Source organism: Aquidulcibacter sp. (genome assembly GCF_044346625.1).
Taxonomy (GTDB): Bacteria; Pseudomonadota; Alphaproteobacteria; order Caulobacterales; family Aquidulcibacteraceae; genus Aquidulcibacter.
The window spans coordinates 1-225939 of record NZ_JBIIYV010000001.1 but is presented as its reverse complement, the minus strand read 5'-3'; the positions used below and the strand labels follow the sequence as shown (position 1 = coordinate 225939).

Sequence of the window (225939 nt, the reverse complement as noted above, 5' to 3'; positions counted from 1 at the left end):
AGGCTTCCCGTGGCCGGATCATGATTTTCAAAGTCGATGCTCAGTCTGGGCAAATTGTCGGCCGACAAGGTTAGGCTGCCTGCGCTTGCAGCCCCGCGCCAACGGAATGGCGACATGTTTTTGTGAGAGGAGTGAGGCGGATGCGCTGTCTGGTAGTGGAAGATGATCCCGATTTACGTCGTCAGCTTGAGCGCGCCTTGCATGATTCGGGCTATGCCGTTGATGTTGCCGCCGATGGCGAGGAAGGTCACTTTCTTGGCGACACAGAGCCCTATGACGTTATTGTCTTAGATTTAGGGCTGCCGTTGATCGATGGTGTTACGGTTCTAGAGCGGTGGCGTAATGCAGGAAAAGTTGTGCCTGTTCTGATTTTGACCGCACGTGATCGCTGGAGTGAAAAGGTCGCAGGGTTTGACGCCGGGGCGGACGATTATCTCACCAAGCCGTTTCATATCGAAGAATTGCTCGCGCGTTTGCGCGCGCTGGTCCGCCGCGCCGCTGGCCATGCAACGCCTGCGCTTGAGTGTGGTGACCTGCGACTTGACCCGCGCGCTCAGCGCGCCACGGTAGCGGGCGACCCCGTGAAATTGACCAGCCATGAGCTTCGTCTATTGACCTATTTGATGCACCATGTCGGTCGCGTGGTCCCCCGCTCGGAACTGATCGAACATATTTATGATCAAGACTTTGACCGGGATTCCAACACAATCGAAGTCTTTGTTGGTCGGCTACGCAAGAAAATCGGTCAAGATCGTATCTCGACTGTGCGCGGCCTCGGCTATCAATTGCTTGACCCAGACGCCTCCAGCCAATCAGGTAAGGGGTGAGGTCTCAGCGCTCCCTCGCAGGACGGCTGGTCGCTGTCGCGGCCATTTGGTCAGCCTTGGTGTTGGTCGCAACGGGCTATGGCCTGTCCGCGTTGTTTCGCAAGTCAGTTTTTGAGGCCTTTGATCGAGAACTAACGGTCTCGGTTGATGCATTGGCTGCAACCATTGAAACCGACGAGCAGGGGCAGTTACGGGTGCCGCGTGCCCCAACAGATCCGCGCTTTGTCCGCCCTCTTTCGGGGCATTATTGGCGCGTTGTCGATGTGACGGCTGGGCCCAAGCTTTTAGGTCAAGGTGTGAGTTCGCGTTCTGTTTGGGATGAGCCGTTCGAGCCGCCAGTGCTCTTGGTTGAACAAGTCCTAGCCCGGCCCGGTACCACTCAGACTTTAGAAATGAACCGTGATAAGGAGCGCTTGAGGGTCGCGGCCCGCTTGGTGCAACTGCCTTCCCGCAACAGTCAGACCCTCTTGATGGTTGGAGCAGATATAGGTGAGGCGGTCGCCGCCGGTGATCGTTTCAATTTGGCGCTTTCGCTGGGACTATTGGCTCTGGCACTCGGTCTGTTAGGGGCCATCTTCTTGCAAGTCCAATTAGGCTTAGAGCCCTTACGCAGAATGGGTCGCGAGCTTGCGATGATCCGCAACGGTGAGCGTGACCGCTTAGATGAAGATGCGCCGCGAGAGCTTGCACCCTTGGCAGGGGAACTCAATGCTCTCATTTCGCATAATCAAGAAGTGGTAGAGCGGGCGCGTACCCATGTTGGAAATCTGGCGCATGCATTGAAAACGCCTTTATCTGTACTGCTCAATGAATCTCGCCAACGTAAGGGTGAGTTTGAAGATTTAGTTGCGCGGCAAGCTCAAGCCATGACCCGCCAGGTAGAGCATTATCTGAAGCGTGCTTCCGCTGCGGCGCGCGCAGAATCCTTGGGCGCACGCACCTCGGTCGGGCCTGTGATCGACGATGTGAGCCGCACGTTGGGGCGCTTGTTCAAAGCAGAAGGCGTGAAAGTCACAGCCAGTTTTGAGGATAACTTGGTCTTTCGTGGCGAGAAAGAAGATTTGGAAGATCTGATTGGCAATCTGTCCGAGAATGCCTGCAAGTATGGTGGTGGACTTGTGGAGATTGAAGCGCGTATGGTTGCGACTGGGCAGATAGAGATCACCATTGAAGATGATGGTGAGGGCCTAGAGGGTGACGCTTTGGTCGCAGCCGTCAAGCGCGGGGCGCGTTTGGATGAGACCCTTCCAGGCTCAGGACTTGGCTTGTCGATTTGTGGTGAATTGGCGCGTGCCTATGGTGGTAGCTTGAAGCTTGATCGATCTGATTTGGGTGGTTTACGCGCTAGACTATTGCTGCCTGCCGCCGAAACTTCTGTTTAGATTTCGTTTTATTGTATTTGAACTTGCAAACCCCAAATTAACCCATTTTTGTTACGAGAGTGTGCTTGATAGTTGCAGATGATGTGGCTTCAGAAGAGTGCCGACAAGAGTAACCGCCCATGACAGTTCTAACCGACGACAAGATTGCAGCCTTAAAGGCATTGTTGCACTCGACCCCGCCAGCAACGGCAGGGAGGTTGTGGGCGCTTTTAGAGCGCATGAAAGTTCAAGGCGTCCAATCCATTCCAACCGGCGAATTGCTCGGTGCCATGCGCGAAGCAGGCATTCCAGCCGGCTTTGCGACCGGAAAAGCCCATACGCGCGTCCTTAGTTTTGACCGGCTGTTCTTCGAACCCTTGGAAAACCTCTTTGAGAATGGTCCTTTACATCGACTGATGCCAGGTTCTTTGCCGCGGATTGGCTTGGGTCCGGTATGGAAGCTGATCATCGGCCAACTTGCATCCGATGCTTATGTCGATCTCGAGCCCTTAGGCACGGCAGCCAGCTTGCGCGGCGATATGACCCAAGCCCGCGAGTATGCCGAAAAAATGCGATCAGAGCTTTTGGATAATATTCAAGAGATTCCGCCAGAACGACTGAGCGCTTTGTCGAAGATGCCGGAAGCCTCGCATGTCTTAGGCCGCTTGATCCCGCTTTTGTCCGCTGTAAAGGCGGGACGTCAGATTTGGACCGGCGTGCAAAGCTTGCGCGGGGATATGCATGAGCAGTCAATCTTGCGATTGGCCACGGCTGTCAAAGAGGCTGAAAACGTCAATCCGCAAACAGCGACCGAGATTTTGTTGCTGACGATGTCGATTTTGCCAAAACCGTATCAAGCCTTGCGCGTCTTGCAACGTGTTTCGCGCGGCGTGGATGACCGAAAGCTTGATACTACCCATTTTTCTGTTGTTGGGCGGCGCGTGATTGCACTTTTGCGACGCGAAGGCGCTGTTATTGAACAGGCTGCCATGGGTGGCACCTTTGATGTTGATGCCGTCAAAGCTGCGATCGACCGCCATAACAAACTGGTCCATGGCATGACACGCGACGCAATCATGGCCCCAAATGGTCCATGGAGACAGGAACTAACCGCCATTTGCGGCCAAGTCGGTTCAAGGCTGGAAATGATTTGCCACGCCGCCGTTAAGGCACTCGACCTAGCCTTGCCAATGGACATGGTTCGAAAAAAGAATGCTGGCATGCTGACAGAACCCCGATTTGGCTCAGCAATTGACCCTGTCAAAGTAGAAGTAGCGCGTTGCCACATGCAGTTTCTGGTCGCATCGCGCCTTCTAGCACCGCTCGCCGGCTTTGGTGTCTTCCGTGACAATGCGAGCCGGACGTCCGCTGGCCAATTGGATGCGATTTGTGAAGGCTTGGTTCGGGTCGCACGTGAGGGCGAAACCTCGCCGCACTTCCAAGATTGGATAAATGCAACTTCGACCCTCATCAATGCGCTTGATGGTCCCTTGCCCGCCAAGAATTTCGAGCGCCGGATTACCTCGATGATGAAAAAGGCTGCCTGAGACCGCGATTAATCGCGTAAGCTTGAAGAGTCTGCCTGCGACATTTTCACCCTCAAGCCTTGAACCCGCGGGTGGGAGCGTGCATGTCGCCCCTATCATGACTCAAATCCCCCCTGTTCTTGTTACTGGAATGTTCTGGCTTGCGCTTCTGGTTGCATTGGTCGGAGCCGCATGGTGGGTGCTGCGGGCCGGCGCGCGCGGAGGCGCACTAGAAAGTGACCGCGCCGACCTGCAAGTCTATCAAGATCAAATTGCCGAGGTCGACCGCGATTTGGTTCAGGGTCGAATATCTGAAGAAGCTGCCCAAGCGGGTAAGCTGGAGATAGGACGCAGACTTGTGCAAGCCCGCGACCGCATTTTGGGTGAGGGGCCTCGACTGGGGAAATTGGCTATGACTGGTGTGGCCGCCGTCATCGCGTTAGGGGCTGGCGGGTTATACCTCATCTATGGCTCTCCCCAAAAAACCGATCAGCCTTTTGTTCAGCGTGAGGCGGAATTACTTTCTCGCCCGCCTGAAACCTTGAGCGAGGATGAAATCATGCTTCTGCTACAGGAGCAGGCAAAAAAGGCACCGCAAGATCCGATGCCGCACGCCTTGATGGCGCAAGTTTTAGGCAGCGCTGGGCGCGATCAAGACGCCCTTCGCGCGTTTCAAGCTGCAATGCGTCGGGACCCCAAGAATGCAGACTTGGTTGCTGAGACTGGGGCCGTTTTGATGCGCCTGAACGACGGCGTTGTCGGTGTAGATGCCAAAGCTGCCTTTGATGCCGCGCTTCAGCTAAAGCCAAATTCAGTGTCGGCGCGCTTCTACTTGGGGCTTGCTGATTGGCAAGCGGGCAAGAAGGCAGAGGCTTTGGCCGCATGGCGCACAGCTTATTTGGCCAACGCTAAGGATGCCCAAGGCCAAGTGCAATTAGTGGCTCGCGTTGCGGAGATCCTCTCGCAATTAGACCGGGGGCCCGGTGAAGATGGCGGTGGGCCAATGGCAGCAATTGCCAATGCCGGACCTGACGCGCAAAAGGCCTTCATTGAAACCATGATTGCCAAGCGCGTTGACCGCTTGGCAGAAAACCCAACTGATCCATCTCTGCGCCTATCTGCTGCGCGTGTCTTGCTTATGACCGGCAAGCTTAATGAGGCCAGAGACGTATTGTTGGTTGGGCAAAAGCAACAGACAAGCGATCCCCTGCTTTCGGCGGTCTATGGTCTGGCTTTGGAAAGCGCCCCTGCGCCTCCAGAAGCGGGCGCTTCAAGTCCAGCGGCGATGCCGAAAAGGTGAGTGTAAGTGAGGGAAAGGTTGCTTTCCATTCGGGACGTGACGCAGTAGTTTAAGCCAAAGATCGAGTAAGAACCATGCGCAGACGTGACCGCCGCCTTCTTCTGATTTCTGCCGCAGGAATTGTCCTGCTGGGCGCAACTGCTGTTGCCAGCGTGGCCTTGCGGCAAACCGCATCTTTCTTCTATTCGCCTACAGATGCTCAAGCCAAAAAGCCCGAAGCAGGGACACAAGCTCGCATCGGCGGCCTTGTCGCTAAGGGTACTGTGGTGCGGGGCGATAATGGCAAAGTCAATTTCGTTGTGACTGATATGAATGCCGACATGCGCGTTAGCTATCGCGGTGTGCTGCCGGACTTGTTCCGCGAAGGCCAGGGTGTTGTCGCAGAGGGCAAGTTCACAGCACCTGATACGTTTGAGGCGCGCACGATCCTTGCCCGACACGATGAAAACTACATGCCCAAAGAAGTGGCGGATTCCTTGAAAGCCTCTGGCCAGTGGCGCGACGCGCCTCTGCCAGTCAATCAAACCAGCAACCAATCCAATTTGGGAACCGGTGCCAATATGGCGAACCCAACCTACACAGGGTCGAAATAGTTTAACCCCGTCTTGTTTGCGAAACGTGGTTTGAGCAGCGGAAACAGGTTGAACCTAAAGAGCTGCGGGGTACATAGTCGGTTATGATCGCAGAACTCGGACACTTCCTTATCTTCCTCGCGCTTTTTGCCGCCTTTGCCCAAGCGGCAACCGGATTGTGGGGCGGCCACGCTCGCGACGGCCGATTTGCCGCTATGGCAAAGGCGGCTTCTGATATCTCCTTTTTTGCGATCGCTCTGGCCTTCTTTGCACTGATGAGCGCCTTTATTCGGTCTGACTTCTCGGTCCAAAATGTTGCCAGCAACAGTCACACCTTAAAACCATTGCTTTACAAAATAGCGGGTACTTGGGGCAGCCATGAAGGCTCAATGGTATTGTGGTGCCTCATCTCAGCTGGATTTGGCTGGATGTTGGCCCATTTCTCCAAAGGATTGCGATGGGATTTGCGGTCGCGGGCTGTAGGAGTCCAAGGTCTTTTGACCGCAGTCATGATGGCCTATTTGGCCTTTGCTTCTAACCCATTTGTCCGCTTGGACCCTGCACCGTTACAAGGGGCAGATCTCAACCCCTTGCTGCAGGACCCAGCTCTCGCGGCCCATCCACCTTTTCTTTATTTGGGCTATGTCGGCTCGTCGGTGGTCTTTTCATTAGCCGTGGCAGCCTTGTTAGAGGGCCGCGTGGACGCTGCTTGGGCACGCTGGGTCCGGCCTTGGGCTTTGGCCTCTTGGACGTTTTTGACGATTGGCATCACCTTGGGCTCTTACTGGGCCTATTATGAGCTGGGCTGGGGCGGATGGTGGTTCTGGGACCCCGTTGAGAATGCCAGCTTTATGCCTTGGCTCCTCGGGGCAGCGCTGTTGCATTCTGCCATTGTAACCGAAAAGCGTGGCGGGCTTGCCAGTTGGACCGTGTTGCTAGCGATCCTAACCTTCTCCTTGTCCTTATTGGGCACCTTTCTCGTTCGCTCTGGCGTCTTGACTTCGGTTCACGCCTTTGCGCTCGATCCAGAGCGCGGCTTCATTATCCTTATGATCCTAGCAGTCTTTACCGGTGGCGCTTTGAGCCTGTTCGCTTGGCGCGGCCCCAGCTTAGGCTCTGATCGCGGCCTCTTTGCCCCGATCAGTCGAGAAGGGGCTTTGGTTTTGAACAATTTGTTCCTAACTGTCGCAACCGCCACCGTATTGGTCGGTACGCTCTACCCGCTTTTGGGCGAGGCGGTGTTCAAGCGCGCTCTGTCTGTTGGGCCACCCTATTTCAATCTGACCTTCACACCATTGATGGCCTTGGTCCTCCTGGCTTTGCCGGTCGCGCCCTATTTGGCCTGGAAGCGCGGGGACTTGATGGCCGTGCTGCAGCGCCTTTGGGTGGCAGCCGCTTTGACCGCGCTGGCCATCACCTTGAGCTGGGCCTTGATGGGCGGGAAAGCCTTGGCAGCAATCGGGATTGGCCTTGGAACTTGGCTGGTTTGTGGCGCGATTGCCGAAGTGCTTGACCGCGTCCGTTTTGGTAAGTTGCCGGCACCTCAAGTCTGGGCCCGTGTCAAAGGGCTGCAGCGCGCGGCGTGGGGCATGACTGTGGCGCATTTGGGCATGGGCATATTTGTGCTGGGTGCGGTTTCTGAAACCGCCTTCCGTGTTGAGCACACGGCCTCCCTAGGCTTGGGTGAGACCACACGTTTTGCGGGACGCACCGTAACTTTAAAAGCGGTCACCGCCGAAGAAGGCCCGAATTATTACGCCGACCGCGCGCAATTGGTTGTCACGGATGGCAAGCGAGAAATCACACTAGCGCCAGAACGGCGCTTTTATCCCGCTGCGCGGATGCCGACCACGGAAGTGGCCTTGCGCTCCTCTTTAGCTGGCGATGTCTATGCAGCATTGGGTGACCCTGCTGAGATCAACGGTCGCATGGCTTGGACCGTGCGACTGTACTGGAACCCCTTGGTGCTTGCGATTTTCGGTGGAGCCTTCCTAATGGCTCTGGGTGGAGGCATCAGCCTCACTGATCGCCGGTTGCGTATTGGCGCACCCCAGCCCGCCAAGCCAAAGCGTGGCAATGGTGTGGTACCCCCAGTTGACCCGACCAATGTTGGCGTCGCTGCTGAATGAGACGCGCGCTGCTATCGTTCTTCGTGATGGGATGGCTGGCTTTGCTCGCCGCACCCCAAGGCGTTCAAGCGGTTGAAGCGCCGTTGAGCGATCCTGCGCTGGAAGTCCGCGCGCAGAACCTCGCCCGCGAGATTCGCTGTGTTGTGTGCGAGAACGAGCCAGTCGCCCTGTCGTCCGCTGAGATTGCGGTCGACATGCGCAAAGCCATTCGTGAACGAGTTGCAGCCGGCGATAGCGATACCCAAGTTCGGCGCTTCTTTGCCGACCGCTATGGCGAGTTTGTTCTACTTCGACCTCGAATCGGGATCGATACCTTTGCGCTTTGGGGCGCGCCATTGGTCTTGCTACTGTTAGGGGGCGTAGGCCTTTATTTAGCAAGCCGACGCTCCCAAGCAGCACCGATGTCGGCCCCGGCAGTGGATGACGCTCACGCAATGGCAGCCCTGAAAGAGTTTGAAAACAAGGCCTCCACAGACTGAGGCTTTATTCTAACAGCATGTTCATCTGCCAAGCTGCTTTCTTACAACATTGTAATGTTTTGGCCATGGTATGGCCATCTTAGCCCTGTCATAATGTATCCACCATACGGCTCGAATGGCGGGTCGATGCACACTGCAGGATGAAGTTTCATGTCGTTGGATAAGCAAGGTGAAGACCCGACCACACTTTCTGGCCCTGTGGCTGGCCCTGCGGCTGGCCCTGTGGCGCAGAAGACCAAAGCAGATCGCTTTTTGCGTCGTCCGGTCCTGACTGGGGCTGCGGCGCTGGCTTTAGCTGTGGCGGCGTTCGGTGCGGGTCAGATTTTGTCACCCAGCATATCAGCCGCCCAACAAATCAAAACAGAAGCGCCGAAAGCTGCTGCGATGCTGCCTGGCTTTGCCGATCTGGTAGAGCGCGTATCGCCTGCTGTGGTGTCATTGGAAGTGGTCGCACTTGCCGAAGAGGACACACAACGTCCATCTGCAGATGATCTAGAAGGCATGCCGCCGCAATGGCGTCGCTTCTTCGAACAAATGCCAAACCAGCGCGGCAATCAAGCCCGCCCGCGTGAGCAACGCGGCGGCGGCTCAGGCTTCTTCATTACATCGACTGGCCATATCGTTACCAATAACCATGTGGTGGAAAAGGCCAAGGAAATCAACGTAACTTTGAAAGATGGTCGCGAATTGAAGGCAACCGTAGTTGGCCGTGATGAGCGGACAGACCTAGCGGTGCTAAAAGTCGAAGGCAAAAGCTTTCCTTATGTGCAATTTGCCCCTGAAGCCCGCGTCCGCGTTGGGGATTGGGTAGTCGCGATCGGCAACCCGTTTGGTCTAGGCGGTACGGCGACTGCAGGGATTGTCTCAGCTCTGGGCCGCGACATTCGCAATGAAGGCAATATTGCTGACTTTATTCAGGTCGACGCGCCAATTAATCCCGGCAATTCTGGCGGTCCAACCTTTGATATGAGCGGCCGTGTGATTGGCGTGAATACGGCGATCTTCTCCCGCTCTGGCGGCAATGTAGGTATTGGCTTTGCTATTCCAGCCTCCTTGGCTGACCGGACCACCAAGCAAATCATTGAGCAAGGTAAAGTCACTTACGGCTGGCTGGGCGTTGTTATCCAAGATGTCAGCCGCGAAATGGCTGATAGCTGGGGCTTAGGCAGCGATGTCAAAGGTGCCATGATCGGAAGCGTCACGCCAGGTGCCCCAGCGGCTAAAGCGGGCCTGAAGCGCGGCGATGTTGTGGTGGCGTTCAACGGTACAAAGATTGAAGGGTCTTCCGATTTGACCCGCCGCGTCGGCCAAACCCGCGTCGGTGATGTTGTTCGATTGGATGTAGCAGGCGCAAAAGGTGTTCGTCGCACCGTGCAGGTAACCATTGCGGCCCGTCCTTCTGAGCAGCAATTGAGCCAAGCTGACCCGGTAGCCGGTGCAGATGCAGCTCAGCCTACAAGCCCTGCAACCAATGTCCTTGGTTTAAGTGTTGGTCCGTTGTCAGCACAAGCCCGCACCCGCTTGCGCCTTCCTGCAAACGAACCAGGTGTTTTGATCTTGGAGGTTGATCCGGACTCTCGCGCAGCAGAGCGGGGCATTCGTGCAGGCGATGCCATTTTGACGGCCAATGACGAGGAAGTTCGCTCTGCCGAAGAACTCGATGCAGCCATCGAAGCTGCTCGTGCTGCAGGTCGCTCTTTCATTGGGCTCTTTGTGCAAAGCCAAAATGGCGGTGGCGGGTTTGTGCCTCTGCCCTTGGAGGCAGCATCTAAGTCACAGCCTAAAAAGTAATTGGCGCCATCAGGGGGGAATCCGATGCGTGTTCTCATTGTTGAAGATGCTGGAGACACCGCACTCTACATGCGGCGTGCTCTGGAAGAAGCTGGCCATGTGGTTGATTTGGCCGCAGATGGTCCAACGGGAGAGTTGATGGCGCGCGGTGGGGCATTCGATGTCTTGGTGTTCGACCGCATGCTGCCGAAGAAAGACGGCCTGAGTGTTGTCGCAGACTTGCGCACAGCCGGCATCGCAACCCCAGTGTTGTTCTTGTCGGCCTTAGGCGATGTCGAGCATCGGGTGGAAGGCCTAAAGGCTGGTGGCGATGATTATTTGGCAAAGCCCTATGCCGCCAGCGAACTGATTGCCCGCGTTGAAGCCTTGGGACGTCGCCACGAAGGCGGTGCACCCTCGACCCACCTCAAAGTCGGTGAGCTGGAGATGGACTTGCTAGCCCGTGTTGTTCGACGGGAAGGCCGTAAGATCGACATTCAGCCGCGAGAGTTTCGCCTGCTAGAATATCTAATGCGCAATGCCAACCAAGTGGTGACCCGTACCATGCTGTTGGAGAAAGTGTGGGACTATCATTTTGATCCACAGACCAATGTGATCGACGTCCATGTCTCGCGCTTGCGCTCAAAAATTGATCGCGAGTTCGATAAGCCCATGCTGCACACGGTGCGTGGTGCCGGGTATCGGCTCGAAGCCTAAACCTGATGATCAAAAAGCTGCTCTTGTCATTGCGGTCGCTGATGCGCACCACGACGTTTCGCGTCGCCATGGCATTTGCAGGTCTCTTCGCGGGCTTCGCGATCCTGCTGCTGGGCTTCCTCTATGCTACGACCGTCGGTCGATTAGGTTTGGAGGCAGATCGGTTTGCCCGCCAAGAGCTGTCACAGCTGGCTGATATCTGGCAGCGCCAGAATGTCGACGGCCTCAATATGGAAGTCATCCAGCGCGCCGCGCGGGCCAGTGATTCCCTTTATGTGTTGGTCCAGCCCGACGGCAAAGTCCTGTCTGGCAATATTGACGTTGTCCCCCTCGACCTCTCCCAAATCAATAAACCAGATCCAAAAAGCGCGCTCCAGCCCGAGCGCGCTGTCTCTTCAGGCTTTAGTTATGAGCGCCCTGATCTGGAGACTGGCAAAGTTGAACGCAGACGAGCGAGGGGCTTGTTTTTGGCAGGACCCGACGGTTTTGGCCTGTTCGTTGCCCGCGATTTGGGTCCTGGCTTGCAGATCGCAGACCATGTTGCGCGAGTCATATGGATGGGCGGGGCAGGGGTATTAGCTTTTGCGCTGATTGGTGGCTTTCTGGCTGCACGACAGGCCGCTGGGCGCGTTGATGAACTGACCCGGACGACGCGGGCAGTTATGGCTGGCGACCTAAAGCGTCGGGCGGCCGTGCGGACGATTAGGCCCGGTGACGGCGATGAATTTGATGATCTAACCGAAGACCTCAATGCGATGTTGGAGCGGATTGACCGTTTGGTTGCTGCCGCGCGCACCACGGGGGATTCGATTGCGCATGACTTGCGCTCCCCACTTACACGGCTACGGGCACGCTTAGAAGGGGCAGCCGCAAAGGCACAAACAACCGAAGACTTGCGCGATGCGATTGAAGATGCCTTGATCCAGTTGGACGGTGTCGTCGCGACGTTTAATGCTGTGCTGCGCTTGTCTCGCCTAGAAGCAGGTGAAGGTGGTAAGCTGGAGCTCTTGGATGTCAGCCTTTTGCTTGGCCAATTGGCCGACTTGTTTGAGCCGGTGATCGAAGAAGCGGGCTCAGTTTTTACAGATGAAATTGAGCCCGAACTCATGATTATGGCGGACAGATCCCTCTTGGCGCAAGCTATCTCCAATCTCTTGGATAATGCCGTCAAATATACTCGTGAAGGCGCGGTGCAGCTTTCCGCCAAGCGCCTACCTGCTAATCAAATGTCGATCAGCGTCTGCGATAGTGGAAGCGGGATTCCAGTCAATCAGCGCGACCATGTGTTGGAGCGATTTGTACGCCTTGATAGCGCGCGCTCCTTGCCGGGGTCCGGCATTGGCCTGTCCTTGGCGGTGGCGATTGCGGAATTACACGGTGGGCGGCTTGTTTTGGCTGATGGCCTGCCGAGCGGCGATGATTTCGGCCTAGAGGCGCGGCTGATCCTGCCGCTTAAAGCCTGATGGTCGGTGTTAAGTCCTTAGGGTCTTTAACAGATGCCTTAGCGGCAGCGCGCCTTGTTGCCCCCTACCTCGATCGCTTGAGCCAAAGGCGACCAGAGGCGGCCAGTGCCCTTCTGTCTGGTCAAGTCTCTGAAGTCCTTGCTGCTAGTCTGTTTAGTGCCCAGAAGGCGGCAGAGCTTGGTGTTCCTGAAGCCATGGCAGCGCTGCGTCATGCGAAAGCCGATACGCACCTAGCCTGTGCGCTTGGCGATTTAAGTGGGCAGTTGGACCTGGGAGCGGTGACTCTTGCGTTGTCCGATTTAGCCGACCAAGCCACCCAAACCGCCATGATTTTGGCCAGTCGGTCTGCTGCTAGTCGAGATGCGGCAAGCTTTCTGAAACCCGATCAGGTCCCGGGTCTCTTCATTATTGCGATGGGCAAGCATGGCGCGCAAGAACTCAATTATTCGAGCGACATTGATCTTGCTGCGTTTTTTGATCGAGATGCGTTTCGTCCAGAGGATCAAGATGCTGCCAGTGGTGTGTGTGTCCGCCAGGTGCAATCCGTCTCCCGCATTCTCGAAGAGGTAACGGCAGAGGGCTATGTCTTTCGAGTGGACTGGCGTCTGCGCCCAGACCCAGCCTCAACCCCGGTTGCCGTGTCCCTGCGTGCGGCTGAAGCCTATTATGAGAGTGTCGGTCAGAATTGGGAGCGAGCGGCCTTTATCAAGGCGCGCGCCATTGGCGGGGATTTTGAGGCGGCTCGCAGTCTTCTGACGCATCTATTACCTTTCATTTGGCGGAAGAATTTGGACTTTGCCGCGATTGACGACGTGCAGTCTATTCTCCGCCAAATCCACGCGGTCCGCCGCTCCACAGACTTAGACGATCCAGCTTTTGACGTAAAACTAGGCCGGGGCGGTATTCGCGAGATTGAGTTTTTTGCCCAGACGCAGCAACTTATTCTGGGCGGCCGCGACCCCAGTTTACGGGTGCGAGGAACGCTGCAAGCTCTTGATGCGCTGGTTGCTGCTGGCCGGATCGATGGTCTTGCCCGCGATGACTTGGCATCAGGCTATCGCTTCTTGCGCACGATCGAGCACCGAATCCAAATGCTCGATGATGAGCAGACCCATAAATTGCCTGCCGACCCAAACCGGCGTGCCCGCGTGGCAGCTTTGTCTGGCCATGCGGACCTTGCAGCGCTCGACCGAGACATCAGAGCCTGTCGCGAGATGGTGCGAACCCGTGTGCGAGAACTGTTCCCAGACAGCATATCTCTATCCAGCCCGCTGGGTTCGTTGGTGTTTACCGGTGTGGAGGATGACCCCGAGACAATAGAGACCATCGCGTCATTGGGCTTTAGCGAGCCCAGCCAGATCGCCCGCACCATTCGCGCTTGGCACCATGGCCATGTGCCCGCAACACGGACCGCACGGGCGCGTGAACTTTTAACGGCCCTGACACCGGATTTATTGCAAGCCATCGCAGCAACCGGGGAAGCCGACACGGGTTTCGTGCGCTTTCAGGACTTCTTTGCTGCTCTGCCAGCGGGCGTTCAGGTCCTGTCTTTGTTTAAGGCTGAGCCACTTATCCTGAAGGAGACCTGTGCGACTTTGGCGCTAGCCCCGCGGTTAGGGGCAGTGCTGGCACAACGACCCGCCATCTTGGACGCGATGCTCTCACCGCGTTTCTCCGCACCCCTATCCATGGATGAACCTCAGACACGCTTAGAGGTTTTGAATGCTGGCCTAACGCAAGCGCATGGCTTTGAAGAATCTCTCGATGCCGTGCGCCGCGCCCACCGCGAGGAAATGTTCCGAATTGGCTTTCAGGTGTTGCACGGCCGCGCCAAGGCTGAGGAGGCGGGAATTGCTTATTCAAACCTCGCCGAAGCGAGCATTTCCGCGCTTCTGCCAGTCGCCTACGAAGCTATGGCAGAAGCCCATGGCCGTATTCCTGGACGGTTGGCGATCTGTGCATGGGGAAAACTTGGCGGGCAGGAATTGGCTGCAGACTCCGATCTCGACTTGATGATTGTCTACGATGTTGTTGACTCAGAAAGTGAGTCTGATGGCAAGCGCCCGATCAGTGGCGAGCAATGGCATGCGCGGCTTACCCAGCGCTTGGTTTCTGCCTTGTCGGTCCAGACCGCCGAAGGTAGCCTCTATGAAGTTGATATGCAGCTAAGGCCGTCTGGAAGGGCAGGGCCGGTTGCCGTGCGACTATCTGCGCTAGAGCGCTATTATGACAGCCAAGCTTGGACGTGGGAGTTTCAAGCCTTAACGCGGTTGCGCCCAGTTGCGGGGGATACAAGTCTTATGGCCGAGATCGCGGCGCTTGCCCAAAGGGTTTTGCAAAAGCCGCGGCCAACTGAGACTTTGGCCAGCGAAATCCTTGCCATGCGCGAAAAGATGGTTGCCGCCCATCCGGTGCGCGGCGGCTGGGATGTAAAGCGGCAACGTGGCGGGCTGATTGATCTGGAGTTCTTTGCGCAATATCATCAGTTAGCGGCTGCAGGTTCCGGCAAGCCCATCATTCACGCCAACACGGTTGAAGCAATCCAAGCGCTTGCACATTATGGGTTTCTGGACCCCGAAGAGGCAGGGCGCTTAGTCAAAGCGGGCTCTGTCCTCCAGAATGTGCGACAACTCCTCGCCGTAGCTGCAGGCTCTGATTTCGACCCGATCACGGCAGCTGCTGGCCTAACCCAAGCGGTCGCGCACTGCCTTGATGCACCAGACTTCCAGACAGCGATCGCTATGTATGATGATGCGCGCGCCCTTATTCTTCATCACTTTAATGAGATTGCAGGCGTTTCGACGGAATAGGCTTTCAGCCGCGTTTTAAAACCAGATCGCAAACAAGCTTGGCCTTCTCCCCCGAGGTCAGCTGCACAAAGGAACCAGATCATGCGTTTAAAGATAGTTCTTGCCACCGCTGGCTTGATGTTGTTGGCAACCCCCGTTCTGGCCCAACAAGGCCCACCGCCCCCTCCAGGGGAAGGTCCTGGCTTTTTTGAGCGCGCGGACCTGAATAAAGATGGTGCCATTACCATGGACGAAGTGCGCACGGCGCGTTCCGCCGTGTTTGATAGGGCCGACAAGAATAAAGACGGTTTTGTCACCGACGACGAAATGCGCGCTGCCCGTCCACCCCGTCCACCTCGCCCAGATGGCATGCAAGGACCACCGCGCGAACCCCGGGAGGGCCGCGACTTAATGAGCCTTGCTGACGCCAACAAGGATGGTGCGGTCACACGGGCAGAGTTTGACGCCGCGATGGCCGCCCGCATGCAAGAAAAGCAAACCAAAATGCAAGAGCGCTCGGCTGAGATGTTTACCCGCCTCGATGCAAATAAAGATGGTCGCGTCACCCGCGATGAACTCGATGCCATGCGCGGCAAAATGGGTGACCGGAAGAAGGATCGCCGCGATGGGCCGCCTCCCCCACCACCCATTGGGGCCTACGACGCCAACAAGGACGGCAAGATTAGTCGCGACGAATGGATTGGGCGCCCTGATCCGATGTTTGAGCGCGCTGATGCCAATAAGGATGGTCGCTTGACCCGGGAAGAAGCTGCCGCTGCTGCCCGACAAGGACGCGAAGGTGGGCCACGTCGTGGACCCGGTCGTCCTTGGTAAATCAGAACAGGGTCTCCTAGCGTGTCAAACCCCCTCGTCTTTGATCCCTTGGCGGGCTTGATCGCCAAAGCGGGCCGCGGTGACCGCGCCGCGGCTGCCGCTTTGGTCAAAGCTGTCTCGCCTAAGCTATGGCGGATCAGCTGGCGTCTCTTGCGAGATGCCGCAGAGGCTGAAGATGTGACCCAAGAAGCGCTGATCCGTCTGTGGAAAGTCCTGCCAACTTGGCAGACCGGTCGGGCAAGGGTTGAGACGTGGCTGCACCAAGTGACCACCAATCTTTGTTTCGACCGTCTGCGAAAAGCCGGACGCTTTGTTGACGAAGACCAAGCGCCCGAGCCGCTCGATCCCGGGCCAATGCCCGACACAAGGTTGCATCAAACCGCCTTGCGTGATTGCGTTGATGCTGCCCTCGCGGGTTTACCCGATCGCCAACGGGCTGCCATTGTCCTCACCCATTATGAGGAACTGGCCGCCAAAGAGGTTGGCGAAGTTTTAGGCATTAGTGTTGATGCCGTGGAATCTCTATTGGCTCGAGGCCGACGCGCCTTGCGGCTAGCCCTTGCGTCTGAGAAGGCCGATTTGTTACAAGCGTCCGTGGAAGGACATGCAGCATGAGTATCTTGGATCATCACCCGCTGAATAAGGCTCTGGCCAAAGTATTGGTTCACGCTAGCCCAGTGCCAGAGATGCCCGCTGCCCGCATCGAAGCGGCTGCAATGGCTGCTTTCAGCACACAGTCGGCATCGCGTCCTGATTGGGTCAAGACCTTCGGCGCTTTGGCTGCGAGCTTGGTTCTAGGTGTTGGTGGCTTTGTCTATTATCAGTCTTGGCAGAGCGAACAAAAAACCTTGGCAGCTGATGCGGACGCTTTTGCCGAACAATTGCTGAGCACAGATCTCGACTCCGCGCTTTAGAGGGCTCGTTCAGCAGAGCAGGGCTATCAGAATCTAAATGGTCGCACTGAAGCTTTTGTGCGCAATTGACTTCGCATCGAGTCAAACCCGCTTTAGAAGTAAACTATGAGCTCAAATCTTGATGCAGCCGTTGATCGGCTCCTGTCCCGCGCAAAATTCTTAGGTGCTGAAGCGGCCGATGCGGCTTGTTTAGACCGCAAAAGCCTGTCTGTGTCCGTGCGGCTTGGCCAGTTGGAATCAGTTGAAAGCGAAGAAAGCCGCTCAGCTGGCTTACGGGTCTTGATCGGCAAGAAACAAGCTGGCGCTTCAACTTCCGACTTTAGCTTAGCCGCTCTAGATGCATTGGCAGAACGGGTTGTGGCCATGGCGAAGGCCGCAGCAGAAGACCCTTGGTGTGGCCTGCCCGCCGCCAGAGACCTTGCTAAAGATCAAGTTGATCTCGAGCTTTGGGACGACACAGAAGCCGATATAGCCGATCTTGAAGCCCGCGCCTTGGAGAGCGAGGCCGCTGCTTTAGATCTTGCAGGTATAACCAATTCCGGGGGCTCGGGTGCTGAATGGGGCGCAAGCCAAGTCGTGTATGGCGCAAGCAACGGGTTTAGGGGCGGCTATCGCGGCACATCTTGGGGCTTGGGTCTGTCCGCCATTGCGGAACGTGGTGACCATAAAGAGCGCGATTGGGACAGCGACTCCAGCCGCTTTTTGAAAGACTTGAAGGCGTCCGCTACCATCGGCCGCAACGCTGGTGAGCGCACGCTGGCACGCTTGGGTGCTACCAAACTTGAAAGCTGTGTCGCGCCTGTTATCTTCGAAAATAGGGTGGCCAGCCGTCTGATCAGCTTCTTTCTAAGCGCCATCTCAGGGGCCTCTGTGGCGCGAGGGGTTTCGTTCCTGCGCGATAAGTTGGGTCAGCAGGTGTTTGCGTCCAACATCTGCATTACCGATAATCCTTTGGAAAAGGGGGGTTGGTCTTCTCACCCGTTTGATGGTGAAGGCCTGCCGGTGGCAGCCCGCGACCTGGTAATTGACGGTGTGCTGCAAACTTGGTTGCTCAATACAGCCAGCGCAAAGCAATTAGGTCTGAAGTCAACAGGCCATGCCAGCATGAACCCTGGCGGGGCACCGGGTATTGGCTCAAGCAATGTAACCGTGATGCCGGGCCAACATGACCTCGCGGGATTACAGGCGCTAGCAGGAAATGGCTTGGTGGTTATCGAAACCTTGTCTCCCAGTTTCAACCAAAATACCGGTGACTACTCTGTGGGTGTTTCGGGTCTTTGGTTTGAGAATGGCAAAATTGTACGCCCCGTCAACGAAATCACAGTAGCTGGTAACATGCTGGACATGTACGCTAAGCTGATCCCCGGCATCGATTATGATGGTCGCGCATCGCTGCAATGCCCCAGTCTTTTGATCCCAGCCATGACGATTGCGGGGGCATAGAGCATGAATTTGGCGGCTGATCTGGCACTTGCATTGGACGCCGCCACGGAGGCGGGCGCCGTTGCGATGCGCTATTTCGGTACGCAAATGGATGTGCGCGATAAGTCACCCAATAATCCGGTCAGTGATGCCGATTTGGCGATTGATGCCTTGTTGAAAGAGCGCTTGTTGGCTAAGCGGCCCGACTATGGCTGGCTGTCGGAAGAGACCGTTGATGATCAATCGCGACAATCCGCGCGCTTCTGCTGGGTTGTCGACCCAATTGATGGAACCCGTGCCTTTATCAAGGCCAAGCCGCATTTCACAATTTGTATTGGCCTATTGGCGGACAGTCAGCCCGTGTTAGGTGTGGTGTTCAATCCTGCGACAGGTGAGATGTTTGATGCATTTCAAGGCGGCGGGGCGCGTCTCAATGGTGTCGCAATCGAACCCAGTATCGTGGATCAGTTGGAAGGCTGTGCTATGCTGGGTGACCCGGGCATGTTCCGGCACCCAGCTTGGCCAACGCCTTGGCCCGAAATGGATGTCGTTTCGCGCAATTCGATTGCCTATCGCATGTGCCTTGTGGCGGCAGGTCATTATGATGGCGCAATTGCTCTCTCGGCCAAGAGCGATTGGGACTTAGCTGCCGCACATGTGATCGTGAACGAGGCAGGCGCGCTGGCAACCACTCATGAAGGTGCAGCTTTTGTTTACAATCAGCTAGTACCACTTCAAAAAAGTCTGGTGGTTGCGGGAAAGCCCTTACATCCCTTACTCATTGATCGCGTCCACCATGTAAAACTGTCGTGAGGAAGAAATGGAACGTAAAGCCGCCCCAAAGAAACAATTGCTCCACATCGTCGTCGGTGGGGAAGTACAGGACCTTGAGGATGTGGAGTTTCGCGATCTGAAGGCAATGGACTTTGTTGGGGCCTATCCAAATTATGCCGAGGCCCGGGACGCTTGGAAAAGTGCTTCCCAGCGCACGGTAGATAACGCCCATATGCGTTACTTCGTGATCCACGCCCACCGTTTGATCGATCCAAACGGGCCAACCCCGGATGAAGACGATCACTAAAGGTGTTGACACCCAGTCGGTGCAAAGTACCGATCTAATCAAGCGGTTTTGGTCGGGCTGGCTGACACCGCATACCAGTATGTTGTGGTTCGCCACCCTATTAATGGCGGTGGTGGCCGCCGCTTCAGCTTCATATCCTTGGCTATTTGGTCAAGTCATCGATGCTTTGGCGGCGTTGAGCGCAGGTGCTGGTCCGGCTCCAGACAGTAAGTCCAGTTGGCTGACCCCCGCCGCGATGGTCACGATTGGGCCTTTGGCGATTATCGCAGCGACCCTGATCAAGGCTGTCGCGCTGTATGCTTCCACGGTCTTAACCAATCGAGTGGCGCTGGCTGCTACCACCAAGCTGCAAAAGGACTTATTTGCCAAGTTATTGACCCTGGATTTCGCCCGCCTCAGCGCTGAGCCTTCGGGGGCCTTCTCCGCGCGCTTTTTAAACGACATCAATGCCGTTCGAGAAACTGTGCTGCGCGCTGCAAACAGCTTCGTGCGCGACATTCTGACTTTGGTCGGGGTCGTCGCGGTTATGTTGATGGGCGACTGGCAATTGGCTTTGGTCTGCCTCGTCATCCTGCCCTTGGCGATTGGCCCTGTGTCGACGATCGGGGCGCGACTTAGAAAGACCGCTGCACGGGCTCAACACCAAGCGGCAGACCTAGCAGGTGTAGTTGAAGAAAGTTTAGGCGGCATCCGCTTGGTGAAAACCTATGGCTTGGAAAAGGCCGAAAGCAATCGCGTGGGGGCAGCGCTTTCGACCCGAATGTCGCTCTTGCTGAAAATGGCCGAACAAAAAGGCCGGGTAGATCCTATCCTTGAAGTTTTGGGCGGGCTCGCCATTGCTGGCGTATTTGCATTTGCCGGCTTTCGCATCAGCCAAGGAGCAGCCAGCGTCGGCACATTGACAGCCTTTATCGCCTCACTCTTGTTGGCTGCCCAATCGATCCGCAGTCTTGGCGGCTTAAATAGCGTCCTGCAAGAAGGGCTTTCGGCTTTAGCGCGCTTTTTCTCTGTTTTGGATGAAACCCCCAGCATAGGAGACCGACCACAAGCGGTAACCCTTACCCGTGGCCCTGGTCGGATTGGGTTTCAAAACGTTGGCTTCAACTGGCCCAATGGCACTGTGGGCTTGGACAAAATCAGCTTCATGGCAGAGCCTGGCCAAACTTTGGCCTTGGTTGGGCCCTCTGGTGCTGGCAAGTCCACGATACTCAATTTGATCCCACGATTGTTCGATCCAAGCGAGGGGCGCGTCTTGATTGATGGGCAAGACATTGGTCAAGCGACTTTGGCCAGTTTGCGCCAGCACATTGCCTTGGTCAGCCAAGACGCCACGCTGTTTGACGCCACCATTGCCGATAATGTCGCGATGGGCATGCCCGGTGCAGATGAAGCTGCCATTCGCGCGGCCCTGTCTGCCGCAGCATGTGACTTTGTGGATCGCTTGCCAGACGGGCTATCAGCCCAAGTTGGTCCAAGGGGAACGCACCTATCAGGTGGGGAGCGCCAACGTCTATCCTTGGCGCGCGCTATCTTGCGCGACAGCCCAATCCTGTTGCTGGATGAACCTACCAGTGCATTAGACTCAGATTCTGAGGCGCGAGTTCAAGAAGCCCTTGATCGGTTTGCTGCCAATCGTACGACGATTGTGGTCGCGCATCGCCTGTCAACAGTCCGTCGGGCCAATCTCATTTTGGTGCTCAACCAAGGCCATATTGTTGAAACAGGTACGCACGACCAGTTGATTGCAAAAGGTGGCCTTTATGCAGACTTGGCTGCGCTGCAATTCCAAACTGGATCACAACCCAATAAATAGTCGATTAGTCGCGGCTGACCACAAGCCTCAGACCTTGGCGGACTGGCATTTCAGGGGTTGGCGGCAACAAGGCGGTCAATGAAAAGCGGAGGACAGGCTTGGAAATCGACTGAGCTTGATTGATCGGCTGAAACAGGCCCAAAACCCGGTCTGCACCGGATTTATCCGTCAAGGGTAGGAACACCCATTCAACTTCCGTTCTTTGGCCAAATCCGGCACCAAAAGCGGCAGCGCGGGCCAATGCGGGACCTGGTCCCGTAATCGCGGACTCCAGAAGCGCGCGGATCAAGTTACGGTCTGCGCCATGGAAGAGGCTTGCGACATCATGGTCACGCAAGTCCCTACCAGTCCACAATCTCAAGTCACTGCCAACGGTCTTAAAGGTGAAGACGCCTTCACTTGCCCGCTGCGCCAAAAAGATACGCCCAATCATGGATGACGCGTCTTTTGACATGGCAGAACCTGCCTCAGATTGGTCTGACAGACCGTTTAGGGCTTGCCAGGAGCTCAAGAAGGCCCGGCTTTCTGGATGAAGTGCGCCGAAATGCATGTATGTTTCCTCAACTTAAGCCGCTTTCTGGCCGCTTTCCGAGGGGTAGCGCAGGACTCATGCCAAACCAGTTGGGTGACCTCGACTGCCGATACTCTCCACACGCGCGAAATTGGCGCCGGACTTGCTGGATGGTTGGGTAGATTTCCGGGAGTTCCACCATGAGTGTTTCAGTTCGATACATCGCCGCAGCCACACTTCTCGCGGCCTTTATGGCATCATCCGCACAAGCTGGTGGATGCAAGGGCTGTGGCAGCAGCGGTAACGGCACAACAAATATCCCAGTAGTTCAAGGCCCATCTGGCGGTTGCTGCGGTTCTGCCACTGGCCACATCGTCGGCGTGCCTAATGTCTATGTCCCTGGCCCGAATGTGAATGTCAGCGTTGGCGGCAGCTATTTCGGCGGCACCAATGTTCTGGTAGGTGGCAACACTTATGTGGGCGGTAGCACCACTATTGTCGGCGGCGGCGGTGGCGGCGGCGTTTATATTGGCGGCGGCGGTGGTGGCGGCTTCTCTGTCCCCATGCCAGCGACCACTGGCTTGATCGATGGCTTGCAAGTTTCTGGTGGCCAAACAGCTACCGTAATGGAACAATTCCAGGACAGCCGCACCATCACAGAAACCATTGCGATTCGCGCTGTATGTATGGACGACCGTGGCATGCCACACCCCGCTTCGCGCACCAATGGCGATGCCAAAGTTGGTGCTGAGTTTGATGGCGAAGTCTTCCGCTGTATGGCAGGGACTCGCATGGAAGTGACCATTGGCAAAACAGTCAATGGCGAAGCTAACTTTGATGGTGGTCGCACCATTTCGTGCCAAAAAGGTCAGGCTTTGGTTTACAGCGGCGACAAGGGTGCTGTTGGCGCAGCCACAGTCCAGTGCGTTGCGCAAAAAGCTGAAGCCGATTGCAACGAACGCTCGCTATTGCGCCGCTTTGGTCCTGGCATCAAATATGCCACGATCACCCGGACTGAGACCTTCACCAATACGCGTCAGTCGGCAACCCAACAAACCGCGACTTATCGCGCTTCAATGTTTGTCGATGGTGGCGTTGGCCAAGGTGTATTCTAAGCTAAGAGCGCCTTTATAGCGCTTTTGGGGGCTGAAGGGTCGCTGTTCTCGGGCAGCGACCCTTTGTCGTTTGGGCAAAACGTTTTTTGCCTAGAGCGCAAGCCAGATGCAATACACCCCAATCCAGAGCAAAGCCGTCAAAGATAAAACCATGCCGACCATGCGGCCAAAGGAGGCCCCTTCATCGCGGCTCAAGCCATACGCATGCAGCGCCCGTCCAAGTGTAAGACTCAAGCCGCCGACATGAATGGCCCAAAGCGGTGCATTGGCCATGGCCATAACAATCAAACCGATCAAGGCGATTGGCGCTATTTCTGTAGCATTGGCATGGGCGCGGATCGCACGGATTAAAGGCGGAAATCCACCATCTCCCAAGGTGATTTTCTCACGGCGGCGATGGGCAATAACCTGCCAGATTAAGGCAAAAATGATTATTACATTCAGTCCTGTATACAATGCGATGGCGGCAGATGCTGTCATGACGGGCCTCTCATTTCAGCCCAGATCGGCTGACCATCTGGCAGATAACATTAAATCGTCGTGGAATCAGCCTTTAACAATGAATGAAAAGGCGCATCATAATCGTAAAGTGAAAGTTTATTTGATTTCAGCACTCGGGTGTTAGCCTGAGAAAAAATGGTGGGGAGGCACTTTCATGCCAATTATCATTACAAGTCTTATTGTCGTCTCATTGGGCTGTTTGGCCCTTTATCTTGGTTTGAAGTTAGCCCGTGTCATGCGGGAGCAGTTTGAGGAATTAATGCCCCAACGCATGGTGGATTATTCCGGCTTTGTCGACTTGCCACGCGGGCGCGACTGATCCTTTGCTTTCGTCAGACTGGTGCTGCCCCAAGCTTTCGGCCATAAAGCGGCATGACCCGTCTATTTGTCGATGCTGATGCCTGCCCCGTCAAAGATGAGATTTATAAGGTCGCATTGCGATATGGCTTGCAGACTTATGTCGTCGCCAATAGTTTTATCCAAATACCCCACCACCCGCTGATTGAGCGCCTCATAGTGAACGCGAGTCCCGATGCTGCCGATGATTGGATCGCAGAGCGTTGTAGGGTCGGCGATATCGTCATCACCCAAGACATTCCCTTGGCAGATCGCGCCCTGAAAGCCGGTGCTCAAGCAATTGGCAATCAAGGCAAGCCTTTCACGCGTGACTCCATTGGCTCAGCTTTGGCCGGTCGTGAGATCGGAGAACACCTCCGGGCTATGGGGGTCGCAACCGCTGGTCCCCGGCCCTTCGCGGCTTCAGACCGCTCGCGGTTCCTCCAAGAGTTGGACGCCGCCATTCATCGGGCCAAGCGGGCCTTAGCGTTAGAGGCGTCCAAGCGCCGTTAAGAATATATAAACCATGAAATCTTTTCTTGATCAAAGGTAAAAATTTATTGTAACCAATGGCTTGGGTGTCACGTAACCTCTTCTGAAGACATGGTTGGCGACGAGGGACGCTATGGAAATCGTCAATGGCTATATGTGCCGCGACTGCACCGATGTTTCTTATGCGAAGAAGAATATAGACCCCGCCCATCCCAAGGATGGCCCACAGCCGAGCGAGCAGCCCTCAAAAACAAACCCTGAAACTGTGCAGTGGGCTGGGGCGCTCGCAGAATTAAACGCTCTCCGCGTGGATAGCGCCCAAGCAGAGGCCCGACCAAATAGCCCGCGTCTTAACTTGCTAGCTTGATAGCCAAACCAAGCTCTATTTCCAGATAGGCTTGCCTTCGCCAGGCAAGCCTAAACGGCCCCATTTCTCGGTCACTGCATCGATGACTTTCTTGTCCATCCGAATCTCTTCGCCCCACTCGCGATGCGTTTCAGGATAAATCTTATTGGTCGCATCGAGCCCAATCTTTGAGCCAAGACCACTTTCCGGGCTCGCAAAGTCGAGATAGTCGATGGGGGTGCGGTCAACCAGCGTAATGTCGCGCGCGGGGTCCATACGAGTAGATACAGCCCACATCACATCTTTCCAGTCGCGCGCATTGATGTCGTCATCCACCACAATGATCCATTTGGTGTACATGAACTGGCGCAGGAAGGACCACGCGCCCATCATGACCCGCTTGGCATGGCCCGGATAGGCCTTCTTCATCGAGATAACAGCAATCCGATACGAGCAACCTTCTGGCGGTAACCAAAAGTCTGTGATTTCAGGGAATTGCTGTTGAAGAAGGGGGATGAAGACCTCGTTCAACGCCTCTCCCAAGACCGAAGGCTCATCGGGTGGGCGCCCGGTGAAGGTTGAAAGATAGATTGGATCCTTCCGCATCGTGATGCAGGAAACTTGGAAGATCGGAAATTTCTCAACCGAATTATAATAGCCGGTATGATCGCCATAGGGGCCCTCGTCGGCAAATTCATCTAGCAGTACATGACCTTCGATGATGATTTCAGCTTCTGCTGGTACTTCAATCGGGATGGTTCTGCACGGCACAAGGTCGAGCTTACGACCGCGCATAAGACCTGCGAACTGATATTCGCTCAAGGTGTCAGGGACCGGGGTTACCGCGGCCAGAATGGTGCCAGGGTCTGCCCCAATGACGACAGCAGCGGGCAGAGGCTCGGGCTTGGTGTCTTTCCAACGTTTATAATGTTGTGCACCGCCGCGATGGGCCAGCCAGCGCATGATGGCGCGGTCCTTGCCCAATTGCTGCATGCGATAGATGCCGAGATTGTAATTGTCTTGCCGCTTGTCGCTAGGTCCTTTGGTCACGATCAAGGGCCAGGTGATTAAAGGCGCAGGTTCTCCTGGCCAGCAGCTTTGGATAGGCAGGCGCGACAGATCGATATCTGACCCTTCCCAAACCACTTCTTGGCAAGGTGCTTTTGCAAAGACGCCACCGGAAATCGTATTTGGTCTCATTTGCATGACGGTTTTGGCCAAGGGCAAAAGGTCAAACGCTTCTTTCAGGCCACGTGGCGGCTCAGGCTGGCGCAAGAAGGCCAATAGCTCGCCCACTTCGCGCAAGTCTTGCGCGGTCCGGCGGTCTTTGCCGTCCATGGTTACGCCCATGGCCACGCGCTCCACGGTACCAAACAAATTGGTCAGGACGGGCATGTTGGACTTTGACCCATCCGGCATTGACGCATGTTCGTAGAGCGTCGCAGGCCCGCCGGTGGCCAAGAGACGGGTTTGTATTTCCGTCATCTCCAAGACAGTCGAGACCGGTTCGCGGACCCGCACCAATTTTTGCTCGCTCTCCAACCGCGCCATAAACTCGCGCATGCTTTTATAGGCCATGTGTCCTCCGTACGACCTCATGTAGTTCGAGGTTGGGGTCAGGTCATCCCTGTTTTCAGTCACGTGACAGTGCGCTGCGCTCGGCTTTCTGTTTAATTTCATCCGGATGATATTGACGCGCTCTATTTTATCCGGGTAATAATAGGCGACAGGAGCCGCAAATGACTTATCAGGATGATTTACCCGCCGTAGCCTTTGCTGGGCCTAACATGTTGGCCTTTGGGGCTCTGCGTGAGGTGGCGGGCACCGTGAAACAAAAGCTGGACACGGATCCAAACCTTTCGATTTTGGTCCTTCATGCCGAAACCAGCCAACCGATTGAACTTGATCTGCGCGGTAGCATTGCGGATGTCGTTGCGCGACTTCAGTCGGCTGAAATTCCATCCGCACGCAAGGTGGGCCGGCCGAAGCTGGGCGTGGCGGCCCGAGAAGTCACGCTTCTGCCGCGCCATTGGGACTGGTTGGCTAGCCAACCCGGTGGGGCCAGTGTCACCTTGCGCAAGTTGGTTGAAGCTGCTCGTCGCGAGAATGAGGGTGCAGATGCACGCGATCAGGGCCGCGACGCGCTCTATCGCTTTATGGCCGCTGTTGCTGGGAACGCGCCCGATTATGATGAGGTGTCCCGCGCTTTGTTTGCAGGCCAGAGAGCACGCTTTTTGTCCTTGATTGCGACGTGGCCTAGTGATGTACAAGCCCATCTTCAACACTTAAGTGCCCGCGGATTTCCAGAAGAGGGGCAGGCATAATGACAAAGGCAGGTTTTCATTTGATTTGCGGTTCCACCGGGGCGGGCAAGTCGACCTTTTCGCAAGCTCTAGCAAGCGATTTAAGCGGGCTACATTTTGCGATAGATCGCTGGATGGTGACTTTGTTTTGGCAGGATAGTCCGCAGCCGATCGAATTTGACTGGACAATGGCGCGCATAGAGCGATGTGAGGCGATGATTTTTGAGACAGCACGGCAGGCTGTCTCGAATGAGGTTCCGGCCATTTTAGACCTAGGCTTTACCAAGGCTGCCCATCGGCAGAAATTCGCCTCGCTAGCCGCAGACTCGGAAATCCCTGTGGTGCTGCACGTTTTAGATGCGCCGGTTGAAGAACGCTGGGCCCGGGTCGAAGCCCGCAACGCAAGCAAGGGTGAAACCTATGCCATGCAGGTCGACCGCGCCATGTTCGACTTTGTAGAAACGATGTGGGAATTGCCCGACCCAGCAGAGATGGCAGCGCTGAACGGCCGCTTGGTCGACCCTTAACTAGGACGCCACCAAATCCTGCCAAGCTGGATGGCGTTCGATCCAGCGGGCGACGTAGGAGCATTGCGGGACGACGTATACCTTATCTTTTTGCGCCAAGGTAAGAGCTGCTTCAGTCAGGATCGCTGCTAAGCCTTGGCCATTAAGGGCCGGCGGCACAAAGGTGTGATCCAAGACGCGCGCTCCATCTACGCGATGGTACCACGTGATTTCAGAGAGTTTTGGACCAGTTTTGGTGTCGCGAACAAGCGTGAGGCGGGCACGGCCCGCGCCAAGATCTTCAAAAGTTGGTTCGGCTTGATCTGTCATGGGCTCTAGGCTTCCACCCCATAGGATTTCAGCGTTTCCAAAGGCACCACAACCAAGGCCTCCTCATGGGTGGCTTCCAGTCGGATAGGCGGTGCGCAGCCTGCATCCAGCGCATCCTTCCAGCGCGTCAAGCACACACACCACTGATCACCGGGTTTTAGGCCTGCGAAGCCATATTCAGGGCGCGGGGTTACAAGGTCATTTCCTTCGCGGCGCTGATGCGCCAAAAAGGCCTCCGTCACGACGGCGCAGACGACATGGGTGCCGTGATCCAGCCCTTCTGTCTCGCAACATCCGTTGCGGAACCAACCTGTCAGTGGATTCAGCGAGCAAACCTGCAGCGGGCCACCCAAAACATTGCGCGCGGCAGGATCAAAGCGCCGCATTAGCTTTTGGCCTGGTCCCGGCAACCGGGATAGCCAGCTGATTTTTGTTCTTGGATGAAGTTGACGGTATCTACCAAAGTCGGTGCGCTTCGACGAACGACCGGTGAGATTGCGCCAATGATATAGAGGTGCTCAACCCCCGAATAAAGTTTAACTTGGGCTAAATTCTGATGCTCAGCCAAGGCTGCGGCCAATTGCTCGCTTCGCTTGGGGTCCACGGTGGTATCCTTGGTCCCATGCAGTAACAACATCGGCGGGGCTTTGTTGCCGACGAAATTGATAGGCTTGGTGCTGGGCAGAATTTCGGTCGGGAAAATGCGCTTAAAGACAGGCTCTACTGGCGTGAAGTCGTAAGGCCCAGCAATGCCAATAACACCTTTTGTCGCGTCGCAAATGCTGGTGCTTTCAGCTGCAAGGAATTCAGGGTCCAGCGCAATCATAGTGGCAATATGGGCCCCAGCAGAGTGGCCGGAGATGAACACGGGACGGCCTTTAGCGATAGATTTTTGGGCGAACGCAAGCGCTTTGGCTCCATCCTCAACAAAAGCCGGGAAAATCACATCTGGATGCAAGCGGTAATTGACGACCACGGTCTGTATGCCACGCGCGGCAAAGGCAGAGCCCAAGAATTTATAGTCATCCTTCGAGCCATACTGCCAAGATCCGCCATGATAGAATACTAAAACAGGCGTATGAGCGGTCATGACTTTTGGCGAGTAGATATCCAGTTTGTGGCGCGGCAGCGGCCCATAGGCAATATTGTGTTGAACTGGGCCCGGTGTCTGCGCCACGAGGTTTAAAACTTGCGGGCCAGAGCAGGCACTAACACCCCAAAGCGCCATCAGCGCAACAATCCAACTTTTCATTTCGTGTCCTTCTCAAGGATGTGCGTAGGGTTCGTGATGCATGTCACATAGGGTGATCTTACCGCTCTTCAATCGGACAAATAGGTGTGGGTCAAGCGAGGCTCCAAACGCGCGTCACTTTGATGTCTTGATCTTCCAGTTCGCGTGATACTGCGATTTGGTAACACGCGAGTTCTTTCAGGCCTTCTTTGGGCAAATAGGTCCGCCCAGGGTCCCCGATCAAAACCAAAATGCCGGCCTGCTGGCACTGTTTCAGCCAAGCAAATAGGGGCTCCGCGATCTCGCGCTCATAAAACAAATCTCCGACCAAGAGAACGTCTGCCTTAAGCGGCCGACCGATGATATCTCCCTGAAGTGTGAGAAGGCTGACCCCGTTGGCCGTTGCGTTGAGGTCGATGGCAGCGATGGCATAGGGATCAATATCGACCGCGGTCACGTCCCCAGCGCCTGACAACTTGGCCGCGATTGCCACGATGCCCGAGCCTGAGGCCAAGTCATACACTTGTTTGCCACTGACGCTGTGGGGATTGTCCAGTAGATAGCGCGCGAGGGCTTGGCCACCTGCCCAAGCAAATGCCCAGAAAGGTAAGGGCAGGCCTTTTTGGTCGAGTTCTTCGGCGCTTAACTGCCAAAGTGCTACCGCCTCATCTGCCAAACATAATGTGATCTCTGGGCAATGCGGAGGCTGTAGCGGCCTCGTATTGGCAAGGATAAAGAGAGAAGGGCTTTCAATAGTCATGGACTCTTATCTCTGTAACAGAGGTGCCATAACAAGGGGCCTTTGCAGAGCCCAACAATCTCACTCTGCATGATTGACAAGCTAGAGCGCGTGTTTAGCTTGGGTCCCATATCGTAAGTTGTGTTGGAAGAGCAAAACTAAAAGAGGATTTGGGCTTACGATAAGTATTCCTATCACTTGTGTCCTGTTTTGCTTGATTTTTTGGGGGGAAATATGAAGTTGAAATTAGTTGCTATCGTCGCGGTATCCGTCATGGCTTTATCTGGTTGTGCGACAATTACGCGCGGAACCAACACGACTTTCACGGTTGAGACGATGCCATCCGGTGCCACCGTTGCGACGACAAATGGTTATGGCTGCTTGGCGACGCCATGCACCTTTAAAATGCCGCGGAAGTCAGAGTTCACCGTCACCATTACCAAGCCAGGCTATAAAACCTACACAGGTTCTGTAGTGACCAAAGTGGCTGGGTCAGGCGGTGCGGCGATGGCTGGCAACGTTCTGGTCGGTGGTCTGATTGGCGCAGGCGTCGATGCCAGCTCTGGTGCTATGTTGGACTTGGTGCCAAACCCAATGAAGGTGACGTTGGAGCCAGAAGGTGCGGCGGCACCAGCTAGCCAGCCTAACAGCTAAATCACTTATAAATCCGAATATAAAGGGCCCATTTCGAACCTCGGAATGGGCCTTTTTTATGATCGAAGGGACGAGAATTTATCCCAATATTCGATAACTCTAAGCGTCTGTTTGGACTTGTAATCATATCCTAAGTTGTGTAACCTCGACATCGTTGGAATGTGTGGAGGAAGGTATGAAACTAAATTTGGTTGCCCTTGCCGCCGTTTCGCTTTTGGCGTTGACTGGATGCACAACAACTTCTGTCGAAACGACTAATTTGGCCGATAGCGCAGCGATCGATCGCGCCATGCCCGGCAATGCCAATACGCCCTTTGGCGCGATGCCAGCCCCAGAGGCCAATTCAGTTCCAGTGCGCTTAGAGCCTTAAGTCAACGGGCCTATTTGGCCGTCGCCAGCTCCAAAATCTGCCGATAACCCCGCTTGATCTCCATCTGTTCCGTCAGACCCTTCTGCTTCAAGAGCGCATGCATTGCCTCTAGCCGATAGCAGGGGATGTACATCCATAAATGATGTTCGGCATGGAAATGGACCCAATAGGGCGCGATGAGTAAGCGTTCAATTGGGTTGGCATGTGTGGTCCGGGCAAGGCGCCATGGGTCATTCGGGTCCGGAGTGGCACAGGCATGTTCGCCGATATTGCGCAGGCGCGTAACGGCTGGATACCAACTAGCTTGAGCAACGAGCCAGATGGTTACAAAAGCAAGCGCTTGGCCTGCTGCAGCAAACAAGACAAAAATTACTGCTTGCGAGCCCAAGAACGTGAGAGCAGCAGCGCGGGCCTCGGGACTGGCCTGTCTTGGCGCTTGCAGAAACCCCAATAGGGGCCGAAGGGTTTGTTTGAAAAACGTCTGCCCGGTCAAATCCCGGATTAACTTGCGCTGATAGCTCTTCTTGCTGATCGGGAAATGAGCGGCAAGGCCCAAGTCAGGATCGTCGCTTTGCTGGGTGTTGCGGTGGTGCGAGAGATGGTAGGGTCGATAGCGGTAAAGGGATGCCCCGACGGGTGCGCCGCATAACCAATGACCGACAAAGTCATTGAGCTTCTGGTTCGTGCTGAGGCCACCATGGGCGGCCTCGTGCATCAGGATCGCCAAACCCAACTGGCGTGCGCCAACCACCATCACGGCAAGCAGCCACGTCACAGGGTTGGGTGCCCAGGCAAATAGCGCCACGGCCAAACCAATTAGCAACCACGCATGTGCTACAAGGCCTAATCCGATCCAGTCATCGCGCCGGCGTAAGCCTGCCCATTCGTCTGGCGTAAAGATTGTTTTGGGGTCTATCGTGGGGGCGGCCATAGCTTAACCAAAGACGCTTACGCCGATCAGCATTTTGTGCAGACCAGCAATAAAAGCCACCCAAACAGCGACGCCGCCACCAATGGCAATCCAGTCTCCTGTCCCCATCGGCACAGAGACGCGCTCGGCTTTCCCTAAGCGAATGCGCGCAAACAAGGCCCAAGCAAAGAAGCTACCGAACAACAGGATGGAGCCCAAATCCCCATTGGCCAGAAGGTGTGCCAAGGCCCAGATTTTGACGGCAGCCAACATGGGGTGGACGACGGCTGCTTTTATCTTGCCCGGCGAATAGGCGGCTACCAATAAGATCATGACCGGCAACATCAGAAGGAGCGAGATGTGGCTTAAGAACGTAGGCGGGGTCCAAACGGGGATCATGCCCGCAGCGCGATACTGGCCATAGCCGTAAATCAACAGCACAAAGCCTGCCAAGCTGATAAGCGAGAATACCCCGCGATAGGGTTGGGCACCCAATTTGGTTGCCATCTGATCCCTTGGGCCACGAAATCGAACGAAAGCATGCGAGCCCAAGAAAATGATCAGTCCAAGAATGAGTAGGGTCATGAGGCAGGTCCTTTTTTGTTGAATTGATAGGCGGGGCCGCCGGGCACCTTAAACGCATAGAACCCTGTCTCCAGCACGCCATGTTCTTGATAGCTAAAGCGATCCCCGTCCAAGCTTAGGTTGGCAGACAGGGTCATTTTGCGTCCCGACCGTGCGATGATCGAACACGTTGCGGGGATGGATGCCGTCCACCCGGTTGTCGTTTTAACCACCGGCAAGCTGCAGGCGGGGCCATAGGCGGTTAGGTCCTCAAGCGTCAAAGTTTGGAAGGCTGCAGAGCCTTGCCCTTCGGCCGCGAAAGCTTCGGGGTTTTTGAAGGCGTAAAAGTCCATCAAAGTATGGCCGTTGGCTTGGGGGCGAAACACCCACAAGCGTTGGCGGCTGATTGGGCCTGTTTCGTTGCCGCTGCGCCAGATCAGGTAAATCGCTTGGTCCTTTGGCCCTGCGACCTTTGGGACGCGGACCTCGAAAAACTGGGCGCTTTGGGCGTCCACCCAAGGATAGGCGTTTCCTGCGGCAGGGGCGCGCAATAGTTCGGCTGGGGCTGCTTTGATCTGGGCTTGATTATCCCATCTACCTACCAGCGCCTGTCCGGGCGGCAAGACTTGTGGGGCTGGCAGGCCCGCGCAGGCCGTCAGGCCCAAAGCGAGTAGTGCCGTGAACCAGCCCTTATGCATCCGGCGTCACCGTATCCACAGCGCGCCAGCAATACCAAGCCACTTGGGTTCGGTAGGGGCGCAAATGGTCTGCCATGGTTTTAAAGGGCTTTGGTTTTGGCATTTCTGGTAAGCCATGGGCGATCATCCAGCCCTTACGAACGCCCAGATCATCCACCGGCCACACGTCTGGCCGACCCAAAGTGAACATAAGATACATCTCCACTGTCCACTGGCCGACACCGCGGACAGCTGTGAGGCGGGAGATGATCTCCTCGTCGGGCAGATGGTCGATCTCTCCACTATCTGGCACAATGCCCTCAAGCCTTTTGGCGGAAAGATCGCGCAAAGCCGCTAGTTTTTGTCGCGATAGGCCACAAGCCCGCAAAGCCTCGTCGGAATGACTGAGGAAATGGGCGGGGTCAGGTGCAGCTTCTGGGTCGCCACACAGGGTTAGGACCCGGCCTAAAATCGTACCAGCCGCCTTGCCAGACAATTGCTGATACACGATGGCGCGAAATAAGCTTTGATAGGCACTTTGGGTCTCACGTGTCGGGATCGGGCAGGGGCCATGGGTGGCGACTAAGCGTGCCATTACTCGGTCTAAAGCTGCCAACGCTTCGCTCATCCCAATCCCCCCAAGGACAGTATCCAACCGACTAAGGCTTGCACCATTAGGCCGGCCACCAAGATCAGCCCCGCCGTCTTGTTGGATTTAAACAGGGCTAAGGGGTCTTTGGCTAGCCCAGTGACAGGAATTTGCCGGACTTGGCCCGCCAGATGCAGACCAAAGGCGAGCACGCCGCATAGACCGACAATCAGACTCGCGAGGGGCTGATCGCGCATCAGGCAAGCCGCAGCGGCCAAGAGCGCCGTGGCCAGATAAAAGCCGCCAACCCAGCGCTTGGCGTGATCGCCAAACAAGCGCGCCGTGGATTTCACGCCAACCAGCGCATCATCTTCAACATCCTGCTGAGCGTAAATGGTGTCATAGCCAATGGTCCACGCCACACAGGCGACGTAGAGGGCTAGGGCAGAACTATCCAGGCTGCCCATTACAGCCACATAGCCTACCAGAACCCCCCAATTGAAGGTGAGGCCAAGCCAAACTTGTGGCCACCAAGTGATGCGCTTCATAAAAGGATAGGCTGCCACCATCGGGATGGCGCATAGAGCCGTGATTTGAGCGGGTGTGGGCAAAGCTAGTAAAACCAGAAGGCCCACAAAACATTGCGCCAGCGTCCAGATCAAGGCTTGTTTGGCGCTGATTAAACCGGCGGGCAGGGGCCTGCCGGCCGTGCGTTCGACTTTGGCGTCAATGTCACGGTCCACAAGGTCGTTAAAACTGCAACCTGCCCCACGCATAGCGATAGAGCCGATAACCCACAGGGCGACCAAACCCAAGTCCAAACCCGAGAAACCAATCCCCGCGCGGCCCAGAAATTGTCCCATAAAGCAGGGCAAAGCGAGAAGCCAAAACCCAATCGGCCGATCAAAGCGGGATAGGCGCAAGTAAGGCTGCCACGCCATTGGGGCGCGTTCAACAAAAGTGCGGGGCTGGGCATCAAGTGGAATGGTCACTAGAACAGGTTTAACGAGGTGTCGCTGTCCCGACTAGACCCTAGGCCCCTGCCTCACGCAGGGCGCATAGGATCAGGGCTTTTTGTCACCATGGTTCATGGTGCCATGATCCATCTTGCTATGGTCCATGGTTTCAGGTGACCCACCGGGGCCTGTAACTGGTATAACGTCTTTCACTTCAAAGGAGACATCAATGGGGTCTCGTTCGGCAAAGACGAAGGTAACTTTGATCAACTCCCCAGATTTTAGCGTCTTCGTGGGGTCAAACAGCATCAGATGCTTGCCACCGGGAGCAAATTTGATCGAGCTTTTAGCTGGTAGTTCAAGCGTATCGAGCTTGACCATCTTCTTCATCCCGCTTTCTGTTACACTGTCGTGCATCTCAACGCGTTTGAAGGCTGGCGAGGCGACCGCAATAATCCGATCTGCGACCTTGTAATTATAGTTAAAGTCGAAATATCCAGCCGTTGGACGCCCTGCCATCGGAGTGCGAATGACGGGGTTCATAATGGCAAACGTCCCACCCTTCTCATCAGAAAAATCGACTTTTGCATTAACGTCGCAGCCTGAAACCAGACCGGTTGTTGCCACAAATCCTAGGGCCAAGGCCGCACGCAAAGGCTGCATCGTCAATCTCATCAACTCACTCCAATCAAACTTTTTGCGAAGCCCGGCCACGCTGGACTGGTGATGACATAGGCCGTGAATAGCTGAACGGCTAGCACGAAAGGCACGCCCATAAGGTAGGCAGGATGGATTACGCGGCGAGTAGCTAAGTCGTAGATCATCGCACCCACCATCATCAGAAATTGCATAAGATAAAGCGTAAACCAGAAACCAAAGATCGTATCATCGCCAAAGACTTGTGAGAGGGGTCGACCCATAAAACGTCCAAAGCCTGCACCCAATAAAACCGTGGTTGCCAATAGCATCAGACGCTTGTGGGTGGCCCCTATTTTCCGAAAGGCGATTGCCGCCGCAAAGAAGATCGGAAAGCTGACCATATCCGACAGGGGTACGATCATGAATTCAAGCTGGCGGGACTCGCCGTTCAAATAGTGGAACTTGGCCATATAGAGCGTCATATACGTGCCAATCACTGTCATAGCGGCACCAAGGCCAATCCCAGCAAGGCCTAGTTTCATATGGGTTTTGATATCTTTGGTGCGGATCAGCCAAATCTGAACTAGAAAAAACGCCATCCATCCATAAAATAGTGCGGCATGCAAATGAACCGCTAAGGGTGGCCAAGGCTTTGCGCCTGCCAGATAGGGTGCAAGACCCGGCATGAATCCAAATAACACCGCGGCGAGACTTAGGACCCAATAAAACAGAAAAAAATTTCGCTCGGTGCTAGCAGGCGCGCGAACAGGATGTAGAGATGACATGGCTGCAATTCCTCAACTGAAGGGCCATTAATCACAACGGTGTGATTGCCTGTCAACTGATAGGTAACAAGAAAAAAGGCGGCAAAGCCAAAGCCTCGCCGCCCTTTTGGTGTCTGGAGAAAACCGATTGTTCTATTCAGCAGATGGAGTCGGAACTGGAGCTGTTAGGAAGGCTGGCAATTCCCCGTCAAAGCCTGAATCCTCACCCTTGGCTTCACGCGGTGGGCGCGGTGCGCGCGGTGGTCGTGGGCGGCGCTCACGCGCCGGTGCGGTCTCAGATGCTGCAACGATTTCCTGTGGCTCGCTAAAGCTCGTAGGCTCAGCGAATTCACTCGGTGGCGCGCTTAAAGGGCGGCTATAGGTATCGCCTGCGCCGTTGAAAGCAGGTTCAGCACCTGCTTCTCCACGAGTATCTTGGCGCGGTGGACGACCATTGTCGCCTTGACCTTCTTCGCCACCGCCATTTGCCTGATAAGGCAACTCATTGCCGAAGCGGTCTCTGCGACGACGGCGACGACGGCCAAAGCGGTCTTCATCACCCTCGCCACGAGGTTCATTGCGGCCTTCGCTACGATTCTGGTCGAAGCGGTTCTCACGGGGTGGACGGTTCGGGTTGAATTCTGGCTGAGGCGCGCCTTCGCCGCCTTCATTGCCTTCGCCCTCTGCGCCTTCCATAGCTTCGTTTGTCTCGTCCCCATCATCGGATTCATCTTCATAGCCCGCGATCATCATTTCGGTGCGGGGCACAAAGGTTGGCTGCATAGCGCGCAAGACGCGGAAATAATGTTCCGCATGCTGCAAATAGTTTTCGCCCAAAACCCGGTCGCCAGAAGAATTGGCGTCGCGAGCGAGCTGTTGGTATTTCTCAAACACAGTCTGAGCTGACCCACGGACCTTAATATCGGGTCCGTTCGACTCATAAGCGCGATTTGGATTGTTATTCTGTGGTTTTTGGCCCGGATTACGTCCCCGACCGCGTTGCCGCTTCATCATGCAAGCCCTGTTTGTTTCCTGGCTGTGGTTTGGCCAATTAATGCCATGAGCAAGCCTGCAAGCTAGCTTCATGGATTTTGCGTGACTGCTTCTAAAAGAGGTCTGACACGCAAAGAATTAAAAAAGAGAGCGTGGCTTTCGTGCAATTGATCCGTGACCTTGCACAACCCGCTCCAAAAACAGCTATCGCGAACACCTAATCCCGGACTGGATTTCAACGTCTCACGGACAGTCTGTATTCACACGATCATTTCCCTGATTCCACAAGCCTTAATTTGCATGTCACCAAAATCGAGACCAAAGGCCAAGATCAAAGCGAAAGCGGATTAAAGGTTTGGGCTAGAGTTGATGGTGTGTCGCTTCCATACGCAAGCCCCCCTTTGGGCCGCACCACGGACGAATAGTCCCATAGCTTGATTAGCTTCGCTTGAAAAGGCCTAATTCTGTTGACCTGGTTTGGAATGGTCTCGCACTTTCGATCAGAAAGGATCAAAACGCGCTTGAGCGCAAAACAAACGGCCCGACCTTAGAAAGATCGGGCCGCCGCTAGCGAAATTGCGTTTGAACTTACTTTGGACCGCCGAAGGCCTTCTTCAGACCGATCTTATAGGTCCGTCCCAATGGGCTGCCGGTGAATGGGTCGTAATTGAGTTCCAAACGGGCAAAGCTTGGATCTTTGTCCATGATGTTCTCAATCCCAAACGTAAAGGTTAGGTCATTTTCCATCGCCCAACGATAAGTCAGGTCGAAGGACTGCCAAGCCTCGATCGTTTTGCCCGCGGTAACCGAACCTGGGACACCAGCAACTGTGCTATAGTTCAAGCTGGGCGAGAACGGAGCGGTACGTTGGTCTTCATACTCGTCAATGAAGTTCATCGCGAGGCGCAGCGAATGGCCACCGGTTTCATAAAGGCCATAGAGCGTGCCCTTATATTGCGGCAGTGGATAAGCCGTCGTTTGGAAGTTCAGCTTACCCAAAGCATCCAGTGCGGGCGCAACCGGTACACCTCCAATAGATAGTGCGGAGACGTCATAGCTCATGGTGTAGGTGGCATCCAAGCCCAGCTTCAAGTCACCACCCATCAAATCTTGGAAGGTGTAATCGACGCTGATGTCCACCCCGTCGGTCAGAACGGCGGAGCCGTTGATCACCGTGGTGTTGAGGCGAGAGATGTTTGCTGAGTTACAAACGCCGCCACTGAAGGTGAACTTCGCTTGGATCGCTGCAAACGTTGGATTGCCGCAATTGCCGGCACCCGTTGTTGGGAACATTGTTGCAACAAGACCAGCAATTGGCTCGCTAACAATTGGGTTGTCAAAGTCAAAGCGCCAATAATCGATTGAGGCTTTGAAGTTTCCAGTATTCAACAGCGCACCTGCATTGTAGGTGGTCGCAGTTTCTGGGTCCAAGTTCGGGTTGCCGAAGATATCCACCGCCCGGAAAGTGCCCAAAATGCTCTGGAGCGTTGTTACAGAGGTTGGCTGGATGTTGGACACCGATGGGGCCCGGAAGGTGGTGCTGGTCGATCCACGAACCGCAAAGGCATCGGTGACTTGCCATTTCGCCGACAGCTTTGGATTGAAGGTAGAGCCAACAGCCCCGCCAAAATCTTCATACCGACCCGCGAGTTGAGCTTCAAAATTGCTGGTGAAGGGCAAGCGGATTTCAAAGAAGGCCGCATTAACGTCTGCACTAACGTTGGCTGGGAAAGAACCAGACAAGAACACGGTTGGGCCCGTTACAGCCGCACAGGTGTTATTGTTGAAGTCTGGCGACGACACGCAAGGCTGTTGGGTCAGATCCGAGAATTTGGAGAACTCAGAGCGGAAGGAGTTCTTCCGGTATTGATATCCCAAGGCCCAGCCAATCGGGCCATCGCCTAGTTTGAAGCTTGTCTCACCATTGATGACCGCATCAAACACAACCAAGCTTGAGGTCTGCTTCGTACGGACTTCCGGATAGAACCACTCCACCAGGGCTGCGTTTGCGGCACCCAAGGCAGGATTATACTGCGGATTGGCGACGCCAGTAATGGAGTTGCCTGGAATGGCGGTACCAAATGGACTGAACCACTGACACCCATTGGCCCCTGGCGTGTTGGCTGCCACGTTACAATTGGAGCCACCCAAGCCGCGAAGTGCGAGTTGGAAGCGGTTGACCAAAACGTCAAAGCCCGTGCGAATACCGGTATCATCCATAGCCGCCAGATTGACGTCGTAATCGATTGTGCTGGTCAGCTTGCCCTTCATCCCGACAGAGACGCGCACAGCTTCAAAGCTGCGTTCACCTTGCGAGCCACCACGTGGTTCATCCGGGGTGAATTTGGGATTGCCGCCATAGCTAAATGGCCGATAAGCCAGCATGTTCACGCCAATCGTGCTGGCTGGGAACAGCCCGGGGTTTTTAGCTAATAGGTCGATGTAACCGGGGTTGGTGACAGGCACAAAGAAGCGCCCTGGCAGGCCGGAAAGGGCAGGCAGGGCTTGTGCTGATGGTGCTTGCAAGAAGGCGTAGCTGGGCGACGTCTTCCATTCTGGCGTGTTGGTGTTGGAGATCAGAAGTTCTGCGTGCAGCGTGTGGTCTTCATTGATTTCCACATCGGCGCTTGCAAACAACTGCGACCGCTCTTCTTTTTCGACGATGTTGTCATAGGGCGTGAATTGGAAGAAGCAAACGGGCGTTGTCGCGCTGAAGCCGGCAAAGCCGCCGAGAGGGCCGCAATTTGGTTCGCGCGTCGGGGCTGAAACGGGGCCACCCGTGGGTCCAATGGCGATATAGGTGCCGGGATTGCCCGCTGCTGACCAGCCGCCTTCTGGGTTAGAGAGATAATCCCGATACGCCCAATCACGCGCGGTGATTGGGAGTTCGGTCTTCATCTGCACGCCGAGCGAGACAAATAGCTTGGCCCGATCGGTTTGATGGCCCCAAGAGGCTGCCATCGTATAATTGCCGTCTGACCCGTCAATGGCTTTATAGTCGCCACCAACTTCAAAACCTTCGAGATTGGTACGTGTGATAAAATTGACCACGCCAGCAACAGCGTCCGAGCCGTAAGTCGCAGCCGCGCCGTCTTTAAGAACTTCTACCCGGCCAATAGCAGCCGATGGGATCAAATTGGTATCAACAACCGTTCCGACCAAACCAAATGGGTTGTAGGCCATGCGGCGACCATTCAACAGCACGAGTGTCCGCTCTGGGCCAATACCGCGCAAATTGACTGATCCTGCACCTTCGTTGCCTTGAGCGCGGGCATCGAATTGGTTGGTATCACCTTGTACCCCACTTGAGACGTTGAGGAGCTTGATCAACTCAACGGTGCTTGGGGTGCCCGCTTTTTCCAGATCAGCTGAGCTGATCACATTCACAGGTAATGAAGCGCTTTCCGAAGTTCCCCGAATGAAGGAACCGGTTACCACAATAACTTCGACTTCCTTCTTTGGAGCTTCGTCTGATGTGGTGGTTTGTGCGAATGCCTGAGCCGCGCCTGTCGTCATAATAACAGCCAACAGGGCACTGGCCCCGTTGAGCAATGCTTTTCTAGCCATATTGTCCTCCCTTGTCCGTGCGGTCCTTTTTTGGGTGGATCCGCTTCAGACGAGGAAAGTGTGCGACTGGAATGAATATCTGTAAAGGCTTTTTTTGATTTGATTTTTGGTGTCTTGGCTTAAAGCCATTGGGGAAACCTTCACGCTTAGGCTAGGGTTCCAAAAATGACACGATCAATGTCAGATAAGTCCTTGATCACACGCAAGTTAATCAGTCCGGGGACGGATTGCGCAAGCGCCATCACGGCGTCAGTTTGGTCTATCCCGAACTCAAAAGCAAATACACCTGAAGGCTTTAAAACCTCCGGCAAAGCAGAAAACAGAATGCGATAGGGATCTAGACCATCCTCTCCGCCATCGAGAGCAAAGCGCGGATCATGCAAGCGCACTTCATCTTGCAGGGTGTCGATCACGGCCGAGGGGATATAGGGGGGATTGGAGACAACAATATCAAAGCGTTCGTCTAAGCCTTGATGCCAATCGCCTAAGCGCAAATCCACGCGGTCTGTCAGCCCAATATGGGCTGCATTCTCGGCGGCAAGCGCCAGAGCGTCTTCGGATTGGTCAATGCCAACCCCGGTCCAGCTTTTACGCTCAGCCAGAAGGGCTAACAGAATCGTTCCAGAACCCACGCCAAGGTCTAGCACCCGATTGGGAACATCGACCGCATGGGCCTTTAAGATCAGATCGACAATCACTTCGGTTTCAGGGCGTGGCACGAGGCCGCGGCGGTCGCTGATGAGGTCAAGCGTCCGAAAACCCTTTTTGCCGACAATATGGGCCGCAGGCTCGCGTTGTTCGCGCCGACGCACAAAAGTCTCAAACTTTAAGGCGGCTTCTGATGTCAGAGGGCGCTGAGGATCGCCTATCAAGGTAGCACGGTCAGTCTCTGTCGCGGCGAGCAACAAAATGCGGGCATCAATAACGGGGGTATCGATATGTGCAGCTTCCAGGCGCTTTCGGGCAGCGGTCCAAGCTTTGACGAGGGTGAGAGGTGTATCGGTCATGGCCCCCAAATAGGGGTTTGCCTGCGCAATGTCATCGGACGAGCCACGTTTGGCAACAGTTGAATATCGGGCCCTCGGAGGCCTTGATTTTGATTGACCCTATCGCAATTCGAATAGTAACATTCTCGTGATTTTTGATGGCGGCAGGCGAGAGTCTGCTTTTTATGAGTGGGGTGGATTATGACGACAAGGCGGAAGCTGCTTGCGGGCGCAGGTGCAATGGCGGGTGCAGGACTCGTCGGATTTCAGCCGGCATTTGCCGCTATTCGGCCACCAGTGGCCCGCGTCGAACCGGTTGTGATGAGCCGCTTTGGCATCGCCACAACCGACCCATACCGTTGGATGGAGAATCCCAAAGACCCTGAATGGGTGCCTTACGCCAAAGGGCAGGGGGCTTATGCCCGGCATGTTTTGGATGCAATTCCTGGGCGGGCCGCTCTTGAGAAGCGTGTTGCGAGTCTTTCGGGTGGCACCGAGGCTGTGCGTGATATTCAGCGGGCAGGGGACCATTTGTTCCTAACGGTGCGCCCAGTGGGAGCCAGCAGTGTCCGCCTAGAGGTTCAAGGCCCGGACGGTCAGCGCCGCGTTCTATTTGATCCGAACACGCTGAAGGGTGAGGACGGGGTCCATATCTCGCTCGACTGGTGGCGGGCATCTCCAGACGGCCGCCACGTTGCCTATGGCTCATCTCCAGCTGGATCGGAAGAATCTGTTGGACGTATCTTGCGGGTGGCTGATGGAGTTACCTTAACCGCGGTATTTGAGCGCGCCTTGTTTGGTCCTGCCTTGTGGCTGCCCGATTCTTCAGGTTTCTTTCTCAATCGTTTGTCGGACAAGACTGTACCCGGCACACCAGAATATTTCATGAAGTCGGTCTGTTGGCTCCACAAATTGGGCCAAGACACAAAGGATGACTTAAAGATCGCAACCTATGGCCTCAATAAGATTACGGACCTGACTGAAGTTGAAGTTCCAATCGTCTTGCCCAGTGACGATTCAAAGTTTGCGCTCTTGCTCGGCGTTGATGGGGTTCGCCGCGAAGTCAGCATTTGGAGCGCGACACTTGATGGGATCGTTCAAGGCAACCCTGATTGGACGAAAATCTGCGCACAGGATGACAAGATCACGGGCTACGCGCACTCAGGCTCGACACTCTACCTTATCTCCGAGAAGGAGAGTCCACTGGGTCGCGTGTTGGCGCTTAACCTTGCCGCCCCCAGTTTGGCAAGCGCAACAGAAGTTGTGCCTGCTAGCCAAAACCCGATTGAAAGCATAGGCGCTGCCTCTGACGGGCTCTATATCCAGATTATGGATGGAGGCCCACAACGGCTACGACGACTGGGCAAAGATGGCACGCTAACTGACGTAACCATGCCGTTTGATGCGGGGATCTATGGGCTGTTTGGCAGTGCAACTCGACCAGGCCTTGATGTACTTTTAGGTGGTTGGCTTCAGCCCAATAGCATTTGGAATTACAACCCAGAAGCCAATCGCTTCTCGAATACAGGTTTGTCGCCAAAGCCCGACGTTGACCTGTCACTATTCGAGAGCCAACGCTTCCTCGCGAAGGCCAAAGACGGCACCCAAATTCCCTATGTCGTCATATCAGCCAAGAATGCGACCAAGCGGGGCCCCGCCCCGTGTTTGGCGGATGCCTACGGTGCCTATCAAATTTCCAACACGCCCTTCCTCAATTTGCGGACGCTGGCCATGATGGAGCAGGGTGGCATCTTTATGTTCGCCAGCGTGCGCGGCGGCGGTGATTTTGGCCGACCTTGGTATGAAGCGGGCAAAAAGGCCACCAAATCCAATACATGGAATGATTACATTGCCTGTTGCGAGGATATGATCGCACGTGGCCTAACCAGTCCGTCGAAGCTGACAATTCGAGGCACGTCCGCTGGTGGCGTTGCTGTAGGGCGGGCCATGACGACTCGGCCTGATTTGTTTGCTGGGGTCATTTGTGACGTGGGCTGCGTCAACCTCTCGCGTTCAGAAGTTGAGCAAAACGGACCTGGCAATTTCCCAGAATTTGGGGACCCTTCAGTCGCAGAGGATTATCGCAATCTGATTGCGATGGACACCTATTTTAACGTGAAGGATGATGTCGCTTACCCCGCTGTCATGGTGATCACAGGAATCACAGACCCACGTGTCGGGCCGCATCAAGGCGGCAAGCTTGCCGCTCGTCTGCAAGCGCTGCCCAAGCAGAAAAAGCCCATCATTATGCGCGTTACGTTTGATGAAGGCCATGGCATGGGCTCAACTCGCGAACAGATCGATTCAAAATCGGCTGACGAATACGCCTTTACTTTGTGGCGAGCTGGCGCTGCTCGGTTCCAACCGCGCACATAGATCTGCATTCAAGCTAAGCGATCTGCACTTTTTTCAGCCCGTTACCTGTTGACAGGCCGAAGGGTCATCCCTACCTGCTCCCTGTGTTAGCAGTTGGGCAAGGCGAGTGCTAAAGCGCGTCGCCTGTCCGATTGGACGACACTCATTTTCTGAAACCTGACAATCCTCAAAGGGAGCAAGTCAAATGGCATTTCGTCCGCTTGGCGATCGCGTGCTGGTTAAGCGCGTTGAAGAAGAAACCAAAACCAAAGGTGGGATCATCATCCCAGACACCGCCAAAGAAAAGCCACAAGAAGGCGAAGTCGTTGCGGTTGGCCCAGGTGCCCGCGACGAAGATGGCGAGCGCATCGATATGGACTTGAAAGTCGGCGATCGCATCTTGTTTGGCAAATGGTCTGGCACGGAAGTGAAGATCGACGGCGACGACCTTCTGATCATGAAGGAAAGCGACGTCATGGGCGTCCTCGAATCCTAAATCTTCCTCCTCTTTAAAACTCTGAAAGGCACCTATCATGGCTGCAAAAATCGTATTGTTTGGCTCTGACGCACGCGACCGCATGCTTCAGGGCGTTGATATCTTGGCAAACGCCGTAAAAGTCACCTTGGGTCCTAAGGGCCGCAACGTGGTGATCGAAAAGTCCTTTGGCGCACCACGCACCACCAAGGACGGCGTTTCAGTCGCGAAGGAAATCGAACTGGAAGATAAGTTCCAGAACATGGGCGCACAAATGCTGCGCGAAGTGGCTTCGAAGACCAACGACACCGCTGGCGACGGCACCACCACCGCAACCGTTCTGGCTCAAGCCATCGTTCGCGAAGGCATGAAGGCTGTATCCTCGGGCCGTAACCCGATGGATCTGAAGCGCGGCATCGACAAAGCTGTGACCGAAGTTGTTGCAGGCCTCAAAGCTTCGGCCAAAAAGGTTTCGTCGAACTCTGAAATCGAACAAGTCGGCACCATCTCGGCCAATGGCGAAGCAGAAATCGGCAGAATGATTGCTGAAGCCATGAGCAAAGTCGGCAATGAAGGCGTCATCACCGTTGAAGAAGCCAAGAGCCTCGAGTCCGAATTGGACGTCGTGGAAGGCATGCAGTTCGACCGTGGTTACTTGTCGCCATACTTCATCACCAACGCTGACAAGATGGAAGTTTCGCTCGACGATCCACTGATCTTGATCCACGAAAAGAAGCTGTCGAGCTTGCAGCCCATGTTGCCAGTCCTCGAAGCCGTGGTCCAATCCGGCCGTCCACTCTTGATCATCGCAGAAGACGTTGAAGGCGAAGCCTTGGCGACTTTGGTCGTCAACAAACTGCGCGGTGGCCTGAAGGTCGCTGCGGTGAAGGCTCCTGGCTTCGGCGACCGTCGTAAAGCTATGCTGGAAGACCTCGCGATTTTGACCGGCGGTCAAGTGATTTCCGAAGACTTAGGCATCAAGTTGGAAACTGTTTCCATCGAGATGTTGGGCCGCGCCAAGAAGGTCACCATTACCAAAGAAAACACAACCATCGTGGATGGCATTGGTGAAAAGGCTGACATCGAAGGCCGCATCGCGCAAATCAAGCGTCAAGTCGAAGAAACCACCTCTGACTACGACCGTGAAAAGCTGCAAGAACGTTTGGCTAAACTGGCCGGCGGTGTTGCTGTGATTAAAGTCGGTGGTTCAACCGAAGTTGAAGTGAAAGAACGTAAGGACCGCGTGGATGACGCGCTGAACGCAACTCGCGCAGCTGTGGAAGAAGGCATTGTTGCTGGTGGTGGCTGTGCGCTGTTGCGCGCTTCACGTGCCATCACAGTTAAAGGCATCAATGACGACGAAGAAGCAGGCGTCAATATCGTGCGTAAGGCTCTGCAAGCCCCGATCCGTCAGATCGTGGAAAATGCAGGCGTCGAAGGTTCGATCGTTGTTGGCAAAATCCTCGAGAACGATACTGTATCCTTCGGCTTCAACGCACAAACCGAAGAATATGTCGACATGATCGTTGCTGGCATCATCGACCCGGTAAAGGTCGTCCGTACCGCATTGCAAGACGCAGCATCGGTTGCGTCTTTGTTGATCACCACCGAAGCCACAATTGCTGAAGCGCCAAAGAAGAGCGCTGGCGGCGCACCAGGCGGCATGCCAGGTGGCATGGGCGGCATGGGCGACATGGACTTCTAAGAAGTCCGTTCGCCAACTACCAAATCTAACGAGCGCGGTCCGGCAACGGGCCGCGCTTTTTGTTTGTCGCCAAAAGGCAGCCAAAAGGTCAATGGATCGATATTGATGCTAGGGCTTGTGTTTGTCGCGTGTCTGATTACCAATATGGCATCTGCCAGATCACATCCGTACTGAAGGCTACACTTTGAATTTTACCCTCTACCAAGTCCTTCTTTATGCGCATATTTTGGGCGTAATCCTTTTGGCCGGCAACATCACGATCACTGCGTTTTGGAAAGTCTTGGCCGACATGACCAAGGATGCCAAACAGATTGCTTTTGCCAATCGCGCCGTGATCATTGCCGACTGGTTGTTTACCCTACCTGGTATCGTGCTGACATTGGTTGGGGGCATTGGGATATCATGGATGGGGCAATGGCCACTCTTTGAGGTGTCTTGGCTCAGTTGGAGCGTTTTCTGGTTTATTGTGGCGGGCCTACTTTGGATGATTTTCTTGATCCCGCTCCAAATCCGCCAGAGCCGGGCGGCAAAGCACTTTGCGGAAACGGGTGACATTCCCGATAGTTATTGGCGCGATGCCAAATGGTGGATAACCATCGGCCTGATCGCGACAATACCCTTATTGATCATTCTCTATCTGATGGTGTTCAAACCCTAAAGGGCAAGCTTCTCCGAATGGCGATATCGGACCGTGTTCGCGCCACCCAAAGCCCGGACCTTTGCAAACATCTTCAATCCGGTTAGGTCTGCCTGTGTTCAGGGAGAGAAACATATGAAAACAATCGTCCGCGGCTTGGTCCTTATCTTGGGGCTCTTCAATCTTGTTATTGGTCTGGGCTTTTTGCTGCAGCCTGCCAAATTGGCTGCAGCCTTCTTCTTGTCGCCAATCGGTTCACAAGGCCTGGCCACAATACGAGCCGACTTTACAGGTTTCTTCATCGGGGCATCCTTGTTTGCGCTTTATGGCGCTTGGAAAACACGGGCGGATGCATTGTTGGTGCCTATGGTGATGATTGGACTTGCTTTGACCGGGCGTTTTGTAAGCCTGGCGCTCGATGGCATGGCCCCGACTGCCCCAGCCCCTATGGTGATTGAAGTGATTATGTTGACGATTTTGTTCGTCGGCTTTCGTGCATTTCAACCCGTAAGCAAGTCGGCTTGAGACTGATCCACCCTGTCGGCTTGGACAGGCTGACTGGGGGATAGTTTCTCGTTCATCCTCACCTCTCTCGGCACTTGCCATTCTTGGCACCTTGACCGAGGTGGGACAGATATGAAGCCAGACGAGAAATACCAGTTGGATTGCGCACGGGTCGGCTTTGCCTGTGATGCCGCTGCCTTTGCTTTGGGAATAAAGGCCGATTTGTTGGTACCCGTGCGTGGGACAGCCCAGCATGCCTTTGCGCGCCAAGTCGCAATGTATTTGACCCATGTTGCCTTTGGCATGAGCCTGCACCGTGTTGCAGTGGCCTTTGGGCGCGACCGTTCGACGGGGGCTTTCGCTTGCCATTTAAACGAGGATCGACGCGATGATTCAAAAGCTGGTGACATGCTGGACGAGCTTGAGTCGGGCTTGCGGGCGGCACCAGCCCCACGTTTGCCTCTGGATCGTTAGGCCGCCTAGGCCAGCGACCGTGCTAAGGCATCGCGGGCTACGTCGTGCATGCGTTGGGCCATGGCTTTAAGGCCATTGGAGCGTTGTGGCGTTAGCGCGTCGCCCAAGCCCAAAGCTTGAAAGGCTGCTTGCGCGTCGAGTGCTAGAATTTCAGATGGAGGCCGTCCTGAATACATCCGCACCAAAATCGCCAATAGGCCTTGGACGATGGCCGCATCTGACTGGCCTCTAAACTCAATCAAGCCAGTCTCTGGCGCAGTGGCAGAAACGAGCCAAACTTGGCTGGCACAGCCACGCACTTTTGCAATCTCGACCAGCTCAGACTTCTCCAAAGGGGACAGAGCGCGGCCAAGGTCGATCACATAGCGATACCGCTCTTCCCAATCGTCCAGAAAGGAGAATTCTTCGATGAGCTCTTTGAGCCTTGGATCATTCATGGTCTAATCAGCGAACGGTTTTGGCCATACATTTGGCGATTTCCCCTAAAGGATGTTCAGCCAAGCAGAAGGAACGCTCATAGGGCTGTTTTGTGGCTGCATTGCACATTTGCATGTTCAAACGCGAGGAGTTCACACAGCTTACAAGGCGGGGATCGCGCATCAGGGCTTCGGTGTCTTCTTTTCGGTCCACAGGCCCGCCAATGGCGGACAAAGCTGCGAGTGACACCATACGATCAATCGGCGACCAAGCGCGAATGGGCTCTGGCAAGGTCACACCATCGCGTGAAGCTTGATTAGAGAGGCGCACACTGCGTTGGATAGAAGTGGCGCGCGCTAGAGTAGCTTGAGCCGAGATACTAGCCTCAGGCAAGGCAGACAAGGTGATCGCCGCCTCTGGAGCTGGAACAGGGGCGACCAGAGTGCGCAGAGCAGCATTTCTTGCCTTTGAATCAGCTGTGCTTGCTTTGGCCCAAGCGTATTTTTGCCAATCATAGGCTGCTTGCTTAAAGGCATCTCCTTCTTCTTGGATCTTGGACGCATCGGCCAGAATAGCGCGCGCAGCGATAAGAGCCGCTTGCTCTCCCCCCGGGATGCTGCGTGCAAACGCAATCTCGCTTCGCAATTTGGTGATCAAAGCATCGCGACCCATCCGGGTTTCCAATTTGCGCACTTCATTCACAAACTCGTCCTGCGTAGCGGCCCAAGTTGCCCCATAAGCAACGACGCCAAGGGCTAGCCGATCTGAGTTTAAGTGGCGCGCGATACGTTCTGTAGACAAAGTAAGGGCGCGACCTGTGGTGATCGAACCGATTGTCAGCGCTTCAACGTCGGCTGCATAGGCCGCGTAGAGGGCAGCATGAGCGCCAAGCGTGTTAGCACCAGCAGGAATGGCAAGGCCTACTGGAGCCGCTTTTACGGTGGGGACAGGCGCTACCTTCGCTATTGGTGCTTTTTTGGCAGGTGCCTTGCGCACCGTGGCCTTCTTAGCGCTGACTTTTTTTGCACTGGCCTTGGGACGTTGTTGGGCGGAGGCATCTACACTGATGGCCAGACCTGCACTGACAAACAGTGTCGCAACGACACATGCGAGCCACTTTCTGCTCATATCTATCTCCTTTAGGCACCCCACTGCCTGCACTTACACCTTATGGCAGAGGGTGTCTGAATAAATCGCAACCAAGATCGGCCAAAACTCCTAAACTTCACCTCTCACGCGAACTGAGGCGACTTTCGACAGCCCGTCGGTTACAAGTTTGTGTGGACACAATGCAACATCCAAATTTGGCTGATTCTGAAAGCAGCGAGAAGGCTTGGTTCGTATCGGACCAACCGCTAACCCCTGCGCAATGGGCCAGCGGCAGCAGCGCGGCCCTCGCAGCGCTCACCCTAGCTTATGCCATTTGGCTGGCGGAGCCACGTTTAATCCTTGGCCTGTCTTGCGTGGCTTTTTGCACAATGGCCGCATTTCTGATCACCTCCTACAGTAATCAAGCACGCCAAGCGGTGATCATTCCTATCCTCTGGGCCGGAGCGGCATTAGGCTTGGGTAGCCTCGAGAGCGGTACCCCCGACTTTGCTCTTGCCGCTGTTATCTGGCCGCTGTTAGCAGCAGCGGCTGCAGGCGTCACGCTTGTCACTGGCATTTCAGCCAGCCTGTGTGCGATGGCGGCCTTGCTGATTCTAACACCGCTTTTACCTGCTGGCCCCAACTTTGCTGCAAGTTCTTGGGTGCCATTGATCGCAAAGTTTTTGGTGATCTGGACGACGTCTGCCCTGGCCTTGGCGATTTGTGCTCGGGCGGGGGGCGTAATCCATAAGGTACGCCAGACCGCACGCGAGATGGCCAAACAGGCGTTAGACAGCCGTGATGCTGCTCAAGCCGAAACCCGCGTTGCCCAAGCTGAAACACAAGACCGTGCAAGATTTATGGCTGAGATGAGCCACGAAATTCGTACGCCTCTCAATGCGATACTGGGTTTTGCTGATACGATGCGTGAAGGCATATTTGGCCCACTGCCCAAGGGCTATGAGGATTATCCTGGCCTGATTCATACCAGCGGCAGCCATTTGCTTGACTTGGTTTCAGACCTGCTCGACATCTCAAAAATCGAGGCCGGCCGGTATGAAGTCCATTTGGAAGATATCCGCCTTGACCAGTTTTTGTTTGAGGCGACTGCTTTGTCCAGTGGGGCGGCCCGCTCGGCTGGCGTGCAGATCCGCCACGAAGTTGGATTACCTGTGACCGTGCGTGGCGATGCGCGCGCGATGCGCCAAATTGCATTCAATCTGGTGTCCAACGCGATTAAGTTCACGCCAAAAGACGGCTCGGTAACGCTTCGCATTCGTCTGGATCAAACGGCTGACCAAGCCATTTTGGAAATTGCTGACGATGGGGCAGGCATCAGCCCGGCGGACCTTGCTCGGATTGGACAACCTTGGGCACAGGGCGATAATCAAAGCCGGGCCAACAGTCGGGTGGTGCGCAGCTCTGGATTGGGCTTAGCGGTCGTCAAGCGTTTGACGGAATTGCAGGGGGGGCGCTTTTGGCTGGAAAGCACGCTTGGGCTTGGTACTACCGCAAAGGTCGGATTGCCCCTGGCAAATCTTGGGCAACCAGAAGCCTAGAACTCAGCGGCGAAAGTAAAGGCCGCGACGAGGTCACCAACTTCGACCAAGAGGCGGGTCACGGTGCCAGATCGGCTGGTGATCTCAATCTCAAACGTATCGCGTGGATCGGCATTCAGCACTGCCCGCGTTGTGGCGTCTGAAAACACAAACAAAGTCCCTGCTCTTGGCTTAGACTCAACGCGGGCACGCGTCGCTGCTGGTTGTCGTGAGGCGGCAACATGAATCGACGTCCCATTGCGCAATGGGGGCACTAAGGTTCGGCCCGGCTGGGGCGGACCAAGCTTAGATAGATCTCGTAAGAATAGCCGGGCACCAGATGCCGCAACATCGGGCGTTTCGACAGCAAAACTCAAGCCATTGCCGCTGGCAATCAGGCCAGCCTGCGTCGCACCGCCTGTGTCTTGCAATGCGCGCCAGATGTCTTTGCCACCCCGGTCGACCTTCCAGCTGCGCGCAAGCCCAGGATAGGTCCCTGTTAATTGAGCGCGCCAGCCCTTATGCGCCGCGATGACGCGCTGGGCTTCGCTCTGAACAGCAGAATCACGACAGGGCCTTGTCACAGCAGCTGTTTTAGCCTGACCGGCAATCATATCGAGTCGCTGGGTGCTGGATCCGGACCGTAAAGCAGCGCCGCGCGCTTGCGCCGTAAAGCCGGCTAACGCGCGGCGAGGCCCGGTTTCTAAAAGTTGGCAGCGCTCATCAATGGCGCGCATTGCCATCCGTTCGGCATAACTGCGTTCCAGTCCATTCACTTGGGCGTGACTTACGACTGGCATGAGCACCGCTAGACAGAAAAAGGCTCTTTGAAACAAGGTCATGCGCTTAATCTACAGCAGCCTCTCTTTCACTTCGATTAAGCACGGTGCAATAAAAGCTATGAGCAACAGCGAACTTCGCAGCGATATCTGGGTTCAAGCCTTGTTACGCACAGCGCAAACCCAAGGCGCGGCGGGCATTGTTGTGCGGCGGGGCGACGATACCGCAGGTGCTGTCTTAGTTAAGGTGGCGCACTTAGATGGCACCGCACGTCTCTTGGTTCCAGCCCGCGACGGAGCGGGAGAGCGCCTATATCTTGATTTGACTGGAAAAACGGCGGGTCCGGATGAGCCTTCTATTGATGCTTATTTGTCTAAACGTGCATCCCAAGATCAAGATGTTTGGATTGTTGAGATTGAAGACAAGTTAGGCAGAAGCTTTCTCGTTGAGCGTGTGGAATGATTATTAACACAAGCGCGTTATGGTGAACTCCTCGCTTGGAGAGACCTGTATGCTATTTCTGTTCAATGACCGCGTTCTGACGATAACTGGCAACGCTGAAGTTGCGATCAACGCCGGCATCCCGTCCTCCGCTGTAGCGCACTACACGCTGAACGACTCTATCTTGGCCGTGCAAACAGCAATTATGGAAATGCCGAACCTAGCAGCAGAGTCTGCGCAAAAGGCCGCCGCTTTGGCTTGGTTAATTGCCAGCCGCAGCAACGCCAACGCGATCCTGTTCATCGCGCCCCCAAAGTGCAAGCGACCACAAGAAGTCGGTTTTCGGTTGGCAACTGTATCGTTGACTACATTGGGCAGTCTTAAAGCCCAACAAGATGCTGGACGATTGACCTCAGGCATCATCAACACCTCTGTCTGGCAATCCGTCGCGGCTTAAGCTGAAGATCGGCAGGCATTGCTCTAAAGCCTTTAATTGTGGTGAGGCCTCAGCTAAACGAGGGATTCAAAGGCTTGAACTTTTAAGCCGTTTCCCAATTTGTCCATTCGTCTTAGTCAGGCCTCGATCATGTCAGCCGAACTCGCGCGTGAAGTTAAGCGCCGTCGCACCTTTGCTATTATCTCCCACCCTGACGCCGGCAAAACCACGCTTACAGAAAATCTATTGTTGATGGGTGGCGCTATTCGTGCCGCTGGTGCTGTGCGCGCCCGTGGCGAGCAGCGCCGTACGCGTTCAGACTGGATGAAGATTGAGCGCGAACGCGGCATCTCGGTTTCCGCTTCGGTTATGACATTCGAGCATGATGATTGCATCATCAATCTCTTGGACACCCCTGGCCACGAAGACTTTTCTGAAGATACTTATCGTACGCTGACGGCAGCGGATTCGGCGGTGATGGTGCTCGACGCCGCAAAGGGGATTGAGCCACAGACTTTGAAATTGTTTGAAGTTTGTCGTTTGCGCGATATTCCCATCCTGACCTTCATCAATAAGATGGACCGCGAAGCCCAAGATCCGATGGAGTTATTGGATGAAGTGGCGTCAAAGTTGGCCCTTGATCCAGCCCCTATTTTCTGGCCGCAAGGCTCGGGCAACCGGTTCCGCGGTATGGTAGATCTGCGCAATGATCGCTTTACCGTGTTCCGTCGTCCACAAGTTGGCGACGCAGGGCCCTTGGTGCATGACGAGATCGACTTGGCATCGAATGCAATTGCTGAAGTCTTGAGCCAAGCCGAGATGGAAGAACTGCGTGGGTCCGCCGAGTTGGTACAAGGTGGATATCCAGCATTTGACCTTGAATCCTACCGCGAGGGCCACATGACACCAGTCTTCTTTGGCTCCGCTCTGCGTCAATTTGGTGTGCGCGAACTGCTAGATGGGCTGCGAGATTATGCGCCGTCGCCACGTGACCAAAAGGCGATGGACAAAGGGGTCGAAACCCAAGTCCAAGCGGACCGGGATGAGGTGACAGGCTTCGTTTTTAAGATTCAAGCTAATATGGATCCAGCGCACCGCGACCGTGTTGCGATGGTGCGGCTAGCATCCGGCAAGTTTCAGCGCGGCATGCGCTTAAAGACAGGATCGGGGAAACAGATTGGCGTGCATGCACCGCTCATGTTCGTTGGCCAAGATCGCGAGATCACTGACGAAGCCTGGGCAGGGGATGTGATTGGTGTGCCGAACCATGGCGTCCTGCGCGTCGGGGACAGTTTGTCAGAGACCGGGCAAGTAAAGTTTGCAGGCATTCCGAACTTTGCCCCGGAAATCTTGCGGCGCGCTTCGGTCAAAGACCCTTTGAAGGCCAAGCATTTGAAAAAGGCGCTGGAATCCTTGGCCGAGGAAGGCGTCACGCAATTGTTCCGTCCTCATTTTGGTTCAGATCTTATTGTTGGTGCCGTTGGCCCCTTGCAGTTTGACGTGTTGGTCGAACGCCTAGCCGCAGAATATGGGCTGCAAGTTGTGTTTGAGACTTGCGCATTCAATGGCGTGCGCTGGATCGCAGCTGATAGTGCATCAGACCTAGAGCAGTTTGCTGATCGCAACCGGGCTGGCATGGGCACAGACTTGGACGGCGCGGAGGTCTTCTTAGCCAAGAATACTTGGGAGATTGGCTATGTCGCGGAGAAATTTCCGAAAATCCGCTTTACCAACGTACGCGAACGGATGATCTAAGCAGCTTGTGCTGACACATTAGCCCGTAAACGCAAGAAGCGAATGGCCCGTTGGGCTGCTTCTGGCGGTACATCATTATACATATTGCCAAGGACTTGGGCCTGTCCCATGCCGTCATTGCCCAGCACCAGAACTGCGATTGTCACAAACAAGGCTCGTTCAAAGTTTGCAGCCCGGCAAACCATTGCCATCGTGTCGATATCTTTTTTCTCAAACAAGAGCGCGGTTTGGAAATAATCAAGGCCCGTGAAATCGCCAAAGGCAATCATGAACTTTGTGGATTGCTCATTGCGCCACATGGTGGGCAACATAGCTCGGTTGACAGCGTTTCTCGCTTTTTCTTTAGAGAATTCCTTTTGAACCGCTTCAAAGTCAGCAGGTAGCGTGCCGTTGACAATCGCGACCCGCGTTTGGGCGCGGCGCATGGCGCGCTCAACTTCCTCTTCAGTGAACTCTGAATTGCGTTCAAGAATTTCGCGCCGCATTGGGCCTTCCACAATTGTGTAAAGACGGTTCAAATGCTCTGGCGAGATGACTTTGCGTTGGGATATTGGACGGTGCAGATCAGGGTTATTGGCCGCGCGATCAACAATCCTGTCGAAAGTCTCGTCGGAGACCTTGGCTGTTTGGTTGCTAACCAAAGAGGCGACCACTATATCATCACCATGCGAGACCAGTGCATCTGACAGCTGCTCACCGACGTCAGGACGTTGGGTGACGACCATTTGGTGCGCGTGGCCACGTGTTTCTACAACGCGGATCAGATCATCTTGAGTCAGTGATGTTGAACGACGCAGAATTGGACCGGCTATGCCGATCTCCTCGTCGTTCGCCATCATCACGGCGAGTGTACGTGGGGCTTCGCCACCAGAGAAACGCTGGGCTAGCTCTTTACGAACTTCAGTATCGAGTTCGTAGGCAACCTTAGAAATCAGGTCACCAAAAAGCTTTGTTTCTAGGGGGCTATGGTTTTCGTGAGAGTCAAAGAATAAGTCAGTAACTTCATTGAGAAGCACGCGACGTTTTTCGCTGGAGCTCTCGCTCGCAACTTCCAGTAGCTTAGCGTATCTTTCGCCAACTTGCATCTCAGTTTCCCATTCCTACACCCGTTCTACAGGAAAAGCGTAAATATTTGATGGTCGGAATTCATCAAAATGTCTGAGGTTACCCACCAGGACCACCGCTTAAACGGGGCTCCCGGTCGATGAAGGATGGGTTACGCGCGCGCTCACGTGCAACGTCAGCCAACGCACTTTTGCGGGCCTGATTGGATTGCTCCGCTCGCGGGGTTCCCCGCGCACCCTTGGCTCTACTGGTAGGTTTCTGTGCTCCTGAATCAGGTTGGCCGTTATCGTATGGCGGTTCAGACTCGTTGGGTTCATAACTTTGGCTAGACCGCGTTGATTTTGGCTGCGGCGATTCCGGAACTGGAACAGTCCCTGCTAGCGGGTCTGCGCGAACTTCACCTTTGGCAACTGCCCGTTGACGTTCTGCTTCCACTGCTTCCCATTCGCGCTGTATAGCATAAGCTGGTTGGCCACTCGCGCGGGCGGAATTGATTTGAGACCGTCGCATGGCCGCAGCATCAACCATGCCGTCAGCTCCTCGAAAGCTTGTTAAATCCGTCGCCTGTTGTGGTGCGACCTGACTTTGCATTTGCTGCGGTGCAGTCATCGGCTCTGGTGCTGGGCTATAGCTCATCGGTGGCACGCTTGGCGGTGGTGTTGCGACAGCGGACGGTGCCTTATTCATAGGTCGCGAGCCAGAATAGGATTGCGGTGCAGGTCTTGCTACTTCCGCCGCAGACTGCTGACGCGGTGTGCCGCGCGCGCCTGCCCGAGGCGCGCTCAATTCAGCGGGTGCAGACTGGGCAGTAGTAGGAGCTGCATTAGGCTGTGCGGGCATAAAATCTACCCTGCCGGCAGACGGAGCCGATGCTGGCACCATCGCGGGAGGCGGTGCAATGGGTGCCCCTTGATTGTAGGCCAAAACTGGCTGGGGCAGGCGCGCGTTTGGATCTAACCAGGGTGCTGGGCGAACTTCATAATTGGCCAGGCCATCTGCATATCGCCCGCCAGGTGTCAGCGCACCCGATCTGCGGGGAAGGCCTGATTCGAAGCCTAATTGACGAACAGGGGTCAAGGATTTTGAGAGCGCGCACATGCGCGGTTGGGGGCCCATATTCCGGCTGCGACGACTGGTTGATTCAACCCTCGGAACGGAGCCGCCAAATGACCAAGACGCACACATTCTGTCGCTTGTACAAGCAGTTGCACATGTAGTTGCCGATGCCGCCGGAAATTGTGAATAAGCAGCATTCTGGGCAAAACTGGTGCTGGCAGTGGCAAAAGCCAGCCAGAAAGCGAAAACACGCGCACGCATATACTCTCTCCTAATATAGGAGATATCGGTGCCGTGCGTCGGTTAAGGTAGAATTAAGTTTGGATCCAATTCGCAGATTTATGCGTTGCCCAGCAAGGATTCTTTGAGTTCAAGCAGAGTTAGCCACTCGTCTTCACTGGCTTGTAGCTGCGCGCGGGTTTGCACAGCTTGTGCCGATGTCTTGTCAAAACGGGCCGGATCGCGACTGTAGAGATTGGGGTCGTTTAAGATATCCTCCAGTTGCGCGATATGGTTCTCCAGTTTTGGGATCAGCGCTTCTAATTCGCTCAACCGGCGTTCGTCTTTGTATGAAAGTTTCTTTGCTGCCTTAGCAGCAGGCTCAGCGCTTGGGGCAGCATTTGTTTTTGCTTTAGACGTCTGCAGATGGCCAAGAATGGGTATGCCCTGACGCACAAGATCGGTCCAGCCGCCGGGCGTTTCAAGCCAAGTACCATCCCCGCGCGGTGCCAAGGTGGCTGTCACAACGCCGTCGAGAAAGGCGCGGTCATGGCTGACCAAGATTACTGTGCCGTCATACTCGGCCAGCATATCTTCCAAAACATCCAAGGTTTCCATGTCGAGGTCATTGGTCGGTTCGTCCAACACAAGCACGTTGGATGGCTTTGCCAGTGCTAGAGCTAAGAGCACCCGGTTGCGCTCTCCACCGCTGAAAGAACCAACTGGTTGGCGCAAGTGACGGCTGTCGAATAAAAAGTCTTTGGCATAGGCCGCGACGTGTTTGGGCCTTTCGCGCACCATGATTTGATCGCCTCCAGCCGGAGCAAAGGTGTCCCACAAAGTTGCTTTAGGGTCGAGGGCGGCGCGCGATTGATCAAGATAGGCGATGGTTAGATTCTTGCCCATACGGGTTGTCCCGACATCGGGCTCTAAGGTGCCAACCAGCATTTTGATCAGGGTAGACTTACCCACACCGTTCGGTCCGACAATACCTAAACGATCGCCCCGGACAACACGAAGGTCCAGGTTCCTGATGATTTCGCCGCGTCCGGCGAAGCCTTTTGAGACGCCCTTAGCTTCAAAAACCAATTTACCCGATGTGCCGCCGGTGTCGGCCTGTAGGGCAGCTGTGTCTTTGCGCACTAAGGCCGCTTGGCCCTTGCGGGCTTCGCGCATGTCCATCAAACGGCGCAAGCGACCTTCATTGCGTGTGCGACGTGCAGTCACGCCTCGTGCCAACCAGCGGGCTTCATCCTCGAGAGTTTTATCCAGCTTTTCCAGTGCTTTGCGGTCTTGTTCCTCGATGCTCGCCGCCCAAGCCTCAAACTTAGAAAAGGGTGCATCTAAGCGTCGTACGACACCATTGCGCAGCCACAGGCACGACGTCGAAATGGCAGACAGAAAGGCACGGTCGTGGCTGACCACCAGCACTGCGCCTGAGAATTGTTTCAATCGCCGTTCGAGTTCTTCAATAGCTGAGATGTCGAGGTGGTTGGTCGGCTCATCCAACATCAATAGATCGGGGTCTGCGGCTAACGCTCGAGCAAGGGATGCACGGCGTGCTTCGCCTCCCGACATCCCCGCCACAGGGCGGTCGGGGGATAGACCAAAACTGTGCAATTCCGCGGCCGCAGCGGCCAAGCGCGCAGCTTCATCTCGGTCATGAGGCACGTCTTGTGCCGCCCACTCAAGCAAACTTGTCGCATTGCTAAAGTCAGGTTCTTGGGTCTGGGTTGCGGCATGGGTGCCGTTTGAAACCACCCGCTCTCCAGAATCATACTCAAGCTGACCCGCTAAAACCGACATGAGGGTCGATTTGCCGGCCCCATTGGCACCGACAAGGGCGGCCCGCTCACCACGGCGCAGCGTCAGATCCACCCCAGAAAACACGGGCGCACCCCCACGTTTCAATGCGATATCTTTGAGTTGGATGACAATATCTCGGCTCATCCGTGGCAAGTGTCTATGCTGCGTGCGAAGGTCAAGGTCGCCACGCAGATAGGAGCATGATCACACTGCGAAAGTACTTGGATCGCTCTTGTGCGAAAACACGATTTCGTGTTGCCTGACTTAACTTAAATCGTCAGTCCGAAGGCAATGCTCGTGATTTTGCGCCACTCAATTCTATCTGCTTCAGCTATCGCCCTGGCTTTATCCGTCACATTGGTAGCGGGGTGCGCGACAACCTCCGCCGCTCAAGCGACCGCGACGGCAAGCTCTGAGCCTGCCGCCAAGCCCAAAGCCACATCTAAACCTTTGGCGAAGGGCATGGACAGCCATGGTGCACTCGATCCATTCCCTTCGACATATCAGGCGTTACCTGGTGTTCCGACGGCGATCGTTGGGGCCACAATCCTGACAGCTGCGGGCCAGGAAATTGAAGATGGCACCATCTTGTTCTCCGAAGGCAAGATTGTCGCGGTTGGCAAAGATGTCGCGATCCCAGACGGCACACGGCGCGTTGACGGGCGGGGCAGGTTTGTTACCCCTGGCATTATCGATATTCACTCACACTTGGGCGTCTACCCAAGTCCCGGCGTGCAAGCCAATTCCGACGGGAATGAAGCCACTGATCCGAATACGGCTGAAGTCTGGGCTGAACATTCGATCTGGCCACAGGACCCCGGCTTTAATCGGGCGCGGGAAGGCGGCATCACCAGTCTGATGATCCTGCCAGGCTCAGCCAATTTGTTTGGCGGCCGCTCGGTGACGCTCAAGAATGTGCCAGCTATCACACAGCAAGGCATGAAGTTTCCCGGTGCGCCATACGGCCTTAAAATGGCCTGTGGCGAGAACCCAAAGCGCGTCTATGGTTCGCGCTCACGTTCCCCGTCGACCCGCATGGGCAATATTGCGGTTGCGCGGCGCGCCTGGATTGATGCGGCGGACTATAATCGCAAGTGGAACGACTACCGGGCCAAAGTCGCGGCCGGTGAAACAGCCGGTGACCCGCCTAAACGCGACTTGAAGCTGGAAACGCTGTCGGGGGCGCTCAACGGCGATATCCTCATTCAAAACCATTGTTATCGTGCCGATGAGATGGCTCTCATGATGGATGTGGCAAAGGAGTTTGGCTATAAAATCACGACATTCCACCATTCGTCGGAGGCTTATAAACTCGCACCAGTCTTAAAAGAGGCTGATATTTGCGCGGCGACTTGGGCCGATTGGCAGGGCTTTAAAATGGAATCCCTCGACGGGATCGCCGAAAATGCCGGTATCTTGCAGGCGCATGGTGCCTGCACCATCATCCACTCAGACGACGCCACCATGACCCAACATCTCAATCAAGAAGCCGCTCTAGCAATGGGGGCAGCAGCCCGCGCAGGTATTCCAGTGTCCCGATTGGATGCCATCAAATGGATCACCGCGAACCCCGCGCGCGCCATGGGCATTGGGGCAAAGACCGGTTCTCTGGAAGTTGGGAAGATGGCCGATATTGTTCTATGGGATCGTGATCCCTTTTCCACCTTCGCCCTTGCCCAAACCGTCTATGTTGACGGCGGCATTGCCTATGACCGTAACGACCCGGCCACCCATGCCCGCTCAGATTTTGACCTTGGTCGCCCCAGCTTGGAGCAAAAATAATGAAACCTGTTGCTCTAGTCCTCGCTTTGGCCGTTTCAGCCCCCGCTCTCGCAAGCGCCGACCCCATCGCGATCATCAATGCAAAGATCGAGACCGTGAGCCCCACCGGCACGCTAGCATCTGCTACATTGGTTATGGACAATGGCAAGATTGTCGCCGTTGGCCCATCGGTTGCTATACCCAAGGGCGCAAACATCATCGATGCAAAAGGTGCCGTGGTGACGCCTGGTCTGGTGGCCGCTACAACAAGCCTTGGCATCTCAGAGATCGAGCAAGTGCCGTCTACGCGCGATGATGGGGCCGGTGGGCAGATTGGTGCTGCATTTAATCCCGCAGCAGGCGTCAATCCCGATGCGCCGACAATTGCGCTTGCCCGCCTTAATGGTGTGACGCGGGCATTCCTAACCCCGGTCGCCGGCCGCTCTGGCAATGGGGCCCATGCGCATGACGATAGTGCCTTTCAAACCGCTGGCGGGCACGAGCAAGACGATCCAACCTTGTTTGCAGGTCAAAGCATTGGCATACGTCTTTCTGCCAATTCGCCCGACCTGATCTTCAAAACCAATGCTGGTATGGTGTTGGAATTTGGGGAGTCGGCGGCCGCAGCGGCAGGTGGCTCTCGCGGCGCCTCTTTGATCATATTGAAACGCGTCTTGGCAGACGTGCGCCATTTTGCCGCTAATCGCGCCCTCTATGACAAGGGAGAGGGACGCGAATTGATGGTCAGCCGCCTTGATCTGGAAGCCTTGGTGCCAGTGGTACAAGGGAAGTCTCCCTTGCTGATCCGGGTGTCAAGCGCGAATGATATTCGCCAAGTCTTGAAACTCGCCAAGGAGGAAAACCTGTCCATCGTCCTCGAAGGGGCTGAAGAAGGTTGGCGCGTAGCGTCTGAATTGGCGGCGGCAAGAGTGCCAGTGATCATCGACGCCCAAGCCGCTCTGCCAGCAAGCTTTGAGACACTGGGGACCCATTTGCGCAATGCCCAAATTCTCTATCAAGCGGGCGTTCAAGTCTCGATCATGGGCAGCCGCGATTATAACAATCTGCGGCAAAGCCGTATGAATGCAGGCACCGCTGTCGCGCATGGTCTGCCTTATCAAGCAGCCTTGGCCGCCATCACCTTGAACCCAGCCAAGATCTGGGGCGCGGAAAAAGAGATTGGCTCGATTGAAGTGGGCAAAGCCGCCGATGTGGTAATCTGGTCGGGCGATCCGTTGGAAGGTCAAAGCTATCCCACAGCAGTCTATATAGCTGGGCAATCACAACCCATGACCAGCCGCTCCACCGAACTCGCCGCCCGCTATAAGCCCAGCGCAGACGGCATCGCTCGGCCTGCTTATCGGAATTAATGAGACGAAGGCGCGTTCACCGTCGGACGCCCATCTGTCTCTTACTCCTTGCCAACAATAATTGGGGCAAGTTGGTCTAATGCAGCCTTTGCATTGGTCAATGCCGCCTCGCGTGTTTCAGCGATCGATTGAATTTGCAGCTTATCGCCATTTTTGAAAAGCGACGTCATGCTCAGGCCAAATCTCCCGAAACCGGTGCTTGAAACCCATCCTACTGCACCATAAATCGATACAGCTTCGATGGAACAAGCGGGATCACGTGATTTGCATCCCGCTTCGATCTTAGCAATCGAGTTTTCCCCAGACCTAAAGCGGTCTTCTGCTCCATCGCTGCTCTTACTCAAATTGAGGTCAACGCTTTCCGTGCCTCGGCAATTGAGACAGGTGAAGCTAATTCGATCTGATTTTACCCTTCGAACAAACCTCTTCCCTTCGACATTTAGACTAATTACCTGAGCTTTATTGAAGCTGGCTATTGCAAAGCCCTTGGGCGGATCTGCAAGCGCAGGTAGGGCTGAAATTGCGTAAACCAAGCCAATTGTTGCGACAACGTACTTCATGCACCCTCCCGAAGTTACTACTAGCAGGAAACAATATTTTAGGATGTGAAAATCGTCAATTTGATTATGGCAGGCTACATTATGATTAAAACCTAACTCGCATCACCGCACGGGCCGGGACCCAATGCGGCTGCTAGATGGCGCTGGGCTGGTCGCTGCTGGCCCGGTTTTGCCGCGTGCCATTTTTGCGGCCTTTGGCTCTTCTTCGAACAATTCTGCGAGCTTATCGACGATCGCCCCGCCCAATTGTTCTGCATCCACAATCGTCACGGCCCGACGATAATAGCGGGTCACATCATGACCAATGCCGATAGCGATCAGTTCAACCGGGCTATAATCTTGGATTTTGGCAATGGTGTCGCGCAAATGCCGTTCAAGGTAAGCTCCGGAGTTCACAGACAATGTGCTGTCATCAACCGGCGCACCGTCTGAAATCACCATCAGGATCCTGCGCTGTTCGGGCCTAGCGAGCAAGCGATCATGCGCCCAGTCCAAGGCTTCGCCGTCGATATTTTCTTTCAGCAGGCCTTCGCGCATCATCAGTCCCAGATTGCGCCGAGCCCGACGCCAAGGTGCGTCCGCACTTTTGTAGATGATGTGGCGCAGATCATTCAGGCGACCGGGATTGGCGGGCTTGCCCGCCTTCATCCAGCTATCGCGCGATTGTCCGCCTTTCCATGCCTTGGTGGTAAAGCCCAAGATCTCGGTTTTCACGCCACAGCGCTCGAGTGTACGGGCCAAAATATCGGCACAGATGGCGGCAATCATGATCGGTCTGCCGCGCATGGAGCCTGAATTATCCAACAGAAGCGTCACCACCGTGTCGCGGAAATTGGTGTCATCTTCCATCTTGAAGGTTAGGGGGGCCAAAGGCTCTGTCACCACTCGGGACAGACGCGCCACATCCAGCACGCCTTCTTCTAAATCAAACTGCCAGCTGCGGTTCTGCTGCGCCATCAAACGGCGTTGTAGGCGATTGGCGAGGCGTCCCACCACGCCTTGCAATTGGGTGAGTTGGGCGTCGAGATAGCTGCGCAGACGGGCCAATTCTTCCCCGTCGCAGAGTTCTTCGGCACCCACCGTCTCATCAAAGCTTTTGGTGTAGGTTTTATAGACAAAACCATCGCCGTCGCCGGGCTTAAAGTTTGGTCGAACGGGGGTGGTGCCTTCATCGACTTCGCTGTCATCATCATCGGGCGCGTCGCTATCATCAGCCTCCACGCGCACTTGCACATCTTCCTGCTCGCTGCCTTGCGACTCACCGCGCTGGGTATCTTCCTGCTGCTCGCCGCCTTCTTCCTGTTGATCCTCATTTTGATTGGGATCAGGCGGGGGCTGGTCTGCACCATCGGGCTCTTCGCCATCTTCATCGGATGGGTCAGGCTCTGCCCCTAGTTCATCGCCGAGATCGAGGTCGCGGATAAGATCGCGGGTGACTTCGGCAAAGGCCTTTTGGTCTGACAGGCGCTCAATCAGGCGGTCAATTGTCTCACCCGCTTTGGCTTGCACTTCATCACGCCACAGATCGGCTATGCCACGCCCGGATTCAGGCGGGGCAAGCCCGGTTAAGCGTTCGCGCAGCAACAAGCCCAATGCATCGGCCAAAGGGGCAGTCTGGCGGTCCATCATGCGGGCATAGCCCTTTTTCTCGCACGTCTCGACCAAAGCTGCTGTCAGGTTTTGAGCGACACCCGGCATGGCCAAGGCGCCAATCGCCTCAATGCGGGCCTTCTCGGCTACTTCATAGAGCGCACGGGCACGCGGGCCTTCGGGCATAGCGGCAGTGTGAGCGGCTAAATCATGGTGGGCGAGGCGCAGGGCGGCAGCATCCGCGTGACCACGCAGTCGCGATACTTCTTGCTCGCCCAAGGCGCGCGCCGGATGGGGTAGGCCAATGCGATTGCCTGAAACGCTCGGCCCATCGGCAGAGAAACTCACTTCCACCTCCTCGGTACGCGACAGGGCCCGCGCCGTATGGGTGATCACACGTTTAAAAACGTCTTGAGGGGTTTCTTTGCTCGCCATCGTAAGACTGACATAAGCCGGAGCCGTGTGCCTGTCACGCCTCTGTCTGCGTTGATTTCAGTAATTGAGCGACCATCGCTGACGTGTGTTACAAACTGTGTTCTTCGTAAACCAAAAAGGGCCACCTGAGAGGTAGCCCTTCCTGAAGTAAACAAAAGTGATAGCCCCTTAAGCTGCCTTTTTCGCAGCCTCGCCGCTAAAGCGGCCATAGAAGGTTTCGCCGTTTTTCGCCATGTCTTTCAAGAGCTTGTTTGGCTTAAAGCGGGGGCCGTACTTCTTGGCTAAGCGCTCGGCTTCAGCAACGAAATTGGCGATGCCGATGCCGTCCATGAAGCTGACAGTGCCACCGGTGTAAGGGGCGAAGCCCCAGCCGAGGATGGAGCCGATGTCGGCGTCGCGTGGGTCAGTGATGACGCCTTCTTCAAAGCAACGCGCAGTTTCTAGGGCCTGACGATAGAGAAGGCGGTTCTTATACTCCTTCACCATGGCAGGATCAGCTTCATGCACTTTGGTTGCCACAACCGAGGTCAGGCCTGGCCAGATCGCCTTGGTGCCATCTTCCTTATAGTCATAGAAGCCCTTTTTGTTCTTGCGACCAAAGCGGCCAAGCCCTTCGACCATTTCTTCAATGATCAATTGGCTAGGCGTCGCCACCCATTTGTTGCCAAGGTCCTTCTTGGTTTGCTGACCGACCTTATAGGCAAGGTCGAGGGCAACTTCATCGGCCATGGACAAAGGCGGAACCGGCATACCGGTCATGCGACCAACATTTTCAATGATGGCTGGCTTAATGCCTTCGGCCAACATTTCCTGGCCTTCTTGCACATAGGTGCCAAAGCAACGGCTGGTGTAGAAGCCACGGCTGTCATTGACCACAATCGGGGTCTTCTTGATCTTCAAGACGTAATCGACCGCCTTGGCCAAGGTTTCTTGGGTGGTCTTTTTGCCCATGATGATTTCAACCAGACCCATTTTATCGACAGGGCTGAAGAAGTGGACGCCGATGAAGTTCTTGGGCCGCTTGGACGCGGTCGCTAGGCCCGTGATCGGTAGGGTTGAGGTGTTGGAACCAAACACAGCATTAGGGCCCATCATGGCTTCGGCCTTCTGGGTCACATCGGCTTTGATTTCGCGGTTTTCAAACACGGCTTCAATGACCAGATCCGACTTCTTGACGTGGGCATAGTCGGTGGTCGGTGTGATGAGCGCCAAGACGGCATCGGCCTTTTCTTGGTTCATTTTGCCGCGAGAGACCGCCTTGTCGAGCAATTTCTTGGAGTAATCCTTGCCCTTTTCAGCAGCCTCTTGGCTTTGGTCGATCAGCACCGTCTCAATGCCAGCCATCGCTTGGACATAGGCCACGCCTGCGCCCATCATGCCGGCACCCAGAACGGAGACCTTTTTGATTTCATATTTGTCAAAGCCTTGAGGACGGTTGGCGCCCTTGGCCAATGCTTGGGTCGACAAGAAGAGCGAGCGCACCATTGCTTTCGCAGATGGGCTTGCCATATTTTTCAAGAAGTAGCGCGTCTCAATGCGCAAGGCCGCATCCATTGGCACTTGAATGCCCTCAAACACGGCGCTCATAATCGCCTTTTGGGCGGGGTAGTTGCTGTAAGTGGTCTTCGACAACATCGCATTGCCGCCGACAAAGGCCATGCCGCCGCCGGGGGAGTATGGGCCGTCTTTCACGCGGTAGCCTTTAACGTCCCAAGGCGCGACTGCCGTTGGATTGGCCAGCACCCAAGCCTTAGCTGCTGCGACAGTTTCACCCGCTGGCACGACCGCACCAACAACACCTTTTTTCAAGGCTTCTTGTGGGTTCATGCTTGCACCTTGCAGTAGATGCGGCATGGCATTCATCACACCGATCAAGCGGGGCAGACGCTGGGTCCCACCAGCACCAGGCAGCAGTCCGACTTTGGCTTCTGGCAAGCCGAATTGGATTTTTGGATTATCGGCTGCTACGCGGTAGTGGCAGGCCAGCGCGATCTCGAGACCGCCGCCAAGTGCCAGGCCTTCAAGCGCACAAGCAACTGGCTTGCCGCAGGTTTCAAGCGCGCGTAGCGAACGGTTCAGGCCAAAGCCCTGTTCGAACGACTTCTTCAGCTTCTCATCTTCAGACAGCTTCTTGTCGGCATCCATGCTGCCGCTACCGATTTCACCGAGGTCAGCGCCAGCGCAGAAGCCATTGTCTTTGCCGGAATAAAGCACGGCACCTTTGATCGCGGCATTGCCTTTGATCTCAGCGACCAATTCGCCCATTTCCTTCATCACGCCACCGGTGATGGTGTTCATGGTCTTACCGGGAACGTCAAACGCGATGTGCAACACGCCATCGGCATCGAGGTTGGTTTTGAAATTTTCCATAAGACTATCTCCAAAATTCAGGGTCTTGGCCTCCCCATGGGGCAGGCGGCACGCCAGAAAGCGGGCAGCTGGGCTGCCCGCGCCACAAGTTAGGTGGGCCTCAAACCCGCTGGATAATGGTGGCGGTGCCCATACCTGCACCGACGCACAGGGTGATCAGGGCGGTTTCTTTGCCAGTGCGCTCAAGCTCATCCAGCACGGTGCCGAGGATCATGCCGCCGGTCGCACCCAAGGGGTGACCCATGGCGATGGCCCCGCCGCACACATTGATTTTGTCGTGTGGGATGTTTAGGGCCTGCATGAAGCGCAGGACGACCGAGGCAAACGCTTCATTGAGTTCATAAAGGTCAATGTCTTCTGGTTTCATGCCAGCTTTAGCGAGTGCCTTACGGGCTACAAATTCTGGACCTGTCAACATGATCGAAGGCTCTGAGCCGATCGAGGCCATGGCAACGATCTTGGCACGTGGCTTGATCCCCGTGGCCTTTGCCATTTTCTTATTGCCGATCAGAACAGCCGAAGCGCCGTCAACGATGCCAGAGCTGTTGCCAGCATGGTGCACGTGATTGATGGCTTCCAATTCTGGATAGCGCTGTTGGATGATGGCATCAAAGCCTGGCATCATAGTGCCTTGGGCGATGAAGCTGGCGTCCAGCGAGGCCAAGCTCTGCATGGTAGTGTCAGGGCGCATGTGCTCGTCATGGGCCAAGATGATGGCACCCATTTGATCTTTGACCGGCACGATGGAGTTGGCAAAGCGGCCTTCTTTCCAAGCGGTTGCAGCGCGCTTTTGGCTCTCAACCGCATAGGCGTCGACGTCATCGCGTGAGAAGCCGTACTTCGTGGCAATCGTGTCTGCACCAATGCCTTGTGGCGCAAAGTAGGACTTGATCGCGATGGAGGGGTCAGAGGCCCAAGCGCCACCGTCAGAGCCCATGGGCACGCGGCTCATGCTTTCAACACCACCGCCGATTGCCATATCAGCTTCACCGGAGATGACTTTCGCGGCTGCCATGTTGCAGGCTTCCAGGCCCGAAGCGCAGAAGCGGTTGATCTGCACGCCAGCGGTGGTTTCGGCATAGTCAGCGTTCAGCACGGCGATGCGCGCGATGTCGCTGCCTTGTTCGCCTACAGGGCTCACGCAGCCCAGAACGACGTCATCGACTTTGGACGTGTCCAGATTGTTGCGGTCCCGAATGGCCTGCAAGGCTTGGGTGGCAAGGCTCAAAGCCGTTACTTCATGCAACGAACCGGTATTGCGACCTTTACCCCGGGGGGTGCGGACTGCGTCATAGATAAATGCTTCGGCCATTTTGGCGCTCCCTTTGTTATACGTCTGCTTTAATCTGCAAGGGCGTGATCGCCAAGGCAGAAGTGGCTTTGGCGGAGATTTTTCCCCGACAATCATAGAGGTCAGCTTCAGCGAACATGACGCTGGGACCTTTGTTGGTGATGCGTGCGGCGACCTCGATCTTGCCGACCCGGACGGGGCGGAGATAGTGGACGTGCAAGTCAATCGTACTGGCAAAGCTTTTGGGCGCGACTTTCAACATCGCCATCATGCCCATCACGTCATCCAGCATGGCAGAAAGAAATCCGCCCTGAATATAGCCTGTTGGATTGGCAAACTCGGGCTTGCCAGCAAATTCCACCCGTGCGGTGCCCGTCTTCACATCCATCTCAATCAGTTGAAATCCCAAAGTCTGTGAACTTTGGGAGGGCTGCTTCATGCCAATGTCGAGGAAGGTTTGGGCGTGGTCGCTCATTGGCCAATTCTCACTGGGCAGGCCAAGGAATTGCCAATATAGCAAGCCTTATGGGCTTTGTGGTGCAATAGATCCATGTCGGCAGCACCTGGAATATTGTCGCCACCCCAGCTGATTTTGGGGTTCAGCACCACTTCGACAAAGCGCTCTACACCCGCATCATCCTTGCCCAAGGTACCGAAGGGGGCATCCTGATAGCTGTCGACGATGAAGCCCGCCTGTTTAGCAAAAGCCAAAAAGAACATCATGTGGCAGCTGGCCGTGGCCGCGACCACCATTTCCTCGGGGTCGGCAGCAGGCACCGTATTGGAGGGCAGGGGCAAAGCGGTGGTTACAGCCAAACCTACACCACCATCAAAGCTTGCCTGATGCGTGCGGGCGTATTTGCCGTCCGTGAAGACAGCGCCAGCGCGTTCCCACAAGATGCTGGCGGTGTGGGAACTCATGCCTTGGCCCCATCCAGCAACAACTGGACTTCATAGGCCATCAGGCCTGTGGTCAATTGCTCAAACAAATAGGCGCGGTGTTCAGGGACGCTATCGGCCTGCATGTCCTCAATCGTTTCTTGAAAGCTCTCAACAGCCAGTTGATTGATTTCATCTTCGGTGGCGGCATGGGCCAGGGCCAAGCGAACCGAGAGTGCGCGCAGGTTATCATCGCTCGGCTCAGGGTTGGCCTCGATCAGTGCGAGTGCATCGGCGATGGCGGAATTGAGGGGGTCGTTCACAAGGTTCTCGCAATCAACACTTTCATGACCTCATTGGCCCCGCCGTAGATGCGCTGAACGCGGCTGTCGCGCCACATGCGAGCAATGGGCATTTCATTCATATAGCCCCAGCCGCCGTGCAATTGCAGGCACTCGTCCATTACTTCGTTCTCAACGTCTGAAACCCAATATTTCGCCATGCTGGCGGTGGCTGGGTCGAGCTTGCCTTCCATCAGCAATTCTACGCAGCGATCACAGAAAGCGCGCGCCACCGTTGCTTTGGTTTTGCATTCGGCCAGTTTGAACTGGGTATTTTGGAAATCCATGATCGACTTGCCAAAGGCCTTACGCTCTTTGACATAGGCGATGGTCTCGGTCAGCGCGCGCTCCATGCTGGCAACGCCTTGGATGCCGATTTGCAGGCGCTCGCTGGCTAATTGCTCCATCAATTGGATAAAGCCCATGCCTTCAACTGGGCCCAACAGATTAGACGTTGGCACGCGGACTTCGTCAAAGAAGAGCTCAGAGGTGTCCTGTGCATCTTGGCCGATTTTGTCCAAGTTGCGACCCCGACGGAAGCCTTCGACTTCTTTGGTTTCTACAACGATTAGGCTCGTACCCTTTGCCCCTTGGGTCGGGTCGGTCTTGGCTACCACGATGATCAAGTCAGCCGTCGCGCCATTGGTGATGAAGGTCTTAGAGCCATTGATCACATAGTGATTACCGCTTTTCACGGCGGTGGTCTTAATGCCTTGCAAGTCAGAGCCAGCACCGGGCTCGGTCATGGCAATCGCGCCAACCAACTCGCCCGAGGCCATTTTAGGCAACCATTTTTGCTTCTGTTCTTGGCTGCCATAATGTTTTATATAGGGCGCGATGATGGCGTTGTGTAAAGGCAGGCCAAAGCCATCAATGCCCATGGTGCCCATGACGTCCATAATCACCGCTTCATGACGGAAATCGCCACCGCCGCCGCCAAATTCTTCAGGCATCGAGACACAGAGCAGGCCTGCTTGACCGGCTTTGGTCCACATCTCGCGGTCGACAATGCCATTCTCACGCCATTTTGCGCAAACCTCTGGAGGCGCCTCTTTAGCAAAGAACCCACGCACGGAATCTTCGAACATCGTGAGTTCTTCACTATCGCGCCAAACGGCTTTCGGCATGGTGATGGCTGTCATGGTGTTAGTCCTGCATAGGTTATGTTGATTGAGGTTTTGCATTTGCAACTTGGCGTGGAAAAATTCTTCTATTGAAGTCAAAAAGATGAACAACCGCAAGAAACGCCAGTGCGCCTAATGCTCCAGCGGGTAAAGATGGGATTAGGACAAAAACTGCGAAAATGAGTGCCGCGGCAATTCCCTCATTCTTTATTAGCGCAAACAAAAAGCCCAGCGCCATCGCAGCGACGCTAAAGCAAACAGCACCCACTATCGCGCCGCTGCTATACTTTGCTAAACCTGACTGTCGGTTCTCTGCCAAGAATATTGATCCGAAAATCAAGCAGAAAACTGAAACAATAAAGCTGGTTGTTAACAACTTGTCCGCAAAGTCCGCATTGGCACTTTCGAAATCTTCCAATTTAGTAGCGCCCCCATCTGGGGCGGCTGTAAGAACGAACGAAAGAAGCGAAGGAAAAGCAAAAAACACAGCCGTAGCAACAATGCCGCTCACAATCGCGCCGAGAACGACGCCTAGCAAAAGGTAAATCCTCCCGCCTTTGACATCTTTATTCCGCACCATGATCGTCATAGGTTAGGGCTCCCAAAATCAAACTTTGTTCCCAATGAATGGGGTTTGATCAGCGCACGCCCTGTCCTCCCCTGCGAAGCGGGGGAGGGGGACCATGCGGAGCATGGTGGAGGGGGCATTTTGCAAGGCTGGCTATGCAAGTTTCCCTCCTCCGTCAGCTTCGCCGACCCCACCATCCACTAGGGAGGGCAATTTACTCATTGCTCTTGCGGTTACCACTTCTTCTATCGCCCGCAAGACACCGGCACGATTTTCCAACACTTGGTTGTTCCATACCCGCATAACGTGCCAACCCTGCGCTTCTAAAAATGCCGTTCGCTTGGCATCGTAGGATTGGTCTGCGTCAGACATGTGAGTTCCACCGTCCACTTCTAGAACGAGTTTGGCTTCGACGCAGGCAAAGTCTGCGATGAAAGGACCAATTGGGTGTTGGCGACGAAAGTGGTAGCCATTGAGTTTCTTTCCTTTGAGGCAGCCCCAGAGAGACGCCTCGGCCTTTGTTAGCGTGCGGCGCAGGGCTTTTGCAAAAGCGCGTGATCTTTGTTCTAGTTCGCGCATTTCCCCCCTCCACCGCGCTTTGCGCGGTCCCCCTCCCCCGTAAACGGGGGAGGATAAAGATTAAAACTCCTCAGCGCTCAATGCCATCACTGGCCCTGCACCGGTTTTGACTTTGGCCAAGTGACCGGCAATTTCTGGCAAGATGCGATCGACGAAATAACGCCCGGTCTTGATTTTGGTGTCATAGAAGGGCTCGGTACCCGCCTTGGCATAGGCGGCTTTCGCCATGAGCGCCCACATATAGGCAAGGCCGGTTAGGCCAAACACATGCAGATAATCGTGGCTGGATGCCCCGGCATTATCAAAATTGCTCATGCCATTGGCCATCAACCACATGGTGGCGTCTTGCAATTGGGCACGGGCAGAGGCGAGGCCAGCGATGAAAGGTGCGAGATCTCCGTCGCCTTCATGTTCAGCCACAAAGGCGTCGATCTCTGCAAAGAAGGTTTGGATGGCCCGACCGCCATTGGCAGCCAGCTTACGACCGACGAGGTCGAGGGCTTGGACGCCATTGGTGCCTTCGTAAATCATGGCGATTTTGCTATCGCGCAGGAATTGGCTAGCCTGATAATGCTCAGTAAAGCCCGAACCGCCATGCACTTGCAAAGCGTCAGACGCGTTCTTGTGGCCCTTATCGGTCAAATAGGCTTTGAGGACCGGGGTCAAAAGGCTCATATAATCGCCAGCTTTTTGGCGGACAGCTTCATCGGGGCTCTTGTGCAAGAGGTCGCCGTAAAGTGCGGTCCAGTACAAGAAGGCCCGACCGCCTTCGGTGTGGGCCTTAATGTCCATCAACATGCGACGCACATCGGGGTGCACTAAAATATTGTCGGCTGGCTGGTCAGGCTCTTTCGGGCCGGTCAGGCTGCGGCCTTGGCGGCGATCCTTGGCAAAAGCCAGCGCTGCTTGATAGGCAGATTCGCCGATCGCCATACCTTGCAGGCCGACGCCGATGCGGGCCTCATTCATCATCACGAACATGATGGACAGGCCTTTGTTAGGCTCACCAATCAGATAGCCAGTGGCTTCTTCATATTGCATGACGCAAGTGGCATTGCCGTGAATGCCCATTTTCTCTTCGAGGCCGACGCAAGCTACAGTATTACGCTCACCCAAGCTGCCATCGGCGTGAACGATGAACTTCGGCACGATGAAAAGCGAGATGCCTTTGACGCCAGCTGGTGCGCCTTCAAGGCGGGCGAGGACCAAGTGAATGTGGTTGGCGGTCATCGAGTGCTCGCCACCCGAGATCCAGATTTTCTGGCCTGAAATCTTATAGGTACCATCCGCTTGAGGGACAGCCTTGGTGCGCAAGAGACCCAGGTCCGTGCCGCAATGAGGCTCGGTCAGATTCATCGTGCCTGCCCATTCTCCGCTGGCGAGCTTGGGCAAATAGAGGTCCTTTTGCTCGTCCGTGCCGCCTTCGTGAATGGCCGAATAGCAACCATGGGTGAGGCCTGGATACATGCCGAACGCCATGTTGGACGAGGAGGTCATCTCGCTATAGGCCAGATTGACCACATGAGGCAGGCCTTGGCCGCCATAATTTGGGTCAGCACTCAACAGGGGCCAACCAGCTTCTACCAGTGCATGATAGGCTTCGGTGAAACCTTCAGGTACAGTGACTGTGTTATCTGGGTTTAGTTTGCAGCCTTGCTTGTCGCCGACCGAATTCAGCGGCGCTAGAACATTTTCGCAGAATTTCGCGCCCTCTTCGAGGATTTGGTCGCGCACATCCTTTGGCGCGTCTGCAAAGCCTTCGAGGTTTGAGAAACGGTCGATCTCTAAGACATCATCAAACAGAAACTTCATGTCGCGAATTGGTGCTTGATAACCCATAATCTGTCTCCCTTAGTAGCCGTCGGCGGCTGGGGGTGTGTTGAAGCAAACCCATCCAGCCGCTGGCCAAACCTTGTTTTGTCGAAGTGCTTTATTTTGAAGGGCCCTGAGCAGGCCTTGCCTTGGCTTTTTTTTAAGACGCTTTTTCGTTGAGATAAGAGATGTCTTCGCCATCGAGGCGCGCGCGCGCGACCGCATCATAAGCTGAAGCCCCAGCAACAGCGAGATCGGCCGGAGCCTTCGCCAATTGCTCATTCAGCCATTGGACACCATTTTCTAAGGTCTCGATCGATCCTACAATGTCTTCACGCTGCCGCTTCAAAAGTTCAATTTGCTTGATGTACTTGTCGTGCGTGCGCTGCATCTGGGTGCGTTGATTATCCCCCAGATCATAGAGATCGATCATCTCGCGGATTTCCGATAGCGAAAACCCGACCCGCTTGCCGCGCAAAATCAGCTTCAAGCGGGCGCGGTCACGCACCGAATAATGCCTGTTGAGACCATCCCGTGCCGGGCTGAGCAGCCCCTTATCTTCATAGAAGCGCAAGGCGCGGGCTGTGGCACCAAATTCACGCGATAACTCGCCAATCGTCCAAACCCTGTTTTTCTCGGTTTGATCAGACATAAAAGACCTCCAGAGGTGACCTTGCAAACGCGTTTGGCTTACGTTTACGCACACGTCAAGTAAAATCTTAGTGTTACCGGCCCCACAGGATTGGGGAATTGCCCGTTTTGCTACCCCGTTTGGACGAACCCACGTGCGTTATCCTTTGAATTCAGCTTTGTTGCGTAAGCGAAACAACGAGACTGGGGTAAATTAGTGGTGCGTACGAAACTGTGGAGTGTGACCTTAGCCTTTTGTGGGCTGGTGATTTTAGCAAGTGTATCTGCAGAAGCTGGGGCGTATCGACGTCCGATGGATGCGGCCAAGGTGGCCGCGCCGATCCCAAGTCAAGAGGATGGATCAAGCTATCACGATCAAAATGGGCGCATTTCCCCACGTAGCCGCACCACCCCGGCAGGCTATCCCGCAGAGACCGAAGTCAACTTCGCTTGGAATGGGATGGAGGGTCCAGCCTATGGCTATGGCTATACGCTCAATCTGCCAGCAGATGGCAATTGGCGCTTCATTGAACCACGCTGCTATGGCAGTCGCACGGGTCAAGTCTGTGTTGATGCGCATTGGGTGCGCCGCAAGCCCGGCCGTTGTGAAGAGGTGTCGGCCCACAGCGTTCGTCGTGGTAATTACATCCGCATGGTCCCGCCGGGCCCGGTATCTGGTTGTCGGCGCTAGGACTGGCCTCACGCGGTCAAACCCGCTAACAACGCCCTATGCTGGATGAACAAGATCAGGCGCGGGACGCCTTTTGGATGGCGCGTGCTTTAGAGCTTGCTGAGCAGGCTGCCCGATTGGGCGAAGCCCCGATTGGTGCCATTGTCGTCGACAGCAAAACCCAGACGTTTGTGGCCGAGGCCCACAATGAACCAATTACTTTGCACGACCCGTCCGGTCATGCGGAGATACTGGCCATAAGGCGCGCAGGGATTGCTTTGTCCAACTATCGTTTAGCGCCCGAATTGACGCTGTATGTGACGTTAGAGCCTTGTACCATGTGCGCAGGTGCCATCAGTCATGCCCGTATCGCCCGCTTGGTCTATGGGGCTTCTGACGCGAAAGGCGGGGCGGTAGAGCATGGGGTGTGCTTTTTTGAGCAAAAGACCTGCCATTGGCGACCGAAAGTCACCTCCGGTGTCTTGGCGGAACCTTGCGCAGAGATATTACGCACCTTCTTCCGTGCGCGGCGCTGATACTGCCCTTCTTATTCGTGGGGGGAATCACTAGATAGGTGTGCTCAAGGAGCCCTCTCTATGTCAGAAATTCGCCACGCCCCCGTTCTTATTATTGGTTCAGGGCCTGCCGGCTATACGGCCGCTATCTATGCCGCCCGTGCCATGCGCCAGCCCGTGCTGGTTGAGGGACCCCAACCCGGCGGACAGCTGACAATCACCACGGAAGTTGAAAACTATCCGGGCTTTGCCGATGTTATCCAAGGGCCTTGGCTGATGGAGCAAATGCGCGCCCAAGCTGAACATGTCGGCACGCAAATCATTTCTGACTGGATCATGGAAGTCGATCTGACTAGCCGTCCGTTCAGAGCGATTGGCGATGGTGGCCAAGTCTACACAGGCGATACCTTGATCATTGCGACGGGCGCGCAAGCCAAATGGCTGGGCCTGCCCGAAGAGCAGGGCTTGTGCGGCTTTGGCGTGTCGGCTTGCGCCACTTGCGACGGTTTCTTCTATCGCGGGAAAGAAGTGGTGGTGATCGGCGGCGGCAACACCGCAGTTGAAGAAGCTCTGTTCTTGACCAATTTTGCCAGCAAAGTGACATTGGTACATCGCCGTGACGAGTTACGGGCAGAGCGCATTTTGCAAGACCGCTTGTTCAACCATCCAAAAGTGGAAGTGGTTTGGGATAGTGCGGTGGAAGAAATCTTATCGGATCCCGAGCCTAAATCGGTAACGGGCGTGCGCTTGAAGAACCTCAAGACTGGCGCACTTTCAAACCTGCCAGCACATGGCGTGTTTGTCGCGATTGGTCACAAGCCTGCGACGGATTTGTTCATCGGCAAAGTCGCGATGCGCGATAATGGCTACATCATTGTTGAGCCTGGCACCACGCGTACCAATGTAGCTGGTGTGTTTGCGGCAGGTGATGTGGCCGACGAAACCTATCGCCAGGCCGTTACTGCAGCTGGGTTGGGCTGCATGGCTGCCTTGGAGGCAGAGCGTTTCTTAGCAGAGCATGGCCAAGAGGCTGTCACCACCGCCTAGGTTTGCCCGCTCTAGGAAAGGCACCTTCCAGCGCAAGGGCTATCACGGCCTTGTGAAGCAATGCTCTGCGCTATTCACGCTCCTGTGCCTTGCGCACGTAGGCCAGCGCCCCATATGCACCCCACTACCGCAGTCCGGGCCCCTCTGGCGATCAAGGCGTTGATCGTGATGTCGGATTGATTGTTCTCGCGGAAGACGCAGCCAAGATGAGGGGACCGGGGCCAATGGATGCCTTGCCTTTTTTAACCGCCGTATACGCGGGCCAGCCAATTTGGCTGTGGCTCGCCTTTTTGTCGTTCATTGGTTTCTTGTTGTGGTTAGACCTTGGGGTCATCAACAATAAGGACGGAGTGGTTTCGGCTTCAAAGTCTGCCAAAATGTGGGCGGCTTTCGCCAGCCTTGCTATCGCGTTCGGCGCCTATGTCTACTTCATATACGAGCCCGATCCGAAATATTACAACAGCCCCGACAATTTGAACCAACAAGCAGTAATCCAGTATTTTACTGGGTATCTGCTGGAGACGGCATTGGCTTTTGACAATATTTTTGTCATCGGGATGATCTTCACATTCTTTGCCGTACCACGCGAATATCAGCACCGCGTGCTGTTCTGGGGTATCATCGGCGCAATTGTGTTCCGTGCGATTTTCATCAGCTTGGGCTCTGCCGTGGTGAATGAATTCACTTGGGTGCTCTATATCTTCGCGGCCTTCTTGATCTTCACCGGCTACAAGATGCTGTTCGGTGGTGATCATGAGATGAAGCTAGAAGACAACCCTATCTTGAAGTTCATCAAGAAGCGCATGCGCGTTACCGAGACAATTGAGAACCACAACTTCTTCGTCAAGAAGCCGCATCCAGATGGTTCGGGCAAACTGGTTATCTGGGCCACGCCTTTGTTCTTGGCCCTGATGATGGTTGAAATCGTCGACATCATTTTTGCCGTCGACAGCGTGCCTGCAATTTTTGCCGTCACCCGCGACCCGTTTATCGTTTATACCTCCAATATCTTTGCGATCTTGGGGCTGCGTTCGATGTACTTCATGTTGGCTGAAGCAGTCGAGCGGTTCAAATATCTGAAATATGGCTTGTCATTGGTTCTGGTTCTGATCGGCTGTAAGATCATCTGGAACTTCGGACTGTCTAAAGAACTGAAAATGGTGCCCTACATGGAGCCACATTGGTCGCTTATTGCGACGCTGCTCCTGTTGGGTGGCTCGATTGGCTACTCCTTGTGGCGGACCCGCAAAGTCGAGCCCAAGCCTGCCGAGTAATCTCGCAGGCTTGTGGAAAATTGAATCAGGGCGGGACTGAATGGTCCCGCCCTTTTTGTTATCAGAAGTCTGAGGGTGGATTGGTCCTAGACGGCAATGGACTGTCGCAGCCCCGACGACGATCACAGACCTCTTTGTTTGGTTCCCGAATTTGCTCAATCAGCATCACCATGAGGACCATAATCATGACGAGAATGGCCATGATAGCTTCAAAGCTGATGGGCAGGGCGGCTCGGATTTCGGCCAGCCACTTCTTCCGAGAGTTGCCGTCCTCGACCATTAGTTCAGTCGAGCGACAACATAATCGGCGAGATTGGCCAGTAGTGCTGGGATGGCCCCTTCGGGCAGGCGCGCCAAAGCCGCCTTCGCTTCGGTGATATGGCCGCGGGCCTCATCCAAAGTAGCCTCAACAGCCCCACGCAGGCGCATGGTTTGGATCGCAAAAGCCAGATCCTCGTCCTGATGCTTGCGGGCCAGAACGCGTTGCCAGAATAGGCGCTCTTCGCCTTGCGCGCGCTCTAAAGCGATGATCAGTGGAAGGGTGGCTTTGCCTTCCCGGAAATCGTCACCGGTATTTTTCCCCAAGCTTTGGGTTAGGCCGCCATAGTCCAAAGCGTCGTCGACCAATTGAAAGGCGAGGCCCAGCTTCAATCCGAAAGTAGCCAAAGCGTTTACCATCTCATCAGGCGCGTCTGCGGTGATCGCGCCGGCTTCACATGCGGCAGCAAACAAAGCGGCGGTCTTGGCCTCAATAACTTGGTAATAGCGTTCTCGGCTGGCTTCGCCGCGATTGGTGGTTGCCAGCTGCAGGACTTCACCTTCGGCAATCGTGCTTGCGGCTTTGGCTAGAATATCCAGTACCCTTAAGGAGCCTGTTTCGACCATCAGATTGAATGCGCGTGCAAACAAGAAGTCGCCAACCAATACGCTCGCCTTGTCGCCCCAAATCAGATTGGCAGCCCGCTTACCACGTCGTAGTGACGACCCATCGACTACGTCGTCATGCAGCAAAGTGGCGGTGTGGATGAACTCAACGGCGGTAGCGAGCTTAACCGCCGCCAGCCCGCCGCCGCCGCAAGCACTTGCCGCTGCGAGCGTTAGGAGCGGCCGCAAGCGCTTGCCGCCAGCATCCACCAAATGGTGAGCCACATCCGGGATGAGACCGACAGGGCTGTCCATCCGTGCGACGATCTCAGCTTCAGTTGCTGCCAATTCTGGTGCCAACACTGCCGCGAGCGCTTCGGTCGGATTAACCGTCACGGCATGAACTGGGCGGGTGGTGACGTTCACGACAGCTTTTTCCTTATTAGTCTTTTGTTTCCATGCCCTCTTGAGGGGGCTTGGGTCAAGCATCCGCTGCTTCCAACCTTGGCGTTCAAAACAGTTTAGTTGACACTGGTCTATTTTGCCGTCTCAACCAAGCAACTTCGCAAGTCTTTTAGATATAGGCTCAGACGCCCGCATGACCGAAACAACCCATGATATATTCCTCAAAGGGGCGTTGACCATAGAACAACCCAGCAAGGGCTATCGTGCTGGGACGGACGCTGTTTTATTGGGCGCCGCTGCCGCCTCAATTCCGTTCCGAACGGCTTTGGAAGCGGGCTGTGGCGTGGGTACGGCGCTCCTCAGTCTCGGATCTTTACGCGCCGATTCGAAGCTGCGCCTAACAGGGCTTGAAAAGGACGAGGCAGCTTGGTCCCTTGCTGAGGCAAATGGCACCCGCAATCCACTTCAGTGCGAAGTTAACTTTGTGCTGGGTGATGTTTTGGCACCAGACGAGGCCCTGCTTGGCCAATTTGACCTTGTGTTTTCTAATCCCCCTTATTTCGATGATGATCTGGCCATCCGCGATCCAGACGAGTCGCGGCAAGCTGCCCATATTCTAGGTGCGCCTTTAGATGCGTGGATAAAAGGCATGCTGGCGATGACAACGCCCAAGGGAAGGTTCTTGATGATCCACCGGGCGGACCGACTGCCCGATATTCTGGCCGCTCTTCGAGGCAAGGCAGGCGATATTGGGGTTTGCCCAGTGCGTCCGCGGGCGGGGGATCCCGCCAAGCGAGTTGTGGTTTCAGCCCGCAAAGGCTCGCGCGCGCCGCTGCGCCTTTTGGCCGGGATCGATATGCATCCGCCAGTGGGTGATGGACGGTTTAGCTTAGCTTATCAGGCAATTTGTGATGGAGGGGTCTTAGCCGTCTAGACCTGGCGTCAACTTCATCGTAACCCCTTCCCAACAGCGGCAAGCCGATAGAACAGCCGCGCAATCATAATGCTCAGGAGTGACCATGACCGACGTGTCTGCTTTATTTCAGCCCCTCACCATTCGCGGCGTGACGATACCGAACCGAATCGCAATGGCCCCGATGACGCGGTCGTTCTCGCCAAACGGCGTGCCGGGACAAAATGTGGCCGATTATTATGCGCGCCGGGCCGCGGCCGATGTCGGCCTCTTGATCACAGAAGGTACAGTAACCGACCGGAAGGGGGCTTCAAACGACGCCAATGTTCCCCGTTTCCATGGCGATGATGCGTTAGCTGGCTGGGCGAAAGTCGTTGAAGACGTCCACGCGCAAGGCGGCAAGATCGCGCCTCAGATTTGGCACCAAGGCATGATGCGCAAGCCAGGGACTGGCCATTATCCCGAGGCACCAACCGACAGCCCTTCAGGCCTGACCCACACCGGTAAATCAGTCTTGCCAGTGCCCACCACCGAAGAAGTTTGGGACATGGTGCAGGCCTATGCCCGCGCTGCAGGCGATGCTGCCAAATTGGGCTTTGATGCCGTCGAAATCCATGGCGCACATGGCTATCTGATCGACGAATTTTTCTGGGACGTCATGAACGTCCGCACTGATCGATATGGTGGATCGCTGCCAGAGCGTGCGACCTTTGCTGCTGAAATCGTTGCAGAATGTCGCAAGCAAGTCGGCCCTGATATGCCCATTATCTTACGCTTTTCGCAGTGGAAACAACAAGACTACACGATCAAACTTGCCCATACACCACAAGAACTCGAAGCCTTCTTGGCACCCATCGTAGCTGCGGGCGTGGACATGCTACACTGTTCGCAACGCCGAGTTTGGGAAGCTGAATTCCCTGATGTCGATGGCGAGAATGGCTTGAACTGTGCTGGTTGGACCAAGAAGGTCACGGGCGTGCCAACCATTACGGTGGGCTCCATTGGCTTGTCGAGTGATTTTGCCGGCTCGTTCCGGGGCGAAGGTTCTGCCAAAGCACCACTTGATGATGTCGTCCGACGCTTGGAAAAGGGCGAATATGACATGGTCGCCATCGGCCGGGCTTTGCTGCAAGACCCCGAGTGGGCCAAGAAGGTCAAAGAAGGCCGTACCGATGATCTGATGGATTATGACGGCAAGGCCTTGGCGACACTGTACTAGGTCACAAAATGGGTGTGGGCCTGACCGCAGAGTTGGGCCCGCTTCTCATTATGTCGCCGTTGCGAGCTCATCTTCCGCCTTAGCCGCGCGCATTTCTTCTGCTTTGGCTTCAACGAGCTCAACGATGTGCTCAATCATGCCGTCGTTAGAGAGCTTGTGATGCGCCTTCCCGGCCATATAGATCATCCCGGCTCCCTTGCCGCCGCCCGTAAAGCCCAAATCGGTATAAAGCGCTTCACCGGGGCCATTGACGACACAGCCAATGATAGAGAGCGAAATCGGCTCTGACACATGCGACAGGCGGCTTTCCAAAGCTTCGACCGTGCGGATCACATCAAACCCTTGGCGGGCACACGATGGGCAGGCAATGATATTCACGCCACGCGTGCGCAGGCCTAGGCTTTTGAGAATATCATAACCGACGCGCACCTCTTCTTCAGGCTCTGCCGACAAGGACACGCGGATCGTATCGCCAATGCCTGCCCAAAGAAGCGAGCCAATGCCAATCGAAGACTTCACCGTGCCAGAGCGCGCTGCGCCAGCCTCTGTAACGCCTAGATGTAGCGGGCAATCAATCGCCTCAGAAAGCGCCTGATAGGCGGCAACCGTCAAGAAGGTGTCGGACGCCTTGACCGAGATTTTGAACTCATGAAAATCGAGCTCTTGCAAGATACGCGCATGGTCGAGCGCGCTTTCCACCATAGCTTCGGGGCAGGGCTCGCCATATTTCTCAAGCAAATCAGACTCAAGAGAGCCCGCGTTTACACCGATGCGGATGGAGCAGCCATTGTTGCGAGCGGCGCTGACCACTTCGCGGACTCGTTCCGCAGAGCCAATGTTACCAGGATTGATGCGCAGGCATGCGGCACCTGCCTCCGCCGCTTCAATGGCTCGCTTATAGTGAAAGTGGATATCGGCCACGATCGGCACTTGCGCCGCGCGCACGATGGTTTTGAGGGCGGCAGTTGATTCTACATCTGGGCAAGACACCCGAATGATATCGACCCCGACCTCTTCGCAGCGGCGGATTTGGTCGATGGTCGACCCGGCATCAGGGGTTGGCGTATTGGTCATGGTTTGAACGCTGATCGGCGCATCGCCGCCAACGGCCACTGTACCCACCATGATCTGACGGGACTTGCGCCGCACAATGGTGCGCCAAGGGCGGATATGTTCCAGACCAGTCGCCACGTCGTAACCTCTTGTTTCTCGCGGTTTATCAGATCATGTTCAGCATGACGAAATTACGCCTACTGCTGGGAATTGAACCATCAGATGAGCCTGTCCGTCAACCAGACAAAAAACGTCTGGAAAACTATAGGACGGCTTTGACTGAAGTTCCAGTCACGTGCCTGTGCGGCACTTTACTGAGTGACAGGGCCGACGACTTTGGCTGGCGCAGAAGTAGCCGTTACTGGAGCGGCAGTTGGCGTGGCCGCTGGCTCATTTGTTGTGTTGCTTGAGCTCGTACCCCTGGGAGCCGTCGTTCGGGTGGCTGCAGGCTCATCACTTGCCTGTTGTGCAGCAAGCTTGGCAGCTTCTGCTGCAGCTAGAGCCGCGGCTGCATCAGCTTCAGCCTTTGATTTCGCGATCGCGATCGCCTCAAAGTCTGGCACACGCCAATTTACGACCTTTTTTCCAGCTTCGCCGACCAAGGCAGTCTGGCCATAACCGCTGGCCTCCAGCACACCGCCAAAGGGCGAGGATACGAACCAGCGGCCCAAGCCATCGGTCGAAATGCTCTCATCCTTACGCAGAATCCGGTCAGTCACCAGTGCGCCATCTTCGCCGCGAAGGGTCACCCGCACGTCTTGCAGGGCCTTTAGGGTCGACAAAGGTTGTACATCGGCAGTTGCTTGCGCTGGCCCTTTCGGCTGAGACTCAGCCCACGCTTTGATTGTCTCATCCGGCGGCGCGACCACGTCCACCGGCTGAGGCTTTATTGCGTGCAAGCTAGCCCAAACGACCAGCCAACCTAACAAGGCAAGCGCTACAACCGCACCAACAGGGGCGACAAATTTTGAAGGCTGGGTCGCAATTTCAGATTCCCGGCGGCGCTGGACAGGCTCCCAAGCGTCGCGAAACTCGCTGACAAGGCCATCGCAATCGACAAGGCCCAATAGCTCACCATAAGCGCGCACATAGCCCAGCGCATAACCAAGGCCGGGTAGCTTTTGAAATTGCATGGACTCGATCGCGGCGACCTGCTCTGGTTTTAGCTTCAGGGCGGCGGCTACTTGATGGATGGACAATTCCTGATCGCGGCGAGCTGCCTGCAGCCGGGCCCCTGGACCATCTGCATCTGGATTATCGACTGAGCCCACCAGACGCAGATGTCCACGCCCCGAGTGGAGCGCTTTAGCTGCATCTAGCGTACGTGCGGCCTCTGCCGGACTCATCGTGTCAATCCTTAATCTTTAACGCCACCACAATGCGGGCATTTCGTTTAGATTTCATTAGCGTGGATTTATGTCAGTTTACCACCTAGTTTACAACAACTAGGTGAGTTTTTGCGTAGTCTTTCAGTGCGTTGCGAAGGTGGCCGTCACCATTGCGCAACAAAGACATCAAGGTTTTGGAGAAATCTTCCCCATGAAGGGACATTAGCATCCGTTTCACTGGTCCGATTCCCCCAGCAGGCATAGAGAGACGAGTAAAGCCCAATCCGATCATGGCCATAGCTTCGAGTGGACGCCCGGCATGTTCGCCGCAAATCGAAATTGGCGTCTGTCCAGCGCTATCGCGAATATGCTTCAAGAAAGTAAGCGCAGGTCGCGATAGAATGTCATAGCGATCAGCGACCTTGGCGGTGCCACGGTCTGCCGCGAAAAAGAACTGCATCAGATCGTTGGTGCCAATGGACAAGAAATCAGCATGTTCCGCAATCGAGGCTGTATCCCAAGCCAATGCCGGAGCTTCAATCATCGCGCCTGCTTCCACTCTCGATGGCCCAAACCGGCCATTGGCGCGGGCCCATGCCAATTCTTTTTCGAGGAGCTCTCTTGCGCGGTGAAACTCATCCACCACGGCTACCAGCGGGAACATAACACGCAACAAGCGGCCCTCTGCTGCACGCACCAAGGCCCGCAATTGATAGCGGGACAGGCCCGGCCGGTCGAGGCCCATTCGGACAGCCCGCCAGCCCATGGCAGGGTTCTCCTCGCGCTCAGTTGGCATGTAGGCCGCAACCTTATCGCCACCGAGATCAAGGGTTCGGAAGGTCACAGGGCGGCCGTTGGCGAGATCCAACGCTTCAGTATAGAGCGCGGTTTGTGCGTCGAGACGAGGCAGCGAGTCCGCGATCATGAATTGAAACTCGGTCCGATAAAGGCCTACGCCACTGGCCCCTGTTGCTTCCAATTGCTCCAAGTCAATGGCTAGGCCGGCATTTAGAAGCAATTGAATTGTCTGGCCATCTAGAGTTTGACTCGGCAGGTCCTTGGTGGCTGCAAATAGTTCCTGCTCGGCACTTTGGGCTACAAACCGGCTATGTAATGCAGCGGAGACCATTTTGTCGGGCCGCAAATAGGCTTGGGCTTCATTGCCGTCGACAATGATCATGTCGCCAGCTTCAACCCGGGAGAGTAGGTTGGGCAGTTGGCCCAACATGGGAACACCCATTGCCTTGGCCACAATCGCCGCATGGGAAGAGGGGGACCCTTCTTCTAGAAGAATTGCTTTGATACGCCCACGGCCATATTCGAGAAGCTCCGCGGGGCCAATATCGCGCGCAACCAGAATAGAATCCTCTGGTGCCTCCTTGCGGTCCCCGGCATCGCCTGACAGATATCGCAGCAGGCGATTATCCAGTTCTTCGAGATCGTGTAGGCGGTCGCGAATATAGCCGTCCTTGGCACTAGACATACGTGCGCGGTGTTCAGAGCGCACTTGCTCTACCGACGCTTCTGCTGTCAGGCCGTTTTTCACCCCATCGCGCAGCCTTCGTTCCCACGACCGGTCTTGGCTGAGCAGGTGAAATGTCTCAAGAACTTCAAAAGAAGTGCCTCCTAAGGTCTGCACATCCCCTGCCAGCAGCGCTTCCAAGCCTGAACGCAATTTGATCAAAGCCTCATCGAGCCTTTGTTCTTCTGCCACTGGATCGTCAGACAAATAGCGAGTCGGCTCAACATCTGGATCGTGAAGAAGCGCCTGACCCGAGGCAAGTCCACGTGAATAGGCTTTGCCTTTAATCGTTTCGGGCGTGGTCGGCTTGATTTGGAATTCGGACAAGGCCCCTGTGAGGTCCTCGACCGAGACGATTTCAGCCAGCACCGTCGCGATCAACTGTAGGGCTTCGATTTCGTCATCTTCATAGGTGCGGGCATAGCGGTTCTGCACCACCAATACCCCCACAACCCGGCCGCTGCGCAATACTGGCACGCCCATGAAGGATTGGAATGGGTCCTCGCCGGTTTCAGGACGGTAGGAAAAACGCGGATGCTTTGGCGCGTCCGCGAGGCTAATCGGCTCGACGCCTTCAGCCACCAGGCCAACTAGGCCTTCGCCTGCCTTCATCCTCGTGCGGTGGATTGCGTCGCGTGAGAGGCCCTCTGTGGCGAACAATTCCAGCGACCCGTCCGAACGCCGCAGATAAATAGAGCACACGTCTGCAACCATCGTCGTGCCAATCTGCGCGACGATCCGGTCTAAGCGGGTTTGGGTGTCCGCGTCCTGTACCATGACATCGCGCAGGCGACGCAATAAGACGCGTGACCCCCCCGCATTGCCAGAAGAAACAGGGCTCATTCACTTCCTCAAAATGGTGCGGTGTGACACCCCGCACCCGCAGGACCACACCATAAGTCGCCTTCCCCATACAAGAGAAGGGATAAACTGTCCTTCAAAGCGACAGCATTTTTTGCTGGAAGCTGCACAAAACTTAGGCAGCGTCGAGCCCATAAGCCGTATGCAGCGCGCGAACGGCTAATTCAGTGTAAGAGCTGTCGATCAAAACCGAGATTTTGATCTCGGAAGTTGCGATGTTTTCAATATTGATCCCTTTCTTTGACAGGGCATCAAACATGATGCGGGCAACGCCTACGTGTGATCGCATGCCGACGCCGATCACGGACACTTTTGAGACGTCTTTTTTGACTTCAACCTGTTCAAAGCCAATTTGCTCTTGCGCTGCACTCATCAGCGCCATAGCGCGATCAGCTTCCCGCTCTGGCACGGTAAAGGTCATGTTGACGGCACCTTCAGTACGTGAAGGGGCTTGGACGATCATGTCCACATTGATGTTTGCCTCAGCCAAGCGGCCAAAGATATCGGCGGCAACGCCGGGGTGATCCTGCAAGGCTTTCAGCGAGACCTTGGCTTCGTCGCGCGAATAGGCGATGCCCGACACGATTTGCTTTTCCACAATTTCATCCTCATCACAGACCAAAGTTCCAGGGTTTGGCTCACCGGGTTCTACAAAACTCGACAACACGCGTACCGGCACACGCTTGGCCATCGCCAATTCTACCGACCGAGTTTGTAAGACTTTCGCCCCGAGTGAGGCCATTTCGAGCATTTCTTCATAAGAGATTTTTTCAAGGCGTTGAGCCTTTGGTACCATGCGGGGGTCGGTCGTATAGACCCCGTCCACGTCGGTATAGATATCACAACGCTCAGCCTTCAGCGCGGCGGCAACAGCAACGGCGGAGGTATCGGAACCACCCCGACCCAAGGTCGTAATACGGTCCTCTTCGGTCACGCCTTGGAAGCCCGGGATCACCGCCACTTCGCCAGAATCAATAGCGGCTGCCACTTCTTCAGCATCAATATCTGATATACGGGCAGAGCCGTGTGCAGAGCTGGAAGCGACGCGGATTTGCCATCCCTGCCAGGAGCGTGCCGGGATCCCCATGCTACGTAAAGCCAAAGCGAGAAGACCAGTTGTGACTTGTTCGCCAGTGGCGACCACAACATCATACTCATCATCGAATAACTCTGGGGGCAGGCCTTCCCCAGCTTGACGGGACAGTTCGACTAGACGATTGGTTTCGCCCGACATGGCCGATACGACCACAGCAATCCCACGCCCTGCCTGACGCTCAGCACTCACCAAGCGCGCAACGCGGCGGATACGTTCGACGTCTCCCACAGAGGTTCCACCAAACTTCATCACCAGACGCGACATGCTTCTTTTCTCCTTAGATATGCCCTTAGACGCAGAAATCCGCAGTTACAAACAGACCACGGCTCTCGACGCGCGCGCTCATCGCTCTATGAAGTCTTAAGGTCAATCCTTTCGCATGTTGCAAACTGTCACACAGGTGAGTTGAACTCGATGCCTAGAGCCACCCAAGACGCCACGATGGAGATGCCGCCACACTCGCCTTCGATCGACCCCTTAGAAGTGGCCAAGTTTGCGGCCATGGCGGAGGACTGGTGGAACCCTTACGGCAAATTCCGCCCTTTGCACAAATTTAACCCCACGCGTCTGCGCTTCATTCGCGAGACAGCAGAAGCCCATTTCGGTTTGAAGCCTGGTTCTGACCTACCCCTCAAGGGTCTGAAATTACTTGATATAGGGTGTGGTGGTGGTCTTCTGAGCGAGCCGATGACACGCTTGGGCGCAGCTGTAACCGGGGTGGATGCAACCGAACCCAATATCAAAACGGCCATGACCCATGCGGCCCAAACAGGGCTTTCGATCGACTATCGTTATGGCACCGCGGAAGGATTGCTGGCCGCTGGTGCAGGCCCGTTTGATATTGTGCTCAACATGGAAGTTGTGGAGCATGTGGCCGATGCAGCAGCTTTTCTAAAGAATACTGCGCAATTGGTGGCACCTGGTGGCCTCATGTTTGTTGCGACCATCAATCGCACCCCTAAAGCACTCGCGCTTGCGATTATCGGGGCCGAACGAATCTTGCGTTGGTTGCCGCCTGGCACTCATGACTACGACAAGCTGGTCAAACCATCTGAGGTTCAAGCAGCCTTAAAACCGGAAGCGGGGCTTAGCCTGGATGAACCGATTGGCGTCAATTACAATCCACTGATGGATCGCTGGTCTCTAGGGGCCGACACCAGCATGAATTACATGATTGTCGTGCGTAAAGCGGCTTGAGGGTTTGAACCGCGTCGCATTGCTCAAAACGCAGCAGGACCAAACCGGAAGGCTTGGTCCTGCTAAAAAGCTTCTATGTCGTTCTTAGGTATTCCTGGCAGCCAGCGTCTTTGGCTTCGTCGCTGAAGGGTAGAAACCGCCCTTCAGGTCAACCTACATATCGTCCATCTCGCCATCTTCAGAGACAGGCTCACCGGCCAAGACTTCAGCGAGAATGCCAGCGTTCTGGCGCACCTTATGTTCAATCTCAGCCGCCATTTCAGGGTTTGACTTCAAGAAGGATCGCGCATTGTCCTTGCCTTGGCCAATTCGGGTGCTGTCATAGGAATACCAAGAGCCAGATTTCTCAACGATCCCGGCTTTAACACCCAAATCAATCAATTCGCCCTGCTTGGAGATGCCTTCGCCATAGAGAATGTCAAACTCCACCTGTTTGAATGGCGGGGCCACCTTGTTCTTGACGACTTTGACGCGGGTGACATTGCCCACCACATCTTCTTTGTCCTTGATCTGGCCAATCCGGCGAATGTCCAGACGCACCGAAGCATAGAATTTAAGTGCATTCCCGCCCGTTGTGGTTTCAGGGTTACCGAACATCACACCGATTTTCATACGGATCTGGTTGATAAAGATCACCAAAGTCTTGGAGCGCGAAATGGAGCCAGTCAGTTTGCGCAAAGCTTGGCTCATCAAGCGGGCTTGCAGGCCGGGTAGGCTATCACCCATATCGCCTTCAATTTCAGCCTTTGGCGTAAGCGCCGCGACCGAGTCGATTACCAAAACGTCGACCGCGCCTGAGCGCACCAAAGTGTCGGTGATTTCGAGGGCTTGCTCGCCCGTGTCTGGCTGAGAGATCAACAGATCACTCAAATCTACCCCAAGCTTGCGGGCATAAATTGGGTCGAGCGCGTGTTCGGCATCGACGAAGGCGCAAACTCCACCGCTCTTTTGTGCTTCAGCGATACAATGCAGCGCCAACGTGGTTTTGCCCGAGCTTTCAGGGCCATAAATTTCAACAATGCGACCACGTGGCAGGCCACCAATCCCCAAGGCGATGTCGAGACCAAGAGAACCGGTTGACACGGATTCAATCTCGACCGCTGCGCCTTGTTCGCCCAAGCGCATGATCGAGCCTTTACCAAAGGCACGCTCAATCTGAGACAGAGCCGATTCGAGAGCTTTTTCTTTGTCCATATCGTTTTTTTCCACCAAGCGAAGCGCTGCATTTGAAGCCTGAGTAGCCATCTTTGAACCCCTTTTCACGATTCCCGCCTGCATCGGCACAATGGGCTCAGTAGAGCTGTGTGCAAACCAGACCTCGTCACGTCATGGGGGTTTTGTATCTGATATGTTCTAAGAACACAAGTGGAACAAAGTGGATTAATCTACTTTTTTAGAATATATACGTCCGATTATGACGTATTAAGCCGCCGCAAGTTCTGTTTTGACCCGTTCGGCCAATTGTGCCAGCGTAAATGGCTTTGGCAAGAAGGAAATGGAGCGCTCATCTTCCAAGGTCTGGGCAAAATCCTGTTCTGCATAGCCAGACATAAAGACAATTCGGGCATGACCCAAGTAAGGCTTGGCTGCTTTCAAAAGGCCTGGGCCATCCAAGCCAGGCATGACAACATCGGACAAGACAAGGTCGAAGCTGTTGGGGTCATTCTCAAGAATTTCCAGCGCTTCTTCGCCATCTCCCGCCGAGGTCACCTGATAGCCGCGCTGCATCAGAAGGCGGGTTGCAATATTGCGAACACCTTCTTCATCTTCGACCAACAAGATTCGTCCGCGACCTGCCAAATCCATCGGCCGCGCTTCAGCAACTTGGGCTTGCGCTGCTGGCATAGCGTCACTGACATCATCGGCGGTGGTGGCCGGCAAGAAGACGTGAAAGGTCGTGCCTTCATCCTCAACCGAATCAAGCGCAATAAAGCCATCAGATTGCTTGATGATGCCATAGACAGTAGCCAAGCCAATGCCGGTGCCTTTGCCTTGTTCTTTTGTTGTGAAGAAGGGTTCAAAGATTTTGGTGGCGATGTCTTGGCTCATGCCAGTTCCCGTGTCGGTCACAGAAATCATGGCCCAATCGCAATCTTCGATATCAGCAATGCTCAAGCCCTTCAGAGCCGTTCGCACATCCTGCGTCGTTGCGCGCTTGGTGCGGACGGTCACGGAGCCTTTGCCCCTGCCAGACATCAACACCGCATCGCGGGCATTGGTGACGAGGTTCATGAAGACGGTTTCTAATTGCTGCTTGTCAGCGCGCACATTGGGCAGGTCGCGGCCATGGGTGATTTCGAAGATGATGCGCTCGTCCAAGACCTGCCGCATCAAAACTGCAAACTCAGTTAAAACGGCCCCAACATCTAGAACATCACGTCGGAAAGTCTGTTTGCGCGCGTAGGCCAGAAGCATTTTGACAAGCTCTGCTGCCCGCGCACTGGTGTTCTGAATGCTCTGCAATTCACCATAGCTGGGGTCACCAACGGGATGGCGCGCCAGCAGGGCGTCGCAGTTCAGTGTGATGACCAAAAGGAAGTTATTGAGTTCGTGGGCAACCCCGCCCGCGATTTGCCCGACGGCTTGCATTTTGCTGGTTTGAGCGAGGCGATGCTCCATCTCCCGGCGGGTTGAGACGTCGACCAGCATGAGGGCCGCGCCATCATTTTCGTCTTCTAGCAGCCATCCTTCGCAAGTCTGCCCGCCGGAATTGGCTATATCCAGCTCAATAGGTCGCTGCCCGCCAACTTCCAGGCGGTCTAAATCATCAGCATGGGCAGATGCAACCAAGTCTGAAAGCTTTGCCCCTTTGCCAGCCCCTGCAATTCGGACGAAGGCGGGATTGGCTTCTTGAATAATCGCTTGGCGTGCTTCGCGCCGGTCCAAGCGGGCAAAGCCGACCGGGGCTTCAGCAATCAATCGTGCGAGGCCGGTCAACAGCGAAGATGCGGTTTGAACAGCAAGTGCGCCTTGAGATGCAGATCCCAAAGCATCGTTAGAGTCTTCCTGTGGCTGGGCCGGTCCCTCAACTGTGGTCAATCGAACCAAAGCATTGTCACCGATAGCGCTGACGCGGACGCGCACCTGTCCTTGTGTTTCGTCTAAACTTATCCCGCGGCGAACCGCCTTCGAGGCCCTAAAGGCGCAGGCTTGGTCGAGCAGGCTCATTAAGAGGGGGTCAATCGACACAGGTCGGTAGATGCCATCATAGGCAGGGTTGCCTGCAACAAAGCGTCCTGACCGGGTGAAGAGGGCGGCGGGGCCATCCATACTTGCCAGCCAGTCATGTGATTCCGACCGGGAAAACATCTTCAATAGTCCAGCCATGCGTCTCTGCCCCAAATCGTTCCAAAGTTTCGCCTAGGCGGCGTTTTGGACTCGACTCTGGAGAGAATCACCTGATTTGCGCCGCGCGGCTACACCCAAAATCACTCCAATGATTTTTGCTACAGCTTGATAGTGTTCGGCTGGAATAGTCTCTTCAAGATCAACACTGGCATATAGCGCACGGGCCAAGGGGGGGTCTTCGATGATGGGCACGTCTGAAGCCGTTGCAATCTCACGAATTTTCAAAGCTAAGTTGTCCACACCCTTGGCCACGCAGATCGGCGCAGGGGTTTCGCCAGCAACATAAAGTAAGGCCACGGCGAAGTGGGTTGGATTTGTGATGATCACAGTCGCTTCAGGCACTTTGGCCATCATGCGATTGCGTCCGCGCTGCATCCGGATCTGTCGCACCTTCATTTTGATCAGCGGATCACCTTCCAGCTTTTTGTATTCGTCTTTTTGCTCCTGTTTGCTCATTCGGTTTCGCTTGATCCAAGAAAAGCGCTGGATCGCGTAATCTGCGACTGAGGCGACTGCGATAATGCCAATCAACGCAAAGCAAAGTTCAAGCAGGATTTTGACGAGGACCGGCATCAGGGCGGCAGGTTCCATCGCTACTAAGATCGGCATTTCTCGGGCGTGGGGTGCCAAGATTGCGTAAGCGACCCAGCAAATGACGATCAATTTCAAAACGGTCTTGCCAAAGGTCATCAAAGCTTCGGCCCCAAACAGGCGCTTAAAACCTGCGATCGGGGAAATTTTATCAATCTTTGGGATCATCTTCTCGGCTGTGAACAATAGACCCGACTGCACGAGATGGCCTGCCAGACCAGCAACACAGATTGCGCCAATCGTGGCGCTCAACAAGATTACCATTTTGGAGCCGACATCGAAGCTGAGGCGTTGCAGGGCGCCACCATCAACCGCAAATTGCTCTGGTCGTTCAATGAAAACCGTCATGTAGCGGGCAAGGTCTTGCGCGCTGTGGAGACCAAGAGTCAAAAGAACTGCAACGCCTGCCGTTAGGACAAACAAGGTCGCGATGTCTTGCGACTTAGGAACATCGCCTTTTTTACGGGCCTCATCCAGCTTGTACTGGCTGGGGGCTTCAGTTTTTTGCGATTCATCTTCTTCCATCTGGCGGCCTCAATTCAAGGACCGACCGGCGGTGGCAATGGCTTCAAGCCACACCAACATGCCCGCCCCAGCGGTAATCGCAAACAGCATGATTCCAAGCAGAACCTGAATCGGCTGGGCGATGAAAAACACTTGGATAGCGGGCGCCACTCTGTTGATTATGCCTAAAGCCACGTTGATCACGATGCCAAACAATAACAGGGGTGCCGTAATTTGGATGGCTAGGGAAAAAGCTTGGCTGAAAGCACGCAGGCTAAACTGGGCCATATCGCCAAGGGGGAGGGGCGCACCGGGCAAAAAATTGTCAAAACTCTTGGCCGCACCGGAGATAAACAAGTGGTGTACGTCGCTTTGAAACACCAAGGCCGTTCCAAGGAGGGCTAAGAAAGTCCCGAACACCGCGCCTTGTTGTTGCTGCGAGGGGTCAAAGGCCATGGCCATAGCAAGACCAGTCTGCATCCCAGCAATCGCGCCAGCTGTGGCGAGCGCTGAAAACAAAATACGGGTTGTCAGGCCCAGCGACAAGCCTATCAAAATCTCTTTCGCGATGGCGAGGAACATATCGGCTGTATCAGATGGCAGCGGCGCGATCTTAACTGAAACAACCGGGGCTAAGGTAAACGCGATAAAAAGCGCAACCATTAGGCGGGCTCGCGCAGGTACGAACTGATCGCCGATGCCAGGCGCGAGCATCATCAATGCGCCAACCCGCGCGAAGACAAGGCCGATTACCCAAACCGTTTGGGGGAGGAGTTCCATCCGAGGGCCCCTTAGCCCGCGCCGCCAGACGCAACTTTCGCCAACATCTGGGTCATAAACTCGCCCAGCATCCCGCCCATTAGGGGCAAAAACAGCAAAAGTGCCGCAAAGATGGCAAGGATCTTCGGCACAAACACCAAAGTTTGTTCTTGAATTTGGGTAAGGGCTTGTAACAGACCAATCACCAAGCCAACCGCCAAACCAACCAGCATGACCGGTGCCGACATGGCGATCGTCAACCAGATCGCGTCGCGGGCAACATCAAGAACTTCTGGGGCATTCATCGTCAGCTTCTCCGACTCAGGGCGTTAAAGAACCAATTCTAGTTCCGCACTGGTATGGGATGGCTTGGCATGGTTAATAAAGTCTTGATAAACGCGCCTTTGCCTTGATTTCCATCTCGGCGATTTCAGTTTTACGGACCGGCCAAGCGCCTCTACAGCATATCTTCGTAAAATGCCCCGGCCTTCAAGACGTGATCGACGACGTGGATCTCGAGAATCCAGGCGGCTGGCGAGGGGGTTTTGCCATAGGCTTTGAGTTTTCCGCTGTGATGAACACGGTGCGGAAATGCCCCGATCCGGTGGCCAGATGCCCCTTCTAATGCCAACGTGCGTCCGCGTTTGGCAGCCTCAGCCAAAGCGAAGTCATAGAGTTCGGGCCCGTTCGCGCCGGTTTCGCTCCAATGCGCCTTGACTGCAGCGAAGACCGCCTTGGAATCCTCGATTAAGCTTTCGTAGGCGGGGACTTGGCCCAAGGTGAAGCCGGCACCGACGTCACCTTCATGGCCCTCATAGCAGGGCCCAATGTCAAGGAAGAAGATATCATTGGGCTCTAGAATATGCGGGGCGGCCGGCTGTTCGCCAAACGGCAGGAGCGTGTTTGGACCAAATCGAACTTGGCTGGCATGCCAAAGCCGCTCTGCGCCACTCTCCATAATTGCCTGATCGACAATCGCTTTGCCGTCGAGGTCATTCATCCCGGGCTCTATCATAGCCGCAGCTCTGGCCAATGCTTCCCAAGCCCGCGATTGGGCGCCCTCTTGAAGCTCCAATCGGAAGTGCGGGTGATTGGCTTCGCGAGGGTCGATCACGGCCGTCACTTAGCCTCGTCCGCGATAGGGCGGCACACCTTGATCGGGAATCCAAACACCCTCTGGTGCTGGGCCCGTCGCAAAGAATACGTCAATTGGTATGCCGCCACGAGGATACCAATAGCCCCCAATTCGGAGCCATTCTGGTGCCAGAAACTCAACCAAGCGCTTGCCAATTGCGACGGTACAATCCTCGTGGAAAGCGCCGTGGTTTCGGAAACTGGTTAGAAATAGCTTCAGGCTTTTACTCTCAACCAACCAGTCACCCGGCACGTAGTCGATGACCAGATGCGCAAAGTCAGGCTGCCCTGTGACAGGGCATAGGCTGGTGAATTCCGGCGCGACAAAGCGCGCCAGATAGACAGTGCCTAAATGGGGATTGGACACCCGCTCGAGCACAGCCTCTTCAGGAGAAGCATAACCGCGAACGTCTTGGCCGAGGGTGCCTAGACCCTCATAAATTGAAGAATTGCTCATGTGCGTGATGTAGCGCTAAATCAGCCTTCGTGCACCCAACCTCTGCACGCGACATACATCATCCGCGCCCACTTGTACCACATCGTGCTTCAAACCGATCAAGAGTGCAGCAGAAGAGGCGATTAGCACGTTGTTTTGTTGCCAATCTGGACAGAGGGCACTAGCGTAAGGTCACGAGGGAGAAAGCGGCCCAAAAGTGTCGCACCCACATGAACCTGTTTAAGGGGGGTTGAATGGCTGAAACCAAAGCGGCGACTGGACTTAGTCGAATTTTCGCACGCAAATCGGTCGCTCAGATCATGAGCGAGAACGAAAAGAGTGAGTTGAAGCGGACCTTAGGGCCCGTCAATCTGGTGCTTTTGGGCATTGGCTGCATTATCGGGGCGGGTATCTTTGTTCGGACCGGGAATGCTGCAGCCTTGCACGCTGGCCCTGCCGTGATGTTGTCCTTCGTGGTAGCAGGCTTGGTCTGCGCCTGTGCCGGCTTATGCTACGCAGAACTTTCTTCAACCCTGCCTGTCTCAGGCTCAGCTTATACTTATTCCTACACCACATTGGGCGAATTTGCTGCTTGGATCATGGGCGCGCTTTTGCTGCTTGAGTACGGGCTTGCCGCCTCAGTGGTGGCAGTGGGCTGGTCTGGATATGTGGTTAGTCTCTTGGGTGACTTTGGTTTGGTTATCCCGCCAGAGTTCACGGGACCGATGAATCACACAACCACCCTCAAAGACGGTACGACCTTGACGACTTTGTTCAATGTCCCTGCATTTTTGGTAACGTTGGTTCTCGCCTGTTTGCTGACGATCGGCATTTCAGAATCCTCGCAAGTCAATAACGTCATTGTTGCCATCAAGGTTACAGTGATTGTCGCCTTCATCGTGATCGGTGGCTATAAGGTCCTGACTCATCTACCTGAATTGTCTCAGAATTGGGTGCCGTTCATCCCCGAGAATGAGGGTGAAGGGAAGTTTGGCTGGGAAGGTGTTTTCCGCGCGGCTTCCATCGTTTTCTTCGCCTACATCGGTTTTGAAGCGGTCTCCACCGCTGGCCAAGAAGCGAAAAACCCCAAGAAAGACATGCCGATTGGCATCATTGGCTCTTTGCTGGTCTGTACCGTCCTCTACATGTTGGTGGCGGCGGTTTTGACCTTGCTGGTCAATTACAAAGAACTAAACGTGCCTGATCCAGTCGCTGTGGCAGTGGACTCCATGGGACCACAATGGGCTTGGTTTGCGATGACGATTAAAGCTGGAGCGATCATTGGTCTTACATCGGTGATCTTGGTGCTCATGTACGGCCAAACTCGGATCTTTTATGCGATGGCACGTGACGGCCTATTGCCTAAGATTTTCGCGCGGGTGCACCCCAAGTTCCAAACACCTTGGATCAACACTATTGTGGTCGGATTGCTCGTGGCATTCGCCGCAGGCATGTTCGACATCAACGTGTTAGGTGACGTCACCTCGGTTGGTACGTTGGCCGCGTTTGCCATCGTCTGCATCTCGGTGATTTGGTTGCGTCAGGCCCGTCCGGACCTGCCACGCGGCTTTAAGGTGCCACTCTACCCCGTTTTGCCAATCTTCGGCATTTTGTCGTGCGTGGCTTTGATCTTTACGGTGGAACAGCGCGTGCTGCAGTTCTTCTTCTTCTTCTTGATTGGCGCAACCGCAATCTATTTCCTTTATGGGATGTGGAACTCCAAACTTGCCAAGGGTGAATTCGTGACGGGTCATGAGCCTGCGGCCAACGAATTGCCACACAAACTCGACTAGGGACTAAATCCTGATTGAAGCTAGGCGGCGGGTCTTTGGGCCCGCCGCTCTTGTTTGGGCTAGGGTGTGCTCCCGGGGTGGTCAAAACAAGCTGCGCAGGATAGGCCCTAGGCCATGGAACGCATAAGAGCAGATTTGTTATTGGTAGCACGTGGCCTGATCGCCACCCGGGCAAAAGCGCGCGAAGCCATCGAAGCTGGGCTAGTTCGGTCGGGCGACCGCGTCATCGCTAAACCCTCTGAACTCTTGGAGCCTGATTGCCCACTCACCGCGCAGTTGGCCTATCATTGGGTCTCACGCGCTGGGCTGAAATTAATTGCGGCTTTGGATGCCTTCGACATTATGGCGACCGATCGCTATGCGCTTGATATCGGGGCTTCGACCGGCGGCTTTACACAAGTCCTGCTTAGCCGGGGGGCGGCCCACGTGGTCGCCGTTGACGTCGGGCGAGATCAGCTGGACCCAAGCTTGCGCGGTAATGCAGCCATAACCTCTCTTGAAGGCACAGATGCCCGATCCCTAACGTCTGACGAGTTGGGCGAGCCTGTGCCTGATCTCATCGTGATTGATGTGAGCTTTATTGGGCTAGAAAAAATCTTACCGGCCGTCCTGCCGCTGGTTGCGCCAATGGCTGATCTGGTGGCGTTGGTGAAACCGCAGTTTCAAGCAGGTCCGGCGCGCGTAGGCAAGCGCGGCTTGGTCGATCCCGCTGTAGCGGCAGTCATTGTGGAAGAAGTCCGCCAAGAATTAGACGGCCTATGCGGCTTTAAGGTTCTGAACCTGATCGAAAGCCCCATCGCTGGTGGCGATGGCAATCGGGAGTATCTGCTCCACGCGCGTCGGGAAGGCTAAGACTAAACCTTTAACGGGTGCATACCATGCAAGGCATTGGCGGATAGTTGCCGGGGTGCATGCCGCCTGTTACAGGGCCTGCGTGACCCACATAGGAATCCCGCGGAACTTGTGCTGGGCGGGGAATGTCTGCTGGGGCGGCATACAAAGGTCCACGTCGCTCGCGCCCGTAATAGGAATGTGGTGAAGGCTGATACCAGTCCCCGCCAACGACACGCCGGGCCGTCGGTGCGTGTGTTGGCTCTGGCAGAGGCAAATACCCTCTGTGAGGTCGCAATTCCTGATCGGCCTCGGCGGGGCAGGTAACGTTTGAGCCGCCAATCTGAGAACCAACAAAGGCACCAATAACAGCTCCCAGGACGATTCCTTCAGGCTGTACCGCAGCGGCGGCAAGCGCTTTCCCAGCAATGCCACCACCGACGGCGCCGATCATTCCGCCTGCAGCCCGCGAGCCTGATTTCGCTTCAGCGCAAGAGCCTGAAAAACTCTCCGGCTGGCCCATCGCGCGCGGCATCGATGAACGATGTTTATCCCCATGTGCCAACGCTTGGGTTGTGCTTAAAAAGGTGGTCGCACATAGACTTGCGATCAGGATCGTTTGGATAGGTTGGCGCATCATCGTCTCCCAAAATTTCAAAAATCAGCGTATACAGATCAATAGCCGGGCGGGCGCCAGCCCTGTGGGCATTGGCACACCCAAGTTTGTTGTGGGGGCAATGTGTGACCGTCTGGCGTGGTGATGGTCTGGACACTCCAGCCGCAGATAATGCCACCTTGTTGCATTGGCATGGCTGGCGCAGGCCACGAAGTCATGCCGCCGTGGTTGGACCAGCCGCTCATCGACGAGGATGACGACCATGAAGAGCTGCTCGACGCTTGGCTCCCGCTGCTTAACGAAACGGCTGAACCGTGAGCGGCGGCTTCATAGCCAGCGGCGCGATCTTTGACGGTATCAACGAACGGTTGGCTTTTATGCACCCAAGTTGAAGAGCTGTTCGACGAGTTCTGTAAGCGCTTGTGCTTGGGCGCGGTTCGGCGATGGCTAGTAGAGGTCGCTGAAGCGCGGCTATGTGACTTTTTCAGGTGGGCTTTGGGTCTACCACGATCCGAGTAGCCATCACGATAACCATCGCGATAACCATGCCGATAGGCATGTTGCTTGGGCTGTTGCCGTTGAACGTGGTGACCGCCATGCGCTGCTGGTTCGCGCACCACTTTTTCTATTACTAAGGTCTCAGTGGTGTTTGGCGTAACCGTTTCAGTCCTGGTGACTTCGTGCTGCGACAGGGTGGATGATCCGCTGGTCGAGCTAGAGCTAGTGCTGCTAGAACCCGTTGTGCTGCTGCTAATGGAGCCTGGGCAGGCGAAATAAACACATTGGGCGAGTGCGGGGCCTGCAAACCAGGCTGATAGCGCCAATCCAAGTAAAGCATAGCGCATGTTCAAGTCCTTTTCTGGGACGCTAGAATCAAAAACTCGACGAAATTCTTCCGTCGCATCATAATACTATGCCAAGTCTTGAGCCGAGTGGCCGTTGTTTTCACCAAAACAGGGAAAAAAATCACAGCCCTATCAGCAGCTGGGCAAACAGTTCTTGGCTCACAAGCAAAGCCGCCTCCCTCGTAGCAGGGAAGCGGCTTGTCTAACAAGGCGAATTGTTAATTCGCGACTTGCCATTCGCCACGATTGTCGCGGCACATCCACACTTGTTGACGTTCATAGAGGCCATCTGGCCGACGCAGGGCGGCTTCGCCCCAACCACATTCCTGACGGCTCACGACAGGGGGTGTGTAGGTGGCTCGATACGTATGATCGTCATCACGTTGGTGATTGCGACGGCTTGGACGATAGTCGCTATAGCGATCGTTTTTGGAATAACCATAGCTTTGAGTGCCTTGATTGCGATAGCCTTCTTGGCGCTCTTGGTGTTGATTGGGCTCGTAACCCCGGTAAACTTGGTCGTCGCAAGCCACGCGCCCTTTAGCGATTTGCGAACCGGCAACCGCACCAACGACCGCACCCAGAACCGTGCCTTCTTTGCGGGCGTTGCGTCCGGCAATCTGCTTGCCCAACACCGCTCCGGCAACCGCACCAATGGCACCACCGGCCAAACGGTTGTTGTTCAAGCTTTGCTGGCACTCTTGAGAGACAGCGCCATAATTGGGATAAGCGTTGTTATAGGTTTGGGCAGAAGCAATGGCAGGGGCTGAAAGGGCCAACGTTGCAGCCAAGCTTGAGAAAATCAATGTACGCATCACGATGCTCCTTTACAGAGAAGACCCAAGGGATAGATGGGGGCAGGTGCAGGCCTTCTGTGAAAGCTAACTTGCAACTTCCTGCCTGAACGGCGCATGAGCAGATATGAACAAAAGCATTCAGGAAACACTCACGCTCAATATTGAGCATATTGGCGCACGCGGCGATGGCGTTTCGCGTGATCAGGATCGTGCGGTCCACGTCCCCTTTACGCTGCCCGGCGAAGAAGTTGAGGCGAACCAGCGGGGAGACCGTGCGACGCTGGTGAAAGTGATGCAAGCTTCAGCCGAGCGCGTTGAGCCTATTTGTGGCCACTTTACTGTCTGCGGTGGCTGTTCGCTGCAGCATTGGGCTGAAGCCCCCTATTTGGCTTGGAAGGCCGGCTTGGTGGAGCGGGCCTTACAGCGGGTCGGCATTGATGTCTCTTTGGCCCCAACACAGCCCGCTTGGGGTCAGGGACGAAGGCGTGCGACGTTTCATGGTAAGCATGCGGGGCCGCGCTTTTTGTTCGGGTTCGCCCAAGCTAAAAGCCATCAGATTGAGACGATCACTGCTTGTCCGGTTTTGACCCCCGGTTTGAATGCCGCTCTGCCCCGATTAGCGGTTTTGGCCGAAGCATTGGCACCCAAGCAGGAAACGATTGACCTTCTTGTAACGGAAACCCCTGTTGGCTTGGATGTCGATGTACGCAATGCCGGGCGGATTGATAAGTTTGAGCGCAAGGGACTAGAGCGTTTAGCGGCCCTGGCAGAGGCTGCTGAGATTGGTCGTTTGACACTACATGGCCAGACCGCTCTGACCCGCGCTACGCCCCGTGTGAAAATGGGCCAAGCCATTGTCGAGTTGCCAGCCGGAGCTTTTCTCCAAGCAACACGAGCGGGGGAAGAGGCCTTGGCCGCCCGAGTGCTGGCGTGGACTGTAGGTCGCAAGCATGTCGCCGATCTGTTTGCAGGTATTGGCACATTTGCGCTTCGCTTGAAGGAAAAGGCGCTGGTTCGTGCCATTGAGTCCGATGTGCATGCTGTTGCTGCCATGAAAAAGGCTTCAGATGGATTGGCCGGCGGCAAGACATTGATTGCAGAAGCGCGTGACCTCTATCGGGCCCCCTTGGCCCCTTTAGAGATGAAAGGCTTGGACGCTATCGTCTTTGATCCGCCCCGCGCTGGCGCAGAAGCGCAAAGTGCCCAGATTGCCCGTTCGAAGATTGATCTGGTGGTAGCGATTTCCTGTGACCCAGCAAGCTTTGCCCGTGATGCCCGCATTTTGATTGATGGTGGTTATCGTCTCGCTGAAATTGAAACCTTCGATCAATTCCGCTTCACGTCGCATGTGGAAATTGCGGCAAAGTTTGTGCGGTAAGCCAGATGCCATTTTGGACGGACACCAAACTCACAGATATGAGCGAAGCCCAATGGGAAAGCCTGTGCGACGGCTGTGGCAAATGCTGCCTGATCCGTCTGGAAGACGAAGAAACCGGCGACATTCATACAACGGATGTGCATTGCAAATTATTTGACGCGGCTTCTTGCCGTTGCAGTAATTATGCCGCACGCAAAGCCTATGTGCCCGATTGTGTAAAGTTGACGCCTGAAACGCTGGGCGAACTGACGTGGCTACCCATGACGTGTGCCTATCGCTTGGTCCAAGAAGGCCAGCCTTTGTTTGACTGGCATCCCTTAGTCAGTGGCGATCCCGACAGCGTTCATAAAGCGGGGATGAGCGTGCGGGACCAGACCGTGCCAGAAGGCAAGGTCAAGGTGCGTCATCTCGTTCGCCGGATCAAAATCTGGCCCGGCGAAGAAAACGCCTAAGAAATTATAAGTCGCGTGCGGAGAAAGTGTCACAGCCGCGCATATTGCCATTTTCAAGGCCCTTTTTGAACCAAGCCATGCGTTGGGCGCTGGTTCCATGGGTGAAGCTATCTGGTACTGCAAAGCCTTGCGCGCGCTTTTGCAGACGATCATCACCCACGGCACTGGCTGCCCCTAAAGCCTCTTCTATGTCCCCGGGTTCCAGAGCCGCGGTTATGTTGGACTGTCCAGCCCAAAGGCCCGCATAGCAATCGGCTTGCAACTCAATGCGAACGGCGATGGAGTCGGCCCCTTTTCTTTGCCCTTGTTGGCGCATCGCGCGATTGGCTTTCGGTAATATCCCTGTGACGTCTTGGACATGGTGGGCGACTTCATGGGCGATCACATAGGCTTGGGCGAAGTCACCCTTGGCACCCAATCCCCGGTCCATTTCTTCAAAGAAGCTCATGTCGAGATAGATTTTCTTGTCGCCCGGGCAGTAGAATGGGCCGGTTGAGGCACTGGCCGTGCCGCAGGGCGAACTGGTTTGGTTATCAAATAGCACCAATGTTGCCGGGGTGTAGGTCGCCCCATTCTTTGCAAAATGGGCTGTCCAGTAGTCCTCCGTTGATCCCAAGACCGCCGCGACGCGATCGGCGGTTTCTGCTTCGCCGACGCTTGAACTTGCCTGCTTATCCAACCCTTTAGGTGGGGTTGGCTCTGCTTGAAAACCACCTGGTTGGCTGGAAGGGCCCGAACTAGCTCCCAGAATCGACATTAGGGTGCCCATGGTGTCGCCACCGCCAAAGAAGACAACCAACAAGACTATGACGACCATTGCCAAACCGCCACCGCCCCGCAAAGGTAGGCGTGGCCCGCCGCCGCCACCAAGTCCGCCTCCGCCCCCGTTGCGGCGGTCTTCAATATTACTGGATCGGCGGATGTCATCCAAACGCATGGCGCGCCCCTTTTAGTCACGTGGCTTCATTCTGCCATCGGCTTACACTTAACCCCCTTGCCAGTGGCTCGCGCAAGCCCTTGAAGTGGATCTATGACTTCTGCCCCACTTTCCATCGTGATCCCAACCTTGAACGCGATGCCCAGATTAGCAGATTGTTTGGCTACTTTGGTGGCAGGTTTGGGTGCTGGTCTCATCCGAGATGTGGTGGTTGTGGATGCAGGCTCTGAGGATCAAAGTGCGGCGCTTGCGCTCGATATGGGCTGTCGGGTAATCCACGTTGGCCTCGATGGCCGTGGTCGCGGGCAACAGCTAGCAGCGGGGGCTAAGGCCGCAAAAGGCGACTGGCTGTTGTTTTTGCATGGCGATTCCGTGCCATTGGAGGGGTGGATTGCTGCTTGTAAGGCCCATATCGCGACGGCCCCGCAGCATGCAGCCTATTTCCAATTGAGTTTTGATGATCAAAAGCCTTCCGCCCTTCGAATCGCTTTCTGGGCTAATTGGCGCGCGCGCTTATTCGGTCTGCCCTATGGAGACCAGGGGCTTTTGATTTCCCGCGCTTTGTATGAGGCAGTAGGAGGGTTTCAGCCGATTGCCTTAATGGAAGACGTCGATCTGGTGCGAAAGTTGGGAAAGGCACGTTTGCGCTCTTTACCTGCTGCAGTCGAAACGAGCGCGGAGCGGTATCGGCAGGGGGGGTGGTGGTTTGTGCCCTTGCGTAACTTGACGCTCTTGGCTGCCTTTTTGTGCGGGATCTCACCCGACCGGATTAAGAACTGGTACCGGTGAGACCCAAACTTCTAATCTTTGCAAAATCTCCCCGTATGGGCCTTGCCAAGACGCGACTAGCCCGTGGTGTGGGTGTTGTGGCAGCTTGGCGCACCAAACGACGCTTGGACGCTTTTACCTGCCGGGTGGCCCGTTCAACAGGATGGGAAACCCTGTTGGCGGTTGCGCCCCAAAAGGACTTGAGAGCACGATTTCCCGGTGTCTGGTCGTCCGATCTACGTCGGATAGGACAGGGGCAAGGCGACTTAGGTCAACGTATGTCGCGCATGCTGGTGGCGTTTGGCCGTGCGCCAGTTTGTATTATCGGTTCGGACTTGCCCGACCTTCGGCGGGCAGATTTGGCGCAGGCCTTTAAGGCCTTGAAGCGCTCTGACGTTGTTCTGGGCCCTGCCACCGATGGTGGCTATTGGCTGATCGGGATGGCACCGCGTGCGGCCCGCCGCGCCCGACTTGCCCCCGTTCGCTGGTCGAGCCAGCATACCCTTGCCGACACGTTGGCCTGCCTACCATCCCATTGGCGGGTTAATTTCTTACGTGAGCTCGAGGATGTCGACGACGCGGCCAGCCTCAAACGTTCAACGCTGCGATAAGGCACCAGAATCAACCATGCCGAGCGACCCAGATGTGCTCGTTGGCGTGACAGCATTGAGGCTAACATGCGCGCTGGCCAGACGCGGATTATCCTGTGGCTCATAAGTTGGAGCAAGGCCGCGGGCTAGCTTTTCAAGGCTGGGTGCGCGTTGGCCAAAGCGGCGATGATAGATCCACATATTGCTCATCACCCGCTCTGCATAGACACGGGCTTGACCGTTGGGGGCGGCTTCCATGAACATCAAAGTGTCTTCAGCGCCTTTGACGCTCGCACTCCAGCGCGTGACGTTACCCGGACCCGCATTATAGGCCATGAAGGTTCGCGTGAGGCAGTTGGAGACCACGCCCATGGCCATCATCTTTTCCAGATAAGCTTCGCCCAATGTTACGTTTAACGTGGTGTCGTTCAGCAAACGTGGATTACTTGCCAAATCGCGCCGGCCCGTCATCCAAGCAGCCGTTCTTGGCATCACCTGCATCAGGCCGCGCGCACCGGCATAGGATTTCGCATTGGTGTCGAACTTTGATTCTTGGCGCATCACAGCCAGAACAACGGCGCGGTCGAGAACAAATTCACCACCCACGGGGCGGAATTGGTCGGGAATGGGATACAGAGCGGCCAAGGCAGCAGCAGACGAGGATTGTGCGATACGCTCGGCTACTGGGTCGAGGTCTAGGCTGCGAGCTACGGCTAAAAAACCGAGATCATCTTCAGCTCGCGCTCGGCTCCAGCTATTGAATAGTTCAGCTTCCGCATCGGACACGCGACCAATTTCTTTCAAAGCCGCGGCACGGCGAACACCAGGGTCGGCGCGCATTAAACGGGCTGCGCGATCTCTTTCATCTTGAGCTTGCGGGACTTTCAAAGTCTCCCAACGTCCGAGCCGCGCAAGTGCCAATTGCCCGTAAAAAGTCAGCGGGCTTGAAGCGGCTTGCTCCAAGAAGGATTGCGTCCTAGCTTTATCACCTAGCTTTTCTGAGGCACGCGCCGCCCAGAATGCCCCGGACGAACGCGCCCAATCGTCGCCCGCATTCCAATTGGCCGCTGCTGTGAACAAGGTTTGCGCGGTCGCAAAATCACCCAAGCGATAGGCGGCAAGACCACCGATCCAACCTGCTTGACCCGATTGCGGACCATTCACCGCTTCGCGCGCCATGGCCAAAGCCGTTTCATCGTCGCCTGCATAAAACCGTGCAGCCAAAGCATCAATCTGGGCACGATCTGCACGCGTCGCGCCTTGTCCAATTGGAACAGGAATAAAACTGGGCTCACGTACGGTACCCATCGAGCGGCGGCTCGGCACAGGATCGGGCCGCTTTAGCCGGAAGGGTGTGGGCACCACGCCCATGATACGCGCGGCTTGAATCGCATCTTCTTGCGCTTCTTGCGCGCGCTCATAAACCGCACCGGCGCCTGCGACATCGCCCCAGCGCTCAAGCCAGGCCGCCATGGCCGGCAAATCTGGTGCAGTCGCGTTTGAGATTAAGCGCGCTCGTTCAACATGGGGCTTCAATGTGCCGTCGGAAATGGATGGCAAAAGCTCATCTAAGACAGCCTTTTGATTGGCGGCTGCAGCCGCAAAGGCTTTGCGGTAATTTGCTTCATCGGTACTGGTCAGGACATCCGGGCCGGCGACCGTACCACGCAAGGCAGAGACAGGTGGCGCTGCTTGGGCCAGAGCGGCTGTCGACATAATGGCAAGGGTAAAGCAGCCCAATGCCATAATCGGCATCAACAAGGACCGCTTTTCCAATCCAATCTGGGTGATGTCACATTGGGTCAAACCATATGGGCCCTTCGCCGAAGTGTTTGATAAGCTTGGAACTTCAAAAGCTTTTCAAACCCACTTGCCTGCTTACCCCGACCCATTTAGTCAGAGGTCTTTGTCGCCCAACCCTAAACAAAAAGGGCTCGTTGGGCAGATTTAAGAGCCTTTTGCCTTGTTTCTGCCCCGCGTGGCAACGCCCAGAGATGAAATTTTCTGTTCAAACCTTAGTAGGTCTTGCCATGCAAGCGCTTTGTCGCGCGGTCTGTTCAATAGATAGGCAGGCGAAAAAAGGCATTGTGCATAGGTTGTCGGCCCTGCCTCATCGGTGCCAAGCCCATAGTCAAAAGACCGTGTGCGTAGCTTCATGATGCCGTCCGCCGTGTTTAATAGGGTCTGAGCGGTTAGACCTCCGACCATCAGAATCGCCTTGGGGTCTGCAAGTTCAACGTGGCGCACCAGAAATGGGCGGCACAGGGCCACTTCTTCCGCGGTTGGATTGCGATTGCCAGGTGGCCGCCATGGGATAAGGCAGGTCAGATAACAATCTTTCTGCCGATCCAAGCCAATACTAGCTAACATTTTCGTGAGTAAATCGCCCTCGGGGCCCTGAAATGGCTTACCGATTTCATCATCTTCACGGCCGGCCGTTTCACCAATCACCATTATGTCAGCCTCTGCCCGGCCATCGGCGAAAACGGTTGCGCGTGCATTGGCCTTTAGCCCGCAACCGTCAAAGCTCTCCAGCGCTTTAAAGAGGGCGTCCAAGCTCGTGCAGGATTGGGCGAGGCGATGGGCTTCTGCCAGCGCATCGACAGGCTTCTTGGTCATATTGACGCGAGCAGCCACAATCTTTGCCTCTGGCATGGAGGGTTCGGTTGATTGTTGTTGCAAAGCTTGAGCGCGTGCGCGTTGTGCCGGGCCTAAATCAAACGGCTCCAAGCCCGCCAGTTCCCACCAGTGTGCTAGGGCTTGGGCGGCGGCTTCAACGGTTAAACTTGGGCGCGCATGCATGCGTTCGGCATTCCTATGGCAGATGTTGCGGCGGTTTGGGTGCCTAACTGGTCTTGACCTTCGTCCTTTAAGACCTCGATAAGCATTCGTGAGGCTGATGACAAAGGCAATGTGGAATTTGTCCTCATGCGATAACAGTCTAACTGATCCATGCAGGGCCCAGGCGAAAAGGGGAGAGACGATGGCTTTTGACGCAATTGAGCGTGAATCGATGGAATATGATGTCCTGATCATAGGTGCTGGGCCCGCTGGCTTGGCAGCTGCGATCCGTTTGAAACAAGTAAATGCAGACTTGGCCGTCGCTGTGTTGGAAAAAGGCGGGGAGGTCGGGGCTCATATTCTGTCTGGCGTTGTGGTCGACCCTAAGGCCTTAGATGAGCTTTTGCCAAAGTGGCGCGATGCATCAGACCGGCCTTTGACCACACAAGTGGAAAAAGACGAGTTAAAGCTTTTGGGCCAAGCCGGCAGCCTGCCGCTTCCCAATTTTATTATGCCCCCCCTAATGAATAACCATGGAAACTTCATTGGCTCTTTAGGCAATGTCTGCCGCTGGTTGGGCGCAAAGGCTGAAGAACTGGGCGTTGAGATTTATCCAGGTTTTGCTGCCGCAGCAGTTGTTTACGATGAAGCTGGTGCTGTCAAAGGCGTACAAGTTGGCGACATGGGCATCACGCGCGAAGGCGAAATGGGCCCAGACTTTACGCCAGGGATTAACATCTTTGCCAAGTACACCTTGATTGGTGAAGGCGTCCGCGGCTCGCTCGCGAAAGAGATCATCGCGAAATACAGCCTTGATAAAGGCAAAGAGCCCCAGAAATACGGGATCGGTTTGAAAGAAGTGTGGCAAGTTGCCCCTGAAAAGCACAAGCCGGGTCTGGTTCAGCATGCCTTTGGCTGGCCGTTGGATTGGAATACGGGCGGGGGCTCTTTCCTTTATCATTGGGGCGACGGTTTAGTCTCAGTCGGCTATGTGGTGCATTTGAACTATAAAAACCCATGGCTAAGCCCGTTTGATGAATTCCAACGCTTTAAGCAGCATCCAGATGTCCGCCCAACGTTTGAAGGCGGCAAGCGCTTGTCATACGGTGCCCGCGCCATTACTGAAGGCGGCTTGCAATCTGTGCCCAAATTGCCGTTTCCCGGTGGGGCTTTGATCGGCTGCTCGGCAGGCTTTGTGAACTTGCCGCGCATTAAGGGCAGCCACAATGCGATGAAGACAGGCATGATTGCGGCTGAAACGGTTGCAGCAGCGATTGCGGCGGGTCGGTCTGGCGATGTGCTGGAAGAATACCAAACAGCCTATGAAACCAGCTGGGTCTTTAAGGACTTAGAGCTTGTGCGCAACGTGAAACCACTTTTGTCAAAGTTTGGCACAATCATGGGCTTGGGCCTCGGCGGCATCGATATGTGGTGCACCACCGTGTTTGGTGGTTGGTCGCCATTTGGAACCCAAAAGCATGGTAAGTCCGATGCGGCAAGTCTGTTGCCTGCCGATCAATTTTCCAAGATTGACTATCCAAAGCCCGATGGCGTCGTCAGTTTTGACAAGCTCTCGTCGGTCTTTCTGTCCAATACCAATCATGAAGAAAACCAGCCTATTCACTTGAAGGTAGCAGACCTTGCACTTCAAAAGTCGAGTGAGTTGGACGTCTTTGCTGGTCCCTCAAACCGCTATTGCCCCGCCGGGGTTTATGAGTGGGTTGAGGATGGGGCTGGAAAGCGCTTCCAAATTAATGCGCAGAACTGCGTCCATTGCAAAACCTGTGACATTAAAGATCCGAACCAAAACATTACTTGGACCACCCCGCAGGGTGGTGAAGGGCCAATCTACCAGAATATGTAGCCTTGGTCAGAACACCGGCGCTGATTGCGATCACATTTCACAGGCTTGCCTTTGTCTAGCCCTTGTTTGCTCATCCAATCAGCGCCAGTTTAATCTTGGACCAATTCTTGGTCGATCCCTTTATCCAAGCTACCAGCAGGATGTTGCCATGCGCCTCAGAGCAGTCCTATTTGCGACCACCACCATCCTTTTGGGCTCATCGCTTATGGCACCGATGGCGTGGGCTTCTGCGCCGCCTGTTACCGAGCGAACGCCAGACGCCGATACCTCAGGCGCTGTTGCGCGAGAGCGGGCTTATGCAGGCCTCAGTTTGGGGGATGCGATCCGCCAAGCCTTAATCGACGACGATCTGGACTTCGCTTTTAAATCAATCGCTGCGCTCGGTCGGGCCGGAGGGGATACGAGCACGACCCTTTATTACAGCGGCGTTCGGGCCTTTAGCCAGCAAAGTTATCAAGATGTCACCGACACGCTGCGCGACAGTGATAAGGATGACATGTTGACTGCAGGTTTGGTCACTTGGGCTCATGTTGGCCAAGGCAAGTTAGATCGGGCAATCAACACATGGGAAGTCTATGGTGGAGACGGAAATCGGCCATTCTTCAATGCCTACCGTGGCCTCTTGGCTGAGCAAAATGGCCAAGTAAATGCGGCTTTGGGTTATTATGCACAGGCGCAAAAGGCTGGTGAACTGCATTTCGTGCGCGATTTGAGCAAACGCTACGTGACTTTGTTGGCCCAAGCCGGCCGCAAGAGTGACGCCCTAAAGGCCCATGACGAGATTTTTGGTGAACCAAAAGGGCTCGATCCGCTCGAAACCCAATTTCGTGAGACAATTGCCGCTGGAAAGCCAAAGCCGTTAGCCGCGATGTTGCCGCAGGCAAGCCTTAGCTCTTTGATGAGCAATTATGCCTCGGCGATGATGCTCGTCCGGATTTTTCAAGCCAATCAACAGCAAAAAGACGGGGATGCCGCAAAGTCTGATGAGGTAACTGAAAAGCCTGACGCGGATGCCCTGTTCGTCGGAGATGCCTTGTTGCTGCGGACGGCTCTGAAGATTGATCCATCCAATCAATCTGCACGGTTTTCTTTATCCGAAGCCCTAGCGGAAATTGACGAAGACAAGGCTGCATTAGAGACGTTAGCCCCGATTGCAACCGGTGATCGAATGGACGAGGTGCGTCGCGAAAAAGCGGTCCTACACCTCAGCCTTGAAGACGCTTCCAGTGCGGCAGCGCTATTGGATCAAATTCCGCAAAGCCTTCGCGACCGACGTTGGTGGGACTTACATGCCAGTATTCGGGGCGCTCGAGGGGACTTCAAAGGCGCATTTGACAGTGCCAGTAAGAGTGCTGCTGCCGCACGTGGCACAGGTGAATGGGATGAAGACTTGGCCCGATTGAGCTTGATGCGCGCACATTATGATTTAGGCCAAAAAGCCGAAGCTATTGAGATAGCCCGCGCGCTGGTAAAGAAACTGAAGCCAGAAAATCCTGTCCGTGGCTCGGCGGGCCTCTTCCTCGCACGGGAACCGTCGACACATAGCGAAGGCCTGCCTGCTGCGCGCGAAAGTTTGAAGATGCTCGGAGCAGATGGCCGCGCCAAGCTATCCTTGGGTAGCGTCCTCGCGCAATTCTCTGGAACACGTGCTGAAGGTGTGCAACTCCTGCGCGATGCGTTGGAAGAAATGCCCCGTTCACCGCTCTTTATGAATGCTTTGGGCTATACGCTGGTTGAGTATGATATCAACGTGGACGAAGGCTTTCAGTTATTACAGAAAGCGTATGAGCTTCGACCCTATTCTGGGGCGATAACGGACTCACTGGGCCGTGCGCATTATAAGCTTGGGCAACTAGATGAAGCGCAACGCTTGATCGAAAAAGCGGTGGACATGCGCAAGGACACGCCAGACCCAGAGATTTATGACAATCTGGGCGACGTCTATTGGCATCAGGGCAAAAAAGGCGAAGCGCGCCGCATGTGGCAAATGGTGAAAGACTTTGGCGGTCATTATTTCAAGAAAGTTGAGTTGGAAGAAAAACTAAAAAATGGCCTTAAGGGGCCAGCACCCGTGCAAAGAATGGCACCAATCATTGCGGAACCCGGTAGTGTTTAAGCAGAGGCCAATTCTTGTTATGCGCGCGTTGACCGTTGCTGCGGTTCTTATGTGTTGGGGTGTACCACAGGCTTCTGCTCAAAACTCTGTGCAAGTGGGCTTATCTGCCGCCAAACCGGGTGCGCCAGTTTTGCTGCAACGATCGGATGCAGATATCTTTGCTGCAACTTTGGCTGGGCGATATGCGCAAGGGGTCGCCAACCCAAAATTGGCGGCACAAGCTTGGGCGAGGGCCTACTTTCGTCGAACAACCGACTTAGACCTATATGACCGGGCGACCGCCGCAAACCTCGAGGTGGGTAACATAGGCATGGTGGTGCGCATGGCTAAATTGGTTGCACCTAGCCAGCGTCCCCCAAAGGCCGTTTTGGCCTTGGCAATCGAGGCCCTCGGACAGGGGCGATATCAAGATGTCGTTCGCACGCTGGAAGGGCAAAAATTCAGTCCGAGCCTGACCCAATTTGCTAACCACATCCGCGCCTATGCGCGCTTAGGGCAAGGGCAAGGGTCAAAGGCTTATGATCTGGCAAGCCAAGTCACAGGTATTACCGAACTGGAAGACGCTGGCCTTATGTCGCGTGCGCTGATTTTGGTGCGCGCCAAGCGCCAACAAGAAGCGATTGCTTTGTTTGAAAAAGCGCGCAGCCTCGGGCAAGACTCGCCTGCGGGCTTACGGTTTTATAGCGAGCTTCTGCTATCAGTCGGCCAGCGGGACAAGGCAGAGGCTCTTTTAACACCTTTATCTGAACGCGGGACAGTGAAAGCCTCGGCCTTCACCGGCACCTTGGCACGGGTGCGGGCAGGCGATAAGGGCAATGTGGCTATCAACGTGCAGGACCATAGCGCCGTCGGCCTACTGACCTTGGTTGAGGCCATGAAGGATAGCCGGCCGCCGACCGAAACCTCAGACCTGCTATTTCTTTTGGCTTTCCTGCATCCGACTTCCGATGAAGTGTCTGCGGCATTGGGCCAACATCTGGCCAGTCACGGCTATAATGAGCTCGCTGAACCCTATCTGGCGCGTGTTGCTAACGTCAGTCCCGATTTTGTCGCCACTCGCACGGAACTAGCTTGGCTTGTCTATGCGCATGATCCAAAGCAAGCCTTGCTGGAAGCGCGAGGGCTTGTGACCAAGTATCCTTCAAGCTTTGCGGCCATGACTCTGTTGGCCGATATGCTGTCAGCCAACAGGCTCGATGCCGAAGCTGAGGCCGCCTATGACAGCCTGATTGAACAGAGTTTAGCGGCCTCTTGGTCGCCAACCGAGACTTGGCCACTCTATTTCGGGCGAGGCGGCGCACGCGAGCGCCTTGGCCGTTGGCCAGAGGCTTTGGGAGATTTACGACTGGCAAAAGCTGCCGCGCCCAATCAGCCCAATGTCTTGAACTATCTAGGCTATGCCATGGCGGATCGCGGCGAAAATCTAGACGAAGCGCTGGTCATGTTGCGCAATGCGATGCGGCTGCGCCCAAGGTCAGGGGCGATTTTGGATTCTTATGGCTGGGCTTTGTTCAAAAGTGGACGCCATGAAGAGGCTGCAACCATGCTTGAGCGCGCTGCGGGGCTTGCCCCCAATCTCGCTGAAGTGGCCGACCACTTGGGTGACGTCTATTGGCGAACCGGGCGGATTGAAGAGGCCCGTCTGGAATGGCGACGTGCTTTGACGCTAACGCCAACAGCAGAACAAACTAAAGCACTGGAAATGAAGTTGAGCGATGGTTTGCCCCCTGATCCAAGCCGAGCGGCGGATGCTGCCATTTTGGCCCAGAACAAGTCTAACTGAGCGGAAAATGACCGCCTATTTTGCCCCTGCCAAACTCAATCTGACTTTGAGGGTCGGGCCGCCACAGGTTGATGGACGTCACCCTCTCGACAGCCTTGTCTGCTTCACCAAAAGACTCGGCGATCACCTCTTGGTGGGAACCGCGACGGACTTGGAACTGGAGATTTCAGGTCCGTTTAGCGAGAGCTTGAGTGCTGGTAAGGACAATTTGGTCTGCCGCGCCGCACAAATCCTTGCCGATGTGGGGGGGATACCTGCCAAAGCTAACATTCGCCTGATGAAGAATTTGCCGATTGCATCTGGGATCGGTGGGGGCTCTGCCGATGCTGCCGCGGCCCTGCACGCTTTAAATAATTTTTGGGAGCTCAACCTCCCGCTGCCAGACCTTTTGGTGCTAGGTGCCCAATTAGGCGCTGATGTGCCAGCCTGTCTTACAGGCCAGCCGGTGCACATGACGGGAACGGGGGAGACGTTGACCCCCATTGGGCCGCTGGCTGCTATGGGGGTAGTTCTTGTTAATCCGGGAGTGCCTTGCCCAACCGGGCCTGTCTATCGCGCTTATGACGAATTAGGGGCGGGGCTCGACATTGTCATTCGGCCTGTCCCCGATGTGTCGGAGCGCGAAAGCTTGTTGGCTTATCTGTGCGAAGTGCCCAATGACCTCGAACGGGCTGCTATCAGTCTGGTGCCTGAGGTTGCTGAAGCGATGGAGCACTTAACAGCCAGCCCGGATGTTCGCTTTGTTCGGATGTCAGGTTCGGGTGCAACATGCTTTGCGCTGTATGACGACGAGCTAGCCGCCCAAGCAGGGAAAAATTTTGTTCTTACAGGCCTTGCCAATCGTGGCTTTTGGGTCGAGGCAGATCGCATCTAATGGCTGTGGATGGACTACAGCTAATTCTTGGGGGTTTTTATGATCATCGTGCATCACCTTAATGATTCTCGTTCGCAGCGGATTCTATGGCTTCTGGAAGAAATGGGAACGCCCTATGAAATCAAGAAGTATCAGCGCGATGCCGTGACAAATCTTGCACCGCCCGAATTGAAGGAAGTCCATCCGTTGGGCAAGTCGCCTGTGGTGACGGACGATGGGGAAGTCTTGGCAGAATCTGGGATGATTATTGACGTACTGGCACGTCGCTATGGGCCTGATCTCGCCGTTGATTTTGCTTCGCCACTTTATCCGACCTATGCCCACTGGCTACACTTTGCTGAAGGTTCTGCCATGTTGCCCTTTCTCTTGGCCCTTTATACGGGTCGTTTAGGAGATGCCGCTGCACCTCTGATGCCGCGCATCACAGGCGAGATCATGAACCACTTGTCCTATGTCGAAGGGGCATTGGCAGGAAAACAATTCCTCGTTGGCGATCGATTGACCGGTGCTGATATCCAAATGAGTTTTGTCGGCGAGATCGCCAAAGGCCAAGGCGCTTTGGGCATGTTGCCGAACATGAAAGCTTGGCTCGAAGGCCTTCATGCCCGGCCGCAATGGCAAGCCGCCCTTGAAAAAGGCGGCCCTTACCGCTTCGCTTGATAAGACTTCAGCAACAAAGAGCTAGCGCGGTCCGGGCCCTAACGTGCGATCAAAGAAGTTTAAGATCGTGAGTTGGACGTGCTTGGCCCGCGCTTTTTCGCGAATGCCGTGCTTCTGCCCCGGATAGACCATGGTCTCAAACGGGATCGAAGCTGCCTGCAAGGCGTCAAACGCCGCGGTCGAATTGTCAAAGGTCACATTGTCGTCCGCCATGCCATGCAGGATCAAAAGGGGGCGCTTAACGTTTTTCAAGCGTGGCAGAACCGATGCCCTAGTGTAAACGTCAGCTTCGTCCTGGGGCTTGCCCATATATCGTTCAGTATAATGTGTGTCGTACAAGGACCAATCTGTAACGGGCGCACCAGAGACATAAGCCGAGTAGGCTTCCGGTGCCTCGGTCGCCAACCGCAACGCCATGTACCCGCCGTAGGACCAACCCCACACGCCAATGCGCGATGGGTCGACATAGGGTTGCGCTTTCAGGAAGGCGAGACCCGCCAATTGGTCCTCAACTTCTGGCCCACCCAATTTTCCACGAATCGCGCGCTCAAAGCTGCGGCCCCGGTTAGGCGTGCCGCGATTGTCGATGGAAAACACAATGTAGCTGCGCGCTGCATGGAGTTGATCGGTGTTGCTACCCCATCCTCGCCTGACAACTTGTACACCAGGGCCGCCGTAGACATAGACGATAACTGGCCATTTTTTGCTGGGATCAAAATTAGACGGCAATTGCAATGACCAATTGAGAACATCACCCGACGGACCAGTTAACGTGCCAAATCGCACATTTGCCCGTTTCGCGAGATAGGGTGCCCAAGGATGCTTTTCGTCGAGCTTGTTTTCTTCAATCCACCGAACGAGCCTGCCATTAGCTTCATAGAGCCCAAGGCGAGGGGGTGTTGTGGGATCTGAATAGGTGCCGAGAAAGGCTTTGCCCGTGGTGGCCATCGCCACGCCCCAATTGCCGCCACTTGCCGTCACTGCACTGGGTGCGCGGCGCTTGGCTAACGGGGCAGAATAAAGGCGCTGCTCTAAGCTATCGTCCTTATTCGACATGAAAAAGACACGGCCTGCCGCCTCATCGACGCCAGCAATTTGTGAAACGGCCCATGTACCGGTGGTGAGAACTTGAACGCCTGTCCCATCCCGCTTGCGTCGTTCTATATGACGCCAACCTGTCCGCTCGCTGGTCCACAAGAAATCGCCTGATGCCAATGGCGTAAAGTCATTGGTGAGGTTCAGCCAAACCAAATCCGCTTCGGTGAGGATGACTTTCGACTGACCTGTTGCAGGGTCAACCATGAGAAGGTCTAGCCGTGTTTGAGCCCGATTTTGCCGCTGGACATACAGGGTTTGGCCATCCTTCGACCAATTGACCCGCGCGACATAGATGTCGTCATTCTCGCCCAAATCGACCGGTACCACATTGCCCGTCGCTAAGTCCTTGATGAACAAGCTTACGCTTGCATTGGTGGCCCCAGCGCGCGGATAACGTTGCTGAACAATTTCTGTTTGGCTTGCGCCAATCTCAACGCGCGGGATAAGGGCGACCGCAGTCTCATCGACTTGGGTGTAGACGATGCGATCGTCGTTCGGTGACCACCAATAGCCCGTATTACGGTCCATTTCCTCTTGGGCGATGAATTCCGCCATACCGTATGTGATGGCGTCGCTTGCAGCAGGTGACAGCGCTAGTTCTTCATTCGCACCAAGCTTGAGGGCAATCAATTGTCCGTCGCGAATGAAAGAGACATAACCACCTGCGGGGGAGATTTGAGCATCCGTCTCAAACTCGGGTGTGCGCGTCAGGCGGCGCGGGGCGCTGGGGTTTGCAACTTGTACATAATAGAGGTCGCCACCCAGTGGGGCCAGAATAGCCTCGCCCTTTTTATCCCAATCATAGGAAACAAGGCCGCGCGTCCCTGCTAAACGTTGGCGTTCTCGCCGCGCAGCTTCCGCTTCTGATAATGCGCCCTCATCGGGCACCAATGCTTTGGAATCAACCAGCATAAAGGGTGCGCCACCACCGACAGGTGCCGCCCAAAGGTCGAGGCGTAAGAAATCGCGCTCATTGGGCCGAAGCCACGTTACCAGTTTGCCGTCCGGCGAGAATTTGGGCGCTCGCGCGACAGGCCCATTAAGAGCAGGATCTTCAAACAGTCGGTCCAGCGTAATGCTTCCAGAGGCGGGCGCAGCGGCAGGGACGGCTTGTGCATGCACAAGGGCGGGTAGAATGGCGAGAATCGCCAGCAAGGTCAGAACAGGGCGCATCCGTCTATTTGGCAAGGGTTCAGCCTTCCGGCAAGCCTTGATGCAAAAGCGCCCACACCCGCAGGGCGCTTGCTAAGGGGCGTTCGCCTCGTTGGCTGTCAATCTCGCCGATCAACCCGGCGAGCGACAATCGTCGCAGACGCGCATTCGTCTCAAGCGCCGCCCAGAATTCAGCCTCCAGCGCGACGCTTGTCGCGTGTCCTTCAAGAGATACCGATCGCTTAATCAAGCTCATGATCTGTGGCCTTGGTCAGGAAATGTCCATCTAGCCGCGTCTTCGTCTGATTTTTGGCCTTTTCTGTGGCAAGCTTTTCTTGCTTCGTGCGACCGAAGACCACACGATTGGCGTCGCCTTTGGCGCTGTGTTCATCGCGCGCTTTGGCTTTGCGGGCTTGTCTTAGATTGATGATCTCAGCCATGAACCGATTTTAGCCTGTGCGGGCCTGAAAATCCATCAGCGGGAAGGGATTGGCGGGCTGGCTGCGCAGTTATAGGCGCGTCGAGATAAAGCTTCTGGCTTCATGACAGCCTCTTGAAGTTGCCGTTCCATCTCGCCTTGAACCAGTTGAGGTACTTTATCGCTCGAAATGCCATATGCCTCTGCCGCGGCATAGACCTCTGCTAGCCAGCGGTTGCCGCTGTCGCTAACACCTGGTTCGCGTGCCCAAGACGGGGCGGCCATGGCCGTTATTTGGATTGCCGCAGCACACAACAGAGAGTCTTCGAGGCGTACGAGCCCGGCAGGATCTTCCGCCTTGTCGGCTTGAGCTTGTGCCGATTTGGGCTGAGGTGCGTTTTGTTGAGGACTTGGTTGGGCGAAAGCTTGCAAGCTCCACCCCGCCAAAAGCGAAACAAGGATCAAATTGGCACGCATAATCACTCACCTAATTACTGCGCTAGACCTTGCAGGCGCTGGGCCAATTGCAAGTAGGCCAGTCCTTCAACTCAAACTTTATTGTGGCAAAGTTTGGTTGAGTTCAAGATAAGCACCATCAGCATCAAAGAACTGACATCCTAATACCCGAATAGGCGGCGCACCGGGGATGCGAGGCGGATAGACCGAGACTTTGGGTTCCACCACCATTCGCACGCCAGGAGCCGTCTTGGCAGCATCACAAGCCTTTTGCGCGTCAGCCACCGCTGCAACCATGATATGGCTGCCCGGTCCCAATACTTCGGGTTGTTTGACCTTTGGGTGATCGGGCTGATCCGTGTATTGAATGAGGCCGATCCAGCCGATCCAAGGATCATTGGCGTTCAACAACACCAATCGAATTGGCCGTGGTGGCCCGCCTTGAGCAAAGGCCGGACTAGAAACATTCATGCGCTCATCATAATTGACCCGCATGCCTAAACCATCGCGATAGAGTTTCAGCGATGTTTCCATATCTCGCACAATGATGGTGGTGCGGCGGATATCTATGGGCACACGCTCAACTGGCGTAGCAATCTTGGTAGGGTCTTTGGCTGGTTCAGCGCTCTGGCCAGACGGCGCAGCTTGTTGCGCTACTGCGAAGCCCAGCCCCAATCCAGCTGCTAGGACGCCTGAAAGAAAGAGTGCCTTCACTGACTGAAACATGGTCACCGCCCCTCATAGGATATATCTTTTGTTTAGAAGTTGCGGGACCAGATGCAAGCTCAAATCAGCTTTTCAGGATTTTGGTCTAGGAAATGCTTGTTTAAGCAACAACGCCAAGGCGGCGCAGTGCATCTTGACCTAAGGCGGTCTGGCGATTGTAGTAGGCCACGCCAGCCGTGCTGCCACCTGCTTTTTGGGCTGCGTTAGCAGCATTTTGTTTGCGCAATTCGACTTGTGTTGGGTCGCTGGAGATTTCCCGATAGCCAATACGCAGGCGTCTGAGAACGCCGTCAAAGGAATCTGCCAAAGCCTTCGCTTTGGTCTTGTCCGAGACATCGCCCTCTAACGGCATTTCCAAGGCAATAATGGGGGGTGGATCCGAAACGGATTTAGTGCCAGGCTTTTTAGGCGCAGGCCGTGGAATAGCTACACCCGGTTCAAGGCCCAACTGGGTTAGCGCGTCGGCAACCCCATCCGTGGCCTTCAATTCAATCCGGTCGCCTGCTTTTGGCGTGATGACCAAGCTCTCAATACCTTTGAGCGAACGGGCCTCAGCCGTTCCATCGCGCATCAGGACGCGGTTTAGCTTCGCCGCCAAAGTCCGCATAGTCTCGCCCTGCGCGATCGTGATCTTCTTCTCGCTACCGCCATTCACCATGACGCTAAACTGGTCGCCTGTGCGAAGTCCAGTGCGGTCGGTCAAGGCATCAGAAATGCCAAAGCTAAGGGTCCCTTGCGGAATACCCATGGAATCGAGACTTTGGGAAACGGATGGGGCGAGGGCAATGGAAATCGGCGCATCAGCCAATTGTGGTGCCGCGCGACTAAACGCCTGCACGCCGGTATCCGCATCAAGGCCGACGATAGAGCTTTCGCGTGCCGTGCTTGCAGGGGTGGAGCCATCGGCAGGCGTCACGGTGACGGTCTCAGTCGCATAGGCCACCTGATCGCCAGCAGCAGTGAGTGCGCGGATTGACTCACCCGCTGATTGGGCTTGGAACATTACGGTTTCGGAACTTATGTCCATGGCGACTAATTTGTTTGCCGTTGCATCGGTGGCCGTACGCCCCGCTAAGAATAATCGGCCACTCGAGTCAGAAGCCACCATCGTTACGGCGCTTAAATTGCTAGCAGCAAGGTTATTGGTCGCGCCGCTGGCTGCACCGGTCAAAGCATCAAATTTGCCCATGCGCGCGCCGCCGCTCTCATTCCAGACCGCAACCGCCTGCCCATTGGCGAGCGCTAAGCCCGCTGGCGTGTCGTCGCCTGTCGTGCCTAAGGTCTGTGTAAAACGAACAGAGCCGGATGTATCAAAAGCCTGCAGATAGACGTCTTTCCCGCCTAAAGCAGTAGCCCCGCCATAACTATTGGTTGTTGTTCCCATGACAAAGACGCTGCCGTCCGCGCCAACTTGCACATGGGTTGCATTGTCGCTGCCGGTGGCACCTTGTTGGTGATACCACTTGTCTCGGCCTTCAGAGTCAAAGGCTGCAACAAAGGAATCAAGTCCGTTGCCTGTTGTGCTGGTTGCGGTATCGGCACGACCGTTGACGGCACCAGCAACGGCCAAAGTTCCATCCGCTCCAATAGCCAAAGAGAAGCCTTGAGCTGGAGCCGCTGACCCTAAAGCCCGCGTCCATACAATCTGGCCCGTTGTGTCGTATTTCATCAAAACGACGTCGCTCTTGTCTTTGGGCGTTTGGCCATTCACTTTGCCTGTCGCATCGGCAATCACATAGAGCGAGCCATCAGAGCCCACCACCGAAGCACGTGCGCCAACGGTGGAACCTTTGACGGCTGAGATGTCCGAGGTGAAGGAAGCCAAATTATCGGTGCCTTCGAGGCTAGTCATTTTGCTCACCACGCTTTGGGTGGCTTTATCTACCGTCTTGCCGCCGGCGACATAGAGGGCTGGCTTGGTGTCCCCTGCAGCGGCTTCAAAAGAAAGCGTTTCGAAGGATGTGGTGGCGATCCGCAGCCGTTGTTGGACGGTTGCCGTCCCGCCCTTGGTTGCGGCCGGGATGGTGGTTTCAACACGTGAAAACCGGCTCTCAAACCCTGCAGCTTCGAGCTTACTGTTTATGAAATTCGTCACATTGCCGATATTGCGATCGGTCGTGCCCATTTCGGACAGATTGATATCGAAGTTCGTCGTGACCCCTTCTTTGGTCACTTTTAAAGAGAAACGACGGTCTCCTAGGAAGCCTTCTGGGATTGCGGTCAGTTCGCCAGTGACCAGCGGCTTTGTGTCATATTGCAAGAGGCCCTTGGGAATGCCTTCGCCTTCGTGCCGCGTTAGTCGACGACCGCCGATTAAATAGGCTCCATCGAGCTTGGTCGCATTGATATGATCGTTAAGTTCTTCGATCCCTTTGGTGATGCGATCCTGAAGGCGCTTGCGAGTCTCAGCGCTAACCCCGTCCTTGGCAGCAGCATCGGCCAGAGCTTGCAACTTCTGAACACCGTTATGGATGATAAACAGGCTTTTGTCGTTTGGGTCCGTAACTGCGGAGCCTGCACCTGACCCCAGACTGGTATTTACCAATCGGCTGGCGCGCAGCGCATCGGTTGCTAATTGGGAGAGTGTCGGTGGCCTAGCCCGTGAATCCCAAGGCGCCATCCGCGCAATCTGACGCTGGGTTGGTGGTCCAGTCGGGGTAGCGGAGGCGGTGTTGGTGAGGGCCGACAAGTCAATAGATTGCACCGACGAGTTGGAAAACCCGCCTGAATTCAACAGACTAATGAGGTTGGCATTGATGGCCACCGATCAGCTTCCCTAACTTGCCACACGAATTCCTAATTTTGTGAGCATTTATAAGAACTTAGAATGGCCCAAAAAGGTTGCAATGGCCTTAATTTTTCGGATGTGTTTTGGGTTGAAAGGGGGCCGCAGCCCAGCGATTAAAGATCGCATCTAATCGGGCAACAGGTCCCAATTTCGCTTGTATTTGAGAATAATTCGCATATACTAATCCTATGCCCCATTCACAACCAACCCATGGTCTTGAAGCTGGTGCGCAACTGGCGCTTCACGCCATGCGTCGCGCGGCTGGACCGTCGGTGTTCCGCTGCCCGGTCACGGCAGAACGGGTTGAGACTGCGCGTGCCGCCATGCGGAAACTGGCTAGCCTGCTATTGGTCTCCGGTCGGAAGCTACGTCTTGGCGAGTTGGGAAGCCTTGAGCCATCGCCAGATGAGCGGACGCTCTTAAACGCTTTGGCCGCTGCCCAGGCAGACGATGGAGACGCGCTAGTGGCAGCGCTGCGTTGGTTGGCGGGCTTCGAGCCCGGCCCGGAAATGACCGAGACCACAAAGATTGCGGCACTTGCCTTTGCCGAGGCCGGCTGGAAGTGGGGCGCGACCCAGAGCCCTAGAGCACCCGAGCCGCCTTTTGGGATCAGTCCGGTTCGGGCCGTTAGCTAACTCGAACCAAACATTTTCAATAATTTAGTTGACGATAATGCCCTTGGGCGGACTATCGTTTTGCCCAGTAAAGCCATTGAAACTCAACTCATCGCTGCCGTGTTGAGCAGTCACGACGACAGTTTCTCCGTCCTTGATCGCGCCTGACAGAATGAGGCGAGCTAGAGGGTCTTGCACATCCTTTTGGATGACCCGCTTTAAGGGCCGCGCGCCATAAGCAGGTTCATAGCCTTTGTCTGCCAACCAGGTTTTCGCGGCATCATCCAGCGTGATTTTGATGTCGCGGGAAGCCAAAAGTGCCTCCAAACGCCGCAATTGGATCGGTACAATCCGGTCCATCTCAGCCCGGCCCAACCGTCGGAACAAGATAATCTCGTCAATCCGATTAATGAATTCAGGGCGGAAATTGCCGCGCACAGCTTCCATCACCATCGGCCGCACGAGCTCAACATCTTCTCCATCATTCTGTTCCGCGAGATACTGGCTACCCAGATTGGACGTCATGACAAGGATGACATTTTTGAAGTCCACCGTCCGGCCTTGGCCGTCGGTTAGGCGGCCATCATCCAGCACTTGCAAGAGGACGTTGAACACATCTGGGTGCGCCTTTTCGACTTCATCAAACAGCACAACTTGATAGGGTCTGCGCCGCACGGCCTCGGTTAAAGCCCCGCCTTCATCATAGCCCACATAGCCCGGAGGGGCGCCAATCAAGCGGCTGACGGAGTGTTTCTCCATGTATTCCGACATATCGATGCGTGTGACCGCACTATCATCGTCAAACAAGAACTCCGCTAAAGCCTTTGTAAGCTCGGTCTTGCCGACCCCGGTGGGGCCGAGGAAGAGGAAAGAGCCAATCGGTTTGTTGGGGTCTTGCAGGCCTGCGCGCGATCGACGAACCGCATCAGAAACGGCCTCAAGCGCCTCTTCCTGACCAACCACGCGAGCGCGCAAGGAGTCTTCCATTGCTAGCAGTTTCTCGCGCTCGCCCTCCAGCATGCGTTCTACGGGCACACCCGTCCAGCGGGCCACGACAGCGGCAATTTGCTCAGCATCGACCACTTCATGCACCATGCTTTCGCCGCTAGTCTCTGCCTCTTTCAAGGCCTTCTCCAGATTGGGAATGGTGCCATATTGAAGTTCACCTGCTTTGGCGTAATCGCCCCGGCGGGTCGCATCGGCCAGTTCGAGATTGAGCTTTTCGAGCTCCTCTTTCAATTTGGTGGAATCGGCCAGCTTGGCTTTTTCGAGCCGCCAAGTTTCGCTCATATCGTCGGACTTGGCCTGCAGCGTTTCGATCTCGTCCTCCAACCGCTCTAGCCGTTCGATGGATGCAGGATCTTTTTCTTTGCCTAGCGCAGAGGCTTCAATCCGCAATTGCATGAGCCTGCGGTCGATTTCATCCAATTCTTCAGGCTTACTATCGACTTGCATGCGCAAGCGGGCCGATGCTTCATCCATTAAGTCGATGGCTTTGTCCGGCAAAAAGCGATCGGCGATATAACGTTTCGACAATGTCGCGGCGGCTACAATCGCAGCATCTGAGATGCGAACCCCATGATGGACTTCGTATTTTTCCTTCAAACCGCGCAGAATCGAGATGGTGTCTTCAACGCTAGGCTCGTCAACAAATACAGGTTGGAATCGACGGGCAAGGGCAGGGTCCTTTTCAACATGCTTGCGGTACTCATCCAGCGTCGTTGCCCCGATGCAGCGCAATTGGCCGCGAGATAGGGCCGGCTTCAACAGATTGGACGCGTCCATCGAACCTTCGGATTTGCCAGCCCCTACAAGGGTGTGCATCTCATCAATGAATAGGACGATGCCACCATTTGCAGCTTCAACTTCGCTCAAGACGGCTTTGAGGCGTTCCTCAAACTCCCCGCGGAACTTAGCGCCTGCGATCAAGGCACCCATATCCAAGCTCATGAGCTTTTTGTTTTTCAGGCTCTCAGGAACGTCGCCATTGACCATGCGCAAAGCCAAGCCTTCCGCAATGGCCGTCTTGCCGACGCCGGGCTCGCCGATCACGACTGGATTATTCTTGGTACGCCGAGACAAAACTTGCACGCAACGGCGGATTTCATCATCGCGACCGATGACTGGGTCGAGCTTTCCGTCGCGCGCAGCTTGGGTTAAATCGCGCGCATACTTCTTCAGCGCCTCATAATTATCATCTGCATTGGCGGTGTTGGCAGTTCGGCCGCTGCGCATCATGCCGATAGCGGAGTTTAGCGAGGTCGGGGTTACACCCGCCGCCTTCAGCGCTTCAGCCGCTTTGGTTGTGCGAGCAGTTGAGATGGCCAAAAGGAGCCATTCAGCGGCAACGAAACTGTCGCCCGCCTTACCGGCGGCATCTTCAGCACCCTGCAAAATCCGGGCGGTCTCCGGTGGCATATAGATTTTGTCTTCGCCGCCTTCGACAACTGGTAGGCCCGCTACTGCGACATCGGTGGCCAATTTGGCTTCATCGGGCCGCCCACCGGCAGACCGGATCAAGCCAGCCGCCAGTTGTTTGTCGTCATCGAGTAACGCCTTTAGCAAATGTTCCGGCGTGAAATATTGGTGCTTGCGCTTGATCGCTTCCATTTGCCCGGCTTGGACAATGGCGCGGGCGCGTTCGGTGAATTTATCTAGGTTCATCGTTGCAAAGCCTAAAGTTAAAAACAGGGGAGACCTAGAAACTAGGATCGTTGCCCCTTCAGTTAGGTGTGGCCTTTCAGCAACACAAGGGGTCGGGCAAACTCAATTTACAACGCGTTTCTTCGCCCTTTTCCTTGGGCTCTGTATGCTTCTTAGATAAGCAATTAGGCCTTCGATTTGATCGGGCTCAAACTGGAACTCAGGCATGGGGCCGTGGCCTACTAGAATGCCTTCGCTGAAGGCTTCTGCCAGATTATCAAGCGGATAACGTTGCGCCAAAGTAGCAAAGCGTGGCGCCTTCGGATTTGGGCTCTGGCCTTTCTTGCCAATCGCATGGCAAGTCGCGCAATGGGTTTCTGCCAAAGTGCGACCGACATCAAAAGAGCGACTTGGCGCAGATAGGTCAGCGGCATAAACAGGCGCCATTAGGCTGCCAATCAAACAAATGCTCACGCCCAGTCGTGCCAACATGGCTGTGTCCCTCGTGTCTGTCATGATGCAGTTCTCACCCGCGAAACTTCCCACCTTTGACAGCTTATGTCTACGCTGGTTCATCGAAGTTATCGGCTAGGCAGCAAGGGTGGCAAAACGGTCAAAATACTGTCATCCTGCGGACATCGCTACGTGCAAGCCTAACCTTACTGCCCTGTTTCACTTTTACGAAAAGCCCCGATGTCTGTAAGTTTGCCTGAACGCAACGCCCCGAATTGGCCTGCTGTTGCCACCATTCTGGGGGTGCTATTCGTTACCTGTGGTGCGATCTATGGGTTCAGCCAGAACGTGATGCTTACGCTTACAGGCGCGCTTGGTGTAGGACTGGCAATCGCAATCGGCTGGTGGTTAGGCGCAAAAGCCGCAAAAGGCCCACCCGAAGTGCAAAGCCCCGAAAAACAAGGGACTGACGCCGCAGTTACCAGCCCTAACGCAGGGAGAGAAGGTCCTGGAGCAACCTTGGTATTAGGCGCTGTCCGGTTTGCCCGCGCTGCCATCGAAGCAACCCCCAATCCAGTCCTAATTGTCGATGCCGCCGGACGTTTGGTCGGAACCAACCAAGCTGCGCGCGACCGCTTCTCGATTGATGCTGTCCAAGTGCGGTTTAGCGCCGTGATTCGGCGACCAAATTTGGTGGACGCAGTGAGCGACGTGTTCAAAACGGGCGTGACCCGGACTTTGTCTATTGAAAGTCGTGTGCCAGTTGATCGCTATGAACGTGTCTCGATTGCCGCTTTTGAGGCAGATCAAGAGCGTTTTGTCCTTTTGTCGATCCAAGATGAGACTGAAGCCCGCATGTCCGAGCGCATGCGAGCCGACTTCTTGGCAAACGCCAGCCACGAATTGCGCACGCCTCTGGCGGGGATCATCGGCTTTATTGAAACCCTGCGTGGCCCGGCCAGGGAAGATGCGGTTGCCCGCGACCGGTTTTTAGAAATCATGCACTTGCAAGCAGATCGGATGAGTCGCTTGATCTCAGACTTGCTAAGTTTGTCGCGGATTGAGCTTAATGAGCACGTCGCCCCAACCGCTCGGTCTGACTTTGCTGCCGCTGTGCAGGAAATTGTCGAAAGCTTGCCGCCGGATAAGCAGAAGCGCATTAAGTTCAAAGCAAGCGATGATCCTCTTTGGGTGATTGGGGATTGGGACGAAATTCAACAGATCGCTGCCAACCTCATTGATAATGCCCTCAAATATGGTGGCGCGCAGTCTGAAGTCCGCATCATCTTGTCCGCTTGGCTCGACCGTGAATCTGCATTGAGGTCAGGCATGCGCGAGTGGGACGGAGCATCGCGCTTGCCACTTACCAGTCCAGAGGTAGATCGGGAGCGGCTATATTGTACTTTGCGGGTTGAGGATTCAGGCCCTGGAATTGCCCGTCAACATTTGCCGCGGTTGTCAGAGCGCTTTTACCGCGTCGAAGAAACGGCTACGGGGAAAAGTGGCACGGGACTAGGCTTGGCAATCGTCAAACATATCGTTAATCGTCATCGCGGCGGATTGGTGGTGGAGAGCGAGCAAGGGCGAGGGACTGCTTTCTCTGTCTATCTACCGCAACCTCTAGAATTGGGTCCTGTACGGACAATTGCAGAAGTACAAGCAGGCTGACCGTGCCTAGCGCCGCTGGTGTCATCGAAGTGTCATAAAAATGTAATCTTGTCTTCTCAGCAAACCCTTAAGGGGCGGGGGAGAATTAGTGTCAGATTGTCTGGCAGGGGCGATGATTGTTCATGGATGCGTTCGCAGATGTGCCTGTTAGCCTGATTGCCGCAGCCATTGTGCTGGCATTTGGCACGTGGGCTTGGCAAACCGGCGCGACCAAAGCGCTGGTTCTGGCCAACGCTGGCCAAGGCCGCTTAAACTCCCTACCCGGTTATCATGGTTGGTACGCAGTCTTGTGGGTCGTCGGGCCTGCCTTAGCTCTCTTGTTGCTCCATGAGCTGATCGCCCCATCTGCAATCCGATCGCTTTTGTCCCATAGCCTCGCGCCGGAGGTGCTGGCCCTTCCGAAGGAGCGGCTGGACTTATTCTTTGCCGATGCCAGCAAAATAGCCTTCGGTGGGACCCCGAGCCAACGTACTCCGGATGTTTTGGCTGCAGCGGAAGCCATGCGCGCGATTTCCGCCAATCTCAATTTGGCCTTTGGCTTAGGCGCCCTAGCCCTTGCCGCCCTAGGCTTCTTTTTGTCGAGCTCGCATTTGGGGCGGGACTTCCGCGCCCGTAACGCGGTTGAGGTCTGCATTAAGGCCGGCATGATGGTGGCCTCAGCTATTGCTATTCTGACCACCCTTGGCATTGTTTTATCTTTACTTTTTGAGACGCTGAAGTTCTTTTCAAGTTACAGTCCGATCGACTTTTTGTTTGGCACACAATGGAGTCCGCAAGTTGCCATTCGGGCTGATCAGATCGGCCAGTCTGGTGCATTTGGGGCCGTGCCTTTGTTCGCTGGGACCGCGCTCATCATGGTGATTGCAATGGCGATTGCGATCCCAGTCGGCCTAGGCTCAGCCATTTATCTTTCTGAATATGCAAGTGCCCGGGCACGCGCTGTGGTGAAGCCGGTATTGGAATTACTCGCCGGCATCCCCACGGTGGTATTCGGCTTCTTTGCATTGTTGACCGTCGCCCCGATTATTCGGGCTATCGGGACTAGCATCGGACTCGATGTTTCAGCACAAAGCGCTTTAGCTGCGGGTTTGGTAATGGGGGTTATGATTATCCCCTTCATTTCGTCGCTATCGGACGATGTGATCAATGCGGTGCCCCAAGCCTTGCGTGACGGTTCTTATGCCATGGGCGCAACAAAATCGGAGACGATTGGGCGGGTCGTAATTCCTGCTGCGCTGCCTGGTATCGTTGGCTCTATTTTGTTGGCTGTTTCTAAAGCGCTGGGCGAGACGATGATCGTGACCATGGCGGCTGGTCAAAATGCCAACCTCACCCTAAACCCCTTAGACATGGTGACCACCGTGACGGTGCAAATCGTGACCTTGCTGACAGGGGACCAAGAATATGACAGCCCCAAGACCCATGCTGCGTTTGCGCTGGGCTTTGTTCTGTTCTTCGTGACCTTGATCCTCAACATCATCGCATTGCGCGTCGTTCAAAAATATCGAGACAAATATGAGTGACCCTGCTGCCCCATCTCGGACCGCTTTGCGGGACATCGTAAACAGTCAAATCAAGCGGCGGCATGCGGCTGAAACCCGATTCCGTTGGTTTGGCATCACCATGGTGGCAACTGCGATTGCGGCCTGCGGTCTTCTGTTGTTGTCGGTCATCTCCCAAGCGGTCCCAGCCTTAACGGAAAACCGCTTGCATCTGACGCTCAACGTCAGCGCAGAGAAAGCCGATCCCTTTGGCAAACGCGTGCCATCTGAAATTCGCGAGCATGGTAATTTCTATGGCTTGGTCCAAGATGCCTTGATTCAACGCTTCCCAACGGTTGAAGCAGACGGGAAACTGGACGATTTGTTTGATGTTGTGACGTCTCTGGCAGCCGTCCCCATCGGGCGCACTTTAGCTCAAGATCCAAGCTTGATTGGTAAAAGCTTGGATGTGGCCTTGCCTATCAATGATGATCTAGATCTGTTTTTGAAGGGTGCTTACGGGGAAACCCGGGTGAGCAAGGGGCAAGAACCTTTGACCGCGACCCTCATGACAGATGGCACCTACAGTTTAGGTGGTGGTCGGGCACCCTTTGCCAAGCCGGTTGCCAATCTGCGCGAAGATCTGGCCGTTGCTGCTAGTGAACTTGAAACGGCACTCGGCCTTAAGCGCCAGCGCTTGAGTATTGCGCAAACGCAAGTGGCTGCCTTGAAAACTCAGGTTGCAGAGCTGGAGGCTTCTAAAGGCGCGGGTTTAGCAGCCGCCAAAGCACTGGCCGATCAGGCCCAAACGCTTGTCGACAATCTCACTGGCGAAACGGAAGTCGATGCAGCCACGATTGCAGCGTATCGCGCCGCAGTTCAAGGTGAAGGTGGGGCAATCGAACTAAACGACGATAAGCCCAGTATTCTGGTCGAAGTTGGTGGCGCTACCTACAAGCTAACCCGAATCGCACCATCGGCTGCGCAAGGCGTTCTTTTGGTACGAGACAGCAAGCCCACATCCAGCCAAGCTTGGCGGACAGTCCAAATTGCCACGCCGCAGAACGGTCGGGCTGTGAATGATGAAGTAATTGCTTTTGGCCGTCAGTTACAGAGTGAAGGGGCCATTCGTCCAGCGCTTAACACAACTATCTTCACCAATTCAGACTCGAACGAGCCTGAATTGTCGGGTATTCTTTCCGCTCTTGTCGGGTCGATTTTAACGCTACTAGTAACTTTCTGCACCGCCGTGCCCATTGGGGTTGCGACCGCAGTCTATCTAGAGGAATTTGCGCCCAAGAACGCTCTAACAGACTTTATTGAGGTCAATATCAACAACCTAGCCGCCGTGCCCTCCATTGTGTTTGGTCTTTTGGGCTTTGCGGTTTTCTTGACCTTCTTCAATATGCCGCGCTCTGCCCCGATTGTAGGTGGCATTGTGCTGACCTTAATGAGCCTGCCCGTGATCATCATCGCCTCGCGGGCCGCTTTAAAAGCCGTGCCACCGTCTATACGGGAAGCGGCGCTTGGTGTTGGTGCTTCGAAAATGCAAGCGATCTTCCACCATGTGCTGCCATTGGCCATGCCTGGCATCATGACCGGTTCAATTCTCGCGATGGCCCACGCTTTGGGTGAAACGGCACCATTGCTGATGATCGGCATGGTGGCTTTCATCGCCGATGTGCCGACCAGCTTCACTGACTCCGCGACTGTTCTGCCCGTTGAGCTTTTCATGTGGGCCGGCCGTCCTGAACGAGCTTGGGAGCCACGCACGGCTGTGGCTATTCTGATCCTACTTCTCTTCATGATATTGATGAACGCTGTCGCAATCTTCCTGCGACGCAAGTTCGAGCGCAGGTGGTAAATCCATGAATACGTTCTCACAAAGCAGCTCTGAAGCTCATGGCGAAACCCATGCCGCGCACCTGCAACAATCGACGGGCATTCTGCCGGACATCAGTTCAAAAGTGCGCGCGCGTGACGTCAATGTCTTTTATGGCACCAAGCAAGCCTTGTTTGACGTGTCCTTGGATGTACCTGATGCATCAGTGACCGCCTTTATCGGCCCATCGGGCTGCGGGAAATCGACATTTTTGCGCTGCATCAATCGCATGAATGACACCATCGATTCCTGCAAAGTGACAGGCAGTATTCAAGTTGATGGTCGCGATGTGAATGACCGAGCGATTGATCCAGTTGTGCTTAGGGCGTCGGTTGGCATGGTGTTCCAGAAGCCCAATCCATTTCCGAAGACGATTTTCGAGAATGTAGCCTATGGCCCGCGTATCCATGGCATTGCCAATGACAAGCCAGGTCTAGAGCGCATTGTGGAGCAAAGCCTGCGCAAAGCGGGCCTTTGGGAGGAAGTGAAGGACCGTCTGCATCAGCCCGGGACGGGCTTGTCGGGTGGCCAGCAGCAGCGCTTGGTGATTGCCCGCGCCATTGCGGTCAATCCTGAAATCATTCTGATGGATGAGCCTTGCTCAGCCTTGGACCCCATCGCGACGGCCAAGATTGAGGAATTGATCGATGAATTGCGGCAGAATTTCTGCATTATCATCGTCACGCACTCTATGGCGCAGGCTGCCCGCGTCAGCCAGCGGACCGCCTTCTTCCATATGGGCAAACTGGTGGAGGCAGGCCCAACCGAAGAAATTTTCACCAACCCGCGCGACAGCCGAACGCAAGATTATATCACAGGCCGGTTTGGCTAAGACGTTTGCTCCCTAAACGGGGGCTTGAAAGTAAGTTGAGATGACAGAACATACCGTCCGCGCCTTTACCGAAGAATTGGAAGCCCTCGGGGCAGACCTCACACGCATGGGTGGCTACTCTGAGCAGGCCTTGAGCGACGCCGTCACCGCCATCGCCCGCCGCGATGCTAGCCTTGCCCGCAGCGTGATTGAGGGCGACAAGAAAATTGACGAGCTCCAGCGGGAGATTGAGCGGAAGATCATGCGTCTATTGGCGCTGCGTCAGCCTTTGGGTCGCGATTTGCGGCAAACCGTAGCTGCATTAAAGCTTGCTGGCGACCTCGAGCGCATTGGCGATTTGGCTAAGAATATCGCCAAGCGCGCGCTGACCATTCAGGAATTTGACCCCATCGCCTTGACACGCAGCGTCGAACGCATGGGCAAGATCGCTGTTACCCAGTTGAAGCAAGTCCTCGACACTTTTGCATCGCGTGAAGTGGCGGGTGCCGTTTCGGTCTGGATGCAGGATGAAGAGCTGGATGAGCATTATAACTCTCTTTTCCGCGAACTTCTGACTTATATGATGGAAGATCCTCGCATGATTGGTCCAGGCGCGCATTTGTTGTTTGTCGCTAAGAATATTGAGCGGATCGGCGATCACTGCACCAATATGGCCGAAGTCATTTATTTCCTTGAAACCGGTGAAGACATTGGCACCGACCGCCCGAAAGCTGTCGACCCTGTCATGCCTCCCCTTCCATCGTCACCCAATCAGGAGCCATTGTCATGACCCCATACGTGCTTGTTGTTGAAGACGAAGACGCCTTAGCCACGCTATTGCGTTATAATCTGGAAAAAGATGGCTATCATGTCGGCGTCGCTGTCGATGGTGAGGAAGCCCTGATGATGGCGTCAGAGCGCTTGCCTGACTTGGTCATTCTGGATTGGATGTTGCCAAAGGTGCCCGGCATCGAAGTGTGTCGTCGGCTGCGGGCTAAGCCAGATGCGCGCAATATCCCTATCATCATGCTGACGGCGCGTGGCGAAGAATCTGACCGGATTCGTGGCCTCGATACAGGTGCGGATGATTACGTCACCAAGCCATTTTCGACGACCGAACTTTTAGCTCGCGTGCGCGCCGTGCTTCGTCGTATTCGCCCAGGCCTTGCCGACGACCGTTTGGTGTTTGGCGATATCGTGGTCGACCGGGTTTCCTACCGCGTGAAGCGGGGCGAGCGTGATGTCCATTTGGGCCCGACAGAGTTCCGTTTGCTTGACTATTTCATGCAGCATCCAGGGCGTGTCTTCTCGCGCGAACAATTGCTGGACGCGGTTTGGGGCTCTGACGTTTATGTCGAAGCCCGGACCGTCGACGTCCATGTCGGTCGTTTGCGCAAAGCCTTGAATGAAGGCGACGAAATCGATCCGATTCGTACGGTGCGCTCAGCCGGCTATGCGCTCGACAAGGCCAATTAACGTGGGACTGGCCTAAATCGGGGCTTGCCCAGGCTTGCCCGGAAACCAGTCCGAATGGGCGAGTTCAAATCGTTCAAACACGAAACCCGGCGCGACAACGCAGCTAACCAAGGTCCAAGCGCCGAGGCTTTCGGCTGCTTGCCAAGCGCCTGCGGGCACAAGTGCTTGTGGCCGTTGTCCCGCTCTAAGGTCTGGCCCTAATCGATGCGCATACGCTTTCTGGCCATCTTCACTGATGCTCAGCGCCAATGGCCCGCCTGCATGCCAAAACCAATGTTCCCCAGCATCGACGCGGTGCCAAGCGGAGACTTCACCCGCTTGAAGTAGAAAATAGATACTGGTGGAAAAGCCGCGGCCCTCCGGCCCTTCAGGGTCACGAAACGTCTCAACATAATAGCCACCCTCTGGGTGGGACTTCATCTGCAGCAGGGCAATGATCTCAGAAGCCGATAAATCGCCTGACACGGCCCGCTGCATTAGAATTGGTCCTTCATTTGCCGCACGCGCCCAAACGCCTCGTAGGCGGCGGCATCGGCAGCAATCCCTATCGCAGCTCGAACGCTAGGCAGATCCGCCCTCACAAACGGATTGGTCGCCCGTTCAAGCCCAATGCTGGTTGGAACGGTCGGCAGATTTTCGGCGCGCAAGCGGGTGATGTCGGCAATTCGGTTTGTCAGTGCAACATTATCGGTCTCAATTGTCGCACAAAAGCGCGCATTGGCGGCTGTATATTCATGCGCGCAATAAATGGTCGTCGCATCGGGCAGCGCCATGAGGCGCGAGAGGCTAGCCCAAGCCTGTTCGGCGCTGCCTTCAAACAGCCGCCCGCAACCCAACGCAAACAACGCATCGCCGACAAATGCCACTTGGTCTGCCGCAAAGTAGAAGGCGATATGCCCTAGGGTATGCCCACCAACATCTATGACTTCGGCAGAGCTCTCGCCCAAATGGACGGTTTCACCTGGCCGCACGATCTTCGAGAGCGGGCTGATGCGTGTGTGGACTTCTTCTGGCCCCAATGAGATGGAGCCCAGAGCCTTTTCAATGGCTTGATTGCCGCCTGCATGATCTGGATGCCAATGGGTGTTCCAGATTTCGTCGATTTGCCAGCCCAATTTTTGGGCTTCGGCTAGAATGGCTGTGGCGTCTGGGGTATCGATACAGGCCACTTTGCCTGTGGTCGAATCGCGGACAAGAAAGCCATAATTGTCAGACAGACATGGAAACATATGAATGATAAGCATGACTGTCCTTTAAGAGAGAAAATTGGTTTATCCTAGTCCCCATGCGCGTTGATGTTCTCGCCTTGCAAAGTTTTTATGCGGGCCCCTTAGGGCAGACCGCGCAGGCTATGGCTGGTCGCCGCATGGTTGATGCTTGGGGGGATTGTAAAGGCCTCGATGTTCTAGGTTTTGGCTATGCGACGCCTTATTTGACGCCGTGGCTGCCAACCGCGCGGCGTGTCACTGCCTTGATGCCGGCCACGCAAGGGGTAGAGCGGTGGCCATCGGGTGCTTCCAACCTTACCTGTATCGGTGATGAGGACCGGATGCCTTTCACCGAAGCAATCTTTGACCGCATCCTCTGTGTCCATGCTTTAGAAGAAGCGGAGAATCCCCGCGTGCTGCTGCGCGAACTTTGGCGATTGCTTGCCCCCGAAGGGCGCTTGATGATTGCGGTCGCCAATCGCGGTGGCATTTGGGCCCGGGCTGAATCGACCCCTTTTGGCCAAGGCAGGCCTTATAGCCGCAGCCAGCTGGCAAGCCTCTTAAGCGAGGCCATGTTTCAACCGGTGGCATGGTCGCGCGCGCTCTATGGTCCGCCCTTGACTTGGAAAATGGCAACCGGCGGAGCCGCGGAGACGTGGGAAAGTGTCGGCGAACGGGCTTGGCCAGCGCTAGGTGGGGTTATCTTAGTCGAGGCGGTGAAGCGTCTGTATGCCGACAGTCTTCCCGGCCAAGGTCGACGCGTGTTGTTAGCCCAGCCCGCGGCCGCACGTTTTTGAGGCAATCGCTGCAAAAGTCGCTCAAAAATTGTGCTAATTCCTTCTGCCGTGCGGCCTGGCATTGAAAGCGGGTCACAAGTGCTGCTGATTGTCTAATCTACATCGTGATGGAATAATCAGGGTCTGGTTCCAAAGAACGAACCCGATGCGAAGTGAGGGGAACAGAATGAAGCTTGTCACCGCCATTATCAAACCAAGCCGTCTCGATGCAGTGCTTGATGCGGCAACCGAAGCGGGCATTTCGGGCCTGACTGTTACCGAAGTTCGCGGCTATGGTCGTCAAAAGGGCAAGACCGAAGTTTATCGTGGCGCCGAATATGAAGTGAAATTGCTGCCCAAGGTCAAGATTGAGGCCGTGGTCACCGATGACATGGTCGACAAAGTGGTTGAAGCGCTGGCGGGTGCTGCCAACACGGGCAAGATCGGCGATGGGAAAATCTTTGTTGTCGATGTCGAAATGGCCCTGCGCATTCGCACGGGCGAGAAAGACGCCGCTGCAGTTGCGGGCTAAGGTCGCTAATGGCTTAAACCAAAAGGGCGGCCCCAAGTGGTGCCGCCTTTTTTTGTCTTTTAGAATTGCGTGCGATCTGCCCAATTTGGCCGTGAGAGCCGCTCACGCGGAGCCTCCCCGTGGACACTGGCAAGCGCGCTGGGTCTTGCATACCAAGAAAATAGAATCAGGCTGCCGACAAAGGGCACAAGGTTCAAGACGATCCAAAAGCCTGACTTGCCGATATCGTGCAGACGACGGAAGCTAGCCGAAAAAATCGGCAAGGCATGTAAGGCCCCAAAGGTCATGGTGATGGTGCCGATCTTGAGCTCTGGCGTGCCATCCGTGAGGGCAGATAAGAGGACAGCGCTATCCACTGAAATAGCGACGCAACTCAGTGCCAGCACCATCAAGAGAAAATACCAATAAGCACGTCGGCTCATACGCCCCGTTATGTCCAGCATATGGGTCAGGGCGTAAAGATAGTTAGTTACCATGGCCGGATCGTAATGCCACGGCCTTAGGAAACCCTTGAGCAGGTGCGCACAATTTGACCGGATTGTGTGCACGCGACGGTCGGCCCGAAATATCCCCTAAGCTTTAGCTTCCACTTGTGCCTCGTGGGCCATGCGTTCGGCTTGGGCTAGGCGGCGTTCTTCGTGTTTGAGCAAAGTCTCTTTCAAATAGCGGCCGGTCCAGGAGCCTGCAACTAAGGCCACCTCTTCAGGAGTACCTTCGGCGACAATCAAGCCACCGCCGTCGCCGCCTTCAGGTCCCAGATCGATCAGCCAATCGGCCGTTTTGATCACGTCCAAATTATGCTCAATAACCAAGACGCTATTGCCCTGATCCACCAATTCTTGCAGAACTTCCAACAGCTTACGCGTATCTTCAAAATGCAGACCGGTGGTGGGCTCATCGAGGATATAGAGCGTTCGTCCCGTAGCGCGGCGGGACAATTCCTTGGAAAGTTTCACCCGCTGGGCTTCTCCGCCGGACAGGGTGGTCGCCTGCTGGCCGACTTTGACATAGCCTAGTCCGACCCGCACCAAAGTTTCCATCTTGTCGCGAATGGAGGGCACCGCTTGGAAGAAGCCTGCTGCTTCGTCCACACTCATGTCCAGCACTTGCGCGATAGATTTGTTACGATAAGTGACTTCCAAGGTCTCCCGATTATAGCGTTGGCCGTGGCAGACGTCACAGGTGACATAGACGTCCGGTAAGAAGTGCATTTCAATCTTTTGTACGCCATCGCCTTGGCAGGCTTCACAGCGGCCACCTTTGACGTTGAAGCTGAACCGGCCTGGGCCATAGCCGCGCGCTTTTGACTCTGGCAGCGCAGCAAACCAGTCACGGATTGGACCAAAGGCACCGGTATAAGTAGCAGGATTGGACCGCGGCGTGCGGCCAATCGGGCTCTGGTCGATATCAATCACCTTGTCGAGGTGGTGCAGGCCTTCCAGCGCCTTATGTGGGCCTGGCACTTCATTTGCCCCGTTCAAGCGACGGGCGAGGGCCTTATAGAGCGTCTCGAGAATAAGAGTGGATTTGCCCCCGCCTGAGACGCCCGTCACGCAGGTGAAAATCCCCAGTGGAATATCGACCGAGACATTTTTGAGATTATTGCCGGTCGCCCCTTCGATGCGAAGAAACTTCTTTGGATTGCGCCGACGGCGCTTAGGCGGGATGGGGATGGACTTTTCGCCGCGCAAATAGGCACCAGTCAGGCTGCCCTTGGCCGCTTCAATATCGGCAGGCTTGCCTTGCGCGACGACTTGCCCGCCATGAATGCCGGCCAGTGGCCCCATGTCGAGCACATGATCTGCCGTTAGAATCGCCTCCTCATCATGTTCAACCACGATAACGCTATTACCAAGATCACGCAGACCTTTCAGCGAGGTGAGTAGGCGTGTGTTATCTCGTTGATGCAGACCAATGCTGGGCTCATCCAAGACGTAAAGCACGCCCGTGAGTCCCGAGCCAATTTGGCTGGCCAGTCGGATGCGCTGGCTTTCGCCACCTGACAGGGTCGCTGAACCACGATGCAAAGTGAGATAATCCAAACCGACATCGACCAAGAAGCGCAGGCGTTCTTTGATCTCTTTCAAAACTCGGGTCGCGATTTCTAATTCCTTTGGTGTTAGCCGACCTTCTAAATCGACAAACCAGTCGCGCGCGGCCCGGATCGAACGAGAGGATACCACTGAGACATCTTCACCCCCGACACGCACCGCCAGTGCTTCGGGTTTCAGACGCTTGCCGTCGCAAGTTGGGCACTTCTGGGCAGATTGATAGCGGCCCAATTCCTCGCGTGACCAGGCGGAATCTGTCTCGCGCCAACGCCGTTCTAGATTGGGGATTACGCCTTCAAACGTCTTGGTGGTTTCATAGCGCCGCGCGCCATCATCATAGACGAATTTTACCTTTTCGGTTCCCGACCCATAGAGCACAAGCTTTTGAAAGCTTTCGGGAAGTTTCGTCCAAGGTGTTGTCAACGCAACTTCTGCATGACGGGCCAAAGCTTGTAAGGTTTGGGTATAAAGCGGTGAAGCTCCCTTCGCCCAAGGTGCAATAACGCCATCATTTAGGGTCTTGCTGGAATCAGGAACCACCAACTCCTGGTCAAATTTGAGCTGTACGCCTAAGCCGTCGCACGTTGGACAGGCACCAAAGGGATTGTTGAAGGAGAAAAGACGCGGCTCAATCTCTGGGATGGTAAAGCCTGACACCGGACAGGCAAATTTCGCCGAAAACAGCATTCGCTTTGCCGCGCCCTTATCATCCTTTTCATCGGCAAATTCAGCCAAAGCGATGCCATCCGCCAAACGTAAGCAGGTCTCAAAACCCTCTGCCAGACGTTGTTCGATGCCTGAACGAACCGCAATGCGATCAACCACGACATCAATGTCATGCTTCAGTTTCTTGTCGAGGTCAGGGGCATTCTCAAGTTCATGATATTCGCCGTTAATCTTGGCGCGCACAAAGCCTTGTTTGATCCAGCTTTTAAATTCGGTTTTAAACTCACCCTTTCGGCCGCGTACCACAGGTGCCAACAGAAATAGACGGGTGCCTTCTGGCAGGACTTTAATTTTATCCACCATTTGGCTGACGGTCTGGCTTTCAATAGGTAGGCCGGTAGCGGGTGAATAGGGTACACCGATGCGAGCCCACAACAGGCGCATATAGTCGTAAATCTCTGTAACCGTGCCGACCGTCGATCGCGGGTTCTTCGAAGTCGTCTTCTGTTCAATCGAGATGGCAGGCGACAAGCCTTCAATCGAGTCCATATCCGGCTTTTGCATCAGCTCTAGGAATTGTCGCGCGTAAGCGGAAAGGCTTTCGACGTAACGTCTTTGCCCTTCCGCATAGATCGTATCAAAGGCGAGCGAGCTTTTCCCCGACCCTGATAGGCCTGTGATAACTACCAACTCCCCGCGCGGGATCTCAACCGTGACATTCTTCAGATTATGTTCGCGCGCGCCGCGCACACGGATAACAGGCGATTCAGACATGTGTGACCTTGATTACGCTAACCTTTGAGCCTGAAGCCCCAAGGCCAAAACAATGTCGCCCTGATTAGCGCGTGCGAACCAGCTTGACGAATAGAACATTATGTGAACATCTTGCGCTTGTCCACGGCATGCACAGTTTTACATGCTTATCCACAAGGCGAGGCGGTTTGAGTGTCGCCCCTCTCTTCTGGTTTGGACATGAGACCTGTAGCGTCAGTTTAAATGAATACGATGCTGAGGCGCGACAGGATGAGTCGCCAACGGCAAAAAAGACGGAGTAAGGGCAATGGCGGGCAGCGTGAACAAAGTGATCTTGGTTGGAAATTTAGGGCGCGACCCTGAGATCAAGTCCTTTCCATCGGGTGATCGCATCGCGGAGTTTTCTGTCGCAACCAGTGAGCGCTGGAACGACAAAGCAACCGGCGAGAAAAAAGAAAAGACCGAATGGCACCGTGTCGTTGTGCGCAACGACAATCTGGTGAAGGTCGTTGAGAATTATGTCAAAAAAGGCAGCAAGGTCTATGTTGAAGGCCAGTTGCAGACCCGTGAGTGGACCGATCAAGCCGGCCAAAAGCGCTATTCCACGGAAGTGGTTATTGGCCGGTTCAAAGGTGAAATCACCATCCTCGATGGCCGTTCTGGTGGTGGCGACATGGTCGAAGATCGTTCAGAAGGCGGATTTGGCGGCGGTCGTTCTATGGGCGGCAGCGGCGGCAATGGCGGCAGCTTCGGCGGTGGATCTTCTGCACCACGGTCAATTCAAGGCGAGAAGCGCTCATTTGCGGCAGACCTTGAGGACGATATCCCGTTCTGATCAGACTAAGCTTAGACTGAGTTTTTGGCCTTGCTTGAGGCGGCTTGTTCGGTAGTCTCACATGCCTCAAGCGCCGCATCAATGCCCTTGAGTAGGGTTTCGGGCGTGACAGGCTTGGCGATATGGAAGTCACAGCCGGCCAAGAAAGACTGGGTGATATGTTCCTTCATCGCATTGGCGCTGACCATGGCGATGGGCGTGCGCCGCAAGCCATCTCTGCGTTCAATCTCGCGGATACGCTTTGTCGCGGATAGGCCATCCATAATCGGCATTTGCATGTCCATCAGCACAAGATCAAAATGTGCATTTTGCCACATTTCAACGGCCTCCGCGCCGTTCTGGGCGATCGTCACTGTGATGCCATGAGGCTCAAGAATCATTGCGATCACACGCTGATTAACAAGATGATCTTCCGCCAACAGGATCGAACGACTGGCTGCGTGCGGCAATAGGTCTGTTAAGGTCTCGCTCGGCGCAGCGTTTATGCCGGTCTGAGCAGCTTCAAGCTTTACCCGTGGCAAAGGCAGAATGACAGAGAACAGGCTACCAATCCCGGCCTCAGAGGTGACCAAGAACTGCCCACCCATCATGTCGGTTAAGGTGCGGCAGATCGATAAGCCTAATCCTGTTCCGCCGAAGTTCTTAGTAATGGACGCATCGGCCTGTACGAACCGAGTGAACAGCCGCTTCTTGGTCTGCTCGTCAAAGCCGATTCCGGTGTCTTTGACGCTGATCATGACTTCGCACGATCCATCTGCCTTATCGGTGGCCGTGATATTGATATCGATTTGACCTGTTTGTGTGAATTTCACGGCATTCGAGGCCAAGTTGGATACGATTTGCTTGACCCGCACACCATCGCCTTCAAACAGGCCTTCGGTACCGGGGCCAAATTTGACGTGGAATCTGAGGCCTTTTTCCTCAGCCCGTATGCCCATGACTTGCGCGGTTGCCTCTATAGTTTTGCGAAGGTCAAAAGGTTCGGGCTGCAAGGTAAACTTGCCCGCCTCGATTTTCGAGACATCAAGGATATCCGACAAAAGAAGTTCCAGCGTTTCCCCAGACGATTGAATGAGGTCGACCATTTCGCGCTGGGTGTGCGTCAAATCGGTGCGGGACAAAGCCCCAACCACACCAATGACCCCGTTTAAGGGGGTGCGGATCTCATGGCTCATGTTGGCCAGGAAGCTACTCTTCGCGCGATTGGCGGCTTCGGCCTGCTCCCGTGCGGCCAGCAATTCAGCTTCGGTCGCTAAGCGTTCGGTTACATCACTTGCCGTCGCGTAGATGAAGTCACCAACAATTTTAGAGCGCCACTCCACACTGCGGACTTCGCCGTTTGGATGGATGTAGCGGGCAACGAAATTATCCAACTCGCCGGTGTCTAAGAGCTTCTGCATCGCCTTTGCTGTGTGCTCTTCATCATCGGGATGGATAAAGTCAGTCGTCGACCGACCAATCAAGTCTTGCTCAGATCGACCAATGATTTTCTCTGCAGCCTTGCTGAGTCTGACGGCATTTCCCTCATGGTCGAAGATAGCGAGTAGTTCAGACGACACATCGAAGAAAGTAGATGAGTGGTTCAGGGCCTCTTTGAGCTCTGTCTCAGTGCGTTTGCGCTCGGTGATGTCGTAAAGCACGCTAACAAAGCGGGGCCCTTCCGTGCGCGTTGCGGGCAAAGGCACAACCGTTGCCACGACCCAAAATAGCGACCCATCCTTAGCCCGGTTGCAGACCTCGCCATGCCAGGAGTGGCCAGCGTTGATCGTGTCCCGCATCGTTTGGAAATAGGATGGATCATGCATATCCGATTGAACGGCCGTATAACTTTGCCCGATCAGTTCTTCGCGTGAATAGCCGCTGATTTCGCAATAGCGGTCATTTACGAATTCAATTCGGCCAAATTGGTCAGCCACCGAGATGATCGAATGCTTGTCCAATGCGGATTGATAGGCATTGAGATTGGCTAAGGCATCATCGGCGCGGCGCTGGGCTTCGACCAGATCGGTGACCTCGGTTTCAATTGCTTGGAAACCTTCCAACTGCCCTTGTTCGTCCAATAGGGGTTGGATGTCTAAATTGATCCAATACATCCGGCCTTCTTTTGTCCGGTTCAAGAGGGTTGCGCTGGCGGCTTGTCCCCGATCAATGGCTGCGAGCAATTTCGCCACTTCTAGCGTATCTGTTTCCGGACAGAAGTTCAGTTGGCTTGGCCTTTTGCCAATTACCTCTTCGCGGCTATAGCCTGTAAGTTCAAGATAGGCGTCGTTGACCCAAATGATTTCTCGATTTTTATTGGTGCGCACGACAGGGTTGCGGGCTAATTCGGCAAAGCGCGCAAACTCCCGATAGCGGATTTTATCTCTTTGATTTCTTTGTTGGTCTTTTCGCCAAAGCTCGAAAATTAAAATGAAGGCAATACCTGCCAGAATGATGGTGCTGAGAAGCCCAGTCTGGATACTTTCTTTCGCGGCTTTAATATCTGACGAGCCTGCTTCAAGCGATTTCTTGATTTCTTGGGTATAGGTGGCTTTCAGATTGGCATAATCTTGCGAGGACAGAATGGCGAGGCCATCTTCTTTCTTGCCATCGGCCACCAAAGCAAAGGACAGGCGTTCAAGATCGATAAGCTTGGTATTCGCCAGTTCGATTGCGTCGAGGTTTTCCTTCACCCCCGCTGGGCCGATTGACATAGCCTTGACTATGGCGGCTTCAAGAAGTGGGGCATTTTCTTCGTAACGCTGTGCCCATTTTGGGTCGGCTGTCGTGGCATGCATGAGCGCGGACATGGTCAAGACTTCGTCGATCCGATTGATCTCGCTGGTGGCTTCGGTGAACAAAATCTGTCGGGTATTTATTTCGCGATAGGAGGCAAGCTGCCATGACGAAGCCGCTGCCATAAGCAGAATGGCAAAGGTCACTGTCAGTAGCCTAGGGATCGATTTCATGCGTCCATCCTAAAGATTGGGATGATGTATAGACCAAATGGTGTTTCCGTTGGGTTAAATTGTCGTTTCGGGGAGATTCTTAGCGATTTGCGGTGATGACACCCAGAGGGCACCCATCTCTTACGTCATTACCGGACGTGCGAACGGAAAGGCGCCAGATTCCCGACTCGACTCACCGGCGTCTTCGTGGTTAGAACAAATCAAGAACATAAAGAGCAGGAAGGTGTGTGATTTACAGCCATGAGACCGGATTTGACCGCGTTGCGTACCCAGATACGGGCCATTGAAACAGAGGGCCGCCCGGCGTTGAGCTGTTTGCCAACAGGCGCAGACAGGTTGGACGCAGCCTTGGGCGGCGGGTTGGCTTTGGGCGGTGTAACCGAAGTGGTTCCTGCCGCTTTCATGGATGAGCCAGCCAGTTTGCACTTTGCTTTCGCCTGTATGGCCAGGGCGCTGCAACAGCGCTCGGGTGATCTGGTGGTGATTGAAGATGCCAGTCGTGGGCAGGGGTGGGGGCCTGCTTGGGGGCAGCTTTATGGGCCGGGTTTGCAGAAGCTGGGCGTGTGTCCATCCCGTATTGTGTTGGTGCGTGCGCCGGATGTGAAGGGCTTTCATGCCTGTTTGGAGGATGCAGCACGAACCTTTGGATTGGCCGGTGTTTTGGCTGTGTCTGGTTCCAAAGCTGGCTTCAGCCTTGCCGGTGCACGGCGGGTGCAACTGGCGGCAGAGCAGGCCCATAGCTTGGTTTTGGCTGTTCAAGGGCTGCGTACCTCTGCCTTTGCGCCAGCGCGTGCGCGACTGGTGCTGGCCAGTCGCCCATGCAGACCTGTGGCGCTGGGCACGGCGCTGCCGGGGCTTGGGCCCCCAGCGTGGAGACTTCACCTTGAGCGTGCCCGCAGTGGTGCGCGTCCACAATCCTTTGATTTGGAGTATGATGATGCGACGCATAGCCTGTATCAGCCTGCCACGTTGGCCAACCGACCGCCTCAGCCGCAACGCCTCTCTGCTTAAGGGCGATGGGGCACGTTTCTCGCGCGCTAAGCCGTGCGCCACGGTTGCGCGTAGTGCTGGGGGAATTCGCCTCATTGCCCTCAATCGTGCCGCGCAAGAGGCAGGTCTATCCTCTGGCATGATGCTGGCGGGGGCCAAGGCCTTGGTGACAGATATTTGTGTCGCCGACAGTGACCCCGTGGGGGAGGGCGATGATCTGATCGCTTTGGCGCGTTGGGCCATGCGGTGGAGCCCATATTGTGCCCCGGTCAAAGGCCTTGAAAACACCCATGCGCTTTTCCTCGACATCACCGGCTGTGCCCATTTGTTTGGTGGAGAGGCCGCCATGCTGGCTGATATGGTCATCAAAATGCGGGCTTTAGGTCTGACAGCGCGTGCAGCTTGTGCCGCCACACCCGGCGCGGCCTTTGCTTTGGCACGCTTTGCGCCAGAGGCGTGCCATGGCTTAAGTGCCCCGGATGGCGCGGCTTTGCGTGCCTTGGTGGGGGCTTTGCCGGTTGAGGCTTTGCGCCTGCCAAACGGTACGACCACAGGCTTGCGGGCCTTGGGCTTGAAAACCATTGGCCAAGTCGCCACCCAATCGTCGGCGGCTTTGGCCCGGCGGTTCGGGATTGATCTGGTGCGCGCTTTGGACCGCGCCCGTGGGCTTGAGGAAGAGGCCATCGATCCGGTTGCAGAGATTATACCGCGGCGCATCCGCCTGCGCTTGGCCGAACCATTGATGACCCGCCATGGCCTTGAGCTGGCGGGGGCGAAGGCTGCGGGGGAGATATGCACGCTTTTGGACTCCTATAATGAAGGCGCACGCCGTTTGGTTCTAAATCTCTACCGTGTAGATGGGGTCGTCTTACAGCTTGTTGGCGGATCCGGGCGCGCCCATCGCGATGCGGTTTTGTGGACGAAGGTCTTGTGTGAACGGATTGAGGCAGAGGCTAATGGTGCCGGGCTCGATCTGGGCTTTGGAATTGATCTGGTTGAAATTTGTGCGCCCGTGGTGGAAGTTCTGGAGGGTCAAGTCATGGACTTGGACCCAGTCGCTGCTGCTGCTTTGGCCAGTGCCGATGCCCTACATCGCCTGGCCGACCGCCTATCCGCCCGTTTAGGCGCTGGACGGGTGACGCGGATGGAGGCGGTGGCCCATTGGGTGCCTGAACAAGCTGTGCGCCCTGTGGCTGTTGCCGATCGACGGCCACAGGTCAGCCGCTTCCCCGAAGCTTTGGCGGCGCGGCGCCCCGCTTTGCTGTTGGAGCGTGCCGAACCGATTGATGCCATTGCCGAGGTGCCAGACGGCCCACCCCGCCTGTTTCGCTGGCGCGCTTTAGCCTTCAAAGTTGCGTGCGCCGAAGGGCCAGAGCGTATTGCCTGTGGCGAGGCCCATGACCGTGACTATTATCGCATCGAGACGATTGAGGGCCGTCGCTTCTGGCTCTACCGCCAAGGCCTGCCCGGCAAAGTCGATCATCCCAAATGGTATGTGCATGGGAGTGCGGCATGAAGCTCCTTCGTTTAGTGTCGATCCAATTCAGGTACGGCCATGCGCATCTTTGAGCCCTTGGCCACTACGAGTTTCTCGTTCCTGAAAGGGGCGAGCCAGCCCGATGAGATGGTGTGGGCAGCCCATGGCCTTGGTCTACAAGGCTTAGGCGTAGCTGATATCAATACCGTCGCTGGTGTGGTGCGGGCCCATGTAGCCGCCAAAGAAGCGGGCCTTAGACTGATTGTTGGGTCCCGCTTGGTTGATGTCGATGGATTTGAGACCGTCCTTTACCCCAAAGACCGGGTGGCTTGGGGCCGGCTAACTCGTTGCTTGACGCGTGGCAACCGCCGCTCGCGCAAGGGCACTTGCACCCTAGAGAAAGCCGACGTGCTAGAAGCTATGGAGGGCGCCTGTGCTATCCTTGTTCCGCCACCCATCCTCACCCAAGCTTGGCTAGATAAAGCCAAAGGCCACTTAGCTGACGCACCCTTGACCGCTGATCTTTATGTCGCGGCAACCCGGCCTTTTGATGGCACAGACTTTCAACGATTAGCCCAATTGGTGGGGCTGGTTAAAGGTACACGCGGGCGCTTGATTGCCACCATGGATGCGCTGCTCCACAACCCAGAACGGCGGCTTCTGGCCGATGTTCTGGCCTGTATTCGGACCAAGACCACATTGGAGGCAGCGGGCTATCTGCGTTTACAAAATAGCGAAAAATGCCTTAAAAACCCTGATGAAATCATCCGTCTCTTCAAAGGGTTTGAAGATTGTCTTCAGGTACAAAGGAAACTCTTTGACGCGATCACTTTCTCCCTTGATCAACTGGCTTATGAATATCCTGATGAAGTTGTAGCACAGGGGGAAGCCCCGATGGATAGTTTAATGCGTTTGAGTGAGTTGGGCGCGCAAGGTCGCTATCCTGATGGGGTACCAGAGCGGGTGCGGGCGGCCTTGGATCATGAATATGCGCTCATCGATCAGCTCCAATATGCGCCCTATTTTTTGACTGTTTATGACATTGTCGCTTTTGCGCGCAGCCGGGGGATTGTGTGCCAAGGCCGGGGCTCAGCGGCTAATTCGGTGGTGTGTTATTGCCTCGGCATCACCGCCGTAGACCCCATCCGTGTGGATCTATTGTTTGAGCGCTTCATCTCAGCAGAGCGGCGCGAACCCCCCGATATTGATGTCGACTTTGAGCACGAGCGCCGCGAAGAGGTGATCCAATATATCTATGACAAATTTGGCCGCCACCGGGCTGGCATTGCCGGGGTTGTGATTTCCTATCGCGGCCGCTCTTCCTTGCGGGAAGTTGGCAAGGTGATGGGGCTGAGCGGGGATACTCAAGAAGCCTTGGCCAAGTCTGTCTGGGGCTGGGGCCGGGGTGGGGTTGATCCCGCCCTCATTCACAAGATGACGGGTCTGGACATTACGAGCCCGGTGATTGCGCAGACCATGATGCTGGCCCGCACGCTGCACGGATTTCCCCGCCATTTATCCCAGCATGTCGGCGGCTTTGTCATCACGCGCGGACCACTCGATGAAGTGGTGCCAATCGGTAATGCGGCCATGCCAGACCGTACCTTTGTTGAATGGGACAAGGATGATTTGGATGCTCTGGGGATTTTGAAGATTGATGTGCTGGCCTTGGGCATGTTGACCTGTGTGGCCCGCGCCTTTGAGTTTCTAGAGCATGATTATGGCGTCCGGCTCGGCCTTGCCGATATTCCCGCCGAAGACCCCGCTGTCTATGATATGATTTGTGCGGCGGACACGGTCGGCGTGTTTCAGATTGAAAGCCGGGCGCAAATGTCGATGCTGCCCCGACTGCGCCCGCGTACCTTTTATGATCTGGTGATTGAAGTCGCCATTGTTCGCCCAGGCCCTATTCAGGGCGATATGGTCCACCCCTATTTGCGCCGTCGTCAGGGCCAAGAGAAGGTCACCTTTCCCTCTAAGGCGCTGGAAGATGTGCTTGGCAAGACCCTTGGTGTGCCCTTGTTTCAAGAACAAGCCATGCGCATCGCCATTGTTGCCGCAGGATTTACGCCCTCTGAAGCCGACCGTTTGCGCCGTGCCATGGCAACCTTTCGTAAGGTCGGCATCATCCATGAATTTGGCAAACGCTTGGTCGATGGCATGGTGGCCAATGGCTATGAGCAAGACTTTGCCGAGCGTTGTTTCCGCCAGATTGAGGGCTTTGGTGAATATGGCTTCCCTGAAAGCCATGCGGCCAGTTTCGCTTTGATTGTTTATGTGTCGGCTTGGCTGAAGAAGCATTGGCCAGAGGTTTTTCTTGCCGCCATTCTCAATGCCCAACCGATGGGCTTTTATGCTTCGGCCCAATTGGTGCGCGATGCCAAAGAGCATGGCGTAGAGGTCTTGCCGCCAGATGTCGGCTTTTCGGATTGGGACAATGCGCTGGAAGCGCGTGTCGGCCACACCCGTAAAGCCGTGCGTTTGGGCTTGCGGGAGATTAAGGGTTTCAAAGAGGCAGATGCGGCGCGCTTGATGGCGGCGCGGGCTGGGGGTGGAAGATTCCTTGATGCTGAAGACCTGAAACGGCGCGCCCGCCTGAATGGCCGGGCGATGGATTTGCTTTCCGATGGGGATGCGATGGGGAGCTTACGACTCGACCGTCGCCAAGCGCTTTGGCGCGCCAAAGGCCTGGCAGAGCATGCCTTGCCCTTGTTTGAGCATGCCAGCGAATATGGCCCAGAAGTCGATCCAGCTCTGCCAGAAATGCCGCTGAGTGAGCAGGTCGTCCACGATTACGCCCGTTTGCGCCTCAGCCTAAAGGCCCATCCGGTGTCGTTTTTCCGCGCTGAATTGGCAGAGAAGCGCTTTGTGACTTCCCAAGCGCTCAAGACCGCCCCTAATGGTGCGCGTGTGGATGTTGCGGGGCTTGTTTTGGTCCGTCAAAAGCCTGGCACAGCCAAAGGCGTGCTGTTTGTGACGCTCGAAGACGAGGATGGCTCTGCCAATATTATTGTTTGGCCCAAGATTTTTGAGCGGTTTCGTCGCGAGACTTTGGCTGCAAAATTCATGGGTATTCGGGGAAGGCTCCAGCGGGAGCATGGCGTGATTCATGTGATCGCTGACCGGGTCACGAATTTGAACCACCGTCTGGCTGAATTATCTGACGGCAGCACCACCTTCACTCAGGCCTTGGCACGCGCCGACGAGCATCAAAGCCCGCGTGAAGATCCCAAGCTGACCCAAGCCAACAATCGTGCCTTAGCTCAACAGCGGACCACGCGCGCCTTCGCCAATAGCCGCGATTTTCATTGAGAGCGGTCCCATGCCACGGAGGAAACACACACCGCCCCCCTATCGCCATCACCAAACACTATCTAAAATTGATAAATTTTACAAATGCACCAGAAGAGTGCGACACAAACGGAGACGGCGATGACTCAGATTCAAAGCCTAACTGCCGCGGTTTTACTAGAGTTGCGTGCCGCAAGGCGTGAAGGCGACCTCCATCATATTCTGACCACCTATGCCACAGCGTGTGGCTTTGGCTGGTATCAATTGGCCCCCGGGCCTCATAACCCCATGCTAAATCCCACCAGTCTGTTGAGTTTTGGCAATTTTGATCCCGTTTGGCGACGCCAATATGCCACAGAGCCCAGCTGCCGGACCGATCCGGCCCGCAATCAGGCTATTCAACGCGCAGGCTCTGTCCAGTGGCAACGCGCCTTTGCATCTGCCCGAAGCCCCGAACATCGCGACTTTGTGCAAGCCAGTCGGCTGCAAGGGTTTAAAGACGGCATCACCACGCCCGTGCATGGCCCTCAAGGCTGTGTGGCCATTATGATGTTTGCTGCGCCACGGCCGTTCCGCCTTGACCCGGATGATGAGGAGGCGCTCAGCCATATTGCTATGGCATTCTATCAGCGCGTGCGCCGCCTTACCGCAGCAGCCCTGTTTCAGCCCACAGAGTCTGCGCATCTGACCAGTCGTGAAATTGAATGTTTGCATTGGGTTTTGGAGGGTAAAACCAATTGGGAGATCGGGGTACTGACTGGGGTGACTGCGCGGACTGTCCAGTTTCATTTGGGCAATGCGTCGCGCAAATTGGGCGTGGTCAATCGGGTCCAAGCAGCTGTTCGGGCCTTGTTACGCGGTGATTTGTCTGTTCATCAGTTGAGCCAACCACGCCCTGAGATCAAATTGGAAGACCCTGTTGCTCGCCGACTTCCCAAGCCAAGCCCGCATTCACGTCAAAGTAAGACTTCGCAGGCATCTTCCGGCCAATCTGCTATCTCGTCGTTTCGTGCATGAGGGGTTTTTGCGTTGACTCACTTTTTGGCCCTTATGATGGTCGCGCTATCGGCCTCATCGCCCCTTTCTCCAGATTCACCGACAGGCCCAGCGACAGCATCTCAATCAGGTCCCGTTGTGCCAGGTCTAAGGAATGCGATTTCGACCCCGGATGGAGCGGTGCCGCTGGATTGGTCTGGGCCGGCTGCAAAACAACCTGGTCCTGACGCCAATGTGGAAGCATTTGATCCGACGGCAAGCTTGTTTGGACCGTCAAATCTATGCGTCGTTACTCCGGGGCAGCCTACACCAAGTTGCGCAGCGGCACCGGACCAAAGTCTGAAGGTCACCTCTGATGTTTTCAGCGGGGACGTGAACCCGGATTCGACCTGCCAAACGCAGGAAGATGTGCGCATCGGGGCCGATGGAAAGCCACAGCGCGTGTTTGCAACTGTGTGCGGGGATGAAGCGGATTCTTGGACCTATCGGCAACGCGCAACGCCAGCCAGTAGGGCCAATCCCAGCAAGTCCACCAATCGCGTTATTGGGCCAAATGATTTGGTCCCGCAAACGACACCCTGATTCAAACACGTTAGTCCTAAAGCCGGGCAGGGGCCTTACCGCATCTGCCCGCTTGCAACCTGCGATCAGACAGGTTTCAACAGGGCGTGTCCGATCCCCTAGCCTCCTCTCGCCCTCTGCCGTTTGAACAGGGCCCGCCGCGCTTTGATGTTGGCTTGGCACCGATTGAGCTGCAACACTGGTTGATGCCTGATGATCAGGCGTTTTGGGTCGGGCCTAAGAATGAGCTGATGGATGCTGAGTCTGAAACAGTCTTTGCCAGTATCACCGGCTCTATGCCTGGCCAGATCGAAGCGGCAGAGCTTGTTTCAAACGCCTGTGGCTTGCGCATTGATCCTGGCGAACCTCCCTTATTTGCTGCCAGTCGTTTGGTTTCAGACGACCTAGTGTTGATGGAAATGCGCGATGGGGCTTGGACGAACACGGCCCTTTGTTTGTGTAGTCCCACCTTTTTCTCGGCCCATGATGCGATTGGTAAAAGCCTGTTTGGCTTGCACCAACCTGTACCGGGCGGCGATCCAGGTCTCGGCGGTCGCATCTCACGCGTGTTCTCCCTCTTGCGCGATGAGCTTGTTCTTGAGCGACACAATTGGACAGTGCAATGGAGTGACGCACGCTATACACCCGATGGCACACCATTACGCCAAGCTGCAGGGGTAGCGGGCCTTATTGAGGCAAGGGATGCGCTTCATTTGCGGGTCGAACGTCAGACCATTCGCAGGCTGCCTGAAACGGGTGCAGTCCTATTCACCATTCGCATCCGGCTCTACAAATTGGCTGACCTCCTTGCGGAACGGGCCCTTGCCAAGGCCTTTGGTCAGGCTTGGAAAGAGGCAGCGCCTGATGTGCGGGTCTACAAGAAATGGGAAAGTCTAGAGCGCCATGTTGCGGCCTTACTTCAAAACTATGCAGGAAATCCTTGACCCTTCTGCGTGTTGCGCGTTGCGTCGCAGCGAACGTTCGCTAATGTGGTTAATTATTGGCGCTTGGCGCTCTAAATCTAAGTTGGAGCGACAGCTTGTCCGCTTTATCTGTTTCAGATAGAGCGAGCTTTGCTCTAGAACCGAGGGTCACTTGAAAGCTTCCAAAACAACCTTCTTCCTGTTTGCTGGTGTGGCGGCATCTTTGGGCAGCCTCGCCTTGGCACAAACAGCAGGGCAGAAGCAGAGTAAGTCAAAGCGCACCCAGCGTCCGCCTGTTGTTCAGAAGGTAACGCCCCCGAAGCCGGCTCCATCGCCAATTGCGGAGGTTACGGCCCCCGTGGTTGAAGTCTTGGCACCAGCCCCAGTTGCAACACCAGAACCTACCCCGCCCGCGCCCATTACCGATGAAGCGGCTCGGGAGTCCCTCAAAGCTGGAATCACTGCCAGCGCGGCTGGCGATCTTCGCCAAGCAGAGCAAGCGTTCCGCACTGTTTTGACTTTGGCGCCGCCCGGTGAAGCAGGCGATGCTGTTGCGTTAGAAGCTACTAAGCGGTTGGGCTTTTTGGCCTTCGAAAAGCGCGATCCGCGCTCGGCTGAGACTTTTTTTGGGGCAGAGGCAGTGCTGGCCCGCCGGCTTTATTTCGCGGGCAAAATCTCACCGCGCGCCTTTGCTGATTCCGTGCAGCGCTTTGCCAGCGCAACGGGCTCTATGGGCCGCTCGGGCGAGAGTGCGGCTTTGTCTTTCTACGCGCAAGAGATCAAATCGCGTGCTCAAGCCGAGGTTTCATCCCAACTACTCAATCGCGACACCAATGACCCCGCTGACAGCGTTGGCAATGTCCGCGTTGCCGCTAGCGGTCTTTGCGTTGTCGGGCGTGACCCGATCCTCAAAGATCGTGTCTCTTGCGAAGATGAAGAGGGCGCGCGCGGCGAGGCTTTGGCCCTTCAGGCTCGTCAAATCAAAGCCAGCGCCCCACCACCGCCTACCAAGGCAGAGCGGGAAGCTAAAGAAGCCAAGAATAAGGGCAAGGGCGGTTAGACCTATTTTGGGCGCGGTTTGAGAGGCTGACGCATAGGGTAAAGGCCTAAAGCCTTGATCCACAAGCCCAATGCGCCTGGATACGTTCAGGCTCTAACGGACCCAAGATCGACATGCAGGAAGCTGCGTCCATAACCTAGGCCCGTAAACCCTGCATTCACGGCAGCTTGTAGCATGCGCGCGCGTGTCTTGGCCGTTACAGCTATGTCGGCGGCGATCGCCTTAGCATGATGAAAATTCGCCACGCCGCCCACGGCAGCATTATGGCCGCGACTTCGATGAGCAGAGCGGATGGTCAAGGGTCCCATTTCCTTCCTCATGGCCTCTAAAGCATCGAGAAAGCGCGGGTCGTGAAAATACTCGCCTTTGCAATGCTTGCGACATGTACAGGCGAGCTCTTTGGGGGTGAAATGCGGCCAGCGCCAGATGAGCCGGGTAGCAGAGGGTGGGGAAGTGAAAAGGGCCATGGCGTCAATCCTAAAAACGGACGACACCATGGCCCTTTTAATCGCTCGGTCGGTTAGATTGACCGTTTAAGCCTGATCTAGCGCAGCGGAGCTGCCATAACCCGTGCTTTCGCCGCTTCATATTCAGCAGCCAAGCGGTCGACGAATTCGCCAGCGGTCGCCACTTTTTTGACCGCGCCAATGCCTTGGCCGCAGCCCCAAATATCGCGCCAAGCCTTCTTGGATTGATTGCCGCCAGAACCGAAGTTCATGGCAGATGGGTCGCTTTCAGGCAGGTTTGATGGGTCGAGGCCAGCGTTGACTACCGACGGGGCCAGGTAATTGCCATGAACGCCAGTAAACAGGTTGGAATAGATAATGTCGTCGGCGTTGCTGTCGACGATCATTTGCTTGTAGGCCTCTTCGGCATTGGCTTCAGCGGTCGCGATGAAGGCAGAACCAATATAGCCAAAGTCTGCGCCCATCGCTTGGGCTGCTAGAACAGCACCGCCATTGGCGATCGAGCCAGACACGCACAAGGGTCCGTCAAACCACTCGCGGATCTCTTGCACCAAAGCAAAAGGCGACAGGGTGCCAGCATGGCCGCCTGCACCCGCGGAAACCGCGATCAGGCCGGTTGCACCTTTTTCAACGGCCTTCTTTGCAAAGCGGTTGTTGATGATGTCGTGCAACGTGATCCCGCCATAAGACTGGATCGCTTGGTTCACGTCTTCGCGGGCGCCTAATGAGGTGATGACGACCGGCACCTTAAACTTCACGCAGGCTTCCACGTCATGCATCAGGCGATCATTGGTCTTGTGCACGATCTGGTTGACCGCAAATGGCGCGGCTGGACGGTCTGGATTTTTGTCAGTCCACTCACCCAATTCCGTGGTGATTTTGTCGAGCCATTCTTCAAGCACATGGGCAGGTCGCGCGTTAAGCGCCGGGAACGAACCCACGACGCCAGCCTTACATTGAGCAATGACCAGATCAGGGTTGGAAATGATGAAAAGCGGTGCCCCGATCACCGGGATGCGAAGGCGAGATAGAATTGCAGGTACCGACATGTGAACTCCCAGAGCAGTGTGGCAAGTGCCATTATGGCTACGTTTATGGTCCCGTCTTGGCGTGTCCTGCGCCGTGATGCAAGTAGAAGCGCACGACTAAACTGGCATTGCCCATTTTGAGCAGCGAGCCTTGCCCTAGAAGTAAAGGTGACTTTTGATCACATTTGCGCACCAATTTGCCTCAGTTCGCCCGTTAACCGCTATTTTGAGTGGACTTTGCTCATAGGGCCCAACAAGATGGGCTCTCGGCTTGGGGAAGTTGTATGAGCACGGAAAAACCCGGGGAAGATGGTTCTTTTGAACCAACGAATATATCATCGTCTGACGCAGAGGCGGATAATTCTAGTTCCGACTTAAAGATTCGGCCCGATTATGAACCCATGCAGGCAATGCCACTTGGCTTTGATAATCTAGAGACCGTTGCGATTTCCTGGGCCTTTGATGGAATTGATCGCATTTCCGACGAGCACGTGCCGTCGTGGCAAACTGACTCCGGCTATGACACCAAGGAAGAGAAAGATCGCCGTTCCAAGCGCAAACAGTTTTTGGGTGGCCTAGAGGCTGCGGGCGTCCATGGCGTGATCGTGGACCAATCCCGTCATGTTCATGCAGGCACATCAAAATGGGCTCGCCGCATTGAGGCATCGAGCACGTTGCGTTTGAAGGATGGCAGATTGACAGCCTTGGCGGCCCGCAGTGTCACCGACCTGCAAGCGGGTCTTGGCGTTTTGTATGATGGCTATCAAGGTAAGCACTTGTCTGTCCCCCTGCGGACCTTGGATGGCTGGGTCGTTGATATGGTCCGCTTATTCAAATGTGAGGCGACTTTAGGCCCCTATGTGGCGGTGCTTCTGCCCAAAACAGCGCAAGACGAAATGGCGACCATCACAGGTTTGCAAGTCTTTGCGGGACTCACCAAGTCTGAAGCCAATATCGCAACGCTATTGTCGCAGGCCCGCATGGTCGAAGAGATTGCGGCAATCCGTAAGACTTCCGTAGCCACCGTCAAAAGCCAAATCAAAGGCCTGCTGGCTAAATTGGGCTTGCGGCGGCAAGCAGATTTGGTCCGACTGGTATCTACCGCTAGGTGAGGTCTTGACGAGGCGGGCTTAGCCCTGCACTTGCCACCCTATGACTCATCCATTCGCATTGGCTTCTGGCTTCACTGACCCCGAAATTGCGCGCTGGCGGGAGCTGGCGGAGAAAGCATTGAAGGGTGCCCCGTTTGATCGCCTGATTGGGCAGACCTATGATGGCGTACCAGTCCGGCCGCTCTACACCGCAGCTGACGCGCCAAACCCAGCTGTGAGCACTGGGGTTGCTGGCCAAGCGCCTTTCATTCGAGGCGCGGAAGCAGTGCGCGATGCATTCCTGCCTTGGGACATCCGTCAAACCATTTTGAACCCCGACCCACAAGCGGCCAACCAAACCGCGCTTTACGATCTGGAACGCGGTGTATCGTCCCTTGAGTTTGTGATTGATCCTAGCGGCAATTGTGGTGTTGCCGCCGCTCGCGTTGCAGACTTTCAAGTCTTGATCAAAGGCATCTTGCTGGCATTGGCGACTGTCGCTCTTGATGCGCCTGCCGATCCGTTGGGGGCTGCGCGAGCGTTAGCCGATGCCGTGCCGCAAGGCGATCGAGTTACGGCGAAGCTTGCCTTCAATCTTGATCCCATGGCTGCCCGGATGAATGGCCAGTCTGGCTGCAGCCTTGAAGCTGCGGCAGGCTTTGCGGCCCAGATAACGAGTATCTTCCCGCGCGCCACCTGCCTGCGTGCCGATGCGCGCCCTGTTCATGAAGGCGGCGGCTCTGACGCCCAAGAACTGGCGGTATTGATTGCCTCTGGGATCGCCCATTTGCGGGCAGGTGAGGCAATGGGCCTTGGCGCTGCTGCAGTTAACTCGACCTTGCTGTTTACCCTTGCAACAGGGCCAGATGTGGTGCTGGAAATCGCCAAGCAGCGCGCTGCCCGCAGGCTATGGGCGCGGGTCTTGGACGCCTGCGGCGTCGCGGCCCCCATGCGCCTCCAAGCGGTGACGTCTGGCCGGATGCAGACCAAGCGCGATCCGTGGACGAACATCTTGCGCGCGACGTGTGCCTGCTTTGGTGCCGCAGCGGGCGGTGCCGATATAATAACTGTTCTGCCTTATTCGAGTGCCCTTGGTCTGGCTGATGAGAATGCACGTCGCATCGCCCGCAACACCCAATTGATCCTGCAGGAAGAGAGCCATCTCGGCCGTGTGACTGACCCAGCAGGTGGTGCGTGGGCGATGGAGGCTTTGGCTGAGGACTTGGCCCAAGCGGCTTGGCCCTTGGTACAAGAGATTGAACGCGCTGGCGGTCTGCCCTCTGCTTTGGATCAAGGCTTGGTGCAGGGATGGGTCGCAGAAACGCGCGCTGCCCGCACCCGCGATATCGCCAAGCGCAAGACTCAACTCATTGGCATCAACATCTATGCCAATCTGGATGAGGTTCTGGCTGCTACTCCTTCGATTTCCGCCACCACCCCACCTGCAACACCCTTAGCCGGGGCCATTCCGCCCATGCGCTTGGCCCAAGATTTTGAAGCTTTGCGAGATCGGGCTGACAGCCTAAGCCCCAAGATTTTTCTGGCGACCTTGGGCAGCCTCGCCAAGTTCAGTGCACGTGCCGGCTTTGCCCGCAATGCGATTGAAGCTGGTGGCATTAAGGCGTTGGGCGCAGACATTGCCTATCCAGATCAAGCCGCTTTGATTGCAGCGTTTAAGGCGAGCGGCGCGCACCTTGTGTGCCTGTGCGGCGATGATGCAACCTATGAGGCCGAGGCCGCCGAAGCTGCTGCAGCCCTGAAGGCCGCCGGTGCTCAACAGATTTGGTTGGCGGGCAAGTTCCAAGCCGCCAATATTGATCGCAATCTGTTTGCTGGATCGGACATTTTGGCCGCACTCACTCACGCCATCACCCTTTTGGAGGAGCCAGCATGAGCAAGCTACCGGACTTTAGCCAGTTAGAGCTTGGCACGCCGAATGTGACCTCCGCAGCAACAGGAGCGGCGAGCACTGAGACGTGGCGCACGCCCGAAGATATTTTGGTAAAGCCATCCTATGGCCCCGAAGACCTCCAAGGGCTTGACCATTTGGGCGGGCTTCCAGGTATTGCCCCCAATATACGTGGGCCCTATCCCACGATGTATGTTCAACAGCCTTGGACGATCCGCCAATATGCGGGCTTCTCGACGGCAGAAGATTCCAACGCCTTTTACCGTCGCAATCTGGCCGCTGGCCAAAAGGGCCTGTCGGTCGCTTTCGATCTGGCAACCCACCGCGGCTATGACAGCGACCACCCCCGCGTTCTAGGCGATGTTGGCATGGCGGGTGTCGCCATCGACAGCATTTATGACATGCGCACCCTGTTTGAAGGCATCCCGCTCGACCAAATGAGCGTGTCGATGACCATGAATGGCGCGGTCCTGCCAATCCTCGCGCTCTATGTCGTGGCGGCAGAAGAACAAGGCGTCAGCCCAGACAAGCTTTCTGGCACCATCCAGAACGATATTCTCAAAGAATTCATGGTTCGCAACACCTATATCTACCCTCCTGGCCCAAGCATGCGGATCATTTCGGACATTTTTGCCTTCACCAGCCAAAATATGCCCAAGTTCAATTCGATCTCCATCTCCGGCTATCATATGCAAGAAGCCGGAGCGACGGCGGACTTGGAGCTCGCTTACACCCTCGCTGACGGCCTTGATTATATCCGCGCCGGGCTGGATGTAGGATTGGATATTGATGCGTTTGCACCGCGTTTGTCCTTCTTCTGGGCGATTGGCATGAACTTCTTCATGGAAGTCGCCAAGATGCGGGCAGGGCGGGCCTTGTGGGCGCGCTTGGTCCAGCAATTCAATCCCAAAAGCGAGAAGTCCCTTGCGCTTCGCACGCACAGCCAAACCTCTGGCTGGAGTTTGACGGCGCAAGACGTGTTCAACAATGCGGTGCGCACCTGTGTTGAGGCGATGGCCGCTACCCATGGCCACACCCAGAGCCTGCACACCAATAGCCTTGACGAGGCTCTGGCCTTGCCGACCGATTTCTCGGCTCGTATTGCGCGCAATACCCAATTGGTGCTGCAAGAAGAAGCAGGCTTCTCCCGCCCGATCGATCCGTGGGGCGGCAGCTATTATGTCGAAAAGCTTACGGCCGACCTCGCCGAGCGGGCTTGGAAGCATATTGAAGAAGTTGAGGCCTTGGGCGGCATGGCGAAAGCCATCGAACAAGGCCTGCCCAAGCTACGCATTGAAGAGGCCGCCGCGAAAACACAAGCGCGTATCGATACCGGCATGCAGACCGTAGTCGGCGTCAATAAATTCCCGCTCGATGAAGTCGAGGACGTTCCCGTTCTTAAGGTCGACAATACCGCTGTGCGCATGAAGCAGCTTGAGAAATTGAAGCGCCTCAAGGCCGAACGTAATCAAGCCGATGTGGATGCGGCTTGTGCTGATCTGACGGCTGCGGCCCGCGACGGGTCTGGTAACCTGCTGGATCTCGCGATCAAGGCGGCTCGGGCGAAAGCTACGGTGGGCGAAATTTCGCTGGCTTTGGAAGATGTTTATGGTCGTCATAAAGCTGAAATCCGCATTAATTCAGGGGTCTATACCCGCGAAGCGGACCCGTCGAACCCTGTCATCCAACAAGCCCGTGAGGCGATTGCCGCTTTTGCCAAGGCCGATGGTCGCGCGCCCAAAATCCTCGTCGCCAAAATGGGCCAAGACGGCCATGATCGCGGCCAAAAGGTGATCGCAACCGCCTTTAGCGATCTGGGCTTTGACGTCGATATCGGCCCCTTGTTCGCGACACCTGAGGAGGCCGCCCGCCAAGCGGTGGAGAATAACGTCCATGTCATCGGCTTCTCTTCCCTCGCTGCAGGCCATTTGACGCTTCTACCCGCGCTTCGCCAAGCGCTCTCAGCCGAGGGCCGCAGCGACATCATGATCGTCATCGGCGGCGTCATCCCGCCAGATGATGTGCCCGTCCTCAAGCAAATGGGCGCAAGTGCCGTGTATTTGCCCGGTACGGTGATTGGCGAAGCGGTCGTTGATTTGATCGGTACGTTGAGTGGGCGCTTGGGGTATTAGGGAAATCTTCGGAACAATCTCTCTTGCGGCGGCACAGCCTGCTGCAAAGGCGTTTTGAGTGGAAACACCCCTTCACTGCCTTCGGCAGAGCTTCCCCGTAAACGGGGAAGCGGCAAGCGGAAGCAGTTGGGACGTGCCGCTTCCCCATTCATGGGGAAGCTGGCCGCGAAGGGACTGAAGGGGCTTTTCGCCACTAACACCCATAGCCCCGCGTGGAAAACCACCGGGGGTGCACCTGTAGAGGGGCCGGGGCGCGTGGTGTGCGCCAAATAGGGGGTGGGCCAGATTAACGGACTGGCCCGGAATACGACGCAAACCGTGCGCCCCGGCTGAAATAAGTCTGTGTGCCCAAGGGAAGATCATGAGCCCTCCTCGGTGGTGACATTTCCCCCGCCTGTACATGAAGACCTTTAAAGAGTGCGTTTTAAGCGCACTCAAGGAGATCCCGCGAGTTTTGATTCAAGCCTATTGAAAGACCTGACCTCCGGCTTCACACGGCAGTCGGGCTCAAGCACACCGGGCATGAGGACGAGCTAATCTTCATGAAAACACGAGGCAGCCACGTCCACCCCGATTAACCCCGCTTACCCATCCCCAACCGGTGTCGCCGCTGCAGCAACAACGCCCTCTCGTCGGAGATGGGCTTAGGTTATGCGGGGTTTGGATGGAGGGGGATAAGTTTTGTTTTGTCCCTGCTGAAGCACCCCTTCACCGGCTTCGCCGGAGCTTCCCCATGAATGGGGAAGCGGCACGTGGCAGCAGTTGGGGCGTATCCGCTTCCTCACTTGTGGGGAAGCTGTCCCGAAGGGACTGAAGGGGTATTTGTAGCACCTACTCCGAAATTCCTAATACCAGCCAATCTCACGCAAGGCTTTGGCATAGGTGCGGCTTACGGGGACTTGGGTGTCGTTGGTGAGGGTGAAGACGGCTTTGCCGTCGCCGCGTTCGACGTCTTTCACAGCACCTCGGGCCACCCACCAGGAGCGGTGAACTTGTGCGCCTTCAATGCCGTCCAATTCACTGATCGCATCGCTTAAACGCATCAAGATCAGGTCTGTCCCGCGCGAACTATGGATACGCAAATAATGATCTTCGCTGGAGACCGCATAAATCTCGGCCCCGCGCAGCGAAATTGGCAGGCGCTCTAAGAATCGAATGGGGGCAGGGGTGTCGCCCGCCTCGCCAAGGGCTGGGGCAGCGTGGGTCTCTCGTGGGGCTTGATTGGTAAAGGTCAAAATGCCCGACATAAAAGCGGAGATGATTGCGACTGGGGCAAAGTAAAAGGGGAGAGCCCGTAGGTTTAGAGTGCCCTGAAAAGCCAAGCCTGTGATGAGCCAGACAATCACTGTCATTGGGAGGGCTACTAGCACGGTCACCACCGCCCAACTCATAAAGGGTGAGCGAGCCCAGCGCTCAATCGCCACCAATTTCCAGCTGATCAATCCGCCAATCAAAGCACCCGCCAGCATGACGGGGAGCCAATAGGCAAAGCGCAACCAGAGTGGCAGGTCTATGGTCTCAAACGCGCCTGATATTGCCAAGAGACTACCCAGCGCTTGGCTTATCCCGATCCCGCGCAAAGTTTCAGGACTTGTAAAATACTGGATCCAGCTGGTGTTTGGCGCTTCGTGAACCACAGAGCTTGGTGTTTCGCGCATAATGCCAGTTTCTCCACGTAAAGGCGCGTGCAAGCGCTCAGGCGCCTTTCTAACGATGTCCTGCGTCTACCGCAAAGACCTTGTGACACGATTTGGAGCTAAACCACATGACCGACATTTCCTCCCCCAAGAACAACGACTTCCCTAGCGCCGCACAAAGCCCGATCGGGAAATTACTGGTAATCGTTCAGCCCCTGCTGGGCTACATATTTGCGATTGGTATGGTCGCTCTAGCCTTCTCATCCTTTGGGCCAAACGTGTGGGCTTATATCTTAAGTCAGAGCTTTACGCCGCGTGCGCCAGATTGGCAGGTCTTTGCCAAGCTTCCCCTTGTCACGCTCATCCACATTGGTGGTGCAACCAGTTCCTTGGTTCTGGGTGGCATCGTACTCTTTGGACCAAAAGGGACGCCGGGCCATAAAATGATGGGTCGGATCTGGGCCTTGACGATGGTGACGACGGCGTTCTCCAGTTTCTTTATGAAGAGCTTTGCCCCCATGCTGGGCCAATTTGGTCCCATCCACATTCTGTCGGTTTGGACGCTCTACAGCTTGCCTCGCGCTATCTGGTATATCCGTCAAGGCGACGTGGAAGGTCATTTAAAGACGATGCGCGGCCTCTATTTTGGGCTTTGCTTGGCAGGCCTCATGACCTTCATTCCAGGTCGCACCTTTTATGCCCTGTTATTTGGATAGGGGCGGCGCTTAAGCCCGATCCCTTTCCCGACCCAGTGCCCAACTTCTCCCCAAACTTCTCCCCCAACCACGCTAAGGAGTCTATTCGATGCGCGACCAATTCCCCCTTTTTCCTGTTGCCGCGATCACGCTTTTCTTCGCAACCGGTCCGTTTGTCATGGCATCCCCAACCAGCACTCTGGCCCCTGTCCAATTTGTCTTTACAGGCTTTAAAAAGCAGGCGGGCCAAGTGATGGCGCAACTGTCGTGTGCGGAAAAGCCCGGCGATAAGGGCAGGTTCATCCCGGCGCTAGCCGACGTGCGCGGCCCACAAGTTGTGATCCGCTTTCCAGATCAACGCGTGGGGCAAGTTTGCACGATGCGCGCGTTTCGCGACGAGAATGGCAATCAAAAACTGGACATGGGCCCTTTCGGCATTCCGAAAGAACCCTTTGCTTTCTCAAACAATGCTGTGGCCACCTTGGGCCCACCTAAGGCAGAAGCCACACGCTTTGTGGTTCAGTCTGGTCAGAACAGCCAAACCATCCAGATCAAGTAGGCTGAAGGGGTAAATGGGCTTGCATCGCTCTAGCGGTCATGACTACGATGACGGTCGAAGCGATGCAAAAGGGGTAGGTGATGGGTAGAGTAAAGGTCTTGGTTCTTGCAGGTCTTTTGGCATGGTTGCCAAGCTTGGTTTCTGCACAAACCAAGGTGCCAACCCCGCCCGCCACGGCTTTGATCGAGGCAGCTCTGAAAGACGACCGCGCCTATGCCATAACCCGTGATCTGAGCACCGATATTGGGCCAAGGTTAGCCGGTACTGAGGCCGAAGCCCGCGCCCGTGATTGGGCGGTTGCACGCCTCACACAAGAGGGCTTCACCAATGCGCGGGTTGAGACCTTCCCGCTGACCGCTTGGGAGCGGGTCATTGAGACGGCCACGATTGTCGGACCCCATGCCCAACGCCTTGAAGTTCATGCTACGGGCGGATCGCCTTCGACCCCGGCTGAAGGCATCGTGGGTGAGGTGGTGCGCTTTGCCGATATGGCGGCCTTGCGTGCCTCCGCTCCGGCTTCGTTGAGCGGCAAAATTGCGTTTGTGGATGACATCATGCCGGTTACCGAAGATGGCAGTGGCTATGGCAAGGCCGTGGTAAAGCGGCGGGAATGTTCCTCTGTCGCGGCAGAACTGGGTGCCATTGGCTGTTTAATCCGCTCTGCCGGCACGTCTGAACGGGAGGTCCATGTAGGCCAAGGTGCCCGCGGCCAACAAGGGAAGCTGCCAGTCCTGATCCTCGCCAATGCGGATGCCAATCAATTGGGACGCGTCTTGGAAAAGGGGCCGACCCAAGTTCGGATGCAAGTCCAGACAAAGGTTCAGCCCGAAGCCCAGTCTGGCAATGTGATCGCCGAAATGCGCGGGACAGAGCGTCCCGATGAATATGTCGTGCTGGCCTGCCATTTGGATTCCTGGGACCTTGGCACGGGTGCTTTGGATGACGCCGTTGGCTGTGGGATTGTAACTGCCGCTGCGAAGTTGGTGCGTGACATTGCAGGGCCACCTAAACGCTCCATCCGTATGATTTGGTATGGCGCTGAAGAAGTTGGTCTGATTGGGGCGGCAGCCCATGCTCAAGCGATCAAGGGGCAAGCCGGTTCGTATGTGTTTGCAGCCGAGTCTGACTCCGGTGACGGGAAAGTCTATCAGGCTGATTTCGGCTTTGGCGCGGGGACTGGCCCAGTCAAAGAAGCGATTGCAAAGGCCTTGAAGCCTTTGGGCGTGGCCCGAGGCACGGATGATGCCCGTGGCCAATCGGATATCTCAACCTTGCGGCCCTTGGGTGTGCCGGTGATGGATTTGCAGCAAGATGCCAGCAAATATTTTGCCATCCACCACACGCCCGATGATATTCTGGAGAAGGTAGACTTGGCCAGTGTCCGTCAGAATGTTGCCGTTTATGCCGTGACAGCGTGGTTTGCGGCCTGGACAACGCTTGATTTTCGGGCGGAATAGTCATCACCCGCATGGAAGATGATGAGTTTGCCGATGTTGAAGCTCTAGACGCTCCTGATGTCGCGCCCAGCCTGCAGGAAGTTGTGGTGCCGCAAGAGGCGGCGGGTGAGCGGCTGGACAAGTATTTGTCAGAGGCCTTCCCGGCGCTTTCCCGCTCACGCATCAAGCATTTGATCGAAGCAGCGCGGGTTTACCGCGACGGCGTCAAGGAGATGAATGTCTCCGCCAAAGTGAAGGCGGGCACCCAGTATCGCATTGAAGTGCCCCCGCCAGAACCAGCCGAGCCTCAAGCTGAGAACATCCCGCTCTCGATCCTGTATGAGGACGCCCATGTGCTGGTGGTGGATAAGCCTGCGGGCCTGTCGGTCCATCCAGCACCGGGCAATTGGACTGGGACTTTGGTCAATGCCGTCCTCTGGCATGCAGGCGACAGTCTCAAAGTGGTCGGTGCGACGGGCAGACCGGGCATTGTGCACCGCTTGGACATGGATACGTCTGGGGTGATGGTGGTGTGTAAGAGTGAGTTTGCTTTGGCCTCGCTCGGTCGGCAATTTCAGGATCGCACCATTTCAAGGCGGTATCGTGCGTTTGGTGTGGGTCAACCCAAAGCGCCATGGGGCAAGAGCGGTCGGGTGGACGCACGGTTGGCGCGGGAACCGCGCGACCGTAAGCGCATGGCGGTCGTGGCAGACACCGCCTCTGCTGGCAAAAATGCGGCGACCAATTATGAGATCGTCAAGCGCTTTGGCATCGGCCTGCAGGGCAATCCCGGGGCGGCAGCTACGGAAATGGTGTGTGTGCTCGAGACCGGTCGTACGCATCAAATCCGCGTCCACATGGCCCATATTGGCATGCCATTGATTGGCGATCAGGTCTATGGCGACACAAGAGCTGCGCGCGCCTTGAACACCGCCTTGCCCGAAGAAGTCCGCTTGAAGCGCCAAGCCCTGCATGCCGAAACCCTCGCCTTCACCCATCCCGCCACCAGCGAGCGGATGAGCTTTCAAAGCGACTTGCCTGCGGACCTATTGGCCTTGCGCGCCGCACTTTCCGACCTATAGTTTTTGACCCCACGAAAGGCCCTCACCATGATTTCGCGTCGCACTCTTTTAGCCACTGGAACTGCCAGTATGGGTCTTGCGGGCCTTTCTTTGCCTTCTCATGCGCAAGAGGCGTCTGCGCCGTTGAATGCCTTGTTCGAGCGCTATTTCGACCAGACTTTAGTGCGCAATCCCGAACGCGCGACAGGCCTCGGCGATAAGCGCGGGCAGGACCGCTGGAATGATGATTCTGATGCTTATGCGGCGCAGAGCCTCGCGTTTCAGGTCAAGACCAATCAGGAAGTGGCTGCCCTTGCTGCTACCATGAAGGTGAATTCGACTGATGCGCTAAGCGTGCGTCTATTCGACAAACTAACCCAAAATGCTAAGGCAAATGCGCCGTATCGTGGCCATGCCTATGTGTTTGATCAGCATAATGGCGCGCAGTCCGGCATCCCGACTTTCTTGGCTAACAATCATTCGGTGGCAAATTTAGAGGATGCGCAAGCCTATATTGCGCGCCTTGAAGCCATGCCAGTAAAGGTCGGTGGTCTATTGGCGCGCTCGGCCGAGTCTGCAGCAAAGGGCATCACACCGCCGCGGCATCTCTATAACTTTGTGCTGTCTAATTGCCAGAACTTGTTGGCTGGGGCACCCTTTACCGAGACGGGCAAGGAGTCTGTTTTCTGGAGCGATATCAAAGGCAAGATCGACAAAACCACACTCGATATCGCCACCAAGGACCGTCTAAAGGCGCAAGCTCGCGCCGCGCTGATCGATAAAGTCAAACCCTCCTATGAAGCCATTATCGCGGAAATGACCAAGCAACAGGCTAAGGCGCGCACCACCGATGGCGTGTGGGCTTTGCCCGATGGTGAGGCCTATTATGCAGAGCGCTTGGCCACCCAAACCACTACACGTTTGACGGCAAACGAGATCCATCAATTGGGCTTAGATGCTGTTGCGCGCATCCATGGCGAGATGGAAAGCATAATGCGCAAGGTCGGCTTCACCGGCACGCGCGACGCTTTCTTTGACTTTATGGAGACTGATCGGTGTTTCTTTGTCGCCGATACGCCAGAAGGTAAGGCTTCCTATGTTGCCCAAGCAACCGCGTTGATCGACACCATGCGAGCTCGTCTGCCTACCGCCTTTAATCTGATGCCCAAGGCCCCACTCGAAGTCCGCGCGGTGGAGCCGTTCCGCGAGGCTTCAGCAGGTCTGGCTTTCTATTCGCGTCCATCAGCGGACGGGAAGCGGCCGGGCTATTACTATGTGAACACCTTCAATGTTAAGGCGATCCCGACGTATCAGATGGAGGCTTTGGCCTATCATGAAGGTTTGCCGGGCCATCATATGCAGATTGCGATCGCGCAAGAATTGCAGGGCATTCCACGCTTCCGCAAATTCTCGGGCTTTACCGCTTATTCGGAAGGTTGGGGCCTATATACCGAGCGTTTGGGTAAGGATATGGGCTTCTACCAAGACCCCTATTCAGACTTTGGCCGCCAAGTGCTGGAATTGCGCCGCGCCATTCGCTTGGTGGTCGATACGGGCCTGCACGCCAAGCGCTGGCCGAAAGAGCAAGCGATTGCCTATATCCTGGCCAATCAACCGGGCGATCTTGAGAGCGCCACGCGCGACATCAATCGCTATATCGTCATGCCGGGCCAAGCCACGGCCTATATGATTGGCCAGATGGAAATGTTACGCCTACGCGCCGACGCCCAGCGCCGTCTTGGCAGCCGCTATGACATCAAGAAGTTCCACGACATCGTCCTCGGCAGCGGCTTTGTGCCTTTGGATATCTTGAAGGAATTGGTGGAGGCTTGAGTTTAGGGCAGTCGATTTCGACTGGCCTCACCCCGGCGCGATCATCAATTCCGGGCGCACGATGGCGTCGAAGTCTTCGCCGCTGATGCCTAGCGCGATGGCTTCTTCGCGCAGAGTGGTGCCGTTTTTGTGGGCGGTCTTGGCGACTTTGGCGGCTAGATCATAGCCGTATTTTTCCTTCAGCGGCGTCACCAGCATCAGGGAATTGGCGAGGCCCTTGGCGATATTGTCGAGGCGGGGTTCAATTCCAACGACGCAATTGTCGGTGAAGCTGACGGCGGCATCGCCTAAAAGCTGGACGGATTGTAGGAAATTATAGGCCATCATCGGGTTGAACACATTGAGTTCGAAATGGCCTTGGCTGCCCGCAAAGGCGATGGCGGCATTATTGCCCAGAATATGGGCGCAGACTTGCGTCAAAGCTTCGCATTGAGTTGGGTTAACCTTGCCTGGCATGATGGAGCTGCCGGGTTCATTTTCCGGCAAAGCCAATTCGCCCAAGCCCGCGCGTGGGCCAGAGCCTAAGAAGCGGATATCATTGGCGATTTTGAAGCAGCTCATCGCCACGGTGGTGATGGCCCCATGGGTGAAGACCATGGCGTCATGGGCGGCCAAGGCCTCAAATTTATTGGGGGCGCTGGTAAAGGGCAGGCCCGTCAGGCCCGCAATTTCAGTCGCCACGGCGTCTGCAAAGCCGACGGGCGAGGCAAGGCCTGTACCCACGGCGGTGCCGCCTTGGGCCAGTTCCATCAAAGCAGGCAAGGTTTGGCGGATGCGGGCGATGCCATTCTCAATCTGCTTGGCATAGCCCGAAAATTCTTGGCCCAAGGTGACTGGCGTCGCGTCTTGGGTGTGCGTGCGGCCAATCTTGATGATGTCGGCCCAAGCCTTGGCTTTGGCGTCCAAAGCCGCATGCAAATGGCTCAAAGCGGGGAGCAAATGGTGGGCGACCTCCACCGCGCAGGCAATATGCATGGCGGTCGGGAAGGTGTCGTTCGAGCTTTGGCTCATGTTGACATGGTCATTAGGATGCACGGGCTTTTTCGAGCCCATCTCGCCGCCCAGCATCTCAATCGCGCGGTTGGAAATGACTTCATTGGCATTCATATTGGACTGAGTGCCAGAGCCTGTTTGCCAAACGACCAGCGGGAAGTGGTCGTTCAGCTTACCATCAATGACTTCTTGAGCGGCTTTGATAATGACCTCGCCCAAGTCCTTATCCATTTTGCCGAGCTTCATATTGGCGAGCGCGGCAGCTTGTTTGACGATGCCGAGCGCTTTCACGATGGACAAAGGCTGCTTTTCCCAACCGATCTTGAAATTGCCGAGCGAGCGCTCGGCCTGCGCACCCCAATAGCGGTCAGAAGCGACTTCGATGGGTCCAAATGTATCGGTTTCGGTGCGCGTGCTCATGGGGTGCCTCTCAGATGATGTTGGTGACGGCTTAGCTGGATCGATCAGCGTTTTGAAGGGGGTGACGTGTCCTCAGCCGCAGCAGCGGCTGAGACCGGCTTTACTGGCGTAAGGTGGAGTCTATTTCTTCCCAGCATCAGATCGCGCACAACCGGTTCAGCCGTTTTGATGTCGCCGCGCTTGAACGCTTCTTGGGAATCTTCATCATACAGGCGGATGGACTGGGTTAGGCCAACCCAACCTGCCGATGTCTGCTTGAACACCGAAATTCCTTCATCGCGCGATAGCACCACGACCTCATTGGCTTGGTCTTGGTCGACGTTCAGGAGCGCGACTGTGCATCGTTCGATCTCACGCATGGGCTCGAGCATGAGACAGCGCGGAACAACATAGTCTGGTAGGGTCGTGAAGTCTTTCGCTAGGAAACTGGCTGGCAGTTTCGCGCCCTTGGGGCTGACAACTTTCAGGCGCGAAAGATCGGCTGGTTTGGCCTCTTCTGCCTCAAAACCCGGTTCGTCGTAATAGCGGCGGCGTTCCAGCTTGCCCTCGCTGGCGCGTTTGGCCCAGCTAGCGATGGATGGATCGGATGAGGCCACAAGCTTGTCGAGTGCTGACTTGCCGTAGGTACCGGTATCGGCACTTAGCACGAACCAGTCGAAGCGCTCTGGCTTGATCTTGCCTGAGGTGAGACGTGCCACCTGATTGTCGACGCTTAAGCGCGCAGGCGAGGCGACGGGCGTCAAGATGGCGATGAAGACCACGCACTTAAACACGGCCAATCCAATATTGAGGGGCTTTAGTTTCTCCATCCACGGCCCGCGCCAGAAAATCGCGACGCTATAGCCAATGCCATAAGCCAGCGCGATCACCACCACCATGCCCGCCACGGTGCGATCAATCGTGAGGCCGTATTGGTTGATCCTCAGGCCAAGGCTCCACGCCGCGAGAACGGCAAAAACCAACAACAGAAGCGCTGCCAGCCAGACGCACCATTTCAAGACGACATGAACCTTGCGATCCTGCTCACCTTGCTGAAAGGCCGCATTGATCAACAGCACAAAGCCGATGCATGCACCTAGAAGCGTGGCTGTTGCGGCTTTGGTATCCCACAAGGGTTGCAAACCACTAAAGGCTAAGCTGACCGCAAAAATCGCCCCGATTAGAGTGATGACCGGCAAAAGCCACGCTAGAACCCCTAAAGCGAGGCCTCTTACATTGGCTAGAAGCTTGGGCTGAATATCGCCAAGATGCACCGCACTCGCGAAGGCAAGGCCGGTGATGGGCAGGGCAAAATACTCGTTCCGCAATAAATCGGTGAGCCATTTGAAGCCGATAAAGCCCAATAGGGCCGCACCCAATTGCAAAATGCCCCAAAACAACAATGTAAAGCCAATGGCGAGGACCAATTGGACGCCACGTTTCCAAGCTTCATCAAAATAGAGTTCGTAAGTTGCAAACGGTTTGCCAGCTTGATCGGCGCTCGACACCAATTCATTGCCGATGAAAGTGAGTGCCAACAAGATTAGGATGTATTGCAATTCGCTGGAGTTGCCATCACCGGAGTAAATTCGCACATGCCACAGGATGAAAAGCAACCCGGCTGCAGCAACGCCTGACCAGATGGCAAGGCTAACGCGCCGCATCACGGCCGCACCTGCCCAGATGATAAATGCCACAAGCGCTAAGGTCTGGGCCAAGATCTCCCGCCAGTCTTCTGGCATGATGGACTCGGCAAACTTCTTATTGTCGTCCCCAATCAAGAACGCAATCACAAGACCGATGATAAGACCGACGCCAAGGCGCAGGAATAATGCCGCGCGTTCTGAAAGGGGTTGGCTCTTAACAATCATTCTGGTTACTCCATCACGCAGGCACTCCTCTATGTCTTGCCACGTTTCCAAATCGTGCACATCTCATTAAGGTAGCCGCATGAATGACGAGACACCTCTTTGGCAAAAAATGGCGACAGCCGGTGCCATGATGATTCAAGGCACGCCGCAGGCCCGCGCTCTGGGTATGCGCGTTGTCTCCATCACCGAAGCCCGCGCTGTGGTCGAAGTGGATTGGCGCGAGGATTTGGTGGGGGATCCTGAAACGGGCGTAATCGCTTCGGGCGTTGTCACGACCTTGTTGGACAACACATGCGGCGTGGCGGCCTTTGCGGCGCTGAGCGAGCCTATGTCGACGGCAACACTCGACTTGCGGATTGACTATATGCGCCCGGCCAAAAAGGGCGCGACCATACGTGCAGAGGCCCATTGCTATCGCATGACCAAGACGGTCGCCTTCGTGCGTGCCTTTGCTTTTGATAGTGAAGATGAAACCGATCCGGTCGCCGCCGCCCAAGCAGCCTTTATGATGGGGACCTCTGGCCGCATGGGGCAAAACCGGAGGCCGCCGAAATGAATGAAACATCCGCTACCCCGGTCCGTGTGAATTTGGGCGAACTCAGCGCCATGTTTGAGGCCGTGCCCTATGCGAAATTTCTTGGCGTTCAGTTTGAACTCAAGGGTGATGAACTGACGGCCATTCTGCCCTTCAAGGATGACCTGATCGGCAATCCCATGTTGCCGGCTCTACATGGCGGTGTCGTCGGGGCTTTGATGGAACTCACGGCTGTGGCGCAAATTTTCTTAGCACAAGGTGGTAAGAGAATTCCCAAAGTTATTGATATTTCGATTGATTATCTGCGGTCTGGTAGGCCGGTGGATACCTATGCCCGCGCCCATGTGACGAAGCTTGGGCGGCGCATTGCCAATGTGCGGGTTGAAGCTTGGCAGTTTGACAGCGCAGACCCCATCGCGGCCCTACACGGTCATTTCTTGCTGAAAAGCGATGAGGCTGAAGCGGAGTCTTAAGCTTAGCCAAACACGCGTGCAAAGATCGTGTCGACTTGGGCAAAGTGGTGGCTGTCGTCAAACAAGCCTTGGATATGCTCAGGCGTCAACAGGCTCGTGACTTGGCTGTCTGCAAGCAGGCGGTCCAACAACGCAGTTGCGGGGCGTGGGCTGGGCATGGACCACACCGCCATCGCATTGGTCTGCACCATCTTATAGGAATCCTCGCGGCTCGCCCCGGCTTGGGTGAGGGCCAAAAGCACGCGTTGGGAATTATGTAGCCCGCCCAATAAGTCGAGGTTTGCCTTCATCCGCTCTGGATAGATCAACAGCTTTTCCATCACGCCGGCGAGGCGGTGGAGCGCGAAGTCGAGGTGGATGGTGGCGTCTGGGCCAATGCCGCGCTCGACACTGGAGTGCGAGATATCGCGCTCATGCCATAGAGCGACATTTTCCAGTGCGGGCACAGCGGCAGAGCGGACGAGGCGGGCGAGGCCTGTCAAATTCTCGGTCAGAACTGGGTTGCGCTTGTGCGGCATGGCCGACGAGCCCTTTTGGCCGGGCGAGAAGAATTCTTCCGCCTCCAGCACTTCGGTACGCTGCATGTGGCGAATTTCGGTGGCCAAGCGCTCAATGGAAGAAGCGACGACGGCGAGCGCGCAGAAGAAGGCGGCGTGGCGGTCGCGTGGAATGACTTGGGTTGAAACAGGCTCAATCGCGAGGTCCATTTTTGCCGCAACATGGGCTTCTACGCGTGGGTCAATCTGAGCAAAAGTGCCCACTGCGCCAGAGATGGCACAGGTGGCGATTTCGGCTTTGGCGGCGATTAGGCGGGCCTTGGCACGCTGAAACTCAGCATGGAAGCCAGCCAAGGTCACGCCGAATGTGGTGGGCTCTGCATGGATGCCGTGGCTGCGGCCGATGCGAACACTGTGCTTATGCTCTTTCGCCCGGCTCTCAATCGCTGTCAGCACCCGGTCGACGCCTGCAATCAACAAGTCACTCGCGCGGGCCAATTGCACAGCAAGGCAGGTGTCGAGCACGTCAGAGCTTGTCATGCCTTGGTGGACGAAGCGGGCGTCAGGGCCGACGATCTCTGCCAGATGGGTCAAGAAGGCGATAACGTCATGCTTGGTCTCGGCCTCAATCGCGTCAATGCGCGCGACATCAAACACCGCGTTGCCAGCCTTGTCCCAAATGGTCTTTGCCGCTTCCTTGGGAATGACGCCAAGATCTGCCAGCGCATCGGCGGCATGGGCTTCAATCTCGAACCAGATTTTGAAACGGGTTTGAGCGTCCCAGATGGCGATCATTTCAGGGCGGGCATAGCGGGGGATCATGGTGGCGTTCCGTCATCAAACAAAGGGCCGCTGGTGAGTCCCACCGGCGGCCCTGTTTTGTAGCTGTTGGCTGTGAGGTCAAGCGCGGAAAGCCGCGCTTGGGCCTAGGAAGCGGTTGCGGCTTGATCTTTTGCAGTGGCGTCGGCCGTCGCAAGCAAGTCTTCGCGGATTGTGTTGCGAGCCAGAGTGAAGAATAAGATCACCAAAAGACCAACCGAGCTGGACGATAACAACGACCAGCGAATGCCTTCGGCTTGGGCGGCACCACACATGGCGTCACCGGCTGTCGCTGCACCCTTGGCGCAGAAGCTTGCAAACTCGGCCCCAGCCGGACCAATACTGGCAAAGTGCTGGCTCGCGAACATGTCAGACAGGAAGCCAACCGCGGTTGGACCAGCGCCAAGCCCGATCATATTGACCACGAACAGCATTAATGCCACCGCGGTCGCCCGGCTTTGCGGACGGACCAAGCTTTGCACCGCGGCATAGACCGGGCCGTACCAGACCGAGTTCATTAAGGTCGGAATCGCCAGTAAGAGGATACAGGCCAGAGTGCCTTCTACGAACATGCCTGCCCAGAAGAAGGGAATACCGACGATGAATGCCAACATGGGCACCATCATATAGGCTCGTGTATCACTTTTCGCAGCCCGATCGGCGACAAATCCGCCAATCATAGTGCCGGCTACCCCGGCAAAAAAGGTCATGAGAGCCATGGCCGTACCAATATCCCCCAGCGCCATACCGTGCACACGCGCGAAGAAAATTGGCAAAAATGCAGCATGTCCGTAGCCAAGAAAGGAGATTGTCGTCGCGGCCCCAACAGCATACCAATAGGATTTGCGATTGGTAAGTTCACGGGACGTCTGACGCAAGCTGGGCGCAGAGCCTGCTGCCCCAAGCTTCACAAGACCCAATTTGCGGGGCTCTTTCAACGTCAAAATGGCAATCACGCCAATGATCAGACCAGGAATCCCGACGGCAAAGAAGGCAACTCGCCATCCATAATTTTCGGCGATGAATGCCCCCACAATATAGCCCATCGCGGTGCCAACGGGCACGCCGAGCGAATAAAAGGCGATGGCAGACGCGCGCTTTTCCGCAGGCACATAGTCCGAGATCAGCGAGTGGGCAGGGGGCGTGCAGCCCGCTTCACCCACGCCGACGCCAATGCGGGCGAGCAGCAATTGGGTAAAGTTTTGGGCCAAGCCGCACAAAGCGGTAAAACCACTCCAGACGATTACTGCCGTGGCGATAATGCCAGGGCGGTTTCCACGCTCGGCATAGCGGGCGATGGGGATGCCCAAAATGGTGTAAAAGAAGGCAAAAGCCAATCCGATCAACATGCCCAATTGGCCATCCGATATGCCAAGGTCCTTCTTAATCGGCCCTGCCAAGATCGCCACAATCTGACGGTCGACGAAGTTGAGCGTGTAGATGATCAACAACACCCACAGGGCATAGCGCACATAGGCCGGGCTGAGGGCTTGTGGCTGCGCGGGCGTTCCTGCGCCGATAATCGTGTCTGACTGTTTGTCCATCCGGTCGTTCCCCTTTTAGGCAGGTCTATGCCCGCCTTTCTTATCGGCCTACCATCGGGCCGACGTGGAAAAAAGCAATGCCATGGCGCGATTTATTTGCATGGCTAAGGGCTTCTTTAGCTCGCACTCATCGCTTTCACTTCGGCCATGTCCTGCTTCAGCGTCTGGCGTGCAAGTAAAAAGAACGCGACCACCAAGACGCCGAGCACACTGTGCCACGCCAGCGACAGGCGTAGGCCCTCCGCTTGAGCGACCGTGCAAATCGCTTCGCCTGCGGTGGCCGCTTTCTTGGCGCAATAGGACGCAAACTCCAGCCCTGCAGGCGCATTGGCCGCAAAGTGCTGATGGGTCAGGATGTCGGAAACTAGACCTACCGTGAAGGGGCCAAGACCGAGGCCGACCATGTTCAGGACAAACAACATCAGCGCGACCGCCGTCGCCCGGCTTTGTGGGCCGACGAGGCCTTGAATGGACGCATAAACCGGCCCGTACCAGATGGAGTTCAACAGGGCCGGCAGCGTCAAGAAAGCAATGGCGAAATAAGCATTGTCAGCAAACATGCCAAACAAGAAGAATGGGACTGACAGAATAAAGGCAACCATCGGAATGGTCATATAGGCCCGCACATCCGTCTTAGCTGCCCGATCCGCGATAAAGCCGCCAATCATTGTTCCTAAAACCCCGGCCACGATGCCACTGAGCGCCAAAAGTGTGCCGATCTCTGTCAGCGACAGGCCATGCACCCGCGCCAGCATGACCGGGATAAAGGCACTCTTCCCATAGCTGAGGAAGGAGATCATGGTCGCGGCACCCACGACATACCAGTAGGATTTGCGATTGGTCAGTTCTTTAGCCGTCGCCAAAAGCGTTGGACCAGACCCAGCTTTGGGCTGCGGGACAAGACCAAGTTTGCGTGGCTCTTTTAGCGTAAAATACGCTAACGCGCCGATTGCGACACCGGGCAAGCCGACGATCGCAAAGGCCCAACGCCAGCCAAAGGCGTCGGCAATCGTTGCCCCAATGATCAATCCGAGCGCGCTGCCAATCGGTACACCCAAGGAATAAAAGGCGATGGCTGATGCGCGCTTGTCGGCTGGCACATAGTCAGAGATGAGGGAGTGAGCCGGTGGCGTGCAACCCGCCTCGCCAACGCCAACACCGACCCGGGCCAGCAGCAAATGCCAGTAATTCTGCGCCGCGCCAGACAAAGCGGTAAACGCACTCCAAATCACCACTGAAACTGAGATGATCTTGGCGCGGTTCCCACGTTCGGCAAAGCGCGCGATTGGCAGGCCTAAGATGGTATAGAAAAAGGCAAAGCCAATGCCCATCAAAAGGCCAAGGGCACTATCGCTGATGCCAAGATCTTTTTTGATCGGGCCAGCAAGAATGTTAATAATGCCGCGGTCGAGAAAGTTAAGGGTGTAAATGATCAACAACATCCAGAGCGCATAACGCACATAGGCAGCGCTCAAGGGGGCAGGGGCACCTTCTGCCGTCGGGCTATCGGATTTTGAGCTCCACGCGCCTATGGGTTCGCGTTGATCTGACATGACATCTCCCCGTTTCATTTTGTGTGCACTTGTTTGATTCAAGCGCTTTGGTTTGACCTCCAGCTTAACCAAACTTGCCCACTTGCAAACAACTGAAGTGGGTAAAACACGGTTTTGTGTGAGTTTCCTCTGCGATTAAATTTAAATTCCAATAAACCTACAAAATGCAGGAATTAATTCTAAGAAATTTCGCTTGACCAAGTCGTGGCGCATGTTTATGCCTTTGAGCCAAGTTTGAGGAAACCCATCATGCGCAACGTCGCACTTGTACTCGTTAGAATGCCGCGGCTTGGTGGGGGATAGTCCCCTCATCAAATCGCGGCGATGTAACACAAGGGGCTCAACTGGCCCCTTTTTTCATGCCCAAAAAACCGCCATAAGCACGCAAAACTTGGAAGCCCACCCCGATGTACGACACAGAGATTGAGACCAGCACCATGACGCAAGCCGAACCAATTGAAATGACGGGTGCCGAGATTCTGGTGCGGGCCATGCAAGAGCAGGGCGTGGAAACGATTTTTGGCTATCCCGGTGGGGCCGTCTTGCCAATCTATGATGCGCTCTATCAGCAAGAGCAGATCCACCATGTTCTGGTGCGTCATGAGCAAGGGGCAGGCCATGCGGCTGAAGGCTATGCGCGCTCAACCGGCAAATGTGGTGTTTTGCTGGTGACTTCTGGCCCAGGGGCGACCAATGCGGTGACGGCGCTGGTTGATGCACTGATGGATTCTATTCCTTTGGTCTGCATTACGGGCCAAGTGCCCTCACATTTGATCGGGTCAGACGCTTTTCAAGAATGTGACACAACTGGCATCACGCGCTCTGCCACCAAGCACAATTATCTGGTCAAGGACGTCAATGATCTGGAGCGGATCGTTCATGAAGCGTTTCAAGTGGCCACCACGGGCCGTCCGGGCCCCGTTCTGATCGATATTCCTAAGGACGTTCAGTTCAAGAAGACGATTTATCGCGGCAAGCCCAACGACTTGTCGCCCAATTACCGCCCGCCGACGAACCCTGATCTTGTGGCGATTGAAAAAGCGGTTGAGCTGATGGCGAGCGCTAAAAAGCCGATCTTCTATACCGGTGGTGGCGTGATCAATGCCGGGCCAGAGGCGTCCAAACTGTTGCGCCAATTGGCAGCAGCGACGGGCTTCCCCGTAACTTCAACCCTGATGGGCTTGGGCAGCTTTCCCGCCAGCGACCCACAATGGCTGGGCATGTTGGGCATGCATGGTGCCTATGAAGCCAATATGGCGATGCATGATTGCGATGTGATGATCTGCTTGGGCGCGCGCTTTGATGACCGCGTGACTGGGCGCTTGGATGCGTTCTCGCCCAATTCTAAAAAGATCCATGTCGATATTGACCCCTCCAGCATCAATAAGAATGTGCGGGTGGATATTGGTATCGTGGCAGACGCAGGCAAAGCGATTGCCGCCCTGTTGGCGCAATGGCAAGCCCGGGTTGGAAAGCGTGCGGACATTGCCGCTTGGAACGCTCAGATTGAGACGTGGCGGGCGCGTCAAGGCTTTGCCTATCGCCAAAGTGGGGAGGTGATTAAGCCCCAATATGCGGTGGAGCGCCTCTATGAACTCACCAAAGACCGCAAGACCTTCATCACCACCGAAGTGGGCCAGCATCAGATGTGGGCGGCGCAATTCTATCGCTTTGAAGAGCCTAACCGCTGGATGACGTCAGGCGGCCTTGGCACCATGGGCTATGGCCTGCCTGCTGCGATTGGTGTGCAAATGGCGCATAAAGACGGCTTGGTGATCGACATCGCCGGCGAAGCCAGCATCCAAATGTGCATCCAGGAAATGAGCTGTGCGGTGCAATATGGCTTGCCCGTGAAAATCTTCATCCTGAATAATGAGTGGATGGGCATGGTGCGCCAGTGGCAACAATTGCTGCATGGAGAGCGCTATTCCCAAAGCTATTCCCACTCCTTGCCCGACTTTGTGAAACTAGCCGAAGCCTTCGGTGCCAAGGGCATCCGCTGCGAGGACCCAGCCCTTCTCGATGCCGCGATCCAAGACATGATCGACTATGACGGCCCCGTGATCTTTGACTGCCGCGTCACCAAAGACGAAAACTGCTTCCCCATGATCCCATCGGGCGCGGCGCATAATGAGATGCTCTTGGACGATGATGGTCAGGACTTAGGGACGGCGATTGATGAGAAGGGGCGGCAGCTGGTTTAGGGGGGGGGGGTAACCCGCTCTGATAAATAGTCTCGGACGCGCTTTGGTGCAGTCCCTGCTGCACGCAAAGCACTACTCAAGTGTGAGAGTGTCTGATTGCGGCTGTCAAGGCACGCTTCGCTCTCTGGCCTTGACTGCCGCAAGCAGACGCAGACGTCCGTGAGTATGGCTGCCAGTTCAAGCGGGTCAAGGGCAGAAGCGAAGCGTCCCTTGACGCGATTGAACTGGTAAAAAATAATTGAAACAAGGTTTTGCGTGACCACGATGGTCACCAAAACCGTTCCCAGACGAGTTCCGTCAATGGAGGCTACCGCCCCACAATCTCATTCCGCGCCGCCTGCGCCAGAAATGCACTGCGGGTTAGTTTGCGGGCAGAGGCGGCGGTGTCGATGGCGGCGAGGATGCCGGAATCGAGCGAGATGTTGATGCGAGTGGGCGTGTTGCTGGCGGCGATGTGGGGCACCAAAATCAGGAAGGCACCGTTTGCCAAATCCTCTTTCGCCAACTCGCGGATCGCCTCGATGCTGGATGGCTCGATGACGCGGTCATTTCCTTCGAAATAGAGTGACACGGCGTCAGTGGCTTCGCGCACAACGCTTTCCAGATCATCAGCCGCGGAGAAGCAGCCCTCTAAATCTGGAAAAGAGACGCCAAAGGCGCTGTCCGCGTCCTTGTGGACGACGCCGTGATAATAATGCATCGCGTTGCCTTTCATAGCCATCCTGCCATTTTAGCAATGGATCGCGCCGTGCCGAGGGGGAGGTCTTTCTTTGGATGCGGGACGATCAAAACCACGCCGTCTTTGGCGAATTTGTGATGTGAACCCTTGCTCGCAACCAAAATAAACCCTTCGGACAAAAGCCGCTTGACGATTTTCTTGCTGTCGCGCTCCATTGAGATAGAGTATTTGGAGTAAGTCACCCTGTCAATTAGTGTGTAATAAAATGTGTATAATTTTCCGTTTAGCTATTCCCGCCACGACCAATTGCCGTAGGCCCACCTGACCATCGGCAAAGGAGCAGCCAGTGATCCTGAAGAAGTTTCCATTTTGGGTCGCTGCACCTGTTGCAACTTGGGCGATCTTTGTTGCCTACTATTCGATGTTTCCTGTTCCACGTACCCCGGTCCCTGTGCATGGTTCAGGACGGGAGAGCTGGTGTCCTGATGGGGACGACTTGGACGGAGAGGGGACCGGTCTTTCAGGCTAATGACCGCCAGTTTAAGCGGGTCAAGGGCAAAAGCGAAGCGTCCCTTGACGCGATTGAACTGGTAAAAACAATCGAAACAAGGTTTTGCGTGACCAGATTGGTCATCAAAACCGGTCCCAAACGAATCTTAGAGTCACAAGGCCAAGCCCCTAAAATCCTCGTGACACCGCCTAAGTTTTACTTTAGTATTACCTATTCCAACCAAAGGAAGCAGCCAATGAGCGATGGTCTCGTCTCCACCAAGGGCCAAGTGGTGATCCCTAAGGCCTTGCGGGATGTGTTCGGGATCAAGCCCGGGTCCAAGATTCGGTTTGCCAATGAGAATGGCCAGTTGGTGGGCCATGTTGTGCCGGAAGAAGTGATTCCGTCGCTGGACGTTTTGATTTCCCAAGCCCGAACCTTGTCTGCGCCCAAGATGGCTGACTTGGGCGAAGCGCAGGGCAAAGAGGCCATTGAAGATGGCTGGATTGCGCCAGACCATGTGCTCGACATGGCGGCAGATGACCTGATTTCAGCTTGGAACACCCACGTGCAAAGCGGCAAGCATGCTTGATCGCGGCGACATCGTTATGGCGGATCTCAAAGGCAGCCAAGGGCGGGAGCAGGCGGGGTTTCGTCCGGCTTTGGTGCTGTCGCCACAGGCCTATCACGAGGTCAGTTCAACAGCGATTGTCGTGCCGATCACCTCGAACCCCAGTCCGTGGCCGTTCAAATTGCCTTTGCCAGCGGGCGGGCGCATTGAGGGGTATCTGCTGGTCGATCAGATCAAATCACTGGACCGCACCGCGCGTGGGTTTCGCGTGCTAGACCGGGTGCCAACTGCAACCTTGCGGGATGTGAGTATCTTGCTGGACCGTCTGCTGAAAGAGCCGACTTCGCTGTGAGCGGCGTGGGCAATTCTTGACGCCATTCACTCCAAGCCCTCGGCCACGCTCCAACCAGATTAAGCTGGACGCTATCTTCGTCTTACGCTAGTCTTACCTTTCAATGAAGGGACTCCACGATGGTTGTGACAACATTCTCGACGAAGGGGCAAGTCGTCATTCCAAAGGCCTTGCGTCATGCCAAAGGCTTTGATGTCGGCGTGCAGGTTGAAGTGGTCGACCATCCAGAAGGGGTGTTGTTGAAGGCTGTGCCTGCGCGGAATAAGCAACCCATAACGGCGCTGATTGGCCTCTTACAGCCGCGCTATGGCGGGCCGATGGTGACGGTTGAGGAGATGAACCAAGCCATAGAAGATGCGGCTGCGGATCGATTTTCGCGCGCAAAACCATGATCTGTGTCGATACCAACGTCCTGATCCGCGCTATCGTTCTCGATGACCATAGCCAAGCGGAACACGCCACCCGACTGTTATCAAAAAACATCTGCTTTGTAGCGCGCAGCGTGGTGCAAGAAATCGTTTGGGTTCTTGCGAAATCCTATCGCTTTGGGCCCTCCGACATTGGCTTGGTCTTGGAGGCTTTAACCCAGTCGGAGCAGATCGTGCTCGAAGACGAGCCTTTGATCCTGCTGGCCCTTGATTGGTACAAAAAAGGCTTTGACTTTGCCGATGCGATCCATCTTGCGGCAGCGCTTAGGTGTGAACGGCTTGCTACTTTCGATCAAGCCTTTATCAAGGCAGCCCAAGCCCTTCAAACCCCCATCCCGGTATCCCACCCATGACCCAACCCGGTTCCGCATATTTTATTCCCGAAGGCGAAAGCCCAATCATTCGCACCACTTTGGCTGTGATCGTCACCAATGAACCCGGCGTTCTGGCCCGCGTCGTTGGGCTGTTTTCCGCGCGTGGCTATAATATTGAGAGTTTGACGGTCGCAGAGACAGACCATGAGGCACATACGTCGCGCATTACAATCGTGACTTCGGGCACGCCCAGCGTCTTAACCCAGATTCGCGCGCAATTGGGCCGTTTGGTGCCGGTTAAGCGCGTCATCGACTTTTATGGCGACAGCGATGCCGTCGCGCGCGAGTTGGCGCTGATCAAAGTGGCGGGTACGGGCGATGTAAGGGTCGAGGCCATGCGCCTGGCCGATGCGTTTAAGTGCCGGATCATGGATGCGGGCTTGGACCATTTCACCTTTGAACTGACTGGGTCTTCCAAAAAGCTTGATGATTTCATTGATTTGATGCGCCCGCTTGGGTTGGTGGAGGTCTCGCGCACCGGGGTGGCCACCATCCGTCGCGGCAAAGACGTGATCTAGACGGCAACGCCGACGCCCAGTTTTGTTCGGCAATCGGCCTTGTTTTGGCCCAAAGTTCAGGTTTGGATGGGTGGATGAAAAGCTCTTTTCGATATTTGATAATGCTCGCCATTGCCGCGGTCTTGGGCTTGACCATCTATTTGGTGGGCAAAGCAGAGCCCGAACAAAAGGCCTTGTTTCTGGGCGTTGATGGCGATCCCCGCATGCGCCTGTGCGATAGCCCTGTGAATGGCGAGTTGGCCGACCCGGCGGTTTTGAAGGCCATGGGCATCGATACGCCCTTTGCTAAAGCGGCCGGGGATAAGGCCGCTTACCGCGTCTCTGTCTTGCGGCCTGCTAGTCAAGAAAGCATCAGCATCACTTTTTCCACGCCAGAGTCTGAGCCCGGGCGTTACGCTATGGTGCGGTGGGATGGCAAAGCCATTAGCCGTGCCAGTGGGAGCCTAGACGTGACCGATGCTGCAACCTTTGTTTATGCCTTTGAGGACGCCAAAATCTGGGGCGAACTTAAGCGCACCATTGAGACCTTGGCGCGCGCAGGCCAAGCCACTGCTGTGATCGAAGTCCGTGCGCCTAAGCGAGAGCGCTGCATCTCCACCCGCTATGATGACGAAAGGGTCCGTCCGCTTTTGGCCGTATTTGCCAAGAAACTGGGCTTGCAACCAGGTGCCTTGCCGACGAGCGGGCTGGTTTCGCCTGAGGCTAGCTTCGTACCAGTCGCGCCCAGCAAAGCGAATTAGCGGAGGGGAGCTATGAGACGTTTAACTGCTGTCCTGCTGGGTTCTTTAGTCCTTGCCTATGTCTTGCCATCGGCGAGCGTGATGGCGCAGACCCCTAAAAAGCCCACCACGCAGGCTAAAGCCCCGGTTAAAGCCCCGGCCAAACCAAAGACCACAGCGAAAGCAGAATGGACCCCTCCGACCACCCCGGTGGACAATGCAACACCCGTACCCGAGACGGAGGTGCAAACACAGCCAACGCCACCCACGGCGCTACCGGCGGCTGAAACAGGTACCCCGGACGGCCTGCGTGCGGCGCAAGCGATTACCAGCGAACCCGCGCCAGCGCCCAAAGTATTAGATGAGAGTGAGGAATTGTTGGCCGTTGATCGAGCATTTGCAGAGAGCTTGATCGCCAATGGACCTCTCAAATCCTATGAAGCCCTTATGTCGAGTGAAGGGATTTTGCACGATGCCTCAGGCTCGTCGCCAGCAGGGGCTGCAGGGGCCCAAGCCCGTTTCGGCACTTTCCCTTCGGATGTAACTTTGGACCGTAGCCCAGAGAGCGCCATGGCCGCTGGTGGCTCTGGCTCGTCGTGGGGGCGCTATGTGATCCGACGCGGTGATAATCAGCTCAGCCTTGGGCGCTATGTCACAGTGTGGCGGCGCGAAGCGGGTGGGTGGTTGATTGTGACAGAGCTTGCCGCCGGCCGTGCTGGTCCTCAAGCTGCCCCTGCCGCCGGGCCATTACCGCGTAGGCCACCCAGTGCTGCACCCCGTCCACCCGCGACCACCCCCCCAAACTGAGGGTTTTGCTGAGATCGAGCGCTGCTAAGCTGATGGCTTCGATTGACCTGAACGCAAAAAAACGCTCTTAACCCGGGGCAAATTCAACTTAGTCTGCACATTTGTGCCGCTACAATTTCAATCTGGAGAGAAAAAATGCGCGTGTTCTATGACGCTGACTGTGACCTTGGCCTGATCAAGGACAAGATTGTCGCGGTTGTTGGCTATGGCAGCCAAGGACACGCCCATGCGTTGAACATGAAGGATTCTGGCGTGAAGAACGTCTGGGTCGCTTTGAAGGAGGGTTCGGCTTCGGCGGCCAAGGCAGAAGCTGCTGGCCTGAAAGTCGTCACCGTCGCAGAAGCTGCTCAGAAGGCTGACGCTTTGATGATCGTGACGCCAGATGAAATCCAGCCAGAACTCTACGCCGCTGAAATCGCGCCTTACATCAAGCCGGGTCAAACCCTGATGTTTGCCCATGGGTTCTCGGTCCACTTCGGCCTGATCCAGCCGCCTAAGGGCGTGGACGTGGTGATGGTTGCGCCAAAGGGCCCCGGCCACACGGTGCGCAGCGAATATCAAAAAGGTGGCGGCGTGCCGTGCCTCGTGGCCGTGCAGCACAATGAAAGCGGCAAAGCGCTTGATTTTGCTTTGGCTTATGCGTCAGCTGTTGGCGGCGGCCGCTCGGGCATCATTGAAACCAATTTCCGCGAAGAGTGTGAGACCGATTTGTTCGGCGAACAAGCCGTCTTGTGCGGCGGTCTGGTTGAATTGATCCGCGCGGGCTTTGAAACCTTGGTTGAGGCAGGTTATGCGCCTGAGATGGCTTATTTTGAGTGCTTGCACGAAGTGAAGCTGATCGTGGATCTGATCTATGAAGGCGGCATCGCCAACATGAATTACTCGATCTCTAACACCGCCGAATATGGCGAATATGTCACAGGCCCTCGAATCATCACTTCTGAAACCAAGGCCGAAATGAAGCGCGTGCTAGAGCACATCCAAAACGGTGGCTTTGCCCGCGACTGGATGCTGGAAAACAAAGCTGGCGCACCCTTCTTCAAAGCTACAAGGCGCTTGGGTGATGAGCATCAAATCGAAGCCGTGGGCGCAGAGTTGCGCGGCATGATGCCCTGGATCGGCAAGAACAAAATGGTCGACAAAGCTCGTAACTAGGACCTTGCCGATCCAAAATTTTAAAGAACACGCCGGTCGCTGATAGCGACCGGTGGGATCGGAAAAAATAAGATGGTCGACAAAGCCCGTAACTAGGGCCTTGCCGAACTCAAATTATAAAAGGCCCGAGATGTTTGTCTCGGGCCTTTTTATTGGCTTAGAAAATCGAATAGCCACCGTCGATTACCAGTGTATCCCCGGAATGATAGGCCGAGGCTTGGCTGGCGAGATAAACCGCAATGCCGCCAAAATCGTCCGGTGTGCCCCATCGGCGGGCGGGTACGCGGGGTATGACCTTTTCGGCAAAGGCTGGGGAGTTCTGCGCCATTTCGGTCATGTCGGTGGCAATCCAGCCCGGCAGGATTGCGTTAGCCCGCACACCATAGCGCGCATGCTCGACCGCAATCGACTTAATCATCGAGATGACCCCGCCCTTGGTCGCGGCATAGGCCTCGTTACGGGCAGCACCCTCAATGGCAGCCAGAGAGGCAACGCCCACCAGAGATCCACCGGAATCGCCTGCCTTGGCGCGCTCCACCATATGGCGGCAGGCCTCACGCAGGGTGAAGAAGACGCCATCTAGATTAACCGCTAAGGTTTTCCGGTAAGTCTCCGTGCTCATGTCGACAAAGCTCGGCGCACCATAGCCGACGCCTGCATTGGCAAAGACAGTGTCGATGCGGCCCATTTGGGCCACCGTATCGGCCATGGCGGCAACGACTTGGTCTTCGTGAGCAACATCGACTTCCCAAGCCTTCGCCTTGACGCCATAGGCCGACAGCTTTGCTACCGCTTCTTGGTTGGCGGCAGCTTTGCGCCCCCAAATGGCGATATCGGCCCCGCAGGCGGCAAGGGCTTCCGCCATGCCTAGGCCAATGCCGCGATTGCCGCCTGTTACAAGAGCGACATGTCCAGTTAAATTGAATGGTTGATAGGCCATGGTGTTTCCCCGAGTCTTTTTGAATTGATGTAGGCAACACACTAGCAAGCGCCCATCAGTGCGCAAGTGTTGAATGGTTTGTGCTTAAAGCGGGGAGTCGCTATGAATTACTCCTATGTCTTACTCAGATTCGTCGCCAATTCCTGTTGTTCGTTTGACCCGTGATGGCTCTGCACGGATCAGCGTTGTTGTTCCTTGCTATAATGAGGAGGCCGTTATTGGTCTTTCTCATGCGCGACTGAAAACCGTGCTCGACTCTTTGGTTAGTTCAGAGCGCTTGGACTATGAGATCATTTATGTCGATGATGGTAGCCGGGATCTGACGGCAACGAAATTGACAGAGCTTGCGGCTAATGACCCGCATGTGCGCATCGTGATGTTATCGCGCAATTTTGGTCACCAACCCGCTGTAACAGCGGGCCTCGACATCGCTAATGGCGATTGCGTGGTTATCATTGACGCAGATTTGCAAGACCCGCCCGAATTGATCGCCGACATGGTAAAGCTGTGGCGGGACGGCTACGACGTGGTTTATGGTCAACGTACGGACCGCGAAGGCGAAAGTGCGTTCAAGCTCGCCACAGCGCGGGTTTTCTATCGTGGCCTGAACTCCTTGTCGGACGTGAATATCCCCCTCGATGTGGGTGACTTCCGTTTGATTGATCGCCAAGTTGTTGATGCCATTGGCTCAATGAAGGAGCGCGACCGATTCTTGCGCGGCATGATTAGCTGGGTAGGCTTTCGCCAAACAGCTTTGCCTTATCGTCGCGCTGCGCGCGCAGCAGGGGAGAGCAAATATCCCCTCCGCAAGATGGTATTGTTTGCCCTTGATGGCATGTTGTCGTTTTCGCTTGCCCCGTTGCGCTTTGTCATCATGCTGGGCTTGGCCATATTTGTTCTGTCCAATGTCGGCATTGTTTATGCCATTTTCAACCGATTGCTGACGGATCAATGGGTCAGCGGTTGGACCATGTTGTTCATCGCCGTCATGTTTATGGGTGGGGTCCAATTGATGGTTCTGGGCATGATCGGCGAATATGTTGGCCGCATCTATATGGCCTCAAAAGAAAGACCGCTCTATTTGGTCAAGCGCTTCATCGGTTTCCATGACCGAGGCTGACTTTCGCGCCAAAGCGATTTTGGGATTGCGCTATGCCTTGGCCGGGGGGCTAACTTCGCTTGTTTACATCATCGTCTACAATCTAATGGTCTATCTGGGACTGGTGCGCTTTTTCTCGTCTAACCTAGCTTATGGCGCAGCCCTTTTGTTTCAATATTCTGCGCACGGCAAGTTCACCTTTGGCCACCGTGAGACAAAGCCTGGCACCCTATGGCGCTATTTGACCGCGGTAGGAGTTGGTTTTTTGATCGCGGCTCTTATCAGCCAAGCCAATACCAAACTCTATAATCTCCCCGATTTAGTGGTGTCGGCCATTGTGATGGTAATCGTTGCCTGTACGAACTTCTTGTTCTTCAATTTCTGGGTCTATGCAGACCAGACCTCCAAGCCACTTCAAGGTGATCATGGCAAAAGTTGAGCGAGTATTTGGCCTTTATCTATTAGGCGGTATGGCTGTTGTGGCGTTAGGGGTCGTTCTATCCCTCATCGTGCTGCCTGGGCCAGACTTGTTGTGGCGCTTGTATATTGCTGACGGTCTCCTCAACGGCAAACAATTGTACCGCGACTTATTAGAGGTAAATCCGCCGCTATGGTTCTGGGCTGCCATACCGGCAGCGTGGCTAGCCCAAAATACACTGATTTTACCTTATCATGCGCTGCTTGGTATGAATGTGGCTGGCGTTGTTTCGGCTACCTTTATCGTTTTTCATTTGGCCAAAAAGACCTTGGGTCCCTCGGCCGCAGCAACTGCTGCTTTTGGATTTTTGTTTGCCTTAAGTTTGGTCAGCGTCGGAGATTTGGGACAGCGCGAGCAATCTCTTTTAATGGCGTGCGGCCTCTGGATATCCCTTTTGTGCGCCCGCCAAGCTGGCCATAAGGTCACCATGCCGATTGCGATCCTTGTCGGCCTGATGAGTGCTTATGGATTTGCGCTCAAACATTATTTTGTGCTCCTGCCTCTTATCCTTGAAGCGTGGCTGTTTTGGCACCAAAAGCGGGCGTGGAGACCATTTCGACCCGAAACCATTACATTGGCTATTTGCGCAATCGCCTATGCTCTAGCTGTTTGGACGTTCACACCCGATTTTCTGGGTCGCATGTTGGACTTGATACAAACGACCTATTTTGGTTTTGGATCTTGGAACAACTGGAATTCGCTTGGGCGCAAGGCTCGATTGTTGTTGCAAGGCTTATGGGTCCTTATTCCGATAGCTCTCATGGTTTTGACGAAGGATCGCCGCCCATTTTGTGTAGCCCTCGCGCTTGCCATACTTGCGTGTGCCGTGATTGTTTTGCTTCAGCAGAAGGGGTGGAGCTACCATTTTGTTGCGACCTTTGGACTTGCGGTCATGCTGTCATTCATCATGGTTCATCAAGCCGTTTCCAATCAGGAAAAGGGTGCGCGGATGGCTTTGACGTTGGTGGCAGCGCTGGGCGTGATTTGGAATCTTGTCGTCATTCCAGCCATGGGCAATGTGAAGACGCGTGGCCAACCCGTTGAGCCGCTGTTAAAATCAATTGTTGCCAAGGAACCCAAAGATAGCCGGATATTCATCCTATCTGTTGGGCCAGATTATGCCTTTCACCCGCTCGCCGATGCCGGTCGGCCCTATTGGTCCCGTTATTATTCGCTGTGGATGTTGCCAGGACTACTGACGCCAAACAAAGACCCTAAACTGGAAGCCATTCGGAAGGTCGAAAAAGAGCGCGTGCGGGCAGAATTTGTCGAAGATGTGCAATGCAGTCGACCAAACCTAATCATCGGAGAGGCTGGTTACATCGGAACGCCAGATCCAGTGCGGATAGACACGATTGCCTATCTTTCTGAAGACCCAGCATTTAAGGCGTGGCTTAACAGCCACTATCTGGCGGAGAGCAAGATTGGTCCTTACCCAGCCCGACGAATAAATCCCGCAGCACCACCGCCACCCTGTGTTCGATCGCTTAAGCTGCCTTAACAATCACAACCAGTGACACGCCCAAGGGCAGGGGCAGGCGGCCAATTAAATGACGCTCAAACGCAAAAATTGCTTCCAGCGCTTTGTTGAGCCAGTTTGAGGGCATGCCCGTATCGACTTCTTTGCTGCCGGTGAGATTTTTGATCCACCTTATGCCGGCGATCATCGGCAATAACAAGGTGTTGAAATAACTCATCATCTCGACCTTTAGGCCAGCAGATTCAATGGCGGCACGAAGCGTCTGGGCCGTATAGCGCCGTTTATGATGATGCTCTTCGTCATGCGGGCTCCACAGGTAGGGCAGGGCTGGAACAGTCAAGAGAAAGCTTGCATCCGGCTTTAGCTTTTTGGCAACAGCCTTCAGCGCGGCGACATCATCATCGACATGCTCCAGCACATCCAACATGACGGCAAGGTCTAAGCTATTTTCTGCCAGCGGCAGGCCATCTGGCAATCGGCCTTCCAGCACCGTCGCGTCCGAACGTGCAGCCGCAAAGACGCGCGCATCGGCATCAGGTTCGACAGCCGTTACCTGGCCAAAGCGCACGAGGACAGGTAGGTTAGAGCCGGTCCCGCAGCCAATTTCAGCAATCGCGAGGTTGGGACGCTTGGCAATATGTTGGGTAATCATTTCAGCCACAATGCGCCGACGAGCGCGATACCACCAGTGATTTTCGTCAATGGCTGCCATTTCAGTATAGGCGGAACGTTCCATGCACTCGGGCTCCCTGCCATCGAAATCGAAGATGGACTTATCTGGCCTCCCATAGCAAAGCGTAGGATGACAGTGGATTAACAAGTCAGCATTAGCTGTAATTTTATGCATTAATTTGCGGCACCAGCTCAATTCTGCTCAGAAAAAACGCCAAAACGGCGAAGTTGCGCAGTTTTCGCTGTTCTAGCTTGGCTAAGGACCTGCTAAAGCGCGCTCCTGCATCCAACAATCGAACTGAATAAACCCAGTCACAACTTGGTCGCCCATGACACTTACCTCATCCCTCTTGTCCGGCCCACGGTCGGCCACCTGGTCTCAAACAACCACGACGGCTTTGTTCGGCTTGGCTTTGGCTGGGATTTTGATCGGTGGGCTGTGGGCTATGCTGCAGCTGACGCCGACCGGCGATATCGTCTGGCGTTTATATGTCGCGGAACAAGTCGCGCAGGGCAAAGTCATTTATCAAGATGTGATTGAGACCAATCCACCCTTGTGGTTCTGGGCGGCATTGCCGTGGCATTATTTGAGCCAAATGCTGGGTGTCTCAGCTTACCAGGTCTTGGCAGTTGGTGTCACAGGTTTGGCAATGGCGGCGCTGTGGACATTCAACAGCCTGACGCGCGACTTGATTTCGCTTGGCCAACGTCAGGTCATTTTGCTGGCGATGGCCGTATCCTATCTGATTTTGCCCTTGGGTGAGACAGGGCAGCGGGAGCACGCGTTCTTTGTCGCGTCCATCCTTTGGACGGCGCTCGCTGTGGCGCGCATGGAAGGCAAGCCGATTTCCTCTGCGGCCCTTTTGATCACGCTGGCGTTCTCGGCTTACGGCTTCGCACTCAAGCACGTTTTTGTATTGGTTCCTTTGTTGATTGAAGGGTGCATGATGGCGCGTTTGCGTCGCGCCTATCGGCCAATCCGGTTTGAAACCTTAGGCCTCGGGGCCGCAGCAGTCCTTTACACCGTGGCATTATTACTATTTGCCCAAGACTTCTTTTCGCGCATCGTGCCGATGGTGATGGTAGCTTATTCTAACTTTGGACCCGTCATGCAGCTTGCGCCCAGCAAGCGCTTGGGCTTCATTTTAGGCACGACTAGCTTTGCCATTGTTCCCTTTGTCATGGCGCTATTGGCTTGGGACAAGCGCTCACTCACACTTGGGCTCTTGGTCACCCTAACGGCCATGCTGTTGGCAATTTGGCTGCAGATGAAGGGTTGGCGCTATCATATGTTGGCGGCACAAGGCTTGTCCCTGATGCTGGTGGTTAGCATTGGTGCCAAAATGGTGGCAGAGCGTCGGTGGGTGGTGGCAGCGCTTGCCGCTATTGGTCTGGCGATCCTGTCCCATCAAGCCATCTATAAGCCGATCAATCGTGTCCTATTGACCAAGGGCCAGCCAGTTTTCCCGACCTTGCGCAAGTTTGTAAAGAATGAGCCTCAAGATAGTCGGATCGCCGTCCTCTCGATTTCGCCTGAGCACGCATTCTATATCGTGCGGATTCTCGAACGGCCCATCATTTCGCGCCATTATGGCATGTGGATGCTAGTCGGTCTGGAGGTCCCCCAAGCCGATCCTAAGAAAGAATCCTTCCGCAAGATGGAGCTTGATCGGGTGCGGCGGGAATATGTGGCTGACCTAACCTGTCGACCGCCCGATGTCGTGATTGAAGAATATGGCCGCGTCTTTGCCAATCGCTTGGTTAGCTTCAATACTTTGACCTATCTGCGCGAAGATCCCGACTTCGATGCTTGGTTTGGTAAGTATTACCGCTTTGACAAGCCACTGGGTTATCGCCAATTCGCTTGGCGTTTGAAGGGTAAGCGGCCGAACGATCAATTGTGTGAGCGTAACCCTTAACTCTAAACTTGCGCCGCGTGCCAGAGGCGATGGCCTTGATGAATGATGCGGGTGGTTTCTTCCCATAGACCATGGCTTTCGAGCATATCAAGTGCCACGAAGCGCGCCTCGCTGGCGTCATCGCCCGCTATGACTGCCCCGGATTGATAGCGGGCGACATAGTCGATCAGCACATAATGACGCGTAACATCGCCCGTGCTCCGGCTGGTGAAGATACCGTCTACCACGTCGATTAGGCCAAATATTTCAGCCGTGACGCCTGTCTCTTCCGCCAATTCCCGCAAGGCTGCGTCAATTGCCTTTTCCCCCCATTCCAGCTTGCCACCGGGGATAGACCACTCCCCTTGCCGAGGGGGCGTGCCCCGACGGATCAAGAGGACGTGGCCATCGTCGTTGAAACAGACGATACCAACAGCAGGGACGGGGACAGGTTTGGCTTCCAGGGTCATGGCTTTGTGCTAGCATGGAAGCCATGTGTGGACGATACGCCGTAACATTGCCAGTAGATGCGATGGCGACCCTCTTTGGGTCGGCTGACAGGCCAAATCTGGCCCCGCGCTGGAACGTAGCCCCAACCCAGCTTGCCCCGATGGTTGCGATTGGCAAGGCAGGCGATACCCGGATCTTACAAGCCCGGTGGGGGCTGCGGCCGGCTTGGATGGCCAAAGACCCACCAACAGGGCCCTTGTTCAATGCCCGTGGCGAGACCGTGGCTGACAAACCGGCTTTCCGCACCGCCTTTGCCCGCAAGCGCTGCTTGATCCCCGCAGATGGCTTTTATGAGTGGAAGCGCGAGGGCAAGGTGCGCACGCCTTACTTCATCGCACGGCCAGACGGGCAGCCTGTTGCCTTTGCGGGCCTATGGGAGGCTGCCAAGGACGAGGAGGGTGGCCTTCTCTTGTCCATGAGCATTGTCACCACGGCTGCAACAGAGGATTTTCGAAATCTTCATGACCGTTTTCCCGTTGTGATCGAGCCGACTAATTGGCCAATTTGGTTGAAAGCCAGCACCCCATCTGACACCCTAAAACAGCTTTTAATTCCGCCACTTGATGGATTTATGGTGCCGAGGCAAGTCAGCGATCGGGTCAATAAGGTCAGTCACGATGACGCAGAGTGTTTTCGGCCTATCGACTAAAACTTTGCAGTCGTCGGACGGTCTGGGCAGGCGACAAGTACCAAAAAACTAAGCTAAGGTTAGGCATGAAATCTGGCGGCATATAAACGCGCACAGCCCGCCTAATCACGATAAAAGCTGGGGGAATTGCAATGCGTGCCGAGGCACCACAAGGGTCAAGTTCGCCGGGCAATAGCGGTCGTCCGAAGATTGAGAAGGACGTCTGGTTCTTGTTATTTGTGGTTGGCACCGCCTTTATGGCCAGCCGGTATGATTTCCAATTATCGACCCTCGCACTCCCACAATTCCAACAGGCATTTGGCTATGATGATCAGACCTCGGTCTTGATCGGCACGATTGCCAAGGTCGGGGCAATTCCTGCCGTGATGTTGACCTTGATGGCTGATAGGATTGGCCGAAAGCCGCTTTTCTTGGCAGCCATTTTGGGGTTCTCGGCATCCGCTTTGCTAACCGCTTTTGCACAAAATGCGGCAATGCTCGCGACGGGCCTCTTTTTCACCCGCTTGTTCACGATGGTCGATGAGTTATTGGCCGTGGTGCTTTTGGCAGAGGCAGCCCCAGCACGCGCGCGGGCTTGGATGCTGGGGCTGTTGGCGCTTCTAGGGGCCTCTGGCGATGGTGTGGCCTTGGTGGCCTATGGCACCTTTGCCGACCAGCCTGATGCGTGGCGCTGGATGTATGCAGCAGGCGCGGTGCCGGCACTTTTGTCCATCATCTGGCGGTTGGCGCTGCCCGAAAGTGCGGCCTTTGTCGCGGCTAGTCAGGCCAAGCAAGCCGATCCGTTTGCGCTGATCCGCACCCATCGTCGGCCCGTGATCCTGATTGGGATTGCTTATTTCTTGTTCTGGCTGCCAATTTCGCCCGCCTTGTCTTACAATTCCCAATATCTGCAGTCGGTTGCGAAGTGGGAGCCAAGCCAAGTCGCTTTGGTTTCATTTGCGGCTGGCCTGATTGGTCTGGTCGGAACCTTCCTCGGCGGACGATTGGCAGATCGCTTTGGGCGTAAGCCTGTTGCCCTGACTGCTACGCTCATTTGTGTCCTTGGGCTTTCAGGCGTCTATGGCAGCAGCCAGTTTGGCCTCGTCGGCGCATCGTTGAGCCTTGGCTATATGGCCTGGTTTGCGGCGTCTGTTGCGCTTCGTGCCACGATGACCGAGCTCATCCCCACAAAGGCGCGCGCCACCGTTGCCGGTACCTCTGAAATCGGGGCCAGTGGTGGTGCGATCGTGGGGGGGAGTTTGGTCGCTTTCCTGATCCCAGTCTTAGGGGGCCTTGGCCACGCTCTCATCGCCATCATGCCGTTGGTGGTCTTGGCACTCATCGCCATCGCCTTTTTACCAGAGACCAAGGGCCGGGTTTTGGTGGAAGGCGAAGAGGAAGACGTTAGCAAAGCCTAGCGGTCTAGGAAGTCTTTCGCCAAGTCCACCGTGCTGTGGTGCCCGACCGCTGTTCCACATTGGCTGGACCATTCCTTCCACGCTGCCCTTCCTTGATCGCGCAGGCCGGTTAGAAAGTCCCAGTCGGTATTGAATTTACTGGCTGCACCCAAGCCCTTCAGCGCGTCATCGGCCTTGATGGCATGGACTTTCACGTCCCGATAGCGGTCCTTCAATTTATCGCCTATCTCCTCATCCTCTAAGAGGCGCTGGACAAAGGCGATGGCGCGCAATTCTGCGATCAGACTGGCGTTAAAGGTAATCTCGTTTAAGCGGTCCATGATCGCCGCACTGGTCTTTGGCACGGTGTCTAGCGTCTGTGGATTCAACGCACATAGGAGCAAGTCGTCGGGTAAACCCGCTTCATAGAAGAGCGGCCAGAGCGCTGGATTGGCCATATAGCCGCCATCCCAATAGGCTTGCCCATCCACTTCGACGGCTTGAAACAAATAGGGCAGGCAGGCCGAAGCCAAGGTCACATCGGCACTGACCTCATGGGTGCGAAACACCTTCGCACGCCCACTTTTGACATTGGTTGCGGCGATAAAGAGCTTGAAAGGTGGATCTTTTGCTAAGCTTTCAAAGTCAACAACATCCTGAAGAGTGTCGCGCAAGGGGTTGAAATTCCAAGGATTAAACTCGTGGGGGCTCGCCACGCTTGTCAGCGCATCAAACCATTGAAAGCTTGCCGCCTTGAAGAGGCCGAATGGGTCAAAAGCCTTGCGGATAGCGTTCAGGCTGACCGGACTGAAGGGCCCGCGCGTCGTGCTAATCTTCTGCCAAAAGCGCGCCAGCGCCTCGCGCGCACCCGCGTTCCCGCCCGTTCGCAAGCCATCGGCGCAGACCACTGCATTCATCGCCCCGGCGCTGGTCGCGGTGATGGCGGCAATGTCAAACTTGTCCTCTTCGAGGAGCCCATCCAAAATCCCCCACGCAAACGCCCCGTGAGAGCCACCACCTTGCAGCGCCATGTTGAGGGCAGGCTTGGCTATAGGGTTCAGCCCACCTTGCCCGATGGTTGAGGGCGCGAGAACACTAACGAATCCGCTTTGGAACTTGCCGCGTCATAGCGGTAGCCATCAACGTCAAAAGCTTTGATGGCTTCTGGATCGGTGATACGATTTTCAATGCAAAAGCGCGCCATCGTGCCGCGCGCCCGCTTGGCATAGAAGCTCAACACGCGGGCCTCGCCATCCTTTATCTCTTTGAAGTTCGCCGTGATGACTCGCGCTTGTAACGCCTTCTTGGAAACGGCGCTGAAATATTCAGTAGAGGCAAGGTTCAGCACGATGGGCGCAGCTTGGCCCACTAAGTCGCTATTCAGAGCTTTGGATATCCGGTCGCCCCAAAAGTCATAGAGGCTCTCGCCGCGTCGGGTCTTCAGCCGTGTGCCCATCTCCAAGCGGTATGGCGCAATGACGTCGAGCGGGCGCAAAAGACCGTAAAGGCCCGACAGGATGCGGACGTGGTCCTGCGCCCAGTTCAAATCCTCGGCGCTTAAATCTCGCGCCTGTAAGCCTTGATAGACATCGCCATTAAACGCCAAGGCGGCTTGAAGCACATCAGGCCCATCAAGGCCCGGGTCAAACGCTTGAAAGCGCTGGTAGTTTAAATCTGCCAAATTGTCAGACAAATGCATCAGCTTGGCAATGTCGGACCGCTTTAATCTGGCCGTTACTTTGGCGAGCGTTGCAATATCGGCTTCCAAGCGTGGCTTGGTTGCTGGCAGGTCTTGAGAGACCGGCTCGTAATTAAGGTTTTTCGCGGGGGAGAGTAGAATCAGCATGGCCCTAAAATAGGGCTGCTTGGGCGAGGGGGCAATGCATGATGATCGCCCCCTGCAAGGTGTTTCTTGACGACGAGGGCTGGTTAGAAAGCGCGCTTGCCCGTGATGGTCTCACCAAACATCCGGAAGTCGCCCATTAGGCTCCAAGCGGGATAAGTGAAGGTCGCTGGCTTATTCTTCTCGAAGAAATAATGGCCAACCCAAGCAAAGCCATAGCCGACGATTGGGGCTGCGACTAAGTATTGGAAGCCACCCACGACGCCCCAAAGGACGACCATCAGCAAACACAAGCAGACAAGGCCTGTGCCAACGATATGCAGGCGGCGGCTGATCACATTTTGGTGCTCAGAAATATAAAACGGATAAAACTCCTCAAAGCTCGCAAAGCGGGCAGGGCTAGAGCCCATGTTTGAGTCAGGAGCATCGGTCGGGGCGGTGGTTGCGTGTTCGTCGGTCATGCGCTGCATGTGTGGTCGCTCGCCCGCAAACGCAAGGGCCAATTCGGGTATTTGGGGAAAATTATTTGGGGCGGGGCTAAACCTTCTGCCGCACCACACGCACAGCACAGCCCAATGCCGCCTCAACTGGGATCAGAGCCTCGAGGGCGAGGGTTTCGACCTGGGAGTTGGTGGCAACCAAAGTAAAGCGAGCAAAGGCCGCAGCAGGTTGATAGATCAGCGCGTTCAGATTGGTTGCCCCGCCACAGCAGGTGGCCACGACGGCCAAATCTTCAAACTCGGTCTCTGCTGCCTGATCCATCGCGCCTTCCCACCAAGCTTTGGCATCCTTGCCGCAGTGCGGGCAGGTGATGGCTTCAAACGCCTCGCCGCCATCGATGAAGCGCACATCATCGAACATGTCATAGCTGACTTCGTCGGCACGCGGCAGCAAAGCCTCCAGTGCATCGGCGCCGGCTTCGGCTTGCTCGTCACTGGGGACGTAAGTGGGATCGGTCGGGATCAGGATCAGATAGTCGAACTGTTTCATCTAGTTGGTCATGGCCGCTTTCACGGCGTCTAGGCCTGCAGAGGCGGCATCCGCTGTCGGCGCACCACCTTGAGCAAAATCGGGCTTACCGCCGCCGCCTTGCCCGCCCATGGCGAGTACAGCGGCTTTGACCAGATCCACCGCGCTGACGCTGGCAACCGTGCTGGCCACCGCAATGGCGGCTTTCCCGTCTGCTGCGGCAACATAGGCGACCACGCCTTGGCCCAGTTTCTGGATCGCTTCATTAACCATGGGACGTAAGTCCTTGGCCCCAATGCCGTCGAGGATGCGGGCATCAAGTTTTACGCCGCCAATCTCTTCAATGGCAGCCGCAGCACCGCCGCCGCCACCGAGAGCAAGCTTTTGCTTGGCGTCAGTCAGTTCTTTTTCGAGCCGCTTACGGTCAGCAATCATCGCCTCAATCCGCGCGGGCAGGTCTGGCAATTGCGCCTTTAAGGGCTCTGCCGCTGCGCGTGCAATTGCGGCCTCGGCCTTGAGGTGATCGAGGGCGGCTTGGCCAGTCGCGGCTTCGATCCGGCGCACGCCAGCGGCAACTGCGCCTTCAGAAACGATCACAAAGCTGCCGATGTCACCGGTACGGCCGACGTGGGTGCCGCCGCAGAGTTCGACCGAATAGGACTTTGGTGCGTGGTCGAGCTTCCGGCCCATGGCGAGCACGCGTACTTCGTCGCCATATTTCTCACCAAACAATGCCATCGCGCCTTCGGCAATGGCTTCATCGGGCGTCATCAAGCGGGTCGACGCTTCCGTGTTTTGCCGCACGACTGCGTTTACCTCAGCCTCAATGGCGTCGATTTCTGCCCGCGAAAGGCCTGCGCCATGGGCAAAGTCAAAGCGCAAACGATCAGCTTCAACTAGCGAGCCCTTCTGCGTCACATGTGGGCCCAGCACGTTTTGCAGCGCGGCATGCATCAAGTGCGTCGCGCTGTGGTTGGCGCGGATGGCGTTGCGGCGCGGCGCATCAATGGTCAATGAAGCGGCGTCACCGACTTTGATCCCGCCCTGGACCAGCTTGCCCTTATGGCCATGGATGGCCCCAGCGCGCTTTAAAGTGTCTTCGACTTCAAAGACGGCACCATTGTCAAAGCGGATCACGCCCTGATCACCGGCTTGGCCGCCACTTTCGGCATAGAAGGGAGTTTGGTTGAACACCAGTTCGCCGGTCTCGCCTTCAGCAAGCGCGTCGACTTTTGCGCCGCCGACCACAATTGCTGCCAATTGGCCGCTGGCCTCGCTCTGGCTATAGCCCAAGAATTCACTGCCGCCTTGCTCATCTTTCAAGGTCAGCCAGATTGCATCGGTGCCAGCTTCGCCGCTGCCCGCCCAAGCGGCGCGTGCTAACGCCTTTTGCTCGTCCATTGCCGCATTAAAGGCCGTCATGTCGACGCCGATACCGCGTGCGCGCAAGACGTCTTGGGTCAGATCGACGGGGAAGCCATAGGTGTCGTAAAGCTGGAAGGCAGCTTTGCCCGACAGCTCTTGGCCCTGCGTCAGCCCCGCGCTCTCTTCGTCCAGCAAGGACAGGCCGCGGCCTAAGGTTCGGCGGAAGCGAACTTCTTCTTGCTCGAGTGTGGAGGTGATGAAAGCCTCAGCCCGGCGCAATTCGGAATAAGCGCCGCCCATTTCTTGGATCAGGACCGGGGCCAAACGGTGTAGCAATGGCTCGCTCGCGCCCAGCATATGGGCGTGGCGCATGGCGCGGCGCATGATGCGGCGAAGCACATAGCCGCGCCCTTCGTTGGATGGCGTCACCCCATCGGCGATCAAGAAGCTGGACGCGCGGATGTGGTCAGCAATCACGCGGTGACTGGCGCGCTTGTCGCCTTCAGCCTTAACGCCGGTCAGGTTCTCAGACGCCGCGATCAGGGTCTTGAACAGGTCGATGTCATAATTGTCGTGCACGCCTTGCAGCACGGCCGAGACACGTTCCAGCCCCATGCCCGTATCAATGCTGGGCTTGGGCAGGCTGGTTTGGCTGCCGTCAGCGTGGCGCTCAAACTGCATGAAGACGAGGTTCCAGATTTCAATCCAGCGGTCGCCATCTTCTTCGGCACTGCCCGGCACACCGCCCCAAATATGGTCGCCATGGTCATAGAAGATTTCGCTGCACGGCCCGCACGGGCCCGTATCTCCCATCGACCAGAAATTGTCGCTGGTGGGGATGGAGATGATGCGATCATCGCTGAGGTCCGCAATCTTGCGCCACAGGGCACGGGCTTCGTCATCGGTGTGATAGACGGTGACAATCAGCTTTGACTTATCTATGCCAAAATCCTTGGTCAGCAATTCCCATGCATGGCTGATCGCTTCGTCCTTGAAATAATCGCCGAACGAGAAGTTCCCCAGCATTTCAAAGAAGGTATGGTGGCGCGCGGTGTAGCCGACATTGTCGAGGTCATTATGCTTACCACCTGCACGCACGCACTTTTGGCTGGTCGCAGCACGCGGCGGCTGGGGCGGGGTTTCTGCCCCCGTAAACACGTTCTTGAACTGGACCATGCCCGCATTGGTGAACATCAAAGTCGGGTCATTTTGCGGCACCAGTGGGCTGGACGCCATTACGGTGTGGCCCTTGGATTTGAAAAAGTCCAAAAACGAAGTTCGAATGTCGTTAACGCTAGCCATAACTTCCCGTCCAGGCACGAGGTGCCGCTTAAAATAGTGTTCGCAAATCTATAGGCAGCCGTGGCCTGAACGCCAAGTGGCTGGCGGGATGGATTGCAGGGGGGGGGTGGATGTCGCCATTCTTCACAATGTGAAGTTGGAGAACCATTCGATGTGATATTATACCGTGGGGTCACAACTTGTATTAGCCGATTTTTGAGTGAAAGTTTTCCGAATGAAACGACATCACCGGGTTTTGCTAGCTGGATTACTTGTTGTTGCCTTCGTGATTGCTGTGTGGACGATTCAAGGCCGGACCAAGCAAGAAGCAGTTGATGCGTCATTAGTGCCAAAGGTTACCGCCGCCCAAAAAGACTGCCAACGCAAAGAACGGGTCTTTTCAGAAGCGTCCGCTTGTGAAATCTTACCAATTGGTCTTTCGCAAATGCAAGAATTGTGCGCGCAGACACTCACTCAGCAACGAGCAAGCACGCTAAAGCGTAAGTCTTCAGAGAGCTTTATGCAGGAAATTGGAATTTGCCAGTTTCGCTATAGCGATCCATTTGGTGAGGACGCTGCGTGGTCGCTCTTAACCTATGACGTTCAGTTCGGGGCTGGCATGGGACCAAGCTACAGTATTTCAGAGCCCAGTCTGCCTGCATCGACACTTGGTCAAAAATGCGAAAAATTTGGCCAAATTAGCTTTTCATGCAAGTTCGAGAACGATGGTAAGTGTTCGGGCGTCGTCGTCAATGAGAAGAAGAATTTTACTGGGTTCCAGTGCATGGATGATGTGCAATACTGAAAAGCCATTGGTGGCACCCACTCAAATAGTCCGGTGTGCCTTGCCGACATGGGGCAGGCATTGCAAGAGTTCGCTGTTTGAGCCGAGCCGAAAGAGGTATTGAACAAACTGGGCTTTCGTTGCCCAAAGCAGCAATAAACTCACTTGCCTGTACGAAGTTTGTAGCTATGTTGTAGCTACAAACATCCGATTGGACGATAATCATGGCCAGCGATCAAGTCGTACGGGCGCGCATCAGCGCTGACCTGAAGCAAGAAGCGACAGAAGTTCTTGAAAAAATGGGCCTGTCGGTTTCGGACGCCATCCGCATGATGCTGCTGCGAGTCGCGGCTGAACGGGCTTTGCCGTTTGACGTCAAAGTACCCAATCGGGTCACGCAAGCGGCCATGGATGAGGCGCGAGCCGGGAAAGGCAAGCGCTTTGAGCGCGTCGACGACTTAATGAATTATCTGAACAACGACGACGACTAAAGCCCGCTTTTAAGCCTCATACACAATCTTGCCGTCCACCATGGTGAGGACGGTCTTGGCGTCGAGGATGTCGGCGGGTTTCACGCTCATAAGATCGCGCGAGAAGACGCTAATGCTGGCTGCTTGGCCAATAGCCAAAGTGCCGCGGCTGCGCTCTGCGCCCACCGCATAAGCGGCAGAGCGCGTGAACATGCTCAAAGCCTGTTGGCGCGAAACGCGCTCTTCCAGGCCCCAATCTGGGCCAACAAAGCCATTGAGCGCGTGGCGATAGATGGCCGCATAAAACTCGATGCGCGGGTCACCTTGTTCGACCGGTGCGTCAGAGCCGCCGCAAACCACCGCACCGGTCTTCAATAGGCTTGTCCAAGCATAAGCGCCTTTGAGGCGTTCTGGGCCTAAGCGCGAGGGCGCAAAGAACAGATCGCCAATAGCGTGGGAGGGTTGCATGGAGGCAATCACCCCAAGTTTCGCAAAGCGCGGCATATCCGGTGGTGAGACGACTTGCGCATGCTCAATCCGCCAACGGCGATTGGTCTTGGCGCGGCCCAGCACGCGTTCAAACCAGTCTAGGCTTTGGCGATTGCCGCGGTCGCCAATGGCATGCATGGCAACTTGTGCGCCAGACTTCTTGGCCCGCTCCAGCACAGTTAAAACTTGCTCTTCCGGCGTCAGCAACAGACCTTCGGACTCTGGTGCATCCGCATAAGGGGCGAGCAGGGCCGCACCGCGCGAGCCCAGCGCGCCGTCGGAATAGATTTTGACCCCGCGTGTGCTGATCCTGCCCGTGGCGTCGACACTGGGCCCACGCCGCAATACGTCGGCGGCAAATGGGATGTCGAGATAATTATCGACCCGCAACTGGACTTCGCCGGAGAGGGCAAGCGCCTTAAGCGCGATCAAGTCCTCGCCCGAAACGCTCATATTGTGCAGGCCGGTCCAGCCGCGCGAAGCATAGAGGCGATCGGCCTTGATCAGGGCTTGGCGGATCATGTCCGGTGTTGCTGTTGGCATCCGGTTTTCAACGAGTGCCTGCGCATTATCGATCAGCATACCCGTCGGCTGACCCGAGGCGTCCTTTAGGATTTGCCCTCCGGGGGGATTGGCTGTGCTCGCGTCAATGCCTGCAAGCTTCAAAAGGGCACTATTTGCCAGCGCGGCATGTCCATCCGAGCGGCCAAGAAGCAAAGGCCGGTCTGGCACAATGGCGTCGACATCCTGCCTTGTTGGGAAACGGCCTTCGGGCCAGTGGGTTTCGATCCAGCCGCGCCCGGCAATCGGTCCGGTCGGGTTTTGCGCGGCCCAAGCCGCAAGCTTGGTCTGAAGCTCTGCTATGGATTTGACGCTATCGAGGTTCAGCGTCATCTCGCGCAGGCCGATGCCCGTCATATGCGCATGGCCATCCACAAGGCCTGGTAAAGCCGCGCCGCCTGCAAGGTCGATTTCCTTTGCGCGCGGTAAAGCGGCACGCACGGCGCGTAGGCTGCCGACACTGACGATCCGGCCACCCTCAATGGCGATGGCTTCGGCAGGGCCTTGGCCCGCGATGCCGCTATGTATCGGCCCACCGGTGAGAATGGTGCGTGCGGAGGAGGTGGAGGCGAGAGCCGGGCCGCCTAAAAGGCTCGCAGAACCAAGTGCCAAAAGATCGCGACGATTCATACCCTATCTCCCTCTCATAAGGGACAAGAGTCAGGCACAGACGGATGGCTGTCAATTGGCAATGGGCCTCTACCCACAGCCAGCCCCTAAAGCATCAATGATAGCCGCGCACAGGTTTTGGGCTGGCTAAGGCCGGAAGCGGCGCTACAGATATTCCGTCTTCAATCAGTTCTTTGGCTTCTTTGGCAGTGGCTTGGCCATAGACGAGGCGTTCTTCGCTATCGCCCTCATGCATGGCGCGTACCTCTTTGGCAAAAGCGTCGCCGACATAGTCGTAATGCTGCTCAATATGCTCCTTCCAGCCTTGGAAGAAAGCTTTGACGGGCTCTGGCAAGCTCATTGGGTCTGGTTCATTGGCGACGGGGACGGGGGCATCGGCAGGGACAGGTGGGGCAGGGCGGTCAGACTTTGAGGATAGGACTGCGGGGGCCATCGGCGCTTTTTCGACAGCTTTTGATCCGCACAACGGGCACTCAACCAAGCCACGCCCGACCTGGGTCTCATAACCTGCCATAGAGTCAAACCAAGCTTCCCAGTCATGTGCCTGATCACAGCGAAGCGCATATTTGATCATGGGCTTTGATAGTCACGGTCATGGGTCAAACAGGGGATTTTGTCGCGTGCGATGGTGACGCGCTCTAAATCGAGATCGGCTAACAGAACGCCAAGATTATCATGGGCGAGTTCACCGATTATGTCGCCCCAGGGCGAGATGATCAGGCTGTGGCCAAAAGTGGCGCGTCCATCTTCATGATTGCCACCTTGGGCAGCAGCCAGAATATAGGCACCGGTCTCAATCGCCCGGGCGCGCAGCAAAGTATGCCAATGGGCCTTGCCTGTGGGGGCAGTAAAGGCCGCAGGCACTGCGATGATCTGCGCACCGGCCTTGGCCAAGTCGCGATACAAATGGGGGAAGCGCACATCGTAGCAGATGGTCAGGCCCAGCGTGCCAAAGTCGGTTTCCACAACAACAGCCTTGTCACCGGGCTCGTAGGCATTGCTCTCGCGGGTTTCTTGGCCTGCGCCCAAATTCACGTCAAACAGATGGATCTTGTCATAAGTGGCCAATAAGCTGCCGTCCGGTCCAAAAAAATGGCTACGGTTCGCTGCTTTCCCGCTGCGTCGTTTCAGGAGGGCTGAGCCAATCAACAGATGCACGCCACAGGCTTTTGCCTGCTCTCCATACCAGTCGAGCGCCTCGGCTTCATCCTCAAACAGGGCAGCTTCATCAAATCGGGCGCGGTCGCGCTGTAGGATATTGGTGCCTTCAGGTGTCACGATCAGCTTGGCCCCGGCCTTAGCGGCGCGGGCCAACAAGGGCTCAAGCTGCGCACGCGCGGCGTCTAGGCGCGCCGGTGTCCGCAATTGAAGGACAGCAACCTTGACCAAGGCTAAGCCGCCAATAATGGATCAAGGCCGCCTTTGGCCTCGAGCGCCATCAAATCATCGCAACCACCAATATGGGTGCCGCCAATGAAAATCTGCGGGAATGTATTGCGTCCCGACAGCTCGTTCATCTTGGCCCGCATCTCTTTGTTAGACGAGGCTTCGATATTGGTAATGTCCGCCCCTTTTTTCTCAAGCAGCGCCAAGGCGCGCTCACAGAAAGGGCAGTAGAATTTGGTATAGATCGTAACGGCGGCCATGGGACTCGTCCTAAAAAATTGTCGTTCGCATCTTTGTCATATAGAGATGATTGGCCTGATTTGGAGCCCCCACCATGACCGAAACTTACACTTCAGCGGCAGAAGTCGCTGATCTGCCACCTGAACAAGCACATATGCTAGGTCAAATCCTGTTGGAAGAGGGGGGCTTTGCCCGACTTTCGGCCAAGGACCAAGCCTTAGTGTGCGCCATTGCCCATCGTGTCCATAATACGCAGGATGCAAACGAAGCGTTCGAATTGCAAACGACCTTTGGCGAGAGGCTGGCAGATCGGGTTGCCGAAGTTGGCGGCTCGTGGGGCTTTGTGATCAGTTTTGGCATCTTTCTGTTTATTTGGGCGACGCTGAATTTGGTAATCCTACATGGCCAAGCACGCTTTGACCCCTATCCCTTCATTTTCTTGAACCTCATTTTATCGATGTTGGCAGCGATCCAAGCTCCCATCATTATGATGGCGCAGAACCGCCAAGCTGAGAAAGATCGTCTGACAACGCGGATGGATTACGAGGTCAATGTTAAATCCGAGCATGAGATTGCTCTGCTGCGGCTGCACTTGTCGCAGTTGCACGAGAAGCTCGACCGCCATCTGGCTAAGACGACTTAGAGGCAAATTTCATGCGCATTGTTTCAGGGCGATGGAAAGGAAAGGCGCTGGCAGCCCCTACGGGGGACTCAACGCGGCCAACGTCTGACCGTGCGCGCCAAGCGGTCTTCAATATTCTTGAGCATGCGCCGTGGTCGCCCGGAGTAAATGGGGCCAAAGTGCTGGACTTATTTGCTGGAACCGGTGCCCTGGGGTTGGAGGCTCTATCTCGTGGGGCGGCCCACTGCCTGTTTGTCGACACTGATCCCGCAGCCCGGGCAGCCTTGGCAAGTAATATTGAGGCCTGCTCTGCCCAAGGTATCACACGGGTTTGGAAGCGCGACGCGACCGATTTGGGTGTCATGCCCGCAACAGCTAATGGCCCGTTTGATTTGGTGTTTCTCGATCCGCCCTATGCCAAGGGCTATGATCTGGCAGCGCTTAAGGGGCTGACGCAAGGCTGGTTACATGGCCAGTCGCTGGTAATGCTAGAGCGGGGCCGCGGTGAACCCGCGCTCGCAGCAGCTGGCTATGGTGTGTTGGACAGCCGGACCTATGGCGCGGCTGAAGTGATCTTTCTGACTTTAAGCGAGGTTAGCGCTTAAGCGACTTGATCTTGGCCGAAATGGTCACTGCCTGCGCGCGGGCGGCGGGCTTTGGCTAGGATCTTGTCCAAGGCTGCCACAGCACGGTCCGTCATGGTCTCGATAATCTCAACGTCAAGATAAAGGTCACCCGCCGGGCGGCCATTGGCGGCTGGCAGGCCACGGCCAGCGACCAACAAACGGTCGCCATCTTGGCTTTCTTTTGGCACGTTCAGGCGTAAGCGGCCCATCGGCGTTTCGATTTCGACGCCGCCACCAGATTTGGCTTGCGCCGCAGACAAGGTCAGCGTGGTGACGATGTTCCCACCGTCAATTTCAAAGCCATCGGTGTCAGCAATGCGGATCACGCAAGCCACATCGGTTTTACCAATTCGCGCGATGATGCGATCGCCAGCGCGGGCACCAGCGGGCACCCGAACACTGGCTTTGCCAAGCGGGCAGGAGCCTTTGACGGAACCGCCACGTGCGGCAATCCAGACAGAAACTTCTAGGTCAATTTCGGTCATGCGACCGGCACGCGGGCTGCCGACACGGCCAATATCGGCCGATGCAGCACCCAGCGTAATAACGCGGTAAGCTTCACGTGCTTCTTCAAAACGTTGTCGAGCTTGCGGGTCAGAATTGACATCTGGGTGGCAAGATTTGGCGACAGCATGAAACGCGGCCTTAGCGGCACGGGGATCAGCATTGGGCTCAAGCCCGAGTATGGCATAGGGTGAAGACATGGGCCAGACCATCGTCTCGGCACGGTTAACGACGTGTAAATTCAATCGCTAAATTTCATCTTTTGCCCATTGATTTTTGCAGGCGCGGCAGCGCGTTTTTTCAAGGCGGTTGCCGAGGTGTTAGACGCAGAACAGCTAAGCCACGACGCTTCGAGTTGGCGAATGTATGGCGGTGCACTACATTGCTGGCATGACCGCCAACACCCTTATCCCCCCGACACCTTCTGAGGCCGACTACCAAGCTGCGACTGGTGACCACCAATTAGAGTTGGAAGCATCAGCTAGCCCATTTGAACTCTTTGGTACTTGGCTGAAGGAGGCCAAGGAAAAAGAGATCAATGATGCCAATGCGATGGCGTTGGCTACGGCCGACAGCGATGGCTTGCCGGATGTGCGCATGGTTCTTCTCAAGGATTTCGACCCCCAAGGCTTCGTCTTCTACACCAATCTAGAAAGTTACAAGGGGCAGCAACTTAGCGACAATCCGCAAGCAGCGCTCTGTTTTCATTGGAAAAGTCTGCGACGTCAGGTTCGTGTGCGTGGCGCAATTACCTCTGTCAGCCAAGAAGAAGCGGATGCCTACTTTGCCTCGCGTGCCCGCGATAGCCGGATCGGGGCTTGGGCGAGTGCGCAGTCCCGCCCGCTGGAAGACCGCTTTGCACTTGAGAAAAATGTAGCGAGCTATGCCTTGAAGTTTGGCATTGGTGAGGTGCCGCGGCCTGATTTCTGGTCCGGCTTTCGTCTGGTGCCAATACGAATTGAATTTTGGCGCGACCGTCCATTTCGCTTGCATGATCGTTTAGAGTTTATGCGGGGCGATGCCACAGCGCCATGGTCCACATCCAAGCTTTATCCGTAGAGCGATTTTTCCTTCCGTCGTTTTAGAAAGTATCGTCATGCGCGCAGATCAAAAGGCCTTTTTGGTCACGGGGGCTTCAACCGGGATCGGTCGGGCGATTGCTGACCGACTGGTGGCGCAAGGCCACTACGTGTTTTCCTCCGTCCGTAAGCAGGCCGATGCAGATGCTTTGAACGCCGCTTTTGGTGCTAATGGGCAAGCTGTTTTGTTTGACGTTTCGGACCTGCCAGCCATTGAGACAGCGGCCCAGGTCATTGGTGACGCCTTGCAAGGGCGGACCCTAGCAGGCCTTGTCAATAATGCCGGGATTGCTTTGCCCGGTCCTGCTTTGATCCAGCCATTGAGCGAAATTGAGCAGGTCATGAATATCAACTTCATGGGCGTCGTGCGCTGTTGTCGTGTTTTTGCGCCTTTGTTAGGTGCAGATCCTGCGCGCACGGGCCCTAAAGGCCGCATCCTCAATATCACGTCCGTCTCAGGTAAGTTCGGCTATCCCTTTACCGCCGCCTATGTCGCAGCCAAGCATGCGGTTGAAGGCTTCTCTGACAGCCTTAGGCGAGAGCTTTTGCTGGTCGGCATTGATGTCATTGTTGTGGGTCCAGGTGCCGTTAAGACACCCATCTGGGAGAAGGGGGCCGCCGCAGGTGGTAACCGCTATGCTGATACGATTTGGGGCAAGCCTTTAGAGCGCCTCACACAATCCTTAGCCGCCATGGACCAAGAAGGCTTAGAGGTCAGCGTCGTCGCAAATGTGGTCGAAGAAGCTTTGACGACAGCCCATCCCAAAACGCGCTATGCACCCGTCCCCAATAAGTTGGTCAATTGGTGGCTGGCCCGTTTTCTTCCGCCACGGATGATTGACCGGGTCGTCGGTAAAAGCCTGTCGCTCCTGCCCTAGTCGACCCTTTTCTGCCCATTCTACAGCCTTGTGATGCGGCCTCGGCTCGTGCCCAGTTGACGTGCGCGCTTGAGGCCTTAGGAAGGGCCCAAAATCGGCCAGCTAAAGCACTTGGCCGGCGCAAATGCCGTACGTTGGCAAGCCAAAAATTTGGGAGATAAACATGCTCGGTTTAATGCAGAATTGGCCACTGACTGTCGATAAGATTATGGATCATGCCGCGATCAATCATGGTCGCCGTGAAGTTGTGACGCGCTCCGTTGAGGGGCCAATTGTCCGCACCACTTATAGCGAAATCAATACCCGCGCCAAAAAGGTTTCCAATGCGCTGTTGGCTGAAGGGATCAAGATGGGCGACCGGGTTGCGACCCTGGCTTGGAACTCTGGCCGCCACATGGAAATCTGGTACGGCGCGATGGGCCTTGGCGTTGTGCTGCATACTTTGAACCCACGCCTGTTCCCAGAGCAATTGGTTTATATCGTCAATCATGCCGAAGATAAGATCATCTTCACCGACTTGACCTTCCTGCCTATTCTGGAAGCTTTGAAAGATAAATTGAGCCCGGTGACCCGCTATGTCGTGCTGACCGACAAGGACCACATGCCGGCTTGCAGCTTGAAGGGTGCAATCGACTACGAAAGCTGGATCGAAAGCCATAGCGCGGACGCAAAGTGGGGCGGGTTTGACGAGAACACTGCTGCGGGTCTTTGCTATACCTCTGGCACCACTGGCAATCCTAAAGGCGTGCTCTATTCGCACCGATCCAACGTGTTGCACACGCTGTTGACCATGCAGAAGGACGTCATGGGTCTGGGCGCGCGCGACGTCATCCTGCCAGTCGTGCCGATGTTCCACGCCAATGCTTGGGGCGTCGCGCTGTCCGCACCCGCTGCTGGGGCCAAACTGGTTATGCCAGGTGCGAAGATGGATGGTGCGTCTATCTACGAATTGCTGGAGACTGAAAGCGTTACTTTCTCTGCTGCCGTTCCAACCGTTTGGATGATGCTGTTGCAGCATTTGGAATCGACCAATTCCAAGCTGTCGACCCTGAAGAAAGTCGCCATTGGTGGCTCAGCGGTGCCAGAGCGCATCATGCGGATGTTCGAAGAGAAGTATGGTGTTGAAGTATTGCACGCTTGGGGCATGACTGAAACCTCGCCACTGGGCACCTTGGGCTCGCTCGGCCCCGATGCCGACACCATGACCCATGATGAGAAGATCAAGGCCAAGCTGAAGCAAGGCCGTCCACCATTTGGCGTCGAAATCAAAATTCTGCGTGATGGCGTGGAGGCACCACGTGATGGTGAAACCTTCGGCAATCTCGTGGTGCGCGGCGCTGCTATTGCTGCGGGCTATTTCAAAGGCGAAGGCGGCAACATCCTAGACCAAGACGGCTTCTTTGATACGGGTGACGTCGCCACCATCGACACCGCCGGCTTCATGCAAATCACCGACCGCGCCAAAGACGTGATCAAGTCCGGTGGTGAGTGGATCAGCTCCATCGATGTCGAAAACGTCGCAGTGGGTGCCCCAGGTGTCGCGGTTGCTGCCGTCATTGGCAAATATCATCCCAAGTGGGATGAGCGTCCGCTTCTGATCATCGAATGCGCCAAAGGTGCGACGGCCACGAAAGATGACATCTTGGCCTATCTCGACGGCAAAATCGCCAAGTGGTGGATGCCAGATGACGTCCAGTTTGTGGAAGCCATTCCATTGGGTGCAACCGGCAAGATCAACAAGCTGGCCCTGCGTGAAACCTTCGCCAATTACGATTTGCCAACCGCAAAAGCATCGTAATCACAGTTTGCTGGGCCAGAACGACGCGTGTTCTGGCCCATCGCGCCTTTACCTCGGATCATCGACACTCTAACGTAGATGGAATAGGCCGCCGCCAGCGCGGCCTTTCTGCCTTAAGGAGAATAAGATGGCCGAAACGCAATCCCGTTTTGCAAAAGCCCGCAACATCGTTTTGATGATTGGTGTGGCCTTGGCCATTTTTGTTCCGATCTGGTTTATGGTGGCCGCCCTTGGCACCAAGTTTGGCCTGTGGCCTTGGACCATCGGCCTAGTGAAGATGATTGGCGGGATGGGTGTGCCCATGATCGGCATTCTGATCGTCTTGACCTTTATCACCAGCCTCCTTGTCATCTTCATCAAACCGCGCGCTGGATTTGCGGCGTTGGGCTTTATGTGGGTTGTGGCACTTGGCGCCGCTGGTATGGCCTTTTCGGCGATTTCGGCAGCCCGCGCCGTGCCGCCCATCCACGATATCTCGACCAATCCCGCTAATCCTTTGACCTTTTCGGACAAAATGATGGCGGCGCGTGGGGCTAAGTCCAATCCAATTCTGGTACCTAAAGATGCGACCGTGCCGTTTAACAAAGAGCGCTTGTCTCCTTGGTCTGGCCGATCATTAGATCAGATTCAGGCCGACGCCTACCCTGAAATCAAGACATTAAAGCTCGCCACCACATCACCCGCCGATGCCTACAAAAAGGCTGAAGCTGCCATGAAGGCCAACGGCTGGACCGTCGTCACACAAGATCCCGCTAAGTTGCGCCTAGAGGCCAGTGTCGAGAGCTTTTGGTTTGGCTTTAAGGACGATGTTGTTTTGGTTGTGACAGCCGATGGCGCAGGCTCTGCGGTTGATATGCGTTCTGTCAGCCGTGTTGGCGTTTCTGACTTAGGTGCCAATGCAAAGCGCATTGAGGCCTTGTTGGCTGCGGTGAAGGGGTAAATTACAGATTGGTAGTTGACTCCCATTGTGCATGGTGGGATCAACTTTGTCATGAAAATGACTTCTGTAATCAGTGCATCTGTGCTTGCGGCTTCAGCGCTTGGTGTGGCGACGATCAGCCACGCTGCAACGAACAAGGCCACTAGTGCTGCCACAAAAACGGGCGAAGCAGCCGAATCTCCTGCCTTTGGCGCATCCTCAAGCGTATCGGCTTCAGACCGCCCAGTTGATGTGGTCATTGTCTGGGGCTTTCGCGTCCGCGCGAAGATGTTCGATGAACGCCGGCCGCCCCTGGTTGAAGGCTATGGTGAACTCATCAAAAAGGCAGAATGTCAGACCAATGTGTGCGGTTATGTGGTTTTCCACGATGGCACAAAATGGCGCTATACCAACATCTTAGCTGGCGATGAAGATAAGTTACGCGAACTTCAAGCCAATTTGGAATATGATCGGCAAACGATCGTCATTGTTCATCCCAATGGCGAAAAGCGCACCGTTCCCAACTTCTGAGCTAAGTCTAAACCCCTCAGACGAGTTGAAAATTTGCGTCCATATTGGGCTCGCCCTCGCATGCAACCCGTCCAATTTTCACCAGACGGCTCATATGTGCCATGACTGAGTGACAGGCTGCTGGCCAGAGTCTTTGATCGACCGCCGCATACATAACGGGCACCATGTCTTTCACCTTGGTGTGACCCGAGGCCAAGCACGCGAGGATTTGGCCTTCCCGATCGAGGCGGTGGTCGCGATAGGCAGCTACAAATGGGGCAGGGTCGGTGATTGGGGGGCCATGCGTCGGCCAAATCGTGGCAAACTCCCGGGCGGCAATTTTTTCGAGGCTGGTCAGATAGGCATCCATATCTCCATCAGGCGGACTGATAACCGTCGTGGACCAGCCCATGATGTGGTCGCCAGAGAATAGGCAATTTTCTTCCATCAGGGCATAGCACATGTGCCCAGAGGTATGGCCCGGCGTCGCAATTGCTTCGATAGTCCAGCCGTCGCCTTCGATTAAAGTTCCATCATTCAGCGCAGAATCAGGACGGAAGCGCGTGTCGTCACCCGCCTCTAGGCGCACTTCGGATTGCGTAGGCAAGGCGATCTCGCCGGAAGCCAAAACCGAACAACCCGCCCAACGCGCCAAAGGATGGGCCAAGGGGCTGTGGTCCATATGGGAGTGGGTGACGAGCACATGGCTGACCGTCTCGCCCACCAAAGCTTGTTTCAGGGCCTCGAAATGGTCGGCCAAGTCGGGGCCAGGATCAATGACGCACACATCACCGTGCCCAATGATATAGACGCCTGTGCCAGTGAAGGTGAACGGGCCTGGGTTATTAGCAATAACCCGACGGATCAGCGGGCTAACCTGCTCAACACGTCCATAGTCAAATTTGATGTCGCGGACAAAGGGAATCGCAACAGCCATCATATGCCTCCACCAGCGCGCAGCCGGACTTTCTCGCAACTTAGTTTCAAGGCAGAGCCCAGAATATAAGTGCTTTTTAGTTTATCTGATAAGGGTAGCGCGATTGGCGGGCCCATGTCTGTGCGATTTGCATCTACTATATAGATCAAACCACTGGTCCGGTCGCGCAAGATATCCAGTCCACCCCAATCAAGCTTCAAAATCTGACAAAAGCGCGTGATCGCTGCAGTCTCTTCACTTGAGAATATCTCATCCACACTGCGAAGCCAGCATTGGGTGTTATCGTTGGAAAACCGCACCTGTTCAGGTCTGCGTTTTATATAGACTAGAGCGGGCACACCGCGGACCGTTGGGGTCCGCAAGTCTTCTATCAAGCCATCCGCGCCGCGATTATCAATCAGCTTCTGATAGACTTTGCCGAGCTTAGGTTCGCAGGGCGTGGTGACAATACGTCCGTCATGAATGCCATTGTCTTCACCCTTTTCGACCGCGAAGCCCTCATGTTGTCGCGGATCAAGCGCCAAACCATAGCCAAAGGCCTCTTCAAAAGCCGCGGCAACGCGGGATTTGCTTAAATCATGGGCGTCGAAGTTCCAGCGCGGCACGCTATCATCCGGCAAGCTTACCGGCTCGCTATGCGTTCTGTCCTCAAAATGCATCCAAAGCTGTGGGGTCTCACCCGCGCGGGCCGATCGACCGCCTGCCAAAAACAAGCTGGGCCAAATCAAATACCAAGGTCGGGCCGGGTCTGGGGCAAAGCCAATAACGGGGCCGTCCTTTGAACGGGGGCTCAATATGACGCTTACGAAATACACACACCAATGAAAAATCTCGCTCAAGTGAGCGGCGTCAAACGGCACGCGCGCGCCGGTTTTGCGCACGGTGACGCCAGTCCAGCTCCACTCAAAATCGCGGATGAGATTGGTCAAAACAAACAGGCCTTTGGCAGACAAAAATCGTGTTCAAGCTAGTTACAATTTAGCCTGAAGCGATTCGACTTCATACACGTAACCATCCCTTCAAATTGTGACAGGGTCTTGGTATGAAGATACGATGCTGCAGTGGCACCGGTTACAGTGCCATGGTTTTAGTCATTAGCAGGCAAGAACTGGCGGTTTAGCTGGCTTGCGAAAGTGAGCGCAAAAGCGGCATCAGGCCCCGTAGATCATAACCACCGCGCGCGCCGGCTTCGACAAGCTCTTCCGGGTTTCCGCCGGCGCTGGCCTCTGCCAAAGCCCACAGATTGGTGGAACGCGTCCCGCTGCGGCAATAGGCAAGGACGGGCCCTGTGCTGGCTGCAAGGGCCTCGCGCATCAGCGGCACTGCCTCTTCGGGAATACCGCGTGAAATCGGGATGTGGGTAAAGCTAAGCCCGTGCTCTGCGCAGGCCTTTGCAATCTCCTGAGCGCTGACTTGGCCCATGTCTTCATGATCAGGGCGATTGCAGATAACTGCGGTAAAGCCGTCGCGGACTGCCTGGTCAACGTCAGCCACGCTGATTTGCGGTGAAGCTGAAAAATTGGCTGTGATTGTGCGAAACGAGCTCATGATTTTCCCCTTTGACACAGGCAATAGCGGAAGCTCAACGAAGGGTCCAGCACGCTTGGCGAGAAATGCGGCGGGGAGATTGAGAGCCTGAGTTTCTTTGTCAATCAAGCTCTTGTTAGAATGGGTGCTGGCATGGTCCGTTGACAATGCAGTAACCTTCATCAATTGCTGTCCAAACGACCGGGCACGCATACTGGCCGGTCCGCCGACGTTTCAAGAGGACCAAAGACACCATGTTAGCCTATACGATGCGACGCCTCATGGTGGCCATTCCCACCATGCTGGTCATCATTGCGGTGGCTTTCTTTATGATGCGTTTGGCACCAGGTAGCCCATTTGATACCGAACGTGCATTGTCGCCTGAAATTCGCGCGCAGCTCATGTCCTTTTACGGGTTTGATAAGCCACTCTACATCCAGTTTTTGGACTATTTGAAAGGGCTTGCGACCTTCGACTTAGGTCCGTCCTTGATTTACAAGGACCAAACCGTCAGCGAGATCATTGGTTCCGGTTTTCCGGTATCAATGACAATTGGTTTGGCAGCGTTGCTATTGGCGACCTGTGTGGGCGTGCCGATGGGCCTATTTGCCGCTCTGAAGCAAAATAGCTTGCCCGACTATTCCATCATGGCCATCGCGATGGCCGGTATTTGTATTCCGTCCTTGGTTGTTGGGCCGATTTTGTCGCTAGTGTTTGGGGTTTATCTTGGCTGGTTGCCAACAGCAGGCCTTGATCTGGGCAAGATGACGTTTGAGACGTTGCTGCTGCCAGTCGTTACTCTATCCTTGGCTCAAATCGCCATCATCTCGCGCTTGGTGCGCTCTAGCGCTGTGGAAGTCTTGCGCTCTAACTTTGTACGAACGGCACGCGCGAAAGGCTTGCCTGAATATCAAGTCCTAGCCAAGCATGCGCTGAGGGCGGCCCTGTTGCCCTTGGTTTCTTATTTAGGCCCCGCCTGCGCTGGCCTGATCACTGGCTCAGTTGTGGTGGAGACAGTGTTTCAGTTGCCGGGTATTGGCAAAAACTTCGTCACGAGTGCTTTGCAGCGCGATTATCCCGTCGTGATGGCGGTTGTTGTGCTCTATGCGGGCCTCATCATTCTACTTAATCTTCTGGCCGATCTCGCATATGGCCTCTTAGACCCGAAAGTAAAATACGAGTGACCCTGCTGACGACACCCCAAGAAAAGGCCGAGCTTCTCGAAGCAGCCGTCAAAGGACGCTCGCTTTGGGATGATGCACGCCGCCGCTTGTTCCGCAACAAGGCCGCCGTGGGCAGCATGATCGTGCTCGGCACTTTGACTTTCTTGGCGATCTTTGGCCCGTTTTTCTGGCCACATGATTATGAGACCATCTATAATGACCGCGTGTTGCAGGGGCCCACTTGGGAGCATTTGCACATTTTCGGCACCGACCCGCAAGGGCGGGACTTATTTGTGCGGCTATTATACGGCTTGCGCATGTCGCTGGCGGTGGGCCTTGTCGCAACAGGGGTTTCGCTTCTGATCGGGGTTATCTGGGGTGCGACGGCTGGCTATATAGGCGGCCGGGTCGATCAAATCATGATGCGCATCGTCGATGTGCTCTATGCGTTACCGTTCATTTTTTTTGTGATCATCTTGATGGTGGTGTTTGGCCGCAATTTGATCCTGATCTTCGTGGCGATTGGGGCAGTGGAGTGGTTGACCATGGCGCGGATTGTTCGCGGGCAAACGATCTCATTGCGTAAAAAGGAATTTGTTGAAGCAGCCGAAGCCGCCGGCGTCACCAGCTCCAGCATCGTCACCCGCCATATCGTTCCCAATGTCCTCGGGCCCGTTGTTGTCTATGTGACTTTGACCATTCCAGCCGTCATCTTGACCGAAAGCTTCTTAAGCTTCTTGGGCCTTGGTGTTCAGGAGCCAATGACCAGCTTGGGCAATCTGATCTCAATTGGGGCGCGCGAGATGGAAATCGCCCCATGGCTATTGATCTTCCCAGCTACGACGATGATGGTCACCTTGTTCTGCTTCAACTTCATCGGCGACGGCCTGCGCGACGCGATTGACCCACGCGACCGCTAGATCGGTCGCGAAGGGGCGCAAAGCCGCTCAAGTCTATTCAACCCGGCGAACGCGATAGCCTTTATTGCGGCCTTCGACCGTCAGGATAAAGGAACCCATGGCAGCTGTGCGGATCTTCACTTTATAGGGTGGGCGCGAGGGGGCATTGAGTTCGCCTGCCTCGGTCAAGCGCCAGACCTGCCCATTTTCAAGCGTAAGTACGACCCGTCCAGCCGATTCCCGCGTGCTGGCCACGGTGAAGCTTTGCTCTTCAATATCCGCTTCCACCGCAGCAGCAGCCACGCTTTGGTCTTTGCTATCGGCCTTAGAGCCACCGCCAAAGGCTGGGAAGCCCAGCTTCGGAAGGGAGGGGAGGGAGAAGCCAAACGCCTCACGGCGCACCTTTTCCACCCGTTGTTTGTCGAAAGTCACAATCTCAGACTTCGCCTCTTTGGCCCGAATGGTTGCAACAGCGGCATCAAAGCACGCCAGACGCTCTGTTGGGTCGGTTTTATTCGCGCAGGCATAGATGGGCTCCAGTGGAGAAGCCGCCGCATTTGCTGGATTTTGTCCCGATTGGGCCCATGCAACTGCACCAAATGTCATAAAACTCGCTGCAATGAGCGTGGTACTGAATTTGTTCATTTCACGTTACCTTCACAAATCGTAACAAGGTTTTTGTCGTAGTGCCTGTCTGCATAGCAAAAGCAGGCCTGTGCGCTATAGAGGTCACACACTAACCCGATCGGGAGAGACAACGAAATGAAAATCACACGCCGGTCTTTGGCTGCCGCAACTACAGCTTTGGTTTTGAGTTTGGGTTTGGTTTCTTGTGGCGGTGGCGGTGGTAGTGCCGACGCCGACAAGGCGCGGACGCTTCAAATCGGGAATGGTGCGGAGCCTTTGTCTCTCGACCCTCACCAGGCCTCAGGTACGTGGGAGAACCGGATTATCGGCGACATGCTGCAGGGGCTAACAACCGAGGATCCCCAGGGTCGTCCAATTCCTGGCATGGCGACGGAATGGTCCACCAGCCCTGATGGCCTTGTCTGGACCTTCAAGTTGCGCGACGCCAAATGGTCGGATGGTCAGCCGGTGACAGCTGAAGATTTCGTGTTTGCTTGGCAGCGGATCATGACCACAACCCCGCCAGCCAAATATGCGTCCATCCTCTATATCCTCAAAAATGCGGAGAAAATTTATGATGGCCGCATCAAGGATGTGACCCAACTGGGCGTGCGCGCCATTGATGCCAAAACCCTAGAAGTCACGTTGGAGCATCCGGCTCCTTACTTGCCGGGCCTTTTGACCCATTACACCTCGTTCCCAATTCCAAAGCATGTTGTGGAAAAGGTTGGCAAGGATTGGATCAAGGCCGAGAATTTTGTCGGCAATGGCCCCTATAAGCTGCAGCAATGGAAGCCAAACGACTTCGTTCATGTTGTGCGCAACGCGAACTATTACGACAATGCCAATGTCTGTATCGATCAGATCTTCTTCTACCCTACCTCAGATGACAACGCAGCGGAGCGCAAAGTCCGTACCGGCGACCTTGACATCAACACGAATTTCTCCGGTTCGCGTCTAGAAGAGATCAACAAGAATTTGCCGGGCTATGCCCGCATCCATGGCTATACGGGCCTGACCTATTACGTCTTCAATCTGCGCAAGGCGCCGTTTAACGACGCGCGTGTGCGTGCCGCGATTTCGATGACGGCAGACCGTGAGTTCGTGACCAAAGAGATCCTGAAAGCAGGCCAACAGCCCGCCTACAGCCTCGTGCCGCCGGGCATTGCCGATTATCAGACTGGTGTTATGTCAGCCGACTTTAAAGGCCAAAGCATGGAAGAGCGTTTGGCCCGCGCCAAAAAGCTCTTGGAAGAAGCAGGCTATGGCCCGAATAAGCCCCTGAAGTTCACTTTCAGCTTCCGCAATTCCGGCGATAACCCTCGTGTGGCCCCGGTTGTACAGCAGAACTGGGCCAAGATCGCGCCGTGGGTTCAAGTCGAGATTTTGGGTGCCGAGACCCAGATCAATTACGAAAAACTGCGTACGGGCGATTTCGAGCTGGGCGATGCAGGTTGGATTTCAGACTTCAACGACGCCAAAAACTTCGTCTATCTGTTCCAGACCAGCACCGGTCAGCTGAATTATGGCAAATATAGCAATCCAGAATTCGATAAGCTGATGGAAGCCGCCGACGTCGAGAAAGATACGGTTAAGCGCGCCAATCTGATGAAGCAGGCTGAAGGCATTTTGCTAAAGGAAAATGGCTTTATGCCGATGTGGTTCCTAACCAACCGCAATCTCGTCAGCCCTCGTGTCACTGGCTGGGTCGATAATGCTGTGGATATCCACCGCGCTCGCTACCTCTGTACCACTGAAGCCCAAAAAGGAGGGGCTGCGCCAAAGTCGTAATCCTTCGGCTTTCCTGTTTTCACGATAAAAAGCCCGGCAGGTTGTCCTGCCGGGCTTTGTTTGTTTCAGGACACAGAGGTTGCAATCCTGCTATTCAGCGTAACACGGCGCTCTTTTGGTTCTTTGGCAATTTCAAACCCGGTTCACTAAATGTCTTTGAGATGTTGCCGCAATTATGGTCCAGCATGTCTAGCATGAGGGGCACAAATTGCTCGCGATGCGCTGGCGTCATCTTATTGAGCGTGTGAGACATCCCGGGGATTTCCACATAGCGAAAATTCGCTTTGGGATTCACTTGGCGAATCCGCGCTGCTGTTGTGCGGGAATGGATGACATCGGCCTGGTTGTCGTAGCTCCCATGGAAGATCAAGAAGGGGATCTGCACCTTGTCAAGGTTTTCCATTGGGTCCCAACCGTCTACCGTTCGCCCTTGAATTTGCCGTTGAAAACGGCTTTCACCCCAGTCATTCTTGATTCTTTGCAAGTCGACAGCTGGTGCCCCTGCGATGGCGCATTGCCACAGGCCTTTAGAAGTCGTGCCTGACCTTGCTGCCGCGGCTGCAGCTGCAAAGCCACCATAGGAATAGCCAAACATCATCATGCGGTCGGGATCAGCAACGCCTTGTTCAACGAGCCAGCGAGCGCCATCGTCCTTATCGTCCTGCATTTTGGCCCCCCATTCCTTGTCTCCGGCGAGCCAAAGCTGCAGGCCTAGCCCTTCAGAACCACGATACTGCGGCTGCAAGACCGCAAAGCCGCGAGTAGCGAGGAGAGGAGCCCAAGCGGCGACATCCCAAGACATATCGTCTCGTGACCACGGCCCGCCATGCGGCATTACCACTAAAGGAATTCGCCCGTCTCTTTGGGCATCATAGCCAGGGGGGAGATAGACGATGCCGGGAATATCCAACCCGTCACGCGCTTTGTAAGTTACCCATTGAGCCGGTGCGAGATTGGCTGGATTTACATCAATTCCATCTAGCGCGCCAATAATGCGCGTCAGTTTGGTGCCGTTCTCAAAGATGAACCAAGTCGTTGGAAAGTTGGCGGAAGAAACTTCTACTAAGGCTCTTGTCCCGCCATCTTTGACGCTTACCAAGCTAACAGATTTTCCCGGAAACTGCCGTTCAAGTTTGCTTTGCAACTCCTTCAGCGTGGGGTCTGAATAGGTACATTCGAAAACTGGTCCAGCGTAACAGAAGCCTGCTAGCGGATCACCTGCGAGAGATTCATCGTCGTTAGCAGCCCAAAACCGAATGCTAGCCGCATCAAATTCTGTGTTTGCGAAAATCGGGGCCTCAGAGAATTTCTGAGTTGGGATATCAAACTCATAAATTGCTTCGTAGTTTGAAAACTTATTAGTCCGAACCCACAACTTTTGGGCGTCCTGACTCATTCTCAAAACTGTTAGTGCGTGGCGAGACGAGTAATCGAGAGTAAGGGGTTCCAATAACTTCCAATTACCACCCACCTCACGGAAATAAGTTCTCCTGAAGTAGACGCCATTTTCCACTTTCAAGTCATACTTAATACGGAAGTTGTAGTCATTGTCTAGGCCGACACTTGCGAGACTTTCATCATCGCCTTGTCTCGCCACACGTTGGCCAACACCAGTGCGGACGTTGACTTTAAATATATCAGACGCCTCAAACAGCGCACCTGAGGCCATCAAAACGTGCTCAGGATCGCGCGCCATGCGGTTCAATAGTCCAGCAACAGCCGTTTGGCGGAGTTCGAAAGCACCTTTCATCGGCTCGATGAATTCCTTGCCTTCAAGGTCTGTGAATAAGACTTTGCTGAACCAGTCCGAATTAGCGCCTGCCGATACTGGTTGGTTCACAATTATCGAAAGCCGGTCGTTCTTGATAAAGCTCACTGAAAAGAAGCGCATTCGGGAGGAGCCGATGACGGAGGGATCTTTTGTTAAATTCCGTGTATCCCACACCTTTACAACGGGGTTGCCATTTGGCACCGGGACCACCGCCGCGATATGATTGCCATCCGGGCTCATCACGACATTCGTCAGGGCGTAATCCCCAATAGCCGCAGCGACAGGCAATCTCGGCGTCTTTGGGGCCCAAGGCTCTGCTTTAGCTGAGTGTAATCCTAGAACAGAAACTAAAAGTACACTCAAAATTATGGACTTCTTTGTCGCACTCATTCTCATTGATTTGGCTCCGGTCAAATTGGCGCTTCCTACTTCCAGGCTCCACACCTTAGGTATTAGTTTCAATGCTATCCGTTTTTGCTTGGCTTTGGAATAGCCTATACACCTTTCTTGTCGGCCCGCAGTTGAGAAGCCATTGCACGATTGTTGATACATCAATTGATTCTATGAAGGTAAAGGCATTGCAACGTGATCCGGGGACCATATCCGGCGCTTGGAGCGATCTATTGCTACGTGCGCATCAGTTGATGCCAAATGAGGTTTAGGTATTCACACACGCAGGCATACGGTGGCTCCGCACCATTGAGATAGGTTGCAGATTTATCACATTTTTGTGTCGACGGCAGCCGAGCCTTTCTTAGGTGGCTGGTCCTGCTTGTAATCTTAGGGCGTTTAAGTCTAACTCACAGTTAGACCAACAGTCTTCAGCGTGTTCTGATCGTCCCAAACTGAAAATCAGTGACCGGCGACCATCGAAGGTAGTCAAGTTGGAAAACACTTTTGGGGAAATCAAAATGTCAATTCGTTTTCAATCTCGGCGTAGCTTGCTGGGTGTCTCGTCATTAGCAATTTGCGTTATGCTTGGCGGCACTGTTTGGGCTCAGACGGCTCCGGCACCTGCGTCCACTGCGCCGGCTGAGCCCGTCCCATCGGTTTCCAGCGCACCAGAGAAGCGTGTTGAGACAGTGATCGTGACTGGTTCGCGTTTGTCACGGAGCACGTTTACTTCGACGGCACCGATTACTGTAATCACCAGCGAGAATACAATATTGCAGGGCCAAATCGATGTCACCGAAAGCCTTCAAACTAGCGTGGCTGCGGCGGGTTCTGGGCAGGTCAACAACTCATTCACCGGTTTCATCACCCAAGGTGGTCCCGGCGTGAATACTATTGGTCTCCGGGGTCTTGGCCCAGGTAGAACCTTGGTCTTGATGAACGGCAAGCGTCTTCCACCTGCCGGGACGCGAGGGCAAACTAATGCCGTCGACTTGAACATTATTCCCACATTGGCAATTGACCGAACGGAGGTCTTGCGCGATGGCGCGTCAGCGACCTATGGTTCAGACGCGATTGCTGGCGTGGTCAATTTGGTGACTCGGAAGAATCTAAATGGGTTCGAAATGGACTTTGCTTCCTCGCTCCCCGAAGCAGGTGGGGCAGAGCAATATCGGATCGGGGCTGTTTGGGGCAAAACAACTGAGAGCTATAACTTCATGGTATCAGCTGAGTACCAGCGCTTCGAAGAATTAAACCTCCGCGATCGTGACTTTTCCGCCTGTGTCACAGACTATGTGTTTGATGGCGCTACCGGTGCACGGGCCGACTTTATTGATCCCAAAACAGGCACTTTCTTTTGTAAGGGCGATACCTTGCAAAACTATATTGAACCTCAAGGCAATGCGCTTTTGGGCGTGGGAAGTTGGATCGGGGACCCAAACATCACGGCCTATCGCACAGGCGTTCGCCCGGACACAACGCCCCTGCCGGGCTCAACGGTTAATTGTGTGAATGCGTTTGGCTTTGTTGTGGGCTGTAACGCGTTGCTAGAAGTTCCTGGATTCCGACGCCTCTTCTATCCGCGCGCTGGAACCCAAGGGATTCCTTTAGATTATACGATTTTTCCACAAACGCCTTTATACGGGGAGCAGGACATATTCTCACCTGTTGAGCGGACGACGATTTATGCCAGCGGTGCTATTGATTTAAAGGGGTTCGGCGGTGCCGAGTTGTTCGGTGAAGCCCTGTTGAACCGTCGAGAATCAACTCAAGATGATATCGCAAATTTTGAAGCCATCGTTCCGCGCACATTCCCCGGAAACCCCTTCAGTGTTGCGGTAAGAGCAATTCCTGGTGTTGGGACGAAGGCTGGGCAACAAGTTGATACTTGGCAAATTGTCGGTGGCCTTCGTGGAGCAACTGGCAATGGCTTCGGAGGTTTCCTAAAGTCGGGGCGTTGGGAAGTATCAGCTCAAACCAGCAGTGCTGTAGGTACCTATACAATTACGGATGTTCTGCGTGATCGCCGTGATGCTTCCTTGGCTGCAACTTCGGCAACTTCCTGCCCGACTCCTACCCTAACAGGCGGCACGTGTTTGCCTATTCCATGGCTGACCGAGCGGGTCGTGAGTGGTCGATTGACTGACGAGGAGCGTGCTTATCTTTTGAGCACAGATGATGGTGAGACTACTTACAAGCAAACTATTGTCGAAGGGAACATTAACGGCGAAGTGTTCCAATTACCTGCAGGTCCTGTCAGCGCCAACTTTGGCTTTCACTATCGGACGTACTCAATTGACGATATTCCGCCAGCTGAGGCTTTGCGCGGAAACACTCTAATTTTTTCAACAGCTGGGCGCACAAAGGGCGATGATGCTGTTATAGAACTCATGGGTGAGGTAGAGCTGCCTATCTTGAAGGGTAAGCCACTCGTAGAGGATCTGACCCTCAACTTACAGGGTCGCTACACCGACTATGATTCCTACGATAGCAACTCAACTTACAAGGTGAGTGCAAATTGGCAGATTTCGCCCGAAGTGCGTCTACGCGGTGGCGTTGGTACATCTTATCGTGCGCCAGCTCTGTTCAATCTGTTCTTGGCAAATCAGACCGGCTTTATTAGTCAGGCCAATGATCCATGCCGCTTGTGGGGTGAAAAAACCAATCCAATTACACGCGCGCGCTGCGCTCGTGATGGAGTACCTGCGACCTTGACTGGCGGTAACTCAATTACCGCTTTATCAACCGGCAGCGTCAACAATGCCGCGTTGGGACTAAAACCACTTGCTGAAGAAACCGCCGAAACAAATACGCTTGGTATTGTTTGGCGGCCAACCTTTACGGATTTACAAGTGTCACTGGACTACTCCGAAGTGGTTGTGAGTGATCAAGTGGCGGTATTTGGTGCTGCAAACATCTTGTTCCTTTGCTATACGTTCCCCGAAGAGAAGTATCAGTTCCTGTGTAAAAACATCAAGCGCAATGCGGCGGGCAACTTGTTCCCGTTTGCCGTCGAAACGGTTATCAACCCTTACTTTAACATTTCTTCGGCTGCTCAGGCTGAATTTGCGATTAACATTGATTATCGCAAAGAGCTTGCGTTTGGAACCTTCTCAGTCAATTCCGAGACTACCATTCAGACCAAGTCGGAAACTCAGTTCATTCCAGAAGAGGATGCTGATAGCGATTTGGGCGAATCTGGGACCCCTGAATTTGTAAATCGGACTCAATTCCAATTCCGGAAGAAAGACTGGACTTACACGTGGACTGTGTCCGCTTATGGCAAAACATCTGATAACAAGCGTTTTGTGGATCGATTTGGTTCGAATCCAACAGACTTTGGCGGCATCTACGCCTTCAAGGGGCTTGATGAGATTTATTACAAGACAAAAGCAGAAGCGACGATTTATCATGGCTTCACAGTTCGCTATCGCAGCGATGATTGGACCATTGTTGGAGGTGTTTCCAACCTATTTGATGAAGCTCCTCCTGCAATGTCGGCAGCACCTTATGGTGGTGCTGCGGTCAATAGCCGCTTGGGGACAGCTCTTTTGTCCAGTCAATATGACTTACGGATGCGTTCTTACTTCCTAAATCTAACCCGACGCTTCTAGGCTAAGTTGCCTCAAGCAAGATTGAAGGGCGGCCTTCTGGGGCCGCCCTTCTTTGTTTTTGGTGTCTAGTTCTTAGTGAGGGAGAATGACGTTTTTGTGATCGAGGCCTTGTAATCAAACCAGAATTGCGTGGAGTCATTCTTGTGAGGAATTGTATTCGCCAAAACTGAGACACTTTAGCAACAGAATTGAACCGTATTGTCATTTCCCTGTCATTGAAGCGTTGACGATTTGTAATGTGCTGGCTACCTCTCAATCCGATTGCTCGATATCCTGCTACAAAACGTGGAAGAGCAGGGGACAAATGGAGGTTCCAGTATGAAAATTTCAATGACCCGCGAGCTCTTGCTCGCGAGCACTATTGTTGCAGGCCTTGGCTTTGCAGCGCCAGCGTTTGCCCAGACGGCGGCGGCAGCAACCGAACCTCAAGCAGTTGAAACCGTAGTGGTAACTGGATCAAGGTTGCGTCGTGAGGTCCTCGATTTGCCGAACCCAACATTGGTTGTGGGAGTAAAAGAGCTGGACGACAAGGTGCTCGCGAATGTCGGCGACGCGATCGAAGACATTCCCTTGATGGGGAATGGAAGTAATGCTCGTGGCACGCAAACGCAGAATGGCGACAGCTTCATCTTGCCTGACGTGTTGGACCTCGGAACAAACCGGACTTTGACGCTCGTTAATGGTCGCCGGATGCAGCCCTCGCTGCCGGCCACAAATTTTGTTCCCGGCAACACAACTGGATCCCAAGTAGATCTGTCAACAATCAACCCGGCTTTGATTCAGCGCGTTGAAGTCATCGCTGGGACTGGCGGGGCAATTTATGGTGCTGATGCGGTTGGTGGCGTCGTAAACCTAATCCTTAAGGATAATTTTGAAGGGGCGACTACTACTTTCTCCGCCGGTGCAACAGAGCTTGGGGGCGGTCAACAAGGTCGGTTCACTGGGTTGGTCGGCAAAAATCTGCTGAATGGTCGCGGGAACATCACCGCGTCTGTGGACTATTTTAGCCAAGCAGCTATCTTTGCCAGCGATAAGAATGCTGCACGGTATTTGGGCTCGGGTATTCTCAACCCATTCAATGGTGGAGTACGGAACCCAGAATCTTTTTCTGCGGCAAGTGCGGCTGATTTATTGCGTTCCGGCGGCACGCTTCCCGTTTCGTTCCTGTCTGCTGCCACTGACGGAATTTCATCGACTTTCTTTGGTCCATTGACGCTTGCAAGTCGCGTCGTCTCTGTGAATGGCGTTTTGGTCACACGGCACGGATATTCAGGTGGGTTTTCCAATACCAACCAGATTGTTCCATCCGTACCAATCAATCCAGGTATCTCGGGACGGTTGGCTGATCCGCAAGGGTTCTCGTTCTTTGCTCCAACGGGCCTGCCTGCTGGGGTGTCTGCCTTAGCCGTAATAAACTCCATTGCACCAGGTACTAACCTGACCGGTCTCACCGCTGCGCAGCAAACGGCGCTCGCTGTTAACTTGCTGCAACGCAATCGTCCAACGCCACTAGAATGGTTCAAGAACAATCCAAATGTTGACCCGCTTCTTTTAATTGGCACGTTTGGGACTTTTTCGAACCTAACATCGACAGCTGCCGGAGTGATTGACATAGCCAATGGGTACTTCCCAACAATCACCAATACAGACGCAGCTACTGCTCTTCTGTTCCCAAGGCGAGCGGTTCCGTTACAATTTAACTCTGCTGGCGACTTGGTACCATACAACATCGGAACTGTGTCGCCGACAAACCCAGGGCTTTTTGGATCTGGGTTCGGGTCAGATGGCTATGACAGCACGAAAGCAGGCCATTCTCAGATTCAAGCGGGCACGGAACGTTTTTCATTTGGGGCAACCAGTAAGTTTGAAATTGCTGACTTCTTAAATCTGAGAACAGAATTACAATATAGCACCGTGGATTACGAGCAAATCGGGGGTGCTCCTGGCAACTCGACTACGGGCAATGCTGCAGCGGGTACCTTTGCTATCCCGGTGTACCTCGATCAGAACCCGTATGTTTCGGGTAAGGCGCTGGCTACAATAGCGGATCTTTCAACCAAAGGGTTTGTAGTTCCAGTCGTCAATGGTCAACGAACCCTCTTTATAAATCGGGCGCTGACCGATCTATTTGACGGGGGCTTAAGGTCTACTTCAAGTAATGAAACCTTCCGGGTTATGAACGCACTTGAAGGCAACTTCAAGCTGCTTGATAGAGCGTTTTATTATGAAGTTGCCGGGATTTATGGTCGTGCAAAAGTTACGGCTCAGCAACAAGACGTTAGCGATATTGCTTTCGCATTGGCGGTAGACCCTGTCGTCAGTAATGGCCAAATTGTATGCCGTCAGCAAACCCTAACCGCTCCAGAATCAATCACCGTGCGCAATCCAGGCATTACCTCTGGTTTGACAACGGTAAGCTTGGTTCCCTCGGCGGCAGACGTTGCGGCATGTAAACCCTTAAATCTGATTGGTTCGCAGAAGATCTCACGGGCGGATGCAGATCGGATATTGGTAGAACAACGAACGGATGCAGAGAATACATTGACCTCCGCGTCTGCGTCACTCGGTGGGCAGCTATACAAGTTACCGGCAGGTTGGATGCAGCTTGGTGTGCAGGCCGAAAAGCGTACCGAGGCTGCAGAATATATCACGAACCGGACACTAAAGTTGGGCTTGGGACGCAATGCAACCCAAGGTGACAACAAGGGGCGGCGGGACTTCGTTGAGTATGGGTACGAAACTAACATTCCTGTTTTTGGAGAGGACTTTAACTTTCCATTGTTGCGGCAGTTGGATTTAGCCTACGCATGGCGTATCGTTGAGCGGTCGCAATCTTCGCCATTCGCAAGCACATCTGGCGCTGATAGCAAGGATGACACGTTTAACTATAGCGTAAACTATAAGCCGATTAACGACTTAAGTTTGAGGAGTGCAACAAGCCGAACCGTTCGCTCTCCGTCGATTATTGAGCTATTTGACCCTGGCCTGCGTGCATTCGGTGGATTGAGTTCTGAATCGCACCCGTGTTCAATTGGAAACATTGGCGCTGGGCCAAACCCTTCAGTGCGTCGGGCAAACTGCGTCAAGGCGGTTCAGCTTCTTGGTATCGCGGCTAATGAAGCGGCTTCAACCGCATTCTTGGCTAGTTTTAATCCAGCGACTGCGCCTAACAGACCGGCAGTTGCGGTCGGGAACCCGTTTCTAGGAAATGAAGAAGCGAATACGACAACATTTGGCGCGACGTACTCGCCTTCCTTCATTCCGCGGCTTGTGATTTCCGTTGATTATTTCCAAGTTAAACTCAAGGGTGAGCTTGGCCTTGTTGGAACTCCAACTACAACCAACGCATGTTTTGATTCAGCGGCATTCCCAAATTCGATCGTAGGCGCGGCAAATCCAGCTTGTGACGCAATACTGTTTGCGGTTCCAGGACCTGGTGGCTTTGTCGTTCCATCAGTCAATGCTTTGACTGGCCGGACTACGCCGCTTACGATTGCCTACGGTGGTCAGCAGGCCAGCCCTAACTCTGCATTTGAAATTGCGGCCATTGACTTCTTAAATCTCAATTTGGCTTCCCGAGAATTGGAGTCGATGAATTGGGAAGTGCGATACAACTTCGGTCTGAAGGAGCTTCCCTTCGTTGGAAACTTCTTAGAGAAAGCCGGCAATCTCTTTTTGCGTGGGACTGTTTATCATACGCAACGCTATGAGCGCTTTACACCAGCCTTAGACATTTTTGATAAGGAACATGGTAACCCTGAATTCAAAACAAGGTTGGATGTGCGTCACACCGTCGGTGGTTTTGAACACACCTTGCAATGGTTCTGGCAAAGTGAAACAGTTTCCAATATCCAGCTTACAACTCCCGTGGCAGATCAGTCACCGGCATTTGTTTCTCCGGAGTTCAACTACTTCAACTACTTCGCCAGCTACAAGTTTGAAAATGACTTGACGTTACGGTTGTCGGTAAACAACGTTCTCGATACCATAGAGCCTCGGGGTATCTATGGTGTTGGTAACGACTTCGACGGTGGGGTTGGTCGGGAGTTCTTAGTTTCGCTAACAACGAAGTTCTAGAACTCTTCCGATTTTACACTCGCTGGAAGTAGCTTTAAGACCTGATTAGGCTGACCCGAATAACTTCGGTTTACACCCTCATTGAGTTTGATGTTTGTCTACAATGTGTTTGGGCTCCCTTAGGTTAGTCACGGGTTGATTAACGAGGGGAGCCCAAATGCTTTAAACTCTGCTGATCGGCCTAAGGGGTCATTGAAGTGTTTGTTCGTCCAACCACCTTAGTTTGATGGCTCTCGTGTCTCTTTCTACGATGTTTAGTTGGGAGTGGCAGCAAGCGGAGGGCACGTTTGGATAGGCTGTTTTGAGAGGTGCACGCTGTGCGTGCTCAGCTCTGGCTTAGTTGTAAGGGCGTTGCGTGCCGCTAAGCTGGTGGGCTGTTACCAAGTGGCAGCTGCTGTTACGCTCCTCGAAGCTGTTTGCAGCGCGACGCAAGTGTCTGGCCAATGGCAGGAAGCCATTTCGATTATGTCGGGCCAAACTAAGCCCTATCATGCGGATTGCAACCAGCTTCACGTACCGCGCTTGCCAGCCATTCCATTTTTTGTTCCCAAGGACTTTTCCTGGGTGCCCGGCATTGAAGCACAGACCGCCGCGATAACCGAAGAGCTAAAGTCCGCCTTAGAGCGCCAGCAAGATGCCTTCCAGCCTTATATCGCTTACAAGCCCGGCGATCCTGTCAATCAATGGGCGGAGCTCAATCACTCGCAGCGCTGGAGCAGTCTATCGCTGTGGCGCGGCGGCGTTCGCGATGAGGCCAATCTGGCAGCCTGTCCGAAAACGGCGGCAGCTCTTGAAGAAGTTGAGATGGCGGGAATTGGTGGGCTCTGTCCAAATGCGATGTTCTCAGCCCTTGCACCACACACCGAAATCCCACCCCATCATGGCGAGACCAATGCCCGCCTTGTGGTGCATCTGCCCTTAGTGGTGCCCAATAACTGCCTCTATCGCGTTGGCTTTGAGCAACGCCGTTGGGAAGTTGGCAAAGTCCTGATCTTTGATGATCCACGAGAACATATGGCGCGCAACGATAGCGACGAACTACGTATCGTGTTGATCTTTGACGTCTGGAACCCGCTCCTCTCGCGTGAAGAGCGGGCCTTAGTTCAAACGCTTACCCAAACCGCCCGCCAATTCGCGATGGAATAGACGCGGAAGGTATTAATGCACCCGCATCGGTTCGCTCATCCTAGGCCCTCTTGCTTGGGAGGCTTCGTTCAAGATCTGGGACAGACGCTCATCACCTACCAAGGCACCAATCACGGTCGCTGCTCGGGCAGTGACCTTCGCGTTTTCAGCACTGGCCCCAAAGGCACGACTGAGGGCCGTCAATGGGTCATCAACGCTGGGATAGCTCCGCAAAGTGATGCTGTCCTTTGCTTCAATCTTGGCTAAAGCTTTGGCTTTCAAGATAGCGGTGCGCAGGCCACCAATTTGATCAACGAGGCCGAGATCCTTGGCTTCATTGCCTGTCCAAACGCGGCCTTTTGCAATCTCTTGCACGCGGGATAAAGGAAGTTTCCGGCCAGCGGCGACTTTGCCCGTAAAGTCCTCATAAATGCGTGTCACCGCCGCATTCATCGCTGCCTTCTGGCTGTTGGTGTAGGGCGTGGCGGATGAGTAGGCGCTGACAAAATCCCCGCCCGTTTGGATCGAGGCGATATTGGCACCTGTATAGCGGTTGAGCGCATCGTTGATCACAAACTTGCCGTTGAACACCCCGATGGATCCTGTAAGGGTCGATGGCATAGCAAGGATCGCATCCGCCCCGGCAGAGACATAATAGCCGCCGGAGGCCGCATAAGCACCCATCGAGACAACAACGGGCTTGCCAGCCTTTTTAGCCCGCTCAATTGCTGCCCAAATTTGATCCGATGCGCTGGGGGAGCCACCGGGCGAGGAAACCCGGAAGACAATCGCTTTCACGGCATTATCATCGGTCGCATCGCGGATGGCTGCGGCAAAATCGTCGCTGGTAATATTGCTTTCTTGGGCGAACGGGTCGCCGCTGCGCTCGCCAGTTATAATGGCCCCTTCACCGCCGACCAGAGCAATCACAGGCCCAGATGCAAGGGGAAGCTGATAGCTCGCAAAATCAACGAATTGGGCTTTGTCCTTGCCGCCAGCCCGGGTAAGTGCTGCCTCTCCTGCCTCTTCAGGCTGACCAATTTTGTCGATTAGCTTGGCCTGTAGCGCGGCTTCGGCAGACAAGGGTGCTTGGTCAAGAGCTGCCTTCATCGCTTCGACGGGCATTTTTCGGTCAAAAGCGGTAGACGCCAAGAAAGCATTGTAAATACTGCCCAGCATAGCCGTTGTGGCTTCGCGGTGCGGGGCATTGAAGGTTTTCTCGGTATAGGTGTTGACCGCGTTCTTATACTCTTTGAATTGTTCGAACTGGGGCAGAATACCGAATTTCTCCATAAAGCCACCTAAGAACAATGTCTCGGCCACGATGCCAGTTGCGGCAAAGTCTGTCGTGCCTTGCATCCACAATTCACTCGCCCCAGATACCGCCACATAGTTGGAGAGCGTTGGATATTCAAAGCCTTGCGCATGCACGATAACG

Annotated in this window: 208 protein-coding genes and 2 pseudogenes (1 of these 210 only partly in view); 115 read left to right on the top strand and 95 right to left on the bottom strand. The window is 55.3% G+C overall.

Annotation, left to right across the window (positions count from 1 at the left end; translation table 11 throughout):
• From ACIQ20_RS01050 to ACIQ20_RS00960, 19 genes are all read left to right on the top strand, one after another.
• Window positions 1–74, top strand: the 3' end of a protein-coding gene (locus tag ACIQ20_RS01050) for a PepSY domain-containing protein (RefSeq protein WP_395776563.1). 277 nt of this gene lie to the left of the window's left edge; the window shows 74 of its 351 coding nt (coding positions 278–351); its start codon lies off the left edge, out of view; the stop codon is at window positions 72–74.
• Window positions 75–140: 66 nt separating this feature from the next.
• Entirely contained in the window at window positions 141–827 is a 687-nt protein-coding gene (locus tag ACIQ20_RS01045; RefSeq protein WP_313586071.1) for a response regulator transcription factor, read from the top strand.
• The gene (locus ACIQ20_RS01040; protein ID WP_395776561.1) at window positions 824–2209 is read left to right on the top strand and encodes an ATP-binding protein; all 1386 of its coding nucleotides are present in this window, start codon (window positions 824–826) and stop codon (window positions 2207–2209) included. The genes ACIQ20_RS01045 and ACIQ20_RS01040 overlap by 4 nt, the downstream gene beginning before the upstream one ends.
• A gap of 119 nt (window positions 2210–2328) precedes the next feature.
• The gene (locus ACIQ20_RS01035; RefSeq protein WP_395776559.1) at window positions 2329–3735 is read left to right on the top strand and encodes a hypothetical protein; all 1407 of its coding nucleotides are present in this window, start codon (window positions 2329–2331) and stop codon (window positions 3733–3735) included.
• Between the two features lie 97 nt (window positions 3736–3832).
• Window positions 3833–5014: a c-type cytochrome biogenesis protein CcmI gene (ccmI, locus tag ACIQ20_RS01030; protein WP_395776557.1), complete on the top strand. Its 1182-nt coding sequence runs from the start codon at window positions 3833–3835 to the stop codon at window positions 5012–5014.
• A gap of 74 nt (window positions 5015–5088) precedes the next feature.
• Complete coding sequence (gene ccmE, locus ACIQ20_RS01025; protein ID WP_395776555.1) at window positions 5089–5607, top strand: cytochrome c maturation protein CcmE; 519 nt, start codon at window positions 5089–5091, stop codon at window positions 5605–5607.
• Window positions 5608–5690: 83 nt separating this feature from the next.
• Window positions 5691–7715, top strand: a complete 2025-nt coding sequence (locus tag ACIQ20_RS01020; protein ID WP_395776553.1) for a heme lyase CcmF/NrfE family subunit — start codon at window positions 5691–5693, stop codon at window positions 7713–7715.
• Window positions 7712–8194 carry a cytochrome c-type biogenesis protein CcmH gene (locus tag ACIQ20_RS01015; protein ID WP_395776551.1) on the top strand — a complete coding sequence of 161 codons (483 nt, stop codon included), beginning with the start codon at window positions 7712–7714 and terminating at the stop codon, window positions 8192–8194. Before ACIQ20_RS01020 ends, ACIQ20_RS01015 begins: the two co-directional genes overlap by 4 nt.
• A gap of 150 nt (window positions 8195–8344) precedes the next feature.
• Window positions 8345–9985, top strand: coding sequence for a Do family serine endopeptidase (locus tag ACIQ20_RS01010; RefSeq protein ID WP_395776549.1), 1641 nt, complete (start codon window positions 8345–8347; stop codon window positions 9983–9985).
• A 24-nt stretch (window positions 9986–10009) separates the two neighbouring features.
• Window positions 10010–10681 carry a winged helix-turn-helix domain-containing protein gene (locus ACIQ20_RS01005; protein WP_395776547.1) on the top strand — a complete coding sequence of 224 codons (672 nt, stop codon included), beginning with the start codon at window positions 10010–10012 and terminating at the stop codon, window positions 10679–10681.
• 5 nt (window positions 10682–10686) lie between these two features.
• Window positions 10687–12144 carry a sensor histidine kinase gene (locus ACIQ20_RS01000; protein WP_395776545.1) on the top strand — a complete coding sequence of 486 codons (1458 nt, stop codon included), beginning with the start codon at window positions 10687–10689 and terminating at the stop codon, window positions 12142–12144.
• Window positions 12144–14954 (top strand): bifunctional [glutamine synthetase] adenylyltransferase/[glutamine synthetase]-adenylyl-L-tyrosine phosphorylase, encoded by a 2811-nt coding sequence (locus tag ACIQ20_RS00995; protein ID WP_395776543.1) that lies wholly within the window; start codon window positions 12144–12146, stop codon window positions 14952–14954. Before ACIQ20_RS01000 ends, ACIQ20_RS00995 begins: the two co-directional genes overlap by 1 nt.
• Before the next feature lie 81 nt (window positions 14955–15035).
• Window positions 15036–15767, top strand: coding sequence for an EF-hand domain-containing protein (locus tag ACIQ20_RS00990; RefSeq protein WP_395776541.1), 732 nt, complete (start codon window positions 15036–15038; stop codon window positions 15765–15767).
• Between the two features lie 21 nt (window positions 15768–15788).
• A complete protein-coding gene (locus ACIQ20_RS00985; RefSeq protein WP_346382272.1) occupies window positions 15789–16382 on the top strand; it encodes a sigma-70 family RNA polymerase sigma factor in 594 nt (197 codons plus the stop codon).
• Window positions 16379–16681, top strand: a complete 303-nt coding sequence (locus ACIQ20_RS00980) for a hypothetical protein (RefSeq protein ID WP_346382271.1) — start codon at window positions 16379–16381, stop codon at window positions 16679–16681. The genes ACIQ20_RS00985 and ACIQ20_RS00980 overlap by 4 nt, the downstream gene beginning before the upstream one ends.
• A 105-nt stretch (window positions 16682–16786) precedes the next feature.
• Entirely contained in the window at window positions 16787–18124 is a 1338-nt protein-coding gene (locus tag ACIQ20_RS00975; protein ID WP_395776539.1) for a TldD/PmbA family protein, read from the top strand.
• 3 nt (window positions 18125–18127) lie between these two features.
• Window positions 18128–18916, top strand: coding sequence for a 3'(2'),5'-bisphosphate nucleotidase CysQ (locus tag ACIQ20_RS00970; protein WP_395776537.1), 789 nt, complete (start codon window positions 18128–18130; stop codon window positions 18914–18916).
• Window positions 18917–18923: 7 nt separating this feature from the next.
• Window positions 18924–19184 carry a DUF4170 domain-containing protein gene (locus ACIQ20_RS00965; protein ID WP_395776535.1) on the top strand — a complete coding sequence of 87 codons (261 nt, stop codon included), beginning with the start codon at window positions 18924–18926 and terminating at the stop codon, window positions 19182–19184.
• Window positions 19168–20997, top strand: coding sequence for an ABC transporter ATP-binding protein (locus ACIQ20_RS00960; protein WP_395776533.1), 1830 nt, complete (start codon window positions 19168–19170; stop codon window positions 20995–20997). Before ACIQ20_RS00965 ends, ACIQ20_RS00960 begins: the two co-directional genes overlap by 17 nt.
• Before the next feature lie 4 nt (window positions 20998–21001).
• Here the strand turns inward: ACIQ20_RS00960 and ACIQ20_RS00955 are convergent, their stop codons facing one another.
• Window positions 21002–21547: a PAS domain-containing protein gene (locus ACIQ20_RS00955; protein ID WP_395776531.1), complete on the bottom strand. Its 546-nt coding sequence runs from the start codon at window positions 21545–21547 to the stop codon at window positions 21002–21004.
• 161 nt (window positions 21548–21708) lie between these two features.
• Between ACIQ20_RS00955 and ACIQ20_RS00950 the strand changes: the two genes are divergently transcribed.
• A complete protein-coding gene (locus tag ACIQ20_RS00950) occupies window positions 21709–22623 on the top strand; it encodes a hypothetical protein (RefSeq protein WP_395776529.1) in 915 nt (304 codons plus the stop codon).
• 90 nt (window positions 22624–22713) lie between these two features.
• Here the strand turns inward: ACIQ20_RS00950 and ACIQ20_RS00945 are convergent, their stop codons facing one another.
• A complete protein-coding gene (locus ACIQ20_RS00945; protein WP_395776527.1) occupies window positions 22714–23103 on the bottom strand; it encodes an MAPEG family protein in 390 nt (129 codons plus the stop codon).
• 175 nt (window positions 23104–23278) lie between these two features.
• Between ACIQ20_RS00945 and ACIQ20_RS00940 the strand changes: the two genes are divergently transcribed.
• The 3 genes from ACIQ20_RS00940 (at window position 23279) to ACIQ20_RS00930 (ending at window position 24319) form a co-directional block, all read left to right on the top strand.
• Window positions 23279–23443 (top strand): hypothetical protein, encoded by a 165-nt coding sequence (locus ACIQ20_RS00940; protein ID WP_395776525.1) that lies wholly within the window; start codon window positions 23279–23281, stop codon window positions 23441–23443.
• A gap of 53 nt (window positions 23444–23496) precedes the next feature.
• Entirely contained in the window at window positions 23497–23973 is a 477-nt protein-coding gene (locus ACIQ20_RS00935; RefSeq protein WP_395776523.1) for a YaiI/YqxD family protein, read from the top strand.
• 112 nt (window positions 23974–24085) lie between these two features.
• Entirely contained in the window at window positions 24086–24319 is a 234-nt protein-coding gene (locus tag ACIQ20_RS00930) for a hypothetical protein (RefSeq protein ID WP_395776521.1), read from the top strand.
• A gap of 15 nt (window positions 24320–24334) precedes the next feature.
• Here ACIQ20_RS00930 and ACIQ20_RS00925 read toward each other — a convergent pair whose 3' ends face one another.
• Window positions 24335–25876, bottom strand: a complete 1542-nt coding sequence (locus ACIQ20_RS00925; RefSeq protein WP_395776519.1) for a UbiD family decarboxylase — start codon at window positions 25874–25876, stop codon at window positions 24335–24337.
• A 161-nt stretch (window positions 25877–26037) separates the two neighbouring features.
• On the opposite strand from ACIQ20_RS00925, the gene ACIQ20_RS00920 reads away from it, so the two are divergent.
• Window positions 26038–26622: a DUF2239 family protein gene (locus ACIQ20_RS00920; protein ID WP_395776517.1), complete on the top strand. Its 585-nt coding sequence runs from the start codon at window positions 26038–26040 to the stop codon at window positions 26620–26622.
• The gene (locus ACIQ20_RS00915) at window positions 26622–27128 is read left to right on the top strand and encodes an AAA family ATPase (protein WP_395776515.1); all 507 of its coding nucleotides are present in this window, start codon (window positions 26622–26624) and stop codon (window positions 27126–27128) included. Before ACIQ20_RS00920 ends, ACIQ20_RS00915 begins: the two co-directional genes overlap by 1 nt.
• Here the strand turns inward: ACIQ20_RS00915 and ACIQ20_RS00910 are convergent, their stop codons facing one another.
• From ACIQ20_RS00910 to ACIQ20_RS00895, 4 genes are all read right to left on the bottom strand, one after another.
• Window positions 27129–27437 (bottom strand): GNAT family N-acetyltransferase, encoded by a 309-nt coding sequence (locus ACIQ20_RS00910; protein ID WP_395776513.1) that lies wholly within the window; start codon window positions 27435–27437, stop codon window positions 27129–27131. It abuts the gene before it with no gap.
• Between the two features lie 5 nt (window positions 27438–27442).
• Entirely contained in the window at window positions 27443–27823 is a 381-nt protein-coding gene (locus ACIQ20_RS00905) for a DUF2237 family protein (RefSeq protein ID WP_395776511.1), read from the bottom strand.
• On the bottom strand, window positions 27823–28689 hold the full coding sequence (locus ACIQ20_RS00900; RefSeq protein ID WP_395776509.1) for an alpha/beta hydrolase: 867 nt from the start codon (window positions 28687–28689) through the stop codon (window positions 27823–27825). Before ACIQ20_RS00900 ends, ACIQ20_RS00905 begins: the two co-directional genes overlap by 1 nt.
• A 91-nt stretch (window positions 28690–28780) precedes the next feature.
• Window positions 28781–29428, bottom strand: a complete 648-nt coding sequence (locus ACIQ20_RS00895; protein ID WP_395776507.1) for a class I SAM-dependent methyltransferase — start codon at window positions 29426–29428, stop codon at window positions 28781–28783.
• 213 nt (window positions 29429–29641) lie between these two features.
• On the opposite strand from ACIQ20_RS00895, the gene ACIQ20_RS00890 reads away from it, so the two are divergent.
• Together ACIQ20_RS00890 and ACIQ20_RS00885 are read left to right on the top strand one after the other, a co-directional pair.
• The gene (locus tag ACIQ20_RS00890) at window positions 29642–30061 is read left to right on the top strand and encodes a PEGA domain-containing protein (protein ID WP_395776505.1); all 420 of its coding nucleotides are present in this window, start codon (window positions 29642–29644) and stop codon (window positions 30059–30061) included.
• Between the two features lie 175 nt (window positions 30062–30236).
• Window positions 30237–30431 (top strand): hypothetical protein, encoded by a 195-nt coding sequence (locus ACIQ20_RS00885; RefSeq protein ID WP_395776503.1) that lies wholly within the window; start codon window positions 30237–30239, stop codon window positions 30429–30431.
• A 10-nt stretch (window positions 30432–30441) separates the two neighbouring features.
• On the opposite strand, the gene ACIQ20_RS00880 is transcribed toward ACIQ20_RS00885, so the two are convergent.
• From ACIQ20_RS00880 to prmC, 10 genes are all read right to left on the bottom strand, one after another.
• Complete coding sequence (locus ACIQ20_RS00880; protein ID WP_395776501.1) at window positions 30442–31362, bottom strand: fatty acid desaturase family protein; 921 nt, start codon at window positions 31360–31362, stop codon at window positions 30442–30444.
• 3 nt (window positions 31363–31365) lie between these two features.
• On the bottom strand, window positions 31366–31926 hold the full coding sequence (locus ACIQ20_RS00875) for an NnrU family protein (RefSeq protein WP_395776499.1): 561 nt from the start codon (window positions 31924–31926) through the stop codon (window positions 31366–31368).
• Entirely contained in the window at window positions 31923–32603 is a 681-nt protein-coding gene (locus ACIQ20_RS00870; protein WP_395776497.1) for a CpcT/CpeT family chromophore lyase, read from the bottom strand. The genes ACIQ20_RS00875 and ACIQ20_RS00870 overlap by 4 nt, the downstream gene beginning before the upstream one ends.
• The gene (locus ACIQ20_RS00865; protein ID WP_395776495.1) at window positions 32596–33210 is read right to left on the bottom strand and encodes a DNA-3-methyladenine glycosylase family protein; all 615 of its coding nucleotides are present in this window, start codon (window positions 33208–33210) and stop codon (window positions 32596–32598) included. Before ACIQ20_RS00865 ends, ACIQ20_RS00870 begins: the two co-directional genes overlap by 8 nt.
• Entirely contained in the window at window positions 33207–34163 is a 957-nt protein-coding gene (gene ubiA, locus ACIQ20_RS00860; RefSeq protein WP_395776493.1) for a 4-hydroxybenzoate octaprenyltransferase, read from the bottom strand. The genes ACIQ20_RS00865 and ubiA overlap by 4 nt, the downstream gene beginning before the upstream one ends.
• A gap of 72 nt (window positions 34164–34235) precedes the next feature.
• On the bottom strand, window positions 34236–34802 hold the full coding sequence (locus ACIQ20_RS00855) for a copper chaperone PCu(A)C (RefSeq protein ID WP_395776491.1): 567 nt from the start codon (window positions 34800–34802) through the stop codon (window positions 34236–34238).
• Window positions 34802–35452, bottom strand: a complete 651-nt coding sequence (locus ACIQ20_RS00850) for a hypothetical protein (protein WP_395776489.1) — start codon at window positions 35450–35452, stop codon at window positions 34802–34804. Before ACIQ20_RS00850 ends, ACIQ20_RS00855 begins: the two co-directional genes overlap by 1 nt.
• Window positions 35453–35683: 231 nt before the next feature.
• A complete protein-coding gene (locus ACIQ20_RS00845; protein WP_395776487.1) occupies window positions 35684–36541 on the bottom strand; it encodes a DUF4167 domain-containing protein in 858 nt (285 codons plus the stop codon).
• A 570-nt stretch (window positions 36542–37111) separates the two neighbouring features.
• Window positions 37112–40090 carry a TonB-dependent receptor domain-containing protein gene (locus tag ACIQ20_RS00840; protein ID WP_395776485.1) on the bottom strand — a complete coding sequence of 993 codons (2979 nt, stop codon included), beginning with the start codon at window positions 40088–40090 and terminating at the stop codon, window positions 37112–37114.
• A gap of 146 nt (window positions 40091–40236) precedes the next feature.
• On the bottom strand, window positions 40237–41097 hold the full coding sequence (gene prmC / locus ACIQ20_RS00835; protein WP_395776483.1) for a peptide chain release factor N(5)-glutamine methyltransferase: 861 nt from the start codon (window positions 41095–41097) through the stop codon (window positions 40237–40239).
• Between the two features lie 180 nt (window positions 41098–41277).
• Between prmC and ACIQ20_RS00830 the strand changes: the two genes are divergently transcribed.
• The 6 genes from ACIQ20_RS00830 (at window position 41278) to ACIQ20_RS00805 (ending at window position 47226) form a co-directional block, all read left to right on the top strand.
• The gene (locus ACIQ20_RS00830) at window positions 41278–43452 is read left to right on the top strand and encodes a prolyl oligopeptidase family serine peptidase (RefSeq protein ID WP_395776481.1); all 2175 of its coding nucleotides are present in this window, start codon (window positions 41278–41280) and stop codon (window positions 43450–43452) included.
• Between the two features lie 184 nt (window positions 43453–43636).
• Window positions 43637–43927, top strand: a complete 291-nt coding sequence (groES, locus tag ACIQ20_RS00825) for a co-chaperone GroES (RefSeq protein WP_395776479.1) — start codon at window positions 43637–43639, stop codon at window positions 43925–43927.
• 37 nt (window positions 43928–43964) lie between these two features.
• Window positions 43965–45611: a chaperonin GroEL gene (gene groL, locus ACIQ20_RS00820; protein WP_395776477.1), complete on the top strand. Its 1647-nt coding sequence runs from the start codon at window positions 43965–43967 to the stop codon at window positions 45609–45611.
• A gap of 184 nt (window positions 45612–45795) precedes the next feature.
• Window positions 45796–46269 (top strand): DUF2269 family protein, encoded by a 474-nt coding sequence (locus tag ACIQ20_RS00815; RefSeq protein WP_395776475.1) that lies wholly within the window; start codon window positions 45796–45798, stop codon window positions 46267–46269.
• Window positions 46270–46383: 114 nt separating this feature from the next.
• The gene (locus ACIQ20_RS00810; protein ID WP_395776473.1) at window positions 46384–46773 is read left to right on the top strand and encodes a DUF4345 family protein; all 390 of its coding nucleotides are present in this window, start codon (window positions 46384–46386) and stop codon (window positions 46771–46773) included.
• Between the two features lie 111 nt (window positions 46774–46884).
• A complete protein-coding gene (locus tag ACIQ20_RS00805; RefSeq protein WP_395776471.1) occupies window positions 46885–47226 on the top strand; it encodes a helix-turn-helix domain-containing protein in 342 nt (113 codons plus the stop codon).
• Window positions 47227–47231: 5 nt separating this feature from the next.
• Here ACIQ20_RS00805 and ACIQ20_RS00800 read toward each other — a convergent pair whose 3' ends face one another.
• Together ACIQ20_RS00800 and ACIQ20_RS00795 are read right to left on the bottom strand one after the other, a co-directional pair.
• Window positions 47232–47663 (bottom strand): SufE family protein, encoded by a 432-nt coding sequence (locus tag ACIQ20_RS00800; protein ID WP_395776469.1) that lies wholly within the window; start codon window positions 47661–47663, stop codon window positions 47232–47234.
• A gap of 7 nt (window positions 47664–47670) precedes the next feature.
• Complete coding sequence (locus tag ACIQ20_RS00795) at window positions 47671–48771, bottom strand: hypothetical protein (RefSeq protein ID WP_395776467.1); 1101 nt, start codon at window positions 48769–48771, stop codon at window positions 47671–47673.
• Window positions 48772–48932: 161 nt separating this feature from the next.
• Here ACIQ20_RS00795 and ACIQ20_RS00790 point away from each other — a divergent pair, with 161 nt between their 5' ends.
• Complete coding sequence (locus ACIQ20_RS00790; RefSeq protein ID WP_395776465.1) at window positions 48933–50291, top strand: sensor histidine kinase; 1359 nt, start codon at window positions 48933–48935, stop codon at window positions 50289–50291.
• On the opposite strand, the gene ACIQ20_RS00785 is transcribed toward ACIQ20_RS00790, so the two are convergent.
• Window positions 50288–51070 carry a hypothetical protein gene (locus ACIQ20_RS00785; RefSeq protein WP_395776463.1) on the bottom strand — a complete coding sequence of 261 codons (783 nt, stop codon included), beginning with the start codon at window positions 51068–51070 and terminating at the stop codon, window positions 50288–50290. The two genes, ACIQ20_RS00790 and ACIQ20_RS00785, sit on opposite strands and share 4 nt — an antisense overlap.
• Before the next feature lie 100 nt (window positions 51071–51170).
• Here ACIQ20_RS00785 and ACIQ20_RS00780 point away from each other — a divergent pair, with 100 nt between their 5' ends.
• From ACIQ20_RS00780 to ACIQ20_RS00770, 3 genes are all read left to right on the top strand, one after another.
• The gene (locus tag ACIQ20_RS00780) at window positions 51171–51512 is read left to right on the top strand and encodes a DUF1491 family protein (protein ID WP_395776461.1); all 342 of its coding nucleotides are present in this window, start codon (window positions 51171–51173) and stop codon (window positions 51510–51512) included.
• 49 nt (window positions 51513–51561) lie between these two features.
• Window positions 51562–51948 (top strand): hypothetical protein, encoded by a 387-nt coding sequence (locus tag ACIQ20_RS00775; protein ID WP_395776459.1) that lies wholly within the window; start codon window positions 51562–51564, stop codon window positions 51946–51948.
• Between the two features lie 129 nt (window positions 51949–52077).
• The gene (locus tag ACIQ20_RS00770; RefSeq protein WP_395776457.1) at window positions 52078–53682 is read left to right on the top strand and encodes a peptide chain release factor 3; all 1605 of its coding nucleotides are present in this window, start codon (window positions 52078–52080) and stop codon (window positions 53680–53682) included.
• On the opposite strand, the gene ACIQ20_RS00765 is transcribed toward ACIQ20_RS00770, so the two are convergent.
• The 3 genes from ACIQ20_RS00765 to ACIQ20_RS00755 all read right to left on the bottom strand — a co-directional run bounded on the left by ACIQ20_RS00765 (window position 53679) and on the right by ACIQ20_RS00755 (window position 57981).
• Window positions 53679–54767: a DUF2336 domain-containing protein gene (locus tag ACIQ20_RS00765; protein WP_395776455.1), complete on the bottom strand. Its 1089-nt coding sequence runs from the start codon at window positions 54765–54767 to the stop codon at window positions 53679–53681. The two genes, ACIQ20_RS00770 and ACIQ20_RS00765, sit on opposite strands and share 4 nt — an antisense overlap.
• Window positions 54768–54846: 79 nt before the next feature.
• Window positions 54847–55863: a hypothetical protein gene (locus ACIQ20_RS00760; protein ID WP_395776453.1), complete on the bottom strand. Its 1017-nt coding sequence runs from the start codon at window positions 55861–55863 to the stop codon at window positions 54847–54849.
• A gap of 279 nt (window positions 55864–56142) precedes the next feature.
• A complete protein-coding gene (locus tag ACIQ20_RS00755) occupies window positions 56143–57981 on the bottom strand; it encodes an ABC-F family ATP-binding cassette domain-containing protein (protein ID WP_395776451.1) in 1839 nt (612 codons plus the stop codon).
• 138 nt (window positions 57982–58119) lie between these two features.
• Between ACIQ20_RS00755 and ACIQ20_RS00750 the strand changes: the two genes are divergently transcribed.
• Window positions 58120–59610 carry an amidohydrolase gene (locus ACIQ20_RS00750; RefSeq protein WP_395776449.1) on the top strand — a complete coding sequence of 497 codons (1491 nt, stop codon included), beginning with the start codon at window positions 58120–58122 and terminating at the stop codon, window positions 59608–59610.
• On the top strand, window positions 59610–60959 hold the full coding sequence (locus ACIQ20_RS00745) for an amidohydrolase family protein (RefSeq protein WP_395776447.1): 1350 nt from the start codon (window positions 59610–59612) through the stop codon (window positions 60957–60959). The genes ACIQ20_RS00750 and ACIQ20_RS00745 overlap by 1 nt, the downstream gene beginning before the upstream one ends.
• Window positions 60960–61000: 41 nt before the next feature.
• Here ACIQ20_RS00745 and ACIQ20_RS00740 read toward each other — a convergent pair whose 3' ends face one another.
• The 12 genes from ACIQ20_RS00740 to ACIQ20_RS00685 form a co-directional block, all read right to left on the bottom strand.
• Window positions 61001–61519, bottom strand: coding sequence for a hypothetical protein (locus ACIQ20_RS00740; protein ID WP_395776445.1), 519 nt, complete (start codon window positions 61517–61519; stop codon window positions 61001–61003).
• Between the two features lie 102 nt (window positions 61520–61621).
• Window positions 61622–63544, bottom strand: a complete 1923-nt coding sequence (gene cobT, locus ACIQ20_RS00735) for a cobaltochelatase subunit CobT (RefSeq protein ID WP_395776443.1) — start codon at window positions 63542–63544, stop codon at window positions 61622–61624.
• Between the two features lie 168 nt (window positions 63545–63712).
• Window positions 63713–65914 carry a 3-hydroxyacyl-CoA dehydrogenase NAD-binding domain-containing protein gene (locus ACIQ20_RS00730; protein WP_395776441.1) on the bottom strand — a complete coding sequence of 734 codons (2202 nt, stop codon included), beginning with the start codon at window positions 65912–65914 and terminating at the stop codon, window positions 63713–63715.
• A 100-nt stretch (window positions 65915–66014) separates the two neighbouring features.
• Window positions 66015–67226, bottom strand: coding sequence for an acetyl-CoA C-acetyltransferase (locus tag ACIQ20_RS00725; protein WP_395776439.1), 1212 nt, complete (start codon window positions 67224–67226; stop codon window positions 66015–66017).
• Between the two features lie 16 nt (window positions 67227–67242).
• A complete protein-coding gene (locus ACIQ20_RS00720) occupies window positions 67243–67680 on the bottom strand; it encodes a PaaI family thioesterase (protein WP_395776437.1) in 438 nt (145 codons plus the stop codon).
• Window positions 67677–68126 carry an OsmC family protein gene (locus ACIQ20_RS00715; RefSeq protein WP_395776435.1) on the bottom strand — a complete coding sequence of 150 codons (450 nt, stop codon included), beginning with the start codon at window positions 68124–68126 and terminating at the stop codon, window positions 67677–67679. The genes ACIQ20_RS00720 and ACIQ20_RS00715 overlap by 4 nt, the downstream gene beginning before the upstream one ends.
• The gene (locus ACIQ20_RS00710; protein WP_395776433.1) at window positions 68123–68407 is read right to left on the bottom strand and encodes a hypothetical protein; all 285 of its coding nucleotides are present in this window, start codon (window positions 68405–68407) and stop codon (window positions 68123–68125) included. Before ACIQ20_RS00710 ends, ACIQ20_RS00715 begins: the two co-directional genes overlap by 4 nt.
• On the bottom strand, window positions 68404–69567 hold the full coding sequence (locus tag ACIQ20_RS00705; RefSeq protein ID WP_395776431.1) for an acyl-CoA dehydrogenase family protein: 1164 nt from the start codon (window positions 69565–69567) through the stop codon (window positions 68404–68406). The genes ACIQ20_RS00710 and ACIQ20_RS00705 overlap by 4 nt, the downstream gene beginning before the upstream one ends.
• A gap of 19 nt (window positions 69568–69586) precedes the next feature.
• Entirely contained in the window at window positions 69587–70138 is a 552-nt protein-coding gene (locus ACIQ20_RS00700) for a hypothetical protein (protein ID WP_395776429.1), read from the bottom strand.
• Window positions 70139–70270: 132 nt separating this feature from the next.
• Window positions 70271–70696, bottom strand: a complete 426-nt coding sequence (locus tag ACIQ20_RS00695) for an endonuclease domain-containing protein (protein WP_395776427.1) — start codon at window positions 70694–70696, stop codon at window positions 70271–70273.
• A gap of 60 nt (window positions 70697–70756) precedes the next feature.
• The gene (locus tag ACIQ20_RS00690; RefSeq protein ID WP_395776425.1) at window positions 70757–72535 is read right to left on the bottom strand and encodes an acyl-CoA dehydrogenase C-terminal domain-containing protein; all 1779 of its coding nucleotides are present in this window, start codon (window positions 72533–72535) and stop codon (window positions 70757–70759) included.
• A 133-nt stretch (window positions 72536–72668) separates the two neighbouring features.
• Window positions 72669–73160, bottom strand: a complete 492-nt coding sequence (locus ACIQ20_RS00685; protein WP_395631849.1) for a MerR family DNA-binding transcriptional regulator — start codon at window positions 73158–73160, stop codon at window positions 72669–72671.
• Window positions 73161–73355: 195 nt separating this feature from the next.
• Here ACIQ20_RS00685 and ACIQ20_RS00680 point away from each other — a divergent pair, with 195 nt between their 5' ends.
• The 4 genes from ACIQ20_RS00680 (at window position 73356) to ACIQ20_RS00665 (ending at window position 76644) form a co-directional block, all read left to right on the top strand.
• Window positions 73356–73829: a hypothetical protein gene (locus ACIQ20_RS00680; RefSeq protein ID WP_395776423.1), complete on the top strand. Its 474-nt coding sequence runs from the start codon at window positions 73356–73358 to the stop codon at window positions 73827–73829.
• Window positions 73830–73867: 38 nt separating this feature from the next.
• On the top strand, window positions 73868–74344 hold the full coding sequence (gene tadA, locus ACIQ20_RS00675; RefSeq protein ID WP_395776421.1) for a tRNA adenosine(34) deaminase TadA: 477 nt from the start codon (window positions 73868–73870) through the stop codon (window positions 74342–74344).
• 60 nt (window positions 74345–74404) lie between these two features.
• Window positions 74405–75370, top strand: a complete 966-nt coding sequence (trxB, locus tag ACIQ20_RS00670; protein ID WP_395776418.1) for a thioredoxin-disulfide reductase — start codon at window positions 74405–74407, stop codon at window positions 75368–75370.
• Between the two features lie 224 nt (window positions 75371–75594).
• On the top strand, window positions 75595–76644 hold the full coding sequence (locus tag ACIQ20_RS00665; protein ID WP_395776416.1) for a TerC family protein: 1050 nt from the start codon (window positions 75595–75597) through the stop codon (window positions 76642–76644).
• A gap of 61 nt (window positions 76645–76705) precedes the next feature.
• Here the strand turns inward: ACIQ20_RS00665 and ACIQ20_RS00660 are convergent, their stop codons facing one another.
• Entirely contained in the window at window positions 76706–76924 is a 219-nt protein-coding gene (locus ACIQ20_RS00660) for a hypothetical protein (RefSeq protein ID WP_395776414.1), read from the bottom strand.
• The gene (locus ACIQ20_RS00655; protein WP_395776412.1) at window positions 76924–77934 is read right to left on the bottom strand and encodes a polyprenyl synthetase family protein; all 1011 of its coding nucleotides are present in this window, start codon (window positions 77932–77934) and stop codon (window positions 76924–76926) included. Before ACIQ20_RS00655 ends, ACIQ20_RS00660 begins: the two co-directional genes overlap by 1 nt.
• Before the next feature lie 172 nt (window positions 77935–78106).
• Between ACIQ20_RS00655 and ACIQ20_RS00650 the strand changes: the two genes are divergently transcribed.
• Both ACIQ20_RS00650 and ACIQ20_RS00645 read left to right on the top strand, forming a co-directional pair.
• Window positions 78107–78847 carry a tRNA1(Val) (adenine(37)-N6)-methyltransferase gene (locus ACIQ20_RS00650; protein ID WP_395776410.1) on the top strand — a complete coding sequence of 247 codons (741 nt, stop codon included), beginning with the start codon at window positions 78107–78109 and terminating at the stop codon, window positions 78845–78847.
• Window positions 78848–78932: 85 nt separating this feature from the next.
• Entirely contained in the window at window positions 78933–80045 is a 1113-nt protein-coding gene (locus ACIQ20_RS00645) for an NADH:flavin oxidoreductase (protein ID WP_395776408.1), read from the top strand.
• Window positions 80046–80093: 48 nt separating this feature from the next.
• On the opposite strand, the gene ispG is transcribed toward ACIQ20_RS00645, so the two are convergent.
• The 4 genes from ispG to ACIQ20_RS00625 form a co-directional block, all read right to left on the bottom strand.
• Window positions 80094–81236 (bottom strand): flavodoxin-dependent (E)-4-hydroxy-3-methylbut-2-enyl-diphosphate synthase, encoded by a 1143-nt coding sequence (gene ispG, locus ACIQ20_RS00640; protein WP_395776406.1) that lies wholly within the window; start codon window positions 81234–81236, stop codon window positions 80094–80096.
• A 173-nt stretch (window positions 81237–81409) separates the two neighbouring features.
• Window positions 81410–82444, bottom strand: a complete 1035-nt coding sequence (locus ACIQ20_RS00635; RefSeq protein WP_395776404.1) for a helix-turn-helix domain-containing protein — start codon at window positions 82442–82444, stop codon at window positions 81410–81412.
• Window positions 82445–82529: 85 nt separating this feature from the next.
• The gene (ptsP, locus tag ACIQ20_RS00630) at window positions 82530–84791 is read right to left on the bottom strand and encodes a phosphoenolpyruvate--protein phosphotransferase (RefSeq protein WP_395776402.1); all 2262 of its coding nucleotides are present in this window, start codon (window positions 84789–84791) and stop codon (window positions 82530–82532) included.
• A gap of 133 nt (window positions 84792–84924) precedes the next feature.
• Entirely contained in the window at window positions 84925–86169 is a 1245-nt protein-coding gene (locus tag ACIQ20_RS00625; RefSeq protein WP_395776400.1) for an aspartate kinase, read from the bottom strand.
• A gap of 150 nt (window positions 86170–86319) precedes the next feature.
• On the opposite strand from ACIQ20_RS00625, the gene ubiG reads away from it, so the two are divergent.
• Window positions 86320–87102 carry a bifunctional 2-polyprenyl-6-hydroxyphenol methylase/3-demethylubiquinol 3-O-methyltransferase UbiG gene (gene ubiG / locus ACIQ20_RS00620; RefSeq protein ID WP_395776398.1) on the top strand — a complete coding sequence of 261 codons (783 nt, stop codon included), beginning with the start codon at window positions 86320–86322 and terminating at the stop codon, window positions 87100–87102.
• A gap of 153 nt (window positions 87103–87255) precedes the next feature.
• Here the strand turns inward: ubiG and recA are convergent, their stop codons facing one another.
• The 7 genes from recA to queF all read right to left on the bottom strand — a co-directional run bounded on the left by recA (window position 87256) and on the right by queF (window position 93895).
• Window positions 87256–88347 (bottom strand): recombinase RecA, encoded by a 1092-nt coding sequence (recA, locus tag ACIQ20_RS00615; protein ID WP_395776396.1) that lies wholly within the window; start codon window positions 88345–88347, stop codon window positions 87256–87258.
• A gap of 177 nt (window positions 88348–88524) precedes the next feature.
• Window positions 88525–90429, bottom strand: a complete 1905-nt coding sequence (locus ACIQ20_RS00610) for an ATP-binding protein (RefSeq protein WP_395776394.1) — start codon at window positions 90427–90429, stop codon at window positions 88525–88527.
• A 33-nt stretch (window positions 90430–90462) separates the two neighbouring features.
• Window positions 90463–91566 (bottom strand): flagellar biosynthesis protein FlhB, encoded by a 1104-nt coding sequence (flhB, locus tag ACIQ20_RS00605; protein WP_395776392.1) that lies wholly within the window; start codon window positions 91564–91566, stop codon window positions 90463–90465.
• Between the two features lie 9 nt (window positions 91567–91575).
• On the bottom strand, window positions 91576–92325 hold the full coding sequence (fliR, locus tag ACIQ20_RS00600; RefSeq protein WP_395776390.1) for a flagellar biosynthetic protein FliR: 750 nt from the start codon (window positions 92323–92325) through the stop codon (window positions 91576–91578).
• Window positions 92326–92336: 11 nt separating this feature from the next.
• Window positions 92337–92609, bottom strand: a complete 273-nt coding sequence (fliQ, locus tag ACIQ20_RS00595; RefSeq protein ID WP_313585971.1) for a flagellar biosynthesis protein FliQ — start codon at window positions 92607–92609, stop codon at window positions 92337–92339.
• Between the two features lie 152 nt (window positions 92610–92761).
• The gene (locus ACIQ20_RS00590; RefSeq protein WP_395776387.1) at window positions 92762–93418 is read right to left on the bottom strand and encodes a M24 family metallopeptidase; all 657 of its coding nucleotides are present in this window, start codon (window positions 93416–93418) and stop codon (window positions 92762–92764) included.
• Between the two features lie 9 nt (window positions 93419–93427).
• A complete protein-coding gene (gene queF, locus ACIQ20_RS00585) occupies window positions 93428–93895 on the bottom strand; it encodes a preQ(1) synthase (RefSeq protein ID WP_395776385.1) in 468 nt (155 codons plus the stop codon).
• Window positions 93896–94128: 233 nt separating this feature from the next.
• Here queF and ACIQ20_RS00580 point away from each other — a divergent pair, with 233 nt between their 5' ends.
• Both ACIQ20_RS00580 and ACIQ20_RS00575 read left to right on the top strand, forming a co-directional pair.
• Window positions 94129–95667, top strand: a complete 1539-nt coding sequence (locus ACIQ20_RS00580; RefSeq protein ID WP_395776383.1) for an amino acid permease — start codon at window positions 94129–94131, stop codon at window positions 95665–95667.
• 114 nt (window positions 95668–95781) lie between these two features.
• Window positions 95782–96519, top strand: a complete 738-nt coding sequence (locus tag ACIQ20_RS00575; protein ID WP_395776381.1) for a TlyA family RNA methyltransferase — start codon at window positions 95782–95784, stop codon at window positions 96517–96519.
• A gap of 10 nt (window positions 96520–96529) precedes the next feature.
• Here the strand turns inward: ACIQ20_RS00575 and ACIQ20_RS00570 are convergent, their stop codons facing one another.
• Window positions 96530–97135: a hypothetical protein gene (locus tag ACIQ20_RS00570; protein WP_395776379.1), complete on the bottom strand. Its 606-nt coding sequence runs from the start codon at window positions 97133–97135 to the stop codon at window positions 96530–96532.
• A 150-nt stretch (window positions 97136–97285) separates the two neighbouring features.
• On the opposite strand from ACIQ20_RS00570, the gene ACIQ20_RS00565 reads away from it, so the two are divergent.
• A complete protein-coding gene (locus ACIQ20_RS00565) occupies window positions 97286–97432 on the top strand; it encodes a hypothetical protein (protein WP_395776377.1) in 147 nt (48 codons plus the stop codon).
• Between the two features lie 745 nt (window positions 97433–98177).
• Here ACIQ20_RS00565 and ACIQ20_RS00560 read toward each other — a convergent pair.
• A complete protein-coding gene (locus ACIQ20_RS00560; protein WP_395776375.1) occupies window positions 98178–98774 on the bottom strand; it encodes a glycine zipper 2TM domain-containing protein in 597 nt (198 codons plus the stop codon).
• A gap of 106 nt (window positions 98775–98880) precedes the next feature.
• On the opposite strand from ACIQ20_RS00560, the gene ACIQ20_RS00555 reads away from it, so the two are divergent.
• Entirely contained in the window at window positions 98881–100134 is a 1254-nt protein-coding gene (locus tag ACIQ20_RS00555) for a class I SAM-dependent RNA methyltransferase (RefSeq protein ID WP_395776373.1), read from the top strand.
• A 5-nt stretch (window positions 100135–100139) separates the two neighbouring features.
• Entirely contained in the window at window positions 100140–100586 is a 447-nt protein-coding gene (locus tag ACIQ20_RS00550) for a YcgN family cysteine cluster protein (RefSeq protein ID WP_395776370.1), read from the top strand.
• Between the two features lie 4 nt (window positions 100587–100590).
• On the opposite strand, the gene ACIQ20_RS00545 is transcribed toward ACIQ20_RS00550, so the two are convergent.
• A complete protein-coding gene (locus ACIQ20_RS00545; protein WP_395776368.1) occupies window positions 100591–101523 on the bottom strand; it encodes a neutral zinc metallopeptidase in 933 nt (310 codons plus the stop codon).
• 93 nt (window positions 101524–101616) lie between these two features.
• Here ACIQ20_RS00545 and ACIQ20_RS00540 point away from each other — a divergent pair, with 93 nt between their 5' ends.
• Both ACIQ20_RS00540 and ACIQ20_RS00535 read left to right on the top strand, forming a co-directional pair.
• A complete protein-coding gene (locus tag ACIQ20_RS00540) occupies window positions 101617–102312 on the top strand; it encodes a TIGR04283 family arsenosugar biosynthesis glycosyltransferase (RefSeq protein ID WP_395776366.1) in 696 nt (231 codons plus the stop codon).
• On the top strand, window positions 102309–102902 hold the full coding sequence (locus ACIQ20_RS00535) for a TIGR04282 family arsenosugar biosynthesis glycosyltransferase (RefSeq protein ID WP_395776364.1): 594 nt from the start codon (window positions 102309–102311) through the stop codon (window positions 102900–102902). Before ACIQ20_RS00540 ends, ACIQ20_RS00535 begins: the two co-directional genes overlap by 4 nt.
• Here the strand turns inward: ACIQ20_RS00535 and ACIQ20_RS00530 are convergent.
• Window positions 102888–104687 carry a transglycosylase SLT domain-containing protein gene (locus ACIQ20_RS00530; protein ID WP_395776362.1) on the bottom strand — a complete coding sequence of 600 codons (1800 nt, stop codon included), beginning with the start codon at window positions 104685–104687 and terminating at the stop codon, window positions 102888–102890. The two genes, ACIQ20_RS00535 and ACIQ20_RS00530, sit on opposite strands and share 15 nt — an antisense overlap.
• A 141-nt stretch (window positions 104688–104828) precedes the next feature.
• Window positions 104829–105683: a uracil-DNA glycosylase gene (locus ACIQ20_RS00525; protein WP_395776360.1), complete on the bottom strand. Its 855-nt coding sequence runs from the start codon at window positions 105681–105683 to the stop codon at window positions 104829–104831.
• A 181-nt stretch (window positions 105684–105864) separates the two neighbouring features.
• Between ACIQ20_RS00525 and ACIQ20_RS00520 the strand changes: the two genes are divergently transcribed.
• The 5 genes from ACIQ20_RS00520 (at window position 105865) to ACIQ20_RS00500 (ending at window position 112959) form a co-directional block, all read left to right on the top strand.
• Entirely contained in the window at window positions 105865–107526 is a 1662-nt protein-coding gene (locus ACIQ20_RS00520; protein WP_395776358.1) for an electron transfer flavoprotein-ubiquinone oxidoreductase, read from the top strand.
• Between the two features lie 148 nt (window positions 107527–107674).
• Window positions 107675–109642 carry a tetratricopeptide repeat protein gene (locus ACIQ20_RS00515; protein ID WP_395776356.1) on the top strand — a complete coding sequence of 656 codons (1968 nt, stop codon included), beginning with the start codon at window positions 107675–107677 and terminating at the stop codon, window positions 109640–109642.
• A 19-nt stretch (window positions 109643–109661) separates the two neighbouring features.
• Window positions 109662–111425: a tetratricopeptide repeat protein gene (locus ACIQ20_RS00510; protein WP_395776354.1), complete on the top strand. Its 1764-nt coding sequence runs from the start codon at window positions 109662–109664 to the stop codon at window positions 111423–111425.
• 7 nt (window positions 111426–111432) lie between these two features.
• Window positions 111433–112299, top strand: a complete 867-nt coding sequence (locus ACIQ20_RS00505) for a 4-(cytidine 5'-diphospho)-2-C-methyl-D-erythritol kinase (protein WP_395776352.1) — start codon at window positions 111433–111435, stop codon at window positions 112297–112299.
• 39 nt (window positions 112300–112338) lie between these two features.
• The gene (locus tag ACIQ20_RS00500; RefSeq protein WP_395776350.1) at window positions 112339–112959 is read left to right on the top strand and encodes a glutathione S-transferase family protein; all 621 of its coding nucleotides are present in this window, start codon (window positions 112339–112341) and stop codon (window positions 112957–112959) included.
• Between the two features lie 21 nt (window positions 112960–112980).
• Here ACIQ20_RS00500 and ACIQ20_RS00495 read toward each other — a convergent pair whose 3' ends face one another.
• From ACIQ20_RS00495 to ACIQ20_RS00470, 6 genes are all read right to left on the bottom strand, one after another.
• On the bottom strand, window positions 112981–115245 hold the full coding sequence (locus tag ACIQ20_RS00495) for a S9 family peptidase (RefSeq protein WP_395776348.1): 2265 nt from the start codon (window positions 115243–115245) through the stop codon (window positions 112981–112983).
• 4 nt (window positions 115246–115249) lie between these two features.
• Complete coding sequence (locus tag ACIQ20_RS00490) at window positions 115250–115465, bottom strand: ribbon-helix-helix domain-containing protein (RefSeq protein WP_395776346.1); 216 nt, start codon at window positions 115463–115465, stop codon at window positions 115250–115252.
• A complete protein-coding gene (locus tag ACIQ20_RS00485) occupies window positions 115452–115649 on the bottom strand; it encodes a DUF4169 family protein (protein ID WP_395776344.1) in 198 nt (65 codons plus the stop codon). Before ACIQ20_RS00485 ends, ACIQ20_RS00490 begins: the two co-directional genes overlap by 14 nt.
• 35 nt (window positions 115650–115684) lie before the next feature.
• The gene (locus ACIQ20_RS00480; RefSeq protein WP_395776342.1) at window positions 115685–116104 is read right to left on the bottom strand and encodes a hypothetical protein; all 420 of its coding nucleotides are present in this window, start codon (window positions 116102–116104) and stop codon (window positions 115685–115687) included.
• Window positions 116105–116182: 78 nt separating this feature from the next.
• The gene (locus tag ACIQ20_RS00475) at window positions 116183–116809 is read right to left on the bottom strand and encodes a VOC family protein (protein ID WP_395776340.1); all 627 of its coding nucleotides are present in this window, start codon (window positions 116807–116809) and stop codon (window positions 116183–116185) included.
• A gap of 100 nt (window positions 116810–116909) precedes the next feature.
• A complete protein-coding gene (locus tag ACIQ20_RS00470; RefSeq protein WP_395776338.1) occupies window positions 116910–119573 on the bottom strand; it encodes a hypothetical protein in 2664 nt (887 codons plus the stop codon).
• Window positions 119574–119785: 212 nt separating this feature from the next.
• Between ACIQ20_RS00470 and ACIQ20_RS00465 the strand changes: the two genes are divergently transcribed.
• Entirely contained in the window at window positions 119786–120232 is a 447-nt protein-coding gene (locus tag ACIQ20_RS00465; RefSeq protein WP_395776336.1) for a hypothetical protein, read from the top strand.
• Between the two features lie 24 nt (window positions 120233–120256).
• Here ACIQ20_RS00465 and clpB read toward each other — a convergent pair whose 3' ends face one another.
• On the bottom strand, window positions 120257–122875 hold the full coding sequence (gene clpB / locus ACIQ20_RS00460; RefSeq protein WP_395776334.1) for an ATP-dependent chaperone ClpB: 2619 nt from the start codon (window positions 122873–122875) through the stop codon (window positions 120257–120259).
• 102 nt (window positions 122876–122977) lie between these two features.
• Window positions 122978–123370, bottom strand: a complete 393-nt coding sequence (locus ACIQ20_RS00455; RefSeq protein WP_395776332.1) for a cytochrome c — start codon at window positions 123368–123370, stop codon at window positions 122978–122980.
• A 759-nt stretch (window positions 123371–124129) separates the two neighbouring features.
• Between ACIQ20_RS00455 and ACIQ20_RS00450 the strand changes: the two are divergent.
• The 6 genes and pseudogenes from ACIQ20_RS00450 to phoB all read left to right on the top strand — a co-directional run.
• Window positions 124130–124975, top strand: a pseudogene (locus ACIQ20_RS00450) (sensor histidine kinase); the annotation flags it as partial.
• Between the two features lie 122 nt (window positions 124976–125097).
• Window positions 125098–126498, top strand: coding sequence for a phosphate ABC transporter permease subunit PstC (gene pstC, locus ACIQ20_RS00445; protein WP_395776330.1), 1401 nt, complete (start codon window positions 125098–125100; stop codon window positions 126496–126498).
• A complete protein-coding gene (gene pstA, locus ACIQ20_RS00440) occupies window positions 126491–128320 on the top strand; it encodes a phosphate ABC transporter permease PstA (RefSeq protein WP_395776328.1) in 1830 nt (609 codons plus the stop codon). The genes pstC and pstA overlap by 8 nt, the downstream gene beginning before the upstream one ends.
• Window positions 128321–128374: 54 nt before the next feature.
• Window positions 128375–129170: pseudogene (gene pstB, locus ACIQ20_RS00435) on the top strand (phosphate ABC transporter ATP-binding protein PstB); the annotation flags it as partial.
• A gap of 40 nt (window positions 129171–129210) precedes the next feature.
• On the top strand, window positions 129211–129939 hold the full coding sequence (gene phoU, locus ACIQ20_RS00430) for a phosphate signaling complex protein PhoU (RefSeq protein ID WP_395776326.1): 729 nt from the start codon (window positions 129211–129213) through the stop codon (window positions 129937–129939).
• Window positions 129936–130625: a phosphate regulon transcriptional regulator PhoB gene (gene phoB, locus ACIQ20_RS00425; protein ID WP_290806612.1), complete on the top strand. Its 690-nt coding sequence runs from the start codon at window positions 129936–129938 to the stop codon at window positions 130623–130625. The genes phoU and phoB overlap by 4 nt, the downstream gene beginning before the upstream one ends.
• 12 nt (window positions 130626–130637) lie before the next feature.
• On the opposite strand, the gene ACIQ20_RS00420 is transcribed toward phoB, so the two are convergent.
• Together ACIQ20_RS00420 and gloB are read right to left on the bottom strand one after the other, a co-directional pair.
• Window positions 130638–131102 carry a cupin domain-containing protein gene (locus ACIQ20_RS00420; protein WP_395776324.1) on the bottom strand — a complete coding sequence of 155 codons (465 nt, stop codon included), beginning with the start codon at window positions 131100–131102 and terminating at the stop codon, window positions 130638–130640.
• Entirely contained in the window at window positions 131102–131869 is a 768-nt protein-coding gene (gene gloB, locus ACIQ20_RS00415) for a hydroxyacylglutathione hydrolase (RefSeq protein ID WP_395776322.1), read from the bottom strand. Before gloB ends, ACIQ20_RS00420 begins: the two co-directional genes overlap by 1 nt.
• 41 nt (window positions 131870–131910) lie before the next feature.
• On the opposite strand from gloB, the gene ACIQ20_RS00410 reads away from it, so the two are divergent.
• Together ACIQ20_RS00410 and ACIQ20_RS00405 are read left to right on the top strand one after the other, a co-directional pair.
• A complete protein-coding gene (locus ACIQ20_RS00410; protein WP_395776320.1) occupies window positions 131911–132630 on the top strand; it encodes a class I SAM-dependent methyltransferase in 720 nt (239 codons plus the stop codon).
• A gap of 166 nt (window positions 132631–132796) precedes the next feature.
• Entirely contained in the window at window positions 132797–133141 is a 345-nt protein-coding gene (locus tag ACIQ20_RS00405) for a P-II family nitrogen regulator (RefSeq protein ID WP_395776318.1), read from the top strand.
• A 59-nt stretch (window positions 133142–133200) separates the two neighbouring features.
• On the opposite strand, the gene ACIQ20_RS00400 is transcribed toward ACIQ20_RS00405, so the two are convergent.
• Both ACIQ20_RS00400 and uvrA read right to left on the bottom strand, forming a co-directional pair.
• Window positions 133201–133617, bottom strand: a complete 417-nt coding sequence (locus ACIQ20_RS00400) for a DUF805 domain-containing protein (protein WP_395776316.1) — start codon at window positions 133615–133617, stop codon at window positions 133201–133203.
• Between the two features lie 96 nt (window positions 133618–133713).
• A complete protein-coding gene (uvrA, locus tag ACIQ20_RS00395; RefSeq protein WP_395776314.1) occupies window positions 133714–136632 on the bottom strand; it encodes an excinuclease ABC subunit UvrA in 2919 nt (972 codons plus the stop codon).
• Window positions 136633–136918: 286 nt separating this feature from the next.
• Here uvrA and ssb point away from each other — a divergent pair, with 286 nt between their 5' ends.
• Window positions 136919–137446, top strand: coding sequence for a single-stranded DNA-binding protein (gene ssb, locus ACIQ20_RS00390; RefSeq protein ID WP_395776312.1), 528 nt, complete (start codon window positions 136919–136921; stop codon window positions 137444–137446).
• An 11-nt stretch (window positions 137447–137457) separates the two neighbouring features.
• On the opposite strand, the gene ACIQ20_RS00385 is transcribed toward ssb, so the two are convergent.
• Window positions 137458–140394, bottom strand: a complete 2937-nt coding sequence (locus ACIQ20_RS00385; protein ID WP_395776310.1) for a PAS domain S-box protein — start codon at window positions 140392–140394, stop codon at window positions 137458–137460.
• A gap of 240 nt (window positions 140395–140634) precedes the next feature.
• On the opposite strand from ACIQ20_RS00385, the gene ACIQ20_RS00380 reads away from it, so the two are divergent.
• The 7 genes from ACIQ20_RS00380 (at window position 140635) to ACIQ20_RS00350 (ending at window position 149692) form a co-directional block, all read left to right on the top strand.
• A complete protein-coding gene (locus ACIQ20_RS00380; protein WP_395776308.1) occupies window positions 140635–141405 on the top strand; it encodes an ImuA family protein in 771 nt (256 codons plus the stop codon).
• Window positions 141332–142900, top strand: coding sequence for a Y-family DNA polymerase (locus ACIQ20_RS00375; protein WP_395776306.1), 1569 nt, complete (start codon window positions 141332–141334; stop codon window positions 142898–142900). Before ACIQ20_RS00380 ends, ACIQ20_RS00375 begins: the two co-directional genes overlap by 74 nt.
• 39 nt (window positions 142901–142939) lie before the next feature.
• Complete coding sequence (locus tag ACIQ20_RS00370; RefSeq protein ID WP_395776304.1) at window positions 142940–146173, top strand: error-prone DNA polymerase; 3234 nt, start codon at window positions 142940–142942, stop codon at window positions 146171–146173.
• A gap of 120 nt (window positions 146174–146293) precedes the next feature.
• Complete coding sequence (locus ACIQ20_RS00365) at window positions 146294–147169, top strand: autoinducer binding domain-containing protein (RefSeq protein WP_395776302.1); 876 nt, start codon at window positions 146294–146296, stop codon at window positions 147167–147169.
• Window positions 147170–147181: 12 nt separating this feature from the next.
• Window positions 147182–147730 (top strand): hypothetical protein, encoded by a 549-nt coding sequence (locus ACIQ20_RS00360; protein WP_395776300.1) that lies wholly within the window; start codon window positions 147182–147184, stop codon window positions 147728–147730.
• Window positions 147731–147816: 86 nt separating this feature from the next.
• Complete coding sequence (locus ACIQ20_RS00355) at window positions 147817–148653, top strand: heme-dependent oxidative N-demethylase subunit alpha family protein (RefSeq protein WP_395776298.1); 837 nt, start codon at window positions 147817–147819, stop codon at window positions 148651–148653.
• 151 nt (window positions 148654–148804) lie between these two features.
• Window positions 148805–149692 (top strand): hypothetical protein, encoded by an 888-nt coding sequence (locus tag ACIQ20_RS00350; protein WP_395776296.1) that lies wholly within the window; start codon window positions 148805–148807, stop codon window positions 149690–149692.
• 86 nt (window positions 149693–149778) lie between these two features.
• Here the strand turns inward: ACIQ20_RS00350 and ACIQ20_RS00345 are convergent, their stop codons facing one another.
• On the bottom strand, window positions 149779–150159 hold the full coding sequence (locus tag ACIQ20_RS00345) for a D-Ala-D-Ala carboxypeptidase family metallohydrolase (protein WP_395776294.1): 381 nt from the start codon (window positions 150157–150159) through the stop codon (window positions 149779–149781).
• Between the two features lie 77 nt (window positions 150160–150236).
• Window positions 150237–151208 carry an NAD(P)H-dependent flavin oxidoreductase gene (locus tag ACIQ20_RS00340; protein WP_395776292.1) on the bottom strand — a complete coding sequence of 324 codons (972 nt, stop codon included), beginning with the start codon at window positions 151206–151208 and terminating at the stop codon, window positions 150237–150239.
• 263 nt (window positions 151209–151471) lie between these two features.
• Here ACIQ20_RS00340 and ACIQ20_RS00335 point away from each other — a divergent pair, with 263 nt between their 5' ends.
• The 3 genes from ACIQ20_RS00335 to scpA are packed head-to-tail and all read left to right on the top strand — an operon-like array spanning window position 151472 to window position 156319.
• A complete protein-coding gene (locus ACIQ20_RS00335; protein ID WP_395776290.1) occupies window positions 151472–152299 on the top strand; it encodes a helix-turn-helix transcriptional regulator in 828 nt (275 codons plus the stop codon).
• 40 nt (window positions 152300–152339) lie between these two features.
• Entirely contained in the window at window positions 152340–154172 is a 1833-nt protein-coding gene (locus tag ACIQ20_RS00330; RefSeq protein ID WP_395776288.1) for a methylmalonyl-CoA mutase family protein, read from the top strand.
• Window positions 154169–156319: a methylmalonyl-CoA mutase gene (scpA, locus tag ACIQ20_RS00325; RefSeq protein WP_395776286.1), complete on the top strand. Its 2151-nt coding sequence runs from the start codon at window positions 154169–154171 to the stop codon at window positions 156317–156319. Before ACIQ20_RS00330 ends, scpA begins: the two co-directional genes overlap by 4 nt.
• 845 nt (window positions 156320–157164) lie before the next feature.
• Here scpA and ACIQ20_RS00320 read toward each other — a convergent pair.
• Window positions 157165–157977 (bottom strand): LytTR family DNA-binding domain-containing protein, encoded by an 813-nt coding sequence (locus ACIQ20_RS00320; protein WP_395776284.1) that lies wholly within the window; start codon window positions 157975–157977, stop codon window positions 157165–157167.
• A 107-nt stretch (window positions 157978–158084) separates the two neighbouring features.
• Here ACIQ20_RS00320 and ACIQ20_RS00315 point away from each other — a divergent pair, with 107 nt between their 5' ends.
• The 5 genes from ACIQ20_RS00315 to ACIQ20_RS00295 all read left to right on the top strand — a co-directional run bounded on the left by ACIQ20_RS00315 (window position 158085) and on the right by ACIQ20_RS00295 (window position 163540).
• A complete protein-coding gene (locus ACIQ20_RS00315; RefSeq protein ID WP_395776282.1) occupies window positions 158085–158672 on the top strand; it encodes a DUF2306 domain-containing protein in 588 nt (195 codons plus the stop codon).
• A gap of 88 nt (window positions 158673–158760) precedes the next feature.
• Window positions 158761–159210 (top strand): DUF2141 domain-containing protein, encoded by a 450-nt coding sequence (locus ACIQ20_RS00310; RefSeq protein ID WP_395776280.1) that lies wholly within the window; start codon window positions 158761–158763, stop codon window positions 159208–159210.
• Window positions 159211–159290: 80 nt separating this feature from the next.
• Window positions 159291–160667 carry a M28 family peptidase gene (locus ACIQ20_RS00305; protein ID WP_395776278.1) on the top strand — a complete coding sequence of 459 codons (1377 nt, stop codon included), beginning with the start codon at window positions 159291–159293 and terminating at the stop codon, window positions 160665–160667.
• 11 nt (window positions 160668–160678) lie between these two features.
• The gene (locus ACIQ20_RS00300) at window positions 160679–161728 is read left to right on the top strand and encodes an RluA family pseudouridine synthase (RefSeq protein WP_395776276.1); all 1050 of its coding nucleotides are present in this window, start codon (window positions 160679–160681) and stop codon (window positions 161726–161728) included.
• Window positions 161729–161755: 27 nt separating this feature from the next.
• On the top strand, window positions 161756–163540 hold the full coding sequence (locus ACIQ20_RS00295; protein WP_395776274.1) for a DUF885 domain-containing protein: 1785 nt from the start codon (window positions 161756–161758) through the stop codon (window positions 163538–163540).
• A 27-nt stretch (window positions 163541–163567) separates the two neighbouring features.
• On the opposite strand, the gene fumC is transcribed toward ACIQ20_RS00295, so the two are convergent.
• A complete protein-coding gene (gene fumC, locus ACIQ20_RS00290) occupies window positions 163568–164953 on the bottom strand; it encodes a class II fumarate hydratase (RefSeq protein ID WP_395776272.1) in 1386 nt (461 codons plus the stop codon).
• A 44-nt stretch (window positions 164954–164997) separates the two neighbouring features.
• Entirely contained in the window at window positions 164998–166803 is a 1806-nt protein-coding gene (locus ACIQ20_RS00285) for a DUF4153 domain-containing protein (RefSeq protein WP_395776270.1), read from the bottom strand.
• Window positions 166804–166882: 79 nt separating this feature from the next.
• Here ACIQ20_RS00285 and ACIQ20_RS00280 point away from each other — a divergent pair, with 79 nt between their 5' ends.
• Together ACIQ20_RS00280 and ACIQ20_RS00275 are read left to right on the top strand one after the other, a co-directional pair.
• Window positions 166883–167359, top strand: a complete 477-nt coding sequence (locus ACIQ20_RS00280) for a PaaI family thioesterase (RefSeq protein ID WP_395776268.1) — start codon at window positions 166883–166885, stop codon at window positions 167357–167359.
• Window positions 167356–167811 carry a PaaI family thioesterase gene (locus ACIQ20_RS00275; protein WP_395776266.1) on the top strand — a complete coding sequence of 152 codons (456 nt, stop codon included), beginning with the start codon at window positions 167356–167358 and terminating at the stop codon, window positions 167809–167811. The genes ACIQ20_RS00280 and ACIQ20_RS00275 overlap by 4 nt, the downstream gene beginning before the upstream one ends.
• 2 nt (window positions 167812–167813) lie before the next feature.
• Here the strand turns inward: ACIQ20_RS00275 and purB are convergent, their stop codons facing one another.
• The 3 genes from purB to ACIQ20_RS00260 all read right to left on the bottom strand — a co-directional run bounded on the left by purB (window position 167814) and on the right by ACIQ20_RS00260 (window position 172224).
• On the bottom strand, window positions 167814–169130 hold the full coding sequence (purB, locus tag ACIQ20_RS00270) for an adenylosuccinate lyase (RefSeq protein WP_395776264.1): 1317 nt from the start codon (window positions 169128–169130) through the stop codon (window positions 167814–167816).
• 104 nt (window positions 169131–169234) lie between these two features.
• On the bottom strand, window positions 169235–170671 hold the full coding sequence (locus ACIQ20_RS00265; RefSeq protein ID WP_395776262.1) for a spinster family MFS transporter: 1437 nt from the start codon (window positions 170669–170671) through the stop codon (window positions 169235–169237).
• Window positions 170672–170787: 116 nt separating this feature from the next.
• Window positions 170788–172224 carry a spinster family MFS transporter gene (locus ACIQ20_RS00260; RefSeq protein WP_395776260.1) on the bottom strand — a complete coding sequence of 479 codons (1437 nt, stop codon included), beginning with the start codon at window positions 172222–172224 and terminating at the stop codon, window positions 170788–170790.
• Window positions 172225–172631: 407 nt separating this feature from the next.
• Between ACIQ20_RS00260 and ACIQ20_RS00255 the strand changes: the two genes are divergently transcribed.
• A complete protein-coding gene (locus ACIQ20_RS00255) occupies window positions 172632–174428 on the top strand; it encodes an acetolactate synthase 3 large subunit (protein ID WP_395776258.1) in 1797 nt (598 codons plus the stop codon).
• 307 nt (window positions 174429–174735) lie between these two features.
• On the opposite strand, the gene ACIQ20_RS00250 is transcribed toward ACIQ20_RS00255, so the two are convergent.
• Together ACIQ20_RS00250 and ACIQ20_RS00245 are read right to left on the bottom strand one after the other, a co-directional pair.
• Window positions 174736–175143 carry a type II toxin-antitoxin system HicB family antitoxin gene (locus ACIQ20_RS00250; protein WP_395776256.1) on the bottom strand — a complete coding sequence of 136 codons (408 nt, stop codon included), beginning with the start codon at window positions 175141–175143 and terminating at the stop codon, window positions 174736–174738.
• Complete coding sequence (locus ACIQ20_RS00245) at window positions 175140–175322, bottom strand: type II toxin-antitoxin system HicA family toxin (RefSeq protein ID WP_395776254.1); 183 nt, start codon at window positions 175320–175322, stop codon at window positions 175140–175142. Before ACIQ20_RS00245 ends, ACIQ20_RS00250 begins: the two co-directional genes overlap by 4 nt.
• Window positions 175323–175853: 531 nt before the next feature.
• On the opposite strand from ACIQ20_RS00245, the gene ACIQ20_RS00240 reads away from it, so the two are divergent.
• The 8 genes from ACIQ20_RS00240 to ilvC all read left to right on the top strand — a co-directional run bounded on the left by ACIQ20_RS00240 (window position 175854) and on the right by ilvC (window position 180521).
• Window positions 175854–176189, top strand: coding sequence for an AbrB/MazE/SpoVT family DNA-binding domain-containing protein (locus ACIQ20_RS00240; RefSeq protein ID WP_395776252.1), 336 nt, complete (start codon window positions 175854–175856; stop codon window positions 176187–176189).
• Window positions 176182–176520, top strand: coding sequence for a type II toxin-antitoxin system PemK/MazF family toxin (locus ACIQ20_RS00235; protein ID WP_395776250.1), 339 nt, complete (start codon window positions 176182–176184; stop codon window positions 176518–176520). The genes ACIQ20_RS00240 and ACIQ20_RS00235 overlap by 8 nt, the downstream gene beginning before the upstream one ends.
• 119 nt (window positions 176521–176639) lie before the next feature.
• Window positions 176640–176912, top strand: coding sequence for an AbrB/MazE/SpoVT family DNA-binding domain-containing protein (locus ACIQ20_RS00230; RefSeq protein WP_395776248.1), 273 nt, complete (start codon window positions 176640–176642; stop codon window positions 176910–176912).
• Window positions 176909–177301 carry a type II toxin-antitoxin system VapC family toxin gene (locus tag ACIQ20_RS00225; protein WP_395776246.1) on the top strand — a complete coding sequence of 131 codons (393 nt, stop codon included), beginning with the start codon at window positions 176909–176911 and terminating at the stop codon, window positions 177299–177301. Before ACIQ20_RS00230 ends, ACIQ20_RS00225 begins: the two co-directional genes overlap by 4 nt.
• Window positions 177298–177840 carry an acetolactate synthase small subunit gene (ilvN, locus tag ACIQ20_RS00220; protein ID WP_290806776.1) on the top strand — a complete coding sequence of 181 codons (543 nt, stop codon included), beginning with the start codon at window positions 177298–177300 and terminating at the stop codon, window positions 177838–177840. Before ACIQ20_RS00225 ends, ilvN begins: the two co-directional genes overlap by 4 nt.
• Window positions 177841–177914: 74 nt before the next feature.
• On the top strand, window positions 177915–178580 hold the full coding sequence (locus tag ACIQ20_RS00215; protein ID WP_395776243.1) for a hypothetical protein: 666 nt from the start codon (window positions 177915–177917) through the stop codon (window positions 178578–178580).
• Window positions 178581–178592: 12 nt separating this feature from the next.
• A complete protein-coding gene (locus ACIQ20_RS00210; protein WP_395776241.1) occupies window positions 178593–179366 on the top strand; it encodes a DUF4440 domain-containing protein in 774 nt (257 codons plus the stop codon).
• 135 nt (window positions 179367–179501) lie between these two features.
• Complete coding sequence (ilvC, locus tag ACIQ20_RS00205) at window positions 179502–180521, top strand: ketol-acid reductoisomerase (RefSeq protein WP_395776239.1); 1020 nt, start codon at window positions 179502–179504, stop codon at window positions 180519–180521.
• A 157-nt stretch (window positions 180522–180678) separates the two neighbouring features.
• Here the strand turns inward: ilvC and ACIQ20_RS00200 are convergent, their stop codons facing one another.
• Window positions 180679–181461: an SDR family NAD(P)-dependent oxidoreductase gene (locus ACIQ20_RS00200; RefSeq protein ID WP_395776237.1), complete on the bottom strand. Its 783-nt coding sequence runs from the start codon at window positions 181459–181461 to the stop codon at window positions 180679–180681.
• Between the two features lie 115 nt (window positions 181462–181576).
• Between ACIQ20_RS00200 and ACIQ20_RS00195 the strand changes: the two genes are divergently transcribed.
• Genes ACIQ20_RS00195 through ACIQ20_RS00185 form a run of 3 tightly spaced genes read left to right on the top strand, consistent with a single transcriptional unit; the run spans window position 181577 to window position 184539 of the window.
• The gene (locus tag ACIQ20_RS00195; protein ID WP_395776234.1) at window positions 181577–182581 is read left to right on the top strand and encodes a glycosyltransferase family 2 protein; all 1005 of its coding nucleotides are present in this window, start codon (window positions 181577–181579) and stop codon (window positions 182579–182581) included.
• Complete coding sequence (locus tag ACIQ20_RS00190) at window positions 182568–182999, top strand: GtrA family protein (protein ID WP_395776232.1); 432 nt, start codon at window positions 182568–182570, stop codon at window positions 182997–182999. Before ACIQ20_RS00195 ends, ACIQ20_RS00190 begins: the two co-directional genes overlap by 14 nt.
• Window positions 182986–184539, top strand: a complete 1554-nt coding sequence (locus ACIQ20_RS00185; protein ID WP_395776230.1) for a hypothetical protein — start codon at window positions 182986–182988, stop codon at window positions 184537–184539. Before ACIQ20_RS00190 ends, ACIQ20_RS00185 begins: the two co-directional genes overlap by 14 nt.
• On the opposite strand, the gene ACIQ20_RS00180 is transcribed toward ACIQ20_RS00185, so the two are convergent.
• Window positions 184526–185254: a methyltransferase domain-containing protein gene (locus ACIQ20_RS00180; RefSeq protein ID WP_395776228.1), complete on the bottom strand. Its 729-nt coding sequence runs from the start codon at window positions 185252–185254 to the stop codon at window positions 184526–184528. The genes ACIQ20_RS00185 and ACIQ20_RS00180 overlap by 14 nt on opposite strands.
• 265 nt (window positions 185255–185519) lie before the next feature.
• Between ACIQ20_RS00180 and ACIQ20_RS00175 the strand changes: the two genes are divergently transcribed.
• Window positions 185520–187109, top strand: a complete 1590-nt coding sequence (locus tag ACIQ20_RS00175) for a hypothetical protein (protein ID WP_395776226.1) — start codon at window positions 185520–185522, stop codon at window positions 187107–187109.
• A 2-nt stretch (window positions 187110–187111) separates the two neighbouring features.
• On the opposite strand, the gene ACIQ20_RS00170 is transcribed toward ACIQ20_RS00175, so the two are convergent.
• Window positions 187112–187558: an NUDIX hydrolase gene (locus ACIQ20_RS00170; protein ID WP_395776224.1), complete on the bottom strand. Its 447-nt coding sequence runs from the start codon at window positions 187556–187558 to the stop codon at window positions 187112–187114.
• A gap of 23 nt (window positions 187559–187581) precedes the next feature.
• Here ACIQ20_RS00170 and ACIQ20_RS00165 point away from each other — a divergent pair, with 23 nt between their 5' ends.
• Both ACIQ20_RS00165 and ACIQ20_RS00160 read left to right on the top strand, forming a co-directional pair.
• Window positions 187582–188247: an SOS response-associated peptidase gene (locus ACIQ20_RS00165; protein WP_395776222.1), complete on the top strand. Its 666-nt coding sequence runs from the start codon at window positions 187582–187584 to the stop codon at window positions 188245–188247.
• 131 nt (window positions 188248–188378) lie between these two features.
• The gene (locus tag ACIQ20_RS00160) at window positions 188379–189644 is read left to right on the top strand and encodes an MFS transporter (protein WP_395776220.1); all 1266 of its coding nucleotides are present in this window, start codon (window positions 188379–188381) and stop codon (window positions 189642–189644) included.
• Here ACIQ20_RS00160 and ACIQ20_RS00155 read toward each other — a convergent pair.
• From ACIQ20_RS00155 to alaS, 5 genes are all read right to left on the bottom strand, one after another.
• Window positions 189641–190654, bottom strand: coding sequence for a patatin-like phospholipase family protein (locus ACIQ20_RS00155; protein ID WP_395776218.1), 1014 nt, complete (start codon window positions 190652–190654; stop codon window positions 189641–189643). The two genes, ACIQ20_RS00160 and ACIQ20_RS00155, sit on opposite strands and share 4 nt — an antisense overlap.
• Before the next feature lie 26 nt (window positions 190655–190680).
• The gene (gene yaaA, locus ACIQ20_RS00150; protein WP_395776216.1) at window positions 190681–191469 is read right to left on the bottom strand and encodes a peroxide stress protein YaaA; all 789 of its coding nucleotides are present in this window, start codon (window positions 191467–191469) and stop codon (window positions 190681–190683) included.
• Window positions 191470–191552: 83 nt separating this feature from the next.
• The gene (locus tag ACIQ20_RS00145; protein WP_395776214.1) at window positions 191553–191927 is read right to left on the bottom strand and encodes an Mpo1-like protein; all 375 of its coding nucleotides are present in this window, start codon (window positions 191925–191927) and stop codon (window positions 191553–191555) included.
• A gap of 76 nt (window positions 191928–192003) precedes the next feature.
• A complete protein-coding gene (locus ACIQ20_RS00140) occupies window positions 192004–192456 on the bottom strand; it encodes a hypothetical protein (RefSeq protein WP_395776212.1) in 453 nt (150 codons plus the stop codon).
• Window positions 192457–195102 (bottom strand): alanine--tRNA ligase, encoded by a 2646-nt coding sequence (gene alaS / locus ACIQ20_RS00135; RefSeq protein ID WP_395776210.1) that lies wholly within the window; start codon window positions 195100–195102, stop codon window positions 192457–192459. It lies immediately after the preceding gene.
• A 214-nt stretch (window positions 195103–195316) separates the two neighbouring features.
• Here alaS and ACIQ20_RS00130 point away from each other — a divergent pair, with 214 nt between their 5' ends.
• Window positions 195317–195886 carry a hypothetical protein gene (locus ACIQ20_RS00130; RefSeq protein ID WP_395776208.1) on the top strand — a complete coding sequence of 190 codons (570 nt, stop codon included), beginning with the start codon at window positions 195317–195319 and terminating at the stop codon, window positions 195884–195886.
• Between the two features lie 197 nt (window positions 195887–196083).
• The gene (locus ACIQ20_RS00125; protein ID WP_395776581.1) at window positions 196084–196356 is read left to right on the top strand and encodes a type II toxin-antitoxin system RelB/DinJ family antitoxin; all 273 of its coding nucleotides are present in this window, start codon (window positions 196084–196086) and stop codon (window positions 196354–196356) included.
• 9 nt (window positions 196357–196365) lie between these two features.
• On the opposite strand, the gene ACIQ20_RS00120 is transcribed toward ACIQ20_RS00125, so the two are convergent.
• The 4 genes from ACIQ20_RS00120 to grxC form a co-directional block, all read right to left on the bottom strand.
• Window positions 196366–198015, bottom strand: a complete 1650-nt coding sequence (locus tag ACIQ20_RS00120; protein ID WP_395776206.1) for an amidohydrolase — start codon at window positions 198013–198015, stop codon at window positions 196366–196368.
• A 94-nt stretch (window positions 198016–198109) separates the two neighbouring features.
• Complete coding sequence (locus tag ACIQ20_RS00115) at window positions 198110–198589, bottom strand: DUF1178 family protein (protein WP_395776204.1); 480 nt, start codon at window positions 198587–198589, stop codon at window positions 198110–198112.
• Complete coding sequence (locus tag ACIQ20_RS00110) at window positions 198586–199404, bottom strand: carbon-nitrogen hydrolase family protein (RefSeq protein WP_395776202.1); 819 nt, start codon at window positions 199402–199404, stop codon at window positions 198586–198588. The genes ACIQ20_RS00115 and ACIQ20_RS00110 overlap by 4 nt, the downstream gene beginning before the upstream one ends.
• 2 nt (window positions 199405–199406) lie before the next feature.
• The gene (gene grxC, locus ACIQ20_RS00105) at window positions 199407–199661 is read right to left on the bottom strand and encodes a glutaredoxin 3 (RefSeq protein ID WP_395776200.1); all 255 of its coding nucleotides are present in this window, start codon (window positions 199659–199661) and stop codon (window positions 199407–199409) included.
• A 74-nt stretch (window positions 199662–199735) separates the two neighbouring features.
• Between grxC and ACIQ20_RS00100 the strand changes: the two genes are divergently transcribed.
• Both ACIQ20_RS00100 and rsmD read left to right on the top strand, forming a co-directional pair.
• On the top strand, window positions 199736–200284 hold the full coding sequence (locus tag ACIQ20_RS00100) for a DUF1003 domain-containing protein (RefSeq protein ID WP_395776198.1): 549 nt from the start codon (window positions 199736–199738) through the stop codon (window positions 200282–200284).
• A gap of 11 nt (window positions 200285–200295) precedes the next feature.
• Window positions 200296–200868: a 16S rRNA (guanine(966)-N(2))-methyltransferase RsmD gene (gene rsmD / locus ACIQ20_RS00095; protein WP_395776196.1), complete on the top strand. Its 573-nt coding sequence runs from the start codon at window positions 200296–200298 to the stop codon at window positions 200866–200868.
• Here the strand turns inward: rsmD and ACIQ20_RS00090 are convergent.
• The gene (locus tag ACIQ20_RS00090) at window positions 200865–201593 is read right to left on the bottom strand and encodes a DnaJ C-terminal domain-containing protein (RefSeq protein WP_395776194.1); all 729 of its coding nucleotides are present in this window, start codon (window positions 201591–201593) and stop codon (window positions 200865–200867) included. The two genes, rsmD and ACIQ20_RS00090, sit on opposite strands and share 4 nt — an antisense overlap.
• Window positions 201594–201783: 190 nt before the next feature.
• Between ACIQ20_RS00090 and pdxH the strand changes: the two genes are divergently transcribed.
• From pdxH to ACIQ20_RS00065, 5 genes are all read left to right on the top strand, one after another.
• The gene (gene pdxH / locus ACIQ20_RS00085) at window positions 201784–202452 is read left to right on the top strand and encodes a pyridoxamine 5'-phosphate oxidase (RefSeq protein ID WP_395776579.1); all 669 of its coding nucleotides are present in this window, start codon (window positions 201784–201786) and stop codon (window positions 202450–202452) included.
• 37 nt (window positions 202453–202489) lie between these two features.
• Window positions 202490–203350 carry an SDR family NAD(P)-dependent oxidoreductase gene (locus tag ACIQ20_RS00080; RefSeq protein WP_395776192.1) on the top strand — a complete coding sequence of 287 codons (861 nt, stop codon included), beginning with the start codon at window positions 202490–202492 and terminating at the stop codon, window positions 203348–203350.
• 163 nt (window positions 203351–203513) lie between these two features.
• A complete protein-coding gene (locus ACIQ20_RS00075; RefSeq protein ID WP_395776190.1) occupies window positions 203514–205148 on the top strand; it encodes a long-chain-fatty-acid--CoA ligase in 1635 nt (544 codons plus the stop codon).
• Between the two features lie 127 nt (window positions 205149–205275).
• Window positions 205276–206088 (top strand): DUF1499 domain-containing protein, encoded by an 813-nt coding sequence (locus ACIQ20_RS00070; RefSeq protein ID WP_395776188.1) that lies wholly within the window; start codon window positions 205276–205278, stop codon window positions 206086–206088.
• Window positions 206089–206139: 51 nt separating this feature from the next.
• Window positions 206140–206598: a hypothetical protein gene (locus ACIQ20_RS00065; RefSeq protein ID WP_395776186.1), complete on the top strand. Its 459-nt coding sequence runs from the start codon at window positions 206140–206142 to the stop codon at window positions 206596–206598.
• A 16-nt stretch (window positions 206599–206614) separates the two neighbouring features.
• On the opposite strand, the gene ACIQ20_RS00060 is transcribed toward ACIQ20_RS00065, so the two are convergent.
• From ACIQ20_RS00060 to ACIQ20_RS00050, 3 genes are all read right to left on the bottom strand, one after another.
• The gene (locus ACIQ20_RS00060; RefSeq protein ID WP_395776184.1) at window positions 206615–207514 is read right to left on the bottom strand and encodes an MBL fold metallo-hydrolase; all 900 of its coding nucleotides are present in this window, start codon (window positions 207512–207514) and stop codon (window positions 206615–206617) included.
• On the bottom strand, window positions 207514–208443 hold the full coding sequence (locus ACIQ20_RS00055) for a hypothetical protein (protein ID WP_395776182.1): 930 nt from the start codon (window positions 208441–208443) through the stop codon (window positions 207514–207516). The genes ACIQ20_RS00060 and ACIQ20_RS00055 overlap by 1 nt, the downstream gene beginning before the upstream one ends.
• A 187-nt stretch (window positions 208444–208630) precedes the next feature.
• Window positions 208631–209062, bottom strand: coding sequence for a TIGR01244 family sulfur transferase (locus tag ACIQ20_RS00050; RefSeq protein WP_395776180.1), 432 nt, complete (start codon window positions 209060–209062; stop codon window positions 208631–208633).
• 233 nt (window positions 209063–209295) lie between these two features.
• Here ACIQ20_RS00050 and ACIQ20_RS00045 point away from each other — a divergent pair, with 233 nt between their 5' ends.
• Together ACIQ20_RS00045 and ACIQ20_RS00040 are read left to right on the top strand one after the other, a co-directional pair.
• The gene (locus ACIQ20_RS00045) at window positions 209296–210225 is read left to right on the top strand and encodes an ABC transporter permease (RefSeq protein ID WP_395776178.1); all 930 of its coding nucleotides are present in this window, start codon (window positions 209296–209298) and stop codon (window positions 210223–210225) included.
• Window positions 210222–211124, top strand: a complete 903-nt coding sequence (locus ACIQ20_RS00040) for an ABC transporter permease (RefSeq protein ID WP_395776176.1) — start codon at window positions 210222–210224, stop codon at window positions 211122–211124. Before ACIQ20_RS00045 ends, ACIQ20_RS00040 begins: the two co-directional genes overlap by 4 nt.
• A 33-nt stretch (window positions 211125–211157) precedes the next feature.
• On the opposite strand, the gene ACIQ20_RS00035 is transcribed toward ACIQ20_RS00040, so the two are convergent.
• A complete protein-coding gene (locus ACIQ20_RS00035) occupies window positions 211158–211748 on the bottom strand; it encodes a hypothetical protein (protein WP_395776174.1) in 591 nt (196 codons plus the stop codon).
• A gap of 117 nt (window positions 211749–211865) precedes the next feature.
• Between ACIQ20_RS00035 and ACIQ20_RS00030 the strand changes: the two genes are divergently transcribed.
• Window positions 211866–213521 (top strand): ABC transporter substrate-binding protein, encoded by a 1656-nt coding sequence (locus ACIQ20_RS00030; RefSeq protein WP_395776172.1) that lies wholly within the window; start codon window positions 211866–211868, stop codon window positions 213519–213521.
• Window positions 213522–213615: 94 nt separating this feature from the next.
• Here ACIQ20_RS00030 and ACIQ20_RS00025 read toward each other — a convergent pair whose 3' ends face one another.
• A complete protein-coding gene (locus ACIQ20_RS00025; RefSeq protein ID WP_395776577.1) occupies window positions 213616–215844 on the bottom strand; it encodes an alpha/beta hydrolase family protein in 2229 nt (742 codons plus the stop codon).
• Window positions 215845–216203: 359 nt separating this feature from the next.
• Between ACIQ20_RS00025 and ACIQ20_RS00020 the strand changes: the two genes are divergently transcribed.
• The 3 genes from ACIQ20_RS00020 to ACIQ20_RS00010 all read left to right on the top strand — a co-directional run bounded on the left by ACIQ20_RS00020 (window position 216204) and on the right by ACIQ20_RS00010 (window position 224522).
• Window positions 216204–219299, top strand: coding sequence for a TonB-dependent receptor domain-containing protein (locus tag ACIQ20_RS00020; RefSeq protein ID WP_395776170.1), 3096 nt, complete (start codon window positions 216204–216206; stop codon window positions 219297–219299).
• A gap of 318 nt (window positions 219300–219617) precedes the next feature.
• A complete protein-coding gene (locus ACIQ20_RS00015) occupies window positions 219618–223376 on the top strand; it encodes a TonB-dependent receptor domain-containing protein (RefSeq protein ID WP_395776168.1) in 3759 nt (1252 codons plus the stop codon).
• A gap of 351 nt (window positions 223377–223727) precedes the next feature.
• Window positions 223728–224522 (top strand): aspartyl/asparaginyl beta-hydroxylase domain-containing protein, encoded by a 795-nt coding sequence (locus tag ACIQ20_RS00010; protein WP_395776166.1) that lies wholly within the window; start codon window positions 223728–223730, stop codon window positions 224520–224522.
• 12 nt (window positions 224523–224534) lie between these two features.
• Here the strand turns inward: ACIQ20_RS00010 and sppA are convergent.
• On the bottom strand, window positions 224535–225939 hold a 1405-nt coding region (sppA, locus tag ACIQ20_RS00005; protein WP_395776165.1), incomplete at its 5' end, for a signal peptide peptidase SppA.

What these genes read in the sequence shown, in the direction of transcription:
- scpA (WP_395776286.1), top strand. Translation starts at nt 154,169, where the DNA reads ATGAGCAAGCTACCGGACTTTAGCCAGTTAGAGCTTGGCACGCCGAAT.
- ACIQ20_RS00200 (WP_395776237.1), bottom strand. Translation starts at nt 181,461, where the DNA reads ATGGCCTATCAACCATTCAATTTAACTGGACATGTCGCTCTTGTAACA.
- ACIQ20_RS00965 (WP_395776535.1), top strand. Translation starts at nt 18,924, where the DNA reads ATGGAACGTAAAGCCGCCCCAAAGAAACAATTGCTCCACATCGTCGTC.
- ACIQ20_RS00690 (WP_395776425.1), bottom strand. Translation starts at nt 72,535, where the DNA reads ATGGGTTATCAAGCACCAATTCGCGACATGAAGTTTCTGTTTGATGAT.
- ACIQ20_RS00020 (WP_395776170.1), top strand. Translation starts at nt 216,204, where the DNA reads ATGTCAATTCGTTTTCAATCTCGGCGTAGCTTGCTGGGTGTCTCGTCA.
- ACIQ20_RS00410 (WP_395776320.1), top strand. Translation starts at nt 131,911, where the DNA reads ATGCGCGTTGATGTTCTCGCCTTGCAAAGTTTTTATGCGGGCCCCTTA.
- ACIQ20_RS01010 (WP_395776549.1), top strand. Translation starts at nt 8,345, where the DNA reads ATGTCGTTGGATAAGCAAGGTGAAGACCCGACCACACTTTCTGGCCCT.
- ACIQ20_RS01015 (WP_395776551.1), top strand. Translation starts at nt 7,712, where the DNA reads ATGAGACGCGCGCTGCTATCGTTCTTCGTGATGGGATGGCTGGCTTTG.
- ACIQ20_RS00250 (WP_395776256.1), bottom strand. Translation starts at nt 175,143, where the DNA reads ATGAAAGGCAACGCGATGCATTATTATCACGGCGTCGTCCACAAGGAC.
- phoB (WP_290806612.1), top strand. Translation starts at nt 129,936, where the DNA reads ATGACCCCATACGTGCTTGTTGTTGAAGACGAAGACGCCTTAGCCACG.
- ACIQ20_RS00045 (WP_395776178.1), top strand. Translation starts at nt 209,296, where the DNA reads ATGTTAGCCTATACGATGCGACGCCTCATGGTGGCCATTCCCACCATG.
- ACIQ20_RS00210 (WP_395776241.1), top strand. Translation starts at nt 178,593, where the DNA reads ATGAGACGTTTAACTGCTGTCCTGCTGGGTTCTTTAGTCCTTGCCTAT.
- ACIQ20_RS00895 (WP_395776507.1), bottom strand. Translation starts at nt 29,428, where the DNA reads ATGACTATTGAAAGCCCTTCTCTCTTTATCCTTGCCAATACGAGGCCG.
- ACIQ20_RS00050 (WP_395776180.1), bottom strand. Translation starts at nt 209,062, where the DNA reads ATGAGCTCGTTTCGCACAATCACAGCCAATTTTTCAGCTTCACCGCAA.
- ACIQ20_RS00525 (WP_395776360.1), bottom strand. Translation starts at nt 105,683, where the DNA reads ATGCATGCGCGCCCAAGTTTAACCGTTGAAGCCGCCGCCCAAGCCCTA.
- ACIQ20_RS00550 (WP_395776370.1), top strand. Translation starts at nt 100,140, where the DNA reads ATGCCATTTTGGACGGACACCAAACTCACAGATATGAGCGAAGCCCAA.
- fliQ (WP_313585971.1), bottom strand. Translation starts at nt 92,609, where the DNA reads ATGAATGCCCCAGAAGTTCTTGATGTTGCCCGCGACGCGATCTGGTTG.
- ACIQ20_RS00090 (WP_395776194.1), bottom strand. Translation starts at nt 201,593, where the DNA reads ATGTCTTCACCCTATGCCATACTCGGGCTTGAGCCCAATGCTGATCCC.
- ACIQ20_RS00070 (WP_395776188.1), top strand. Translation starts at nt 205,276, where the DNA reads ATGGCCGAAACGCAATCCCGTTTTGCAAAAGCCCGCAACATCGTTTTG.
- ACIQ20_RS00235 (WP_395776250.1), top strand. Translation starts at nt 176,182, where the DNA reads ATGCTTGATCGCGGCGACATCGTTATGGCGGATCTCAAAGGCAGCCAA.
- ACIQ20_RS00745 (WP_395776447.1), top strand. Translation starts at nt 59,610, where the DNA reads ATGAAACCTGTTGCTCTAGTCCTCGCTTTGGCCGTTTCAGCCCCCGCT.
- uvrA (WP_395776314.1), bottom strand. Translation starts at nt 136,632, where the DNA reads ATGTCTGAATCGCCTGTTATCCGTGTGCGCGGCGCGCGCGAACATAAT.
- ACIQ20_RS00750 (WP_395776449.1), top strand. Translation starts at nt 58,120, where the DNA reads ATGCTCGTGATTTTGCGCCACTCAATTCTATCTGCTTCAGCTATCGCC.
- ACIQ20_RS00490 (WP_395776346.1), bottom strand. Translation starts at nt 115,465, where the DNA reads ATGAGCTTGATTAAGCGATCGGTATCTCTTGAAGGACACGCGACAAGC.
- ACIQ20_RS00245 (WP_395776254.1), bottom strand. Translation starts at nt 175,322, where the DNA reads ATGGAGCGCGACAGCAAGAAAATCGTCAAGCGGCTTTTGTCCGAAGGG.
- ACIQ20_RS00920 (WP_395776517.1), top strand. Translation starts at nt 26,038, where the DNA reads ATGACTTATCAGGATGATTTACCCGCCGTAGCCTTTGCTGGGCCTAAC.
- ACIQ20_RS00890 (WP_395776505.1), top strand. Translation starts at nt 29,642, where the DNA reads ATGAAGTTGAAATTAGTTGCTATCGTCGCGGTATCCGTCATGGCTTTA.
- purB (WP_395776264.1), bottom strand. Translation starts at nt 169,130, where the DNA reads ATGATCCCCCGCTATGCCCGCCCTGAAATGATCGCCATCTGGGACGCT.
- ACIQ20_RS01020 (WP_395776553.1), top strand. Translation starts at nt 5,691, where the DNA reads ATGATCGCAGAACTCGGACACTTCCTTATCTTCCTCGCGCTTTTTGCC.
- ACIQ20_RS00575 (WP_395776381.1), top strand. Translation starts at nt 95,782, where the DNA reads ATGGAACGCATAAGAGCAGATTTGTTATTGGTAGCACGTGGCCTGATC.
- clpB (WP_395776334.1), bottom strand. Translation starts at nt 122,875, where the DNA reads ATGAACCTAGATAAATTCACCGAACGCGCCCGCGCCATTGTCCAAGCC.
- ACIQ20_RS00540 (WP_395776366.1), top strand. Translation starts at nt 101,617, where the DNA reads ATGACTTCTGCCCCACTTTCCATCGTGATCCCAACCTTGAACGCGATG.
- ACIQ20_RS00660 (WP_395776414.1), bottom strand. Translation starts at nt 76,924, where the DNA reads ATGGTCGAGGACGGCAACTCTCGGAAGAAGTGGCTGGCCGAAATCCGA.
- ACIQ20_RS00885 (WP_395776503.1), top strand. Translation starts at nt 30,237, where the DNA reads ATGAAACTAAATTTGGTTGCCCTTGCCGCCGTTTCGCTTTTGGCGTTG.
- ACIQ20_RS00185 (WP_395776230.1), top strand. Translation starts at nt 182,986, where the DNA reads ATGGCAAAAGTTGAGCGAGTATTTGGCCTTTATCTATTAGGCGGTATG.
- ACIQ20_RS00190 (WP_395776232.1), top strand. Translation starts at nt 182,568, where the DNA reads ATGACCGAGGCTGACTTTCGCGCCAAAGCGATTTTGGGATTGCGCTAT.
- ACIQ20_RS00685 (WP_395631849.1), bottom strand. Translation starts at nt 73,160, where the DNA reads ATGTCTGATCAAACCGAGAAAAACAGGGTTTGGACGATTGGCGAGTTA.
- ACIQ20_RS00875 (WP_395776499.1), bottom strand. Translation starts at nt 31,926, where the DNA reads ATGACCCTACTCATTCTTGGACTGATCATTTTCTTGGGCTCGCATGCT.
- ACIQ20_RS00905 (WP_395776511.1), bottom strand. Translation starts at nt 27,823, where the DNA reads ATGCGGCGCTTTGATCCTGCCGCGCGCAATGTTTTGGGTGGCCCGCTG.
- ACIQ20_RS00990 (WP_395776541.1), top strand. Translation starts at nt 15,036, where the DNA reads ATGCGTTTAAAGATAGTTCTTGCCACCGCTGGCTTGATGTTGTTGGCA.
- yaaA (WP_395776216.1), bottom strand. Translation starts at nt 191,469, where the DNA reads ATGCTGATTCTACTCTCCCCCGCGAAAAACCTTAATTACGAGCCGGTC.
- ACIQ20_RS00610 (WP_395776394.1), bottom strand. Translation starts at nt 90,429, where the DNA reads ATGGCTGGACTATTGAAGATGTTTTCCCGGTCGGAATCACATGACTGG.
- ACIQ20_RS01005 (WP_395776547.1), top strand. Translation starts at nt 10,010, where the DNA reads ATGCGTGTTCTCATTGTTGAAGATGCTGGAGACACCGCACTCTACATG.
- ACIQ20_RS00760 (WP_395776453.1), bottom strand. Translation starts at nt 55,863, where the DNA reads ATGGGCCCCCAACCGCGCATGTGCGCGCTCTCAAAATCCTTGACCCCT.
- ACIQ20_RS00960 (WP_395776533.1), top strand. Translation starts at nt 19,168, where the DNA reads ATGAAGACGATCACTAAAGGTGTTGACACCCAGTCGGTGCAAAGTACC.
- ACIQ20_RS00950 (WP_395776529.1), top strand. Translation starts at nt 21,709, where the DNA reads ATGAGTGTTTCAGTTCGATACATCGCCGCAGCCACACTTCTCGCGGCC.
- ACIQ20_RS00015 (WP_395776168.1), top strand. Translation starts at nt 219,618, where the DNA reads ATGAAAATTTCAATGACCCGCGAGCTCTTGCTCGCGAGCACTATTGTT.
- ACIQ20_RS00300 (WP_395776276.1), top strand. Translation starts at nt 160,679, where the DNA reads ATGGAAGATGATGAGTTTGCCGATGTTGAAGCTCTAGACGCTCCTGAT.
- ACIQ20_RS00810 (WP_395776473.1), top strand. Translation starts at nt 46,384, where the DNA reads ATGAAAACAATCGTCCGCGGCTTGGTCCTTATCTTGGGGCTCTTCAAT.
- ACIQ20_RS00520 (WP_395776358.1), top strand. Translation starts at nt 105,865, where the DNA reads ATGGCTTTTGACGCAATTGAGCGTGAATCGATGGAATATGATGTCCTG.
- cobT (WP_395776443.1), bottom strand. Translation starts at nt 63,544, where the DNA reads ATGGCGAGCAAAGAAACCCCTCAAGACGTTTTTAAACGTGTGATCACC.
- ACIQ20_RS00100 (WP_395776198.1), top strand. Translation starts at nt 199,736, where the DNA reads ATGACCGAAACTTACACTTCAGCGGCAGAAGTCGCTGATCTGCCACCT.
- fumC (WP_395776272.1), bottom strand. Translation starts at nt 164,953, where the DNA reads ATGAGCACGCGCACCGAAACCGATACATTTGGACCCATCGAAGTCGCT.
- ACIQ20_RS00555 (WP_395776373.1), top strand. Translation starts at nt 98,881, where the DNA reads ATGAACAAAAGCATTCAGGAAACACTCACGCTCAATATTGAGCATATT.
- ACIQ20_RS00475 (WP_395776340.1), bottom strand. Translation starts at nt 116,809, where the DNA reads ATGTTTCAGTCAGTGAAGGCACTCTTTCTTTCAGGCGTCCTAGCAGCT.
- prmC (WP_395776483.1), bottom strand. Translation starts at nt 41,097, where the DNA reads ATGACCGATACACCTCTCACCCTCGTCAAAGCTTGGACCGCTGCCCGA.
- ACIQ20_RS00175 (WP_395776226.1), top strand. Translation starts at nt 185,520, where the DNA reads ATGACACTTACCTCATCCCTCTTGTCCGGCCCACGGTCGGCCACCTGG.
- ACIQ20_RS00255 (WP_395776258.1), top strand. Translation starts at nt 172,632, where the DNA reads ATGTACGACACAGAGATTGAGACCAGCACCATGACGCAAGCCGAACCA.
- ACIQ20_RS00380 (WP_395776308.1), top strand. Translation starts at nt 140,635, where the DNA reads ATGAGACCGGATTTGACCGCGTTGCGTACCCAGATACGGGCCATTGAA.
- ACIQ20_RS00335 (WP_395776290.1), top strand. Translation starts at nt 151,472, where the DNA reads ATGAGCACGGAAAAACCCGGGGAAGATGGTTCTTTTGAACCAACGAAT.
- ACIQ20_RS00715 (WP_395776435.1), bottom strand. Translation starts at nt 68,126, where the DNA reads ATGAGTTCCCACACCGCCAGCATCTTGTGGGAACGCGCTGGCGCTGTC.
- recA (WP_395776396.1), bottom strand. Translation starts at nt 88,347, where the DNA reads ATGGCTACTCAGGCTTCAAATGCAGCGCTTCGCTTGGTGGAAAAAAAC.
- flhB (WP_395776392.1), bottom strand. Translation starts at nt 91,566, where the DNA reads ATGGAAGAAGATGAATCGCAAAAAACTGAAGCCCCCAGCCAGTACAAG.
- ACIQ20_RS00505 (WP_395776352.1), top strand. Translation starts at nt 111,433, where the DNA reads ATGACCGCCTATTTTGCCCCTGCCAAACTCAATCTGACTTTGAGGGTC.
- ACIQ20_RS00280 (WP_395776268.1), top strand. Translation starts at nt 166,883, where the DNA reads ATGAATGACGAGACACCTCTTTGGCAAAAAATGGCGACAGCCGGTGCC.
- groL (WP_395776477.1), top strand. Translation starts at nt 43,965, where the DNA reads ATGGCTGCAAAAATCGTATTGTTTGGCTCTGACGCACGCGACCGCATG.
- ACIQ20_RS00790 (WP_395776465.1), top strand. Translation starts at nt 48,933, where the DNA reads ATGCAACATCCAAATTTGGCTGATTCTGAAAGCAGCGAGAAGGCTTGG.
- ACIQ20_RS00795 (WP_395776467.1), bottom strand. Translation starts at nt 48,771, where the DNA reads ATGAGCAGAAAGTGGCTCGCATGTGTCGTTGCGACACTGTTTGTCAGT.
- ACIQ20_RS00265 (WP_395776262.1), bottom strand. Translation starts at nt 170,671, where the DNA reads ATGGACAAACAGTCAGACACGATTATCGGCGCAGGAACGCCCGCGCAG.
- ACIQ20_RS00375 (WP_395776306.1), top strand. Translation starts at nt 141,332, where the DNA reads ATGCGACGCATAGCCTGTATCAGCCTGCCACGTTGGCCAACCGACCGC.
- groES (WP_395776479.1), top strand. Translation starts at nt 43,637, where the DNA reads ATGGCATTTCGTCCGCTTGGCGATCGCGTGCTGGTTAAGCGCGTTGAA.
- ACIQ20_RS00025 (WP_395776577.1), bottom strand. Translation starts at nt 215,844, where the DNA reads ATGTATCAACAATCGTGCAATGGCTTCTCAACTGCGGGCCGACAAGAA.
- ACIQ20_RS00725 (WP_395776439.1), bottom strand. Translation starts at nt 67,226, where the DNA reads ATGGCCGAAGCATTTATCTATGACGCAGTCCGCACCCCCCGGGGTAAA.
- ACIQ20_RS00955 (WP_395776531.1), bottom strand. Translation starts at nt 21,547, where the DNA reads ATGCATTTCGGCGCACTTCATCCAGAAAGCCGGGCCTTCTTGAGCTCC.
- ACIQ20_RS00850 (WP_395776489.1), bottom strand. Translation starts at nt 35,452, where the DNA reads ATGCCGGGTCTTGCACCCTATCTGGCAGGCGCAAAGCCTTGGCCACCC.
- ACIQ20_RS00910 (WP_395776513.1), bottom strand. Translation starts at nt 27,437, where the DNA reads ATGACAGATCAAGCCGAACCAACTTTTGAAGATCTTGGCGCGGGCCGT.
- ACIQ20_RS00830 (WP_395776481.1), top strand. Translation starts at nt 41,278, where the DNA reads ATGACGACAAGGCGGAAGCTGCTTGCGGGCGCAGGTGCAATGGCGGGT.
- ilvC (WP_395776239.1), top strand. Translation starts at nt 179,502, where the DNA reads ATGCGCGTGTTCTATGACGCTGACTGTGACCTTGGCCTGATCAAGGAC.
- ACIQ20_RS00705 (WP_395776431.1), bottom strand. Translation starts at nt 69,567, where the DNA reads ATGACAGCCATCACCATGCCGAAAGCCGTTTGGCGCGATAGTGAAGAA.
- ACIQ20_RS00420 (WP_395776324.1), bottom strand. Translation starts at nt 131,102, where the DNA reads ATGCAGCGGGCCGTGTCAGGCGATTTATCGGCTTCTGAGATCATTGCC.
- ACIQ20_RS00770 (WP_395776457.1), top strand. Translation starts at nt 52,078, where the DNA reads ATGTCAGCCGAACTCGCGCGTGAAGTTAAGCGCCGTCGCACCTTTGCT.
- ACIQ20_RS00340 (WP_395776292.1), bottom strand. Translation starts at nt 151,208, where the DNA reads ATGTCGGTACCTGCAATTCTATCTCGCCTTCGCATCCCGGTGATCGGG.
- ACIQ20_RS00720 (WP_395776437.1), bottom strand. Translation starts at nt 67,680, where the DNA reads ATGAGCGACCACGCCCAAACCTTCCTCGACATTGGCATGAAGCAGCCC.
- ACIQ20_RS00345 (WP_395776294.1), bottom strand. Translation starts at nt 150,159, where the DNA reads ATGGCCCTTTTCACTTCCCCACCCTCTGCTACCCGGCTCATCTGGCGC.
- ACIQ20_RS00580 (WP_395776383.1), top strand. Translation starts at nt 94,129, where the DNA reads ATGGCTGAAACCAAAGCGGCGACTGGACTTAGTCGAATTTTCGCACGC.
- ACIQ20_RS01035 (WP_395776559.1), top strand. Translation starts at nt 2,329, where the DNA reads ATGACAGTTCTAACCGACGACAAGATTGCAGCCTTAAAGGCATTGTTG.
- ACIQ20_RS00485 (WP_395776344.1), bottom strand. Translation starts at nt 115,649, where the DNA reads ATGGCTGAGATCATCAATCTAAGACAAGCCCGCAAAGCCAAAGCGCGC.
- ACIQ20_RS00295 (WP_395776274.1), top strand. Translation starts at nt 161,756, where the DNA reads ATGATTTCGCGTCGCACTCTTTTAGCCACTGGAACTGCCAGTATGGGT.
- ACIQ20_RS00405 (WP_395776318.1), top strand. Translation starts at nt 132,797, where the DNA reads ATGAAGCTTGTCACCGCCATTATCAAACCAAGCCGTCTCGATGCAGTG.
- phoU (WP_395776326.1), top strand. Translation starts at nt 129,211, where the DNA reads ATGACAGAACATACCGTCCGCGCCTTTACCGAAGAATTGGAAGCCCTC.
- ccmE (WP_395776555.1), top strand. Translation starts at nt 5,089, where the DNA reads ATGCGCAGACGTGACCGCCGCCTTCTTCTGATTTCTGCCGCAGGAATT.
- ACIQ20_RS00515 (WP_395776356.1), top strand. Translation starts at nt 107,675, where the DNA reads ATGCGCCTCAGAGCAGTCCTATTTGCGACCACCACCATCCTTTTGGGC.
- ACIQ20_RS00275 (WP_395776266.1), top strand. Translation starts at nt 167,356, where the DNA reads ATGAATGAAACATCCGCTACCCCGGTCCGTGTGAATTTGGGCGAACTC.
- ACIQ20_RS00035 (WP_395776174.1), bottom strand. Translation starts at nt 211,748, where the DNA reads ATGAACAAATTCAGTACCACGCTCATTGCAGCGAGTTTTATGACATTT.
- ACIQ20_RS00625 (WP_395776400.1), bottom strand. Translation starts at nt 86,169, where the DNA reads ATGTCGCGTCTGGTGATGAAGTTTGGTGGAACCTCTGTGGGAGACGTC.
- ACIQ20_RS00075 (WP_395776190.1), top strand. Translation starts at nt 203,514, where the DNA reads ATGCTCGGTTTAATGCAGAATTGGCCACTGACTGTCGATAAGATTATG.
- ACIQ20_RS00665 (WP_395776416.1), top strand. Translation starts at nt 75,595, where the DNA reads ATGGATGCCTTGCCTTTTTTAACCGCCGTATACGCGGGCCAGCCAATT.
- ACIQ20_RS00455 (WP_395776332.1), bottom strand. Translation starts at nt 123,370, where the DNA reads ATGACAGACACGAGGGACACAGCCATGTTGGCACGACTGGGCGTGAGC.
- ccmI (WP_395776557.1), top strand. Translation starts at nt 3,833, where the DNA reads ATGACTCAAATCCCCCCTGTTCTTGTTACTGGAATGTTCTGGCTTGCG.
- ACIQ20_RS00915 (WP_395776515.1), top strand. Translation starts at nt 26,622, where the DNA reads ATGACAAAGGCAGGTTTTCATTTGATTTGCGGTTCCACCGGGGCGGGC.
- ACIQ20_RS00160 (WP_395776220.1), top strand. Translation starts at nt 188,379, where the DNA reads ATGCGTGCCGAGGCACCACAAGGGTCAAGTTCGCCGGGCAATAGCGGT.
- ACIQ20_RS00845 (WP_395776487.1), bottom strand. Translation starts at nt 36,541, where the DNA reads ATGAAGCGGCAACGCGGTCGGGGACGTAATCCGGGCCAAAAACCACAG.
- ACIQ20_RS00120 (WP_395776206.1), bottom strand. Translation starts at nt 198,015, where the DNA reads ATGAATCGTCGCGATCTTTTGGCACTTGGTTCTGCGAGCCTTTTAGGC.
- ACIQ20_RS00305 (WP_395776278.1), top strand. Translation starts at nt 159,291, where the DNA reads ATGGGTAGAGTAAAGGTCTTGGTTCTTGCAGGTCTTTTGGCATGGTTG.
- ACIQ20_RS00480 (WP_395776342.1), bottom strand. Translation starts at nt 116,104, where the DNA reads ATGCGTGCCAATTTGATCCTTGTTTCGCTTTTGGCGGGGTGGAGCTTG.
- ACIQ20_RS01045 (WP_313586071.1), top strand. Translation starts at nt 141, where the DNA reads ATGCGCTGTCTGGTAGTGGAAGATGATCCCGATTTACGTCGTCAGCTT.
- ACIQ20_RS00310 (WP_395776280.1), top strand. Translation starts at nt 158,761, where the DNA reads ATGCGCGACCAATTCCCCCTTTTTCCTGTTGCCGCGATCACGCTTTTC.
- ACIQ20_RS00330 (WP_395776288.1), top strand. Translation starts at nt 152,340, where the DNA reads ATGACTCATCCATTCGCATTGGCTTCTGGCTTCACTGACCCCGAAATT.
- ACIQ20_RS00370 (WP_395776304.1), top strand. Translation starts at nt 142,940, where the DNA reads ATGCGCATCTTTGAGCCCTTGGCCACTACGAGTTTCTCGTTCCTGAAA.
- ACIQ20_RS00030 (WP_395776172.1), top strand. Translation starts at nt 211,866, where the DNA reads ATGAAAATCACACGCCGGTCTTTGGCTGCCGCAACTACAGCTTTGGTT.
- ACIQ20_RS00970 (WP_395776537.1), top strand. Translation starts at nt 18,128, where the DNA reads ATGAATTTGGCGGCTGATCTGGCACTTGCATTGGACGCCGCCACGGAG.
- queF (WP_395776385.1), bottom strand. Translation starts at nt 93,895, where the DNA reads ATGAGCAATTCTTCAATTTATGAGGGTCTAGGCACCCTCGGCCAAGAC.
- ACIQ20_RS00975 (WP_395776539.1), top strand. Translation starts at nt 16,787, where the DNA reads ATGAGCTCAAATCTTGATGCAGCCGTTGATCGGCTCCTGTCCCGCGCA.
- ACIQ20_RS00385 (WP_395776310.1), bottom strand. Translation starts at nt 140,394, where the DNA reads ATGAAATCGATCCCTAGGCTACTGACAGTGACCTTTGCCATTCTGCTT.
- ACIQ20_RS00635 (WP_395776404.1), bottom strand. Translation starts at nt 82,444, where the DNA reads ATGAGTCCGGCAGAGGCCGCACGTACGCTAGATGCAGCTAAAGCGCTC.
- ACIQ20_RS00155 (WP_395776218.1), bottom strand. Translation starts at nt 190,654, where the DNA reads ATGGCGCTGCAAGGTGGTGGCTCTCACGGGGCGTTTGCGTGGGGGATT.
- pdxH (WP_395776579.1), top strand. Translation starts at nt 201,784, where the DNA reads ATGACCGCCAACACCCTTATCCCCCCGACACCTTCTGAGGCCGACTAC.
- ACIQ20_RS00925 (WP_395776519.1), bottom strand. Translation starts at nt 25,876, where the DNA reads ATGGCCTATAAAAGCATGCGCGAGTTTATGGCGCGGTTGGAGAGCGAG.
- ACIQ20_RS00320 (WP_395776284.1), bottom strand. Translation starts at nt 157,977, where the DNA reads ATGCGCGAAACACCAAGCTCTGTGGTTCACGAAGCGCCAAACACCAGC.
- ubiG (WP_395776398.1), top strand. Translation starts at nt 86,320, where the DNA reads ATGCCTAGAGCCACCCAAGACGCCACGATGGAGATGCCGCCACACTCG.
- ACIQ20_RS00645 (WP_395776408.1), top strand. Translation starts at nt 78,933, where the DNA reads ATGACCGACGTGTCTGCTTTATTTCAGCCCCTCACCATTCGCGGCGTG.
- gloB (WP_395776322.1), bottom strand. Translation starts at nt 131,869, where the DNA reads ATGCTTATCATTCATATGTTTCCATGTCTGTCTGACAATTATGGCTTT.
- ACIQ20_RS00315 (WP_395776282.1), top strand. Translation starts at nt 158,085, where the DNA reads ATGACCGACATTTCCTCCCCCAAGAACAACGACTTCCCTAGCGCCGCA.
- fliR (WP_395776390.1), bottom strand. Translation starts at nt 92,325, where the DNA reads ATGGAACTCCTCCCCCAAACGGTTTGGGTAATCGGCCTTGTCTTCGCG.
- ACIQ20_RS00510 (WP_395776354.1), top strand. Translation starts at nt 109,662, where the DNA reads ATGCGCGCGTTGACCGTTGCTGCGGTTCTTATGTGTTGGGGTGTACCA.
- ACIQ20_RS00065 (WP_395776186.1), top strand. Translation starts at nt 206,140, where the DNA reads ATGAAAATGACTTCTGTAATCAGTGCATCTGTGCTTGCGGCTTCAGCG.
- ACIQ20_RS00855 (WP_395776491.1), bottom strand. Translation starts at nt 34,802, where the DNA reads ATGAGATTGACGATGCAGCCTTTGCGTGCGGCCTTGGCCCTAGGATTT.
- ACIQ20_RS00740 (WP_395776445.1), bottom strand. Translation starts at nt 61,519, where the DNA reads ATGAAGTACGTTGTCGCAACAATTGGCTTGGTTTACGCAATTTCAGCC.
- ACIQ20_RS00980 (WP_346382271.1), top strand. Translation starts at nt 16,379, where the DNA reads ATGAGTATCTTGGATCATCACCCGCTGAATAAGGCTCTGGCCAAAGTA.
- ACIQ20_RS00765 (WP_395776455.1), bottom strand. Translation starts at nt 54,767, where the DNA reads ATGCAAGTTGGCGAAAGATACGCTAAGCTACTGGAAGTTGCGAGCGAG.
- ACIQ20_RS00400 (WP_395776316.1), bottom strand. Translation starts at nt 133,617, where the DNA reads ATGGTAACTAACTATCTTTACGCCCTGACCCATATGCTGGACATAACG.
- ACIQ20_RS00880 (WP_395776501.1), bottom strand. Translation starts at nt 31,362, where the DNA reads ATGGCCGCCCCCACGATAGACCCCAAAACAATCTTTACGCCAGACGAA.
- pstA (WP_395776328.1), top strand. Translation starts at nt 126,491, where the DNA reads ATGAGTGACCCTGCTGCCCCATCTCGGACCGCTTTGCGGGACATCGTA.
- ACIQ20_RS00780 (WP_395776461.1), top strand. Translation starts at nt 51,171, where the DNA reads ATGAGCAACAGCGAACTTCGCAGCGATATCTGGGTTCAAGCCTTGTTA.
- ACIQ20_RS00230 (WP_395776248.1), top strand. Translation starts at nt 176,640, where the DNA reads ATGGTTGTGACAACATTCTCGACGAAGGGGCAAGTCGTCATTCCAAAG.
- ACIQ20_RS00995 (WP_395776543.1), top strand. Translation starts at nt 12,144, where the DNA reads ATGGTCGGTGTTAAGTCCTTAGGGTCTTTAACAGATGCCTTAGCGGCA.
- trxB (WP_395776418.1), top strand. Translation starts at nt 74,405, where the DNA reads ATGTCAGAAATTCGCCACGCCCCCGTTCTTATTATTGGTTCAGGGCCT.
- ACIQ20_RS00215 (WP_395776243.1), top strand. Translation starts at nt 177,915, where the DNA reads ATGAAAAGCTCTTTTCGATATTTGATAATGCTCGCCATTGCCGCGGTC.
- ACIQ20_RS00840 (WP_395776485.1), bottom strand. Translation starts at nt 40,090, where the DNA reads ATGGCTAGAAAAGCATTGCTCAACGGGGCCAGTGCCCTGTTGGCTGTT.
- ACIQ20_RS00935 (WP_395776523.1), top strand. Translation starts at nt 23,497, where the DNA reads ATGACCCGTCTATTTGTCGATGCTGATGCCTGCCCCGTCAAAGATGAG.
- ACIQ20_RS00140 (WP_395776212.1), bottom strand. Translation starts at nt 192,456, where the DNA reads ATGAAACAGTTCGACTATCTGATCCTGATCCCGACCGATCCCACTTAC.
- ACIQ20_RS00865 (WP_395776495.1), bottom strand. Translation starts at nt 33,210, where the DNA reads ATGAGCGAAGCGTTGGCAGCTTTAGACCGAGTAATGGCACGCTTAGTC.
- ACIQ20_RS00170 (WP_395776224.1), bottom strand. Translation starts at nt 187,558, where the DNA reads ATGACCCTGGAAGCCAAACCTGTCCCCGTCCCTGCTGTTGGTATCGTC.
- ACIQ20_RS00180 (WP_395776228.1), bottom strand. Translation starts at nt 185,254, where the DNA reads ATGGAACGTTCCGCCTATACTGAAATGGCAGCCATTGACGAAAATCAC.
- ACIQ20_RS00165 (WP_395776222.1), top strand. Translation starts at nt 187,582, where the DNA reads ATGTGTGGACGATACGCCGTAACATTGCCAGTAGATGCGATGGCGACC.
- ACIQ20_RS00945 (WP_395776527.1), bottom strand. Translation starts at nt 23,103, where the DNA reads ATGACAGCATCTGCCGCCATCGCATTGTATACAGGACTGAATGTAATA.
- ACIQ20_RS00730 (WP_395776441.1), bottom strand. Translation starts at nt 65,914, where the DNA reads ATGGAAAATTTCAAAACCAACCTCGATGCCGATGGCGTGTTGCACATC.
- alaS (WP_395776210.1), bottom strand. Translation starts at nt 195,102, where the DNA reads ATGGCTAGCGTTAACGACATTCGAACTTCGTTTTTGGACTTTTTCAAA.
- ACIQ20_RS00940 (WP_395776525.1), top strand. Translation starts at nt 23,279, where the DNA reads ATGCCAATTATCATTACAAGTCTTATTGTCGTCTCATTGGGCTGTTTG.
- ACIQ20_RS00785 (WP_395776463.1), bottom strand. Translation starts at nt 51,070, where the DNA reads ATGCCAGTCGTAAGTCACGCCCAAGTGAATGGACTGGAACGCAGTTAT.
- ptsP (WP_395776402.1), bottom strand. Translation starts at nt 84,791, where the DNA reads ATGAGCCCTGTTTCTTCTGGCAATGCGGGGGGGTCACGCGTCTTATTG.
- ACIQ20_RS00545 (WP_395776368.1), bottom strand. Translation starts at nt 101,523, where the DNA reads ATGCGTTTGGATGACATCCGCCGATCCAGTAATATTGAAGACCGCCGC.
- ssb (WP_395776312.1), top strand. Translation starts at nt 136,919, where the DNA reads ATGGCGGGCAGCGTGAACAAAGTGATCTTGGTTGGAAATTTAGGGCGC.
- ACIQ20_RS00560 (WP_395776375.1), bottom strand. Translation starts at nt 98,774, where the DNA reads ATGCGTACATTGATTTTCTCAAGCTTGGCTGCAACGTTGGCCCTTTCA.
- ACIQ20_RS00115 (WP_395776204.1), bottom strand. Translation starts at nt 198,589, where the DNA reads ATGATCAAATATGCGCTTCGCTGTGATCAGGCACATGACTGGGAAGCT.
- ACIQ20_RS00930 (WP_395776521.1), top strand. Translation starts at nt 24,086, where the DNA reads ATGGAAATCGTCAATGGCTATATGTGCCGCGACTGCACCGATGTTTCT.
- ACIQ20_RS00465 (WP_395776336.1), top strand. Translation starts at nt 119,786, where the DNA reads ATGCCCCATTCACAACCAACCCATGGTCTTGAAGCTGGTGCGCAACTG.
- tadA (WP_395776421.1), top strand. Translation starts at nt 73,868, where the DNA reads ATGCTGGATGAACAAGATCAGGCGCGGGACGCCTTTTGGATGGCGCGT.
- ACIQ20_RS00800 (WP_395776469.1), bottom strand. Translation starts at nt 47,663, where the DNA reads ATGAATGATCCAAGGCTCAAAGAGCTCATCGAAGAATTCTCCTTTCTG.
- ACIQ20_RS00060 (WP_395776184.1), bottom strand. Translation starts at nt 207,514, where the DNA reads ATGGCTGTTGCGATTCCCTTTGTCCGCGACATCAAATTTGACTATGGA.
- ACIQ20_RS00900 (WP_395776509.1), bottom strand. Translation starts at nt 28,689, where the DNA reads ATGAAAAGTTGGATTGTTGCGCTGATGGCGCTTTGGGGTGTTAGTGCC.
- pstC (WP_395776330.1), top strand. Translation starts at nt 125,098, where the DNA reads ATGGATGCGTTCGCAGATGTGCCTGTTAGCCTGATTGCCGCAGCCATT.
- ACIQ20_RS00285 (WP_395776270.1), bottom strand. Translation starts at nt 166,803, where the DNA reads ATGATTGTTAAGAGCCAACCCCTTTCAGAACGCGCGGCATTATTCCTG.
- ACIQ20_RS00565 (WP_395776377.1), top strand. Translation starts at nt 97,286, where the DNA reads ATGCCACCTTGTTGCATTGGCATGGCTGGCGCAGGCCACGAAGTCATG.
- ACIQ20_RS00145 (WP_395776214.1), bottom strand. Translation starts at nt 191,927, where the DNA reads ATGACCGACGAACACGCAACCACCGCCCCGACCGATGCTCCTGACTCA.
- ACIQ20_RS00240 (WP_395776252.1), top strand. Translation starts at nt 175,854, where the DNA reads ATGAGCGATGGTCTCGTCTCCACCAAGGGCCAAGTGGTGATCCCTAAG.
- ACIQ20_RS00080 (WP_395776192.1), top strand. Translation starts at nt 202,490, where the DNA reads ATGCGCGCAGATCAAAAGGCCTTTTTGGTCACGGGGGCTTCAACCGGG.
- ilvN (WP_290806776.1), top strand. Translation starts at nt 177,298, where the DNA reads ATGACCCAACCCGGTTCCGCATATTTTATTCCCGAAGGCGAAAGCCCA.
- ACIQ20_RS00650 (WP_395776410.1), top strand. Translation starts at nt 78,107, where the DNA reads ATGACCGAAACAACCCATGATATATTCCTCAAAGGGGCGTTGACCATA.
- ACIQ20_RS00870 (WP_395776497.1), bottom strand. Translation starts at nt 32,603, where the DNA reads ATGCATAAGGGCTGGTTCACGGCACTACTCGCTTTGGGCCTGACGGCC.
- rsmD (WP_395776196.1), top strand. Translation starts at nt 200,296, where the DNA reads ATGCGCATTGTTTCAGGGCGATGGAAAGGAAAGGCGCTGGCAGCCCCT.
- ACIQ20_RS00130 (WP_395776208.1), top strand. Translation starts at nt 195,317, where the DNA reads ATGAAACGACATCACCGGGTTTTGCTAGCTGGATTACTTGTTGTTGCC.
- ACIQ20_RS00700 (WP_395776429.1), bottom strand. Translation starts at nt 70,138, where the DNA reads ATGACGATCATGGTGCGGAATAAAGATGTCAAAGGCGGGAGGATTTAC.
- ACIQ20_RS01000 (WP_395776545.1), top strand. Translation starts at nt 10,687, where the DNA reads ATGATCAAAAAGCTGCTCTTGTCATTGCGGTCGCTGATGCGCACCACG.
- grxC (WP_395776200.1), bottom strand. Translation starts at nt 199,661, where the DNA reads ATGGCCGCCGTTACGATCTATACCAAATTCTACTGCCCTTTCTGTGAG.
- ACIQ20_RS00500 (WP_395776350.1), top strand. Translation starts at nt 112,339, where the DNA reads ATGATCATCGTGCATCACCTTAATGATTCTCGTTCGCAGCGGATTCTA.
- ACIQ20_RS00695 (WP_395776427.1), bottom strand. Translation starts at nt 70,696, where the DNA reads ATGCGCGAACTAGAACAAAGATCACGCGCTTTTGCAAAAGCCCTGCGC.
- ACIQ20_RS00365 (WP_395776302.1), top strand. Translation starts at nt 146,294, where the DNA reads ATGACTCAGATTCAAAGCCTAACTGCCGCGGTTTTACTAGAGTTGCGT.
- ACIQ20_RS00775 (WP_395776459.1), top strand. Translation starts at nt 51,562, where the DNA reads ATGCTATTTCTGTTCAATGACCGCGTTCTGACGATAACTGGCAACGCT.
- ACIQ20_RS00260 (WP_395776260.1), bottom strand. Translation starts at nt 172,224, where the DNA reads ATGTCAGATCAACGCGAACCCATAGGCGCGTGGAGCTCAAAATCCGAT.
- ACIQ20_RS00195 (WP_395776234.1), top strand. Translation starts at nt 181,577, where the DNA reads ATGTCTTACTCAGATTCGTCGCCAATTCCTGTTGTTCGTTTGACCCGT.
- ACIQ20_RS00570 (WP_395776379.1), bottom strand. Translation starts at nt 97,135, where the DNA reads ATGCGCCAACCTATCCAAACGATCCTGATCGCAAGTCTATGTGCGACC.
- ACIQ20_RS00225 (WP_395776246.1), top strand. Translation starts at nt 176,909, where the DNA reads ATGATCTGTGTCGATACCAACGTCCTGATCCGCGCTATCGTTCTCGAT.
- ACIQ20_RS00805 (WP_395776471.1), top strand. Translation starts at nt 46,885, where the DNA reads ATGAAGCCAGACGAGAAATACCAGTTGGATTGCGCACGGGTCGGCTTT.